Annotated in this window: 189 protein-coding genes, 2 tRNA genes, 3 pseudogenes and 1 riboswitch (2 of these 195 cut by a window edge); of the genes and pseudogenes, 83 read left to right on the plus strand and 111 right to left on the minus strand. The window is 60.7% G+C overall.

The features are described from left to right. The 4 genes from ACVWXD_RS21375 to ACVWXD_RS21390 form a co-directional block, all read left to right on the plus strand. Nucleotides 1–24: the end of a 3-oxoacyl-ACP reductase gene (locus ACVWXD_RS21375; RefSeq protein WP_179179566.1), read on the plus strand. The gene continues 1,320 nt to the left of window position 1, outside the view; the window shows 24 of its 1,344 coding nt (coding positions 1,321–1,344); the start codon falls outside the window, past its left edge; its stop codon occupies nt 22–24. Nucleotides 25–26: 2 nt separating this feature from the next. Beyond that, complete coding sequence (locus tag ACVWXD_RS21380; protein ID WP_260367343.1) at nt 27–875, plus strand: MaoC family dehydratase; 849 nt, start codon at nt 27–29, stop codon at nt 873–875. 303 nt (nt 876–1,178) lie between these two features. Further along, nucleotides 1,179–2,741 (plus strand): collagen-like triple helix repeat-containing protein, encoded by a 1,563-nt coding sequence (locus ACVWXD_RS21385; RefSeq protein ID WP_286838962.1) that lies wholly within the window; start codon nt 1,179–1,181, stop codon nt 2,739–2,741. Between the two features lie 183 nt (nt 2,742–2,924). Continuing rightward, a complete protein-coding gene (locus ACVWXD_RS21390; RefSeq protein ID WP_457371304.1) occupies nt 2,925–4,607 on the plus strand; it encodes a ShlB/FhaC/HecB family hemolysin secretion/activation protein in 1,683 nt (560 codons plus the stop codon). A 125-nt stretch (nt 4,608–4,732) separates the two neighbouring features. On the opposite strand, the gene ACVWXD_RS21395 is transcribed toward ACVWXD_RS21390, so the two are convergent. From ACVWXD_RS21395 to ACVWXD_RS21405, 3 genes are read right to left on the minus strand one after another with little or no spacing between them, the layout of a single operon-like run. Next, nucleotides 4,733–5,131: a response regulator gene (locus ACVWXD_RS21395; protein WP_032887125.1), complete on the minus strand. Its 399-nt coding sequence runs from the start codon at nt 5,129–5,131 to the stop codon at nt 4,733–4,735. Nucleotides 5,132–5,184: 53 nt separating this feature from the next. Then, nucleotides 5,185–5,373, minus strand: coding sequence for a hypothetical protein (locus ACVWXD_RS21400; protein ID WP_032887127.1), 189 nt, complete (start codon nt 5,371–5,373; stop codon nt 5,185–5,187). 26 nt (nt 5,374–5,399) lie between these two features. Further along, entirely contained in the window at nt 5,400–5,591 is a 192-nt protein-coding gene (locus ACVWXD_RS21405) for a Flp family type IVb pilin (protein WP_032887128.1), read from the minus strand. Nucleotides 5,592–5,906: 315 nt separating this feature from the next. On the opposite strand from ACVWXD_RS21405, the gene cpaB reads away from it, so the two are divergent. The 8 genes from cpaB to ACVWXD_RS21445 are packed head-to-tail and all read left to right on the plus strand — an operon-like array spanning nt 5,907 to nt 13,346. Further along, entirely contained in the window at nt 5,907–6,854 is a 948-nt protein-coding gene (cpaB, locus tag ACVWXD_RS21410; RefSeq protein ID WP_122756797.1) for a Flp pilus assembly protein CpaB, read from the plus strand. A 17-nt stretch (nt 6,855–6,871) separates the two neighbouring features. Next, a complete protein-coding gene (locus ACVWXD_RS21415; RefSeq protein WP_122682049.1) occupies nt 6,872–8,089 on the plus strand; it encodes a type II and III secretion system protein family protein in 1,218 nt (405 codons plus the stop codon). Further along, nucleotides 8,086–9,276: a pilus assembly protein gene (locus ACVWXD_RS21420; RefSeq protein WP_032887131.1), complete on the plus strand. Its 1,191-nt coding sequence runs from the start codon at nt 8,086–8,088 to the stop codon at nt 9,274–9,276. Before ACVWXD_RS21415 ends, ACVWXD_RS21420 begins: the two co-directional genes overlap by 4 nt. Continuing rightward, a complete protein-coding gene (locus ACVWXD_RS21425) occupies nt 9,273–10,544 on the plus strand; it encodes a CpaF family protein (RefSeq protein WP_032887132.1) in 1,272 nt (423 codons plus the stop codon). The genes ACVWXD_RS21420 and ACVWXD_RS21425 overlap by 4 nt, the downstream gene beginning before the upstream one ends. A 10-nt stretch (nt 10,545–10,554) precedes the next feature. After that, nucleotides 10,555–11,439, plus strand: coding sequence for a type II secretion system F family protein (locus tag ACVWXD_RS21430; RefSeq protein WP_032887133.1), 885 nt, complete (start codon nt 10,555–10,557; stop codon nt 11,437–11,439). Nucleotide 11,440: 1 nt separating this feature from the next. Further along, nucleotides 11,441–12,325, plus strand: coding sequence for a type II secretion system F family protein (locus tag ACVWXD_RS21435; RefSeq protein WP_032887134.1), 885 nt, complete (start codon nt 11,441–11,443; stop codon nt 12,323–12,325). Between the two features lie 11 nt (nt 12,326–12,336). Continuing rightward, entirely contained in the window at nt 12,337–13,077 is a 741-nt protein-coding gene (locus ACVWXD_RS21440) for a tetratricopeptide repeat protein (RefSeq protein ID WP_032887135.1), read from the plus strand. Continuing rightward, complete coding sequence (locus ACVWXD_RS21445; protein ID WP_032887136.1) at nt 13,074–13,346, plus strand: DUF3613 domain-containing protein; 273 nt, start codon at nt 13,074–13,076, stop codon at nt 13,344–13,346. The genes ACVWXD_RS21440 and ACVWXD_RS21445 overlap by 4 nt, the downstream gene beginning before the upstream one ends. Here the strand turns inward: ACVWXD_RS21445 and ACVWXD_RS21450 are convergent. Then, nucleotides 13,343–14,131: a response regulator gene (locus ACVWXD_RS21450; protein ID WP_457371305.1), complete on the minus strand. Its 789-nt coding sequence runs from the start codon at nt 14,129–14,131 to the stop codon at nt 13,343–13,345. The genes ACVWXD_RS21445 and ACVWXD_RS21450 overlap by 4 nt on opposite strands. A gap of 116 nt (nt 14,132–14,247) precedes the next feature. Further along, complete coding sequence (locus ACVWXD_RS21455) at nt 14,248–14,733, minus strand: prepilin peptidase (protein WP_260367348.1); 486 nt, start codon at nt 14,731–14,733, stop codon at nt 14,248–14,250. Nucleotides 14,734–14,805: 72 nt separating this feature from the next. Between ACVWXD_RS21455 and ACVWXD_RS21460 the strand changes: the two genes are divergently transcribed. Then, complete coding sequence (locus tag ACVWXD_RS21460; RefSeq protein ID WP_032887137.1) at nt 14,806–15,246, plus strand: TadE/TadG family type IV pilus assembly protein; 441 nt, start codon at nt 14,806–14,808, stop codon at nt 15,244–15,246. Next, complete coding sequence (locus ACVWXD_RS21465; RefSeq protein WP_457371306.1) at nt 15,243–17,984, plus strand: ATP-binding protein; 2,742 nt, start codon at nt 15,243–15,245, stop codon at nt 17,982–17,984. Before ACVWXD_RS21460 ends, ACVWXD_RS21465 begins: the two co-directional genes overlap by 4 nt. On the opposite strand, the gene ACVWXD_RS21470 is transcribed toward ACVWXD_RS21465, so the two are convergent. The 6 genes and pseudogenes from ACVWXD_RS21470 to pbpC all read right to left on the minus strand — a co-directional run bounded on the left by ACVWXD_RS21470 (nt 17,981) and on the right by pbpC (nt 24,753). Beyond that, on the minus strand, nt 17,981–19,990 hold the full coding sequence (locus ACVWXD_RS21470) for a pilus assembly protein TadG-related protein (protein ID WP_457371307.1): 2,010 nt from the start codon (nt 19,988–19,990) through the stop codon (nt 17,981–17,983). The genes ACVWXD_RS21465 and ACVWXD_RS21470 overlap by 4 nt on opposite strands. A gap of 98 nt (nt 19,991–20,088) precedes the next feature. Next, a complete protein-coding gene (locus ACVWXD_RS21475) occupies nt 20,089–20,646 on the minus strand; it encodes a DUF4136 domain-containing protein (RefSeq protein ID WP_181644404.1) in 558 nt (185 codons plus the stop codon). A 44-nt stretch (nt 20,647–20,690) separates the two neighbouring features. After that, nucleotides 20,691–21,294: pseudogene (locus ACVWXD_RS21480) on the minus strand (DUF4136 domain-containing protein). A gap of 24 nt (nt 21,295–21,318) precedes the next feature. Then, on the minus strand, nt 21,319–22,068 hold the full coding sequence (locus ACVWXD_RS21485) for a methyltransferase domain-containing protein (protein WP_181644405.1): 750 nt from the start codon (nt 22,066–22,068) through the stop codon (nt 21,319–21,321). After that, nucleotides 22,061–22,369: a MazG-like family protein gene (locus ACVWXD_RS21490; protein ID WP_003188211.1), complete on the minus strand. Its 309-nt coding sequence runs from the start codon at nt 22,367–22,369 to the stop codon at nt 22,061–22,063. The genes ACVWXD_RS21485 and ACVWXD_RS21490 overlap by 8 nt, the downstream gene beginning before the upstream one ends. 53 nt (nt 22,370–22,422) lie before the next feature. Further along, a complete protein-coding gene (gene pbpC, locus ACVWXD_RS21495; RefSeq protein ID WP_401382892.1) occupies nt 22,423–24,753 on the minus strand; it encodes a peptidoglycan glycosyltransferase PbpC in 2,331 nt (776 codons plus the stop codon). 89 nt (nt 24,754–24,842) lie between these two features. Here pbpC and ACVWXD_RS21500 point away from each other — a divergent pair, with 89 nt between their 5' ends. Further along, the gene (locus tag ACVWXD_RS21500) at nt 24,843–25,136 is read left to right on the plus strand and encodes a hypothetical protein (RefSeq protein WP_032887145.1); all 294 of its coding nucleotides are present in this window, start codon (nt 24,843–24,845) and stop codon (nt 25,134–25,136) included. Between the two features lie 120 nt (nt 25,137–25,256). Here ACVWXD_RS21500 and ACVWXD_RS21505 read toward each other — a convergent pair whose 3' ends face one another. Next, a complete protein-coding gene (locus ACVWXD_RS21505) occupies nt 25,257–30,152 on the minus strand; it encodes an alpha-2-macroglobulin family protein (protein WP_457371308.1) in 4,896 nt (1,631 codons plus the stop codon). Between the two features lie 297 nt (nt 30,153–30,449). Between ACVWXD_RS21505 and ACVWXD_RS21510 the strand changes: the two genes are divergently transcribed. Together ACVWXD_RS21510 and ACVWXD_RS21515 are read left to right on the plus strand one after the other, a co-directional pair. Continuing rightward, nucleotides 30,450–31,787: an MATE family efflux transporter gene (locus ACVWXD_RS21510; protein ID WP_260367356.1), complete on the plus strand. Its 1,338-nt coding sequence runs from the start codon at nt 30,450–30,452 to the stop codon at nt 31,785–31,787. A 95-nt stretch (nt 31,788–31,882) separates the two neighbouring features. Then, nucleotides 31,883–32,191, plus strand: a complete 309-nt coding sequence (locus tag ACVWXD_RS21515; RefSeq protein WP_260367358.1) for a hypothetical protein — start codon at nt 31,883–31,885, stop codon at nt 32,189–32,191. A gap of 21 nt (nt 32,192–32,212) precedes the next feature. Here ACVWXD_RS21515 and ACVWXD_RS21520 read toward each other — a convergent pair whose 3' ends face one another. The 5 genes from ACVWXD_RS21520 to ACVWXD_RS21540 form a co-directional block, all read right to left on the minus strand. Beyond that, a complete protein-coding gene (locus tag ACVWXD_RS21520) occupies nt 32,213–33,076 on the minus strand; it encodes an alpha/beta hydrolase (protein ID WP_260367359.1) in 864 nt (287 codons plus the stop codon). 121 nt (nt 33,077–33,197) lie between these two features. Next, entirely contained in the window at nt 33,198–35,111 is a 1,914-nt protein-coding gene (gene speA / locus ACVWXD_RS21525; RefSeq protein ID WP_032887150.1) for an arginine decarboxylase, read from the minus strand. Nucleotides 35,112–35,253: 142 nt separating this feature from the next. After that, nucleotides 35,254–35,625: a translation initiation factor Sui1 gene (locus ACVWXD_RS21530; RefSeq protein WP_005784408.1), complete on the minus strand. Its 372-nt coding sequence runs from the start codon at nt 35,623–35,625 to the stop codon at nt 35,254–35,256. A gap of 179 nt (nt 35,626–35,804) precedes the next feature. Continuing rightward, on the minus strand, nt 35,805–36,341 hold the full coding sequence (locus tag ACVWXD_RS21535) for an NUDIX hydrolase (protein ID WP_032887152.1): 537 nt from the start codon (nt 36,339–36,341) through the stop codon (nt 35,805–35,807). 2 nt (nt 36,342–36,343) lie between these two features. Beyond that, nucleotides 36,344–37,411, minus strand: coding sequence for a DUF2333 family protein (locus ACVWXD_RS21540; RefSeq protein ID WP_032887153.1), 1,068 nt, complete (start codon nt 37,409–37,411; stop codon nt 36,344–36,346). Nucleotides 37,412–37,710: 299 nt separating this feature from the next. Between ACVWXD_RS21540 and ACVWXD_RS21545 the strand changes: the two genes are divergently transcribed. From ACVWXD_RS21545 to ACVWXD_RS21605, 13 genes are all read left to right on the plus strand, one after another. Then, nucleotides 37,711–39,381, plus strand: coding sequence for a response regulator (locus ACVWXD_RS21545; protein WP_032887154.1), 1,671 nt, complete (start codon nt 37,711–37,713; stop codon nt 39,379–39,381). Between the two features lie 53 nt (nt 39,382–39,434). Further along, nucleotides 39,435–41,396 carry a methyl-accepting chemotaxis protein gene (locus ACVWXD_RS21550; RefSeq protein WP_032887155.1) on the plus strand — a complete coding sequence of 654 codons (1,962 nt, stop codon included), beginning with the start codon at nt 39,435–39,437 and terminating at the stop codon, nt 41,394–41,396. 307 nt (nt 41,397–41,703) lie between these two features. Next, nucleotides 41,704–42,159 (plus strand): type II 3-dehydroquinate dehydratase, encoded by a 456-nt coding sequence (aroQ, locus tag ACVWXD_RS21555; protein WP_010213488.1) that lies wholly within the window; start codon nt 41,704–41,706, stop codon nt 42,157–42,159. Between the two features lie 24 nt (nt 42,160–42,183). Further along, complete coding sequence (gene accB / locus ACVWXD_RS21560) at nt 42,184–42,645, plus strand: acetyl-CoA carboxylase biotin carboxyl carrier protein (protein ID WP_027607997.1); 462 nt, start codon at nt 42,184–42,186, stop codon at nt 42,643–42,645. Nucleotides 42,646–42,662: 17 nt separating this feature from the next. After that, the gene (gene accC, locus ACVWXD_RS21565; RefSeq protein WP_003188188.1) at nt 42,663–44,024 is read left to right on the plus strand and encodes an acetyl-CoA carboxylase biotin carboxylase subunit; all 1,362 of its coding nucleotides are present in this window, start codon (nt 42,663–42,665) and stop codon (nt 44,022–44,024) included. A gap of 277 nt (nt 44,025–44,301) precedes the next feature. Beyond that, nucleotides 44,302–45,180, plus strand: coding sequence for a 50S ribosomal protein L11 methyltransferase (gene prmA / locus ACVWXD_RS21570; RefSeq protein WP_032890627.1), 879 nt, complete (start codon nt 44,302–44,304; stop codon nt 45,178–45,180). A 30-nt stretch (nt 45,181–45,210) separates the two neighbouring features. Beyond that, on the plus strand, nt 45,211–46,443 hold the full coding sequence (locus tag ACVWXD_RS21575) for a DUF3426 domain-containing protein (protein WP_032890625.1): 1,233 nt from the start codon (nt 45,211–45,213) through the stop codon (nt 46,441–46,443). 185 nt (nt 46,444–46,628) lie between these two features. Next, a complete protein-coding gene (gene dusB, locus ACVWXD_RS21580) occupies nt 46,629–47,642 on the plus strand; it encodes a tRNA dihydrouridine synthase DusB (RefSeq protein WP_017527884.1) in 1,014 nt (337 codons plus the stop codon). After that, the gene (fis, locus tag ACVWXD_RS21585) at nt 47,639–47,959 is read left to right on the plus strand and encodes a DNA-binding transcriptional regulator Fis (RefSeq protein ID WP_032890623.1); all 321 of its coding nucleotides are present in this window, start codon (nt 47,639–47,641) and stop codon (nt 47,957–47,959) included. Before dusB ends, fis begins: the two co-directional genes overlap by 4 nt. Nucleotides 47,960–48,040: 81 nt before the next feature. After that, nucleotides 48,041–49,648 carry a bifunctional phosphoribosylaminoimidazolecarboxamide formyltransferase/IMP cyclohydrolase gene (purH, locus tag ACVWXD_RS21590; protein WP_032890621.1) on the plus strand — a complete coding sequence of 536 codons (1,608 nt, stop codon included), beginning with the start codon at nt 48,041–48,043 and terminating at the stop codon, nt 49,646–49,648. A 177-nt stretch (nt 49,649–49,825) separates the two neighbouring features. Beyond that, the gene (gene purD / locus ACVWXD_RS21595) at nt 49,826–51,118 is read left to right on the plus strand and encodes a phosphoribosylamine--glycine ligase (protein ID WP_032890619.1); all 1,293 of its coding nucleotides are present in this window, start codon (nt 49,826–49,828) and stop codon (nt 51,116–51,118) included. A 101-nt stretch (nt 51,119–51,219) separates the two neighbouring features. After that, on the plus strand, nt 51,220–53,994 hold the full coding sequence (locus ACVWXD_RS21600; protein ID WP_032890617.1) for a hybrid sensor histidine kinase/response regulator: 2,775 nt from the start codon (nt 51,220–51,222) through the stop codon (nt 53,992–53,994). 165 nt (nt 53,995–54,159) lie between these two features. Then, nucleotides 54,160–54,756, plus strand: a complete 597-nt coding sequence (locus tag ACVWXD_RS21605; RefSeq protein ID WP_032890615.1) for a MarC family protein — start codon at nt 54,160–54,162, stop codon at nt 54,754–54,756. Here ACVWXD_RS21605 and ACVWXD_RS21610 read toward each other — a convergent pair. From ACVWXD_RS21610 to cobG, 5 genes are all read right to left on the minus strand, one after another. Beyond that, a complete protein-coding gene (locus ACVWXD_RS21610; RefSeq protein ID WP_122764172.1) occupies nt 54,753–55,532 on the minus strand; it encodes a hypothetical protein in 780 nt (259 codons plus the stop codon). The two genes, ACVWXD_RS21605 and ACVWXD_RS21610, sit on opposite strands and share 4 nt — an antisense overlap. 234 nt (nt 55,533–55,766) lie before the next feature. Next, complete coding sequence (gene cobJ, locus ACVWXD_RS21615) at nt 55,767–57,404, minus strand: precorrin-3B C(17)-methyltransferase (protein ID WP_181644109.1); 1,638 nt, start codon at nt 57,402–57,404, stop codon at nt 55,767–55,769. Further along, nucleotides 57,404–58,135, minus strand: coding sequence for a precorrin-2 C(20)-methyltransferase (locus ACVWXD_RS21620; protein WP_032890609.1), 732 nt, complete (start codon nt 58,133–58,135; stop codon nt 57,404–57,406). The genes cobJ and ACVWXD_RS21620 overlap by 1 nt, the downstream gene beginning before the upstream one ends. Further along, nucleotides 58,135–58,761, minus strand: coding sequence for a precorrin-8X methylmutase (locus ACVWXD_RS21625; RefSeq protein WP_032890608.1), 627 nt, complete (start codon nt 58,759–58,761; stop codon nt 58,135–58,137). Before ACVWXD_RS21625 ends, ACVWXD_RS21620 begins: the two co-directional genes overlap by 1 nt. After that, nucleotides 58,754–60,043 (minus strand): precorrin-3B synthase, encoded by a 1,290-nt coding sequence (cobG, locus tag ACVWXD_RS21630; protein ID WP_286819368.1) that lies wholly within the window; start codon nt 60,041–60,043, stop codon nt 58,754–58,756. Before cobG ends, ACVWXD_RS21625 begins: the two co-directional genes overlap by 8 nt. A gap of 95 nt (nt 60,044–60,138) precedes the next feature. Between cobG and cbiE the strand changes: the two genes are divergently transcribed. Next, entirely contained in the window at nt 60,139–61,344 is a 1,206-nt protein-coding gene (gene cbiE / locus ACVWXD_RS21635) for a precorrin-6y C5,15-methyltransferase (decarboxylating) subunit CbiE (protein WP_181644077.1), read from the plus strand. After that, the gene (locus ACVWXD_RS21640) at nt 61,341–62,060 is read left to right on the plus strand and encodes a cobalt-precorrin-6A reductase (RefSeq protein ID WP_122764176.1); all 720 of its coding nucleotides are present in this window, start codon (nt 61,341–61,343) and stop codon (nt 62,058–62,060) included. The genes cbiE and ACVWXD_RS21640 overlap by 4 nt, the downstream gene beginning before the upstream one ends. Nucleotides 62,061–62,179: 119 nt before the next feature. Here ACVWXD_RS21640 and ACVWXD_RS21645 read toward each other — a convergent pair whose 3' ends face one another. Then, the gene (locus ACVWXD_RS21645) at nt 62,180–62,431 is read right to left on the minus strand and encodes a DUF6124 family protein (RefSeq protein ID WP_032890602.1); all 252 of its coding nucleotides are present in this window, start codon (nt 62,429–62,431) and stop codon (nt 62,180–62,182) included. A 521-nt stretch (nt 62,432–62,952) separates the two neighbouring features. Between ACVWXD_RS21645 and ACVWXD_RS21650 the strand changes: the two genes are divergently transcribed. The 7 genes from ACVWXD_RS21650 to ACVWXD_RS21680 all read left to right on the plus strand — a co-directional run bounded on the left by ACVWXD_RS21650 (nt 62,953) and on the right by ACVWXD_RS21680 (nt 68,643). Next, nucleotides 62,953–63,252, plus strand: a complete 300-nt coding sequence (locus ACVWXD_RS21650) for a type II toxin-antitoxin system RelE/ParE family toxin (RefSeq protein WP_032890654.1) — start codon at nt 62,953–62,955, stop codon at nt 63,250–63,252. A gap of 3 nt (nt 63,253–63,255) precedes the next feature. Continuing rightward, entirely contained in the window at nt 63,256–63,546 is a 291-nt protein-coding gene (locus ACVWXD_RS21655; RefSeq protein ID WP_032890601.1) for an addiction module antidote protein, read from the plus strand. A gap of 97 nt (nt 63,547–63,643) precedes the next feature. Next, a complete protein-coding gene (locus ACVWXD_RS21660) occupies nt 63,644–64,039 on the plus strand; it encodes a DUF2946 domain-containing protein (RefSeq protein WP_095186039.1) in 396 nt (131 codons plus the stop codon). Nucleotides 64,040–64,086: 47 nt separating this feature from the next. After that, nucleotides 64,087–64,569: a copper chaperone PCu(A)C gene (locus tag ACVWXD_RS21665; RefSeq protein WP_260367372.1), complete on the plus strand. Its 483-nt coding sequence runs from the start codon at nt 64,087–64,089 to the stop codon at nt 64,567–64,569. A gap of 11 nt (nt 64,570–64,580) precedes the next feature. Then, nucleotides 64,581–65,012, plus strand: a complete 432-nt coding sequence (locus ACVWXD_RS21670) for a DUF2946 domain-containing protein (RefSeq protein ID WP_457371309.1) — start codon at nt 64,581–64,583, stop codon at nt 65,010–65,012. A 93-nt stretch (nt 65,013–65,105) separates the two neighbouring features. After that, nucleotides 65,106–67,172, plus strand: coding sequence for a TonB-dependent copper receptor (locus ACVWXD_RS21675; RefSeq protein WP_457371310.1), 2,067 nt, complete (start codon nt 65,106–65,108; stop codon nt 67,170–67,172). 88 nt (nt 67,173–67,260) lie between these two features. Next, nucleotides 67,261–68,643, plus strand: a complete 1,383-nt coding sequence (locus tag ACVWXD_RS21680) for a PepSY-associated TM helix domain-containing protein (protein ID WP_457371311.1) — start codon at nt 67,261–67,263, stop codon at nt 68,641–68,643. 198 nt (nt 68,644–68,841) lie between these two features. Here the strand turns inward: ACVWXD_RS21680 and ACVWXD_RS21685 are convergent, their stop codons facing one another. Beyond that, nucleotides 68,842–76,089 carry a DUF4329 domain-containing protein gene (locus ACVWXD_RS21685; protein WP_457371312.1) on the minus strand — a complete coding sequence of 2,416 codons (7,248 nt, stop codon included), beginning with the start codon at nt 76,087–76,089 and terminating at the stop codon, nt 68,842–68,844. A 245-nt stretch (nt 76,090–76,334) separates the two neighbouring features. On the opposite strand from ACVWXD_RS21685, the gene urtA reads away from it, so the two are divergent. The 11 genes from urtA to ureC all read left to right on the plus strand — a co-directional run bounded on the left by urtA (nt 76,335) and on the right by ureC (nt 86,706). Further along, nucleotides 76,335–77,600, plus strand: a complete 1,266-nt coding sequence (urtA, locus tag ACVWXD_RS21690; protein ID WP_032890589.1) for an urea ABC transporter substrate-binding protein — start codon at nt 76,335–76,337, stop codon at nt 77,598–77,600. Nucleotides 77,601–77,737: 137 nt separating this feature from the next. After that, nucleotides 77,738–79,240, plus strand: coding sequence for an urea ABC transporter permease subunit UrtB (urtB, locus tag ACVWXD_RS21695; protein ID WP_122753884.1), 1,503 nt, complete (start codon nt 77,738–77,740; stop codon nt 79,238–79,240). After that, entirely contained in the window at nt 79,240–80,307 is a 1,068-nt protein-coding gene (urtC, locus tag ACVWXD_RS21700; RefSeq protein ID WP_095186044.1) for an urea ABC transporter permease subunit UrtC, read from the plus strand. Before urtB ends, urtC begins: the two co-directional genes overlap by 1 nt. After that, nucleotides 80,304–81,137 carry an urea ABC transporter ATP-binding protein UrtD gene (urtD, locus tag ACVWXD_RS21705; protein WP_095186045.1) on the plus strand — a complete coding sequence of 278 codons (834 nt, stop codon included), beginning with the start codon at nt 80,304–80,306 and terminating at the stop codon, nt 81,135–81,137. Before urtC ends, urtD begins: the two co-directional genes overlap by 4 nt. Nucleotides 81,138–81,510: 373 nt before the next feature. After that, complete coding sequence (gene urtE / locus ACVWXD_RS21710) at nt 81,511–82,209, plus strand: urea ABC transporter ATP-binding subunit UrtE (protein WP_032890580.1); 699 nt, start codon at nt 81,511–81,513, stop codon at nt 82,207–82,209. Between the two features lie 31 nt (nt 82,210–82,240). Beyond that, nucleotides 82,241–83,080 (plus strand): urease accessory protein UreD, encoded by an 840-nt coding sequence (locus tag ACVWXD_RS21715; protein ID WP_032890578.1) that lies wholly within the window; start codon nt 82,241–82,243, stop codon nt 83,078–83,080. A gap of 144 nt (nt 83,081–83,224) precedes the next feature. Continuing rightward, nucleotides 83,225–83,527 carry an urease subunit gamma gene (ureA, locus tag ACVWXD_RS21720; protein WP_003171437.1) on the plus strand — a complete coding sequence of 101 codons (303 nt, stop codon included), beginning with the start codon at nt 83,225–83,227 and terminating at the stop codon, nt 83,525–83,527. A 9-nt stretch (nt 83,528–83,536) separates the two neighbouring features. After that, nucleotides 83,537–84,049 (plus strand): GNAT family N-acetyltransferase, encoded by a 513-nt coding sequence (locus tag ACVWXD_RS21725; RefSeq protein ID WP_032890576.1) that lies wholly within the window; start codon nt 83,537–83,539, stop codon nt 84,047–84,049. A 3-nt stretch (nt 84,050–84,052) separates the two neighbouring features. Then, nucleotides 84,053–84,586 (plus strand): GNAT family N-acetyltransferase, encoded by a 534-nt coding sequence (locus ACVWXD_RS21730; protein ID WP_032890574.1) that lies wholly within the window; start codon nt 84,053–84,055, stop codon nt 84,584–84,586. Continuing rightward, on the plus strand, nt 84,583–84,888 hold the full coding sequence (locus ACVWXD_RS21735; RefSeq protein WP_457371313.1) for an urease subunit beta: 306 nt from the start codon (nt 84,583–84,585) through the stop codon (nt 84,886–84,888). Before ACVWXD_RS21730 ends, ACVWXD_RS21735 begins: the two co-directional genes overlap by 4 nt. 117 nt (nt 84,889–85,005) lie before the next feature. Beyond that, nucleotides 85,006–86,706, plus strand: a complete 1,701-nt coding sequence (ureC, locus tag ACVWXD_RS21740; RefSeq protein ID WP_401382082.1) for an urease subunit alpha — start codon at nt 85,006–85,008, stop codon at nt 86,704–86,706. Nucleotides 86,707–86,726: 20 nt separating this feature from the next. Here ureC and ACVWXD_RS21745 read toward each other — a convergent pair whose 3' ends face one another. Both ACVWXD_RS21745 and ACVWXD_RS21750 read right to left on the minus strand, forming a co-directional pair. Then, nucleotides 86,727–91,844, minus strand: coding sequence for a dermonecrotic toxin domain-containing protein (locus ACVWXD_RS21745; protein ID WP_457371314.1), 5,118 nt, complete (start codon nt 91,842–91,844; stop codon nt 86,727–86,729). A gap of 99 nt (nt 91,845–91,943) precedes the next feature. Further along, a complete protein-coding gene (locus tag ACVWXD_RS21750) occupies nt 91,944–92,882 on the minus strand; it encodes a DnaJ C-terminal domain-containing protein (protein WP_032890568.1) in 939 nt (312 codons plus the stop codon). Nucleotides 92,883–93,120: 238 nt separating this feature from the next. Between ACVWXD_RS21750 and ACVWXD_RS21755 the strand changes: the two genes are divergently transcribed. Continuing rightward, nucleotides 93,121–94,389: an Hsp70 family protein gene (locus tag ACVWXD_RS21755; protein ID WP_181644084.1), complete on the plus strand. Its 1,269-nt coding sequence runs from the start codon at nt 93,121–93,123 to the stop codon at nt 94,387–94,389. Between the two features lie 101 nt (nt 94,390–94,490). Here ACVWXD_RS21755 and ACVWXD_RS21760 read toward each other — a convergent pair whose 3' ends face one another. From ACVWXD_RS21760 to ACVWXD_RS21775, 4 genes are all read right to left on the minus strand, one after another. Further along, the gene (locus ACVWXD_RS21760; protein WP_181644085.1) at nt 94,491–98,129 is read right to left on the minus strand and encodes a dermonecrotic toxin domain-containing protein; all 3,639 of its coding nucleotides are present in this window, start codon (nt 98,127–98,129) and stop codon (nt 94,491–94,493) included. Nucleotides 98,130–98,311: 182 nt separating this feature from the next. Then, a complete protein-coding gene (locus tag ACVWXD_RS21765) occupies nt 98,312–99,325 on the minus strand; it encodes an AI-2E family transporter (protein ID WP_032890564.1) in 1,014 nt (337 codons plus the stop codon). Nucleotides 99,326–99,470: 145 nt separating this feature from the next. Beyond that, nucleotides 99,471–99,770, minus strand: coding sequence for a PsiF family protein (locus ACVWXD_RS21770; protein WP_017849707.1), 300 nt, complete (start codon nt 99,768–99,770; stop codon nt 99,471–99,473). Between the two features lie 70 nt (nt 99,771–99,840). Further along, nucleotides 99,841–100,629 (minus strand): AraC family transcriptional regulator, encoded by a 789-nt coding sequence (locus ACVWXD_RS21775; RefSeq protein ID WP_032890562.1) that lies wholly within the window; start codon nt 100,627–100,629, stop codon nt 99,841–99,843. Between the two features lie 97 nt (nt 100,630–100,726). Here ACVWXD_RS21775 and ACVWXD_RS21780 point away from each other — a divergent pair, with 97 nt between their 5' ends. Continuing rightward, complete coding sequence (locus ACVWXD_RS21780) at nt 100,727–101,605, plus strand: DMT family transporter (protein ID WP_260367381.1); 879 nt, start codon at nt 100,727–100,729, stop codon at nt 101,603–101,605. On the opposite strand, the gene ACVWXD_RS21785 is transcribed toward ACVWXD_RS21780, so the two are convergent. After that, entirely contained in the window at nt 101,602–102,492 is an 891-nt protein-coding gene (locus tag ACVWXD_RS21785; RefSeq protein ID WP_447096015.1) for an esterase/lipase family protein, read from the minus strand. The genes ACVWXD_RS21780 and ACVWXD_RS21785 overlap by 4 nt on opposite strands. A 175-nt stretch (nt 102,493–102,667) precedes the next feature. On the opposite strand from ACVWXD_RS21785, the gene ACVWXD_RS21790 reads away from it, so the two are divergent. Continuing rightward, nucleotides 102,668–103,198, plus strand: coding sequence for a ferritin-like domain-containing protein (locus ACVWXD_RS21790; protein ID WP_032890557.1), 531 nt, complete (start codon nt 102,668–102,670; stop codon nt 103,196–103,198). A 109-nt stretch (nt 103,199–103,307) separates the two neighbouring features. Here ACVWXD_RS21790 and ACVWXD_RS21795 read toward each other — a convergent pair whose 3' ends face one another. Then, nucleotides 103,308–105,377 (minus strand): AsmA family protein, encoded by a 2,070-nt coding sequence (locus ACVWXD_RS21795; protein ID WP_442116461.1) that lies wholly within the window; start codon nt 105,375–105,377, stop codon nt 103,308–103,310. Between the two features lie 345 nt (nt 105,378–105,722). Here ACVWXD_RS21795 and ACVWXD_RS21800 point away from each other — a divergent pair, with 345 nt between their 5' ends. After that, nucleotides 105,723–106,094, plus strand: a complete 372-nt coding sequence (locus ACVWXD_RS21800) for a hypothetical protein (RefSeq protein ID WP_032890553.1) — start codon at nt 105,723–105,725, stop codon at nt 106,092–106,094. 153 nt (nt 106,095–106,247) lie between these two features. Further along, entirely contained in the window at nt 106,248–106,880 is a 633-nt protein-coding gene (locus ACVWXD_RS21805) for a TetR family transcriptional regulator (RefSeq protein WP_032890551.1), read from the plus strand. A 5-nt stretch (nt 106,881–106,885) separates the two neighbouring features. Here ACVWXD_RS21805 and ACVWXD_RS21810 read toward each other — a convergent pair whose 3' ends face one another. Continuing rightward, nucleotides 106,886–107,416 (minus strand): C40 family peptidase, encoded by a 531-nt coding sequence (locus ACVWXD_RS21810; protein WP_032890549.1) that lies wholly within the window; start codon nt 107,414–107,416, stop codon nt 106,886–106,888. Nucleotides 107,417–107,757: 341 nt separating this feature from the next. Between ACVWXD_RS21810 and ureE the strand changes: the two genes are divergently transcribed. The 5 genes from ureE to ACVWXD_RS21835 all read left to right on the plus strand — a co-directional run bounded on the left by ureE (nt 107,758) and on the right by ACVWXD_RS21835 (nt 111,448). Beyond that, nucleotides 107,758–108,258: an urease accessory protein UreE gene (gene ureE, locus ACVWXD_RS21815; protein ID WP_032890547.1), complete on the plus strand. Its 501-nt coding sequence runs from the start codon at nt 107,758–107,760 to the stop codon at nt 108,256–108,258. Then, nucleotides 108,255–108,929 (plus strand): urease accessory protein UreF, encoded by a 675-nt coding sequence (locus ACVWXD_RS21820; RefSeq protein ID WP_099602069.1) that lies wholly within the window; start codon nt 108,255–108,257, stop codon nt 108,927–108,929. The genes ureE and ACVWXD_RS21820 overlap by 4 nt, the downstream gene beginning before the upstream one ends. Nucleotides 108,930–108,953: 24 nt before the next feature. Further along, on the plus strand, nt 108,954–109,571 hold the full coding sequence (gene ureG, locus ACVWXD_RS21825) for an urease accessory protein UreG (RefSeq protein ID WP_032890544.1): 618 nt from the start codon (nt 108,954–108,956) through the stop codon (nt 109,569–109,571). Between the two features lie 22 nt (nt 109,572–109,593). Continuing rightward, nucleotides 109,594–110,166: a HupE/UreJ family protein gene (locus ACVWXD_RS21830; protein ID WP_095186053.1), complete on the plus strand. Its 573-nt coding sequence runs from the start codon at nt 109,594–109,596 to the stop codon at nt 110,164–110,166. A 163-nt stretch (nt 110,167–110,329) separates the two neighbouring features. Next, on the plus strand, nt 110,330–111,448 hold the full coding sequence (locus tag ACVWXD_RS21835; protein WP_095186054.1) for an AGE family epimerase/isomerase: 1,119 nt from the start codon (nt 110,330–110,332) through the stop codon (nt 111,446–111,448). On the opposite strand, the gene ACVWXD_RS21840 is transcribed toward ACVWXD_RS21835, so the two are convergent. The 9 genes from ACVWXD_RS21840 to amaB all read right to left on the minus strand — a co-directional run bounded on the left by ACVWXD_RS21840 (nt 111,420) and on the right by amaB (nt 122,499). Continuing rightward, entirely contained in the window at nt 111,420–112,325 is a 906-nt protein-coding gene (locus tag ACVWXD_RS21840; protein WP_032890538.1) for a cation diffusion facilitator family transporter, read from the minus strand. The genes ACVWXD_RS21835 and ACVWXD_RS21840 overlap by 29 nt on opposite strands. Nucleotides 112,326–112,529: 204 nt before the next feature. After that, on the minus strand, nt 112,530–113,294 hold the full coding sequence (locus tag ACVWXD_RS21845; protein ID WP_032890536.1) for an SDR family oxidoreductase: 765 nt from the start codon (nt 113,292–113,294) through the stop codon (nt 112,530–112,532). A 785-nt stretch (nt 113,295–114,079) separates the two neighbouring features. Then, nucleotides 114,080–114,796, minus strand: coding sequence for an ABC transporter ATP-binding protein (locus ACVWXD_RS21850; protein WP_032890534.1), 717 nt, complete (start codon nt 114,794–114,796; stop codon nt 114,080–114,082). Then, nucleotides 114,793–115,668, minus strand: coding sequence for an ABC transporter ATP-binding protein (locus tag ACVWXD_RS21855; RefSeq protein ID WP_027607703.1), 876 nt, complete (start codon nt 115,666–115,668; stop codon nt 114,793–114,795). The genes ACVWXD_RS21850 and ACVWXD_RS21855 overlap by 4 nt, the downstream gene beginning before the upstream one ends. Then, entirely contained in the window at nt 115,665–116,942 is a 1,278-nt protein-coding gene (livM, locus tag ACVWXD_RS21860) for a high-affinity branched-chain amino acid ABC transporter permease LivM (RefSeq protein ID WP_032890532.1), read from the minus strand. The genes ACVWXD_RS21855 and livM overlap by 4 nt, the downstream gene beginning before the upstream one ends. Nucleotides 116,943–116,944: 2 nt before the next feature. Then, entirely contained in the window at nt 116,945–117,859 is a 915-nt protein-coding gene (locus tag ACVWXD_RS21865) for an ABC transporter permease subunit (protein WP_003188099.1), read from the minus strand. Between the two features lie 184 nt (nt 117,860–118,043). Continuing rightward, complete coding sequence (locus ACVWXD_RS21870) at nt 118,044–119,180, minus strand: branched-chain amino acid ABC transporter substrate-binding protein (protein WP_099602068.1); 1,137 nt, start codon at nt 119,178–119,180, stop codon at nt 118,044–118,046. 374 nt (nt 119,181–119,554) lie between these two features. Next, nucleotides 119,555–120,838, minus strand: a complete 1,284-nt coding sequence (gene amaA / locus ACVWXD_RS21875) for an L-pipecolate oxidase (protein WP_457371315.1) — start codon at nt 120,836–120,838, stop codon at nt 119,555–119,557. Nucleotides 120,839–121,008: 170 nt separating this feature from the next. After that, the gene (amaB, locus tag ACVWXD_RS21880) at nt 121,009–122,499 is read right to left on the minus strand and encodes an L-piperidine-6-carboxylate dehydrogenase (protein WP_032890526.1); all 1,491 of its coding nucleotides are present in this window, start codon (nt 122,497–122,499) and stop codon (nt 121,009–121,011) included. Nucleotides 122,500–122,653: 154 nt separating this feature from the next. Here amaB and ACVWXD_RS21885 point away from each other — a divergent pair, with 154 nt between their 5' ends. From ACVWXD_RS21885 to nadE, 3 genes are all read left to right on the plus strand, one after another. Then, the gene (locus ACVWXD_RS21885; protein WP_457371316.1) at nt 122,654–123,544 is read left to right on the plus strand and encodes a LysR family transcriptional regulator; all 891 of its coding nucleotides are present in this window, start codon (nt 122,654–122,656) and stop codon (nt 123,542–123,544) included. Between the two features lie 205 nt (nt 123,545–123,749). Continuing rightward, nucleotides 123,750–124,964: a nicotinate phosphoribosyltransferase gene (gene pncB / locus ACVWXD_RS21890; RefSeq protein ID WP_032890522.1), complete on the plus strand. Its 1,215-nt coding sequence runs from the start codon at nt 123,750–123,752 to the stop codon at nt 124,962–124,964. Nucleotides 124,965–124,967: 3 nt separating this feature from the next. Next, nucleotides 124,968–125,795, plus strand: coding sequence for an ammonia-dependent NAD(+) synthetase (nadE, locus tag ACVWXD_RS21895; protein ID WP_260367387.1), 828 nt, complete (start codon nt 124,968–124,970; stop codon nt 125,793–125,795). A gap of 136 nt (nt 125,796–125,931) precedes the next feature. Here nadE and azu read toward each other — a convergent pair whose 3' ends face one another. Next, nucleotides 125,932–126,378 carry an azurin gene (azu, locus tag ACVWXD_RS21900; RefSeq protein WP_032890518.1) on the minus strand — a complete coding sequence of 149 codons (447 nt, stop codon included), beginning with the start codon at nt 126,376–126,378 and terminating at the stop codon, nt 125,932–125,934. A 332-nt stretch (nt 126,379–126,710) separates the two neighbouring features. Between azu and ACVWXD_RS21905 the strand changes: the two genes are divergently transcribed. Continuing rightward, nucleotides 126,711–126,893 (plus strand): hypothetical protein, encoded by a 183-nt coding sequence (locus ACVWXD_RS21905; protein WP_032890516.1) that lies wholly within the window; start codon nt 126,711–126,713, stop codon nt 126,891–126,893. Between the two features lie 47 nt (nt 126,894–126,940). Here ACVWXD_RS21905 and ACVWXD_RS21910 read toward each other — a convergent pair whose 3' ends face one another. The 6 genes and pseudogenes from ACVWXD_RS21910 to ACVWXD_RS21935 all read right to left on the minus strand — a co-directional run bounded on the left by ACVWXD_RS21910 (nt 126,941) and on the right by ACVWXD_RS21935 (nt 137,836). Continuing rightward, nucleotides 126,941–127,831: a transglutaminase family protein gene (locus ACVWXD_RS21910; RefSeq protein WP_032890514.1), complete on the minus strand. Its 891-nt coding sequence runs from the start codon at nt 127,829–127,831 to the stop codon at nt 126,941–126,943. Further along, a pseudogene (locus tag ACVWXD_RS21915) lies at nt 127,831–130,318 on the minus strand (circularly permuted type 2 ATP-grasp protein). The gene ACVWXD_RS21910 and the pseudogene ACVWXD_RS21915 overlap by 1 nt, the downstream one beginning before the upstream one ends. Nucleotides 130,319–130,466: 148 nt before the next feature. After that, nucleotides 130,467–133,757, minus strand: coding sequence for a transglutaminase family protein (locus ACVWXD_RS21920; RefSeq protein ID WP_457371317.1), 3,291 nt, complete (start codon nt 133,755–133,757; stop codon nt 130,467–130,469). Between the two features lie 187 nt (nt 133,758–133,944). Then, nucleotides 133,945–134,394: a hypothetical protein gene (locus ACVWXD_RS21925; RefSeq protein ID WP_095186062.1), complete on the minus strand. Its 450-nt coding sequence runs from the start codon at nt 134,392–134,394 to the stop codon at nt 133,945–133,947. Continuing rightward, entirely contained in the window at nt 134,391–135,323 is a 933-nt protein-coding gene (locus tag ACVWXD_RS21930; RefSeq protein WP_032890506.1) for an NAD synthetase, read from the minus strand. Before ACVWXD_RS21930 ends, ACVWXD_RS21925 begins: the two co-directional genes overlap by 4 nt. 209 nt (nt 135,324–135,532) lie before the next feature. Beyond that, nucleotides 135,533–137,836, minus strand: a complete 2,304-nt coding sequence (locus tag ACVWXD_RS21935) for a YgiQ family radical SAM protein (protein WP_032890504.1) — start codon at nt 137,834–137,836, stop codon at nt 135,533–135,535. Between the two features lie 218 nt (nt 137,837–138,054). Here ACVWXD_RS21935 and ACVWXD_RS21940 point away from each other — a divergent pair, with 218 nt between their 5' ends. Next, the gene (locus ACVWXD_RS21940; protein WP_457371318.1) at nt 138,055–142,050 is read left to right on the plus strand and encodes a dermonecrotic toxin domain-containing protein; all 3,996 of its coding nucleotides are present in this window, start codon (nt 138,055–138,057) and stop codon (nt 142,048–142,050) included. Between the two features lie 5 nt (nt 142,051–142,055). On the opposite strand, the gene dnaB is transcribed toward ACVWXD_RS21940, so the two are convergent. From dnaB to rnr, 7 genes are all read right to left on the minus strand, one after another. Then, complete coding sequence (gene dnaB, locus ACVWXD_RS21945) at nt 142,056–143,450, minus strand: replicative DNA helicase (protein WP_003217484.1); 1,395 nt, start codon at nt 143,448–143,450, stop codon at nt 142,056–142,058. 110 nt (nt 143,451–143,560) lie between these two features. Beyond that, nucleotides 143,561–144,007, minus strand: coding sequence for a 50S ribosomal protein L9 (rplI, locus tag ACVWXD_RS21950; RefSeq protein WP_003171376.1), 447 nt, complete (start codon nt 144,005–144,007; stop codon nt 143,561–143,563). Between the two features lie 18 nt (nt 144,008–144,025). Further along, the gene (locus tag ACVWXD_RS21955) at nt 144,026–144,916 is read right to left on the minus strand and encodes a YybS family protein (RefSeq protein ID WP_032890500.1); all 891 of its coding nucleotides are present in this window, start codon (nt 144,914–144,916) and stop codon (nt 144,026–144,028) included. A 36-nt stretch (nt 144,917–144,952) separates the two neighbouring features. Continuing rightward, nucleotides 144,953–145,183, minus strand: coding sequence for a 30S ribosomal protein S18 (gene rpsR / locus ACVWXD_RS21960; protein WP_003171373.1), 231 nt, complete (start codon nt 145,181–145,183; stop codon nt 144,953–144,955). A gap of 29 nt (nt 145,184–145,212) precedes the next feature. Next, nucleotides 145,213–145,635, minus strand: coding sequence for a 30S ribosomal protein S6 (gene rpsF / locus ACVWXD_RS21965; protein ID WP_003171371.1), 423 nt, complete (start codon nt 145,633–145,635; stop codon nt 145,213–145,215). A 311-nt stretch (nt 145,636–145,946) separates the two neighbouring features. Then, entirely contained in the window at nt 145,947–146,708 is a 762-nt protein-coding gene (gene rlmB, locus ACVWXD_RS21970; RefSeq protein ID WP_095186064.1) for a 23S rRNA (guanosine(2251)-2'-O)-methyltransferase RlmB, read from the minus strand. Continuing rightward, nucleotides 146,705–149,338, minus strand: a complete 2,634-nt coding sequence (gene rnr / locus ACVWXD_RS21975; RefSeq protein WP_122682076.1) for a ribonuclease R — start codon at nt 149,336–149,338, stop codon at nt 146,705–146,707. The genes rlmB and rnr overlap by 4 nt, the downstream gene beginning before the upstream one ends. Before the next feature lie 224 nt (nt 149,339–149,562). Between rnr and ACVWXD_RS21980 the strand changes: the two genes are divergently transcribed. The 4 genes from ACVWXD_RS21980 to ACVWXD_RS21995 all read left to right on the plus strand — a co-directional run bounded on the left by ACVWXD_RS21980 (nt 149,563) and on the right by ACVWXD_RS21995 (nt 152,622). Then, a tRNA-Leu gene (locus ACVWXD_RS21980) sits at nt 149,563–149,649 on the plus strand. Nucleotides 149,650–149,802: 153 nt separating this feature from the next. Next, nucleotides 149,803–149,889, plus strand: a tRNA-Leu gene (locus ACVWXD_RS21985). Nucleotides 149,890–150,031: 142 nt separating this feature from the next. Continuing rightward, nucleotides 150,032–151,057 (plus strand): iron ABC transporter substrate-binding protein, encoded by a 1,026-nt coding sequence (locus ACVWXD_RS21990; RefSeq protein WP_181644093.1) that lies wholly within the window; start codon nt 150,032–150,034, stop codon nt 151,055–151,057. Beyond that, nucleotides 151,057–152,622 (plus strand): ABC transporter permease, encoded by a 1,566-nt coding sequence (locus ACVWXD_RS21995; RefSeq protein ID WP_181644094.1) that lies wholly within the window; start codon nt 151,057–151,059, stop codon nt 152,620–152,622. The genes ACVWXD_RS21990 and ACVWXD_RS21995 overlap by 1 nt, the downstream gene beginning before the upstream one ends. Before the next feature lie 19 nt (nt 152,623–152,641). Here ACVWXD_RS21995 and ACVWXD_RS22000 read toward each other — a convergent pair whose 3' ends face one another. From ACVWXD_RS22000 to ACVWXD_RS22055, 12 genes are all read right to left on the minus strand, one after another. Then, the gene (locus ACVWXD_RS22000) at nt 152,642–154,576 is read right to left on the minus strand and encodes a methyl-accepting chemotaxis protein (protein WP_260367395.1); all 1,935 of its coding nucleotides are present in this window, start codon (nt 154,574–154,576) and stop codon (nt 152,642–152,644) included. Nucleotides 154,577–154,715: 139 nt separating this feature from the next. Further along, a complete protein-coding gene (locus tag ACVWXD_RS22005; protein ID WP_032890489.1) occupies nt 154,716–156,005 on the minus strand; it encodes an adenylosuccinate synthase in 1,290 nt (429 codons plus the stop codon). A gap of 54 nt (nt 156,006–156,059) precedes the next feature. Further along, entirely contained in the window at nt 156,060–157,247 is a 1,188-nt protein-coding gene (locus tag ACVWXD_RS22010; protein WP_032890487.1) for an ATP phosphoribosyltransferase regulatory subunit, read from the minus strand. A 293-nt stretch (nt 157,248–157,540) separates the two neighbouring features. Further along, nucleotides 157,541–158,407 (minus strand): protease modulator HflC, encoded by an 867-nt coding sequence (hflC, locus tag ACVWXD_RS22015; RefSeq protein WP_010213607.1) that lies wholly within the window; start codon nt 158,405–158,407, stop codon nt 157,541–157,543. After that, nucleotides 158,407–159,582, minus strand: coding sequence for an FtsH protease activity modulator HflK (hflK, locus tag ACVWXD_RS22020; RefSeq protein ID WP_032890485.1), 1,176 nt, complete (start codon nt 159,580–159,582; stop codon nt 158,407–158,409). The genes hflC and hflK overlap by 1 nt, the downstream gene beginning before the upstream one ends. A gap of 96 nt (nt 159,583–159,678) precedes the next feature. Then, nucleotides 159,679–160,980: a ribosome rescue GTPase HflX gene (gene hflX, locus ACVWXD_RS22025; RefSeq protein ID WP_032890483.1), complete on the minus strand. Its 1,302-nt coding sequence runs from the start codon at nt 160,978–160,980 to the stop codon at nt 159,679–159,681. 12 nt (nt 160,981–160,992) lie between these two features. Continuing rightward, nucleotides 160,993–161,253 (minus strand): RNA chaperone Hfq, encoded by a 261-nt coding sequence (hfq, locus tag ACVWXD_RS22030; protein WP_003188059.1) that lies wholly within the window; start codon nt 161,251–161,253, stop codon nt 160,993–160,995. A 94-nt stretch (nt 161,254–161,347) separates the two neighbouring features. Further along, a complete protein-coding gene (miaA, locus tag ACVWXD_RS22035; protein ID WP_122756659.1) occupies nt 161,348–162,319 on the minus strand; it encodes a tRNA (adenosine(37)-N6)-dimethylallyltransferase MiaA in 972 nt (323 codons plus the stop codon). After that, on the minus strand, nt 162,319–164,232 hold the full coding sequence (gene mutL, locus ACVWXD_RS22040) for a DNA mismatch repair endonuclease MutL (protein WP_032890480.1): 1,914 nt from the start codon (nt 164,230–164,232) through the stop codon (nt 162,319–162,321). The genes miaA and mutL overlap by 1 nt, the downstream gene beginning before the upstream one ends. Beyond that, the gene (locus ACVWXD_RS22045) at nt 164,232–165,653 is read right to left on the minus strand and encodes an N-acetylmuramoyl-L-alanine amidase (protein WP_032890478.1); all 1,422 of its coding nucleotides are present in this window, start codon (nt 165,651–165,653) and stop codon (nt 164,232–164,234) included. The genes mutL and ACVWXD_RS22045 overlap by 1 nt, the downstream gene beginning before the upstream one ends. Before the next feature lie 15 nt (nt 165,654–165,668). Then, nucleotides 165,669–166,139, minus strand: a complete 471-nt coding sequence (gene tsaE / locus ACVWXD_RS22050; protein ID WP_032890476.1) for a tRNA (adenosine(37)-N6)-threonylcarbamoyltransferase complex ATPase subunit type 1 TsaE — start codon at nt 166,137–166,139, stop codon at nt 165,669–165,671. Next, entirely contained in the window at nt 166,127–166,987 is an 861-nt protein-coding gene (locus tag ACVWXD_RS22055; protein ID WP_179179595.1) for an NAD(P)H-hydrate dehydratase, read from the minus strand. The genes tsaE and ACVWXD_RS22055 overlap by 13 nt, the downstream gene beginning before the upstream one ends. Nucleotides 166,988–167,050: 63 nt before the next feature. On the opposite strand from ACVWXD_RS22055, the gene queG reads away from it, so the two are divergent. Further along, complete coding sequence (queG, locus tag ACVWXD_RS22060; RefSeq protein ID WP_457371319.1) at nt 167,051–168,115, plus strand: tRNA epoxyqueuosine(34) reductase QueG; 1,065 nt, start codon at nt 167,051–167,053, stop codon at nt 168,113–168,115. Here the strand turns inward: queG and ACVWXD_RS22065 are convergent. After that, nucleotides 168,112–168,729: a trimeric intracellular cation channel family protein gene (locus ACVWXD_RS22065; RefSeq protein ID WP_172681530.1), complete on the minus strand. Its 618-nt coding sequence runs from the start codon at nt 168,727–168,729 to the stop codon at nt 168,112–168,114. The two genes, queG and ACVWXD_RS22065, sit on opposite strands and share 4 nt — an antisense overlap. Before the next feature lie 181 nt (nt 168,730–168,910). Continuing rightward, nucleotides 168,911–169,453 (minus strand): oligoribonuclease, encoded by a 543-nt coding sequence (orn, locus tag ACVWXD_RS22070; RefSeq protein WP_024073074.1) that lies wholly within the window; start codon nt 169,451–169,453, stop codon nt 168,911–168,913. 108 nt (nt 169,454–169,561) lie between these two features. On the opposite strand from orn, the gene rsgA reads away from it, so the two are divergent. Continuing rightward, nucleotides 169,562–170,593, plus strand: coding sequence for a small ribosomal subunit biogenesis GTPase RsgA (gene rsgA / locus ACVWXD_RS22075; RefSeq protein WP_095186071.1), 1,032 nt, complete (start codon nt 169,562–169,564; stop codon nt 170,591–170,593). Nucleotides 170,594–170,670: 77 nt separating this feature from the next. Here rsgA and motB read toward each other — a convergent pair whose 3' ends face one another. Next, the gene (gene motB, locus ACVWXD_RS22080; RefSeq protein ID WP_181644096.1) at nt 170,671–171,687 is read right to left on the minus strand and encodes a flagellar motor protein MotB; all 1,017 of its coding nucleotides are present in this window, start codon (nt 171,685–171,687) and stop codon (nt 170,671–170,673) included. Between the two features lie 3 nt (nt 171,688–171,690). Then, entirely contained in the window at nt 171,691–172,542 is an 852-nt protein-coding gene (gene motA / locus ACVWXD_RS22085; RefSeq protein ID WP_032890464.1) for a flagellar motor stator protein MotA, read from the minus strand. 167 nt (nt 172,543–172,709) lie between these two features. Between motA and ACVWXD_RS22090 the strand changes: the two genes are divergently transcribed. The 3 genes from ACVWXD_RS22090 to asd are packed head-to-tail and all read left to right on the plus strand — an operon-like array spanning nt 172,710 to nt 175,994. Continuing rightward, the gene (locus ACVWXD_RS22090; protein ID WP_032890462.1) at nt 172,710–174,245 is read left to right on the plus strand and encodes an HDOD domain-containing protein; all 1,536 of its coding nucleotides are present in this window, start codon (nt 172,710–172,712) and stop codon (nt 174,243–174,245) included. A gap of 57 nt (nt 174,246–174,302) precedes the next feature. Continuing rightward, the gene (locus tag ACVWXD_RS22095) at nt 174,303–175,118 is read left to right on the plus strand and encodes a rhodanese-like domain-containing protein (protein WP_401384462.1); all 816 of its coding nucleotides are present in this window, start codon (nt 174,303–174,305) and stop codon (nt 175,116–175,118) included. A 15-nt stretch (nt 175,119–175,133) separates the two neighbouring features. Next, nucleotides 175,134–175,994 (plus strand): archaetidylserine decarboxylase, encoded by an 861-nt coding sequence (asd, locus tag ACVWXD_RS22100; RefSeq protein ID WP_095186073.1) that lies wholly within the window; start codon nt 175,134–175,136, stop codon nt 175,992–175,994. A gap of 110 nt (nt 175,995–176,104) precedes the next feature. Here asd and serB read toward each other — a convergent pair whose 3' ends face one another. Then, the gene (gene serB / locus ACVWXD_RS22105; RefSeq protein WP_032890457.1) at nt 176,105–177,319 is read right to left on the minus strand and encodes a phosphoserine phosphatase SerB; all 1,215 of its coding nucleotides are present in this window, start codon (nt 177,317–177,319) and stop codon (nt 176,105–176,107) included. A gap of 133 nt (nt 177,320–177,452) precedes the next feature. Here serB and ACVWXD_RS22110 point away from each other — a divergent pair, with 133 nt between their 5' ends. After that, nucleotides 177,453–178,985, plus strand: a complete 1,533-nt coding sequence (locus ACVWXD_RS22110; RefSeq protein ID WP_032890455.1) for an AhpA/YtjB family protein — start codon at nt 177,453–177,455, stop codon at nt 178,983–178,985. Nucleotides 178,986–179,175: 190 nt separating this feature from the next. Here the strand turns inward: ACVWXD_RS22110 and ACVWXD_RS22115 are convergent, their stop codons facing one another. The 8 genes from ACVWXD_RS22115 to ACVWXD_RS22150 all read right to left on the minus strand — a co-directional run bounded on the left by ACVWXD_RS22115 (nt 179,176) and on the right by ACVWXD_RS22150 (nt 187,984). Then, on the minus strand, nt 179,176–179,886 hold the full coding sequence (locus ACVWXD_RS22115; RefSeq protein ID WP_032890454.1) for a PqiC family protein: 711 nt from the start codon (nt 179,884–179,886) through the stop codon (nt 179,176–179,178). 176 nt (nt 179,887–180,062) lie between these two features. Continuing rightward, nucleotides 180,063–182,327, minus strand: a complete 2,265-nt coding sequence (gene parC, locus ACVWXD_RS22120; protein ID WP_032890452.1) for a DNA topoisomerase IV subunit A — start codon at nt 182,325–182,327, stop codon at nt 180,063–180,065. Between the two features lie 73 nt (nt 182,328–182,400). Further along, a complete protein-coding gene (locus ACVWXD_RS22125; protein WP_457371320.1) occupies nt 182,401–183,396 on the minus strand; it encodes an esterase-like activity of phytase family protein in 996 nt (331 codons plus the stop codon). Next, nucleotides 183,396–185,300 carry a DNA topoisomerase IV subunit B gene (parE, locus tag ACVWXD_RS22130; RefSeq protein WP_032890449.1) on the minus strand — a complete coding sequence of 635 codons (1,905 nt, stop codon included), beginning with the start codon at nt 185,298–185,300 and terminating at the stop codon, nt 183,396–183,398. The genes ACVWXD_RS22125 and parE overlap by 1 nt, the downstream gene beginning before the upstream one ends. A 54-nt stretch (nt 185,301–185,354) precedes the next feature. After that, nucleotides 185,355–185,963, minus strand: coding sequence for a YqiA/YcfP family alpha/beta fold hydrolase (locus ACVWXD_RS22135; protein ID WP_032890447.1), 609 nt, complete (start codon nt 185,961–185,963; stop codon nt 185,355–185,357). Between the two features lie 49 nt (nt 185,964–186,012). Further along, entirely contained in the window at nt 186,013–186,828 is an 816-nt protein-coding gene (gene cpdA / locus ACVWXD_RS22140; protein WP_181644098.1) for a 3',5'-cyclic-AMP phosphodiesterase, read from the minus strand. Between the two features lie 98 nt (nt 186,829–186,926). Further along, nucleotides 186,927–187,376, minus strand: coding sequence for a DUF1249 domain-containing protein (locus ACVWXD_RS22145; protein ID WP_003171323.1), 450 nt, complete (start codon nt 187,374–187,376; stop codon nt 186,927–186,929). After that, nucleotides 187,367–187,984, minus strand: coding sequence for an NUDIX domain-containing protein (locus tag ACVWXD_RS22150; RefSeq protein ID WP_457371321.1), 618 nt, complete (start codon nt 187,982–187,984; stop codon nt 187,367–187,369). Before ACVWXD_RS22150 ends, ACVWXD_RS22145 begins: the two co-directional genes overlap by 10 nt. A 192-nt stretch (nt 187,985–188,176) precedes the next feature. Here ACVWXD_RS22150 and ACVWXD_RS22155 point away from each other — a divergent pair, with 192 nt between their 5' ends. After that, on the plus strand, nt 188,177–188,914 hold the full coding sequence (locus ACVWXD_RS22155; protein ID WP_032890438.1) for an RsiV family protein: 738 nt from the start codon (nt 188,177–188,179) through the stop codon (nt 188,912–188,914). Here the strand turns inward: ACVWXD_RS22155 and cytX are convergent. Together cytX and thiC are read right to left on the minus strand one after the other, a co-directional pair. Continuing rightward, on the minus strand, nt 188,883–190,172 hold the full coding sequence (gene cytX / locus ACVWXD_RS22160) for a putative hydroxymethylpyrimidine transporter CytX (RefSeq protein ID WP_179179597.1): 1,290 nt from the start codon (nt 190,170–190,172) through the stop codon (nt 188,883–188,885). The two genes, ACVWXD_RS22155 and cytX, sit on opposite strands and share 32 nt — an antisense overlap. A gap of 144 nt (nt 190,173–190,316) precedes the next feature. Then, entirely contained in the window at nt 190,317–192,206 is a 1,890-nt protein-coding gene (thiC, locus tag ACVWXD_RS22165; RefSeq protein WP_095186077.1) for a phosphomethylpyrimidine synthase ThiC, read from the minus strand. Nucleotides 192,207–192,353: 147 nt separating this feature from the next. After that, nucleotides 192,354–192,459, minus strand: a riboswitch (TPP riboswitch). 196 nt (nt 192,460–192,655) lie between these two features. Between thiC and ACVWXD_RS22170 the strand changes: the two genes are divergently transcribed. After that, entirely contained in the window at nt 192,656–194,095 is a 1,440-nt protein-coding gene (locus tag ACVWXD_RS22170; protein ID WP_095186078.1) for a TolC family outer membrane protein, read from the plus strand. Between the two features lie 122 nt (nt 194,096–194,217). Here the strand turns inward: ACVWXD_RS22170 and waaA are convergent, their stop codons facing one another. Both waaA and ACVWXD_RS22180 read right to left on the minus strand, forming a co-directional pair. Beyond that, the gene (gene waaA, locus ACVWXD_RS22175; RefSeq protein ID WP_122753866.1) at nt 194,218–195,495 is read right to left on the minus strand and encodes a lipid IV(A) 3-deoxy-D-manno-octulosonic acid transferase; all 1,278 of its coding nucleotides are present in this window, start codon (nt 195,493–195,495) and stop codon (nt 194,218–194,220) included. A 23-nt stretch (nt 195,496–195,518) separates the two neighbouring features. After that, complete coding sequence (locus ACVWXD_RS22180) at nt 195,519–196,403, minus strand: LysR family transcriptional regulator (protein ID WP_457371322.1); 885 nt, start codon at nt 196,401–196,403, stop codon at nt 195,519–195,521. Between the two features lie 103 nt (nt 196,404–196,506). Here ACVWXD_RS22180 and ACVWXD_RS22185 point away from each other — a divergent pair, with 103 nt between their 5' ends. Genes ACVWXD_RS22185 through ACVWXD_RS22200 form a run of 4 tightly spaced genes read left to right on the plus strand, consistent with a single transcriptional unit; the run spans nt 196,507 to nt 199,883 of the window. Next, nucleotides 196,507–196,842: a DMT family transporter gene (locus ACVWXD_RS22185; RefSeq protein ID WP_032890426.1), complete on the plus strand. Its 336-nt coding sequence runs from the start codon at nt 196,507–196,509 to the stop codon at nt 196,840–196,842. A gap of 55 nt (nt 196,843–196,897) precedes the next feature. Continuing rightward, nucleotides 196,898–198,073 (plus strand): NAD(P)/FAD-dependent oxidoreductase, encoded by a 1,176-nt coding sequence (locus ACVWXD_RS22190; RefSeq protein WP_457371323.1) that lies wholly within the window; start codon nt 196,898–196,900, stop codon nt 198,071–198,073. After that, nucleotides 198,070–198,882, plus strand: a complete 813-nt coding sequence (locus ACVWXD_RS22195; protein WP_457371324.1) for an aldo/keto reductase — start codon at nt 198,070–198,072, stop codon at nt 198,880–198,882. The genes ACVWXD_RS22190 and ACVWXD_RS22195 overlap by 4 nt, the downstream gene beginning before the upstream one ends. Before the next feature lie 41 nt (nt 198,883–198,923). Beyond that, a complete protein-coding gene (locus ACVWXD_RS22200) occupies nt 198,924–199,883 on the plus strand; it encodes a hypothetical protein (protein WP_032890421.1) in 960 nt (319 codons plus the stop codon). Between the two features lie 50 nt (nt 199,884–199,933). Here ACVWXD_RS22200 and ACVWXD_RS22205 read toward each other — a convergent pair whose 3' ends face one another. The 6 genes from ACVWXD_RS22205 to ACVWXD_RS22230 form a co-directional block, all read right to left on the minus strand. After that, nucleotides 199,934–200,869 (minus strand): NAD-dependent epimerase/dehydratase family protein, encoded by a 936-nt coding sequence (locus ACVWXD_RS22205; protein WP_457371325.1) that lies wholly within the window; start codon nt 200,867–200,869, stop codon nt 199,934–199,936. Then, a complete protein-coding gene (gene hldE, locus ACVWXD_RS22210; protein ID WP_032890418.1) occupies nt 200,862–202,286 on the minus strand; it encodes a bifunctional D-glycero-beta-D-manno-heptose-7-phosphate kinase/D-glycero-beta-D-manno-heptose 1-phosphate adenylyltransferase HldE in 1,425 nt (474 codons plus the stop codon). Before hldE ends, ACVWXD_RS22205 begins: the two co-directional genes overlap by 8 nt. A 103-nt stretch (nt 202,287–202,389) precedes the next feature. Continuing rightward, the gene (cysC, locus tag ACVWXD_RS22215; protein WP_401383229.1) at nt 202,390–202,998 is read right to left on the minus strand and encodes an adenylyl-sulfate kinase; all 609 of its coding nucleotides are present in this window, start codon (nt 202,996–202,998) and stop codon (nt 202,390–202,392) included. Next, nucleotides 202,991–203,695 (minus strand): sulfotransferase family 2 domain-containing protein, encoded by a 705-nt coding sequence (locus ACVWXD_RS22220; protein WP_457371326.1) that lies wholly within the window; start codon nt 203,693–203,695, stop codon nt 202,991–202,993. The genes cysC and ACVWXD_RS22220 overlap by 8 nt, the downstream gene beginning before the upstream one ends. Before the next feature lie 153 nt (nt 203,696–203,848). After that, nucleotides 203,849–205,657, minus strand: coding sequence for a lipid A export permease/ATP-binding protein MsbA (gene msbA / locus ACVWXD_RS22225; protein ID WP_032890412.1), 1,809 nt, complete (start codon nt 205,655–205,657; stop codon nt 203,849–203,851). A gap of 9 nt (nt 205,658–205,666) precedes the next feature. Next, entirely contained in the window at nt 205,667–206,845 is a 1,179-nt protein-coding gene (locus ACVWXD_RS22230) for an O-antigen ligase family protein (RefSeq protein ID WP_122682092.1), read from the minus strand. A gap of 147 nt (nt 206,846–206,992) precedes the next feature. Between ACVWXD_RS22230 and ACVWXD_RS22235 the strand changes: the two genes are divergently transcribed. Further along, the gene (locus tag ACVWXD_RS22235) at nt 206,993–207,559 is read left to right on the plus strand and encodes a toluene tolerance protein (RefSeq protein ID WP_457371327.1); all 567 of its coding nucleotides are present in this window, start codon (nt 206,993–206,995) and stop codon (nt 207,557–207,559) included. On the opposite strand, the gene ACVWXD_RS22240 is transcribed toward ACVWXD_RS22235, so the two are convergent. From ACVWXD_RS22240 to ACVWXD_RS22275, 8 genes are all read right to left on the minus strand, one after another. After that, nucleotides 207,548–208,645 carry a glycosyltransferase gene (locus ACVWXD_RS22240; RefSeq protein ID WP_032890406.1) on the minus strand — a complete coding sequence of 366 codons (1,098 nt, stop codon included), beginning with the start codon at nt 208,643–208,645 and terminating at the stop codon, nt 207,548–207,550. The genes ACVWXD_RS22235 and ACVWXD_RS22240 overlap by 12 nt on opposite strands. 38 nt (nt 208,646–208,683) lie before the next feature. Continuing rightward, nucleotides 208,684–209,448: a glycosyltransferase family 2 protein gene (locus ACVWXD_RS22245; protein WP_099602047.1), complete on the minus strand. Its 765-nt coding sequence runs from the start codon at nt 209,446–209,448 to the stop codon at nt 208,684–208,686. Nucleotides 209,449–209,498: 50 nt separating this feature from the next. Next, a complete protein-coding gene (locus tag ACVWXD_RS22250; protein ID WP_095186086.1) occupies nt 209,499–210,455 on the minus strand; it encodes a glycosyltransferase family protein in 957 nt (318 codons plus the stop codon). Between the two features lie 23 nt (nt 210,456–210,478). Then, entirely contained in the window at nt 210,479–211,876 is a 1,398-nt protein-coding gene (locus ACVWXD_RS22255; RefSeq protein WP_122764213.1) for a PIG-L family deacetylase, read from the minus strand. Then, nucleotides 211,873–212,769 (minus strand): antimicrobial resistance protein Mig-14, encoded by an 897-nt coding sequence (locus ACVWXD_RS22260; protein ID WP_032890397.1) that lies wholly within the window; start codon nt 212,767–212,769, stop codon nt 211,873–211,875. Before ACVWXD_RS22260 ends, ACVWXD_RS22255 begins: the two co-directional genes overlap by 4 nt. Further along, complete coding sequence (locus ACVWXD_RS22265) at nt 212,769–213,899, minus strand: glycosyltransferase (protein ID WP_339483401.1); 1,131 nt, start codon at nt 213,897–213,899, stop codon at nt 212,769–212,771. The genes ACVWXD_RS22260 and ACVWXD_RS22265 overlap by 1 nt, the downstream gene beginning before the upstream one ends. Next, entirely contained in the window at nt 213,883–215,640 is a 1,758-nt protein-coding gene (locus ACVWXD_RS22270) for a carbamoyltransferase family protein (protein ID WP_095186089.1), read from the minus strand. The genes ACVWXD_RS22265 and ACVWXD_RS22270 overlap by 17 nt, the downstream gene beginning before the upstream one ends. A 133-nt stretch (nt 215,641–215,773) precedes the next feature. Then, nucleotides 215,774–216,109, minus strand: coding sequence for a YceK/YidQ family lipoprotein (locus tag ACVWXD_RS22275; RefSeq protein ID WP_099602043.1), 336 nt, complete (start codon nt 216,107–216,109; stop codon nt 215,774–215,776). 205 nt (nt 216,110–216,314) lie between these two features. On the opposite strand from ACVWXD_RS22275, the gene ACVWXD_RS22280 reads away from it, so the two are divergent. Beyond that, nucleotides 216,315–218,414, plus strand: a complete 2,100-nt coding sequence (locus ACVWXD_RS22280; protein ID WP_457371328.1) for a TonB-dependent receptor family protein — start codon at nt 216,315–216,317, stop codon at nt 218,412–218,414. On the opposite strand, the gene ACVWXD_RS22285 is transcribed toward ACVWXD_RS22280, so the two are convergent. The 12 genes and pseudogenes from ACVWXD_RS22285 to glnE form a co-directional block, all read right to left on the minus strand. After that, entirely contained in the window at nt 218,415–219,341 is a 927-nt protein-coding gene (locus ACVWXD_RS22285) for an ABC transporter permease (RefSeq protein WP_457371329.1), read from the minus strand. Continuing rightward, nucleotides 219,338–220,288, minus strand: a complete 951-nt coding sequence (locus tag ACVWXD_RS22290) for an ABC transporter permease (protein WP_457371330.1) — start codon at nt 220,286–220,288, stop codon at nt 219,338–219,340. Before ACVWXD_RS22290 ends, ACVWXD_RS22285 begins: the two co-directional genes overlap by 4 nt. Continuing rightward, a complete protein-coding gene (locus ACVWXD_RS22295; protein ID WP_457371331.1) occupies nt 220,281–221,804 on the minus strand; it encodes a sugar ABC transporter ATP-binding protein in 1,524 nt (507 codons plus the stop codon). The genes ACVWXD_RS22290 and ACVWXD_RS22295 overlap by 8 nt, the downstream gene beginning before the upstream one ends. After that, nucleotides 221,804–222,790 carry a sugar ABC transporter substrate-binding protein gene (locus tag ACVWXD_RS22300; protein ID WP_032890384.1) on the minus strand — a complete coding sequence of 329 codons (987 nt, stop codon included), beginning with the start codon at nt 222,788–222,790 and terminating at the stop codon, nt 221,804–221,806. Before ACVWXD_RS22300 ends, ACVWXD_RS22295 begins: the two co-directional genes overlap by 1 nt. Before the next feature lie 694 nt (nt 222,791–223,484). Further along, on the minus strand, nt 223,485–224,927 hold the full coding sequence (locus ACVWXD_RS22305) for a lipopolysaccharide kinase InaA family protein (RefSeq protein ID WP_339483409.1): 1,443 nt from the start codon (nt 224,925–224,927) through the stop codon (nt 223,485–223,487). Next, on the minus strand, nt 224,927–225,679 hold the full coding sequence (locus ACVWXD_RS22310) for a lipopolysaccharide kinase InaA family protein (RefSeq protein ID WP_122764219.1): 753 nt from the start codon (nt 225,677–225,679) through the stop codon (nt 224,927–224,929). Before ACVWXD_RS22310 ends, ACVWXD_RS22305 begins: the two co-directional genes overlap by 1 nt. Beyond that, nucleotides 225,676–226,410, minus strand: a complete 735-nt coding sequence (locus tag ACVWXD_RS22315; RefSeq protein ID WP_095186097.1) for a lipopolysaccharide kinase InaA family protein — start codon at nt 226,408–226,410, stop codon at nt 225,676–225,678. Before ACVWXD_RS22315 ends, ACVWXD_RS22310 begins: the two co-directional genes overlap by 4 nt. Further along, complete coding sequence (rfaP, locus tag ACVWXD_RS22320; RefSeq protein ID WP_032890375.1) at nt 226,410–227,216, minus strand: lipopolysaccharide core heptose(I) kinase RfaP; 807 nt, start codon at nt 227,214–227,216, stop codon at nt 226,410–226,412. Before rfaP ends, ACVWXD_RS22315 begins: the two co-directional genes overlap by 1 nt. Next, nucleotides 227,213–228,338 (minus strand): annotated as a pseudogene (locus ACVWXD_RS22325) (glycosyltransferase family 4 protein). Before ACVWXD_RS22325 ends, rfaP begins: the two are co-directional and overlap by 4 nt. Further along, nucleotides 228,338–229,399 carry a lipopolysaccharide heptosyltransferase I gene (gene waaC / locus ACVWXD_RS22330; protein ID WP_032890371.1) on the minus strand — a complete coding sequence of 354 codons (1,062 nt, stop codon included), beginning with the start codon at nt 229,397–229,399 and terminating at the stop codon, nt 228,338–228,340. The pseudogene ACVWXD_RS22325 and the gene waaC overlap by 1 nt, the downstream one beginning before the upstream one ends. A gap of 1 nt (nt 229,400) precedes the next feature. Beyond that, the gene (gene waaF / locus ACVWXD_RS22335; protein ID WP_179179609.1) at nt 229,401–230,435 is read right to left on the minus strand and encodes a lipopolysaccharide heptosyltransferase II; all 1,035 of its coding nucleotides are present in this window, start codon (nt 230,433–230,435) and stop codon (nt 229,401–229,403) included. A 54-nt stretch (nt 230,436–230,489) separates the two neighbouring features. Beyond that, a protein-coding gene (gene glnE, locus ACVWXD_RS22340) for a bifunctional [glutamate--ammonia ligase]-adenylyl-L-tyrosine phosphorylase/[glutamate--ammonia-ligase] adenylyltransferase (protein ID WP_181640236.1) crosses the window boundary here: on the minus strand, nt 230,490–230,686 show its 3' end. 2,743 nt of this gene lie beyond the right edge of the window; the window shows 197 of its 2,940 coding nt (coding positions 2,744–2,940); its start codon lies beyond the right edge, outside the window; the stop codon is at nt 230,490–230,492.

Raw genomic sequence — 230,686 nt, forward strand, 5'->3', positions numbered from 1 at the left:
GGGCAAAGTCTATTGGGAGCGTGAGCATGGAATGGCAGACCTTAGGCAATACCCCGTTTCTGCCGCCGTTGTATTGGCGAGCGGCGCTCAAGCGCAAGATTACCGGCAGCACACTGCCTGAACAGGGGCTGCGCTGCCGGGTCAGCGTCAACCCCAAGGACGTCGCGGCGTATCGCAAGGTCTGCGGTTTTGCCGACAGCCCGATCCTACCGGCGACCTACCCACACATCCTGGCGTTTGGATTGCAAATGCAGTTGCTCACGGCCAAGGCATTTCCCTTCCCGTTGCTGGGGTTGATCCACCTGAGCAATTGCATTCGAATCCATCGCCCATTGGGCGGGGTAAACGAACTCTTCATAAGCGTGCACGCGCAAAACCTCCAACCTCACGCCAAGGGCGCAACCTTTGAAGTGGTAACCAGCGTTGAAGATTCTCTCGGAGTGCTGTGGGAAGCCGAGAGCCGAATGCTCTGCCGAGGCGTAAAACTCGAAGGCGAAGCTGCCGATGACACCCAGCCCACACCTGTACACATCAGCGAACTGACCCGCTGGAAGGCCCCTTCGGATATCGGCCGTCGCTATGCGAGGGTCTCCGGCGACTACAACCCGATTCACCTGAGTGCCCCGACTGCCAAGTTGTTTGGCTTCCCCCAGGCCATCGCCCACGGACTGTGGAACAAGGCCCGCACACTGGCCGCACTCGGTGAGCACCTGCCCGCTGCCAATATAGAAATCGAAGTGGTATTCAAAAAACCGGTGCGCCTGCCCAGCGAAGTGACTTTGCACAGCAGCACCGCCGGTTCCAGTGGCGAATTACTGTTGAAGGGCGCGGGAGATATTGAACATATGGTGGGAAAGTGGCGGCCAATCGCATAACAACACCTGCTTAATTGTATATATATACCCTAAGTAATAGCGGACTTAAAAAAGTCCGCTATTTTTATTTAAGCCACTGATCCAAAAGACATATACATCTTGATACGCCCTCCCCTTATACCCTTACGACTAGTCATTAAGCACACACTTCACGCCCTCTATATAAATCGTTAATACCAAGTTGAGCCTTGAGGGAACACGCACCCGGGTCTGTTATAGACCTACGGACAAACGCATCGCTATCCCAAGAAATAACGAGCGTTTGAAGACAACTAAGGTTGTACGGGTGCAAGGAATTCAATCATGAAAACTCAAGTAGTGTTTTGGAAAGCAAGTACCGCGTTGGCCCTGGCAATAGCAATGACACTCGGTGGCTGCAGCAGCGGTGGTGGCGGGCATCACAGTAGCGGCTCCTCCTCTTCGGATACTGCCGGAACCGGTGGAGGTACTGGCGGAGGTACCGGTGGCGGTACCGGTGGCGGTACTGGTGGCGGCACTGGTGGCGGCACTGGTGGAGGTACCGGTGGAGGCACTGGTGGAGGCACCGGTGGAGGCACCACCACGCCACTGGTCACCGCGACCGTCGTCGACACGCTGGGCAACACCGTGACCGGCGTGGGCGGCACCGTCAGCAGTCTCGGCACCACCCTCGGCAGCTTGCCGATTGTTGGCGCGACCACCCAAGGTCTGGTGGTGGCCACCGGCACTGCGGTCGGCAGCATCGGCAACGGCCTGTCGGATGGGCTCGGCTCGTTGGGCACTGACAGCAATGCACTGGGCAACACTCTCGACGGCGTAGGCCAAGGTGTTTCCGATCTGGGCGATGGCGTCAGCACCACCGGCGCTAACGTGCGCACGCTGCTGGGTAAAGTACCCGTGGTCAGCGCAACTGCGCCAGTGGTGGGCGGCGCGGTCGACAAAGTCGGCAACGTGGTGACCATGCTCGGCGATACCCTGAGCACCGCCAGCACCACCGGCCCGCTGGGCAATGTGACAAATGCCGTGGGCGCCCGAGTGCTGGTGCCGGTCGTCTCGCTGGTGGAAAAAACCACCGGCAAAGTTGGCAACGCAACGGGCCTGGACAGCCCGGTCGGCGGCCTGCTGGATAAAGTCGGCAGCACCGTCGATGGCCTCGGCGATAAAGTCGCCGGCGCTGGCGGCACCGGTAACCCTGTGACCGGCGCCGTGGGTAACCTGCTCAATGGCGTCGGCACCGTGGTCGGCACCGCAAGCGGCTATGTCGACCCAGCCACCGGCAACGGCGGCGGTAGCGGCAGTGGCGTCAAACTCGGTCTGCCGGAACTGATCGGTGGTGTCATCGCCGGCGCCGGCAACGGCCTCAACGCCGGCAATACCAATGGCGTGGTGAGCGCTGCTGGCGTCACCGGCGCCAGCGCCGGCGGCACGGTAGCATCTCTGGGCACCTTGCTGGGCGGCAGCGGCACTCCAAACACCGCCGCGGGCGCTCCGATCATGGCGGTGACCACCAACCTCGGCAGCGCACTTAACCCTGCCACCAGTGGCATCGCCAGCCTGACCCAAAACGTCGGCAACGCCACCGGCCTGGGCGCGCCAGTCAATGGCCTGGTGACTAACGTCGGCGGCGCCGTCAACAGCCTGGGCGGCAAAATCAGCGGCGCCAATGCCAACCCGGTCACCAACGCCCTGGGCGGCACCGTGAGCGCTGTCGGCGGCACCGTGGCGTCGGTGGGTGGCCTGGTCACCGGCGGTACCAGCGGCGGCGGGTTGCTCGGCGGCGGCTTGAACCTGGGCGGCAGCGCATCTGCCGGCGCCAGTGCCAGTGCCGGGGCCAGCACCAGCGGTGGCCTGGGGGGGTTGCTCGGTGGGCTCACCGGCAAAAAATAGAATTGCACCTGGCCGATTAGACGGCCTCACCTACAGCGCCTACGCTTGGTTGAGACGAGAGATCTAATAAATCTCTCGTCTTTTTTTAGGGCCACTGAACGGCCCCTGAAAAACACCCGAACCGCGCCTCCAGAGCCCGGCGGGCACCTGCAAAACGCTGCTGCTTTGACCATGGAGTGTCCTATGCGCGCTTTGACACCGTTGTTATTGCTCACCCTCAGTGCTTACGCCCACGCCGATACCCTGCCCAGCTTCCTCAATAGCAACGACACCATCCGCAACCTGCCGGTGCCCAATCTGCCCGCCGATGCCTACCGCCCGAACACCCCGCAAACGCAGCTGCCCACCCCTGCGGCGAGTGAGGCGCAACCGTTACTGATGGACACCAAGGTGACCATTCGCAAACTGCAGATCGACGGCGGCACGGTCTACCCGCTCAACGACGTTGCCCTGGCGTTCGAGCCCTTGATCGGCCACGAAACCAACCTGGCCCAATTGATCGAGGCGACACGCAGCATCACCCGGCGCTACCAGGCAGACGGCTACCTACTGTCCTATGCGTTCCTGCCGGAGCAACGCTTCGATGACGGCCTGGTGCACGTCATTCTGGTGGAGGGTTATATCCGCGATTACCAAGTACAAGGCGATATTGGCTCAGTGTCGTCCTACGTCGAAAAGCTCGCCGACAAACTCAAGGCCGAGCGCCCACTGACCCGTAAAACCTTCGAGCGCTACACCACACTCATGGGCGCGATCCCCGGCGTCACCTTGCAAGCGCAAGTGCCGCCACCTGGCACCACCGACGGCGGCACCCACATGCAGATCACTGCCAGCCGCAAGCCTTTCACCACCAGCATGAGCCTCAACCAAGCCAGTCGTGGCGGCACGCAAGCGTTGTTAACCGCCACCAGCAATTCCCAGACCGCCATGGGTGAACAACTGAGCGTGAGCGGCCTGTTCCCACCGGGCGACGACAAAGAACACTACTACCGCGCCGCCTACAGCCAATTCGTCAATGCCGAGGGCACCCAACTGGTGCTATCCGGTGAACGCTATCGCGCCGACCCCGGCACCAACCTGCAACTGGGCGGCGGCTTCGAACTCAAGCCCCATCAGGCAATCGACCGATTCTCCATTGGCCTGAGCCACCCGCTGATCGCCTCGCCCACCGAGTCGTTGACCCTGGGCACGCGGTTCTATGGGGTCGACCAGAAAACCCGCTATCAACTGGTGGGATTCCCCCAGCGCTTTGACATCGAAACCAACCTGCGCGCCGTGGCGTTCGAAGGCGACTGGCGCAAGGCCGACGCCGACCAACTGCGCATCCTCAGCGCGGGGCTGTACCAAGGCATCGACGGCATGGGCGCCAAGACACGCAGCGACCTCGAAGGCCTAAAACCTGACTTGGACTTCTTCCGCCTGCGCCTATCGGGCGTGCAAAGCAACAAGCTGTTCGGCAACGTTCAGGGCGTGCTGTCAGGAGCGCTCTATTGGAGTGACGACACCTTGCCCGACAGCGAGCGCGCCACCTTCGGCGGGCAGAACTTCGGTCGTGGCTACCCCGATGATCAAGGCTCGGGCGACAAGGGCTGGGGCATGGCCTATGAGGTCAACTACAGCTACAACCGTGCCGGCGAGTGGGTGAGAATCCTGCAACCCTACATCGTGTTCGACCGTGCCAAGACCTGGTTCAACGACCAGACCATCAAAGGCAACAACCTGTCTTCAGCCGCCGTGGGCCTGCGCTTTGGCGACGCGAAGTATTACAACATCGCGCTCGAAGCGGCCAAGCCGATGTCGGACGAGGCCCTCGACAGCCTCAACCGCCAGCCGCGGTATACCTTGAGTTTCAGCTATCAACTCTGACACGGCCCACAGCGCTCAGTTTAGGCTGAGCGGGGTTCTGCGGCAGACACGCTTGCTGTGGTAAGAGGGCTTGTTGTGGCGAGCGGGCTTGCTCGTGTTCGACTGCGCAGCAGTCCCCAAAAGCCCTACCGTTTGCTGAGAGGAAACAAGCTGTCCAACGTATCAATCAACCGCACCAGGTAAATCGGCTTGCGAAACAGATCCAGGACCTGCAGGCGCAGCATGTCGCTGACGTCATCCATTTCGGCATGACCGGACATCACAATCACCGGCAGGTGCGAGCGTGAGGTGTGTTCGCGCAGGCGCTTGATCAAGGAGATACCGCTTTCCTCGGGCATGCGCAGGTCGGTGATGACCAAGGCGATATCGGGGTGAAGTGTCAACTCTTGCAGGGCGAAGGTGACGGATGTTGCCGTAAAGCACACAAACCCCTCGTTTCCGAGGGATTCGGCGAGCTCGATCAGCGCGTCCTCTTCGTCGTCCACTAACAGGATTTGTTGCCGGGGGGACGACATGGGGCTCATGTAAGGATCCTGATACTAAACGTGCACTCAGGGTAGTCGTATCGCGCCATTGATCAAGTGGACAAGATACTGGCTTCGACCAACTTGAACAGCGCAGTGACTCTGTCGCTGATGGGCGTCATGAAGATACCGATCACAGCTGCACACATGGCAGCCACAATGGCGTACTCAATACCGGAAGCGCCATCCCTGGCGCAGACCATCAGTTGAAGCTTTAAGAACACCTTGCCAATTGCTGACATGCGACTCTCCAACAAGGGTTAAAAGCTCAAGTGCCGATACCGGTCTGAATCGATGTAAAAATGGCTTTCACTTTAGTGCTGATGGGCGTCATGAACAGCCCGATCACCGCTGCACACATCGCCGCGACAATTGCATATTCGATACCGGAGGCCCCCTCTCTTCCGTAAGACAAAATCTGGATTTTGATAAACACCTTGCGAATGACGTCAAGGAACATTTGACTTCTCCTTTGCGCTCCGGGCGCTGATGTAGCTGGGCTACAGCATGATCTCGCTGTGCCATTAGAGCATTGTCGGCAAATCCACTCCCAACAACTGTAATAAGCGACTAATCACAAAGTAGTAGCCAAATCGATGACGCCTGAAGAACCTTATTTCCCACTAATGAAGAGAAATTTTCCAAGGAGTAATGGCATTTCGTCCTAGCTGAACTACCTTCAAATAGCGAAATAGTTAGACCTTGATAGTGAACTGATTGCGCAGTGCTGGATGGACCAGACAGCAGGTTCTGCAGTGGGAAAGGGAGAGCCTTTATGAGCAGTCGCATCAGTATGATTCTGGCCGGGTTGCTCTTGTTGGGAGCGCTGATTGCCGGTTATTGGGGCCTCGTGTTGAGCCGTCCGGAACCGGCGGCCGCCGTGGTTGCTCAGCCCGTTGCCAACCCCTCTTCAGTGGCCCCCGTCGAAGACCCGACACGTCAACCCGTGGTGGTACTGGCCCACGACGTGCCGCCCTTCGTCGCCCTCACCGCCGCCGACCTGACCCTGGAAAAACTGCGCACTGCACCGGCTGGCAGCCTCACCACGCTGGAGCAAGCCATCGGACGCACGCCTTGGCGCAGCCTGGAAGCCGGAACCTGGCTGACCGAACAAAGCTTCGAGGCTGGCGGAAGCCTCGCCCGGATGATCCGCTCTGACGAACGCGCGCTGGCCGTTGCCGTGGATGAAGTAACCGGCGCCGCTGGGCAATTGAACCCGGGTGATTATGTTGACGTGATGCTGTACCTGCGCCAGGAAAACGGTAACCCGCAACCCTCGGCGCAAACCGTAGTCCCCGCACTTCGCCTGCTTGGAGTGGGTGACCAACTCGGGCTGACCAATGACGGTAAACCCGGCTCCCCTGTAGCAACAACGGCCGAAGACAAAGCCAAGCAACAACAGAGCCGTGCCAGTGCGCGCACCGTGTTGCTGGCCGTTCCAGAACAACTGATGAGTCGGTTGGTGCTTGCCACGCAAGCCGGTGCAATGCGCCTGGCCCTGCGCAGCGCTGACGAACAACGCTTGAGCCAATACTGGTCGGGCACCAATGAATCAGCGGCAAACCTCGACAACGCCAAGCGCGACCTCTACCAGTTCAATCAGTTGGCCTTTACTGCACCACCCACCAGCAACTTCAGCCCATCGGCCACCACCAGCGCTCCACGTCGCTCGGGTGTCGAGGTGATACGCGGCAACCAGGTTACTCAACAAACGCCCAGATAGCGCTAAGGATGCCTTGAATGAGCAGTCGTTCCCTGAGGTTTTTTTCACGAGCGTTCTGGGCCCTCGTCACCCTGACGCTGCCCATCGCGCTCGCACAGGCAGCACCGGGCAACTGCGCCAGCCTGGGCAAGCTTCCTGCGACGCTCGAAGTCGGTGAAGGCATGCAACAAGCCATGCAATCCCCGGTTGCCATTACCCGCCTGGCGGTCGGCGACCCCAAAATCGCCGACGTTCAAGTCAACGGCAACCAGGCGTTCCTGCTGACTGGCATCTCCCAAGGTGCCACCAGCCTCATGATCTGGACCGCGTGCTCTAACACCCCACGCCAGAGCATGGTGTTCGTCAAAGGCAAAGCCACTTCAGCGTTAACCAGCTTGTCGCTGTCCCCCTCGGACGACCCCTTGCTGCCGAGCCAGGTACAGACCGATATCCGCTTCGTCGAAGTCAGTCGCACCAAGCTCAAGGAGGCAAGCACCTCGATCCTGGGGATTGGCAAAAACTTCCTGATCGGCAGCCCCAACCTCGCGGTGCCCAGCGCTAACACCTTGGCTCTGCCGGTGAGCGCCTCCAACTTCAATATCGGCTTCGGCGGCGGGCGCGTGTCGGCGATGATCAATGCCTTGGAAAGCAGCGGTTTTGCCTACACCCTGGCGCGGCCCAGCCTGGTCGCCCTGAGCGGACAAAGCGCAACGTTCCTGGCCGGGGGCGAAGTGCCCATTCCGGTGCCCAGCGCCGGCAGCGACACCATCTCCATCGAGTACAAGGAGTTTGGTATTCGGTTGACCCTGACCCCCACCGTGGTCGATCGAAACCGCATCACCCTCAAGGTCGCACCGGAGGTCAGCGAACTGGACTACAGCAACGCCGTGCAGATCCAGGGCATTCAGGTACCCGCACTCACTGTGCGTCGCACCGACACCAGCGTGTCCCTGGCCGATGGCGAAAGCTTCGTCATCAGTGGCCTGATCAGCACCAACAACCGTTCCACCATCAACAAATTTCCCGGCCTGGGCGACATCCCGATCCTGGGTGCGTTCTTCCGCGATTCCAACATCAGCCGCGAGGAAAAAGAGTTGCTGATGATCGTCACCCCCCACCTCGTACAACCCCTGGCGGCCGATGCGCAGTTGCCGTCCCTGCCCGGCGAAAAGCTGCGCAGCTACGACCCTAATTGGTACCGCCTGTTTTTCCTTGAAAATGGCAACTTCGACCGTCGCACGGGGCTGTCCCAATGAGCGAAAGCCTGAGCCAAACGTTTCTGGCAATAACGCGTAACAGCACCGATCTGGAGTGGCTTCAGGGCGCGCTTGCACCGTTGGGCCAAGTGGTCAGTGCCGGCGGCGGCAGTCTGGACGAACTGCTGGCACTGGTCGACGTGACCTTCGCCAACCTGGTCTTCATCGGCCTGGACCGTGAAAACGTCACCACGCAATGTGCGCTGATTGAAGGGGCACTGGAGGCCAAACCCATGTTGGCCATCGTCGCGCTGGGCGACGGCATGGACAATCAACTCGTACTCAATGCCATGCGGGCCGGCGCCCGCGACTTTGTCGCCTATGGCTCGCGTTCCAGTGAAGTGGCCGGCCTGGTTCGACGCCTGAGCAAGCGCCTGCCGACGGTCAGCCACACCACTCACCTGGGTGGCCTGACGGTGCTCTATGGCACCCAATGCGGTACCGACGGCGCATTACTGGCCACCCACCTGGCGCAAGTGGTGCAAAAAAGCGGGCAGCAAACCCTGGTACTGGATTTGGGACTGCCTCGGGGCGACAGCCTGGCGCTGTTGGGCCTGGAAAGCTCGTTTCACTTCGGTGATGCCCTGCGCCACTTACGACGCCTGGATGCCACCTTGATCAACAGCGCCTTTACCTCGGCCGAGGCTGGTCTGCGCATTCTGGCCTACACCGACGGCGACGAATCGCTGGAGCAAACCAGCGCTGCCGAGCTGTACATGCTGCTCAGCGCCCTGCGCCAACACTTCCAGCACATTGTCGTAAACCTTACCGGCCAGCCGGACAGCGAAGCGCTGCGCACCTTCGTCAGCCATTGCGACAAGTTGCTGTGGTGCACCGATCAAAGCGTGCTCGACTGCCGACGCAACCTGGCGGTGCTCAATCGATGGCGTGAAAAAGGCATGAAACTGGAGCACGGCCGTCTGCTGGTCGACCGCTATATCAAAGGCGCCGCACCGGAGGCCGAAGCGCTGGGCAAGACCTTCGGCCTGGAAGTGATTGCCGTGCTGCCCCTGAGCGCGGAAATCCGCCTGAATGCCAAAAATCAGGGCCAGACCTTATTTGCGTTATCGCCCCGCGAGCCGCTCACCCAAGGCCTGCGCACCCTTGGCGAGCGCCTGGCCAAACGCTCCGAAGGCCTTGAGAAACCACCGGCCAACTGGCTTACCCGTCTCTGGAGTACGAAATGAGCAGCGATAAACTGTTCGGTTCGCCCTTACGCGGCACCGTCGACAACACCGATCACGACGGCCTCAAACTGGTCCTGCACCGCTACATCATTGATGCCATAGAGGAGTCGGGGAAAAACCTGTTGGAAGGCACGCGCCAATCTTTGGCGCAATTTGTGATGGATAAAGTCGCCGAGTACATCACCCGCATGCACCTGGCGATCTCCCGCTATGAAATGGAGCGCCTGGCAGAAGAAATCGTCGACGAACTCACCGGTTTCGGGCCGCTTGAGGTGCTGCTGCGCGATACATCCGTCACTGAAATCCTGGTCAACGGCCCCCACCGAGTGTTCGTCGAACGCGATGGCCTGCTGCACCAAAGCGACCTGCGTTTTATCGACGACCACCATGTGGAGCGGGTCATGCAACGCATCCTCGCACCCTTGGGGCGACGACTGGATGAGTCGTCACCCATGGTCGATGCGCGGTTGCCGGACGGGAGTCGGGTCAATGCGATCATTCCTCCGATTGCCCTGGACGGCCCCTGCCTGTCGATCCGAAAGTTTCGCAAGGACATGCTCAAAAGCAGCGACCTGATGGCCATGCAGACCATCGATCAACTGATTTTCGAGTTCTTCCAAGAGGCCGTGGGCAAGCGCTGCAACATCTTGATCAGCGGCGGTACCGGCACCGGTAAAACCACGCTGCTGAACATTCTGAGCCAACTGATCAACCCCCATGAGCGGCTCGTCACCATCGAAGATGTGGCCGAACTGCAACTGGGCCACCCCCACGTAGTACGCCTGGAAACCCGCCCGCCGAATGCCGAAGGGCACGGCGAAGTGAAGGCCAGCGACCTGATTCGCAACGCCCTGCGGATGCGCCCGGACCGCATCATTCTGGGGGAGATTCGTGGCGTGGAAGTGCTCGATGTACTCACGGCGATGAACACCGGCCATGACGGGTCGATGAGCACCGTGCACGCCAACAACGCACAGGATGCGCTGCTGCGCCTGGAGACGCTGGTGGGACTCACCGGCCGCGTGGTCGCGGAGAAAACCCTGCGCCAGATGATCTGCGCGGCACTGGATGTGGTGATCCAACTGACGCGTTTGCCCGACGGTCGCCGTTGCGTCAGTGAAGTGGTGGAAGTCGTGGGCGTGCGTGATGACGTGTACGTCACCAACACGCTGTTCCGGCATGACAAGCGCACCGGCTTCGGTTTCCTGCGCGAAGCCATCAACCCCGCCGGCGACAAACTGCGCCGCGAAATCCCGCTGCCGTTGTAGGAGCCGCCTGATGATCGGTCCGATCCTGCTCGCATTGATCTCTCTGGGCATGCTGTTGCTGGCGACGCACATGATGCGCAGTGGCTTGCGCCAGGCACAGGCCGAGCGTGTGATGGAGCGACTGGGCCAGGGCCAACCTAAGGCAGTGAATGACAAGGCCGTCGTGACCAGCCTTGAACGTATGTTCATCCGTGCCGGCCTGGGCAAGCCCACCGAACGCCTGGGGCTATGGCTCATGCTTTGGGGCTTTGGCGTGGCGCTCGGTTTCCTGGCTGCCGAATGGCTGGGCTTGCTGACGATGGTCGTACTGCCGCCCCTGATCCTGCGGTTCTACCTGGCCCTGCGCTATCAACGCCGTTTGCGCCGGATGATTGAGCAGTTGCCTCAGTTGCTCGATCACGCCGTACGCAGCCTCAAATCCGGCCGCACGCTGGCGGACGCCGTGCTGGGTGGCATTGAAGCCAGTGATGACCCGCTGAAGAAGTCCATGGGACGCATCAAGCGCAATGTCATCCTCGGGGTCAGCCTGCCGGATGCGGTGCACGACTTTGCCGAGTTTTACGAACAGGATGAGCTGCGCCTCTTTGCGCTGGGGTTGAAGGTCAATCATCGCTATGGCGGCAACGCCAGCGAGTTGCTGGAAAACCTGATCAAAATGATCCGCGAACGGGACCAGGGCGCTCGCCAACTCAGGGCGATGACGGGGGAGACTCGCGTGACCGCCGTGGTGCTGGCGTTGCTGCCGATCAGCGTGGCCGGTTACTTCCTGGTGACCAACCCAACGTATCTGGTGGGTATGTGGGCCGATGACAGCGGCAGGTGGATGTTAATTGGTGCCTTCGCCATGCAGGTGTTCGGTTGCATCGCCCTGTGGCGCATGCTGAGGAGCGTCTGACATGGCCATGTTGATCAGCGCAGTATTGTTTTTCGCGGCGACGTTACTGCTGGTCGGTAACGTCCTGGCTCACCGTCGTCAACAGCGCGTGGTCACCTCGCGGCTGCAGGGCGAGACCGAGCGTGAAGACAAGATAGGCCGATGGTTGCGCACGCTGGGCAACACCCGGATTGGCCAACGCACCATCAGCCTCGACAACGAAACCCAAACCCTGCTCAACCGTATTGGATGGCGCAAGGCCGGGCAGCGCTCGATGTTCGCCGCCTGCCAAGTGGGCGCGCCACTGGTACTGCTGGGCCTGACGCTGCTGATACAAAGCGTGTTTTTCCCTGATGCGGACCCCGTTTGGCTAGCGCCCTTCCTCGGGCTGGCCACCGGTTACCTGCTGCCCAAGCGCGTGCTCGCGTCACTGGCCAAACGGCGCCAAGAGCAGATCACCCAGGAAATCTCGACCTTCATTCCGCTGCTGCGCATCCTGTTTGAATCCGGCATGGCCGTTGAGCAAACCTTGCGCGTGATGTCCCAAGAAGCGCAAAAGCTGCTGCCGGTACTCACTTCGGAATTGCGCATTGTGCTGGCCAGGGTGGACTCGGGCCTGGAGCTTGGCGAAGAGTTGAACAAAACCAGCCTGATGCTGAGCGTCGATGAGTTCAGCGACACCTGCACGATTCTGCAACAGCTGCTGCATCAGGGCGGCGGCGCCATGAAGTCGCTGCAGGCACTCAAGCAACTGCTGGACGACCGGCGCCTGACGCGCATGCAGGAATACATTTCCAAGATGTCGGCCAAGATGTCCGTGGTCATGATGGTCTTTCTGTTTCCGGCGTTACTGATCGTACTGGCCGGTCCCGGCTTTATCGCCATCTCGAAGGCCATGGGGCCTTGAAAGGACAACCGATGAAAACACTGATTGCCGCGTGCAGTTTGTTGCTCATGAGCGGCTGCGCGAACCTGGGCCAGACGCCTTGGTCCGGGTTCGCCGCTAACGGCAGTTGCTCCAAGCCCAGCGCCGACCAGGAGCTTTCGCTGAACCTCGCCGACGACATGGCCAACGACGGCAAGCTGCACGCCAGCCTGGCCAATCTGCAAAATCTGCCGGACTCCTTGCCTCAAGTACGCCTGCGCAAAGCAAAGGTCTACCGGCTGTTAGGGCGCAACGACGCAGAGCCGTTGTACAAAACCCTGCTGGGTACATGCTTGTCGGCTGAAGGCGAACATGGACTCGGGCAACTCGCCGTCGCCAAGGGCGACAACGGTAAAGCCCTGGCCCATTTGCAACGGGCCGCCCAGCTCTCGCCTACCGATGAAAAAATCCGCAATGACTTAGGGGTGGTCTACCTCAACCAACTGCGTATGGACGATGCACGTTTCGAGTTCCTCACTGCCATGGAGCTCAACCAGAGCAATCAGTTGGCCGCCATTAACCTGGTGACCCTGCTGATCTACCAGGACAACTGGGGGCAGGCCGCGCAAGTGGTCAGTCGCATGGGGTTGAGCCCCGTTCAAGTCAGCCAGGCCCAGGCCCGGGCGCAGCAACTCAAGCGTTCGCCTGCGTCGCCCGCCAAGGATCAAATAGCGGCTGTCAGAGATGCCTTGCAGGCGCCTATCAAGTCAGTCAATCAGGGAGAATCCAGATGAAACTCGCATTGCTCGCCAACCTGCTGCTGGCAACGCTGCCCCTGACCGCCATGGCCATTGAGCCCGGCCCGTCTTCGCCTCAACAGAAACAGACTGAAGGCTGGCTACAGCTGCAGGTCAGCGGCCAACTGGCGTCGTCCAAGCCGCAGAAGGCGACCCCCGCTGAACGCGAGGGCGCCATGCTGCGCCTGATAGAGAGCTACAAGCACCCTATTCCTGAGTACTACGATCAGAAACAAGGCGGTACCTCGCCGAGCGGTAGCAACTAGTGGGCGGTCACCCGCTGGCGTATCGCCGAATTGCTCGGTGACAGCGCCAGCGCCAACTGCGTGCGGTTATGCATATGGGTGAGGCGCAACACCTGGGAAACGTAGAGCTTCACCGTGTTTTCAGTGATGCCCAGCTCACAGGCAATCTGGTAGTTGGTCTGCCCCTTGCCCACCAGCCGTGCAACGTCCAATTGACGTGGTGACAACTGTTTGAAAATAACCGGCATCTCCACATCAAGTGCTTCACCCTCCCCCTGCGCCTCGGTGGCGCTGATGGAGGATTGAGGGTTGTTACGCACCTTGTCGAGATCGTGATAAAGGTCATCGATGGACGCCGACAGGTATTGCAGCTTCTGGTTCAGGTGCCCCAGCTCAAGGCTTTTATGCCGTTCCTGCAGCACCGCCTCCTGACGTTGCAACCCTTCCAGCAACTCGGGGAGATTGATCGGTTTTTGATAATAGTCCGCGATTCCTGCGCGCAGGGCCTTGATGACATCTTGTTTGTCGGCGCGCCCCGTCAGCATGATGGATTCAAAGGCACGCTGTTTACCGGCCAAACGCTGCAACGCTTGCACCAACTCGATACCGTCCATTTCCGGCATATGCAGGTCGCACAGCACCAGGCCGATGTCAGCGTCTTCGCTGAAACGTTTTACAGCCTGGAGGCTGGAATGGCATGGGATGCAGCGATAGCCGCTGCTTTCGAGGTATTCGCACAGCTCTTCCACGATCAAAGGTTGATCATCGACAACGAGCACTTTCACTAGAGAGGTAAGCTTGTTCACGCGCGACTCCATGCCTGGGCAAGCCAAAGACCAACCGTTCCATTCCAACCGCTTATTTTCCGTACAACTCACCCTTAAACGTAGACGTACTTTCTTACTATGTACATAGCACTAGGCTACGTCACGACTAATGGGATCCAAGCCCAAGCGAGTACAAATCCGACGAACAAAAAGGGCGCAAATGGCTGTTTGTTTGACGCCTGCGGCTCAAGGTGACAGAGAGCGTTTCTAACTCCTTGATTCATCAGCGGCCACATTCTGGGCGCCACCAACAACCATGCAACGCTCGCCAGCCCTGCGCCGACAAACGTGCCGAGCAAGTACTGGCTGTTGGTTGCCAACGCCAACGCCGCCAATAACTTCACATCCGCCGCGCCCAGCCGACCTAAGGCATAACCGGGCAAGGTAAACAGCAGCGCCAGGGTAAACGCCCACCCGCCCTCGGCAGCGGATGCCCCTAGCCAGGTGGACCCGCTCAAGAGCAAATAAACCAATGCCAGCAGCAACCCACCCCACGTCAGGCGGTTGGCGATCTGGCGTTGACGGATATCTTGCACGGCGCATAACGCCAGCCAAACAAACAGCAACAGGCTATGAATCACGTAAAAAAAATCCCTTTTCGCTGAATGATTCTATGCTGATATCAGGTAGTGGTTGTCAGGGTAGACGCAGTCATGAAAAAGGGCCTCCCTAGAAAACAGAAAGGTGCCGCCGCGCTTGAGTTCGCGATGGTATTCATGATTTTTTTTGCCGTGTTTTATGGTTTGGTCAGTTACAGCCTGCCGTTACTGCTGCTGCAATCGTTCAACCAGGCAACGGCAGAAGGTGTAAGACGCGGCGTGGCGCTTGACCCTACGACGCCTGGCTACACCGATGCGCTGAAAACCCGCGCGATCAGTGCCGCCCAGGCGCAATTGCAGTGGCTGCCGCCGGCCTTCAAATTCGTACCGGCCTATGTCACAGCAGACTATTCGGGCACCGGGATGCTGACCGTACGAATCAATTACCCCTCCGACAACCTTAAGAGCGTTCTGCCCTTCCTGGTCCTGCCGGGCTTCGGCACTGTGCCCAACTTGCCTACGACGCTCTCGGCCCAAGCGAGCCTGCAGTTTTGAACTCGGGGGAAAGGTTTTTCGATCGACTCCTGGGCCGCCCTCCGGGTATCTCTGCTTCGCCAGCACACGCCCCCGCGAACGCCGGCCTGCACATTTATCTGGATAATCAGGGTCGCGTGCTGCAAACCGACGGCGCGCTGCGCCATCGCTTGGCGAAAACAACCGACCCGCAACAACCGATGCCACTGCTGGACTATGTAGATGCCCACAGCGCCGTGGTGATCGAGGGCTGCCCCGGCGACTGGCAAGGACAAACCCTGGACCTGGATTTCAAGGCGCATGCGGGGCGCGTCCTGCAAACCCGAGGCTGGATTCAACCTCAAGGTGATGGCTGGGTATTACAACTGCTCGACATCGGCGACTTGATTGCCCACCGCAATCAAGCTGAAACCCGCGAACAGAATCAGTACCTGAGTGCCCAGATCAGTGAGCGACTGTGGGTTTGCAGCCTGGCGCGCCTGCCCGAGGAACTCCAAGACAACCTGCAAAGCATTGCGCAATGCTTGCAGATTCCCTGTGTCGCCATTGCCCTGCTCGATAGCCAGGAGCAGGGTTGGTTGATCCACAGCCACTATCGCGCACACGATGCACCGGCCCTGTGGCACGACGGACAGCCCCTGGGAACCGCGCTGGACAGCCTCGACGGCAAGACCCCCTTGAACCTGACCCTGAACCATGGCCACAGCGAGCACCCGCGTTTGCAGGGCATTTTCAACAATGCCGCAGGCTTCCTGGTGCCCTACCGTGACGACCATGGCGTTGCCGCCTGGCTGCTTTGCGGGTTTTATCGCGGCGAAGAAAAGGCCAGTGACCGTGACTGGCTACAACTGACCGCCGCCATCGCCGCCCCATTACTCAGCCGCCTTCGCGAGCAGCGTCATCAGCAGCAACTTGACCGGCTGGAAGCGTTGCAGGGGTTACTGGGCACCGGTTGGTGGGAACTCCAACCAGACACTGAAGAGATCCAGCTGGCACCCCAGTTGTTACAGCACCTGAGCCCCAACCACAGCACCCCGCGCATGGCCCTGACAGAGTGGCTGATGCTGATCCACCCCGCTGACCGCCAGGAGCTCGCCAGTCGCCTGCAAGACTTGCAGACAGCGAGCAAACCGGTGTCCACCAGCGTACGTCTGCATCGTATGGACGCCGCACAAACCCCCCTTTGGTACCGCGTTCAAGGCCAAGCTTTAGGGGTGGGAAGCACACGGCGGCTGATCGGCTTCATGCTGGATATCAGCGATATAAAAAACCAGCAGCATCAGGCCGCCGCCGCTCACGCAAGGCTGGACAACCTGATCGCCAGCTCACCGGCAATCATCTACGTACAACGGTATGTCGAAGGCACCCTGCAGCCGCTGTTTTTCAGCGACAGCCTGCTGCCTCTACTCGGCCGCACCCTCGAAGAATGCACGCCGGCCAGTCTTATCGAATGGATTCATCCCGATGACCGTGACCTCTACTTCGAGCGAACTCGCCAACTGCTTCGCGAAGGCAACGTGCGCAGCCGCTACCGCGTTCGCGATAAACACGGCGTAGACCATTGGTTGCTCGACGAAGCCAAGCTGCTGCGCGATGAACTGGGTCTACCGGTAGAGGCCGTCGGGCTATGGCTGGACGTCACCGAAGCGACCCTGGCCGCCGAACAGATCAAAAAGAGCGAAGAGCGCTATCGCATCCTGGTGGAAGACTCCCCGGCCATGATCTGCCGCTACCGACCAGACCTGACGCTGACCTTCGGCAACACCCCCCTGGCCAACTATCTGGAATGTTTGCCCACGCAGCTGCCGGGGATGAACCTGGGGCATTGGTTGTCGGTAGAGCAGCGCCAAGCCTTTGAGCAGCGCATCAACCAACTGACTCCGGAGTTCCCGGTCAGCACCGCCGAAATCAGCCTGGAACTGCCTGGCCGCGAGCATGCCTGGTGGGTCTGGTCGGACCGCGGGGTGTTTGATGAGCGCGGCGCGCTGGTGGAAGTGCAAGCCGTAGGCCGGGATAACACGGAAGTGCGCCGCTCCCAGCAACAGCTGACCCAAAGCGCCAAGATGGCCACCCTCGGCGAAATGGCCACGGGCCTGGCGCATGAAATCAACCAACCGCTGAACGTGATGCGCATGGCCATCGTCAACGTGCTCAAGCGCCTGAGTAGCGGCAACGCAGACGTCGATTACCTCACCGAAAAACTTCAGCGCATCGACGCCCAAGTGCTGCGCGCGGCGCGGGTGGTGGACCATATGCGGGTGTTTGGGCGCCGCTCGGAAATCGAGCAGCAGCCCTTCGACCCGGCACAGGCGGTGGAGGGCACGCTGTCGATGCTCAGCGAAGGCTTGAAGGGCAAAGGCATGGACCTGCGCGTCACCCCGGTGGACTTCACCGTGCAGGTCAAAGGCTACGTCGATCAGTTGGAACAAGTACTGATCAACCTGATGGTCAACGCCCGTGATGCACTGCTGAGCAATCGCGAACAGAACCCGGCCCTGCGTCCATGGATCGCACTGCATTGCGAGCACGACAGCCGCCACGTGCGGATCTGGGTCGAGGACAACGGCGGCGGTATTGACCCTCGCCTGCTGGAACGGATTTTCGAGCCGTTCTTCACCACCAAGCCGATTGGCGTGGGCACGGGGCTGGGGTTGTCGGTGAGCTACGGAATTGTGGAAAACATGGGCGGCCGGCTGAGCGTCGTCAACGGCGCAGAAGGCGCCAGGTTTTGTGTGGAGTTACCGATCGTGGAGGCTTAAAGCACCAATGCCGCTTGCCCGTGGGGTCTGCAACTGAGGTTGGCGCCGACTTCAACTTTGTTGAGGTTGATGCCCAAGGTGGACAGCAAGCCGTTTACCAGCGGGTCGACAATTGGGCTAAGGACAGCGCCGATGACGTTGCCCAGCGTGCTATTCAAATCGTTAAGCAGCGTTGCACTGGTTGCCAATAACCCGCCCAGCAGATTGAACCCCGTGGGCTTGTAAACCTGGAATTTCAGCCCTGTTTGCAAAGCCTGTCCGAGGGACGTCACCAGGCTAGCAGTCGATAGCGAATGATAGAGCGGTGGCTGCTTGATCTCCGGTGGCTGGTTGTAGGTGTAAGCGCCACCCGCCGAAGTCACTGAGCCCACGCTGGGGTCGATAAGCATCCCAATCCCCCCGCCATAAAACGCTTTGCGATTAGGGTAATCGCAGACGGTGGGCCCGAGCCCGAGCAGCGGCTTGAGGCACGTCACCGCGCCGATATCGATCACCGGCAGCGGTGGCACGGCCGCCAGCGGCGGGCTGGCTCCCAGTGAATCGATCAGGGTAGGGCTCTGGCCGACTTTGATGCTCACCACCGACGCATTGGTTTGGGTGGTCAGCGTTTTGGTCGCGTCACTCGCGCAGGTAAACCCTGTGACATAGCTTTCAGCAATGCCCAGCTCAAGAATCACATCCACACTGGGAACCGGCGGGTTAGTGGCGGAAGACAGCAGCCTCAAGTCTGTGGTCTGACAAGGAACGCCTCCCACGGCACACAGCAGCGAACTGACAGTCCCGGCCAGGTTCAGGCTGAGCAAATTGTTCAGCACGTCCGTAAGCGGAGCGACCAAGCCGTTCACAACCAGATTCACCGCAGGGATGTTGAGTACCGGCAGCGTCACTGTCAGCCCCAGGCTTACCTGCGCCGTGCGCACATAAATCCGCGTACTCGCATCGGTTTTATTCTTGGCATAGGTGGGGTCACCGATCGCGGACAGTATGGGCGGCTCAATGACCTTGAGCTTGAGATTCGCCGTCACACCGGGAATGGTCACAGGCACCGCAGCCACCACCCCGTTCTTCTTGTTGGCCAATTGCACAAAAGCCTCAGCCAGCTGGAACGCGTTCAACGTGGTGTTAAGCCCGGCGGACACAGCCCCTGTCTGCAATTGCAACAGGCTGCCCAGCGTCACGTCGAGATTGCCCACCAATGCATTGATCTTCGTAAGCCCTGAGGCGGCCACCGTCGCGGTATCCGACCCGGTTTGAAGCACGGTTACCGCCGCATCGATCAGTTGACCGAGCTTGAGGTTCTTGGCCAGCAACTCGTCGTAATTGCCCGCCTGGACACCCACGTTCAGTGCCAACTGGTTCAGGTAACTCAACAGGTTGAGATTGGTGTCCACCAACCCCTGCCAACCGGCCACATCGAGCGACAGGTTACCGCCCAACAACTTGCCGAACAGCAGGTTCAGCGCGGCGGAATCGGTAGAGTTGACCGTCACCAACGTGGACTTGATCGTCAATTGTGCCTGGGGCGGCAAAATCTTCGGCGCGGCCACGGCCTTGGCCGTCAACAGGGTGGTCAGGCTGTAGGCGCCGCCATTGAACATCGACCAGATACCACCGGCGACACTGGTCAACACCGGGCGCGAGGCGATCACTTGAATCGCATCGCGCTTGGTGGCATCTGCGGAAAACACCCTTAGATTCGAAGCCGCCGTGGTCAACGAACCACAGCGCACGTCCAGTGCATTGGCGGGGGGAATGATGTAGCCGTTGCGCACCGCACTGGCGCCGGCATAGGTGGTGGCGGTGTTGTTGTTCGCGGCCAGGCAATCGCCATTGCGCTGGACAGCTTCCAGCGCGGCCATGTCGGCAATGCCTTGCAACTTGCGCTTTTCGAGATAGAGCCGCCCGCTGTCGACCACCAGCAGTAAGAAGACCAACGCCAAACCGAGCGTCAAGGCCGCCATCAAGCCGATCGCACCACGCTGCCTGCAACGAAGTCCGGGAGACATCGAGCACTCCTTAGCGCTTACTCTCCGTAGGTGCTGTGGAGTGTAGACAAGGCTTGGAATGTGCGCTGGCCAAGCGCCACAAATCGCGGCGGCTGAAGTCAGTGCGGCGGATAGCTGGAGAGGATGTGCGTCACCGTCGTGCGGATCGCGTTGTTGCGGTCCTGTGGGTTGGGCGTGCTGCCCATCATATGTTCATCACTGCCGCGCCATACCAGTTTGCCGTCCTTGCCATCGAGCAGGTCGATCTGGATGGTCGCCACTTTGTAGGTGATGTTGCGCGTTTCGTTGTACATCGGCCCACCCCAGTAGCCGTTCCACGGGCCACCCCAGCCGCCGCCGTAATTGGTGGTGACTTGTTGCTGGCGGTCTTCGACGATCAGGTAGGCCTGAACGATCAGGTCAGCCTTGGTGCCCGCTGCGGCTGGGCGCAGGCCCCGTTGGTCGAGTTGCTCGCCTACCGCCTGGCGGATGCGTTGTTCGGTGAGGTCACTCTTGATCCGTGGATCATCTGGGCGGTATTGCAGGGCCGGATCTTTCCAGGCCCAGTTGCGGTAGGCGCCGAAGTCTCGGCTGGCGTCAAAATCGTGGTTGACCTGGTTGGTCTGGCAACCGCCCAGCAGCACGACAAAAGCGAGCATAGCGATGCGACGAAACATGGTTTTCTCCAAAGAGCGAACTGCGCTTGAAATGAGAATAGCGGTTAACTGGGCGGGTAAGCGGTCATGGCCTTTTGCACGGCCTGGCGCAAAGCGTCAGCACGTTCGCTCAGGCTGCCCTGGCTGGCAGTTTCGGCACTGGTGCTCCACACGGGCTGACCGCTGCGGGCATCAAACAGGTTGACCCGCACCACCGCAACCGTCACCTCGTAGGTGCGCACGATCGGCGCCGAGTTGTACATGCCATAGCCATTGCCGTAGCGGTTATAGCCGCCGTAACCGTAGCCATAATCGTCCTGGACTTGCTTGAGACGCTTCTCAAGGCGCACATCCGCGCTGACCAGCAGGTCGGGCGCCCGGTTGTCGTGCAAAGGGCGCAGGCCACGCTGGTCGAGGGCGCCGCTGACGGCTTCGGCAATCTGCGCCGAATCAGCCCATGCCGAGCCCGCCCGGCAGTTGGCCGTTGCGCCAGGCCCAATTACGGTAGGCCCCGTAGTCGCGTACCGGCGCAGGGTACGCACTGGCATCGAACGTAGTGGCTGCCTGGGCCGGCGCCGGTGGCATGGGCGCAGAAGCCGCCACATAAGGGTTAGGGCTGGAGCACGCGCCCAGCCCAAGGGATAACAAAATCAAACAGAGACGACGCATTTCGACCTCCGCAGGCTGGGCCGCTTAAACCGGACGGCAGATCCAGTGCAAATAACGCCCAAGTCCGGCAAAGCTTGGGTGACGACGGTGAGCGAGTTCCATCTCTACAAGGTCCTGTAAATCCGCGCGGGCCTGGAATTCCACCGGCATATAGTCGTGAAAAACCCGCACACCACTTTGGCTTTCGACCTGCCAAAGCCCGTCGAGTTGCGCCGCTAATTCGCGGGGGTCGAGGGGCTGTTGCGGGGTCAGGCTCTGCTTTTCGCCGGCCATGTCGTTCTTGCGCATTTTGCGGAAGTGGCCTTTGAGCAGGTTGCGATAAATCAGCGCATCACGGTTGTAAAACGCCAGGGACAGCCAGCCACCGGGCACGGTCAGCTGGTGCAGCACCGGCAGGATCGCATGGGGTTCGGCCAGCCATTCCAGCACCGCGTGACACAGCACCAGATCGTAAGGTTCGGTGAGCTGGCCAAGCAGGTCTTGCCAGGGCGCCTGGATAAAGGTCGCCGTTTGCCCGGCCTCGGCGAAGCGTTGGCGCGCACCCTCAAGCATCGGCTCGGCGGGTTCGGCCAGGGTCACCAGGTGGCCGCGCTCGGCCAACCACAGCGACATATGCCCCAGGCCTGCGCCGATATCCAGCACGCGCAACGGGCGTTCCGGCAGGGCTTCGGCCATGTCGGCCTGAAGCACCGCAAGGCGGATTGCGCCTTTGGCACCGCCGTAGATTTTCTCTGCAAAGCGTGTAGCCAACTGGTCGAAATGACGATCACTCATGGGCAAACCGCCGTTCGCTGTCAGCCAGTTTGGCGCGCACCACCTCATTCATGTCCAGGCCCAGCTCACTGCACAACAGCAGCAGGTACAGCACGATATCGCCGACTTCCTGGCCGGCGTGGGCGAGTTTGTCAGCGGGTAACTGGCGAGATTGGTCTTCGGTCAGCCATTGGAAGATTTCCACCAGCTCGGCCATTTCCACGCTGGCAGCCATGGCCAGGTTTTTGGGGCTGTGGAACTGCTTCCAGTCGTTGGTATCGCGGATGCGGTGCAGACGTTCGGTGAGGTGTTCGAGGTTCATGGGAGGGGCTCCTGAAGGTGTGTAGCTTCCGGCGGAAATTCAGAGAAGGCAAGTTAATCCACCACGCTGAACTCAATCCTGGCCGTCTGCCCCGCCTCATCGAGCACGCTTAATTGATAGCGGCCCAGTCGCTCGAAACTGGCATTGATAAAGTCCTGATTGGCGCTGTCGCCCAACGGCGCGCCATTAAGGAACCACCACCGTCGACCACTGCCGCCCAAGGCGGAGATTTTAAGACGCAGGGCTTGTTGGCTGGCGGCGGGCAGGCGCAATTGGTCGCCTTCACGCACGCCGACGATGGACAACGGTGAAGACGCGGCCAGCGCCGGCGGCGAGCAATCCGCGTCGGCGGCTGGGATGCGTGCTTCACGGCGTTCGGCCCTTGGCAGCCAAGGTTCCAGCGGTGCTGGCCACAGGGCGATAGGCTTGGCGACTGCGCCGGGGCAATGAGCATCGACCCGCAAGCCCTTGGCATTGACCCAGACGCTTTCCATCAACCCCACACTCAGCGGTTGATCCAACGCCTGCAAGGTCGGCGGCGTGGTGTTGTCCAGGGTCCAGGCGAAGCGTTGGCGGCGGCAATTGGGATCGCTGCGACTCATGGGCTGGCCCAGCGGCCAACAGATCGCCGCCACGCCGACGTTGGCCGGCACCGGTTTGACTGGCGCGCTGATGCCGCGCTGGCTGTCGCGGTTGGTCAACACGTCGTGCACCTGCAACATCAGTGGCGCCGCTGACGCCAAGCCGAACTGGCCCGGCACGGGCGTGCCGTCCGGTCGGCCGATCCACACGCCAATCAGGTAACGCGGCCCCACGCCAATCGCCCAGGCATCGCGAAAGCCATAGCTGGTGCCGGTTTTCCAGGCGAGCACCGGGCGCTGCACCAACTCGGCACGCGGGTCGCGATCCGGCCGCGCTTGCCCACTGAGGATGCGCCGCACAATCCAGGCAGAGCCCGGCGACAGCATTGGCCGCTCTCTCAGCGCGTCGTCCGGCTGTAGTCGGATAGAGGCGCTCTTGCCGTCCCGGGCGAAGGCGCTGTAACCGCCCACCAGATCTTCCAGACGGCTGCCCGCGCCGCCCAGGATCAGCGCCAGGTTCGGCTCGGCCAGCGCGGGCAATGCCAAGGGCACACCGCCGATGCGCATCTCGGCGGCAAACCGCTTGGGCCCGTAGGCTTCCAGCAACTGCACCGCCGGCAGGTTAAGGGAGCTGGACAACGCAGTGCTCGCCGGCACCGCGCCGGTAAACCCCATGGAGAAGTTGCCCGGTCGATAATCGCCATACCGCCGGGGCACGTCCTGCAACAGCGATTCGGAGTGAATCAACCCATCATCCAGGGCCATGCCATACAGAAAGGGTTTCAAGGTCGAGCCCGGCGAGCGCAGCGCGCTGATCATGTCCACATGGCCAAAGCGCCTGGCGTCGTTGATATCCACCGAACCCAGGTAAGCCCGCACCGCCATGGTTTCCTCTTCCACCACCAGGATCGCCGCCGAAGTGTGCTCCGGCAGCCGCGCGCGCCAGCCCAGCAACAGATCTTCGAGGCGGCGTTGCAGGGTGGCGTCAACGGTCGTGCGGATCAGCGGCGGGCTGTCGGGGCGGTTCAGGCGGCGAGCGAGCAAGGGCGCCAGGCTCGGTTCCAGACGCGGGGCAAGTAGCAGCGGTTCTTCAAGGGCTTCGTCGACCGCCGATTGCGGCCATACCTGGAACTCGGCGAGGCGGCGCAAGACCTTGTCCCGAGCCTCTTGGGCGCGCTGCGGATGCCGATCTGGACGCAGGCGGCTCGGCGCCTGTGGCAGTACCGCGAGCAAGGCCGCTTCGGCATGGGTCAATTGCGCAGGGGATTTGCCCAGGTACGCCCAACTGGCCGCCGCCACGCCCTGCAACGTGCCGCCAAACGGCGCGCGGTTCAGGTAGAGGTTGAGGATCTCTTCCTTGGACAGGTGCCACTCCAACTGCGCCGTGCGCCACAGCTGACGCAACTTGCCATGGAAGGTGCGCGAATGCGGGTCGAGCAAACGGGCGACCTGCATCGACAAGGTGCTGCCGCCCGACACTACCCGCGCGCCGGTCAGGTTCTGCCACGTCGCGCGCACCAACGCCAACGGGTTTACGCCAGGGTGTTGGTAGAACCAGCGGTCTTCGTAGGTGAGCAAGGCATCCAGGTAATACGGCGAGACTTCACCGGTTTGCACGGGGTAGCGCCACACCCCATTGGCATCGGCAAACCGCCACAAGGGTGTGCCATCCTCGGCCAGCACCACCCGCGCCAAGTCGTCCTTGGGCAGGGGCAGCGGCCAGATGCGGTCGGCCAGCCACAGCAGGGCAATCACCAACAGAAGGGTCGCCAGGGTCCAGCGGGCAACTAAACGCAAATTCAAACGGGCAAACCTCTATGCTGGTAGGGAACTAGCCTGTTGCATTAACAACCAAAGGCACAGACACGCCCACCTCTTATCAGGACATGCACATGCAGGTAGAAAGCTTTTTCGAATGGTTGGGCCAGGCGCTCGGTTCCATCATCCGTTTTATCGTCGACGGCCTCAGCGGATTATTCGGGGCCCTGACTCATGCCGGGGGCAACTTTGTCGAAGGCCTGTCCCGAACCTTGGGCATGGATACGTCGATTATCAGCATCATCACGCTGATCGTCGGCCTGATGCTGCTGTACTCGGCAGTACGCGCGTTTATGCGGGCGTCGATCATCATGGGGATTATCTGGCTGCTGCTGGGCCTTTGGCTGCTTAGTTGGGTCGTGCACTAAGCCAGGACGGTCAGCAATCGCCTGTGGGAGGGGGCTTGCTCCCGATAGCAGTGTTTCAGTCAATGCATCTGGCAACTGACCCACCGCTCTCGGGAGCAAGCCCCCTCCCACATTGCTTCTTCAACGACCCTTAATGACCAAGTCCACCGGGGTCTCTCCCACCGCCTGCCAGTTCGGTCGATACATGGACTCCACTTGCGGAGGCGGCACGCGATAGGTGCCCGGAGTCACCGCACGCGCCAGGTACAGCAGGTGCGTGGTGCCATCGCCGTCCAGGTTGATCGCCGCCACGTAGCGATCATCGCGGAACTCCTGATGCTTAAGCGCCGCATTCTGCATCGACTCGCGCCATTCCTTCACTTGGCTGCTGGCGTTTTCCAAGCTGGCGGCACTCTGGGCCAGGTTCTGGTTTTCCAGCTCCAGGCCCGCGGGCAGCAGGTCGACCACCAAGGCATCCGGTACACGCTGCTTGGCGCTGACCGCCAAGTGCACCAGCACCAGGTCGCCGCTATTGAGGTTGCGCAGGTTCAGCGGCTGGCCGTTCATGCCCAGGTATTCGCGGCGGATGCTCAGGTTGTCGCCACCCGGTGCCGGGGGCACTTGCGGGTAACCCGAGATCGTCAGTTGCTGGTACACCGGAGTTTCGCCCTGATTGCTCAGGCTCAGGTCGCTGGACAGCAGGTTGCCTTCCAGCGCCAACGTCGACTGCTGGTTGTTCAACTCGTGCACACCGCCGCTGCCGGTGAGGGACACTTGCCAGTTCGCCTCAGGCTTGGCAAACCCAAGCCGCCCCGCCAGAAACAGTGAATTGCGCTCCTGGGTCGACAGGTACGGGCTGGCAGCCAGTTGATCCGACAACGTGAACAGACGCTCCTCACGCTTGCCCTTGGCCAAGTCATTTTCTTCCAGCAACGCCAGGATCATCGCTTGGTCCCGCAGCGGGCTGCCGTAGTCGGCCAGCCATTCCTTGGCGCTACGTTGGGCTGCCAAGCCAGCCTGCAAGGCCTGGTCCGCGCGTGGCTGGTCGCCCATCTTCTGCAAGGCAATGGCCAACTGCACCAGCGGCAACCCGGAACGCGCATCGCTGCGCCGTTCGAAAATGCTGCGCAGCGCCCCCAGTGGCGCCTGCTGACTGCGCGCCAGCACCATGCCGGCGTAGGCCTGCACGGCGAAGCGTGTGTGTTCGGCGTTGTCGCTGTAGTCGACTTCGATCAGGTTGCGCTCCTGCACATACCGCAGCAGGCGCTCGCTGGCCTTTTTCAAGGCTTCAGGCGGCACGGCAAAACCCTGGTCGCGGGCGCGCAGCAGGAAGTCGGTGACGTAGGCCGTCAGCCAATATTCCTCTTCACCGTCAGCGCCCCACAAACCAAAACTGCCGTTGTAGCGCTGCATGCCCAGCAGGCGTTCAATGCCCAGCTCGATCTTGCGCTTGCGCTCGGCATCCGGCTCGCCCTTGATGCTCAGACGCTTGAGCAAGGCATCGTCAGCGTACAGCGACGGGTACAGGCCGCTGGCGGTTTGCTCCAGGCAACCATACGGGTAAGCCTTGAGCGCCGAGATCTGTGCGCCGAGGTTCAGCGGCGGCCGGCTCGACAGGCTCAAGAGCGCCTCGCGCCCGGAGGTGTCGAACTGATCCAGGGTGCCGGCTGGCAAACTCCAGGGTTCGCTTTTAAGCACTGCGCGGTAATGCTTGAGCAACGCGGGATAGGCCGGGCGCACGCCCAAGGTCCACTCACGGCTGAACGGCGGCAGGTTTTCACCCGGCAGATCCAGTCCGTTGACTGTCACTTTCACCTTGCCTTTGCCCAACCCGCCCCAGGCTTTCACCGGGATGCGCAGGGTGGTGCGCTGGCCTTGCTTGAGCTCAACGGTCTGCGCGGCAGTGTTGACCAATTCCAACTGCCCCTCGGCGCTCAATTGCACATCGAGTTTCTGCGCCTTGCCCGACAGGTTCGACAGGTCCAGGGCCAAGGTGGTCTGGTCACCGCCGGCGAGGAAGCGCGGCGCTGAAAGTTCAGCAATCAGCGGCGCAGCAATCACGGTCTTGGCTTCGGCCATGCCGTAACGGTCATCGCTCCAGGCTTGGGCCATCAGGCGCAACTCGCCGTTGAAGTCAGGGATATTGACGCTGACTTCACCCTCGCCTTTGTCGTTCAACGTCACCGGCGCGCTTTGCAGGGCGACGATGGTCACGCTGGTGTCCGGGCGCTTGCCGCCCTTGGCCAGCGCGGCGTCGCCACCGAACGCCAGGCTGGCCAAACGGCCCTGCCCGGCTTCGATCAACTGGCCGTAGATGTCGAATTGGTCCACGCCATAGGCCTTGCGGCCGAAGAGGCTGGAGTACGGATCGGGCGTCGGATACTCGGTGATATTGAGGATGCCCACGTCCACGGCGGCCACCAGCACATGCACCTGTTTCGGCACGCTGCCGTCGGCGTTTTTGGCGGCGATCTTCACCGTCAGCGGTTGTTTGGGGCGCATTTTTTCCGGCGCGCTGAGGGTCACGCCAAGCTTGCGCTGGGTGCGATCGAGCGGCAGATGCAGCAGGCCCACTGCGCGTTTGGGGGTGATGTTGGCTTTGCGCTCGCCGGGGCGAATCACCAGGGCGCTCACGTACAGGTCGTGGCGCGACCATTTCGGGTCGAGCTTCACGGCGAAGCTTTTGCCCTCGGCCGGTACGTCGATTTCCTGCCACCACAGCGGTCCTTCGGCGGACTCCACCAGCAAGTAGCCTTTACCGGCAGCGGGCGGCGTCACGGTGACGTTGGCGGTGTCGCCGTCGCCATAGGCCGGTTTATCCAGCGCCAGCTTGACCTGATCGGGCCGAACGGCGCCGCCTTCGGTGTTGTCCTGGGCCTGATAACCGGCCCAGAAACGCAGGCTGCTGATCAGCCCGGTCTGCGGGTCTTCGACTTCGACGCGGTACGGCCCCCACTCCACTTGGAAGCTGACCTTGGCGGCGTCGCCAGCTTTGATATTCAGGGTCTGTTCGTCGAGGTTGAGGAATTTCTCGTTGTAGTGGTAACTCCAGCCGTCATTGTCGGAGTAGTTCCAGTAATAGTCGCGGCGCTCGCGCACCAGGCGCACCTTAAGGTTTTGCGCGGCGAGTTTCTGCCCGTCCTGATTGGCCAGCAGCACTTCGAATTCCGCCGGGCCATCACCATTGGTTTCGGTGCCGTCAAACAGCCCGCGCAGGCCCGGCAGTTGCTCGGCCGGCCAAATCGGTTGCACCAGGCGACGGGTGATCGGCCGACCGCCCGACTCTTGCAGGCTGGCCTGCACGATCAGTTGCAAGGGGGATTTAGCTTCGGCCCATTTGCTTTCGAGGGTCAGTTTTTCCTGGCCCTTGGCGTCGAGGACGCTTTCGTCCAGTTCGAAATCCTGGCTCAGTTCTTCTTCGGTGACCGAGCCGAACTGATAACCAGGGAGCGACTTGACCGCTTCGCGCAGCGGCCGCACATACACTTGCCCGCTGACCCGATTACCCGACGCAGGCGCGCCGTACAGGTAACGACCGTTAATCTGGATGACCGGGTTATCCGCCGGGCTCAGCGCCGTGTCGCTGCCCTTGAGTTCCAACGCCAGGCGCTCGGGCAGGAAGTCTTCGACGAGGAATTCATACAGCTGCGGTTTACCGTCACCCAGGTCGAACACCAACTGCCAGCGCCCGGTCGGTGCTTCGCCGGCCAGTTGCAGTTGATATTGATACAGGCCGGATGCGTCAGCATCCCACACGAATTTGCGGCTGACCTGTTCATCCGGGCGACGTACCTCGACGCTCACCGGTTGCGGCTTGACGGCGTTGCCGTCCTTGTCGCGCAGCAGGGCGTTGAGCAGCACGGTTTCGCCGGGGCGATACAGGTCGCGTGGGCCGAACACAAAAAACTGCAACGGGTGCGAGGGTTGGCCGCCGATGTCGAACTCGGCAAGGTCCATCGCGGCGCTGTCGAGGCGCAACAGGCTGGTCTGTTCGCCCTGCTTGGCGAGCAAGACCTGGGCCTTTTTCGGCAACGGCAACTCAGCGTGGCCGCCCTTCTCGGTCTTACCCTGGCCCAACACGCGGCCATCGGCATCGAGCACTTCCAGGTCCACGCCATCGAGCGCCTTGCCGCCTTCCAGCGCCTGGGTAAACACATCCAGGCGATTGGCATAGCGGTGCACCGACAGCCCGATATCACTCAGGGTAAACAGCGTCGCCGGTTGCGAATAGTTGTAGGTGCCCGACGCGCGCATCACCGCCAGGTACACGCCCGGTTGTTGCAATTGCTTGAGGCCGGCGATCGGCAGCAACAGGGTTTCGCGGGTGTTGCGCGCCGGATTGAGGTCGAAACGGCCGCCGTAGACCAGATCCGCCAGCGGCAGCAGTTCGCGGGATTCATAACTTTGCAGGCTGGTGTTGCGCCCCCACTGCGCCAGGAATGACGGTAGGGATTCAGGCTTGATGCGGAAGAATTCAACGTCGATTTTGTCGACGTTCAGCGCGATCACCGGCAGGCCCTCAGCGAGGCGCGTCGGCAGCAAGGTGCCACGGCTGGCAAAGCCGACAGTGGCTTGCAGGTCACGGGTTTCCAGGCGGGCGATGTACTCGGCGGCGAGCGTATTGTCGTTGACCGCCTTTACACCGGCGTCGACCGTCAGCACCAGTTTGCGTTGCGGCTCAAGGTGGCGCAGGCGCAGCTCCATCAGGTTATCCGAGAGCTCCCAGGCGCCATCGACCTTGCCCGACTTGCTGTCCACCAGATGGAGCTTGTCGGCGAATGTCTGATCGGGGTCCAAGGGAATGGAAAAACTCACCGACAAGGTGCTGGCCCCGTCCAACTGAACCTCGGACACGTCCACCACGCTCAACTCACGCCCGGCGTAGCGCTGCTTGAGCGCTGGTACATCCACCGCCGCCTTGGCCGGTTTCGGCGCTGCCGCCACTGTAGGCGCGGGCGGCGTAGCCGGTTTATCGGAGGAATCGCAGGCGCTCAGCAGGGCCAGCGCGCAGGCCAGGAACAATCCTTTGTTAAGCATGGGGCACTCGTAGTCAGAGGGAACCGAGGGGTGAACTATATATCAGTGCCGGCGAAGCCGATGTGGCGCTGGTCACATTGACCGACGGAGGGTGGTTTGGTTCTCGATCGGCTCAAGCCAAGCCAGTTCCCACACCCACTGGAGATCAAACTGTGGGAGGGGGCTTGCTCCCGACAGCAGTGGGTCAGCTACAGATAGGCTGGCTGATCTATTGCTATCGGAGGCAAGCCCCCTCCCACATTGGTTCTGCTGCGTAGCTACTGGACGGTTACAATGCCGCTCCCCCAAGGAGCCTGCATGCCCACCTTACTCACCGACTGGCGCCACCGCCCTACCCATCGACGCGTCTGGGCCCTTGCCGCGCCAATGATTCTGTCGAACATCTCGGTGCCGCTGGTAGCCCTGGTCGACAGCATGGTCATCGGCCACCTGCCCCATGCCCATCAACTGGGCGCCGTGGCCGTCGGGGCCAGCCTGTATACCTTTCTCGCGTGGGCCATGGGTTTTCTGCGCATGGGCTCTACCGGTTTTGCCGCGCAGGCTGCAGGGCGTAATGACGGGGCGGCACTGCGGCAAATCCTGCTGCAAGGTCTGTTGCTGGCACTGGGGCTGGCGATGCTGCTGGGCACCGTGGGCATCCCCCTGAGCCACCTCGCCCTGGAATGGATGCAGCCCTCCCCCGAGCTGAATCAGCTCACACGCGACTTCTTCCACACGCGCCTGTTCGGCCTGCCCGCAGCCCTGGCCACTTATGCGCTGGTCGGCTGGTTCCTCGGCACACAGAACGCCCGTGCGCCGCTGGCAATTCTGCTGACCACTAACCTGGTGAATATCGCTCTCAACCTGTGGTTCGTACTCGGTTTGGATTGGGGGGTCGTCGGGTCAGCGAGAGCGTCTGTCATCGCCGAATGGACCGGCGCCCTGCTCGGCCTGGCGCTCACACAAAAGGCCATGCGCGCCTATCCAGGCCATATCGCTTGGGCCGCGTTGAAAGTGTGGCAAAGCTGGCGCCCATTGCTGGCCGTCAACCGCGACATCTTTATCCGCAGCCTGGCGCTGCAATCGGTGTTTTTCATGATCACGGTGCAAGGCGCGCGGCTGGGGGATGCCACCGTTGCTGCCAATGCCTTGCTGCTTAACGGCCTGCTGCTGACGGCGCATGCGCTGGACGGTCTGGCCCACGCGGTCGAAGCCCTCTGCGGCCACGCCATCGGCGCCCGCGACCGCCAGTCGCTGCACCGCTCATTGGTGGTCGCCGGTGGCTGGTCGCTGATCGCCAGCGTCGGGTTTGCGCTGCTGTTCAGCTTTGCCGGGCACCTGTTTATCGCCATGCAGACCGATATCCCCAGCGTGCGCGACACCGCTGACACCTACCTGCCTTACCTGGCGCTGCTGCCACTGATTGCGGTGTGGAGTTACCTGCTGGACGGTCTGTTTATCGGCGCCACCCGCGCGCGAGAAATGCGCAATGGGATGCTACTGACGGTGCTGCTCAGCTTGCCGTTCGCCTGGGCGCTGCAAGGTTTGGGCAATCACGGACTGTGGATCACTTTTCTACTGTTCATGGCCCTGCGCAGCCTGACACTGGGGGTCATCACCTGGCAGCTCAAACGCCAGGGGCAATGGTTAAGCTGACCCCACCTGTGAGTTCTGACAGGTTACAAACCGACATTGCAGGGGTTGAATGGCCAGGGGCGTTCCCCCTTTCATACATGCATGGAGAGTCGGATATGAACATCAGAAACCCCCTGTGGATTGCTGCGGCCTGCACGCTGGCCACACTCGCTGGATGCACCAATGGGCAAGGCCCTAGCAACATCAACGGCGTACAACGATTCGAAAACAAGACGGCGGTCGAGATGGTGGTTACCCAAGCCACGGATATACACGCACTCGCGCCGGGGCAGTCGCTTGACCTGCCAATCAACAGCAGAGATGTCACCGTAGCGCGACGCAACAGCGTAGGAGAAATGCAGCGAGTGACTCTGCGTTACAATCCGGGCACGTGTTCGGTCGCGCTCTGCATTGACATCCGCTGACCGCTCCCAGTCCTGATTAGCCTACTGGCCGGGGGTAGACTCAATAAACCCCGTCACCCGCTCCAGCACCGGCGCCAGCCAGCGCAGTGGCTTGGCGAACGACGCCACCAATGTCGCGTGGCTGGTGCGGGTGAAAGAGTCCACCTCGACCGGCACCCCAACTTCACGCAGCTTTTTCGCCAGGCCACCGGTATTGCGCGTGGGGTTGACCAGGTCGTCGTCGATCGAAGCGATCAACAGGCTCGGCGGCGCCGCGGCACTTACATGATTGATCGGCTGGGAATCGGGCGGCGAATCTGGGAAGAAGAACACCGGTTTGACTTCAGGGTTTTCAATCGGCAGAAAGTCATAAGGCCCGGCCAGGCCGATCCAGCCTTTGAAGATAGCCGGGGTCAGACCCACGCCTTGCAGCCAGCGTGCGTCCAGCGCCAGCATCGCGGCGTTATAGGCGCCGGAGCTATGGCCCATCACATAGAGCTGCCTGGGGTCTGCGCCATATTCGGCGATGTGCTCAACGGTCCAGGCCACCGCTTTGGCGCCATCCTGGAGGAATGCGGGGTAACGCACTTGCGGGTACAGCCGGTAATCGGCGATCACCGCCACAATGCCGCGCGAGGCCAGGGCTTCGCCGACAAACGCGTAGTCGGCCTTGGCGCCGCTGTTCCAGCTGCCGCCGTAGAAAAACACCACCACAGGCGCTTTCGGCGCAGCATTGGCCGGGCGGTAGATATCGAGTTTCTGGCGGGGATCATCGCCGTAGGCGATGGAGGATGTCTTAGTGAAGGTACTGGAGGGCGTGAGTGCGTTGAGCACCTTGATGGGCGAGCAGGCCGACAGGAATGCCGCGACGGCCAGGGTAAATGCTTGCAGAAATTTGCTCGACATTGCTTACCTCTACATCGCACCGCATCCACTGTAGGAGCCGGCTTGCCGGCGATGAGGCCCTTGAGACTTGCATGGGTTTCAAGGACGCCATCGCCGGCAAACAGGCTCCTACGGGGTGTTGTCAGGAGGAAAGGTACGAAGAACGCGTCAGGCCCAAACGCAACGCGTCCAGGAACTGAGTACGCTCCGACGCGCTGATCTTCGCGCTCGCACACTTGTCACGGTAGTGAGTCATCAACTCCTCCGGCGACAAGTGCACGTAGCGCAGCATGTCTTCGATAGTGTCGTGTGTCTCGATCCCGGCGCTGTACACCGAACCGTCTTCACGCTGGTAGATGTTCACCGAATCGGTGTCACCGAACAGGTTGTGCATGTCGCCCAGGATTTCCTGATAGGCGCCGACCAGGAAGATACCCAACAGGTAGTCTTCACCTTCGTTCAGGGCGTGTACCGGCAGGCTGGTCTCGATGCTCTGCTCGTCGACGTACTGCTTGATCTTGCCGTCGGAGTCGCAGGTCAGGTCTTGCAGCACGGCGCGGCGCAGCGGCTCTTCGTCGAGACGGTGCAGCGGCAGGATCGGCAGTACCTGGCCGATGGCCCAGGTGTCCGGCAGGCTCTGGAATACCGAGAAGTTGCAGATGTACTTGTCGGCCAGCTTGTCGTTGAGTTCGTCCAGCACTTGGCGGTGCGAGCGCTGGCGGGCTTTGAGCGAGTTGTGCAGACGGCGGCACACCGCGAAGTAGCACTGTTCGGCCAGGGCTTTTTCGGCCAGGGTCAGTTTGCCGTCGGCGTACTGGGTGGCCACGTCGCTCATGTAGTGAGTGGCGCGCCAGTAGGTTTCGGTGACCATCTCGATATCGGTCGGACCCAGCAGGTCCACCAGCCATTGCACGGTTTCCGGCAGGCTTTCCTTGTTTTCGATGACCGGGATTTCGTCGTTGTGTTTCTCGACGTCGGTCACCTGCACCACCAGCATGGCGTGGTGAGCAGTCAGGGAACGACCGCTTTCGGAGAAGATATTCGGGTGCGGCAGGCTCTGCGCGTCGCAGAACTCCTTGAGCATGCCCACGACCACGCCGGCGTAGTCGTCCATGTCGTAGTTGATCGAGCTAGCGTTACGCGAGTGGGTACCGTCGTAGTCGACGCCCAGGCCGCCGCCCACGTCGATGTGGTCCACCGGCAGGCCGAGGTTGCGCAGTTCGCCGTAGTAACGAATGGCTTCCTTGAACCCGTGCTGGTAATCGGCCAGGTTGGCGATCTGCGAGCCCATGTGGAAGTGCAGCAAGCGAATGCCCTGGTCCAGCCCGGCCGCGCGGAAGCGCTCAACCACGGACAACAGCTGCGCCGCCGACAAACCGAACTTGGACTTCTCGCCACCGGTGTCTGCCCATTTGCTCGACGCCAGGGACGACAACCGCACACGCAGGCCAACCTGTGGCTTGACCTTGAGGTTGGCAGCCTCTTCGATCACCAGGCCGACTTCGGATTCTTTCTCGATCACGATAAACACGTTGTGACCGAGCTTCTGGCCCATCAGCGCAAGGCGGATGAACTCACGGTCTTTGTAACCGTTGCAGACGATGGTGCCGCCCTTCGGCGCCAGGGCCAGTACGGCCAGCAGCTCAGGCTTGGAGCCGGCTTCAAGGCCGATAGACACGTCCTGAGTGGCGATGATGTTCTCGATCACCGCTTCCTGCTGGTTCACTTTGATGGGGTACAGCGCGGTGTACTTGCTCTGGTATTCCAGGCGCTCGATGTTGGCGTCGAAGGCGCCGGTCAACTGGCGTACACGGTCTTGCAGGATGTCAGGGAAGCGCACCAGCAACGGTAACGACAGGCCGCTTTTGCGCAACTGGTCGACTTGCTCGAAGAGATCGACAGGCGTGCTGTTCGGGCCGTTCGGACGGACTTCAACGCGACCGGCGTCATTGATCGCGAAATACCCGGCCCCCCAATGGCGGATCCCGTAAACACTGCGGCTGTCCGCAACTGTCCATTGGCTGCCATCGTCTTTGCGTGTGCGTCGTACGGACATCGAAGTCCCCTATAAATGAAGGCGAAGGCGCCACCTCTCAGGGAGGCTGGCGCAGTCTAAAGAATGAAAATGACGATTTGCCTGTAAGGAAGGTAGACCCCACTCGCAGGACAGAGTTTAGACACAGGTTGGGAAGAGGCTGTCAGCCGCCGGACTTCTTGGCCTTGTAACCGAGCTTGATCAGCTCGGCCAACAGCAGTTCGACGTGATCGCCCTGGATCTCGATGACGCCGTCTTTCAACGCGCCACCGGTGCCACAACGCTTTTTCAGCGTGGTAGCCAGTTCCTTGAGCGCATCTTCAGCCAGGGGCACGCCGGTGATAGTCGTCACCGTCTTGCCGCCACGGCCCTTGCTCTCGCGTCTCACGCGGGCAATACCGTCGCCTTCAGGGATCAGGGTCTGTTTGCAGGTACACGAATCCACGGGCTGACGACAGTCCGGGCAGTGTCGACCTGCATCGGTGGAAAATACCAGGCCACCAAGGGCGGCGAAGGATGCGGCTTTTTTGGCCACCGGCAATCCTCTTGGGAGGATGAAGACTGATCGGCGCGCTCAAGCACGACCGACCGCGAAGCCCCACTCAGGCAGGGGCAGCGCTACCGAACCGCCAAGGTGGCTCGGGTGAAAAGTCGCGCAGTGTAACGGCAAAAGGCCGACTTGCTAAGGGCCAAATGGCGCCAATTTATGCAACTTTAGCGACGCGAGGCCAGATAGCGGCGCAAGCCCTCTTGTGCGTCCGGGCAGTAGGGCTTTTGTTCGGCCTCCTGCAGGACAATTTCGATGGGCAAAAAGCGCGCTTCCATGACTTCTTCGGGCTGCAACCGCAGGGGGCCATCCCACACGGCGGAATAGGATCTGCACCAGAGCCGGTTGTTACCGTCCTCGAAGTAGAAATGATCATGCTCGACCAATTCCACCCCGCCCACACCCAGTTCTTCCTCCAGCTCACGCGCTGCAGAGTCGGCGTACTCTTCCCCGGCCGCCACCATGCCGCCGGCCGCCGTATCCCAAAATCCTGGGTACATGGCTTTGCTCAGGGTACGCCGGTGCACACACAGCTCGCCGGCAGAGTTGAACAGGAAGATAAACGTGCAGCGGCCAATCAGGCCGCGCTGGCGAAGGTCGGACCTGACGAGGGTGCCGAGCAGGTTGTCCTGCTCGTCGACCCAGCAAATCAGTTCAGCATCGGAAGCCGCACGGTGCGCGGCCTCCTGTTGAGAAGCGTCCATCATCAACCCTGGTTAAGCAACTGACGCAGATCAATCACCGCAGCGTTGGCCCGCGAGATGTAGTTGGCCATCACCAGCGAGTGGTTCGCCAGTACGCCGAAGCCGCTGCCGTTGAGGATCATCGGGCTCCAGACAGGTTCTTGGGAGGCTTCCAGCTCACGGATGATCTGGCGCACGCTGACCGTGGCGTTTTTCTTGGCCAGTACGTCGGCGAAGTCAACTTCGATAGCGCGCAGCAGATGGGACAGTGCCCATGCCTGGCCACGGGCTTCGTAGAACACGTTGTCGATCTGCATCCATGGGGTTTCCACCACTTCTTCGTCGACCTGCGGCACTTCACCCGGTGCCAGGGCTTCGGTTTTCAGTGCGGTGTTCAATTTGACCCGGCCCACGCTGGCCGACAGGCGTTGGGACAACGAACCCAGACGGGTAGCAACATCACCCAGCCAGTTGTTCAGGTTGTCGGCACGCGAATAGAACAGTGCGCCGCGTTGGTTGGGGTCGGACAGGCGCGCTTCATAGCGGTTCAGGGAGTTGATGCCTTCCTGATACTCCGACTCGCTCGATGGCAGCACCCAGCTCTTGTTGTCGAAGTTGAAGCGCGGCTCGGCCTTCGCCAAGTCGGCGTCTTCAGCCGACTGCGACTGGGAACGGGCGAAATCTTTACGCAAGGCACGGGTCAGGTCGCGCACTTGCACCAGCACGCCGTATTCCCAGCTCGGCATGTTGTCCATCCACAGGCCCGGCGGGAAACGGTCGTTGGAAATATAGCCACCTGGCTTGTTCAGCAAGGTGCCGACCACGGTCTTGAGGGTTTCGACGGTGGTATAGCCCACCACCATCTGCTTGCCTTCTTTCTCGGCAGCAATTTGCGCGTTCTGCTGGACCGGGAACAGCGCCGGCTCTTCGCTCCAGTACCAACCAAGGGCACCTGTGACCAACAGGTACAAGCCAAGCACGCTAAGCAGCGCCCGACTCATCAGCAGGGTACGAAAATAGCTGCGGTTGGCCGACTTTGGCTCAGGGGCGGGGCCTTTGGCACTGCCTGCGCGGTTTTTCCAGTCCAGCATGGCGATATCCTTTCAATCACTTGAGTTCATGCACTTGAATTGACGGCGTGCGTTCAAACACTCCGACCACAACCCTACCCCATCGTGCCCGCCCATGCGGGGCTTTTCACCAAACTGGCGCGCGGGAAGCATTCGACTATAAAGGATGCACGCGTTTTACGCTGTGCGACTGTTAGGTCATTAACTGAATATCGCCGACATGCAGTTAATTGACATATGACACTCATCCCGCTGACAAGAGGTGCTAGCATAGAGCCATCAGTTCGACCTCAGCATGCACCCTTACTAGTAGTCAGGATATGACCGAGCCAGAAGACCCCAGCCGTGAGCGTCTCAAGCAGCATTTTGCCCAGCGGGTAATTCATCAGGCACGTCAAATTCTTGAGATCTGGCAGCGCCTGCAACGCAGCGAATGGTCAGGCGCCGACCTCTCAGAACTCAGTGAGGCCAACCTGCGCCTGCTGCGCTTCGCTGAGCGTTTTGAGCAACCCGAACACGGCCAGTTGGCACGCAACATCGGTGAATCACTCAAAGCTGTTGATGAAAATCGTGGCCGCCTGAGCAGCCAACTGATCACCGAACTCAATCGCTTGATGCAGCGCCTGTCCCGCACCGGCCTGCGCCAGGGCGACCAGCTGGAACAAACCTTCCTGCCGCCGATGCGCAAGCCGATCTACGTGATGCTGGCCGATCACGACCGCGCTGAGCGCCTGGCCAAGCAGCTGGAATTTTTTGGCATGAGCGCCCAATCCCTGGACAGCGTGGCAGCGTTTCGCGCGTCCATGGCCGAGCGCCTGCCGTCGGCAATCGTGATGGACGTGGATTTCTGCGGCCCAGGCCTGGGCCTCAAGCTCGCTGCCGAAGCCCAGGAAGGCCTGGAGCAAAAGCTGCCGCTGTTATTTTTCAGCCTGCACGAAACCGATACCCCGACCCGCCTGGCAGCCGTGCGCGCCGGTGGCCAGGAGTTTTTGACCGGCACACTGGAAGCCTCCAGCCTGCTGGAAAAAATCGAAGTGCTGACCTGCGTCGCCCAGTACGAGCCCTATAAAGTGCTGATCATCGACGACTCGCGCGCCCAGGCGCTGCACACCGAGCGCTTACTCAACAGCGCCGGGATCGTCACCCGCACCTTGATTGAGCCGATCCAGGCCATGGCGGAACTGGCGGACTTCCAGCCCGACCTGATCATCCTCGACATGTACATGCCCGCCTGCACCGGCACCGAACTGGCCAAGGTGATCCGCCATAACGACCGCTATGTGAGCGTGCCGATCATTTACTTGTCGGCCGAAGACGACCTCGACAAGCAATTGGATGCGATGAGCGAAGGCGGTGACGACTTCCTCACCAAGCCGATCAAACCGCGCCACCTGATCACCACCGTGCGCAACCGCGCCGCCCGCGCCCGCCACCTCAAGGCGCGAATGGTGCGCGACAGCCTGACCGGGCTGTACAACCACACCCATATCCTGCAATTGCTCGAAGACTGCAGCTTCCGCGCGCGCCGCGAGAACAAGCCGCTGAGCTTTGCCATGCTCGACATCGACCACTTCAAGCGCGTGAATGACAGTCACGGCCACCCGATGGGCGACCGCGTGATCAAGAGCCTGGCGCTGTTTCTCAAGCAGCGTTTGCGCAAGACCGACTACATCGGGCGCTACGGCGGTGAAGAATTCGCCATCGTGATGCCCGACACCGACCTGGAGTCGGCCTGCAAGGTGCTGGATGAAATCCGCGGGCGCTTTGCCGAAATCCACTATCCGGCACAACCCCAGGACTTGTGGTGCACTTTCAGCGCCGGGCTGGTTGAGTTGTGCGACGGCTCCGACAGCCTGATGATGGCCGCCCAGGCCGACGAGGCGCTGTATCGCGCCAAGCATGCCGGACGCAACCGTGTGCAAGCCGCGCGCGCATCAAAGCAAAGTGCCACCTTTTCACCGGAATCCACTGATTCCGTCATAACGCTGTAATGAAAACGCAATAACTTCAGGCACTTACCTTTTGCTGTCGGTTGAAACCACGCATGCGCCTGAAGCTGCTGACCAATCTCAATACCCTTCTTCTGGTGGCCGTGTGCCTGGCACTTGGGGCGACGCTGTGGTGGTCGCAGCGGGCGCTTGAACGGCCGTATTTGCTGATGGAGCGCTACCTGGGGTTGTCCCAGACGTTCCAAAACCAAGCTGCGCGCAATATCGACGAGTACCTGGCGAGCGGCGACGCCCTGCGCCTGAGCAGCGCCAGCCAAAGCCTGGAAAACCTGCTGCAACATCTGGATGAATTGCCCGCTGATCTGGCGCAGAACCTGCGCCCCAGCCTGGTGGCCCTGGATGCATTCAGCAAGACCGACTTGCTGGCCGCCGGCAAGCTGGCCGGCGACCCACAAGCGTTGCTGCTGCAAGCAGAGCGCGAATTGGGCGCCAATCTGGACCAGTTGAGCCAGTACGCCATCAGCGTCAATTCCCCTGAAGCCGCACGCTACTTGCCGCCACTGCTGACCGCGTCCCAGCACCTGGGCAGGTTGTCCCTGGCCCGCGACAAGCTGGTGAGCAGCGGGCGCGCGGAGTTGGCCGATGATGTTGAGCGCGAAGTCGCCAATATTCGCGCCCAAGCCGACGTACTGGGGCAACTGCCATTGCTTGGCGTCAAAGCCAGCAGCGAGTCCAACACCGATGATTTTTCCGCCTTGATGGGCCTGGAAAACACTGAAAAAACCGAAGCCCAGGACACCGGCGTCGACCTCAAGCGCGAGCTCAACAGCCTGCTGACCCGCTACCCCGCCGAACTCAAGCGCACCCGCGAACAGATCCAGCAACGCGCCGACCTGGCCGCCAGCACCCACCAGAAGATCAACGCCGTGCAACAGGCCATCGCTGGGCTTGAACCTGTCGTACGCGCACAACATGGGCTCATCCAAGGCGAAGTACGCCTGATGCAAGGGGTGATGATCGGCCTGATCCTGCTGATCGCGCTGTTGATCGACACCCTGCAACGCCGCTTGGCACGGGTGCTGACCAATCTGGCACCCGCCCTATCCACCTGGGCCGAAGGCAACTTCAGCCAGCCGATCGCACTGGGCAAGACCAACCGCGAACTGCGCGACATTGAAGCCTCTCTGAACCGTTTGCGCGCTTACTTGGTGGACTTGGTGGGCACCATTCGCGGCAATGCCGAAGAAGTGGCCGGCAGCAGCCGCGCCCTCGCCGAACTGAGCAGCGGCCTGCATGACGGCGCTGAACGCCAGGCGGGCGACACGGCGCAAATCCGCGACTCCCTGGGCGAACTCGAAGCGACCATCCAACAGGTCGCCGGCGATGCGAGCCAAGCCGCCAGCGCCAGCCGCAGCGCGGGCCAGGCGGTGGAACAAGGCCAGCGGGTGATCGGCCTGAGCCTGACCGGTTTGCATGCGTTGGTCGGCGAAGTGCAGCAAAACGCGCAGATGATCGAGAAACTTGCTGAAGAGTCCGCCACCATCGGCGGCGTGCTCACCGTTATTCGCTCGATTGCCGACCAGACCAACTTGCTGGCACTCAACGCCGCCATCGAAGCCGCCCGCGCCGGGGAGGCCGGACGTGGATTTGCTGTGGTCGCGGACGAAGTACGTACCCTCGCCCAGCGCACCGCCGGCGCCACCGCCGAAATCCAGGGTTTGATCACCGGCCTGCAAAACGCCGCCCACCAGTCAGTGGAGGGCATGCGCGCCCAGGTCGAACACGCCGAATCCACCGCCCAGCAAGCTCAAGCGGCTGACGGCGCGCTGGATGAAATCGTCGGGGCAATCCAGACCATTTCCGACACTGCTGTGCGGATTGCCGATGTGACGGCGCAGCAGAGTGGTGCGGTGAGCGAGATTCGCGATAACAGTGAGCGAATTCATCAGTTGGGTGAGGATAATTTGCTGCGCATCGGCCAAGGCCGAAGCCAGGGCGAGCACCTGTTGGTGCTGGGTGGGCAGCTCAATACCGCTGTGCAGGCGTTCCGCGTCTGACCTGCCCCATGCAGATCCAAAATCAAATGAAGATCAACATGTGGGAGGGGGCTTGCTCCCGATTGCGGTGTGTCAGTCTCAGCACCTGTAACTGATCCACCGCTATCGGGAGCAAGCCCCCTCCCACATTTGATCTCCACGGGATTCAAGGGCGTATTACCAATGACCAGATCTCGACCACCAGTCACAAATTTTGCGCAATCCTCGCTAATCGTGCTGCCTACTGCATAGAACTGGACAGTCACAAAGGCTTTGCGGCATAGTCGCCGGGTTCTGCCGTACTCCCATCAATAACAAGGAACAGCCGATGGCGACCCTACTGGTTCTTCACGGACCCAACCTGAACCTGCTCGGCACCCGCGAACCGGGCGTCTACGGGGCTGTGACCCTGGATCAGATCAACCTTGATCTGGAGCGACGGGCTCGTGAAGCTGGCCACCATCTGCTCTACCTGCAAAGCAATGCCGAGTACGAATTGATTGATCGCATCCACGCCGCGCGCGGCGAAGGTGTGGACTTCATCCTGATCAATCCCGCCGCTTTTACGCACACAAGTGTTGCATTACGTGACGCGCTGCTGGCGGTGAGCATCCCATTCATCGAAGTGCATTTATCGAACGTGCATAAACGCGAAGCTTTCCGCCATCACTCGTACTTCTCCGACGTAGCGGTAGGAGTGATCTGCGGCCTTGGCGCCAGCGGTTACCGACTGGCCCTGGAGGCCGCCCTGGAACAACTTGAACAACCGGCCAAGCGCCCCTGACCGACCCTTGGGAGTTGATGATTCATGGATATCCGTAAAGTTAAGAAACTGATCGAACTGCTGGAAGAATCCGGTATCGACGAGCTGGAAATCAAGGAAGGCGAAGAGTCCGTCCGGATCAGCCGCCACAGCAAGACCCCGGCCCAACAGTTCTACGCGCCACAGATGCAAGCACCGGCTCCGGCCGCTGCACCTGCTGCCGCGCCAGCCGCTGCCGCCGCACCTGCTGCCCCGGCCGCTCCTGCACTGAACGGCTTCGTGGTCAAATCGCCAATGGTCGGTACGTTCTACCGTACCCCGGCACCGACCTCGCCAGCCTTCGTTGAAGTCGGCAAGACTGTGAAAGTGGGCGACACCATCTGCATCGTTGAAGCGATGAAAATGATGAACCACATCACCGCTGAAAAAGCCGGCGTCATCGAATCCATCCTGGTAGAAAACGGTCAGCCGGTTGAGTACGACCAGCCGCTGTTCACCATCGTTTGAACCGCGGAGCGCCTTCGATGTTGAAACCTGCGAAGAAACTGCAAAAAGTCCTGATCGCCAACCGCGGCGAGATCGCGCTGCGGATCCTGCGCGCCTGTAAGGAAGAGGGCATCAAGACCGTCGCTGTTTACTCGACGGCCGATACCGAATTGATGCACGTGAAACTGGCGGACGAAAGCATCTGCATCGGCCCGCCACTGGCCACGAACTCGTACCTGAAAGTCTCGAACATCATCGCCGCGGCTGAAGTGACCGGCGCTGATGGTATCCACCCGGGCTACGGCTTCCTCGCGGAAAACGCCGATTTCGCCGAACAGGTGGAGAAATCCGGGTTTGCCTTCATCGGCCCTAAAGCCGAAACCATTCGCCTGATGGGCGACAAGGTATCGGCCAAGGACGCCATGATCGCAGCCGGCGTGCCAACCGTTCCTGGTTCCGACGGCCCACTGCCTGAAGACGAGGAAACCGCTCTGCGCATTGGTCGCGAAGTCGGTTACCCAGTGATCATCAAGGCCGCCGGTGGCGGTGGTGGTCGCGGCATGCGCGTGGTGCACAAGGAAGAAGACCTGATCGAAGCGGCCAAGCAGACCCGTTCCGAAGCGGGTGCCTGGTTCGGCAACCCGATGGTCTACCTGGAAAAGTACCTGACCAACCCACGTCACGTGGAAGTGCAGGTTCTGTCCGACGGCCAAGGCCACGCCATCCACCTGGGCGACCGCGATTGCTCGCTGCAACGTCGTCACCAGAAGGTGTTGGAAGAAGCGCCGGCACCAGGCCTGGATGAAAAGGCTCGCCAGGAAGTTCTGGCTCGCTGCGTCAAGGCGTGCATCGACATCAACTACCGTGGCGCCGGTACCTTCGAGTTCCTCTACGAAAACGGCCGCTTCTACTTCATCGAGATGAACACTCGTGTGCAGGTAGAGCACCCGGTTTCGGAGATGGTCACCGGTATCGACATCGTCAAGGAGATGCTGAGCATCGCCGCTGGTAACGTGCTGTCCTTCACCCAGGACGACGTGAAGATGCATGGCCACTCCCTGGAGTGCCGCATCAACGCCGAAGACCCGAAAACCTTTATCCCAAGCCCTGGTCTGGTCAAGCATTTCCACGCGCCCGGCGGCAACGGCGTACGTGTGGATTCGCACCTGTACAGCGGCTACAAGGTTCCGTCCAACTACGACTCGCTGATCGGCAAGCTGATCACCTGGGGCGCCACCCGCGACGAGGCCATGGCCCGTATGCGTAACGCCCTGGACGAAATCGTGGTTGACGGCATCAAGACCAACATCCCGCTGCATCGGGACCTGGTTCGTGATGAAGGCTTCTGCGAAGGTGGTGTGAACATTCACTACCTGGAACACAAACTGGCCAACCAGTAAGTGCTCCACCCAACAAAACCGCCTTCGGGCGGTTTTGTTGTTTCTGCACACCTGTTTTCCAGGATGCACACAGTCCAAATGTGTGAGGGGGCTTGCTCCCGATAGCGGTGGATCAGTTACAGATACTGAGGCTGGCACACTGCAATCGGGAGCAAGCCCCCTCCCACATTTGGTCCGCATTCACTCAGTAATGTCGTCTTATGCTGTTCGCTCGCGTAAACTTGCGCGCTTTCGCGACCTCGCTCGTCGCACACTCATTTTTTCAAAGGTGCCCGCCATGCCTTGGCTGCAAGTCCGTCTCGCCATCAGCCCAGAACAAGCCGAAACCTACGAAGACGCTTTCCTCGAAGTGGGCGCCGTCTCGGTGACCTTCATGGACGCCGAAGACCAACCGATCTTCGAACCGGAACTCAACACCACCCCGCTGTGGTCCCACACTCACCTGCTGGCCCTGTTCGAAGACGGCACCGATGCCGCCGCCGTGCTGGCCCATATGGAACTGCTCACCGGCGGCCCGCTGCCTGAGCATCACAGCGAAGTGATCGAAGACCAAGACTGGGAGCGCAGCTGGATGGATAACTTCCAGCCGATGCGTTTCGGTCAGCGTCTGTGGATCGTGCCGAGCTGGCATGCCGCCCCAGAGCCTGACGCGGTCAACCTGCTGCTCGACCCCGGCCTAGCGTTCGGCACCGGCACCCACCCCACCACCGCACTGTGCCTGGAATGGCTCGACGGCCAGGACTTGACGGACAGCAACGTGCTGGACTTCGGCTGCGGCTCGGGGATCCTGGCGATTGCCGCCCTGCTGCTGGGCGCCAAGGAAGCCGTGGGCACCGATATCGACGTGCAGGCCCTGGAAGCCTCCCGCGATAACGCCGGGCGCAACAACATTCCTGAAGGCAAATTCCCGCTCTACCTGCCTGAAGACCTGCCGCAGGTACAGGCCGATGTGCTGGTGGCGAATATCCTCGCCGGGCCGCTGGTTTCCCTGGCACCGCAACTGTCGAGCCTGGTTAAGCCGGGTGGGCGTCTGGCGCTGTCGGGCATCCTTGCCGAGCAAGGCGAAGATGTCGCTGCCGCCTATGCCCAGGATTTCGAGCTGGATCCGATCGCTAACCGCGATGGCTGGGTACGCATCAGCGGGCGTCGGCGCTAGAATGAGCGCTTGCCTGAATCGGATGGCCGCATGACCGACAGTTTCGTCACCCAGTGCCCGCATTGCCAAACACGCTTTCGCGTCAACCACGCTCAATTGAGCGTGGCCCGTGGCGTGGTGCGCTGCGGCTCGTGCCTGCAAGTGTTCAACGCGGCTCGCCAGTTGCTGGAGCAGCGCGCCCATGCGCCGGAGCCTGAACAACCGGTGATCGCGCTGCCCCCTGAGGCACCGCGCGCCATCAGCCAAAAGCAATGGACCGCCGAAGAGCTGGACCTCGACAACCTGGACCTGGACGAAGAACTGGCCAAGCTGGAGCGCCGCGAGATTCAGCACACGCTGCCCGTGGGCGCGGAGCGTCGCCAACCGGGTGCCGAGCGCAGGCAGAAAGAAGACGCCCTTAGCGCCAGCCGCGAGACCGTCAAGGCCGAAGAAGAAAAATGGGCCGCCAGCCTGTTCAGCGAGCCGCCTGAAGAGCGCACCAACGTCTCGGAAGACGAGCCGGAATCGACCAAAGTCCCAGCAACCAAGCAGCGCACCGAACCGTCCATGTCGCATCACATCGACACTATCGACGACGAAACGCCGTTGCGCGCTTCGCCCGATGATGACGACATCGACCCACCGTTCACCCCGCTCACCCAGTCAGCGGACGAACCGGAACCCGAAGAGCGCCCCCAGTTTCGCCGCAAACGCCCACGCCCCGAGGCCGGCGTTCACGACGACCTGCTTCAGGACCTCGAAGACGATCCGCTGCACCTGTACGCACAAAAACGCCCGCAGGGCTTGGGCCGCCGCCTGATCTGGATGCTGCTGGTGCTGATCGCCGCGGCCGGTCTGGCAGGCCAGTACATTGCCTACCAATTCGACGACCTGGCCCGCCAGGACGCTTACCGCCCATGGTTCCAGCAACTGTGCCCCACACTGGGCTGCACTGTGCCGTCACGGGTCGATATCGCCCATATTAAGAGCAGCAACCTGGTGGTGCGCAGCCACCCGGAATTCGCGGGAGCGCTGGTGGTGGATGCGATCATCTATAACCGCGCGACGTTCTCCCAGCCCTTTCCGCTGCTGGAGCTGCGTTTTGCCGACCTCAATGGCAGCCTGATTGCCAGTCGTCGCTTCAAACCCGCCGAATACCTCAGCGGCGAGTTGGCCGGTGTTAGCGAAATGCCATCTCAGACCCCGATCCATATCTCCCTGGACATCCTTGATCCGGGCAACAAAGCCGTGAATTACAGCCTGAGCTTCCACTCGCCCGAGTGAGGCGACCCATGCGCCGAAGCTTGACGGTGGATTATTGACTCGGCGCCGCGCATCCAAACCGGTGGCGATAAAGAAATAACTGTTCAGATTTTATCCAATCCAGCCTTTATCCAGTCATCGAGAGCGGGTATCATGCCAACCCTTTTTCGAACTCTAATGATCCGGCCCCACAACAGGGAAGTCCTATGTCGGCGGTACGCATCGGCCCATATACATTGCAGAACGGCTTGATCCTCGCCCCAATGGCGGGCGTCACCGACCAGCCCTTTCGTCAGCTGTGCAAGCGTTTGGGCGCGGGTCTTGTAGTCTCGGAAATGGTCACCAGCGACATGAGCTTGTGGAACACCCGCAAATCGCGGATGCGCATGATCCACGAAGGTGATCCCGAGCCCCGCTCGGTACAGATCGCCGGCGGTGATGCGCAGATGCTGGCGGATGCGGCCCGAGCCAATGTGGAGTTGGGCGCACAGATTATCGACATCAACATGGGCTGCCCGGCCAAGAAGGTCTGCAACAAGGCCGCCGGTTCCGCACTATTGAAAGATGAGCAGTTGGTTGCCGAGATCCTGCAGGCCGTTGTCGCCGCAGTGGATGTGCCGGTAACCCTGAAGATTCGTACCGGCTGGGACCGGGACAACAAAAACGGCCTGACGGTGGCGAAGATCGCCGAACAGGCAGGCATTACAGCGCTGGCAGTGCATGGCCGCACACGCGCCGATCTATACACCGGTGAAGCCGAGTACGACACCATCGCCGCAATCAAGCAGGCAGTGTCGATGCCCGTGTTTGCCAATGGCGACATCGACTCAGCCGAAAAAGCCCGGCGCGTGCTGCACGCCACCGGTGCCGATGGTTTGTTGATTGGCCGGGCCGCCCAGGGGCGTCCATGGATTTTTCGTGAGATCGAACATTTTCTGCGTACCGGTGAAGTCTTGCCTGCGCCGGAGTTGGTCGAGGTGGAACGTATTCTGCTTGAGCATCTGGCTGCACTTCACACCTTCTATGGAGACGTGATGGGCGTGCGCATTGCTCGCAAGCATGTGGGTTGGTATCTCGCAACCCTGCCGGGCGCCAGGGAGTTTCGCGCCGGGTTCAATCGTTTGGATGAAACGCAAGCACAGGTCACCGCCGTTCGTGAGTTTTTTGCCGAGCGAGACAAGAGCCTGAGAGCAGGGGACGGAGAAGGGGTGGCCGCATGACGATGATGACCGAGACTTTAGTGAGTGGAACAACACCCGTGAGCGACAACGTCAATTTGAAACAGCACCTCAACACGCCGAGCGAAGAAGGCCAGACCCTTCGCGGGAGTGTCGAGAAGGCGCTGCATAATTATTTCGCCCACCTTGAGGGCGCTTCCGTCACGGACGTGTACAACCTGGTGCTCTCCGAAGTCGAGGCGCCCTTGCTCGAATGCGTGATGAACTACGTCAAGGGCAACCAGACCAAAGCCAGTGAGCTGCTGGGCCTCAACCGTGGCACCCTGCGTAAAAAGCTCAAACAATACGATTTGCTGTAAGCATTCAATCCAACCAGAAAGGCGCCCGCGTAAAACCGGTCGCCTTTTTTGCTGACTCCTTTGCTTTTGATGGAAATTGAAATGACCGACCAGACTACCCGCCTGCCGATCCGCCGCGCCTTGATCAGTGTCTCCGACAAGACCGGGATCCTCGAATTTGCCCGGGAGCTGGAAGCCCTGGGCGTGGAAATCCTCTCCACAGGCGGGACCTTCAAACTGCTGCAGGACAACGGCGTGGCCGCAGTAGAAGTCGCGGACTACACCGGTTTCGCAGAAATGATGGACGGTCGGGTCAAGACCCTGCATCCGAAAATCCACGGCGGCATCCTCGGCCGTCGCGGCATCGACGACGCCATCATGACCGAGCACGGCATCAAGCCGATTGACCTGGTAGCGGTTAACCTCTACCCGTTCGAAGCCACCATCAACAAGCCAGGCTGCGATCTGCCGACCGCCATCGAGAACATCGATATCGGCGGCCCGACCATGGTTCGTTCGGCAGCCAAGAACCACAAAGACGTGGCCATCGTGGTGAACGCCGGTGACTACGCCCAAGTACTGGAAAGCCTGAAAGCCGGCGGCCTGACCTACGCCCAGCGCTTCGACCTGATGCTCAAGGCGTTCGAACACACCGCCGCCTACGACGGCATGATCGCCAACTACATGGGCACCGTGAACCAGGCCGCCGAGACCTTGAGCACAGAAGGCCGCAGCCAGTTCCCGCGCACCTTCAACAGCCAGTTCATCAAGGCCCAGGAAATGCGCTACGGCGAGAACCCGCACCAGAGCGCGGCGTTCTACGTGGAAGCCAAACCTGCCGAAGTGGGTATCGCCACTGCGACCCAACTGCAAGGCAAAGAACTGTCCTACAACAACGTGGCCGACACCGACGCCGCGCTGGAATGCGTGAAGAGCTTCGTCAAGCCGGCCTGCGTGATCGTCAAGCACGCCAACCCATGTGGCGTGGCCGTGAGCCCGGACGCGGAAGGCGGCATCCGCCAGGCGTACGAACTGGCCTACGCCACCGACACCGAGTCGGCGTTCGGCGGCATCATTGCCTTCAACCGTGAGCTGGACGCCGAGACCGCCAAGGCCATCGTCGAGCGTCAGTTCGTTGAAGTCATCATCGCCCCTTCCGTCAGCGAAGAAGCCCGCGCCATTGTGGCTGCCAAAGCTAACGTGCGTCTGTTGGCCTGCGGTGAGTGGTCGGCTGACCGCGCCGCAGCCTGGGACTACAAGCGCGTCAATGGCGGCTTGCTGGTACAGAGCCGCGACATCGGCATGATCGGCAGCGAAGACCTGAAAGTGGTGACCAAGCGCGCCCCTACCGAGCAAGAGATCAACGACCTGATCTTCGCCTGGAAAGTCGCCAAATACGTTAAATCCAACGCCATCGTCTACGCCAAGAACCGTCAGACCATCGGTGTCGGCGCTGGCCAGATGAGCCGCGTGAACTCGGCGCGTATCGCCGCGATCAAGGCTGAGCACGCTGGTTTGCAGGTTGTAGGTTCGGTGATGGCATCCGATGCGTTCTTCCCGTTCCGTGACGGCTTGGACAATGCAGCCAAGGCCGGCGTAACCGCCGTTATCCAACCGGGCGGCTCGATGCGCGACGCAGAGGTTATCGCCGCTGCTGATGAAGCTGGCATCGCCATGGTCTTCACCGGCATGCGCCACTTCCGTCACTAAACACCACTGCTTTCCTACTGTAGGAGCGAGCGGGACGCCTAGTTCTTGCTCGCGAAAAGCCCGAGAACGCCACGGGGAGTCAGATGCCCCCCGTTATCGTTGACGATCTTCGCGAGCAAGAACTAAGCGTCACCCTCGCTCCTACAGAAAGCACAGCGTTTCACAGAGGTTTTTGAAATGAATGTTTTGATCATTGGCAGCGGTGGCCGTGAACACGCCCTGGCCTGGAAAGTTGCCCAGGACCCACGTGTCCAGAAAGTTTTCGTAGCACCCGGCAACGCCGGTACGGCCATTGAAGCCAAGTGCGAAAACGTCGCCATCGACGTGCTGGCCCTTGAGCAACTGGCCGACTTCGCCGAGAAAAACGTCTCCCTGACCATCGTCGGTCCGGAAGTGCCATTGGTGGCGGGTGTTGTGGACCTGTTCCGCAGCCGTGGCCTGGACTGCTTCGGCCCTACCGCTGGCGCTGCCCAGTTGGAAGGTTCCAAGGCTTTCACCAAGGATTTCCTGGCACGCCACAAAATCCCGACCGCCGACTACCAGAACTTCACCGAGATCGAGCCGGCCCTGGCTTACCTGCGTGAAAAAGGTGCGCCAATCGTGATCAAGGCCGATGGCCTGGCCGCCGGTAAAGGCGTGATTGTCGCCATGACCCTGCAGGAAGCCGAAGACGCCGTGCGCGACATGCTCGCCGGTAATGCCTTTGGTGACGCCGGTTCGCGCGTGGTCATCGAGGAATTCCTCGACGGCGAAGAAGCCAGCTTTATCGTGATGGTCGATGGCAAGAACGTACTGCCGATGGCCACCAGCCAGGATCACAAGCGCGTCGGCGACGGCGACAGCGGTCCGAACACCGGCGGCATGGGCGCCTACTCCCCTGCCCCGGTGGTCACCAGCGAAGTGCATCAACGCGTGATGGACCTGGTGATCTGGCCGACCGTGCGTGGCATGGCCGATGAAGGCAATGTCTACACCGGTTTCCTCTACGCCGGTCTGATGATCGACAAGGCCGGTAACCCGAAAGTCATCGAGTTCAACTGCCGCTTCGGCGATCCGGAAACCCAACCGGTGATGCTGCGCCTGCAATCGAGCCTGGTGCTGCTGGTGGAAGCCGCCCTGGCTCAAGCCCTGGACAAGGTTGAAGCACAATGGGATCCACGCCCGAGCGTTGGCATTGTGCTGGCGGCCGGCGGTTACCCTGCCGACTACGCCAAGGGCGATGTGATTGAAGGCCTCGACGCTGCCGCTGTGCTGGAAGGCAAGGTGTTCCATGCGGGCACCGCGCTCAAGGATGGCAAGGTAGTGACCGCCGGTGGCCGTGTACTGTGCGCCACGGCAATGGGTGCCAGTGTCGACGCTGCGCAGCAACAGGCTTATGCACTGGCCAAGAAGATCGACTGGAAAGGTTGCTTCTATCGCACGGACATCGGCTACCGCGCCATTGCCCGCGAGCGTGGCGAAACCCAGTAACACTAGCTATCCGTTCGGTTAGGCAAGGGCCCAAGGCCCTTGCCGTATAAGGCTGCCCCGCGCATAGTTAACCGTGCATCAACCTACGAAGGGATTTCGCCGTGCGCTGGCTCAGGATCGCCATAGGTTTCACTGTCAGTCTGCTGACGCTGCTCTGCTTGCTCCCGGCCCAGGCCGCCGCGCAAGGCAGTGGCTGGGCAGTATTGCTTGATGAACAGGCCGACCTGCAACTGAGCGACATCCGTTCGCCCCGCTACACCAATCAATTCAGCCCCATCGAACTGGACCGCGTTACTGCTGCGCAGCCGGACGGTGCGTTGTGGGTGCGGTTCAAGCTGCAACCCGGCAAGCACGAACAAGTGCTGCGGATATTCGCTCCGGACCTGTCGCACCTGAGCCTCTACGTGCTGGACGGCGACACACTGGTCGAGCAACAGAGCACCGGCACCCGCCAGCCCCAGTCGGAACGCCCGTTACCCAGCAGCGACTTCATGCTACCGATGCCCCAGAGCCAGAAACCTCTTGAGGTCTACCTGCGTCTGGTGTCGGAACACGAACTTCGCCCCTATATCACCCTGGAACCGGCCGTGCTGGTCGCCGCCGACCAGACCCAGACGCTGATCTACGGCCTGCTGTTCGGCTGTCTGTTGATGCTGATCCTGCACAACCTCACACGCTTCGCTTACCACCGCTCGCGCAGCAGTCTATGGCTGGCAGCATCCGAACTGTTGTTGATGCTCAGCCTGGCGCTGCTGCTCAACTTGGTGGGCCCATGGCTACCGAATTGGCACGGGATTCAGACCCCTGGCGCCTACCTGGCCCTGCTGCTGACCGCACCGTGCGGGCTGATGTTCGCCTATCGTTTCTTCATGCCCCTGGGTCCACACCCGCTGAACAAATTGTTGATGGCCGATATCCTGTTTATCGTGCTGTGTGGCCTGCTGCTGTTGTTCGTCAACACCCTGCCGCTGAACATCATGACCTACGCGCTGGTGGCGCTGGCGGGCCTGAGCATGCTGTTTGTCTCGTCATATCACTGGCAGAAAGGCTACCGCCCGGCACGCTTGTTCGTAGCCGGCATGGTGGTGTTCAACATTGGCACGCTGATTATCCTCCCCGCGTTGCTGGGTCTGACGATGGTGTCGCCCCAGGGGTTGATCATCACGCTGCTGGCGTTCATCTGCCTCAGCGGTCTGTTGATGAGCCTGGCCATGGGCGAGCGCCAGCGCGCGATTGTTGAGGCTCGCTTCAGCCTCAGTCGCGACCTGGCCGCCAGCAACGCCGAGATTGCCGCCAAGGCCGAGTTCCTGGCCAAGATCAGCCACGAAATCCGTACCCCCATGAACGGCGTGCTGGGCATGACCGAGTTGCTGCTGGGCACGCCGTTGTCGGTGAAGCAGCGCGACTACGTGCAGACCATCCACAGCGCCGGCAACGAGTTGCTCACACTGATCAACGAAATCCTCGATATCTCCAAGCTCGAATCCGGCCAGATCGAGTTGGATGACGTGCAGTTCGATCTCAATGCCCTGATTGATGACTGCCTGAGCATCTTCCGCGCCAAGGCCGAGCAGCAGAATGTCGAGTTGATCAGCTTTATCCAGCCCCAAGTGCCGCGAGTCATCAGCGGTGACCCCACACGCCTGCGCCAGGCGCTGCTGAGCCTGCTGGAAAACGCCCTGCACAAGACCGATGAAGGCGAAGTGCTGATCGTCGTTGCCCTGGACGACCGCAGCACCAAGCCACGCCTGCGCATTGCCGTGCAGGACAGCGGCCTGCCGATGGAGGCCGCCGAGCGCGACGCGCTGCTGCACAGCGAACTGCACAGCAAGAACTTCCTCTCGGCCACTCGCCTGAGCGGCCACTTGGGCCTGGTGATCGCACGCCAACTGATCATGCTGATGAACGGCGAGTTCGGCATCAAGAGTGGCAGCCATCAAGGCAGCACGTTGTGGCTGACCCTGCCGCTGGACCCGGAACGCCTGGAACACCCTACCTCCGACCTCGATGGCCCGCTCAAGGGCGCGCGCGTGTTGGTGGTGGACGACAACGACACCTGCCGCAAAGTGCTGGTGCAGCAGTGCACGGCCTGGGGCCTGAACGTCAGCGCGGTGCCATCGGGCAAGGAAGCCCTGGCATTGCTGCGCACCAAGGCGCACCTGCGTGATTACTTCGACGTGGTGCTGCTGGACCAGAACATGCCCGGCATGACCGGCATGCAACTGGCGGCGAAGATCAAGGAAGACCCGAGCCTGAATCACGACATTCTGCTGATTATGCTCACCGGCATCAGCAACGCGCCAAGCAAGGTCATCGCGCGCAACTGTGGGATCAAACGCATCCTCGCCAAGCCGGTCGCCGGTTACACGCTCAAGACCACCCTGGCCGATGAACTGACTCAACGCAGCAAAGGCGGTGTGCAGCCTCGCCCAGTGTTGAACGCCCCGGCTGCGGTGATCGTACCGAGCGATTTCAAAATCCTGGTGGCCGAAGACAACAGCATCTCAACCAAAGTGATTCGCGGCATGCTCGGCAAACTCAACCTCAACCCGGACACCGCCAGCAACGGCGAAGAAGCGCTGGAAGCGATGAAGGCCCAGCGCTACGACCTGGTGTTGATGGATTGTGAAATGCCGGTCCTCGATGGCTTCTCGGCCACCCAGCAGCTGCGTGCGTGGGAAGTCAGCCACCAGCGCATTCGCACACCGGTAGTGGCGCTCACGGCGCATATCCTCTCGGAACACAAAGAACGCGCACGCCAGGCAGGGATGGATGGGCATATGGCCAAGCCGGTGGAATTGTCGCAGCTGCGTGAGCTGGTGGAGTTTTGGGTGGCACAGCGTCAGCAGCGGGCGGAACACAGCACGGTTTCATGATCTGGAATGCAATGCCAATGTAGGTGGGGGCTTGCCCCCGATGGCGGTGGTTCAGTGACAGGTAATCTGACTGTTACACCGCCATCGGGAGCAAGCCCCCTCCCACATTTGAAGCCTATCGCCTGATAGACTCTCCCCCACTTTTCCTGCCGCGAGCCACTCCCCATGCTCCACGTGTTATTCAGCGTCTACCTGAAAATGCTGGTGCTCTACAGCCCGTTCTTCGTGCTGTCCTGCTTTATCAGCCTGACCCGTGGCTACTCCAGCAAAGAGCGCCGACGCCTGGCCTGGAAAGTGGCGCTGGCGACCCTGGTGTCGAGCGTATTGCTCTATCTGTTCGGCCGGGTGATTTTCAGTGTGTTCGGCATCACCGTGGATGCGTTTCGCATCGGTGCCGGCAGTGTGTTGTTTATTTCGGCCCTGGGCATGGCCCAAGGCAAGTCAGCGGTGCAGACCGACAACGTGCAGCAGGACGTGACCATCGTGCCGCTGACCATTCCCCTCACCGTCGGCCCCGGCACTATCGGTGCGTTGCTGGTGATGGGCGTCAGCCAGCCCCATTGGGATGACAAGATCACTGCCATCCTCAGCATCGCCCTGGCCAGCTTCACCGTTGGCGTGGTGCTGTACCTGTCCAACCGTATTGAACGCATTCTCGGTGACCAGGGCTTGCAGATTGTCAGCCGGTTGATGGGGTTGTTCGTGTGCGCCCTCGCCGCGCAAATTATCTTTACCGGCGTGCGTGGTTATCTGGTGCCCTAAATCCGGTACTTGGCAATTGCCAACTGCACTTTGTCGCCCGCACTCTCACGCATCAATTGGATGGTTTTTTCGTTGACCACCGAGGTATTCAGCACCAAGCAGGTTTGCCCGCTGAAGGCCTCGACCGAGGAGCTGTCCCATTCAAGGAACGGCAACCCCACCTGCTTACTCACGCTCTGAGTGCTGTAAGTCACCAGCACCATTGTCAATTCGCCGTCCGCTTCTACGCAGGACGCCAGGCCGAAATCACCGCCCTGGTGCATCGTACTGTTGCGTTTGAACAGCTCAAAGGACGCCGGTTGTTGCTTCATGGCCTCCAACGCATCGGCCGCCAGTTTAGGCAGCGCCGTGATCAATGGTCCCGAAACCGACATCGATGCCAGCATCGTGGCGATGATATTCAGGGCCGCCAACTGCACCGACAAACCCTTGCCCGAATGTGAGACCCGCTCGAAACGGCTGCGCACCGGCAGCCAACCCAGGCTGATCATCACCTTGATAAATTCGTCGTACCAGGCCTCGGTACCTCGGTGAATCTTCAATACATCGCTGACGTAGCTGCTGGCCAACAAATAGCTTTTGCGGATGTATTCCCGGCTCAGGCCGGACAGCCCCTCGGCAAACGACATGACGCTGTTGTTCACCACGGCAGCGTTGCAATCATCCTCGGCATTGATCGCCAGGGACGGCTGCTTGCCCGGCGCACCCGGCAGTTTGTAGGCGGCGATCAACTTGCGCCTTTTCGTACTGTTGATCCTTTTGTGTTGTCGCTCCATTTCAGTTCTCCACAAGCACCCCACATGGGGCTTGCTTGAACACTAGTCCAGGGGGCGATGGGCTTTCCAGACGACAAACATCCCTTGGCCAGACACGCCAACCAACCCACCCCAGCAATCACGCGGTGGCCCCGTGAGCGCTCGGTTTTTCCTCGTGTAAAAAAGAAAAAGCCCCGAACAACAGCAGAACAATCACTGCGTCATTCGGAGCTTTCCAGCAGCCAAAAGGCCGTTTCAGGAGACGGGTTTTTCGCCGTACCAGCGAGGCGTATATACCCACTCACCACCACTGGCACGGGGGAATGTGCAGGTGGTGGACGAGCCGATCAGCACCATGGTGCGCATGTCCACTTGGTCAGGCGTGAGTTGCCCAAGGGTGGTGACACGCAATGTCTGGCCCGGCCGGCCGATATCGCGGCCCAGCACCACCGGTGTTTGCGGCGTACGGTGCAGCGCGACGATTTCCAGGGCGCGGCCCAACTGCCACGGGCGTGACCGCGAGATCGGGTTATAGAACGCCAGGGCCAGGTCAGCCTGGGAAGCCAGATCCAGGCGTTTCTCGATGATCGACCACGGCTTGAGGTTGTCCGACAGCGACATGACGCAGAAATCATGGCCCAACGGCGCACCCGCCTGAGCTGCGGTGGCCAGAGAGGCCGAGACACCGGGCAGGATTTCCAGGTCGACCTGATGCCAGGCAGGATCGCTGGACTCGTGCAACGCCTCGATCACCGCCGCCGCCATGGCGAACACGCCAGGGTCACCGGACGACACCACCACCACCGAACGCCCTTGGGCGGCCAGCTCGAAGGCATGGCGCGCGCGCTGCATTTCTTCGCGATTGTCGGTGCAGTGCTGAACCTGATCGGCGCGAAATGGCCCGGCCATGCGCACGTAGGTTTCATAGCCCAGCACATCGGTGCAACGTGCCAGTTCGGCTTTCACCGCCGGCACCATCAATTCGGCGGCGCCGGGGCCCAGGCCGATCACGGCAAGGCGGCCACGCGGGCGGCCAACGCGCGGCAGGTCTAACGGCTGCTCGGCAACGTCAATCACGATGTCGGCATCCTGGATAACCCTGGTGAAACGCAACGGCACTCCCAATGCCGATGCGGCTTCATGCAGCGACGCCTCGGCCATCTGCGTGTCGCTGGCCAGCAGGCACGCCAGGGATTGCACGGCGATGCCGGCATCATGCAAAGCCCCTCGCACTCGCGCAGCCAAATCCGCACCCGGCTTGCAGGTGACAGATACCGTCTTCGGATAGATCAGCAATTCATTGGCCGCCGGCACGCGCTCGGCAGTGCCCACGTGAATCGCCAAACGGGCTTGCTGGTCTTGCGGCAAATTCGCTTGATCCAGCCACGGCGCCGCGCCTTCGATACGCACGCGTTCGCCGGCCAGCAGGTCGGACACGAAGCGCTTGCCCAGCTCCAGATCCGCCAGTTCATAACCCGCAGGCGGGTTGAGCAAACAAGTGCCGAAACGCAGCTCGCCACTGGTGGTGATCGCAGCCGCCACGTTGAGTGCGGCCGCGATGTCCCGCGCCATCACGTTCACACCGCCCAGGCCACCGAGCAACGGCACCACGGCGCTGCCATCTTCCGCCACGGCCAGCACGGCAGGTTCTTCGCCTTTTTCCAGCAGCAGCGGCGCCAGGGTGCGGATCACGATACCGGCGGCGCACAGGGCAATCAGCGGCGTGCCTTGCTGATACAACTGACGCAAGGTGGCGCCGAATTCGCTATAAGCCTGGTCCGCACCTTCAACCCGTCCGGCCAAGCCGTGGATCACTGCGCCGGGGTACACCTGCTGGATCTTGCGCGCGGTCGCCAGGCTGCCCTGGCCGAGGATGACAATTGCCGGATTTATCACCCTTGCCACCGTTCACCGGGCACGATGATCAGCGAGAAGTACGGTGAGGACGACGGGTCAACCTGATCCAGTGGCACGATCTTCTGGTTGGCCATGGTGGCGCGCTCCACATACAACGCGCGCTCGGCCAGGCCGAGTTCTTCCAACACTTGGCGCACCTTGGGGAAGTTGCGGCCCAGTTTCATGATCACCGCCGCGTCGGCATCCGCCAGGCGGCGCTTGAGGTCTTCATGGGGCAGCACACCCGAGAGCACCGACAGGCTCTGGTTGCGGTACACCAACGGCGCGCCCAGCACGGACGCGCCACCGAGCATCGAGCACACCCCCGGAATGACCTGCGCTTCGTAGCGCTCGGCCAAACGGTCGTGCAGGTACATGTAGGAGCCGTAGAAGAACGGATCGCCTTCGCAGATCACCGCCACATCGCGGCCGGCGTCCAGGTGCGCGGCCACGTCGATGCTGGCGGTGTCGTAGAAATCGCTGATCACTTGCTCGTAGGACAGCGGCGCCGGCAGTGCCTCGGTGGTCACCGGGTACACCAGCGGCATCAGGGTCTGTTGCGGCACCAAGTGGTCCTCGATGATGCCGAACGCGTTGCCCTTCTTGCCCTTGGCGACGAAGTACGCCACCACTGGCGATTCACGCAGCAGGCGCAGGGCCTTGAGGGTGATCAGCTCCGGGTCGCCGGGGCCGACGCCCAGACCGATCAAACGTCCGCGTGCCTGCATTATTCGACCTCCGTGGCGAGTGCATTGACCGCCGCAGCGGCCATGGCGCTGCCGCCCAGGCGGCCTTGCATGATCACGAACGGCACACCACGGCTGTCAGCGGCCAGCATCGCCTTGGATTCGGCAGCACCGACAAAACCCACGGGGAAACCGAGGATCAACGCCGGTTTCGGTGCGCCGGCGTCGAGCATTTCCAGCAGGTAGAACAACGCGGTCGGCGCGTTGCCGATCACCACCACGCTGCCTTCCAGGTGCGGGCGCCACAGCTCCAGGGCAGCGGCGGAACGGGTGTTGCCCAGCTCGCGCGCCAGTTGCGGCACGCTGTCATCGCGTAGGGTGCAGATCACCTCGTTGTTGGCCGGCAGGCGCGCGCGGGTCACGCCTTCGGAGACCATCCGCGCATCACACAGAATCGGCGCGCCAGCGGCCAGCGCATCGCGCCCGGCCTTGCCGGCGCCTTCGGAGAATTGCAGGCCGTCGATGGCGTCGACCATGCCGCAGGCATGAATCACCCGCACCGCGAGTTTTTCCAAATCAGCCGGGATACGGTCCAACTTGGCTTCCGCGCGAATAATGGCGAAGGAGTTGCGATAGATCTCCTGACCGTCGCGGATGTAATCAATCATCGGTGTTGCTCCGTGGACGAGCGCGCAACAGGGCGCTCGCCGCTTCAATGGAAAGAGTGCGCGCGTGCAGCCGGCCGAAACCTGGGTGGGCTGCATCGCGAAAATAGAGGTCGTAGTGGCCGGGGCTCACCGCCAGCAAGGTGACCGGCGCAGTGTGCGCGGCGGCGCAGGAGCGCGGGCAGCCGGTCAGGTGCACGTCATGGTCGAGTTGCTGCGCAGCCAGTTGCAGGGCATCGGCCTTGGTATCGGCCAGGGCCTTGGCGCAGCCGCTGGAACCGGTGCAGGCGGTCAGGCGCGCCAGCGGTTGGTCGATGGTGCAAAGAAAGCCCAACTGCGCCAAGCGCTCGGTCACGGCGTGAGGTTTTTCGACGTTGGGCAACAGCACGCCTTGCCAGGGGGTGAAGCGCAAGGTGCCGTCGCCATAGTCGCGGGCGAGTTGTGCGGCGCCCTTGAGCATCGTCGAATCCAGGCGACCCAAGGGCGCGATAGCAGCGACATAGAACTGATTTTTTTGAGGCTGTGGATAAGTGCCAAGGTGCAGTAAAGCGCCACTGGGCGGGCGTTTGAAGCCATCGATCGGCAGCAGCGGCAGGCGCAGATGGCTCAGTAAGTTATCCACAGGCAAATGGCGCATGCGTGTTTGTTCTGGGGTGGCCAGGTCGAGAAAGGCTTCCAGCACGGCCACCACCAGCGCGTGGCCCTGATCCAATGGCACAGCTGCCAATGGCGCATCCAGGCCCGGACAGCCGGCCAGACCGAACGCGAGCAGCGTCTCGCCATCGCGCAGGAACGCCGACAGCCACAGATCGTGATGATGTTCGAGCATCGCCAGATCCTCACCGCCATCCAACTGCACGGCGAACTTCGCCGACAACTCATGGAAACGCGGGTGGTTTTGCAGGGTGGCGAGGATCTGCTCGGCCAGCGGGCGGGTGTCGAACAGCATCTGCGGGTCGATGCCGGCGCTGGGGCTGAGCATCAGATTGCGCACATCGTCACCGGCGGCGTTGCTCGGGCCGAGGCCTGCGGCCAGCAGCATGGCAATCAGCGCATCCTGCTCGGCGCCGATCCCGCGTATTTGCAGATTGGCGCGGTTAGTCGCCTCGATCACCCCGCCGGCATAGGCCTGGGCGGCATCGGCCACAGCGTCGGCTTGGGCTGAGGTGATCGAACCACCGGCCAATTTGATTCGGCAGATACCGCCATCCAAGGCCTGGACGATACGCAGCAACCCCGGACAAGCCGAGGGGCGCAAGGTATTCAGAGCGGGCGTTGGGTTCACGGGGCTACCGGTTCACAGGTAAAGGCGCGGTATTATGCCTGCTTTGTCCGGCGGCATGAAAAGCCTGCCCGTCGGATGTCGCTCAAGGAATGGATATGTCGCCCTGGCTGACGGTTGTAGGCATCGGTGAAGACGGCTTCAAGGGCCTGGGCAGAAATGCCCGGCATGCCCTGCTGCGCGCCACGCGGATTATAGGTGCTCAGCGCCAGTTGGACCTGTTGCCGGTGTGTATTCGCGGCGAGCGCCAAGTGTGGCCGAGCCCGTTTTCCCTTGAGCCGGTGCTGACGCAGCGCGGTACGCCTGTGTGTGTGCTGGCCAGCGGCGATCCGATGTTCTATGGCGTGGGGGCCAGTCTGGCGCGGCAGGTCGCGGCTGAAGAACTGCTGATTTTACCGGCGCCGTCGTCGGTGTCGTTGGCGGCAGCGCGGCTGGGCTGGCCGTTGCAGGAAGTGGTGACGTTATCCGTGGTGGCCCGACCGTTGGCGGCGATCAATGCGCATCTGGCCACGGGGGTGCGGTTGCTGGTGTTGAGCAATGACGGCAGCAGTCCTGCGTTGATTGCTTCGTTGCTGGCTGAGTCCGGGTTTGGGCCCAGCCGGTTGAGCGTGTTTGAACACCTGGGCGGTGTCGACGAGCGGCGCATCGATGGCTTGGCTGATGATTGGCAACACGCGCGCGTCGCTGATTTGAACCTGATCGCCATCGACTGCCTGGCCTGCAGCGACACACCGCGTCTGTCGCGCCTCGCTGGCCTGCCCGATTCCGCCTTCCACCACGACGGCCAACTGACCAAACGCGATGTGCGCGCCATGACCCTCGCCCGCCTCGCCCCGATGCCCGGCGAACTGCTGTGGGACGTGGGCGCGGGCAGCGGCTCCATCGGTATCGAATGGATGCGCGCTCACCCGAGCTGCCGCGCATTGGCGATTGAAGCCGACGCAGGCCGCCAGGGCCTGATAGAACACAACCGCGACGCCCTCGGCGTGCCCGGTCTGCAACTGATTTGCGGCAAAGCGCCGGACGCCTTGCATGGTCTGGAGGCACCGGACGCCATCTTCATCGGCGGCGGCGTCACCCGCGACGGCGTGCTCGACACCTGCTGGCAACACCTGCGCCCCGGCGGTCGGCTCGTCGCCAACGCCGTGACCCTGCAAAGTGAAATGACCCTGATGAACTGGCGCGCTCAACATGGCGGCGAACTGACGCGCATCCACGTCGCTCAGGCCCAGCCGCTGGGTGAATTCGATACGTGGCGGCAGGCGCTTCCGATCACCTTGCTGGAAGTGGTCAAGCCGCGATGAAACGGATTCTGCTGTTGGGTGGCGTGACCGAAGCGCTCGCCATCGCTCGCACGTTGGGCCCGGAGCATATCTACAGCCTGGCGGGCGTGGGCCGTGTGCCAACGGATCTCACCTGCCAAGTGCGTGTCGGCGGTTATGGCGGCGCCGAAGGATTGGCGCAATTTGTTCGCGACGAACAGATCAGCCTGATCCTCGACGCGACCCATCCGTATGCGGCGCAGATCAGCCGCAATGCCGCCGAGGCGGCAAAGGTGTGCGGTGTGCCGTGCTGGGCATTACGTCGCCCGGCGTGGCAACCGCAGGCCGGTGACGATTGGCGTGAGGTCAGTGACTGGGCCGAGTTGATTACGGCGTTGAAACCCTTCAAGCGCCCGCTGTTCACCTTAGGCCGCGAGCCATTGCAGCATCTTGATGAAATCCCCGCCGACCAGTTCTGGACGCTGCGCGCGCTGGATGTGTATCCGGGCAATGAGCGGTGTGAAGTGATCGGCGCCCGTGGACCGTTTTTGATTGAAGACGAGCGGGTGTTGTTTGAACGGCGTGGGATTGATGTGCTGATCAGCAAGAACAGTGGCAGCACAGCCACCGAGCCCAAGCTGGAAGTGGCGCGCGAGCGTGGAGTGCCGGTGTTGGTGTTGAAGCGGCCGGTGTTGGCGGCGGTGGACCGGGAGTTCCCAACGGTGGCGGCGGCACTGCAGGCAATCCACTCGCCTTGAACACCGAAGTTCAAATGTGGGAGGGGGCTTGCTCCCGATTGCAGTAGATCAGCCAATAAATCAGTGACTGACACACCGCAATCGGGAGCAAGCCCCCTCCCACATTTTGAACTGCATTGTTAGCTGCTTGCGGCGGACACCTGCCCAACGCCGCTGTGTACACGATCAGCCAACAACTGCGCCAGCTCAATCAACTGCGCAACGCCCAGCAACTCCTCTCGTTTTCGACCTTCCAGATCAAACGCCAAGTCACAACTCAGCGCGTTAGCCGAGGCGAGTGTTTCGCTGAGGTTGACCAACAGGTCTTCGGTGCTGATGCCATCGGCCACGGTGAAGAGCCGGACGGGGGGATTTGGGGTGGGCTTAATCATTGTGAAGCTCCTTAGGAAAGTGGAGCTGCCACTGATTCGCCGCGACGCGATAGGGTGGCAGCTGTACGCAGGTTCGCGGACCGGTCCTAAGGCAACCCGGCATACCCGAAGGTATCCCGCGCACAGCCACCATTGCGCCGCACAGTAGACGATAAAAAAGCGCCAACTGAAAGCAGACGATGACGCTCAGCGTCCATAGGAACCCGGGCCGCGACGCCCGTCCGCTGCGTTTGCAGCGGTGCGCGGAGACTAGAGACCGAGTGTCCTAGGGACAACCTCAAATCCCTGTCGGAAATTTCTGCTTGTACGAATAACTAGCCAAACGACTAGCTATTTGGCCTCCCTCCAAAAAGTCGATTCCCCCTACAAACACTTCCGAACCAGCTGGCTGGCTCAGCCAAAAGCCCCCGCCCTAACCTCCACCCTCGCGGTTTTGGGTTAACTCCCCGCGAGGGGGCACGCCGTTTCGACAACGTGTCACAGCTTGCCATTTTGTATCCTGAGGAATACGATCCGTGACAATTGAGTTCAATGAAACCACTGAGTTTGTCAAATGGTTGGAAGCAGTTCGGGACCCGTTCGTAAAAGTTCGCGTAATCAAGAGAGTGCGAATGGCTGAAGCCGGAAATTTTGGTGACTGCGAGTCAGTGGGGGATAGCGTGTTTGAAATGCGGATCCATTACGGCCCAGGATATCGCGTTTACTTCACCCGCCGAGACGAGGTGGTTTATCTGTTGCTAATCGGCGGTGACAAATCAACACAGAGCAGAGACATCAAACGTGCAAAGCAAATCGCAATAAATTTTGGTAGCGAGGAATAAATTATGAGCGAGTCCTTTACCCGCTTCGATGCGGCAAAATATCTGAAAACCCCTCTGGAGATGGCTGCATATTTAGAGACCTGCTTTGAGGATGATGCTGGTGATGGTCTATTGATTCGTACCGCTCTCAACGATATCGCCCGCGCCCAAGGCATGACCCAGGTAGCCCGCGACGCCGGCCTCGGAAGAGAAAGTCTATACAAAGCCCTCTCCAGCAATGGCAATCCCGAGTTCGCGACTATCATGAAAGTCATGAAGGCTTTGGGCCTCAAGCTTCACGCCACAGCGATCTGATAGCACTGCGACACCAAACCACACCACCGCTTTTTACTTATCCCCCCCGATCAGGCTAAATACCCGCCTGATCGTTTAACCCTACGGATTGTCCGCCATGGCCCGTCAACGCTTTGCAATTGCCTGGATCGCCTGCCTTGCAGTGCTGTTCAATGCGTTTGCCATGCCGATGGCCAGTGCGATGCAGCAGGCGGATGACCCGGTCAAGCAATTGCTCTGGGGCAGTTTCTGTTCTTCCAATGGTGCGAGTCTCAAGACCATCGCCCTGGGCAAACTGGAGATTCCGGCGCCGCAGCAGGATGATCACTCCACCATGCAGCATTGCTGGTGTTGCTCAGGTTCGGCGCCGTTGGTGGCCTTGCCAGGGCATGTGCCCCAGTTGTATGTCACGCGGTTCGATGCGTTCCAGAATCTGCCGTCGTCTTCGCCCCAGCAACCCACCCCGCGCCAGCAATGGCCGAGCCTCAACCCCCGCGCGTCTCCAACGGTCTGATTGTCTTCGCAAGTGAACTGCGTTTAGAACCGTTCTGGAGAACTGCCATGCTCAAATCTTCCCTGCTTCTGGCCGCGTTGTTGCTGCCGGTGTTCAGTGCCGCCAATGCCGAGGACTACAAAGCCGGCGACTTGCTGGTCAGCGATCCCTGGTCCCAGGAATTGCCACCCAATGCACCCACCGTCGCTGCGTATTTCGTGATTCACAACACCGGTGCTGAGCCGGATCGCCTGGTCGGCGTCGCCACGCCGGTGGCCGAGAAGGCCGAGTTGCATGAGCATGTGATGCAGGGTGACTTGATGAAGATGCAACAAGTACCGAGCGTCACCGTGCCAGCCAAAGGTGACCTGACCTTCGCGCCCATGGCCTATCACGTGATGCTGCTGGGTCTCAAAGACCGCAGACTGTTGGCCGATGGCAAGCAATTCCCCCTGATCCTGACCTTTGAAAAAGCTGGCAAGGTCGAGGTGGAAGTGTCCGTACAGAAAGTACCGCCGATGGCCGGCCACGAGCATAAGCACGCTCAATAGGCCAACACTCGATGGGCGCCCCTCGCGCCAGGCTCTCTCCACACCACCGCGTGAAGCGCGGCAGTTGGATCAGCCTGTTTGCCATGCTGATGATCTTTATCGGTCCGCTGATTTCCCAAGCGATGCCGATGGATCATCACGCCGGTGTGTCGATGTCGATGTCGATGTCGATGTCGATGCCAATGAGCATGTCCATGGACATGCCGGGCGAGCATGGCGAATCCCATCACCCTAAAGCCCCCGACGAACATCACGCGCTCTGGGCCAAGTGCGGTTACTGCGACCTGCTGTTCAGTTGCCCCGCCCTGCCCGGCAGCGTCTCCTACGTCACCCTCAACACCCCGCCGCCGGCCAATGCGCTCACCCCCGCTACGCGCCTGGGTCATGCCCGGCAGAGCATCTTCCCCGGCGCCCGCAGCCGTGCGCCGCCCATCGCCTCGTAAACCCTAAGCACCGTTACTTCACCCCGGCCGACTTTAGACAGACAGCCGCAGGCTGCTGGCCGTGTTGTTTACGATTGATTGATGGAATTTGTCATGTCCAGGTTTTCTGCTGACACCCGTTTGGGATGTACCCCTGTGCTCGCCGTTTTATGCGGCGCCCTGCTGACGCCTCAGGCCCATGCCGAAGAGCATGAACATGAACTGAGCCCCACTGTGATCACCGCGATTGCGCCCAGCTCCCCCCTGACCGTGGTCACGAACCCGAAAGACCCGCGCCAACCGGTGCCCGCCAGCGATGGTGGCGACTACCTCAAGACCATCCCCGGCTTCGCCCTGGTGCGCAATGGCGGCACCAATGGCGACCCGGTGCTGCGTGGCATGTTCGGCTCGCGCCTGAATATCCTCACCAACGGCAGCATGATGCTCGGCGCCTGCCCAGGACGCATGGACGCACCCACTTCGTATATTTCCCCGGAAACCTACGACACCCTCACGGTGATCAAAGGCCCGCAAACCGTACTCTGGGGGCCAGGCGCCTCGGCCGGTACCATCTTGTTCGACCGCGAGCCCGAGCACTTCGGCGAATTGGGCACACGGTTCAACGCGAGTGTGCTGGCAGGCTCCAATGGGCGTTTCGACAAGGTCATCGATGCCGCTGCCGGTGGGCCTCTGGGCTATGTGCGGGTGATCGGCAACCAGGCCCATGCCGACGATTACAAAGACGGCAACCACGACACCGTTGCTTCGCGCTACGACAAGTGGAACGGCGACGTGGCCGTGGGTTTCACCCCCGACGCCGACACCCTGCTAGAACTCACCGCCGGCCGTGGCGACGGCGAGGCGCGCTACGCCGGACGCGGCATGGACGGTTCACAGTTCCTGCGCGAAAGCCTCGGGCTGCGTTTCGAGAAGTCCAATATCGGTGAGGTGCTGGATAAGGTCGAGGCGCAGGTCTACTACAACTACGCCGACCATGTGATGGACAACTACAGCCTGCGCACGCCGTCGGGCACCGGGATGATGGCCGGGCCGATGGCCTCCAACGTTGACCGTCGAACCCTCGGTGCGCGGATCAAGGCCACTTGGCGCTGGGCCGATCTGCAGTTGATCGGCGGCCTGGATGCGCAGACCAATGAACACCGCCAACGCAGCAGCATGGGCATCGACACCTACAAAGAGTTGCCCAAGGTCAAGGACGCCAACTTCCACAACTACGGCGTGTTCGGCGAACTGACCTGGTACGCCGCCGACCGCGATCGACTGATCACCGGCGCACGTCTGGACCGCGCCTCGGCCAAGGACTTCCGGCAAACCACCGGCTCCGGGATGAATGCACGCGCCAACCCGACCGCCGACGACACCCGCGCCGATACCCTGCCCTCGGGCTTTATGCGCTACGAGCACGACCTGGCCGACAGCCCCACCACCCTCTACGCCGGTCTGGGCCACTCGCAACGCTTCCCGGATTACTGGGAGTTGTTCTCTCCCTACACCGGCGCGGTCGGTTCGGCGAATGCCTTCGACGGCGTGAAACCGGAGAAGACCACCCAACTCGACTTCGGCGCGCAATACAAAGCAGACGACCTTGAGGCCTGGGCTTCTGGCTACATCGGGCAAGTGCGTGACTTCATCCTGTTCGACTACCGGCCGGGCATGATGGGCACCACCTCCCAGGCCCGCAACGTCGATGCTCGCATCATGGGCGGTGAAGTGGGCGCGGCGTACAAGCTGACCCGTCATTGGAAAGCCGACGCGACCCTCGCCTACGCCTGGGGCAAGAACAGCAGCGACGGCAAGGCCCTGCCACAAATGCCGCCCCTGGATGCACGCGTGGGCCTGACCTACAGCGAAGACGACTGGAGTGCGGGCGCGCTGTGGCGAGTGGTCGCCGCGCAGAACCGTATCGATCAGAACAAGGGCAACGTGGTCGGCAAGGACTACGACAAGAGCAGCGGCTTTGGCGTGTTCTCGCTGAACGGCGCCTATCGCATCACAAAAAACGTCAAGGTCAGCACCGGCGTCGACAACCTGTTCGGCAAGGCCTACGCCGAGCATTTGAACCTCGCGGGCAATGCCGGCTTCGGCTACCCGGCCAACGACCCGCAAGCCATCAAGGAGCCGGGGCGAACCCTCTGGACTAAAGTCGACATGAGTTTCTAAAGCACCGCAGTAGGAGTCGGCCTTACCGACAGCGGGGTTGCCTGGCAGCCCCACACCTAAGATCTATAGCCTTGCGGAGCACTACCTGATGAAGACTCAAAAAATCTCTTTCTACAACCTGGCCTGGCGCTGGCATTTCTACGCTGGCCTCTTTGTCGCGCCCTTCATGGTGCTGCTGGCCGTGACCGGCATCATCTACCTGTTCAAACCCCAACTCGACCCGCTGATGTACGGCAACCTGCTGACCGTACCCGCAGCCGAACACGCCTTGAGCGCCGACGAACAATTGATGCGCGCCCAACGCGCTTACCCCGAAGGCGCGATCAGCAAATACCTGCCGCCGGCCGACGCCACCAGCAGCGCGCAGTTTGTGATGCACAACGAGGGTCGCGAAGTGACGGTGTTCGTCGACCCTTATCGCGGCACCGTACTCGGTGAGCAGGACGCAACCTACAACCTGCAAGCCATCGCTCGTGCACTGCACGGTGAACTGATGATCGGCACCACCGGCGACCGCCTCATAGAACTCGCCGCCGGGTGGGGCGCGATGTTGGTCGTGTCCGGTGTGTATCTGTGGTGGCCGCGTGGCAAGTCTTCAGCGGGGGTGCTGTGGCCACGCCTGGGCAGTCGCGGCCGGGTGTTCTGGCGCGACCTGCACGCGGTCGCCGGGTTCTGGGGCGCGGCATTTTTGCTGGTGATGCTCCTCAGCGGCATGACGTGGACAGGCTTCTGGGGCAAGCAGTACGCGGGGCTGTGGAATACCTTCCCAGCGGCGATGTGGAACAACGTGCCGCAGTCCGACCAGCAGGCGCGAGTGCTCAACACTGCGACCCAACAGACCGTGCCCTGGGCCATGGAAAATACGCCGATGCCCATGTCCGGCGACCACGCCGAACACATGAACCACGGCGCCATGCACGCAGGCCCGGCCGCGCCGACCATCCGCCTGCAACAGGTGGTGGATTTGGCCTCCGCACGCAAGGTCGAGCCAGGCTACAGCATCACCTTCCCCACCACCGCCACCGGCGTGTTCACCGTCGCGGTGTTCGCCAACGACCCGCGCAACGACGCCACTCTGCATGTGGACCAATACACCGGCAAAGTCCTCGCCGATGTGCGCTGGGAGCACTACAACTGGGTAGCGCGGACCACCGAGACCGGCGTGATGCTGCACGAAGGCAAGATGTTCGGCTGGGTCAACCAACTGATCGTGCTGGTGATCTGCCTGATGATTTTGCTGAGCGCCGTCAGTGGCGTGGTGATCTGGTGGAAGCGCAGGCCCCAGGGCGGCCTGGGGGTGCCGCCGTTGCGCCACGACCTGCCGAAGTGGAAAACCGCGATGGTGATCATGCTGGGCCTGGCGATCATTTTCCCGCTGGTGGGCGCTTCGCTGATCGCCGTATGGGCCTTGGATCGTCTGGTGCTGTCGCGTTTTTTTGGCCCGCGTGAGTCCGCCCCAGGTTCTGCATGAACCCGGCGAGGACCCAAGGCAGAGGCCTTCTTTAGCCTTGCGCGACTCTCGTCCCGCAGCGGATAAGCGCTAGCTCATCACACGTTCTGCGTCATCGTTGCTCGCCGCTCATCGCGGCGAGCAACCCTCCAAGCAAAACAAACGACCGATCACCCAGTACCTTGCCAGCGGCCTGATGCACACGCGCTGAGCACGGGATTACAGCTCATCACGGTCACGCAGTTGAAGCGGTTCGTCGACCAAGGGTTCGTCGGTTCCCACCTCTTTGCGACGGTCCTTTAGCACCTCGGAAATCAGCCCCTCGTTATGCCAGTAGCCATCCCGATCGAGTACCGACAGTTGACCGACTCCAGCCAATCGCCTGAAAAACTCAACAGGCGTGAGACTGGCCGCAGACGTCATCAGCTCATTTTCCGGGGATGAAAGCCCCAACACGTATTTCAACAGCGCGCCCCCCCGAGTCATCAGGTAAAAATTCGTCGTAGAGCGTGACTGAGCCTTGAGAATGCGGATGCAATAAGCCAGGAATGTCGGTTCGATAAAGTTGCTGTTCAGCGAATCATCCTCGGACGCCGCACTCTCGACGGGCGCCGTGTCCCGGTAGGCCAACTGCGCACCCACCACCCGGTAAAGGTCCGGAAAGTCCGGGTAAGGTACCGGCCCGCTCGCTGGCGGCGACATCGGCTGCACAGGCCCCGAAGGCCCGGTGTAAAACAGGCGGAACAGGCGCGTCGCATCCAGCCCCGGCCACAGCGGCAAGGTGGTGATGAACGATGAGTCGTTCGGGTTGGCCAGGACCGCGGCGACATAGTTATGGCCCTGGATTGCCGACAGCCGACGTTGAACGTAGCGGGCGGCATCGTCTGGGTGGGAAAACAACGGACCGCAACCCATCGGGTAATCGAAGAATCCTTCTCCCGTTCCCGGCTGCCAGCCGGGCGTGATTCGTCGCGTACCCGCCCAGACCGATCCCTCGACCAGGACATCAAGGTTGCCGAGTCCAGCCAGCTCATGCACATAGTCAAGCAGCGTGATCTTGCCCTCGTGCAGTTGCTGGCGAAGCGTCGGGAAATGGCTGCGATCGTCCAGCGCCTCGTCCGTTTGCAGGTATTGATACCTGAGCAACGCCCCCTCCGGGCAGGACAGGTACAGCGATAGCTGCTTGCCCTTCACACCATGGCGGGCGAAGCGAATGCCATTGTCGATGACCATGGGCGAATGAATCATTTGCCCATGGGGGTCGTGCCCCGGTGTCAGTGTTTCAAGGGCCGCACATAGATAGATACCTTCCAGGACATAACCCTGGGGCAGCAGGCCGCTTGGAAACACCTGCTCGAACTTCCAATAACTGCTACGCACCAGCGGCATCGTCACCATGTACTGCTCTTTGCGCGCGTCCTTGAACACGTAGCCGAACTGCAACGCCGACCCGTACTGACAGCGTTCATGGGCATAACGCACAGCCGCCCGCTCCTGGGCAAATACCGGACTGAAGGCAGGATCCGCCAGGGCGTTTTCGATCTGAGCCCCAGGCAAGCGAAACGCTTTGGGAACAAACCCCTGAAGTAAACGCGGCGGCCCCCAGACCTCGCTGCCTTCCACAACGCGCAAGCGCCCCGCCTTGCTCAAGCGCTGGACAAACGCTTCTGGCGTGACCTCTCCTGCGCGGATCTGTTGCTCAAGCGTGTTCTCCAGGCGGTCCTCCCGCACCAGATTCAGGGGCGCCAAATCGTCTTTCAACGTCGCTTCCAGCAACGAGTTGCTGCGGCTGTAACTGATGATGCTGCCGTCGGCGCCGAACAGGTACTCACGGCTCAAGCTGGCATGGGCAGTGGTCAGCACAGCACTGATCACCCGGGTCGAGAGCATAGTGCGGTAGATGTCGCGTTGCGTGGCATCCAGGGTAAACGGCAGTTCGCGCCCAGGGCTTGAGCGGTAGCGCGCCACCAGGGTATGGGCCGCGGGAAAGCCGCCAACCGCTACCATCTCATCAGGAAAAATCCAGGTGTGCTCGAAGTCTTCGCGCGGCACGCTGACCGGTTCAGTGGCAACGAACAGGCCGTCAGGACGCTGGAGAATCAGGCCGCCGAACAGCCGCCGTCCATTGACAGCCTGAAGGCGAGAATGGGCATACCGCGCCGCGTCATCCTGCTCGTTGAACACTGGCCCCAGACGGCGGCGAATAAAGTGGGCGTAGGGTCGCCAGCGCGAAGATTCCTTGCTCACCGCGCCCCGGCGGTCCCAGCATTGACTGGAGTACAGCACCGTCAAATCACCGGTTTGCGCCATCAACGTCACATAGCGGCGAATATCCAGAGTGCCGCTGCGCAGGCTCATCCCCTGCACGCTGACTTCGCCGCCATTCTCGCCGCCACTGAACAGCGAGGTCTTGGCCGGCTGATAGCGCAATAGCGCGCCTTCAAGCGTCGACAGATAAACCGGTAACACGTCGCCGGTATCCGCGCCCGGCAAATGACGGGCATCTTTCTCGGCCCGTTGCAGCAATTGCGGAGTCGCGAAAAAGCGGGTCAGCCAGGCTTCAGAAGAACTCACGCCGCTGGGCAACCATTGCTGGGAATAGAGCATCCCGGCCACCACGAAACCATGAGCGAAATCCCCTCCTTCAAGATAAGGCGCGCCAAGCGATGCGTTACTTAACCGCCCCTCAGACGCCTGCGGCGCCAGCTCGCTGACCACGTATTCATTTTTTTGCGGGTGCTTGAGCAAGTAAGCCGTATACCCCTGAGCCTCCAGGCTGCGCCCATGGCCACGCTTATGGGCATTGATCGCCGCAGCGTCCAGGGTGGTGAAAATGGCGCTCAACGACGGCGTTTGCGGGGCTACCTGGGCGTATTCGAAATTTGGCGTCCAGTCGTCATAGACTCGCAGGCGCGGCCCCCACAACCGTGTATGGCTGAGCACCCGCAGTTCGCCTGCGTCCGCCAGGCGGATCACGATATCTTGCGGCTTGAGCGCACCTCGCTCCAGGCGAAGACGGTAGCTATCAACCCCCGGCGTTTGACGGGTATTGGCCAGTACCAACGCTTCCTTTTGTGAGCCGCTGGGGATGTAACAGATCAGGTTGTTGGGCGTTCCGCTCAAGTACGCCGGAAGCCCGGACTGGATCACCGAACGGATTTCCTGATCGGCGAACATCGTGACGGTGATCTCAAGATCGGTCAGTGTCCAACCCAGACGGCGCCAACGTTCCAGGTCAGCTTGGGACAGCGGTGGATGGGAACTGTAGCGCCCACAAATGACATGCTCGGCGGGCGGTACGACTAACCCATTGTCGGACGATGACAGCAGCAAGTCTGCGGCAAAGCCATTGCCCTGGAAACGTACCGGTTCGGTGAACGTGAAGCGCTGGTCGGGACGCCGCAGGATGTAGCCGCCATACCCCGCATCACGCCGTATGCCGATGCGCTCGTGGGCGTGCCGCGCGGCATCGTCGGCACTCAGGAAGGTTGCATCGACGCTATCACGCTTGGCCGTACCCAATGGCAGGACTTCACTGTCATACACCACCCCTCGCTCGGTCCAAAGCTGGCCTGTCTGGCGTACCGTCAGCTCGCCCGCACGAATAACACGACGCACAAACGCCCGGGGAGACAACGAACCGTCCATCAACGCTGCCTGATTGCCGTTATCCGTCACCGTGCCGTCAATGGCCACATTGAACAGTTCAGTGGCCGCCTTGGCTTCGGGCGCTTGCCATTGCAAAAGCGCCCCGTCGTCAGTGTGCAAAAACAGCTTCAAGCCCATCTCGGCAATCTGCAGGCTCTTCGTGGCGGCCGCCTGATTCATCGCCGTGACCAGCAGTTGAGGGCTGACGAAACGCTTGTACAGCCAGGGTTCCGTGGCGGGTAACGGCGTGTCGGCCAAAGGCGCCTGGGAATAATAGAAGCCCACCACGCGATGATTGGAGGGCAGCCGGGGCTGGCCGTTGTTGCGTACCGGGAACAGCCCGGTCAACGCAGCGCCCAGGGCCGTGGGTTCGGTGGCGACATAGGTCGAAGCCGTCAGGTGCTTGAGGACAACCCCCTGATAGCCGGTCCGGGGCAAACCCGCCGAAAAGCTCAAGGCCACCAACACCGCCGCTTGCGCGGTACTGACGATCGGGGTGAAGAACGGTTGTGCCTGCGCAACCCCGTCGCTGCTCACTGGACTGCGCAAGGTCCAGTCCTGAGGCACCTTGCCGCGTACACCGCCCCACACGGGCGAGGGTACCAGTACGTGTAACTCACCGGCTTTCGCCAACCGCCAGACAGCGCCTTCGAACGCGGAGAATGGCACGACCGGCTCGGTGCCTGTCAGTTGAGCCTTGAGGCTTGTCTCCTCGGCCGAGCCGCTGCTCACATATTTGAGCAGCGAGTTGACCGTCCCAGACAGGTAATGCACGCGCGCAAAGTTACGATGGGTGATGACAAACACCTGGTCGGCGTTGGAATAAAAACTGTTGAACAGCTCAACCTGATCCGCGGTGAAACCGGGGTTGAATTGTCTTATCGAGCCTTCGTCGGCGGGGTGGGAATGGTAGAGCGCATGGCACTCGTAAGGATGGGGCGCGATAAAGTTGCCCTCATCGTCCACTGCCAGGATCGTGCTGAAATCGAACAGCACCTGCTCACCGCTGGCCGGATGCGTGGCGAAGTAGCGGTTGCCGCGTTTGAGAATGAGCCCGCCATACTCTTTGTCACGCCGTGTGCCGATCTGGTTGTGTGCCCAGCGCGCAGCGTCATCGGGCTGAATGAAGGCCGGCCCCACTGTTACCTCCGGGACATCGGTAAACGGTCGCCACGCTGCGGTAACCACACCCGCGCGGTCCCACATGCGGTTGGTGGCGAGCACGGTCAGCTCACCGACAGCCGCGACCTGCCGAACATAGTCCTGGGGTGTGAGGCTGCCTGTGAGCAGCGCGTTATCGGCCTCAGGGCTGCTGCCGAAGCGTTCGACTTCTGCAGGCGAGAAGTTAAATCGGTAGCGCAACAGCGCACCATCTGCGGTTTGCTGATAGAGCCCAAGCGGCTGATCCGGCACCTGCAGGTTAGCGATAAGACCAGCCTGCTGAGCCGCGCTCCCCAAACCCAACGGCGGAAAAAAGCTGCGGTACAACCAGGGTTGGTTCACCGCCACGCGGCCGTGTTCGGCAGGAGGGTCGCAGTAAAAACCAACAATGTGATGCTCGTCCGGCAACAGGTAATTGCCGTCCGCATCCGTCGATAACAGGTGGCTCACATAAAAGCGTGGCTCGTCGAGGAGGTGGGCCTGGGTCGCGACGAATTCATCCTTGCCATCGCGCTTGAGGACCAGCCCAAGGCGCCAGGACGTCCTGGAGCCGGTGCCGAGCGCCACGCCCGCTTGAATGGCATCGCTGACCGTGGCGCAGACGTGGGACAACAGCGGCAACAACCCCGGCGCTGGCGCAGCGAACGCCTGATAGGGCTGCCAGCTCTGCGGAACCACCCCCCGAGAGCCGCCCCACAACGGGTTGCTGGTGACAAAGCTCAACTCACCCACCGCGAGCATTTTTTTAAAGTGACCTTCTATCGAGCCATCCGTGCCCCACGCTGCCTCACTGACCTTGCCCAAAATCCACTTGGCGTATTGCGCCTCGGCGAACGACCCACTGGGGCGATAGCGCACCAGGGAATCATCGGGACCCGACAAGTAAGACAATGCAAAGTTGTGCTGATAGGTGATATCCCCAGCGGCATCCCATGGAGAAAAGAAATTCAGATAGGCCTTCACCTGATGCTCGGACATCTTCGGGTTGGCACTGGCAACCTGTTCGTAATCCGCCGGATGGGAATGATAAAGCCCGGCGCGGCGGTAACCGGCAATCGGCAAGAAACTGCCATCCTCGCGGGTGCCGAGGACGTCGCGGATGTCAAACTCAAGCCCCTGACCACTGACCGGCTCTGTGGCAAAAAAATACCCTTGCAGGTTGCGCAGAATCACACCGCCGTACTCACGATCACGCCGTGCACCAATACGCCGGTGCGCCCACAACGCTGCGTCATCGGCATGAATAAAGGCCGGGCTCAACGCGGGCAGCGTCACCGATGTGCCGCCGGAGCCCGGCGTGGTGGTAGATGTGGGCTGTGTAACGGTCTTGTCCGGCACCCAGTTCTCATCGACGACACCGGCCACACTCCACAATGCGCTGGTCTGCTCCACGCTCAGTTGCCCGGTGCTCGCCACCCGCCGTACAAAGTCGCGCGGGCTCATCTGGCCGCTCAACAGCGCGGCGTCCAAACCGTCATCCACGACAGAGCCATCCGCCTCAACCTTGAACAGTGCCGCTTCGGCACTGGTCAGGGAGCAGCGGTATTTGAGCAACGCTCGCCCCTGGGTACGGTAATAAATCGACACGCCCAAGGCCTGATCCACCGTCTCCAGCGTGTGCGCCTGGTAGATGCCGAGCGCCAGCGCCCGTGGCGCGAAGAATGCCTGGTAGAGCTCTGGCTCCTGGACGGGGAGCACGGTCGCCGGTGGCGTTGGCCCCAGGTAGAAACCCGCTACCCCATAATCTGCGGGCAATGCGAACTTGCCCTCGCGACTGGGGAACAGTTGCCGCAAGAAAGGCTGGTGAGGGTCGAGGGTCCTACCGACAGTGGCGATATAGGCCTCCTTGTCGCGAGCCTTGAGCAACACGCCGCCAGCACCACCGCCGGCCAGGGCCGAGCGAATGGCCTTGGTAGCTTGATCGAAGACGGCGGTAAACAAGGGCAACTCGGTCAACGTGGAGGAACTGAAGGGTTCGAACACCACCCAGTTCGCCGGCACCTTACCGAAAGAACCGCCCCACAGTGCAGTAGGCACAATCAGGCTCAGCTCGCCCAGCGTGGAGACCTTTTTCACAAACTCATTGAAGGGCCCATACACCCCCACCCGACTGCCGGCCGGTTTTCCCGCCCGCAGCCACAGTGCGAAGCTGCGCTCCGGGGACGAACCGCTGGGCGCGTAGCGAATCAGTGAGCCGTCCGGCCCCGATAGATACGCCGCCGGAAAGAATTCGCGATCATCCACATCGTGGCTGAAGTCCGAACCTGAAAAAAAACCGAGAAACGCCTTGGCCATTCGCTCGTCGAACGACGGATTGCGCTCGCGGATCAACGCGTGCTGGGCCGGGTGCGAATGGTAACTGGCGACGCAGGTGTAGCCCCTGGGTTGCTGGTAATAACCTTCGGCGCTGATGCCCAGAACGTTGAGCAGATCGAACTGCATGCCATCCCCTGGCACCGGATCGGTGGCGAAGTATTTACCGGCGGGGTTTTTCAGGATGACGCCGCCGTACTCGCGATCACGGCGGTCGCCGATTTTCCGATGGGCCCAGTAGGCGGCGTCGGCCTCATGCACAAACGCCGGGCTTAACGGCGGCAAGCGCGACGCTCCCCTCCCGGCACCGGCAGCGCGTTCCTGGCGTGATAATCGAATAGCCATACACATTCCTTTTGACTGAGTGTTGGCGGCCATTCTTGTACCTCTGGGAAGGCGTCGAGCGGTAAGTAGTTAGCCCGCACCGTTAGCGTGCGCCAGCGCGCACATCATCCGGTTCAAAGCCCCGATCTGGTGCGCGAAATCCTGGGCAAAACGTCAAGCACGCGTGAATGCATCGCGACGGCACTGATAGGCACAGCCCTTGCAATTGCTCCCACATAACAACATTGACCTATGGAGACCGCACCATGAAGCGTCGCAGCTTGATCAAGGCTTTCACCCTGTCGGCATCCATTGCCGCCATGGGCATGACCTGGACTATCCAGGCCGCCGAGACCATTAAGGTCGGCATCCTGCATTCGCTGTCCGGGACCATGGCCATCTCGGAAACGTCCCTCAAGGACATGGCGCTGATGACCATCGACGAGATCAACGCAAAGGGTGGGGTGAACGGCAAGATGCTTGAACCGGTGGTCGTGGACCCAGCCTCGAACTGGCCGCTGTTCGCCGAAAAAGGCCGCCAGTTGCTGACCCAGGACAAGGTCGCGGTGGTGTTCGGTTGCTGGACGTCGGTGTCGCGTAAATCGGTGTTGCCAGTGTTCGAAGAACTCAATGGCCTGCTGTTCTACCCGGTGCAATACGAAGGTGAAGAGATGTCGCCCAACGTGTTCTACACCGGTGCGGCGCCGAACCAGCAAGCGATCCCGGCGGTGGAATACCTGATGAGCGAAGAAGGCGGCAGCGCCAAGCGCTTCTTCCTGCTGGGCACCGACTACGTGTACCCGCGCACCACCAACAAGATCCTGCGCTCGTTCCTGCATTCCAAAGGCGTAGCGGATAAAGACATCGAAGAGGTCTACACCCCGTTCGGCCACGCCGACTACCAGACCATCGTTGCCAACATCAAAAAATTCTCCGCCGGCGGCAAGACCGCTGTGATCTCCACCGTGAATGGCGACTCCAACGTGCCGTTCTACAAGGAGCTGGCCAACCAGGGCCTGAAAGCCACCGACGTACCGGTCGTGGCGTTCTCCGTGGGCGAAGAAGAACTGCGCGGCATCGACACCAAGCCGTTGGTGGGCAACCTCGCCGCGTGGAACTACTTCCAGTCGGTGGAGAACCCGGTCAACCAGAAATTCGTCGCAGACTGGAAAGCCTACGCCAAGAAACACAACCTGCCGGGCGCGGACAAAGCCGTGACCAACGACCCGATGGAAGCCACTTATGTGGGCATCCACATGTGGGCCCAGGCAGCAGAGAAAGCCAAGTCCACCGACGTCGACAAAGTACGTGAAGCCCTGGCCGGCCAGACCTTCGCCGCGCCGTCCGGCTTCACCCTGACCATGGACAAGACCAACCACCACCTGCACAAGCCGGTGATGATCGGTGAGATCCAGGCGGACGGGCAGTTCTCGGTGGTGTGGCAGACCCAGGAGCCGATCCGCGCCCAGCCGTGGAGCCCGTACATTCCTGGCAATGACAAAAAACCGGATCACGCTGTGAAGAGCAACTAAAGCCCCACCACAAGTCAAATGTGGGAGGGGGCTTGCCCCCGACGGCGGTGAGTCAGTGACAGAAGTATCACCTGACACTCTGCTATCGGGGGCAAGCCCCCTCCCACACTGTCCACGCATGATCAGGACATTTGTTTATGCCCACTGCCCTCACACGCTACTTCCTGATGCTGCTGCTGTTGCTGCCCCTGGCCGCACACGCCAGCGACGCCGAAGACTTCCAGGCCGCCAACCCGACGCAACAAGCCAAGCTCCTCCAGGACTGGGCTGCAAAGCCTGACCCGGCGCGCATCGAGTTGGTGGACGCCCTGCAACAAGGTCAGATTACGGTCAATGGCGAAACCAAAACCGTGCGCCTGAACAACCGCCTGCGCGGCTTGATCGATAACGTGCAAGCCAGCCAGCAACTGCTCGCCGCCGACCCCAAGGTGCGCTTGGCGGCTGCGCAAACGCTGCAAAAAACCGCGCAACCTGCGCAGCTCAAATTCCTCGACCAGCAAGTTGCCGCCGAAACCGACGAAGGCGTGCACACCGCCCTGAGCCTGGCCCTGGCCAACCTGCAACTGGTCGACACCGACCCGGCCGTGCGCCTGGCTGCCGTGCGCTTGCTCGGCAGCACCGGCGACCCGCTGGCCCGCACGCGCCTTGAAGCCTTGCTCGCACCTGGCGTCGAAACCGATGCCGCCGTGCACACCGCCGCCGAAACCAGCCTGGCCCAGGTCAAACGCAAATTGATGTTTGGCGAAATCCTCGGCCAGGCCTTCAGCGGCATGTCCCTGGGCTCGATCCTGCTGCTCGCGGCCCTGGGGCTGGCGATCACCTTCGGCCTGCTCGGCGTGATCAACATGGCCCACGGCGAGATGCTGATGCTCGGCGCCTATTCCACCTACGTGGTGCAACTGCTGATGCAGCGCTACGTGCCTGCGGCCATCGAGTTCTACCCGCTGATCGCGCTGCCGGTGGCGTTTTTCGTCACCGCCGCGATCGGCATGGCCCTCGAGCGCACGGTGATTCGTCACCTGTACGGCCGGCCATTGGAAACCCTGCTCGCCACCTGGGGCATCAGCCTGATGCTGATCCAGGCCGTGCGCCTGGTGTTCGGCGCGCAGAACGTCGAAGTGGCCAACCCTGAATGGTTGTCCGGCGGTATCCAAGTGCTGCCCAACCTGGTGCTGCCTTACAACCGCATCGTGATCATCGCCTTCGCACTGTTTGTCGTTGTGCTCACTTGGCTGCTGCTGAACAAGACGCGCCTAGGCCTCAACGTGCGCGCCGTCACCCAGAACCGCAACATGGCCGCCTGCTGCGGCGTGCCCACCGGGCGCGTGGACATGCTCGCCTTTGGCCTGGGCTCGGGCATCGCCGGGTTAGGCGGCGTCGCGCTGAGCCAGATCGGCAACGTTGGCCCGGACTTGGGCCAGAGCTACATCATCGACTCGTTCCTGGTGGTGGTATTGGGCGGTGTCGGCCAGTTGGCCGGTAGCGTCACGGCGGCCTTCGGCCTGGGTATCGCCAACAAGATTCTGGAACCGCAGATCGGCGCCGTGCTCGGCAAGATCCTGATCCTCGCGCTGATCATTCTGTTTATCCAGAAACGCCCGCAAGGACTCTTCGCACTGAAAGGACGGGTGATCGACTGATGAACCAGCCATTGATGCTTACGGCCGCGCAAAAGGCCGGCCCCAAGGCGACGATTGCCACCGGTGTGATCATCCTGATCCTGCTGCTGGCCTTGCCGCTGTGCTCGCTGCTCTCGCCGGAAAACCCGCTGCATGTCTCGGCCTACACCCTGACGCTGGTGGGCAAGATCCTCTGCTACGCCATCGTCGCCCTGGCCCTGGATCTGGTGTGGGGTTACGCCGGGATGCTGTCCCTCGGTCACGGTTTGTTCTTCGCCCTCGGCGGTTATGCAATGGGCATGTACCTGATGCGCCAGGCGTCCGGCGATGAGCTGCCGGCGTTCATGACCTTCCTGTCGTGGACCGAATTGCCCTGGTATTGGGCCGGCACCGATCACTTCCTCTGGGCGCTGTGCCTGGTGGTATTGGCCCCGGGTTTGCTCGCTTTGGTGTTCGGTTTCTTCGCCTTCCGTTCGCGGATCAAGGGCGTGTATTTCTCGATCATGACCCAGGCCCTGACCTTCGCCGGGATGCTGTTGTTCTTTCGCAACGAAACCGGGTTCGGCGGCAATAACGGCTTTACCAACTTTCGCAGCATCTTGGGTTTTGGCATTACCGAGCCTGGCACACGGGCAGCGTTGTTCCTGGCCACGGTGCTGCTGTTGGTCGCCAGCCTGTACATCGGCTGGCGCCTGGCCCAGAGCAAGTTCGGCCGGGTGCTGACCGCCCTGCGCGACGCGGAGAACCGCCTGATGTTCTGTGGCTACGACCCGCGTGGTTTCAAGCTGTTTGTGTGGGTGTTGAGTGCGGTGCTGTGCGGTTTGGCCGGCGCCTTGTACGTGCCACAAGTGGGCATCATCAACCCGAGTGAAATGTCGCCGACCAACTCCATCGAAGCCGCCGTGTGGGTGGCCTTGGGCGGGCGCGGCACCTTGATCGGCCCGCTGCTCGGCGCCGGTGTGGTCAATGGCATGAAGAGCTGGTTCACCGTGGCCTTTCCGGAATACTGGCTGTTCTTCCTCGGGGCGCTGTTCATCATCGTCACCCTGTACCTGCCCAAGGGCGTTATCGGCTTGCTGAAGAAATGAGGAACGTCATGCTCGAACCTATTTTTGACGCGGGCAGCGGCCGCGATGCCATCGGCATCGGCCAGGCCGCGGGCAAGGGCCTCAACACCCGCCATGGCACCATCCTGACCCTGGAAGACATCAGCGTCAGCTTCGACGGTTTCAAGGCACTCAACGACTTGAATCTCTACATCGGCGTCGGTGAACTGCGCTGCATCATCGGCCCCAACGGCGCGGGCAAGACCACGATGATGGACGTGATCACCGGCAAGACCCGGCCCAGCCACGGCAATGCCTGGTTCGGCGAAACCCTGGACCTGACCAGCATGAGCGAAGTGCAAATCGCCCAGGCTGGTATCGGCCGCAAGTTCCAGAAGCCAACGGTGTTCGAAGCCTTGAGCGTGTTCGAAAACCTGGAGCTGGCGCAGAAGACCGACAAGTCGGTGTGGGCCAGCTTGCGTGCACGTTTGAGTGGCGAGCAGAAAGACCGGATTGATGAAGTGCTCGATACCATCCGCCTCACTGCCTCGGTGCATCGCCCCGCCGGGTTGCTGTCCCACGGCCAGAAGCAGTTCCTGGAAATCGGCATGCTGCTGATGCAAGACCCGCAACTGTTGCTGCTGGACGAACCGGTGGCGGGCATGACCGACGCCGAAACCGAATTTACTGCCGAACTGTTCAAGCGCCTGGCGGGCAAGCATTCGTTGATGGTGGTGGAGCACGACATGGGCTTTGTCGGTTCGATTGCCGACCATGTGACGGTGTTGCACCAAGGCAGCGTGCTGGCCGAAGGGTCGCTGGAACAGGTGCAGGAAAATGAGCGGGTGATCGAGGTTTATCTCGGTCGCTGAACAGCTTCAGGCGGATGCGAAAATGTGTGTTGCGCAGGACTTTGTGGTGAGCAGGACTGACTATGTGCTGAGTAGGACTTTGTGGTGAGCAGGACTATTTGCTGAGCAGGACTATGTGGTGAGCGGGCTTGCCCCGCGCTGGGTCGCGAAGCGGCCCCAAAACCAGGCAATGAGTTTTACCTGATAGAACGCGGTGAATGGGAAAGGGGCCGCTTCGCGGCCCAGCGCGGGGCAAGCCCGCTCACCACAAAAAGCCCGCTCACCACAAAAGTCGGTTCACCATAAAAGCCAGCTCACCATAAAAGTCGGCTCACCACAAAAGTCGATTCACCATAAAAGCCAGCCACCGGCACGATTTGAGGAGGGGTTGAACATGCTGCAAGTCGACAAGCTGCACCAGTATTACGGCGGTAGCCACATCCTGCGCGGGCTCTCGTTTGACGTGAAGATCGGCGAAGTCACCTGCCTGCTCGGCCGTAATGGCGTGGGCAAGACCACCCTGCTCAAGTGTTTGATGGGACTGCTGCCCGCCAAAGAGGGTGCGGTGAACTGGGAAGGCAAGGCCATCACCGGTTTCAAACCGCACCAGCGCGTGCACGCCGGTATCGCCTACGTGCCTCAAGGCCGGGAGATTTTCGGGCGGCTGACAGTGGAAGAAAACTTGTTGATGGGCCTGTCGCGCTTCCCGGGTTCCGAGGCCAAGGAAGTGCCGGCGTTTATCTACGAACTGTTCCCGGTATTGCTGCAAATGAAGCATCGGCGCGGCGGTGACTTATCTGGCGGCCAGCAGCAACAGCTTGCTATCGGGAGAGCCCTCGCCAGCCGCCCGCGCCTGTTGATTCTCGATGAGCCCACCGAAGGCATCCAACCGTCGGTGATCAAGGAGATCGGCGCCGTGATCAAAAAGCTCGCAGCGCAGGGCGATATGGCGATTCTGTTGGTGGAACAGTTCTACGACTTCGCCGCTGAACTGGCCGACCAGTACCTGGTGATGTCACGGGGCGAAATCGTGCAGCAGGGCCGTGGAGAAAATATGGAAAGCGAGGGTGTACGCGGTCTCGTAACCATCTAATCTGTAGCGTCCTAACGATAAGCATAAAGACATGAACCTGCCCGTTACCCCTGCCCTGTTCACCCCCAGCTGGCACGCCGAGCTGGAACTCGGCTATGCGCGTTTCGGCGACACCACGCGCCCGGTGATGCGCCGCCACCTCGGCCCGCTGCGGGTGCAAAAGCACCTGTATGCCGAAGGCCCCGAGGTGTGCCAGCACATCATCGTGCACCCGCCCGGCGGGATTGCCGGTGGGGATCGCCTGGACATCAGCGCCCACGTCGCCGAGGGCGCCTGGGCCCAATTGACCAGCCCCGGCGCGGCCAAGTGGTACCGCGCCAGCGGCCCGGCCTTCCAGCAACTCGAACTGACTGTCGAAGCCGGCGCCACCCTGGAATGGCTGCCCCAGGAAACCATCGTATTCAGCGCCGCCCAGGCCGAACTCACCACGCGCATCGACCTACAAGGCGATGCCCGATTGTTCTACTGGGACGTGATCGCCCTGGGCCGTCCGGCCAGTGGCGAGCGCTTCGACTTGGGGCACTTTCAATCGCACCTGGATATCCGCCGCGACGGCCAGTTGCTCTGGCATGAACGCCAGCGCATTGTCGGCGCCGATGGGTTGCTCGACTCGCCCATCGGCCTGGACGGGCAGCCGGTATTTGCCACCCTGTTGGTGACTGGCGAAATCACCCCTGAATTGCTTGAGCAATGTCGCGCTCTGCCGAATGCAGTACGCGGCGACCTGACCCAATTACCCGGCTTGCTGGTCGCCCGCTGCCTGGCCAGTGAAGCGCTGCTGGCGCGGGGATGGTTGATTGATTTATGGAAACTGTTACGTCCCGCTCTGTTTGGGCGAGAGGCGGTCGCACCACGAATCTGGAGCACATGAAGATCAGCATGTGGGAGGGGGCTTGCTCCCGATAGCGGTGGGTCAGTGACAGATGTATTGCCTGACATTCCCCATCGGGGGCAAGCCCCCTCCCACAGGGGATCTACGGTGTTTTTATGAATGATGTTTGAAGGACCTTGAACCATGGACCTGACCCCACGGGAAAAAGACAAACTGCTGATCTTCACCGCAGGCTTAGTGGCCGAGCGCCGCCTGGCGCGCGGGGTGAAGCTCAACTACCCGGAAACCATCGCCTATATCTCCGCCGCCTTGATGGAAGGCGCCCGCGATGGCCGCACCGTTGCCGACTTGATGCACTACGGCACCACCCTGCTCAGCCGTGAACAGGTGATGGAAGGCATCCCGGAAATGATCCCGGATATCCAGGTGGAAGCGACCTTCCCGGACGGCACCAAACTGGTCACCGTCCACCAACCCATCGCCTGAGGCCCGGTCATGATTCGTGATGCAAGTGAAAGCGACCTGCCAGCCATCCGCGACATCTACAACGATGCGGTACGCAACACCACGGCGATCTGGAACGAACAACCGGTAGACCTGGCCAACCGCTTGGCATGGTTTAACGCGCGTCAGGCCCAGGCGTATCCGATCCTGGTATCGGTCGAGCACGATGAAGTCACCGGCTACGCCTCGTTTGGCGACTGGCGCCCTTTCGAAGGCTTTCGCTACAGCGTCGAGCACTCGGTGTATGTGCGTAACGACCAGCGTGGCAAAGGCCTTGGCCCGCAGTTGATGGCGGCCTTGATCGAACGCGCGCGCATAGGCGGCAAGTACGTGATGGTCGCCGCCATCGAAAGCGGCAACCAGGCTTCGATCCGCCTGCATGAGCGCCTGGGGTTTATCACCACCGGGCAAATGCCGCAGGTGGGTATCAAATTTGGTCGCTGGCTCGACCTGACCTTTATGCAACTGGCCTTGAACCCGGGCGCCGAACCGCCCAAGGAGTGATCGATGAGCGCTGCGCAACTGCGTCGAGTCAATGCAGAGAGTTTTGCCCATTACCGCGAGGGCCTGATTGAGCTGTTGCTGGACGCGGTCAAGCACGGCGCATCGGTGGGTTTTATGGCCGACTTCGATGAAGCCCAGGCCCGCGAGTATCTGCGCGGCGTTCAGTCGAGCATCGAAGACGCCAGCCTGTTGCTGTGGGTGGTGGTGCGCGACGAACAGGTGCAGGCCAGCGTGCAATTGGCGCTGTGCCAGAAAGCCAATGGCCTGAACCGCGCCGAGGTGCAAAAGCTGCTGGTGCACAGCAGTGCGCGCCGCCACGGCCTCGGCCAACAACTGATGCACACCCTGGAACTTGCCGCGCGCCAGCACAAGCGCGGCCTGCTGTACCTGGACACCGAAGCCGGCTCCGGGGCCGAAGCGTTCTACCAGGCGCTGCGCTACACCAAGATCGGCGAACTGCCCGATTACTGCCAAAGCCCGGACGGGCGCTACAGTCCGACCGCCATCTACTTCAAGACCCTGGGGCAACCTGCATGATTCCTGGCGAATATCAGATCCAGCCCGGCGAGATCGAACTCAACGTCGGCCGTCGTACCATCACGCTCAGCGTGGCCAACAGCGGCGACCGGCCGATCCAGGTGGGCTCGCACTATCACTTTTTCGAAACCAATGACGCGCTGACGTTTGACCGTGCGGCAAGCCGCGGCATGCGCCTGAATATTCCGGCGGGCACGGCGGTACGGTTTGAGCCGGGGCAGAGCCGTGAGGTCGAGTTGGTCGATTTGAGCGGCGGACGGCGGGTATTCGGGTTTGCCGGGCGGATCATGGGCGATCTTTAGGGCCTCATCGGGGGCAAGCCCCCTCCCACATTTGAATGTGTTCACACATCAAAGGTGGGAGGGGGCTTGCCCCCGATAGCGATTTCACATTCAACACAAATATTTCAGGGCACACACATGAAAATCAGCCGCCAAGCCTACGCCGACATGTACGGCCCCACCGTCGGTGACAAGGTCCGCCTGGCCGACACCGAGCTGTTCGTCGAAGTCGAACAGGACTTCACCGTCTACGGCGAAGAAGTCAAATTCGGCGGCGGCAAAGTGATCCGCGACGGCCAGGGCCAGAGTCAGTTGCTCGCCCATGAAGTGGTGGACACCCTGATCACCAACGCGCTGATCATCGATCACTGGGGCATCGTCAAAGCCGATGTCGGCCTGAAGAACGGTCGTATCCACGCCATCGGCAAGGCCGGCAACCCGGACATCCAGCCCGGCGTGACCATGGCCATCGGCGCCAGCACCGAAGTGATCGCCGGTGAAGGCATGATCCTCACCGCCGGCGGCATCGATTCCCATGTGCACTTCATCTGCCCGCAGCAGATCGAGGAAGCACTGACCAGCGGCGTCACCACCATGATCGGCGGCGGTACCGGCCCGGCCACCGGCACCAACGCCACCACCTGCACGTCGGGCCCGTGGCACCTGGCACGCATGCTTCAGGCCAGTGATTCATTCCCGATGAACATCGGTTTTACCGGCAAGGGCAACGCCAGCCTGCCGGAGCCGTTGATCGAACAGGTCAAGGCCGGCGCCATCGGTTTGAAGCTGCACGAAGACTGGGGCACCACGCCCGCCAGCATCGACAACTGCCTGAGCGTCGCCGACCAGTACGACGTGCAGGTGGCGATCCACAGCGACACCCTCAACGAGTCCGGCTTCGTCGAAACCACCCTCGCCGCGCTCAAGGGCCGCACCATCCACACCTACCACACCGAAGGTGCCGGTGGCGGCCATGCGCCGGACATCATCAAGGCCTGCGGCTTCCCCAACGTACTGCCAAGTTCGACCAACCCGACGCGGCCGTTCACGCGCAATACCATCGATGAGCACTTGGACATGTTGATGGTCTGCCATCACCTGGACCCGAGCATTGCCGAAGACGTGGCCTTCGCTGAAAGCCGCATCCGCCGCGAGACCATCGCCGCCGAAGACATCCTGCACGACCTCGGCGCGTTCTCGATGATCAGCTCCGACAGCCAGGCCATGGGCCGCGTGGGCGAAGTGATCACGCGCACCTGGCAAACCGCCGACAAGATGAAAAAACAGCGCGGCCCGCTGTCGGGCGATGGCGCCGGCAACGACAATTTCCGCGCCAAACGGTACATCGCCAAGTACACCATCAACCCGGCGATCACCCATGGCATCAGCCATATCGTCGGTTCCATCGAGGTGGGGAAATGGGCTGACCTGGTGCTGTGGCGGCCGGCGTTCTTTGGCATCAAGCCGACCCTGATTCTCAAGGGCGGCGCAATTGCCTCCAGCCTGATGGGCGACGCCAACGCGTCAATCCCCACCCCGCAACCCGTGCACTACCGCCCGATGTTCGCCAGCTTTGGCAGCTCGTTGCACGCCACCAGCCTGACCTTTATCAGCCAGGCCGCGCTGGACGCCGGATTGCCCGACGCCCTGGGGTTGAAGAAGCAGATCGCGGTGGTTAAGGGCTGTCGCGACGTGCAAAAAACCGACCTGATCCACAACGATTACCTACCGGAAATCGAAGTGGATCCGCAGACCTATCAGGTCAAGGCCGATGGTGTGCTGCTGTGGTGCGAACCGGCGGACGTGCTGCCGATGGCACAGCGTTACTTCCTGTTCTGAATCGTCACCCGCTCATGGGCTCAAGCTTCGCTGCCCTGAGCGGGTTGCGGGCTGCGGCCCATGATTTGATCGGTCATGGTGTAGAGCAGTTGCAAGCGCTCCTTTTGCAAGGCGCTGATGTCGGAGAAATACTCCTCGTCACTCATCACGTGCCCCGGCACGGAGTTCACCGACGATTTGCCCAGCGCCAGCACCGTGGTATCGATCGTCTCGCGCAGCGCTTGCTTTTGCTGCGGCGAAAGATCGCCGTCATTCGCCCATTCCTGTTGGGCGACCTGCAAACTGATCAAGTCATCGCCCCTGACCTGCAGCACCTTGAAGGGTTCGGGGTTCAACGACTCGACGAAGTTGGCCCAAAAGGATTCCTCCACGATCTGGTTGCGTAGCTGGTCGCCTTCCTCCAACGCCCGCACACGCAGGTAAGCCTCGTCCACCATCGCGCTTGTGACATCCGGCTCGTTGAACATCATGCTCTTGGACTGCCAGGGTAAATCCAGACGCCCGGCCAGCCGTGTGGCATAGGCCAGGTATATCTCGACTTCGTCGATGCTGCGCAGCGCATTTCCCTGGGCGTCGTACTGCCGCACCAACTCACCCTGCGCGTCGTATTGAGGAAAATTGCGACCCTGCGCGAGCAGTTCGTTGACTCTCGCTTGAGCGATCCGGCCCAACTCATGGAGCCTTGCGCGCCCCCTGGCCAGGTCCAGCAGTTCGATCTTTTTCAGCTCGACATTGGGAATTGCGTTGGCTTGGGACACCAGCACCTCCCCGCCCATAGCATTGAACAACTGGGCCCCGGCGTCGACACACGTGGTGGGTGCAGCGGCCATTTTGAACAAGGTGTCACACAGCACACTGTCTTCATGCATGGCCTCGATCATGCGCCACACCTTGGCTGTCAAATCGTTCCTGTATTCAGGCGTTCCCGCATCGGAAGATTCGTTCAGTTTGCGCAGTTCATTGAAAAACGGCTCGCTGCCTTCGAGCTCCTCGACCGCGTCCCAGTAGCGGGCTTTCACCACCCACTCCTCTTGCGTCAGGCCAGCCATCCAATGGGCGCTGTCCTGCACGCCCCTGGGGGGAAAACGTCGCCCGGCATCCATCCCGATGGACTCTATATAGAGCTTGAGCCGATCGAGTGCCTCAGGCGCCAACAACTCACGGGTCACCACGATTCTGGCGATGGTCTCTGCCCTGTCCGAGCCCGGCGCCACATCAGGCATTTCAGTGATCGGATTACCCGTCAGGTCCAGAACAAAACCTCGCGGCCTGGGGTGGGCGAAAAGGCCTGCGGGCAGTGCCTTCAAACCGCAACCCGCCAGTTCCAGCCATTGCAGAAAACGCAGACGCTTGAGGTTCAACCATTCACCGATGGGGTTACCGGCCAGTGTCAGCGAAATCAGTCGGGTCATATTGTTGATATGCTGCGCGGTCTCTGCCGTCAGAACCAAGGCGTTATCGGCCAGGTCCAGCCCTTCCATGAACGGCATGTTCGCAAGGGCGGGCGGCAGGACAGTCAAACGATTTTCGCTCAGGTCCAACAGCCGCACTCTGCGGAACGCCGACAGAAAACGCGCGCCCTGGTCGGTCAGGTCGCACCGGGTCACCTGCAGGTTGGTGACATGATCGAAGTTGCCTGGCAGCTCTGGCAGGGTTGCCAACTGCGCCCCGAGCATCCGCTGCTGGTCGCGAGCGCCGCCTCGCAGTTTGATCCGCTGCCCTAGCACGTTACCGAGGGGATCGATGTCCAGCTCGCCGGTCATTCTCCAGGCGTTCATGATGGCATCCACAATCCGATACCGTGCGCGCAAAATCGACGGCGTTTTCGGCCCCTCCAAAAGCCAGTTGTAAAACGTCGCTTCAAGGTGTGCGAAATCACGCTCCAACGCACGCAGCCAGGCGTCGTCGGTGAGGCTGCGGTCCTGCAGAAAGGCCTCAACCTGCTCCTCCGTCAAACTGGGGTAAAGCGTTCGCAGCCGACGACGGAAAGTGCCCTCAACTCCGCCCACCCCGCGTCCGCTCAACGGATAGCCCGGCTGGCCGCTCGGTGCGCGCTGCGGGAACCTGAAGAACGGCTTGTTCCGCGGCGCAATGCGCAAGGCGTTGCTTAAGGCATCCCGTGGCAGCGCCCGCTGAATGACCAACGCATGCAACTGATCACCTTGGCCGACATGGGGCAGGCTAATCGCATTGCGATGGGCATCGGGCAAGGCGTGCTGCAACGCTCTATACAAGCTGTCGGTACCGTGTAGTTCATTGCCCTCTTCATCGAAGGGTTGATAAAGCCCATCAGCCACACGCGCCAGCACTTTGCGCTGGCCTGCATCCTCGGCGCCAAACACCGCGCGCAAGCTGCCATCGAACGAACCCTCGCGCACTTCAAGCCGGATGTTGTCATGCCAGCCGGGCAGGTTTTCCAGGGAGTGCAGCACCAGGGTTTCGGTATCCGGGTTGTCCAACCGCTCCAGATACAACCCTTCATAAGCGTGCAACAGACGCATCTGCGCCTGCAGCTTGCGCGCCTCTTCGGCCAGCCGTAAGGGGAGTCGCCCCTTGGCAGTGATGAATTCCAGCTCTTTGGGGGAAGCCGAGTCCAGCAGTTCCTGGGCGATCAGGCTCGGCAAGCGCTTGAAGTCGCGCTGCAAAACCTGCACGGCGGGGCTTTTAGGCGCAAGGCGCTCGCTGTACAGGCTTTTGAACAGCCGGGTGTGCTGGGTGGCCGCATACTCCGCCAGTCGGCGAGTCAATTCCGCCGCACGCGACGGGGTGTCGAGCCCTATACGCTCACCCAACAGTGGCGTTAACTGTTCGTGGCTGAGGTGCTCGACAATGCGCCTGGACAGCTGGCCCTGCATCAGCTCGGCACGGCTGATCCGGATCAGGTCCCGCCCCGTCGCCAGCCGGTTGCCGTAGCGCACCGCCGAAGTGTCGAGCCCGTCCTCTCCCAACACTTCAATACCCGTGCTGGCCGGCCAATGGGCAAGCTCTGTGACCAGGCTGGCGGCATAACCGGTCAACTCGGCAGACAGACGTCCAGCCGTGATCTGCCGGTTGAGTTCCTTCGCCTGCCCGTAGGCGCGAAATTGCTGCGCGGTGTCCAGCAACACCGCCGGCACCGGCTCACTCTGCGCGTGGATTCGGCGCAACTGATCCTCATGGACATCGCTGACCTGACGGATCTGCTCAAGCTCCTCGTCGCTGAAGCCCTCCATCGCAGGGCCGATACGCCGCATCAGCGTCGCCCCTGTCCACTCCTGGGGCCGGTCGGCCTCATGCAGCCACCCGCCCTGGTTGTTGTGGCGCAGCAACGGCTGGTAGGCCTCTGCTCGCGTCGGGTGCTGGATACGGTAATGCCCGGTGGTGGCGTCCTCGACAATACGGTAATGCTTGCCCTCAATAGCGAGCACCGGTTGTCCATTCTGGCGATACACGCCGTGCTCGTCTGCTTGCCCCTGCGGCTCGTAATCCGGTAGTTCATAACCGTCGAGTCGTGGACGCCAAAGGGTCTTCCCGCCTGTGGGCAGGCGTACGTTTCTCAGGCTTTCGACCTGGCCCGACCATTGAACATGCGGCAATACCGCAGCGCCCGCGGCAAAAAATGCGGCATTGAGCGCTACCGAGGAAAAGCAGCGCCACATCTCTTTGATTTCACCCTGTTCATACGCCTCGATGCCATGGAACACGTCAGTCATCATCTGCCCAGCGCCCACCGCCAGCATGATCGGTCCAAGCCCCGGCACCACAAACGCCGCCAGGTTGAATACATTGAGCACCGCGTCCAGGAAACCTGCCATGCGCCTGGCCCGCGCCTGCGCGTCCTCGTCGCCGGTGGGCACGGCCACCGCCCTGGCATCGCTGAGCAGCTTGCGCATATGGGCCTGACGCTGTTCGATCCACACGTCACCGGTGATCTCGAACGCTTCGATCGGCAATCTGGCGGGCTCGGCTTGCAGTACGAAATCCGTCTGCGTGTCGTCGCTTTCCTTTGGTTGATAGAGCTTGTTGAGTTGCTGAAAGAACTCACCTTGATGCTGCACGGGGATGAACTGGCTGAAGAAACGGCGGTAGGCGATGCTGTGCAGGCGCGCTCTCAAATCGGCCATGAACGCGTCGCCGGAGGCATATTCGCGCATCGGCTGCTGCGGATCGTTGGGGATATACACCACCACCCGCTCGGCATCGACACTGCTCAGGCGCTCTGGCCCGATCAGCAATGGCCCGACGAGCACAATGCCGAAGATTTTCAACGCCGCAAACGTGACCGGGCTGCCATCGAGGTAAGCGTTGCGCGAGCCGCTGAGCACCTGATCGAGCATCCGCCGTGCGCTGGCACTCACACCCGCTCTCCCGTTGGCGTCAGCCAACCGTTGCCGGCTGGCAATATCGAGACTCAGGGTAAATTGCTGGCGTTGGTGCGCATGCAATTGGTTCTCCAATGCGGTGCGCTGGGTTTGATCCTGCGGCTCAAGCACCGCCTTGAGATGCTCCTGATACAACTTACCCACGTTCAACGAGCGACACAGCTGGGCAAACTCGTGGGGCAGGATGGCCACGGCCTGATCCTGCAGAACGTCGAACCCCGGGATCACCTCCCCTTCGAACGCGCTGAATCGAGTGATGATCGAGCAATCGCGGCAACTCAAGGGTTGTTCTTCAGAAGGCTCGAAGTTGGCCAGGGCGGCTTCAAGCAGTGTTACGCCGCGATAACGGTAATTGGCATCCGGACTGCTGGTTTGATCGACGGTAAAAAATCCACCAAAGGCAGCTTGCTCTTTTCCGGGGGTGTACTTGCGGGCGAAGTACACCTGCCTGACATCCAGGTCCATGTTGAAACGTTGCTGAATCTGCGCTTTAAGCAGCGGCTCGGCGAAATCGAGCACGTCGTCAATGCGGGCAAGGTTGTCTTCGAGGTCGCGCTGAGCGTCGCGAAAGCGGGTGTGAGCGACCGCGAGGCTGGCTCGACCTGCCGAGTCGGCTTTCAGGTACCAATCCGGCAGTTGCAGCGAGTGGTCGGCCAACTCTTGCTGGCGCTGCTTGGGCGCCTGCAGAAACCAGGAAGGGACGCGGCTTTTCAGGAAGTCGTAATGCACTCCGCTATAGCCGGGCGAGGAAAAAGCGGGCGAAGGTATGTTTGGCATTTGGGCTCATCCGTGGCCAGGAATTAAGCCCTCAGCCTATCGAACGCCCTTGCGCCAAAAGGCACATATAGTTGTGCCGTTTGGCGCTTTTGCGTCAGTTCAGAACTGTTCGCGCGGGTTGAACGCGGCTTTCTCCGCCAGCGCCTGCCACAAGGCCTTGACCTCGTCGTCGGCAGCTTTGGGCATCACAGCCTTGAGCTGCACGAACAGGTAACCGCGCTGGCCCGCCTTGTTCAGCAAACCGTGGCCCTTGGCGCGCATGCGCTGGCCGTTCTGGCTGCCCGCCGGCACCTTGAGGTTGATTTTGCCGGTCAGCGTCGGTACGGCCACTTCAGTGCCCAGCGCCAGTTCCCACGGCGCCAGCGGCAGGTTGATGATCAGGTTTTCGCCATCCACTTCAAACTTGCTATGGGGCGCAAACTTGATGATCAGGTACAGATCGCCGTTGGCCCCACCGCCGATGCCCGGCGCGCCCTGCGCCTTGAGGCGGATGCGCTCGCCGTCGGTCACACCGGCGGGGATCTTCACGTTCAGGCTCTTGGTGGTATTGCTCACATGCCGGCCCGAGGCGTCGTATTGCGGCACCTGGAAGCTGATCTGCTTGGACTCGGTGGACAGCGTTTCTTCAAGCGACACCGTCAGTTGCATCTCGACATCCTGGCCTTTGCGCCCGGCCGGACGGCGCTGGCCGCCGCCGAAAGCATCGCCACGGTTACCGAAGATCGAACTGAAGAAGTCCGAAAAGTCCTCGCCCTGCCCGCCGCCGCCAAAGCCGCCACGGCTCTGCCAGCCCGGTGGCCCCTGGAACGGCTGGCCGTGCTGGCCGTATTTGCGCAGTTCATCGTATTCGGCGCGCTTATCGGCGCTCTTGAGCGCTTCATAGGCTTCGGACGCGTCCTTGAACTTGGCTTCGGCGTCTTTTTCCTTGCTCACATCGGGGTGATATTTACGCGCGAGTTTGCGATAGGCGGCCTTGATTTCCTTGTCATCGGCGCTCGGCTCGACACCCAATATCTTGTAGTAGTCTTTGAAATCCATCGGCGGTTCACCATCCTTCATCGAGATCGCACAGCCCTGGGCACAACGTGCGCTGCTTTGCACCTGTTGAGTCTTGTGGCCTGGGGGTACGTCAGAGTTTTATCGGCACTTGCCGTATGCACCAGATGTGGGGGCAAATCCCACACTTTCAAGCACGATTTAACGGATGGTCGGCCTACGCATCCGCCTTCGACTGGCATACACTGCGCGGCCGTTTTTCGACCGGAACCCGATAGACATGAAAAACCCATCCCCAGCCCGTGCTTGTGGTATCGACTTTGGCACGTCCAACTCCACCGTCGGCTGGATCCGCCCCGGCGAGGAGACGCTTATCGCGCTGGAGGACGACAAGATCACCCTGCCGTCGGTGGTGTTCTTCAACTTCGAGGAGCGCCGTCCGGTATACGGTCGCCTGGCGCTGCACGAGTACCTGGAAAACTACGAAGGCCGCCTGATGCGCTCGCTCAAGAGCCTGCTGGGTTCCAAGCTGATCAAGCACGACACCAGCGTGCTGGGCACGGCAATGCCGTTCACCGACCTGCTGGCACTGTTTATCGGCCAGCTCAAGAGCCGCGCCGAAGCCAACGCCGGCCGCGAGTTCGAAGAAGTGGTGCTGGGCCGCCCGGTGTTCTTTGTCGATGACGATCCGATGGCCGACCAGGAAGCGGAAAACACTCTGGTGGATGTGGCGCGCAAGATCGGCTTCAAGGACATCTCGTTCCAGTACGAACCAATTGCGGCCGCGTTCGACTACGAGTCCACCATCGAGAAAGAAGAGTTGGTACTGATCGTCGACATCGGCGGGGGTACGTCCGACTTCTCCCTGGTGCGCCTGTCGCCCGACCGCCGTCACAACGACAACCGCCACGACGACATCCTCGCCACCGGCGGCGTGCATATCGGCGGTACCGACTTCGATAAGCAACTGAGCCTGCAAGGCATGATGCCGCTGTTCGGCTACGGCAGCCGTATGAAAAGTGGCGCCTACATGCCCACCAGTCACCACATGAACCTGGCGACCTGGCACACCATCAACTCGGTGTACTCGCAAAAATCCCAGCTGGCCCTGGGCAGCATGCGCTATGACATCGAAGACACCGGCGGCATCGACCGCCTGTTCAAGTTGATCGAACAGCGCGCCGGGCACTGGCTGGCGATGGAAGTGGAAGAAACCAAGATCCAGCTGACCCACGCAGACAGCCGCCATGTGGCGCTGGACCGTATCGAAGCGGGCCTGAGCGTCGACTTGAGCCGGGCGCTGTTCGAATCGTCCATCGACGCCCTGCTGGAGCGTGTGCGCGGCAGCGTGACGCAACTGCTCAACGACGCTTCCGTGACCGTGGCGCAAGTGGACACGGTGTTCTTTACCGGTGGTTCCAGCGGCATTCCGGCGCTGCGCCACCGCATCTCGGCGATGCTGCCGAATGCGCAGCATGTGGAAGGCAATATCTTTGGCAGCATCGGCAGCGGTCTGGCGATTGAGGCGAGCAAGCGGTACGGGAACTGATCAACACCCGCGCCCTGCGTGCTTGCTCGCAACAGCGATCGGCCAGTCGACGGCCTCTCGTCATCGTGAGCAAGCACGCATCCCTGACCGCTTATCCCGGGTCAGTCCCACTTATAGAAAGGTCCATAGTCCAGCAGCAACTCCTCGCCCTCCTCAATATCCCGCCAGGCCACAAAAAACGTCATGTAACGACCGACGTAGATACTCCCCACATTTTGCTCGCCTACTGGTACTTGCCCTGGGGCAGCCGGGCTGTTGATCAGGCTAAGGATATTGCCACTGCCATGAGCGCTTAGTGTTCCGTCATTGGAAAAGCTCTGAAACGAGTAAGTCTCCACCGGCCGGCGCCCCTTGGCTGCAATCTCCTTCATCAGCGTCGGATCGCCTTGATGCAACTTTCCTGAATAAGGCCCCAGCACCTCAAACCTGCGAATCCTGCGTAGCGCAACGACCGACAGCCCTCGATCAGGGCCATCCGTCATCTTCCTGGCCAGTAGCTTGCCTAAGAAACGCGCGGCGTGACGCCCCTCATCTCGAATCCAATTTCGAACATCCTGGGTTATTTTTTCAGACCATCTCAGGCGTTCCTGCGTCCCGAACTCGTCGAGCAAACTGTTCCAGTAAGTCACTTCAATCTGGTCAACCTCACCCTCCAGTTCTGCGGTCAAACTGCGCGTGACATCGCTCGGATCTTGCAGGATGGGCAGGTCGTTATTGATTTCATGCTCAAGGAGAAGCGTTGCATCTTTGCTCTCATTAGCCACCGTCGGCTCGCGCCTGGGCACCTTGATCTGCGGTGAGAGCGGGCCCTGCGCAGGACGTTTGACGGGGACTCTGGAGCTTTTGCGTGCCGTGAATATCCGCGTCTCAAGGCTTTCGGGATTGAGGGGATTGGCGGGCAACTGCCCCGGTTCACCAAAGATCAGGCGGTTTTTTCCGATCAACGTGAACTTACCGTTTGCCCTCACGTGGCGCGCCCACTCCAATGGGTCGATATTGTTGCGTTGAACAAACTCACTGGACGATACCGTTTGACCCTCCTTGCTTTGCAAACGGTACCACTTGTCCAGATGAGCCTCGGTCAGCGGATCATAGTTAGCCCGTTCGAAAATAAGCTCGGTCATACCTTGCTTGGTAAAACTGCCATCTTGCTTTACGTAATCGCCCCACATGATCGGGTTGAGGTTATGCCGCGTGGCAAAATCACGGGCCATCAATTGGCTGCCGGGGGTTTCATACAGCGTTTTCCATTCACTGAGATGCTCACGAGTAATGCTTGTATAGGCACCACCGCCGGCATGTTTGAGCAGTACTCTCCCTATGTCGTTGATCGAGCCATCCTGAGCGATATGCAGCATGAGAGCATCTGGCTCAATCAAGTACTGATTCGCAAAACCCTCACGAGTCAACTCATGCCGCTCCCTGGGTGACAGTCGCTCCCATGCAGACAAATGCTCGGCGGTAACACTGGTACGCACTGCGTGCTCATTGTCGAGAAATGCCACCCCCTCAGGCGTGGTAGATCCGTCCGCTAATACGTAACGTCTCAAGGTGGGATAGAACAGTCCGCGCTGCCTGGCAAACTTGCGCATTAAGTTGGCAGAACGGTCGACTTCAGATAACTCGCTCCAATCACGGACGTCATCCCCCGTTATCAAACGGTGAGGCTCGACGCCGCCCTTCAACCCGATGGACTCCCATTGGTCGGGACCTACTCGCCGCAACCAGTAACCTGTCTGCCGGTTGGTTTGAGCATCGACGACGTTCACATCAAAAATGTCGGCCTCTATCCTGAAGTTATCGCGGATCTGGTACACCTGCTCTCGACCATCACCTCTTACGTCCCGGATATAAAACTGTTGGCCATCAGCCGTCCGATAGATGCCCTGGGCGCTGGGTGTAAGCGTCGAGATCGTGGACTGATCTACTGCGTACTCCCGGTACCCAAGAGGGGTGACCTCGGCAGGCTCGTCTACTGGGATGGGCGCTTCAAGCGCAGGCTCAACCTGCGCAGGCAGGTCAGGGGTCGGCTCAGACGACGTATACGTGATATGCCCCTCCTCGCTGGAGGCGGGGATAGCGACCTTCTGTAAACGAATGCGCCCATCTGGAGACGTGACACGGCGGAACATATTCATTTCTTCGGGCACGACGTAACTGAGCGCCAGACCGGTGACAGTAACCTCGACCAGGGCGTTAACCACACCGACAATGTGTGCCCAGCCCATCACCTTGTCCCCCACGGACAAGTCCTCGATACCTTCCAGCACCTCATTCATCAGCTTGACCGCCGTCGCCCCCAGCAGTACTACGCCAAGCGCAGGCACAGCAAAGGCAGCAACGCCGATCACGGCCATGAGGTCTTCCAGCAACTGGGCAATCCACTCCCTGCGACTCTTCGCATCCGCATCTTCAGTGGGGACTGCCTGACGTCTCGCATCGGCCAGCCCCCTTTGTCGCCACTGCCGGTAGAGGCAAGCCCACAGGTCCAGGCCTTCTTCCCAGATATCCAGAGATGTCCCCATGGGCCGGAACTGCAAGAGAAAGTCCAACTGCTCTTTTTGCCGCAGCACCGGCGCGTGACGTGGGGATTGCCCAGGTACTCGTTCGGTGAAGTAATTGAAAAAGGCTGGGCGATCTTCAAAGGCGACAAACCGACTGAAAAACAGCTGATAGTCAGAGGGCGCTGCAGTGGAAGGCTTTGCTGCTGGGGCTTTTCGCAGAAATTGCGTCTTCATCTGCGCCTTGAGCTGCGCCAGGGAAGAGTAATGCTTTACGGGATGATCAGGATCATCAGGGATGTAAACAATGAAGCCGGACTCTGACTCGCTGTCCAAGAATGGCCAGATCACCTTCACTGGCAAACTCTGGCTTTTCTCAACGATCTCAAACACCACACAACCGTTCAGGTTCATTCCCATGAAGTTCAAACCGCGCAACCACAGCGGGTGGCCGTCTACTGCAACCTCTTGCTGTTGGTCGATAAGGGCAAGCAGAGCTTGATAGTGTTTCGCCTGAATATCTGTTTTTAACAGCGCGATGTAACTCGCGGTTTTAAGCGATGCTTTCTGATAGCGGATAAAGGCATCTTTTTCGGCCTCCAGCTTCTCAGGATCGCTCCAGCCTAGTGCGTCCTTTATGTGCTGTTGGTACTTTGCACCCAGATCCAGATCCCGACATAAGGCTACAAATTTCTCGATCGTCAGCCCCTGGATTTTTTGGCGAATACCTACTTTCTTCCCGTAGTTAAAAAACTCGCTGATATAGAAAGCCCCCGCTCTTCCTTCAGAGGCCTCAAAATTATGCAGCGCAGCTTGCAACAGGGTAAAACACTCGATTTTTGGGTTACTGAAAAAACTGGCATGGGTATAAAGCTCCAACCAGACCTGATTGACATCCAGATCCAGGCCAAAGATTTTTTTGATTTCCTGCGTTAACAGTGGTGCAGCGAAATCATTAATCGCCTGCACATCAGCCATGATGCGAACGTAAGCGCTGTGCGCCTCGATGCTCAGCGCGGCATAGCTCGCAGCCGTCGCACGCTCAGCGGGCGAGGAAGACGTCCACCACTCGGGCAGCTGAGGAGTCATCCCCCCGAATGTTTTTAAAGTCTGCGCGGGCGCGTTTAACAAAAATGAAGGAACAGCAGACGCCACGATATTTATGTAGTCGTTGCTAACACCGGAGCCATCACTGGCAGTCGTTCCGCTACCATCGTTATCAGTACTGGAATCACCCATCAAATGCAGTCCTTCTGTTCGCGTTAGTTAAATCAAACGCTATCAGCGGGTCCTGCCTATTGAGGGTTAGATAATTACAGCGTGCCGCATCATTGATCAGGCCTTGGCAGTGGTGACGACTGCACTACCGTGCTCAACTCTGCCGTTCGCGCAGCGTAGGTAGGGTCGTTCACCTTAGTAAATCAAACCATCCCACCGAGTTTCAGCTCACTCTTCAGATACGCATAGTAGATCGGCCCTGCCACCACGCCCGGCAGACCGAATGCGGCTTCAAACACCAACATCGCGAGCAGCAATTCCCACGACTTGGCACTGATCTGCCCGCCAACAATGCGCGCATTGAGGAAGTACTCGACCTTGTGGATCACGATTAAATAGCCCAACGCCGCCACTGCCACCCAGATCGACAGCGACAGCGCGACGATGGTGATCAGGGTGTTGGACATCAGGTTGCCGATCACCGGCAGCAGGCCGAGCAGGAAGGTCAGCACGATCAGGGTTTTGGTCAGCGGCAGGTGAATGCCACACAGCGGCAGCACCACGGCGAGGAATATGGCGGTGAAGGCGGTGTTGAGCGCGGCGATCTTGATCTGAGCGAAGACGATGTTGCGAAAGGCCTGGACCAGCAGGTGCAGGCGGTCGAACAGCGCCGCCGCCAGGGGCTTGCGCTTGGTCAGGTCAGGCACGCGCTGCAGGGCGATGATCGCGCCGAGCACCATGCCGATCAGCAGGGTGACGAACATGTGCGCGGCGTCTTTGCCCACCAGTTGCAGCTCGCTCAGGTGTTTGCTCAGCCACTCACCGATGGCCACACGGAATTCGGCGGCGCTGGCCGGCAGGTAGGCGTCGAGGAATGGCGGAAGTTGGCCCCGCGCGCGGTCGACCACGCCCATGAATTTGTCGAGGGAAGCCCCGGGATTTTCCGCTTCGTGGAGCAGGAAGCTAATGGCGCCGGCGAAGATCAGCGCAAGCACGCTGACAATCAGGGTCCCGAGCAACGCCACTGCCAGCCAGCGCGCGCGGCGGCCTTCGATCAGCCGTTGCAGTTGGGGGGTGAGCATGTTGACCAGTTCATAGACCAACAAACCGGCCAGCAGGCTGGGCAGCAATTTCAGCGGCAGCACCAGCAGCAGTCCGCCGAAAATGATGATGTAGCTGGCCAGCAACAACACATGACGCTGAGAAAACGTTGGCATACAGCCTCAAAACGAACGGCGTTAAAGGATGGGCAGTCTGCCAGCCTTCAGAGAATCAAGCGAGTGGATAGGTTGTGAATGCGATCAAGTGTGAGAGGGGCACCTCCCCTCCCACATTTAATCTTCAGCACCGACGAAATCGTGATCAACCTTTGAGGCAGGTGCTCATGAACGTCTTGCGCGCATCGCCGGTCAGCGCTTTGGTTTTCGCCGACGCATTGCAATCCTTCATCTTCTGCTGCTGCGGCGTCAGGGTCTTGGCGTCATTGGCAGCCGGGGCCGACAGGCAGGTTTTCATGAACGCCTTGCGCTCGTCGCCCTTGAGCGTCTTGGTGGTGGCCTCAGCATTGCAGGTGGTCATTTTGTTTTGCTGGGCAGTGGCGGCAAAGCCTTGGGAACACAGCAGCAAGCCCATCATCAATAACGGAATACGCAGCATCTTCATGGAGTTTTCTCCCTGTTACCACGCCGATGGGCATGGCCTATCCGCAGTGTAGTCAAAGCCTGTTACATCTTCATCCACAGCGAATATTCGTCCGGCGGTACTGCTCCGGCGTGCAGCCAGCATGGCGCTGAAACATCGCGATAAACGCCGAGGCGGTGCTGTAGCCGAGGTCGAACGCCACCTGCTGCACGCTGCGTTCGCTGTCGAGGGCTTCGATGGCCGCCAAGTAGCGCAGACGCTGGCGCCATTCACCGAAGCTCATGCCCAACTCGCGCACAAACTGGCGCGCCAGGGTGCGCTCGCTCACATGCACCTGTTCAGCCCATTGCGCCAGCGGGCGGTTATCGCCGGGGTCGGCCTGCATGCCTTCCAGGACGCCAAGCAGCCCTGGGCGGCGGGCGTAGGGCAGGAAACCGTCGTGGATCGGTGCCTGCCGCAGTTGATCCACCAATACTTGGGCCAGGCGGATATCGGCTTCGGAATGCGGAATATTCACGTCACGCCGGGCGAAGTCGCGCAGGATCGCCTTGAGAATGTCGCTGATCGCCAGTGTGCATGGCTGTTGTGGCAGTTGCTCGCAGAGCTCGGGGGCCAGGCCGACCGAGTGATAGACAATCGCCTGGGCGTTGTAGGAGCTGTGCTCAGTATTGGGCGGGATCCAGACCGCGTACTGCGGCGGCGACATAAAGCGGTTACCGGCCACTTCCATGCGCATCACACCGCTGGCGGAGTAATCCAGCGAGCCCCAGAAGTGCTGGTGCGGCGTGCACTCGGTGTCAGGGGCAAAGTCGGAATAACGGAAGTAGACCGGGCTGGGCAAGCTACGGAAATCGGCGAGGCGTACGGTGTGTCGGGCCATATTGTCTGGATGCAAAGGTGAGTTGTCTGGATCGCAGTATAGGCTTCGATCCAGACAGGGGATAATCCCGCTTCATCAACACACTTGGTTTCTTTCGATGCAGTACGCGTATCCCCTGCTGGCCATTTTTATCTGGGCCGGCAACACCGTGGTCAACAAACTGGCCGTGGGCTCGATTTTCCCGTCGGAGATCGGTTTTTACCGCTGGCTGCTGGCGGCGCTACTGTTCACGCCGTTCATGCTCAAGCCGGTGATCGCTCACTGGGCGCAGATCCGCCCGAATCTGGGCAAGATCGTCATCCTCGGCGTGCTGGGCATGGCCGTGTACCAAAGCCTGGCGTATTACGCCGCCTCCCTGACCACCGCCACCAACATGGGCATCATCCTGTCGCTGATGCCGTTGATGGCCCTGACGGCAGCCATCATCAGCCTCGGCCAACGCCTGACCTTCGGCGCACTCACCGGGGCTGTGCTGTCGTTTGCCGGTGTGGTCGTGGTGGTGTCGTCCGGCAGCCTGGGCGCGCTGTTGCAACACGGGGTCAACCTGGGCGACGCCATGATGCTGGTCGCCACCCTGGCCTACGCGGTCTACAGCACCTTGCTGAAAAAATGGCAGCTGCGCCTGCCGCCGTTGGTGTTGCTGTATTTGCAGATACTGGTGGCGGTGGTGGTGTTGTTTCCGCTGTTCCTGTTCTCGGCCAAAACCGGCCTGGGCTGGGCAAATATCCCACTGGTGCTGTACGCGTGTTTACTGGCGTCGATGCTCGCGCCGTTGGCGTGGATGCACTCGGTGAAGACCTTGGGACCAAGCCGTACCACGCTGTTTTTCAACCTGCTGCCGTTGATTACCGCGTTGATTGCGGCGGTGGTATTGAAGGAGGAGCTGGCGTGGTATCACCTGGTGGGCGGTTTGCTGACCTTGGGCGGGGTAGTCTTGTCGGAGCGCTGGACCACGCCGCTGCGCCGACGGGCTTAAACACCCGCCGCTTTCAAGCGCCGGGCATGCTCCACAAACAATCGGATCGGCTCGGCGCCCTTGCCCACCAGCCCCATGGACTGATTGACGATATCAAAATGGTCCAGGGCAAAATCATCACCAATCACCGTGCCCAGGTGTGAGCTGTAGCGCCCGACCATGCCATCACACTGGCCCTTTTCCCGCACAAAGCTGCGGGCGAACAAGCGGCAACTGCGGTGGGTACCATCAAACAAATTACGGCCCCGATCCGTGATGCCCGGCTGCAACGTGCCGGACCACGAGTAATAGCGCACGCCGTTGACCACCTCCGCACCCTGCCCGCCCCATGTCTCGGGTAAGCCTTGGGGATAACGGCGATTGAACAAAGCCACACCTTCACTGGTGAGGGAATGGTGAGACGCCTGCAGATCCGCTTTAAAGCGCGGCCCGCGATAACCGGTTTCCAGCACACCCATCACCCAGGCGACCAGGTGAAACAGCGCGCTCATGATCCGGCCCTTGGCGCCGTCGATGGGGTAATGGAGGTGGATATGGTCCGCCAGCTCAGAACCGTGGTTCGGCCCGGCCACCGAAGTCACCGACGCCACCCAATCCGGGCGCAGGGCTGCTGCATAGCGCGCAGTCAGTGAGCCTTGGCTATGGCCGATCAAGTTGACCTTTTTGGCCCCAGTCTCGCGGCGTATGCGCTCGATCTGCACCAGCAGTTGCTCGCCACGCACCTCGCTGGAGTCCAGCGGTGCCACCTGTATCGGGAATACCTGAGCCCCACCAGCCCGCAAAGCCGGGACGATGCCATACCAGTAGGGGAAAAACCCGATGCGCACAAATCCGAGCATGCCGGGCACCAATACCAGGGGATAGCGTGTGGCCAACGACTGTGACATGAAGCGAATATCCTCGCAGCGCGTTTGATGCAATGCAGCCTAGCCCAGTTGCAAGTCGGGCTCGTGACGCGCGAGGTAAATCCGATAAAACTTTTTGCGCTGCCCGGCACTCACAACTTGGAGCGATCACGCCGACAGAGCGTGGCGTAACCCGGATTAGCCCCAGGAGATTGAGATGACTGAAGCAAACTTGACCGACGTTGCGACCCTGCGCAGCCGCGCCCGCCAGAACGTCGAAAACGGTGCCGTGACCGAAGGCTACGACGCCGACCGCGAAGAAATTATCCGCCTGCTCAACGCGTCGCTGGCTACCGAGCTGGTGTGCGTGCTGCGCTACAAGCGCCACTACTTCATGGCCAGCGGCGTTAAAGCAGCCGTCGCTGCAGAGGAATTTCTGGAGCACGCCACCCAGGAAGCCGAACATGCCGACAAACTGGCCGAGCGCATCGTGCAGCTGGGCGGCGAGCCGGAGTTCAACCCCGATCTGTTGTCGAAGAACTCCCACGCGCAGTACGTGGCCGGTAACAGCTTGAAGGAAATGGTCTACGAAGACCTGGTCGCCGAGCGCATCGCGGTGGACAGCTACCGCGAGATCATCCAGTACATCGGCGACAAAGACCCGACCACTCGCCGCCTGTTTGAGGAGATCCTCGCTCAGGAAGAAGAGCATGCGGACGATATGGCCGACATCCTCGAAAGTCTTTAAATAGCGTAAATCCCATGTGGGAGGGGGCTTGCGCCCGATAGCGGTGATTCAGTCTCAGAGGTACTGACTGACATACCGTTATCGGGGGCAAGCCCCCTCCCACATTTGGTTAGCCTTTAACGGTCTTCGGCGCCTTGCCTTCTTTCATCTGCTGCAGCAGCGGCGCGCACTCATTGGGCTCGCCACCACTTGGGGCGACCAACGCAAGCAAGCCGGCAGCAGGACCCGCGATCACGCCCAGCGCCACCATGCCCGCGCCGCGCAGGGCTAATGGAATGGCCTTGACCCCGGCATTCGGCTTGATAAACGGCCCGTTCACATACAGCGGCGAGCGCAGGGAGAAGAGACGGAAGCCTTTGGATTCCGGGGTGACCGTCAGGTCCAACTGCTCAGTCGCCATGTTCGCGGTGCCATCGATGTAGATGATGGCGTTCTCGGTATCGAACACAAACAGCCGCGTAGTCGCCAAGCCGGTCTTGATGCCGAAGTCCGCGGCGGCACAGTTGATCTTCACTTCCTTATCGCCGAACAAGCGGCCCACTACGTAGTTGCCCACGTTGAGCCCGGCGATTTCCATCAGGCCACGGCTGATGGCGCCGTCGTTGATCAGCATCTTCAGGTCACCATTGGAACTGCCCAGCAGCGCCGCGACGGAGTTACCTCGCCCGGCAATATCGGCGTCACCGTTGAGTTCACCGAAGCTGGTTTTCATCGGCTCGAAGCTCGGGAACAGTTGCTTGAGCTTGAAATTGCGCGCGGTCAATTTGGCGCGACCTTCCATCGGTGTGATGCGGCCATTCAGGCGAATCTGCGCATCGAGCTTGCCACCAGCGACGCCGAAACGCAGTGGTTCCAGGCTCAGCTCGCCGTCGTTGAGCACCAGATGGGTATAAAGATCGGTAAAGGGTAATTCGGCACTGTGCACGATACGTTTACCGGTGAATTCCACATCGGCATCCATGTCGCGCCAGCGTTCGGTGCGGAACTCTTCCACCGGCAGCACTTTGGTCGCCGGCTGTTTGCTTTCGCCGCCACGGGCCTTTTGCTTGGCGTTGGAGTCGGCGCCGATCAAGGGTGCGAGGTCAGTCATCAGCAACTGGTTGGACACCAGCGCGCCGCTGAGCTTGGGCCGTGGCTGGCTGGCGACGTAGGCGAGGTTGCCGTGAATGTCGCTGTTGCCGATCTTGCCGTTGAAGTTGTCGTAGCGGAAAGATGCGCCGCTGGAATCGTGCAGCTTGGCGATCAAGTGGCCGTCGGTGGCGTAGGCCGGCGAGTCCGGCAGCGTGACGCCGGTCAGTGGATACAGGTTGCCCAGGCTGCTGCCGGACAGCTTAAGGCGCAGGTCAAGAGCGCCGAGGTTGAGCGGGTCGGTCAGGGTGCCAGCCAGGGCGATGTTGGTGTCAGCGATCTTGACTTGGGCCTGTAGCGGGAACGGCTTGGCCGCATCCTGCAGGGCCAGCAGGCCGCCGATCTTGCCGGTGCCGTCGAGCTTCTGGCCGTGGTACTGGCCTTTGACCTTGAGGGCGAACGCATAGTCCTGGGGCGCCGAGCCTTTCTCCAGAGCCTTCTTGGCATCGGCATCGCCGACGATTTCACCGAAGGGAATCGGTTTGCCCAAGGGGTCAATGATCACGTCGAGCTGGGTCTTGAGGGTCTGGTCATCCAGCGTCACGTGGCCTTTGTCAAAGCCGATGGCACCGATGTCCACCACCCAGTTGGAGGGTTCGGCATTGGGGTCTTTAGGGTCGAACGTGAAGGTCCAGTTGGCGCGACCATCAGCCAGGCGCTGTAACTCTGCACTCGGTTCGGTGAGATCGATACGCGGGATAACCACACGCTGTGCCAGCAGAGCCAGGGGCGAAATACGCAGCTCGACTTTCTTCAACGAAACCATCTGCGGTTTTTTCGACCAGTCCGGGTTACCTAGGGTCAAGTCTTCGGCAATCACATGAGGCCACGGTACCCAGGCACGCCAGCCGCCTTCATCGGGCTCTCGCTGCCACACCACGGCGAGGTTGCCGTTGATGGCAAACGGGCGATGCAGTTCTTCGGAGACTTTGGCATTGAGGGGCGGTTTGATGCGATTCCAGTCAAAAAACACCAGGACCAGGACTGCAACGGCGATTAACAGAACGAAGCTGGCGCAGCTCCAAGCGACGATTTTACGAGTGCGCGTCATTGCACAGGACTCCTCAACACGAATAGCTGAAATACAGCTCATAAGAGTACGACTGGCAAACCGTCCGGGGGTTTAACCCAGTGGTCAATTTAGTCGCAAAAAGCCATTTTCCTGATCGATCAGACAAATCCAATCATCAACGGCGCACCATTGTTACCCAGGTTCGTGTCGAAAATACCCACCACGGTGCAAAACCGCGTGCTTGAGAGGTCCGGTCTAGAGCCTCTGCGAGGAACAATCAATTCTGTTGATTATTACCATTGTGTTTATGAACTTTTATATCGACATATCGAGAGTAGCATTAGCCCTGTACCCACTTTATCGCCCTCCCAAGGAGCAACCATCATGAAACGCCAAGTACTCGCTACCGTCCTGTTGTCCATCATGGCTTCCAGCGCCTTTGCCCTGCCAGCCGCCGAACAAGTGACCCCACAAGTCAAAGCCGACGCCGTGCACGCCAGCCAAACCCTGGCCCGCAGCGGTTCGCAAGAAGAAGATAGCCGTGACTACGCCAAAGGCGCTGTTGCAGAAAACGGTTCGGATCAGATCAGCAAACGCGCTCACGCCGAAGGCCTGACCGAAAACGGTCGCGATCGCCTGCAAGAGAAAGGTCTGGTTGAAGACGGTGCCGATCAAATCAGCAAGCGCGCTTACACTGAAGGTGTTGCCGAAGACGGTTCTGATCGCCTGAAAGAACAAAACCAAGCACAGAGCTAACCCTGTGGTAGCCCAGAAAAAAGCCCGATCACCCGACCGGGCTTTTTGACTTTTTGTAGAACCTGTCACGCAACGCGCCCCCGCCAAGTTCGACGCCAACAGAGCTGTTTTGCTAGAGTGCGTCGCTGTACTTGCCGACAAAGCCCCCCGCCCATGCTGCCCCGCGCCGAACAGAAGCAACAGACCCGCCTTGCCTTGATGGACGCTGCCCGCCATCTGATGGAGTGTGGCCGTGGGTTTGGCAGCCTGAGCCTGCGTGAAGTAGCCAAGACGGCCGGCATCGTTCCCACTGGTTTCTATCGCCATTTTGCCGATATGGACCAGCTTGGACTTGTCTTGGTGAGTGAGGTCGGACAGACCTTTCGCGCTACCATCCGCCTGGTGCGCCACAACGAATTCGTGATGGGCGGCATTATCGACGCCTCGGTGCGGATCTTTCTCGATGTGGTCTCAGCCAACCGTTCGCAATTCTTGTTCCTGGCCCGCGAGCAATACGGTGGCTGCCTGGCCGTGCGCCAAGCCATCAGCGCCCTGCGCGAAGACATCACCCGCGACCTTGCGGCCGACCTGACGCAGATGCCCAAGTTGCAGCACCTGGACCCCGATGGCCTGCACGTGATGGCGGACCTTATCGTCAAAAGCGTGTTTGCCACCCTGCCCGATATCATCGACCCGCCGGCTCATGCGTTGCCGGCTCACCTCACGCCCCAGGCGAAAATCACCCAGCAACTGCGCTTTATCTTCATCGGCCTCAAGCATTGGCAGGGCTTGGGCAGTACCGAGTAAACCGGTCACCCGGCCGAATGGAAACGCTTGGCGGTGGTGTAGTTTTTGCTCCAATAGCGATTGCTCAGTGAATCGATACGCACCGTCTTACCGGTTCGGGGTGAGTGAATGAATTTGCCCTCGCCTATATAGAGGCCGACATGGCTGACCTGACCGCGCCCATTACCTTTGAAAAACACGGCATCCCCAGGTTTCAGCGCATGACGCTTGATCGTCATCGCATCTGAACGGTGCATTGCCGCCGTGGTGCGGGGTATACGGATATTGGCCTGGGTCTTGAACAGATAAACCAGAAAGCTACTGCAGTCGAACCCCTGCTCTACCGTGCTCCCTCCCCACTTATAGGGTGTGCCCAGCAACTCATGGGCGCGGTCGATCACATCGTTGATGGACGGTTTGGACGGCAAGGCCTGTAGGGCTTGCAGGGGAGTGCTGGCCGCGATCGGAGCCACCGCACGCTTCTGGACATTGGCCGAAGATGAGGGCGTAACCAGATAAAGACTGAACACGAATAAACACAAAATTGATCGAAACATGATGGAACCCGTCGTGAATGTTTAGCACGCGGCGAATCCTAAAGATCCTGCGCGTAAGCCGACGAACTCCAAATCCTCAATTCCCGTAGGACTAATCCGAAAACACCCAGAAACGAAAAGGATGAAAGGAACTTCATACACTCTGCATCGCCCTCGACGCCAAAACGCCCCTATTTGGCGCTATAAACGCGGCAACGCACCAATTTGAAACACTCCCACCAAGCACTAACGCCCTATTCGGTAGCACTCCCCCGCGTACCGACAGAGATTTCCTACATCAACCCGTGATTGGCAAGCCACTTGCTCTAGCTGTTTCATCGCTCATAGCTGGAAGCTTCCTGATGCTGGTGATCCACCGCCGAATCGCCCCCCAAGCCCTCTGGGCCGCTGAGTTGCTGCTGACTTTCGAAGCGCGCAGCAAGAGTCGCCTGCGCTGTTTCAGTACTGACGGCGAAGACGTTGGCCTGTTCCTGGAGCGCGGCCAGCCGCCGTTGCACGATGGCGAATGCCTACAGGCTGAAGACGGACGTGTCGTACGTGTATGCGCACGGCCTGAACAACTGCTGCACGTCACGTGCGCCAATGCCTTTGAACTGACACGTGCTGCCTATCACCTCGGCAACCGCCATGTGGCGTTGCAGGTTGGGGATGGCTGGCTACGCCTGCTCGACGACTACGTGCTCAAGGCCATGCTTGAACAGCTGGGCGCCACCACGCAGACCCTCGAAGCGCCATTCCAGCCGGAGCACGGCGCCTATGGCGGCGGCCATCATCATTCGCGCCATGGCGATGAAGACTTCAACTATCCGCCCAAGCTGCACCAGTTCGGCGTGCGTTTATGAACCCAGCCTGGGCGTTGCTGCGTCTGGCCAGTCCGCAATTGCCGATTGGCGGCTACAGCTATTCCCAAGGGCTGGAAATGGCCGTGGAGAACGGCCGCGTGAAGGATGCGGCCAGCGCCCGCCGTTGGATCAGCGACCAGTTGCTGCTGAACCTGGCACGTTTCGAAGCACCGTTGCTGCTCGCCCATTGCCGCGCCGCTGCCGCAGAGGATTGGCCGACACTCTCGCAACTGTGCGAAGAGCACCAAGCCAGCCGCGAGACACGCGAGCTGTATCAAGAGAGCCGCCAGATGGGCTACTCCCTGCAACAACTGCTCAACGGTTTGCCGGAACTGGACAGCCAGGCCCGCACCTTTCTTGAGCAACGCAGCGAACCTCATCTGGCTCTGGGCTGGGCCCTGGCCGCACGCGCCTGGACCATCAACCCCGACGACGCACTCGCCGCCTGGCTGTGGAGCTGGTTGGAAAACCAATTGGCGGTGCTGATGAAAACCCTGCCCTTGGGCCAACAAGCCGCCCAGCGCCTGACCAGTGAACTGCTGCCGCTGCTGCAACAAGCCCAGCAGGACGCGGGCCGCGTCGACCCCCACCATTTCGGCAGCGCAGCGTTCGGCCTGTCACTGGCGTGCATGGCCCACGAGCGCCAGTACAGCCGCCTGTTCCGTTCCTAGGAGCTCTTTATTTTGGAGAAGCAAATGAACACACAACCCCTGCGCGTCGGCATCGGCGGCCCGGTCGGCTCCGGCAAAACCGCCCTGACCCTTGCCCTGTGCCTCGCGCTGCGCGACCGCTACAACCTGGCAGTGGTCACCAACGACATCTACACCCGCGAAGACGCCGACTTCTTGGTACGTAACGAGGCCTTGGCGCCCGAACGCATCATCGGCGTGGAAACCGGCGGCTGCCCGCACACGGCCATCCGAGAAGACGCCTCGATCAACCTGGAAGCGGTGGACCAACTCAACCGTCGCTTCCCCGGCCTGGACCTGATCCTGGTGGAGTCCGGCGGCGATAACCTGTCGGCCACGTTCAGCCCGGAGTTGTCAGACCTGACCATCTACGTGATCGATGTCTCCGCTGGCGACAAACTGCCGCGCAAAGGCGGCCCAGGTATCTGCAAGTCAGACCTGCTGGTGATCAACAAGATCGACCTGGCGCCCTTGGTCGGCGCCTCGCTGGAGCTGATGAACAGCGACACCCAGCGCATGCGCAACGGCAAACCCTTTGTGTTCAGTAACCAGAAAACCGGCGTCGGCCTGGACGAGATCGTCGCTTTTATCGAGCGCCAGGGCCTGCTGACCACTGCCGCCTGATCAACCCATAAGGAACCTGTTTATGAGCCTCAACAAACTCTTCGCCGCCGCCGCTCTGCTGCTCGCTCCGGCCCTGGCTTTCGCTCACCCCGGCCACGGCGACAATGGCCTGATGGCCGGTATCAGCCACCCACTGGGCGGCCTTGATCACCTGCTGGCCATGGTTGCAGTCGGCCTGTGGGCAGCCCAGCAAAAAGGCGCCGCCCGTTGGGCCCTGCCGTGCACCTTCGTCGGCACCATGTTGATCGGCGGCGTGCTGGGTTTTGAAGGGCTGGCATTACCCGCGCTGGAAAGCGGGATTGCCGCGTCGGTGCTGGCGCTGGGCCTGGCAGTGGCGCTGGCGGTGCGTCCACCACTGTTCATGGCTGTGGGCGCTACGGCGTTGTTTGCGCTGTTCCACGGGGTGGCGCATGGCCTGGAGCTGCCGGACATGTCCAGCCCTTGGACGTATGCGGCCGGTTTTGTCGGGGCAACTGCTGCGTTGCACGCTGCCGGCTATGCCGTGGTGCGGTTTCTGCCTGCGGCGGCGGCCCCGTTGGTGCGGGTTGCCGGTGCTGCTTCAGCGGCGACCGGGGTTTGGCTGCTCGCGGGCTGAGTTGCGGGGCTATTGAGGGCCTCATCGGCCCCCTCCACATTTTGATGCGTGAACACCTTCAAAGGTGGGTGGGGGCTTGCCCCCGATAGCGCTGGCACAGACACCACAGAACGCAAGCCTGCTACCATGCGCGCCTACACCCCTGCCGTGACGACGCCAGCCAATGCCCATCGCTTCCCAGCCCACGTTGAATTCTGTGCTCACCCACTTCCATACCTTGATCGTGCCGCTCTGGCAGGGCCCGGGCTGGAATGCCGAGTTGGCGTTGCCCTATGAGGCGCTGGATGCCGATCATCGGCCTTTGCCGCCGCAACGCTACCGCGCCATGGCCTGTGCTCGACAGCTGTACCTGTTCGCCAGTCTGATCGGCGAGCCCGGTGCTGCCTTTGCCGAAGAACGTGCCGCCGCGTTGTTCCGTTCCCTGCAACGGCACTTCCACGACGCCGAATACGGCGGCTGGTTCTACAGCGTCGACCCCGCCGGGCAGCCGCTGGACAAGCGCAAAGACCTCTACACCCACGCCTTCATCATCTTCGCCTGCGCCCATTACTGGGCCAAAGTGCGCGAGCCGCTGGTGGAATCGGTGCTCAATGCCGCCCTTGAAGTGGTCGCCGAGCGTTTCGCCACGGGCGATGGCCTGTATGAAGCGGTACTTGAGCGTAACTGGTCTTCCCTCAAGTCCGGCCCCCTGCAAAATCCCTTGATGCACCTGGCCGAGGGCTTCCTCGCCACCCTCGCCGTGCGTGAAGACGCCGACGTACAAGCGGCCCTGCTGGGCTTGGCGACGGCCATGCAGCAGCGCTTCATCGACCGCCAGCATGGCGTGATGATGGAAAAACCGCTGGGTGCTGTGGATAACTGGTTTGAGCCAGGGCATCAATTCGAGTGGTTCTTTTTGCTGGAGTCGTCGCCCGCCTTACGCGGCACGCCGTTGCATGCCTCACTGACCCGGGCGTTTACCTACGCCGAGCAAAAGGGTGTGGATCCGTTAAGCGGCGCGGTCAGCGGCATGCTTGCCCTCGATGGCAGCGTGCGTGACGCTACCCAGCGTATCTGGGCCCAGGCCGAATACCTGCGGGCACTGACCTTGCGGCCCGACAGCGAAGCGGTGCTGCAACGCCAATTGCTGGCGCTGCAACAGCATTTCCTGCATGAGAAAGGCTGGCATGAATGCCTGGATGCCAACGGCGCGGTGAGCCGACGGGATATGCCGTCGACCACGCCTTATCATCTGGCGACCTGCTATCAGGGCCTCACGCAATCCATTTACGGTCGCCCGTAAAACTGATCGTTAACCAGCGCGCCGCATCCGGCGTGCCGAGCCCTGTGGATATCTCTTCGCGCAACCCATCCAGGGTGGCGACGTTATCCACCGGGTAATCCGCCGGCAGCACCACGTGAATCTCGATAAACCGCGCCCGCCCGTGCTTTTGCACGTAGGACACGTAGTCGTCGAAACCATGCCTGGCGCGGACCGCATCCATGACTTCGCGAACCTTGTCGTCCAAATGGTCGGGGGCAATCCCCAGCACCTCGCGTAACGCTGGGCGCAGGATCTTGAAGGCCGGCGCCAGCATGCTCAGGGCCAGCAGGATCAGGATCAAGGGGTCGACATACACCGCCCACTCGCCATAGCCCTGGGACTTGAGCAACAGCGCGGCCAGAAAGCTGATCAGCAAGCCCACCGACAGCATCGCGTCCACCAGCCAACTGATGTTATCGAACTGGATCAACGACGATTTGAGCGCGCGGTTGCGGTAGCGCACATAGAAGAAGTAGGCGAACTCAACGACGGTGAACACCGCCGCGTAGATGATCACCAGGCCCAACTCGATCTCGCGCCCGCCATTGATCATGCCGAACACACCGTTGAGGAATGCATAGATGGCGATCAACAGCAGAAAGCTGCCTTCGATCAGCAGCACCAACGGCTCCAGGTGCCAGTAGCCGAACTGGAAGCGCGCGTTGCTTTTCTTGGCGATCAACTTGGCCGTGATCAGCATCAACACCTTGATGGCGGTGGCGATCAGCGAGAAAAAGCCGTCGAACAGAATAGATTGGGCGCCGGATATCACACCCGTGACAATGCCGGCGATCGCTACCGCGAACATCAGAATCGTCGATTGTTTGAGCAGTGCCTGCTCACCTCGGTTACTCACATTTCCTCCCGTCAAAACCTTTGAACCGCACGATGCGGTGGGGTTTTCAGGAGTGGAGTGTACCTTATGGCCTGTTTTGGCCGATTTGACGCCATCGGGAGCGAACCCACTCCCACATGGGATTGGGTTCCCACGTTCCGACTTGTGAACACAGTCAAGTGTGAGAGGGGCTTGCTCCCGATGGCAGCGACGCGGTTTAAAGCCTTACTTACCGCCCCGCTCAATCGCAAACCCGGCCCAGGTCTGGCTCACCGGCATCAGCTCCAGGCGGTTGATGTTGACGTGCGCCGGCGTGTTCATCACCCAGAAGATGGTGTCGGCAATGTCCTGCGGCTGGATCGGCTCAGCGCCGGCATAGGTCGCGTCATAACGCGCCTGATCACCGCCGAAGCGCACCAGCGAGAATTCACTCTCACACAGGCCTGGCTCGATGTTCGTCACGCGCACGCCGGTGCCTTGCAGATCGCAACGCAAGTTCAGGGAGAACTGCTTCACAAACGCCTTAGAGCCGCCGTACACGTGGCTGCCAGGGTACGGGTAGTTACCGGCGATGGAGCCGAGGTTGATGATGCCGGCGCCACGGCCGTGGGCGATCAAGCGCGGCAGCAGCAGGTTGGTGGTGGTCAGCAGGCCCTTGATGTTGGTATCGACCATGGTCTCCCAATCGTCGAGGCTGCACTTGGGCGCAGGATCAGTGCCCACGGCCAGGCCCGCGTTGTTGATCAGGCCACGCAGTTTGGCGAACGACGGCGGCAGACTGGCGATGGCGTCTTCCATGCCCTTGCGGTCACGCACGTCCACGACCAGGCCGTGCACTTCGGTCTGCTTGGAAAGCTCTTCAACCAAGGCATTCAAACGCTCGGCGCGGCGGCCAGTGAGCACCAGTTTCCAACCGGCTTCAGCAAAACGACGGGCGCAGGCTTCGCCAAAACCTGAAGTTGCGCCAGTAATAAACAGCGTGTCGGACATGGTGTTCTCCTTGCGGGCATCGGGAAAAAAACAGCCAGCAGAATGCCCTTACACCGCCGTCGCGGCAACCGCTAAGCACACCCTTTCATGTAAAGCTGATCACTTTTTGATCATATCAAGCAAAGCCTTATGAACCGTGGCCTGCAGCCATATGCGCGCAGGTTATCCACAGCTGCGCCCACAGTCTTTGGGGGCAAGTACAAAATACCGAAAGCCTCTGTGTACAAGGCCTGCAGCCGATTTTAGAAAGTTTTTTGCTTGACCTTGGCGAGGTCGTATGTAGGCCCATCGACAGAGTGGAAATCCGGACGATGGCTCCAGGCCAGTCATTCCGGCCTCTGCGGAGGTCTTTCCAGAGTTTAATCACAGACTTATCCACAGGCTGAAGAGTCATATTTCGGTCATATACCTGTGTCTTTAAACAGGTTGACAAACCCCTTGGCCGGTCGCCAAAAAGCCGCTGATCAAAAAACAACCACCACGCTGTAAGCCACGGTTTTAAAGGCGTTCAGGCAGGTACTCCCACGTTACCCACAGCCGGTTCCACAGTGGATGGGGACAAGTCAAAAGCGTGACAAAACAGGTATTTGCGGCGGCTATATGTCGCGCTTTGGAGGGGGGCTGGATTTGTTTTCCACAATTTGGGATCGGCCTTATGAACACCGTAAAACAAATGTGGGAGCGGGCTTGCTCGCGAAAGCGGTGGGTCAGTTCCAGTCTACTGACTGATACACCGCATTCGCGAGCAAGCCCGCTCCCACAGGGGGTTTGCGTCAAGCTTTAGATCAGTGGCCGCCGAGGTAGGCGTTGCGCACTTCCTCGTTCACCAGCAGCTCCTTGCCGGTGCCTGTGAGGCGAATCTCACCGTTGACCATCACATACGCCCGGTCCGACAAGCGCAGTGCGTGGTTAGCGTTCTGCTCCACCAGGAAGATGGTCATCCCGGTGGCTGCCAGCTCGCGCAGGGTGGAAAAGATCTGCTTCACCACAATCGGCGCCAACCCGAGGCTCGGCTCATCCAACAGCAACAACTTGGGCCGGCTCATCAGCGCGCGTGCGATGGCAAGCATTTGCTGCTCACCACCGGACATGGTCATGGCGCGCTGGTTGCGCCGTTCCTTGAGGCGGGGGAACAGCTCGAACATGCGCTGCATGTCTTCCTGAGCGTATTTGTCACCAATGGGGATAGTGCCCATCAGCAGGTTTTCCTCGACGGTCATGTCGGGGAACACCCGCCGCCCTTCCGGCGACTGCGCGATGCCGTTGGAGGCGATGTAGTGGGATGACTTGTGGGTAATGTCGACACCGTTGTAGATGATCTGCCCCGACTCAGCCCGTGGCTGGCCAAAGATCGACATCAGCAGCGTGGACTTACCCGCGCCGTTGGAGCCGATCAGGCTGACGGTTTCGCCTTCGTTGATGTGCAGCGAGACTTTCTTCAGGGCCTGGATCGGACCGTAGAACACGTCCAGGTCCTTCATTTCGAGGATAGGTGCACTCATACCAGCTCCTCTTCGTCTGCGCCCAGGTAGGCGGCAATCACTTTAGGGTCGTTGCGGATCGCTTCCGGCCCGCCCTCGGCGATCACGTTGCCGTGGTCCAGCACCACGATGTGGTCGGAAATACTCATCACCATGCCCATGTCGTGTTCGATCAGCACCACCGTAAGGTCGTGTTCGTCGCGCAGCAGGCGAATCATCGCGCTGAGGGCTTCGGTTTCCTGGGGGTTCAGGCCCGCTGCCGGTTCGTCCAGGCAGATGATCTGCGGCCGGGTGCACATGGCGCGGGCGATTTCCAGGCGGCGCTGTTGGCCGTAGGAAAGCTCACCGGCCAGGCGGTTGGCGCAGTCCACCAGGTCCACCACTTCGAGCCAGTAGAACGCGTGGTCGAGCGCATCGCTTTCGGCCTTGCGGTAGCCCTTGGTGTTGAGGATGCCCGCCAGCATGTTGCGGTTGACCCACATGTGCTGGGCCACCAGCAGGTTTTCCAGCACCGACATTTCCTTGAACAGGCGAATGTTCTGGAAGGTCCGCGCCAGGCCGGCGCGGTTAACCAGGTGGGTGCCGCCGAACATTTTGTAGTACACGCGGCTGAGGAAGCTTTTCGGCGACACAAAGTCGACGGCCTTGAAGCGCTCGCCCAGCAGTTGGATCACGTTGGTCTGTTTGCCACGAATGTTCAGTTCGATCTTGCCGCCGCTGGCTTTGTAAAAACCGGTGAGGCAGTTGAATACCGTGGTTTTGCCGGCGCCGTTAGGGCCGATCAGGGCAAAGATCGAGTTGCGTTCGACCTTGAGGCTCACATCGCTCAAGGCCTTGATGCCACCGAAGTGCATCATCAGGTGTTCCACGGAGAGGACGACTTCCTTGCTCATGGCGCCACTCCTTTACGTGGGGTCACACCGGTACGGCTGATGCGGATCAAACCGCGCGGTCGCCAGATCATCATCACCACCATCAACACACCAAACAGCAGCACGCGATATTCGCTGAAGCTGCGTAGCAATTCAGGCGCCACGGTCAACACGAAGGCCGCGATGACCACCCCGACCGTCGAGCCCATGCCGCCCAAGACCACGATGGCCAGGATCAGCGCCGACTCGAAGAAGGTGAACGACGACGGGTTGACGAAGCCCTGGTAGCTGGCAAAGAACACCCCGGCCAAACCCGCAGTAGATGCGCCGATGGTGAATGCCGAAAGCTTGACCAGCACGTGGTTCAGGCCCATGGAACGGCAAGCGATCTCATCTTCACGCAAGGCTTCCCAGGCGCGGCCAACCGGCATGCGGGTCAGGCGGTGCTTGATGTACAGCACGGCCAGCACCACCAGGAACAGCACGATGTAGATGAACATGAACTTGATGTTGGGGTTGTAATCGAGGCCGAAGAATTCGTGGAACGGAATCCCACCCTCCTTCGCCTTGCGCCCGAACTCCAGGCCGAGGAAGGTCGGTGAAGGCACCGGCATACCGTTCGGGCCACCGGTGAACGACAGCCAGTTATTGAGCACCAGACGGATGATTTCACCGAAGCCCAGAGTCACGATGGCCAGGTAGTCCCCGTGCATTCGCAATACCGGAAACCCGAGTATGCACCCCGCCAGTGCCGCCGCGATGGCGGCCAGGGGCAGCACGCTCCAGAAGCCCAGGCCGAGGTACTGATAACCCAATGCCAGACCGTAGGCACCGATGGCGTAGAACGCCACGTAACCCAGGTCGAGCAAGCCGGCCAGGCCAACCACGATGTTCAGGCCGAGGCCGAGCAACACGTAGATCAGCCCGAGGATCACCACGGTCAGCAGGTACTTGTTGGCGAAGATCGGGAACACGATGGCGATCACGATCAGTGCCGGAATGATCCAGCGCAGCCGCGACTTGTAGTCCGGTGGCAGTACATGCACGCCGGAGCCACTGCTCTCGAAGCCCTGCAGAATCTTCACGCCCTTGGGGGTTTGCAGGAACAGGCTGAGGGCAAAGCGCCCGGCCATCACGATGGCGACCAGGATGGCCACGCGCGCAGGTTCCAGGTTGAAGCTGTAGCCGTCGAGGACCACGCCGACGATCGGACCGAACACGATCAGCGAAATCAGCCCGGCAAGGATCGTATCGACGACACTTTTCTTGATATCGATAGGTTTGGCAGCAGACATGTTTACACCTTCGCCACGAGTGGGCGACCAAGCAGGCCCTGAGGACGGAAAATCAGAATCACCACCAGCAGGGAGAAACTGAACACGTCTTTGTAGTCAGAGTTGATCAACCCTGAGAACAACGACTCGGAGATACCGAGGATGATCCCGCCCAACATCGCCCCAGGCAGGGAGCCGATGCCGCCGAGTACCGCTGCGGTAAATGCCTTGATGCCGATGATGAAGCCGGCATAGAAGTCGAAGGTGCCGTAATTGAGGGTGATGAGCACACCGGCCAGTGCGGCCATGGCAGCACCGATGACAAACACGTAGGAGATCACGCGGTCGGTGTTGATGCCCAGGATCGAGGCCATCTTGCGGTCTTGCTGGGTCGCGCGGCACATGCGGCCGAGCTTGGTGTACTTGATGATGTAGGTCAGCAATGCCATGCCGGCGAATGCCGCGACCAGGATGAACACTTTGGTGTACGTAAGCTGCACGAAGCCTGTGCCGATATCGACACGCCAGGCCCCGGCCAGCAGGGTTGGGATACCTTGTTGCTTGGCGCCCTGGGCGATCTGCGCGTAGTTCTGCAGGATCAGGGAGATACCGATGGCGCTGATCAGCGGAGCCAGTCGGGTGGAGTTGCGCAGCGGTTTGTAAGCGACACGCTCAATGACCCAGCCGTAAACGCCGGTGACGACCACGGTGAAGATCAGAGTGCCGAGAATGAGCAGCGGGAAGGATTCGATGCCGAAGTAAGCCAGCAGTGCCAGACTGATCGCCGCGAGGTAAGCGGAAATCATATAAACCTCGCCGTGGGCGAAGTTGATCATGCCAATGATGCCATAGACCATTGTGTAGCCGATGGCGATCAGGCCATAGACCGACCCGAGGGTCAGGCCGTTGACCAGTTGCTGCAGGAAAATACCATCCATAACGCAATCTCACGCGGTGAGCACCTGCACACCGGCGGGTGTGCGGCGCTTCTGGAGGAAAAAACAGATCTCGATAACAACACGGGTCCCAATGTGGGAGGGGGCTTGCCCCCGATGCGGTGGGTCAGCTGAACACCTGTTGACTGACACTCCGCGATCGGGAGCAAGCCCCCTCCCACATGGATTACTTCTGCTTTTCCAACTGATGGTATTTGCCGTCTTTATCCCACTGGTAAACCACGTAGTCGGAGATTTTCAGGTCGCCCTTCGCGTCCCAGGTCTTCTCGCCCATCACGGTTTTGACCGGGTGCGCTTTCAGCCATTTGGCCGCGTCTTCGCCCTTGTTGGACTTGGCGCCGTTGAAGCCGGCGGCCAGGGCCTGCAGCGAGGCGTAGGCGTACAGGGTGTAGCCTTCTGGCTCGTAGCCGGCCTTGCGGAACTCTTCCACGACAGCCTTGCTGTCAGGCAGCAGGCGCGGGTCGGCACCAAAGGTCATGTAGACGCCATCGACGTATTGCGCGCCGCCAGCGGTGGCCACCAGTTCATCAGTCACCACGCCGTCATCGGACATGAACTTGACGTCTTTCAGGCCAGCTTCACGAATCTGGCGAACCAATGGACCGGCTTCCGGGTGCAGGCCACCGAAGTACACGACGTCGGCGCCCAGGGAGCGGATCTTGGTGACAAGCGCACTGAAGTCCTTCTCGCCACGGGTCAGGCCTTCTTCCAGCACCGGCTTGACGCCGCGCTTGGTCAACTGGGCAGCGGTGGCGTCGGCCAGGCCTTTGCCGTAAGTGTCCTTGTCGTTGATGACCGCGACTTTCTTGCCCTTGAGCACATCGACGATGTAGTCGCCGGCGACGATGCCTTGCTGGTCGTCACGGCCGCACATACGGAACATGGCGCCAAGGCCACGTTCGGTCACTTGTGGGTTGGTAGAGCCTGGGGTGATCGCGATGATGCCCGCTTCGTCGTAAACCTCGGAGGCCGGGATAGTGTTCGACGAGCAGAAGTGCCCGACTACACCAATCACTTTGTCCTGGTCAGCCAGGCGGTTGGCCACGGCAACGGCCTGTTTCGGCTCACAGGCATCGTCGCCTGCCACCAGCACAACTTTCTCGCCGTTGATGCCACCGGCCTTGTTGATCACCTCGGCTGCCGCCTGGGCACCCTTCATGTACTGCTCACCGAACGAGGCGTTGGCGCCGGTCATCGGCCCCGCTACACCAATCTTCACATCAGCTTGAACAAACGTAGAAACACCCAGCGCCGCTGCAACGGCGAGGGCCAGAAAACCTTTCTTGTAAAACGTCTGGGACATGAGTGGTGCTCCGATATTTTTGATTTTTGGCACTACAACTTGCGTTCAAACTTTTCACTGAAAGCTCAGAGCAAGCCCCGTGCCATTACGTTTTTATTCTTCAAAAAGACACGGTGTCATTGTTATTACAGGCGTTTCGACGCCGCTTGCCAGGACGTGCAACCCTCTAGCCTCGACAGGTGCAACCAGCCAGTTAAAAAAGTACAACCGTGACGGGTCGCACCTGCAACCGAATGGATAAACACCCCGCTCCACACCTGTAACAGCGTGCGTAACGGAACTGCACATTTACAGTGCGTGATTGCTACGACCTGCACCAATACAGATTAGTAGCCTGCTAAGAAAATGCAGGCTTCTGAGCGGTATTTCGCTGATCAGATCACGATCCTCAAGCATTGCCCGGCGTGATACAGCGAGAATCCCGCCTCGTACAGGCAACTGCGCAGACCCACTCCGGCCAACGGTTGCATGGGCGCGAAGGGAATCGGCAGTGCTTGGGGATCCTGGTGACACAAGTAGTCGGCGAACGCCTTGCCGACCACACTGCCGGTGGTCACGCCGCGTCCGTTATAGCCCGTGACAGCGACCAGTCCAGGGGCCGGTTCGAACAGGCGCATCAAGTGATCGGGGGTGAACGCGATGCAGCCGGTCCAGGTGAATTCCCACTGCACCGATTTGAGGTACGGGAAGTAGTGTTGCTGCACCCGATCGGCCCACGCCTTGAGGAACCACGCCGGTTTCTGGTTGCCATTGCCCAGACTTCCGAGCAATAAACGACCATCGGCATCGCGGCGGATACTGCTCAATACCTGACGCGTGTCCCACGATCCCTGGCCGCCAGGGAGAATCTGCTGGGCGGCTTCGTCGGCGAGCGGGGCCGACGCGACCTGGTAGTAATAACCGGGGAAAAAGTTACGCCGCAGCTCGGTCCATTCGCCTTCGGTGTAGGCATTGGAGGCAACGACCACTTGTGCAGCCTGCACTGCCCCGTGCTGGGTCTGAACCGACCAAAGTGCACCTTGGCGCTCCAATTGGGTGACCGGTGAATGGTCAAACAACTGCCCGCCGAGCCCGACCGCAGCATTGGCCAGCCCAGAGGTGTAGGCCATGGGATTCAAGGTGCCCGCACGCCGATCCAGCAAGGCGGCGGCAATTTTTTTAGTGCCGGTGGCTTGCTCGCAGGCCTGACCGGTGAGCAACTCCACTGGCGCGCCACGGCGCTTCCATTGTTCTTCACGACTGCGCAAATCCGCCTCGCCACGGGCGTTGTGCGCCATGTGCAAGGTGCCCTCGCGGCGCAGTTGGCAATCGATGTTGTATTTGTCGATGAGGCTGAACACCAGAGACGGTGCCGCGCCCAACATGCGGTTGAGCTGGCTGCCCACCGCTTCGCCGAAACCGGCTTCGATGTCGTCCGGGGGGATCCATAAACCGGCGTTCACCAGCCCGACATTGCGCCCCGAACCGCCGTGGCCAGTGCGATGAGCCTCCAGCACGGCGACGCTTTTACCCTGTTCCAGCAAGTGAATGGCGGCCGACAATCCGGTGATGCCGGCGCCGATCACGCACACATCCACCTTGACCTCGCCCTTGAGCGCGGCACGATCCGGCCGGCCAGGGGTGAGGTGTTCCCACAAACACGTTTCGCGTAATGCCATTGCCAGACTCCGGTGAGACCCAACAAACATCTATTCCGAACTGCAAATGAGGTCACATGTGGGAGGGGGCTTGCTCCCGATGGCGGTGTATCAGACAACACTTCAAACCTGATTCACCGCCATCGGGAGCAAGCCCCCTCCCACGCTGACCTCACTCCGACTTGAGGAAATCAGTCGAAGGTGATGCCTTGGGCCAGCGGCAGTTCCAGCGAGTAGTTCACGGTATTGGTCTGGCGGCGCATATACCCGCGCCACGCATCCGAACCCGACTCACGACCGCCGCCGGTCTCTTTTTCACCGCCAAACGCGCCGCCAATTTCTGCGCCGCTTGGGCCGATATTGACGTTGGCAATGCCGCAGTCACTGCCGACTGCCGACATGAACTGCTCGGCTTCACGCACGTCAGTGGTGAAGATGCACGAGGACAGGCCTTGGGGCACCGCGTTGTTCAGGCGCAGGGCTTCGGCGAAGTCGGTGTAGCCGACGACATACAGAATCGGCGCGAAGGTTTCGGTGCACACCACGTCGCTTTGCTCGGGCATCTCCACAATGGCCGGCGACACGTAGTAGGCGTTGGGGAATGTGTCTTCCAACTGGCGCTTGCCGCCGAACACTTTGCCGCCTTCGCTCAGCGCTTGCTCCAGCGCGTCCTGCATATTGTCGAAACCGTGCTTGTCGATCAGCGGGCCGATCAGGTTGCCTTCCAGCGGGTGGCCGATGCGCACTTTGGAATAGGCGGCCTTGAGGCGGGTGACGATTTCTTCCTTGACCGATTCATGGGCAATCAGGCGGCGCAGGGTGGTGCAGCGCTGGCCGGCGGTGCCGACGGCGCTGAACAGAATGGCGCGCACGGCCATGTCCAGGTCGGCGCTTGGGCCGAGGATCATCGCGTTGTTGCCGCCCAGTTCCAGGATGCTGCGGGCGAAACGTGCGGCGACTTTCGGCGCCACTTCGCGGCCCATGCGCGTACTGCCGGTGGCGCTGATCAACGCCACACGCGGGTCATCCACCAGCGCGGCGCCTGCATCGCGACCACCGATGATCACTTGGCTCAGATACTCAGGGGCGCCGTCGAATTTCTTCAGCACGCGCTCGAACAGCGCCTGGCAAGCCAGGGCCGTGAGCGGGGTCTTTTCCGAGGGTTTCCAGATCACGGCGTTGCCGCACACCAGGGCCAGGGCGGTGTTCCATGCCCACACGGCGACCGGGAAGTTGAAGGCGCTGATGACGCCGACCACGCCCAGCGGGTGCCAGGTTTCACGCATGTGGTGGCCTGGGCGCTCGGAAGCGATGGTCAAGCCGTACAACTGACGCGACAGACCGACCGCGAAATCGCAGATGTCGATCATTTCCTGCACTTCACCCAGGCCTTCCTGGGTGATCTTGCCCGCTTCCCAGGACACCAGCTCGCCCAGGTCGGCCTTGTATTCGCGCAGCACGTCGCCGAATTGGCGCACCAGCTCACCGCGACGCGGCGCCGGTACTTTGCGCCAGGCGTCGAATGCATGCTCGGCGCGACTGACCTGTTGCTCCACCTCGGCGGCACCTTCCCAATGCACACTGCCGATTTGGCTGCCATCAATCGGCGAATGCACGGGCTGTTTGCCCGTCTGGTACAGCGACGGGTTCACCCCGAGACGATCAAGCAATGCGGCAACCATGGGTCACTCCTTCAAACTGCAAACAGAAAATTCGCGCCGCGGCGCGCACGGCGATCCAGACCTTATTTGTAGCTGGCTCAAGACTTGCCAACAAACGACGATTAGGCGAGATATCATTCCGTTTATTCATGCAAAGCATAAAAAGAGGCACGCCGTGCTGAACAAAAGACATTTGCCCTCGATCACCGCCCTGCAGTGTTTCGAAGCAGCCACCCGCCACCTGAGCTTCACCCGCGCCGCCGAGGAGTTGAACCTCACGCAAAGCGCGGTCAGCAAACAGGTGGCGCAGTTGGAAGAGCTGCTGCAACACCTGCTGTTTCGCCGCGTGCGTCGCCGCTTGCAGATGACCCCGGCGGGCGACCTGTACCTGGTGGAAGTGCGCAAGATCCTCACGCAAGTGGAGATGTCCACCCACTACCTGCGCTCCTACGGCGGCGAGACCGAAGTGCTGCGCGTGTCCACGCCTTACACCTTCGGCGCGCGCTGGCTGGTGCCGCGCCTCAAGGGTTGGCGGTTGCGCCATCCGCAGATCCACCTGGACCTGTGCAACGAGCAGGAGCCGGACGAACTGCTGCAAGGCAAGGCCGACATGGCCTTCTACTTCGGCCAGGGCTCGCGCCCCGGCACCGAGAGCCTGAAGCTGTTCAGCGAAGAACTGGTGCCGGTGTGTGCACCGGAAAGTCTGCCCGCGAAGCCCTTCAATGACCCCACGCAACTGAGCGAACTGGTGCTGCTGCAAAACGCCTCACGCCCCCAGGGCTGGCATGACTGGTTTGCCGATCAGGGGTATCACACCGAGCACAGCTACCACGGGCCGCGTTTCGACACCTTTTATATGTGCATTCGAGCGGCGCAGGTAGGCTGCGGTGTAGCGCTGCTGCCGCGGTTTCTGGTGGAAGAAGAACTGGCCGACGGCAAGTTGGTGAACCCATGGCAGCACGCGATGCCGAGCCAGGATGCGTATTACCTGGCCTATCCCGAGCATTCGGCGGAAGTGCCCAAGGTGCGCGAGTTTGTGAAGTGGATGATGGAGCAGGTTCTTTAGTGCCTGGAATACCGCCATCGGGGCAAGCCCCCTCCCACATTTGAAACGCATTCCAAGTGCGGGAGGGGGCTTGCCCCCGATCACGCCAGTGGCCTCACTGAAAAAATCACTGGCAAAACCCCACAGGTCTATGCGCCACTAGCCCCCTTCCTTAATTGTGCGTAAAGGCCGGCGCCCATCGCCGACCCGTCTGGAGATTCCCGTTATGAGCGAGAGTGTGTTTGCCGATCGCATCGTGCAGAACCTGCTCGACACCGACTTCTACAAGCTGACCATGATGCAGGCGGTGCTGCACAACTACCCCAACGTGGAAGTTGAATGGGAATTCCGTTGCCGTAACAGCGAGGACCTGCGCCCGTACCTGGCGGAGATTCGCTACCAGATCGAACGCCTCGCCGAGCTGAGCCTGAGCCCGGACCAACTGGGCTTCCTGGAACGCATCAGCTTTATGAAGCCGGACTTCCTGCGCTTCCTCGGGCTATTCCGCTTCAACCTGCGTTATGTGCAGACCGGCATCGAGAACGGCGAGTTGTTTATCCGCCTGCGCGGGCCGTGGCTGCATGTGATCCTGTTTGAAGTGCCGATGCTGGCCATCGTCAGCGAAGTGCGTAACCGCTACCGCTACCAGACCGTGATCCTCGAACAGGCCCGCGAGCAGTTGTACCGCAAGTTCGATTGGCTGACGGCGAATGCCAGCAGCGAGGAACTGTCGGAGCTGCAAGTGGCCGACTTCGGCACGCGCCGACGCTTTTCGTACCGGGTGCAGGAAGAAGTGGTCAATGTGCTCAAGCATGACTTCCCCGGGCGCTTTGTCGGCACCAGCAACGTGCACCTGGCCCGCGAGCTGGACATGAAGCCCCTGGGTACCATGGCCCACGAATGGATCATGGCCCACCAGCAACTCGGCCCACGCCTGATCGACAGCCAGATCGCCGCCCTCGATTGCTGGGTCCGCGAATACCGTGGCCTGCTGGGCATCGCCCTGACCGATTGCATCACCACCGACGCGTTCCTCGGCGACTTCGACTTGTACTTCGCCAAGCTGTTCGACGGCCTGCGCCACGATTCTGGGGACCCGGTGCAGTGGGCGGAAAAAGCCATCGCTCACTACCACAAGCTGGGTATCGAGCCGATGAGCAAAACCCTGGTGTTCTCCGACAGCCTGTCGCTGCCCAAGGCCTTGGAGATTTTCCGTGCGCTGCGCGGTCGCATTAATGTGAGCTTCGGCATCGGCACCAACCTGACCTGCGATATTCCAGGAGTGGAACCGATGAGCATCGTGCTTAAAATGACCGCCTGCAACGGCCAGCCCGTCGCCAAAATCTCCGATGAAGCGGGCAAGACCCACTGCACCGACCCGAATTTTGTCGCCTATTTGCGTCACGTTTTCAAAGTACCTGCCATTTCCAGCAAGGAGTGAATCATGCAAGCCGTACAGCGCGAGATTGCTGAACAGCTCAAGGTGCAAGCGCCGTTCAACGACCAAGCCGCCCTTGAGGCCGAGGTTGCCCGACGCGTGACCTTTATCCAGGACTGCCTGCGCAATTCCGGACTCAAAACGTTGGTGCTGGGCATCAGTGGTGGCGTCGATTCCCTGACCGCCGGCCTGTTGGCCCAGCGCGCGATGCAAGAACTGCGCGCCAGCACCGGTGACGAGGCCTACCGCTTTATTGCCGTGCGCCTGCCCTACGAAACCCAGTTCGACGAAATCGACGCCCAGGCATCGGTGGACTTTATCGAGCCCGACGAGCGCCACACCGTGAACATCGGCCCGGCGGTGAAAGCCCTGGCCAGTGAAGTGGCGGCGTTTGAAGGCAAGGCGGCGGTGTCCCGTGACTTCGTGCTTGGCAACACCAAGGCGCGCATGCGAATGGTGGCCCAATACACCATCGCCGGCGCGTCCGGTGGTTTGGTGATCGGCACCGACCATGCGGCGGAAGCGGTGATGGGTTTTTTCACCAAGTTCGGTGACGGTGCATGCGATCTGGCGCCGTTGAGCGGGCTGGTAAAAAACCAGGTACGCGCGATTGCACGGCACTTTGGCGCGCCGGAGTCGTTGGTGGAGAAGGTGCCGACGGCCGACCTTGAAGACCTGTCGCCAGGTAAGCCGGATGAAGCGTCACATGGCGTGACGTATGCCGAGATCGATGCGTTCCTGCACGGTGAACCGGTGCGCGAAGAGGCGTTCAGGATTATCTGCGAGACCTATCGCAAGACTGAGCACAAGCGGGTGATGCCGTTTGCGCCGTGAGGTGAGCCAGATATTTTTGTGTTGATTGGCAGGCCGCTATCGGGAGCAAGCCCCCTCCCACATTTGATCGCATTCTCATGTTGGAACTCGGTCAAGTGTGGGAGGGGGCTTGCTCCCGATAAACGATAACGCGGTCTTATTTGACGACCACAGTGCCTTTCATCATCGAGATGTGGCCTGGGAACGAGCAGAAGAACGCGTAGTCCGTACCAGCAGCCAGCTTGGAAACATCGAAAGTCACCGAATCTTTCTCGCCGGCACCGATCAGCTTGGTGTGGGCGATGATGCGGTCGTCACCCTCTTTCAGGTAGTTCTTGTCGATGCCAGCGGCCATGCCGTCAGTGGCAACCGGTTGCATGTTGGCGGCAGTGGTCAGCACCCAGTTATGGCCCATGACGTTTTTCGGCAAGCTGCCCGAGTGTTCCAGGTTCACGGTGAACGTCTTGCAGCTCTTGTCGATCACGATTTCCTTGGTGTTGAAGGACATCTGATCGGTGGAGTCGACGGTGACATTGCACTCTGCGGCAAACAACTGGCCACTGGCCAAAGTCAGCAGGGAAACAGCAACGAGTTTGGCAAACATGTGAATCTCCAAGGCAGGGTTTATAAAACGCGGATTGCGGTAAGGGTGCCTCAAGCAGGCTTGAATTCTTATGATCTGAATCAACAGATTGTATACAACTTTAGGCTATCAGACTTATCAACACAATCTACCAGCCAAAGTAGCAGTACCTGCCTATGATCGGCCCATCACCCACTGGAGTCCGAACCATGCGCCTCAATCACCTGTTCAATGGCCTGCTGGCCGCGTACGCCTGCGGTAAGTGAAGGCAAAGCGCCCCTTGAAGCTGCTACCATGTCGTCACAAGGCAGCTGCGCGCCGCCACCCTCACCTTCGACCCTAGAGGATCGCCCATGGCCAAACCTAATTACTCCTTCGCCAAACGTCAGAGAGACTTGGCCAAGGAACAGAAGAAAGAGGAAAAACTGCAACGCAAGAAAGCCGCTGTCGATGAAGAAGCGGGCGCACTGAACCCGGACGCGGAAGGTGAAGTGGCAGCAGACGAGACCGAAACCCCGAAAGACCCGGCTGAATAAATTCTGTTGTGGTGAGCAGGCCCCCCCTGTCTCACCACACTCCACCATTATTCCAGCGGCATCACCGTCACCCGCACCTCCGGGTCATGGTTCCCTCCCCCCAGAATTACCCCACGCAACGGCGACACATCGGAAAAGTCCCTGCCCCAGGCCAAGGTGATGTGCTCCAGTGCCGGCTGCACATTGTTCGTCGGATCAAAATCCACCCAGCCTGACACCGGGCAAAACACTGATACCCACGCGTGGGACGCATCAGCACCGATCAGCCGTGGCTGGCCGGGCGGTGGCTGGGTGAGCAGGTAGCCGCTGATATACCGCGCAGCCAAGCCCCGCGAGCGCAGGCAGGCGAGCATCAGGTGGGCGAAGTCCTGACACACGCCACGGCGGCGTTCCAGCACTTCCACCAGCGGTGTGGCGACTTGGGTCGCTTCGGCATCGAAGGTGAATTCACTGAAGATCTTTTCCATCAGCGCCTGCACGCCCAACAACAAGGGTTCGCCAGGGGGAAAACAACTTTCGGAGAACTCGACGAAGGTTTTTTTCAGGTGTACGTAGGGTGATTCAAAGCGATACCGACAGGCTTCGATTCGCTCAGGGGTCATCGGCTGGCTGCTGTAGGTCAGGCTGTCACGGGTCTGATCCCAGGCCGGCGACTGCCGAAAATCCAGTACAGGCCGCGCCAGCACCTCCACGGTCAGCCCAGCGTTGACCAGCAATTCATCGTGAGGCCGTTCGAACGCCAGGCGGGTGATCGGGTTGCCGTATACATCCAGCTCATCGCGGCGCGAGGTCGGCTCCGGGCTGATATCCAGTTGTTGCGATGTGCAGCGCTGCCAGGCACAGGGTCGTGGCCATAAGTGCGCCAACTGCTGGGCCAGGGACACCGGGCTGTCGTAGTGGTAGTGGGTATCGTGGAAAATCTGATAGCGCGCGCTCATTACACCGACACCGTTTGCTGGCTGACATCATCCACATGGGCAAAATGGCGCAACGCGAGGCGATCCGACACTTGCCCGCTTTCATCGGCCACCGCTTGCAGCAGGTCGGCCAGGCCGTCCAACGCAGCACGTACGCTGGACTCGCCAAACAACGGGTTCTCCAGGCAACTCAAGTCGAAACGCGCCAGGCGCTCCACCAAGGGCGCCAAGCCTGTTTCCCGTGGCACACCAAAATCATCATTAAGGCGACGCAAAGTGCGACTGGACCAATTTGAGCTGGAACAGCACGGCATGGGGGTTCTGCTCGTCGAGCAGCAACAGGTCGAGCACCGGAATCAACTGCGGCACCGCCAAGTAGCGCGAGCGGTATGTGATGCTGCTGTTGCCCAACTCCAGCAACCACTCCAGCCCCGCCTGATCGAACACCGCGACGCCACGCAGGAACGCCGCCAGGCTGCTGCTTAAGAATTGCAGGCGTTCTATGCGCCGCCCCATCATCAGGAAACGCCAGCCTTCGTCGCGGGTCATGTCGTCCAGGGCAAACCCGGACAGCGCCGCCAAGGACATCACCAGGCGGTTGAGAAAATCCAGCAACTCGCCAAAGTCCGGCGCTTCACTTTCCAGCTCCATGGCTTCGCGTTGCAGCTCCACCAAGGCCTGCCAGTTCTCGCGGGACAACTTGCCACGCACCTGGGACGCCGCCCACTGCAAGCGTTGCAGGTTGGCGCGCAGGCTCGATGGCCAGTCATCGCCGAGCAACGCTGCGAGCAGACGCTCCGGCAGTTCGCCCTCTTCCGGCAGCAGGCGCAGGTTTTCGCCCAGCTCCACCGCCGCCAGCAACGCCAAGGGATCGTCGCCGTCGACATAACGCGCCAGCACAATTCGCAACCAGCGCGCGCTGTCATCGCAGCGCTCGCAGTAACGGCCAAACCAGAACAGGTTTTCCACCACCCGCGACGGCAGATAAGGATCGCGGCGCACCAGGTCATGGGCACCAATCGTGCGCTGGGCACGCCACTGCTCACCACCGGGGGCGCGTTCGCCGAGCACCCAGGTGTCTTTGCTCGCACCGCCGCGTTGCATCGACACCACTTCGGCATCGGCTTCAGCAGCCACACGGGTCAGGCCCCCGGGTAATACGCGATAGCCCTCGTCACTGGCCACGGCGTACACACGCATACCAATGGCACGGTGCTGCAGGTGGTCATCCACGGTGTGCCACACCGGTGCCTGGGACAGTTGCGCCAGCTCCTGGGCGACGTAAGCGTACGGCCGCGCACGCATGCGTTCGGCCAGGGCCTCGCGCTGCTCATCGTTCAGATCGCGGCCAAACACCGGGGCGAAACTCTGCGAGGGGAACGCGGGTTTGATCAGCAGCTCCGGCAGTTTTTCCAAGGCTTCGGCGAGCACCGGTGCTTCACCGCACCACCAGGTGGCGATGGACGGCAGGATCAGTTCTTCGCCGAACAAAAACTCGTTGATTTTCGGCAGGAACCCCAGCAACCCGGGCGACTCCAGCACGCCGCTGCCCAAGGCATTGGCCACCAGCACATTGCCCTGGCGCACCGCATCCAACAGGCCCGGCACGCCGAGGGCCGAGTCGGTGCGCAGTTCAAGCGGGTCGCAGAAGTCGTCGTCCAGGCGCCGCATGATCGCGTGCACCCGGCGCAGACCGCTGAGGGTTTTGAGGAACACGGTGCTGTCGCGCACGGTGAGGTCGCCACCTTCCACCAGCGGATAGCCGAGCTGGCGCGCCAGGTAGAGATGTTCGAAGTAGCTTTCGTTGAAGCGGCCTGGGGTGAGCAGCACGATCAGCGGTGTCTGGTCATCGCCGGGCGCCTGGCGGACCAGGGTTTCCTGGAGCGTGCGGAAGAAACCGGTGAGGTGCTGCACCTGCAAGTCACGGTACAAGTCCGGGAAGGCGCGAGACACGATGGTGCGATTTTCCAACGCATAACCGGCGCCCGATGGGGCCTGGGTGCGGTCGGCCGTTACCCACCAACGACCATCCGGAGTGCGCGCCAGGTCCACCGCGTACAGATGCAGGAAAGCACCGTCGGGGGGCTGGATACCCTGGCACGGCCACAGGAAATTGTTATGCCCGAACACCAGCTCCGCCGGCAGCAAGCCTTCTTTGATCAAGCGTTGCGGGCCATACAGATCAGCGAGCACGGCATTGAGCAGGCGCGCCCGCTGGGCGATACCGGCCGACAGGTGCTGCCATTCATCCGCCGCCAACACATGGGGCAGCAGGTCCAGCTCCCACGGCCGATCGGCGCCCTTGGGGTCGGCATAGACGTTGTAGGTCACGCCGTTTTCCTGGATCTGCCGCGTCAGCAGCGCCTGGCGCTGGGCCAACTGCGCGGGGGTGCTGCGTTGCAGGTGATCAAGCAAGCGCCGCCAATGGGCACGCACCGCGCCGCTGTCATCCAGCAGTTCGTGATAAGTGCCCGCAGTCAGCGGGTAACGGTCGAGCAAGTCGGACATGGAACGCTCGGCAGAGGCAAAGGGGCTCAGATTACCCTAACAAACACTGCAAATCCCTCTGTGGTTTCCAGGCTTTGTGGTGAGCGGGCTTGCCCCGCGCGAGGCATGCTCGCTCACTACATTATTTGGAGTCACAGTTGGATAGGGCTCAGTCATTTTTATTGGGGAAACGCCGCAGATCCAGGGTCATAGGGAATTCGTCATTGATCACAACACTCGGTACGGTGAGCTTCCCAGGTGTGTGGCCGAGACGGAAAAACCGCGCCATGCGCCGGCTCTCGGCCTCATTGGCGTTCACCGGTAAGCTGTCGTAATTGCGTCCACCCGGATGCGCGACGTGGTACTGGCAACCGCCCAACGAGCGTTGCATCCAAGTATCCAGTAGGTCGAACACCAGCGGCGCATGGACCGGGATGGTCGGTTGCAAACAGTTGGCCGGTTGCCAGGCGCGGTAACGCACGCCAGCGACAAACTCGCCGACTCGCCCGGTCGGTTGCAGCGGCACTGGGATGCCATTGCAGGTCAACAGGTAGCGTTGCGGTGGCAACCCGCTCAACTTCACTTGCAGACGCTCCAGGGACGAATCCACATAGCGTACCGTGCCGCCCGCTGCGCCCTCTTCGCCCAGTACATGCCAAGGTTCCAGGGCCTGGCGCAGTTCCAGTTCGATACCGCTGACGGCATAGTCGCCGACCTTGGGGAAACGGAACCCCAAATGCGCGGCGAACCATTCGGCACGCAGTGGGTAGCCGGCGGCGTTGAGTTCGACGATCACGTCGGCAAAGTCCTGCTCGATAAAGTGCGGCAGCAAAAAGCGGTCATGCAACTCGGTGCCCCAGCGCGCCAGTTTCGGCGGTGCGTAAGGCTCACGCCAGAACCGCGCCACCAGCGCCCGCAGCAGCAGTTGCTGAGTCAAACTCATGCGCGCGTGGGGCGGCATTTCAAAGGCGCGCAGCTCCAACAGGCCCAGTCGGCCGGTGGCGCCGTCGGGCGAGTAAAGCTTGTCGACGCAGAATTCGGCGCGGTGAGTGTTGCCCGTCACGTCGATCAGCAGGTTGCGCAGCAGGCGGTCCACCAGCCAGGGCGGGCAGTCCTCGCCGGGCTCGGGCATTTGCGCGAAAGCGATTTCCAGCTCATACAGCGCGTCGTTACGCGCCTCATCCACTCGCGGCGCCTGGGACGTCGGGCCGATAAACAAGCCAGAAAACAGGTAGGACAGTGACGGGTGGTTATGCCAGTAGCTGATCAGGCTGCGCAGCAAATCGGGACGACGCAGAAACGGTGAATCCTTGGGCGTCGCGCCCCCGAGCACAAAGTGGTTACCACCACCGGTGCCAGTGTGGCGCCCGTCGATCATGAATTTTTCGGTGGTCAGGCGGGTCTGTCGCGCCTCTTCATAGAGAAACTCGGTGCGCTCGACCAACTCATCCCACGTGGCGGACGGCTGCACGTTTACCTCAATCACACCCGGATCCGGCGTCACCCGGAAGTTGCTCAGGCGCATATCGAATGGCGGTTCGTAGCCTTCCAACAGCACCGGGCAGTGCAGCTCTTCGGCAGTGGCTTCGATGGCGGCAACCAGTTCCAGGTAATCCTCGACGCGCTCCAGCGGCGGCATGAACAGGTACAGGCGCCCTTCCCGTGCTTCGGCGCACAGTGCGGTGCGGGTCAGCCAGTCAGCGGACTCGTCGACCTCGGGCACTCGCTCATTGCTTGGCGCTGCTTCGCCGTGGCTTTGCAGTTGGGCACTGGTTGGCAGTTCCGGCTGATCCTGATTAGGGTCGGTGGGGTGCACGAACGGATACTCCGCCGCCGTCACCCACGGCTGCGAGGCCAACGGCAGGCGATAGCCAAGCGGTGAATCCCCCGGTACCAGGCGGCAGTGGTTATCGCGCAGGTACCAACGCCCACTTTGCCAGCGGTCATTCGCGGCCGTACGTGCCAGCGGCAGCACCTGGCCGATGACTTTATCCAGGCCCTGGCTGAACACTTTGCGCAGGCGTTCGCGCTCTAGGTCGTCGCTCAAGCGCGGGTCCTGGGCGGTGACGTTCTGAGGCAACGCACCTTCGCGCCACAGGTAGTAAAAATTGTCTTCGAAGGCCGGGAATACAAAACGCGCCGGCAACTTGAGGCGTTCGGCAACACTGGCCAGGAAGCGCCCGGCCAGCACGCCATCGGCACCGTAGTCCTCTTGCTCATCGGCAATCAGCGCGCTGTTGTGCCAGATCGGTACGCCGTCGCGGCGCCAGTAACAGTTGAGCGACCAGCGCGGCAGTTGCTCGCCGGGGTACCACTTGCCCTGGCCAAAATGCACCAGGCCCTTGGGCGCGTAGTGCTTGCGCATGCGCTGGAACAGTTCGGCGGACAGGCGGCGTTTGTCGGGGCCAAGGGCCGCGGTGTTCCACTCGGCGCCGTCGGGGTCGTCGATGGACACAAAGGTCGGCTCGCCGCCCATGGTCAGGCGCACGTCGTCCTTGAGCAGGTCGCCGTCGATCTGCCGGCCCAGGGCCTGGATCGCCAGCCACTGCTCTTCCGTGTACGGCTTGGTCACCCGGGGGGCTTCCCAAATGCGCTCTACCGACATCTCGTGGGTGAATTCACACTCGCACGGTTCCACCAGCCCGCTGATCGGCGCGGCAGACGATGGATCGGGACTGCAGGCCAACGGGATATGCCCTTCACCGGCAAACAATCCGGAGGTTGCATCCAGCCCGATCCAGCCGGCGCCGGGCAAATACACCTCGCACCAGGCATGCAGGTCGGTGAAGTCCACCTCAGTGCCGGACGGGCCATCCAGGGCTTTGACGTCGGCGGTCAGCTGGATCAGATAGCCGGACACAAACCGCGCCGCCAGCCCCAGATTGCGCAGCAATTGCACCAACAACCACGCCGAGTCGCGGCAGGAGCCGGAGGCGTTTTCCAGGGTGAACTCCGGGGTTTGCACGCCAGGTTCCATGCGGATCAGGTAACCGATATCGGTGGCCAAACGCTGATTGAGCCCCACCAGGAAGTCCACGGCGGGCAGTGGCGTGCGGTCGATGCCGGCCAGGTAGGCGGCAAACCTCGGCGTCAGCGGCAGGGTTTCCAGGTACGGCGCCAGCTCGCGCTGCTCATCGGCGGCGTAGCTGAAGGGGATTTTTTCGGCATAAGGTTCGAGAAAGAAGTCGAACGGATTAAAGACTGCCATCTCAGCGACCAGGTCAACTTCGATCCGCAGCTCATCGGTCTTTTCCGGGAATACCAGGCGCGCCAGGTAGTTGCCCTGGGGGTCTTGCTGCCAATTGATGAAGTGCTGCTCGGGCAGCACTTTGAGTGCGTAGGACAAAATCCGCGTGCGGCTATGGGCCGCCGGACGTAAGCGCACGATCTGTGGCCCGAGTTCGACGGCACGGTCGTAGCGGTAATGCGTAACGTGGTGCAACGCGACATGAATCGACACGGCGGCCTCCTGCGAGCCAGGGCATGAACACAACGCGCGCAAGACTTATGCCAGAGCGGCAGCCATTGCGCTTTATCGTAAGACCCGGTGCAGTACAGCACCAAAACGGCGCCATCGTAGGTGCCGTGGTGCGAGGGTTGCACATATTTGTGGCGAGCGTGTGCAAACAGGTGGCGAATCTACCCAGTCAGCCGCGCTTACCCTTCGCGATCACCGCCTGGCGCAGGTGGCGTATTTCGAAGAGCTTTTGGCGCATTTCACGATGGCGCTTGCTGTTAAGCAGCAATAACCCCAGCAACGGAAACAGCACGGCCGAGCCATAGACCCAGCCATTGAGGCCGTATTGAATCATCGGCAGTACGAACAATAGGCAGGCGCCCAAATACCCCGCGACGAGCCGCGTCGCCCAGGGATACCCGCGCGCAATCATGACATTGCCAAAAACCAGCACCGCCACCAGCACCAGGATGGCGCCTCCCGAATAGCTGGACTTGAGGGCAGGATCGACACCGCGCAGATACGTCACGCCGGCCATGGACACCGCAGCCGAACCGGAGAAGATCGCCATGAAAATAGTGCCCATGAACACCGGGAAATATCGGGCCAGGAATCCGCCCATATCGGGAAAGCCGTTCATTCCGTCAGATCCTCGTACAGGCCGATAGCAATAGTTTCGGCCGTGCCCACGTGGCCGGTTCGATGGCTGCCCCAGATCCCCAACAGCCCCCCGATGGCATCCTTGAGCTGAGTCAGTGTGGCATGCCGGATTTCGGTGGAGCTGTAGCTCTTGGTCAACGTGCCGGCGCGCTGCTGCAATTTAAGCAACTTGGGGGTCAGGCTGGGGTCTTTCAGGCTCAGCAGTTCTTTGGTCAGCTTCTTGCGTTCCTGGCGGCTCAGGCCCTTGAGCAACTCGTACCAACTTTTGCCCAACGCAGCTGCTTTGTTGGCCTTGAGCAACCGAATCGTGGTCAAGGCACCTGTTCCGATACCCACCAACGAAGCCGCATCGAGAAGGGGGGAAACGGCGCCGTACCATGCGGCGTCATCCATGCGGTCGTTGGCATCCGGATCAAGCACTTCGTTATAAGTGCGCGCCACACCAAACCCGCATTGAGCGCTGCTGGCCAATGCCGCCGTGATGCCAATGCCGACCACAAACGCGCTGGCACCTGCGGTGAACGGCACCGCGACGCTGCCGCTGAATACCACGATCCAACCGATCACCGCGGCGCTACAGGACAGGCCCATGTCAAACGCTTCCTTCTGGAGGCGCCCTTCCCGGGGATCGGTCTTCACCTGCTCCACAAACTGTGCGGGCGAGATGTACTTCTGCGCCTCGCGCAAGATGATGCGCTTGGGTTTGATGCTGCAGATCGGCTTGAATTCGCGCAGGGTGATGACGTTGAAGTCGGCGTCGATGTACACAACGCCCGCGCCGACGATGCCGGGGTCGGCGTCGATGGCAGCGAACAGGCGCGGTAGGTTGATCTGGCTTTCGATGCGCTGGCGCGCCATGAACTGCGAACGGTTGAAGTCCATGCCGATGCCGGCCAGGGGGTTGCCCATGGGGTGTTCTTCCTTGAAGGGGTGGAGACCGAACTGACGCTATCGGGGGCAAGCCCCTCCCACATGTGATGTGTGAATACATTCAAAAAGTGGGAGGGGGCTTGCCCCCGATAGCGATTTAATGGGCGCCACCTTAACAAACAGACTCCCCACCGCCTAGAAAGCAAAACGCCAGCACGAGGCTGGCGTTTTACATAGTCAAGCGGCGATCAACGCGGCACAACCGGCTTACGCGCGGGCTTGCCGCCCTTGCCCTTGGCCGCATCGCTGCGCTCTTTGGCCGCCTGTTTGTTACGTGCCTGGGCCGCGGCCTTGGCTTGCTCACGCTTGTCCCACGGGTTGCTGCCATCGCTGCCACGAGGCGGCAGGCCAGTATGCTGGGTGAGGATCTTGGTGGTGGTTTCCTTGGCGACCTTATGGCTGCCGACCGGCGTCGAATTCTTGCGACGGGCGCTCTGGTAGCTGTCGGTGCTCGGCTGGTGCAGCGGGATCAGTTGGTCCTTGCCCGGCCCGATCAGGTCGGCACGGCCCATGCGGGTCAACGCTTCACGCAGCATCGGCCAGCCTTTCGGGTCGTGATAGCGAAGGAATGCCTTGTGCAGACGGCGCTGCTCCTCGCTCTTGACGATGGTCACCGCGTCGCTCTTGTAGGTGACCTTGCGCAGCGGGTTTTTGCCCGAATGGTACATCGCGGTGGCAGTGGCCATCGGCGACGGGTAGAACGCCTGCACCTGGTCGGCGCGGAAGCCGTTCCCCTTGAGCCACAGGGCCAGGTTCATCATGTCTTCATCGGTGGTGCCTGGGTGGGCGGCGATGAAGTACGGGATCAGGTACTGCTCCTTGCCCGCTTCCTTGGTGTACTTCTCGAACATGCGCTTGAACTTGTCATAGCTGCCGATGCCCGGTTTCATCATCTGGTTGAGCGGACCTTCCTCGGTGTGTTCCGGGGCGATCTTGAGGTAGCCACCGACGTGGTGCGTTACCAACTCTTTCACATATTCCGGCGACTCGACCGCGAGGTCGTAGCGCAGGCCGGAAGCGATCAAAATCTTCTTCACACCCGGCAAGGCTCGGGCGCTGCGATACAGCTGGATCAACGACGAATGGTCGGTGTTCAGGTTCGGGCAGATACCAGGGAACACGCACGACGGCTTGCGGCACGCGGATTCGATTTCCGGGCTCTTGCAGGCGATGCGGTACATGTTCGCGGTCGGGCCGCCGAGGTCGGAGATCACGCCGGTAAAACCAGGCACCTTGTCGCGGATCTCTTCGATCTCGCGGATGATCGACTCTTCGGAACGGTTCTGGATGATGCGGCCTTCGTGCTCGGTGATTGAGCAGAAGGTGCAGCCGCCGAAGCAGCCACGCATGATGTTCACCGAGAAGCGGATCATGTCGTAGGCCGGGATTTTTTCCTTGCCATACGCCGGGTGCGGAACGCGTGCGTACGGCATGCCGAACACGTAGTCCATTTCTTCGGTGGTCATCGGGATGGGAGGCGGATTGAACCATACGTCCACTTCACCGTGCTTCTGCACCAGGGCGCGGGCGTTGCCTGGGTTGGTTTCCAGGTGCAACACGCGGTTAGCGTGGGCATAGAGCACCGCGTCACCACGGACTTTTTCCACCGATGGCAGGCGGATCACGGTCTTGTCGCGGGTCATGCGCGGGCTGGCCAGGATCTGCACGACCTTGGCTTCTTCCGGGTCATCAACCGGACCCTTTTCCTGCTCGATGGCGCAGGCCTGGGTGTCCTGGGTGTTGACGTACGGGTTGATGATCTTGTCGACCTTGCCCGGACGGTCGATGCGGGTGGAGTCCACCTCGTACCAGCCTTCGGGCGTGTCACGGCGAATGAACGCGGTGCCGCGGACATCGGTGATGTCTTCGATCTTGTGACCCCACGACAGGCGCTGGGCGACTTCGACGATGGCCCGCTCGGCGTTGCCGTACAGCAGGATATCGGCGGTGGCGTCGATCAGGATCGAGTTGCGCACACGGTCCTGCCAGTAGTCGTAGTGGGCGATGCGGCGCAGGGAGGCTTCGATGCCGCCGAGTACGATCGGCACGTTCTTGTACGCTTCCTTGCAACGCTGGCTGTACACCAGGCTCGCACGGTCCGGGCGCTTGCCGGCCATGCCGCCTGGAGTGTAGGCGTCGTCGGAACGGATTTTCTTGTCGGCGGTGTAGCGGTTGATCATCGAGTCCATGTTGCCGGCCGCGACGCCGAAGAACAGGTTCGGCTCGCCGAGCTTCATGAAGTCGTCTTTGGACTGCCAGTTCGGCTGGGCAATGATCCCGACGCGGAAGCCTTGGGACTCCAGCAGCCGGCCGATGATGGCCATGCCGAACGACGGGTGATCCACGTAGGCATCACCAGTGACGATGATGATGTCGCAGGAATCCCAGCCAAGCTGATCCATCTCCTCCCTGCTCATGGGCAGGAATGGCGCAGGACCGAAACATTCGGCCCAGTACTTGGGATAGTCAAATAACGGCTTGGCTGTTTGCATGACGGTGACCGGTGTTGAGATGAAAAATCGCGGGCGCGGAATATAGCACAAATTTTGACCAATTCCGACGGTAATGGTCGGCTTTTAAACCGGCGATCTGCCGCTTCCGTATTCACCCCAGTTAATCAAGCACATACGGGGCTATTCCACTAACTCGTCGGCAAAAACATCCTCGATAGGCTGGTTTCAATCAACCACAGCCCCTGGTGGCCCAGCCCATGAATACACGCCCCACCCCACCACCACGCCGCCCTCTCCTGACGGCACATCACGCGATGATAGGGCCTCAGTTGCCGTCCTGGCTGCGTCAGGCACCCGCCTCGCAGCTCAAGGATTTTCGCGACTGCCTGATCAACAGCAACCTGGCCCGGCACGACCTCAAAGCGCTGCTGGGCGAGATCCAAAGCCCTGAAGACTTTGCCCGCCCCCGCTTGCGCGCGGCACTGACTGCGCAGTTTTTCACGCTGATTGCCGACGAAAACGCGATCCTAGTGCGCGAATGGAAAAACCATCACCTGCTCGGGCTGATAAAAACCCATGCCAGAACCACCCGGCAAACGCTGCTAGAGGCGGCCCTGCAGAACTTCGAAGCCTCTGAAGCGCAAGAAGGCGGCATGGAAACCGGCACGGCAATTTATAACGTCACGGCAACCGGCGAGGTATCCAGTTCGATCACTGGCCCGGCATTCGCCAAGTTCTGCCGCAATCTGGACCTGGGCGGCCAATACCTTGCGCATATCTTCAGCGCGCTTGAGCCGTCGTCGAGCTCCGCCTCGGGGCGCACGCCGCAAGAGGTGCGAAGGGTGTTTCGCGCTCAGGTGCAGCATGCCTTTGGGGTCGCGATACATATCGCTTATATGAACCGCCGCCTCACCGCCAAGCAGCATCTGCAACTGAACAGTCTGTACCGGTCGGGGTCACCCCCGGATATGCAGTGCCATCACCTGACGATCAACGAGGTGGTATTGCCGGGCGTGCTGGTGATTGAGGCGCCAAAGATCGGCCTCCCGTTCATCCTCTACACGCCCGACGATCCAAGCGCTGCGCTACGTCCGCACGCGAGCCTAGCCGAACTCAAGCGCAAGCTGGCCGAACGGCTGCTGGATGAAAACTACCGCGCCGTCTTCGAGCGGCTGGTGCCCTTGCAGCACCAAGGCAGCCTGCTGGACGCAACGCCGGAGCATTCCGGCTCAGACAATATCGAAATGGGAGGACGGATCTACACCGAGCCGGCCCATCTGAACCTTCCTGTGGACCTCACCGCATGCAGCGCAGATGTGTTCCTGTCCATCGCCGAGCACACCATCGCGCAGATCAAGAGTGATGCCCAAACCCTCGCGGCACTCACCGCAAACGTCGACGTGCTGAGCCGGCAAAAGCGTCTGCAGGGCTATATCGATGCGGGCAAATCCCTGCTGTTCTTTGCAGCGTCGTTCATTCCGATTGTGGGCGAAGTGCTGCTGGTGGTCAGCGCCGCCCAGTTGATCGACACGATTTACGAGGGTTTCTCCGCCTGGAGCCGCGGCGACAGTGACGAGGCGCTCAACGATCTGCTGGATGTGGCGGACAATCTCGCCCTTGCCGCTGCAACCGCCGGCGCGATCAAGACCGCAGGTTTCACCGCCGGCTTGATAAAAGTCCGAGTGCGCAACAAAGGCTGGCGCCTGTGGCACTCGGACCTCACGCCGTACCGTCATCCCGACGGGCTGCCGGAACATCTGGTTGCCGACAGCCAAGGCTTGTATCAGCACGGACAACAGCAGTTCCTGAAGCTGGATGATCACGCCCACGCCGTACGCCGTACCGCTGAGAGCAAGCAATGGGAACTGGCGCACCCGACTGACCCACACGCCTATTCACCACCGCTGCTTAGCAACCAAGTGGGCGGCTGGCGCCATCTGCACGAAACGCCCGGCGAGTGGGAGGACATTCAGCTCATTAAGCGTCTGGGCCCGGATGCGACGCAGATCAAGCAAGCGGCGGTGGAGCCGATCCTGTTGCTCTGCGGCGTGGATAAGGCGGCGCTGCGTCAGATCCATCAAGAGATGGTGCGCCCACCGCCATTGCTGCTAGATACCCTCAACCACTTCAATCTGGAACAAGAAATCAATGACTTCGACCTGAGTCGCGCCGAGGGCACGACGCTCAGCCCGCATTCGCCGCAGATTCAATTCCACCTCCTCACGTCACTGGCGCAATGGCCCGCCAACCGCGTGCTGAAAATTGTCGATGAACAACAGCAGGAGGTGCTGAGCCATGGCACCGGTACAGCCGAAACCCGGATAGACGCGGCGCGTTTCCGGCGTGGCGAGTTGCTGCACGCACTGCAAGAGCAACTGCCCCAAGACGAATTCAACGCGCTGCTGCCACCGGTGTATATCGACTACTTCACCAAAGTCGAAAACCTGGCGCGGACCTTGGAAGAACAAGCCGTAGGGCAAAAGCAGCGGCTGTTTACCTTACTCACCGCGCCGAATGAAAAACTGATGTCTCCGACCGAAAAGAGCCTTCACACCGCCGCGCCGACACTCTCCAAACGCCACCTTGAAGACATGCAAGGCACACTCTCGCAATCCGAGCGCCAGCAGCTGGAGGGGCTAACAACCTTACCGAACGCACAGCGCTGGGAAGCCGAGCAATACGCCCAGACCCAACAGGCAACGCGTTTGGGTGAAAGTATTTTTCTTGAATGCCTACGCAGCCGTGAGAGCGTGCCACTCGTTCTGCACACCCTGGAGCGCATCCCTGGCTGGCCGAAGACGCGCCTGATCGAAGTACATGACGTAAGCCACGGCGGCCCGTTGCTGGGTCGGATCGGCACCGCAGAGGTCACAGCCCGCGATGTGTTGATTCGCCAAGGCGAGCTTTACGCCCTCCACAATGACAAAAGTGCGCCCATGCCTTTGCTCGGGGCTATCGAGCGCATGCTGCCGGAGTCAGAGCGCAGCGTAATCCTGCAACACTCAGGAGCCGATTCGCTCGAGCAGGCGCTTTATAAAACCGGCTTGTCGGTGATGAACGAAGGCCCGCCACCCATTCGCACCCGAGTCGCCTCCGCACAGACATCAAGCGCAGTCGGCTTGCCCCTAGACCCCTTATTCAGCGACCCCTCGCCGCCGTTGGGCCTGACACTACGCGCAGACGGCATTCATCAAGCTCCCCCGCTGGCCAACGGCAACTATCGCTATTACATCCAGGACAACCAGAAATATTACCAAGTCAAATACGACACCATGGGATGGCACCTGCTCGATGCCCGCAGCCGCTTTCGTGCCTATCAGCCCTACCTGCGCCAGAAAACCGAGGGCGGCTGGGAAATTGATCAGGCCAAAGGCGCATTGCTCGGCGGCAAGGACTCACCTGTACGGCTGGAGGAAGGCATGGAATCCGGTGAGGAGTTTGAGTCGGCCGAATCGGTTAGTTTGAGCAGCGACTACGAGTCAGCCGAAGAGGGCGTGGTGAGGGCGCACTATTCTGCAACCGAGCTTAGCCAAATGCGCACCCACCGCGGCTACCAGTACAGCCAGAACTACCGGCGCATCTACGACCGCGCCAACAACGGCCGATACCCGTTGCGCGACACACTGGGCCGGCCTATGCGAATCCGGCAGATACAGAGCCACGGCAAATCGTTGACCACAGAAGCCGTCTTCGCCGCCAGCGAATTGCACCCCTACATTCGGTGGCAAGGTTACGAAAATGTGGCCCGCCTGTATGAAGACAAGCTTGAGGTCACCTCCTTCACCGCAGCTCATCAGAAGTGTGCACAGGAAGCGTCGCTGATTGGCGAGGCCACAGTCGTCACCCGCCGCGCTCTGAAAAAAGGTCAAGCATTGGGCGTCTACGGTGGAGAACTCTTGCCGCTATACGTCGCCAGGGCAAGGCAGGATCCTTACCTGATGCCGATCAAAAACCTCAGGCCTACTACCCCGCACGCCGTGAATATGCAATTGGTGCTCTCGGGAGACAACGCGCTCTCAAGGATAAACACGATTTTCGAGTACGAAGGCGAATTGCCGATCCGGCAGGCGAACGTCGGCTATAACGTTGAGGCCGCGCAATTTCGTATCCAGGCGCAAGTGGACGACAACACACACGAACAACTGATACTCACGGGGCTGTTCGCCAGCGAGGACATAGCCTCCGGCGCCGAATTACGCTGGAACTACCAGTACGACGAATCTACCATCCGGGAGCTGTTTCCTCGCCCTTAGTACGGTTACTCGTCTTCGAAGTTGTAACTGCCCGGCGCCAGGTTTTCGAAGCGGGTGTATTTGCCGATAAAGGCCAGACGCGTGGTCCCGATCGGGCCGTTACGCTGCTTACCGATGATGATTTCAGCGATGCCTTTATGCTCGGTTTCCGGGTGATACACCTCGTCCCGGTAAACGAACATGATCACGTCAGCATCCTGCTCGATCGCTCCAGACTCCCGCAAGTCGGAGTTGATCGGGCGCTTGTTCGGGCGTTGCTCCAGGGAGCGGTTGAGCTGCGACAGGGCAACCACCGGGCAGTTGAATTCTTTGGCCAGGGCTTTCAACGAGCGAGAAATCTCGGAAATTTCGTTGGTACGGCTGTCGCCGCTGGAGCCTGGGATCTGCATCAATTGCAGGTAGTCGATCATGATCAGGGCGATATCGCCGTGCTCGCGCACGAGACGTCGAGTACGCGCGCGCATTTCCGACGGACTGATGCCCGCTGTGTCATCAATAAACAGCTTGCGGTCGTTGAGCAGGTTGACCGCCGAGGTCAGGCGCGGCCAATCATCATCTTCCAGGCGACCGGCACGCACTTTGGTCTGATCAATGCGGCCCAGGGACGACAACATACGCATGATCAGCGATTCACCTGGCATCTCCAGGGAGTAGACCAGTACCGCCTTGTCGCTGCGCAACACAGCGTTTTCCACCAGGTTCATGGCGAAAGTAGTTTTACCCATGGACGGACGGCCGGCGACGATGATCAAGTCAGCTGGCTGCAGGCCGCTGGTCATACCATCCAGATCGGTATAGCCGGTGGACAGGCCGGTGATGGCGTTGTCTGTGTTGAACAGGGTATCGATGCGGTCGATGGCTTTGGTCAGCAGGTCGTTGACGCTGACCGGGCCGCCGGTTTTCGGCCGGGCCTCGGCGATCTGAAAGATCTGCCGTTCGGCCTCGTCAAGAATCTCTTCAGCGGTACGGCCTTCCGGGTTGAAGGCACTGTCGGCGATCTCGGTGGCGATACCGATCAACTGGCGCAACGTGGCCCGCGCACGAACGATCTGCGCATAGGCCTTGATGTTGGCGACCGATGGCGTGTTCTTCGCCAGCTCACCCAAGTAACCCAGGCCGCCCACTTGGGAGGTCTGGCCCTCCTTGTCCAATTGCTCGGCCAGGGTCACTACGTCGATCGGCGAGTTCTGGTCGGCCAGCTTGGCGATGGCACGGAAGATCAGGCGGTGGTCATGACGGTAGAAATCGCCATCCGAGACTTGATCCAGCACGCGTTCCCAGGCGTTGTTGTCCAGCATCAAACCACCGAGCACGGCCTGTTCGGCCTCGATGGAATGCGGCGGCACCTTCAGGGCAGCGGTTTGCAGATCGTATTGCTCAGGAGCTGAAATATCGTTCATGGCCACTTGGAATTTGGGGTTTGTAGAAAAACAAAAGGCACGACCTGTAAACAGGATCGTGCCCGATGTTAACCGTCCGGCACACGAGGTGCCAGCCAGTTAGGTGTTGCTTAAGCTGCTACCACGACAACGCGTACGGTGGCTTCAACTTCAGCGTGCAGGTGCACGGCTACGTCGAATTCGCCTACGTTGCGGATGGTGCCGTTCGGCAGACGAACTTCGCTCTTCTGCACTTCAACGCCGGAGGCGGTCAGTGCATCAGCGATGTCGTGGGTGCCGATCGAACCGAACAGCTTGCCTTCGTCACCGGCGGTGGCAGTGATAGTCACTTCCAGCTCAGCCAGTTGGGCAGCGCGAGTTTCGGCCGAAGCTTTTTTGTCTGCTGCTGCTTTTTCCAGCTCAGCACGACGCTCTTCAAACGCAGCCAGGTTGGCAGCGGTTGCAGCGGTGGCTTTGCCATATGGCAGCAGGTAGTTACGACCGTAACCGGCCTTAACGTTCACTTTGTCGCCCAGGTTGCCCAGGTTGGCGACTTTTTCCAGAAGGATCAGTTGCATGTGAAAATCCTCTAACTTTTAACCTTCACCGTTCGCGTTATCGGCGTCTTTCGGCGCAGAACGTCCGCGAAAATCAATCAGGCTGTCGACAATGGCCAAGACCACGAGTAACGGACCAATCAAGTGCATAAGCGGCAAGACAGTGACGTAAAACCCCACCAGCCAAAAACTGGCCAATTTTTTCTGCGCAACCAACCCATGAATCAAGGACAGGCCAGCGAAGAACAGCGGTACACCGCACAACGGCAACAAGATCAAGGTGTGCCAACCGATAAACGGAGCGACACACATGACGGCCAGCAGTGACAGCGCAACGCGCTTGGGGATTCGGATTGCGCGAAACTCGCTTCCGAAACCTCCGGGGTTATACAACAACGCTTGCCAGTAGCGCCCAAGAATCAGGCACAACACACTAAAGATCTGCACCGAAACCGACGTTGAAATGATCAACAGCGGGACTGTCAACGAAGCGAGAACTGCTTTCTGGTCCGCCGAGAACTTCTCGTAAGACTCACCCATCACCAGCGGCAAAACGTGTTGAAACGTCTGCGCCAATGACTCGATGAAAGAACCGAATACGGTCCCCAGGCTCACTGCACACAACAACCCCACGGCCGTGCTGACCAGCAGCACACGATTCCAGGAATGACCAGCGCGCAAAACCAACGCCAGACTACAACTCCCAAACAGCACAAGAAGCGCTGTCGGGTCTTGCAGGAAATGCCAGCTCACCAACACTGACAACAACCCTAGACCCAGGACGCTCAAAGCGTCCGAACCGCGCCGCAGAAGCACAAGGCAACCTGCAGCAGCACTCAACCAAAACAACATCGGCAACACTGCACATCCAGCCACTACCAGAGTGGCCTGCACACGACCGCGCATGATGAACTCAGCTAAGGCGCGCATGCATTCAATCCCTTACTACTTGTCGACTGCCCGGTCTCAGCGGCCGTGGCTGTCGGTGTAGGCCAGCAGGGCCAGGAAGCGGGCGCGCTTGATAGCGGTGGCCAGCTGACGCTGATAACGTGCTTTGGTACCGGTGATACGGCTTGGAACGATTTTGCCGGTCTCGGATACGTAGGCTTTCAGAGTGTTGAGATCTTTGTAATCGATCTCCTTCACTTCTTCAGCGGTGAAGCGGCAAAACTTACGACGACGGAAGAAACGTGCCATTTGATAGGCTCCTTAATAAGGTCCGTGGATTACTCGTCAGCGTTATCGCTGCTGTCGCTGTCATCACTATCAGCGCTATCAGCGCCTTCGTGCTCAGGACGGTCGCGACGCTCACGGCGCTCACTGCGGTTTTCTTCAGCCTTGAGCATCTCGGATTGGCCGGTAACGGCTTCTTCGCGACGGATGACCAGGTTACGGATCACTGCATCGTTGTAGCGGAAGTTGTCTTCCAGCTCGGCCAGGGCCTTGCCAGTGCACTCAACGTTCAGCATCACGTAGTGAGCCTTGTGAACATTGTTGATTGCGTAGGCCAGTTGACGACGACCCCAATCTTCCAGACGGTGGATTTTGCCGCCGTCTTCTTCGATCAGCTTGGTGTAACGCTCAACCATGCCGCCGACTTGCTCGCTTTGATCCGGGTGGACCAAAAAGATGATTTCGTAATGACGCATGAATGCTCCTTACGGGTTGTAGCCTGCCGCTCAAAAACGGTCAGACAAGGAGTGAATGACACTTATGGATCTTGCCGCAGGGAGGCACATGCGTGCCTGCCGAGTGGGCAAGGGGCGCAATTGTAGAGAAGGGGAAGAACGGGCGCAAGGTGATTGGTGATTATTTGAACAATCTCCCACACCTCACAAAAACAAATGTGGGAGGGCGCTTGCTCCCGATTGCAGCGGGCCAGTCACAACAGCTGTAACTGAACCACTGCTATCGAGGGACAAGCCCCCTCCCACATTTTGACGCTATATCAGGATCAGAATTACTTCTTCACCTTGGCCTTGATCTGGGCACCACGCTGACGCTGAGCTTCAAACAGGCACACGCCGGTCGCAACCGACACGTTGAGACTGCTGACGCTGCCTGCCATCGGCAAATGCACCAGATAATCACAATGCTCACGGGTCAAACGACGCATACCCTTACCTTCAGCCCCCATGATCAGAATGGTCGGTCCAGTGAGGTCCTGGTCATAAATACTGACCTCGGCCTCCCCCGCCGTACCCACGACCCACAGGCCTCGCTGCTGGAGTTTCTCCAGAGTGCGCGCCAGGTTGGTCACGGCCACCAACGGAATCACTTCCGCCGCGCCGCAGGCGACCTTGCGCACAACCGGCGTCAGGGTAGCCGACTTGTCTTTAGGCACAATTACTGCCAACGCGCCGGCAGCATCCGCCGAACGCAGGCAGGCGCCAAGGTTGTGCGGGTCGGTCACGCCGTCCAGCACCAGCAACAGCGGCGCGCCTTCGGTGCGGTCGAGCAGTTCGTCGAGCATGGCTTCGCCCCAGACCTGGCTAGGACTCACGTCCGCGACCACACCCTGGTGAACGCCTTCGACCCACACGTCCATTTCACGACGCTCGGCCTGGCCGATGGCAACCTTGTTTTGGGTGGCCAACTCAACCAGCGCCTGCACGCGAGGCTCGCTGCGACCTTCCGCCAACCACACTTGTTTGACGCGTTTAGGGTGATGACGCAGCAGTGCTTCTACGGCGTGGACGCCGTAGATTTTTTCCAGACTCATGACTTGGCCTTAGGTTTGCGCGACCCGCCGCTTTTCGCGGGGGCCGAACCCGCTTTTGGCGGGCCTTTACGATGTTTACTGGGTTTGCTCGACGGCTTTTCCGCCCCTTGGGACTTTCCCCCAGACGCCGCTTTACCACCGCTTTTGGCTTCGTTGAGCAACTGCTGCTTCAACTCGCGACTCTTGCGCAGCTCGGCGTTTTTCGCCGCTGCGTCACTTGGACGGTAGGCTTCGGGGGCCTTGTCCTTGACGGAGGACCGGCGACCAGCCTTGGCTGGCGCAGGCTCGGCGGCCGCTGCTTTCGCAGGAGTTCCTTTGCCTTTGGCGGTCGGCGCTGCGGTTTCGACGCCGCGCTTTTTACGACCCGCCGGTTCGGCTGGCTTGTCTGGCATACCGAAGTCGATCTTGCGCTCGTCAAGGTCGACGCGCATGACCTGCACTTCCACCGTGTCACCCAGACGGAAGCTGCGACCGGTGCGCTCGCCCGCCAGGCGGTGATGCACGGGATCGAAGTGGTAGTAATCACCCGGCAAGGCCGTAACGTGCACCAGGCCTTCGACGTAGATGTCGGTCAGCTCGACGAACAGGCCAAAGCCTGTCACGGCGGTGATTACACCCGGGAAGGTTTCGCCCACGCGGTCTTTCATGAACTCGCACTTGAGCCAGTTCACTACGTCGCGCGTGGCTTCGTCGGCGCGGCGTTCGCTCATGGAGCACTGCTCGCCCAGCTGTTCCAGGGCCGCCTCGTCGTACGGATAGATCCGTGCTTTCGGTATGGTCATGGCGCCAGCGCGCTTAACGTGCGGGGTGTTCTGCTTGGAATGGATCACGCTGCGGATCGCGCGGTGCGTGAGCAGGTCAGGGTAACGGCGAATTGGCGAGGTGAAGTGGGTGTACGCCTCGTAGTTCAAGCCGAAGTGGCCCTGATTGTCGGCGCTGTACACCGCCTGACTCAACGAGCGCAGCATCACGGTCTGAATCACATGGTAATCCGGACGGTCCTTGATGCTGGCCAGCAATGCCTGGTAGTCCTTCGGCGTCGGACCGTCCTTGCCTTTGTGCAGGGACAGGCCGAGCTCTCCGAGGAACGCGCGCAGTTTTTCCAGACGCTCCGGCGGAGGACCATCGTGCACGCGGTACAACGCAGGAATCTCATGCTTCTTCAGGAATTCAGCGGTGGCCACGTTGGCCGCCAGCATGCACTCCTCGATCAGCTTGTGCGCATCGTTACGGGTCGTCGGGGTGATTGCGGCGATCTTGCGCTCGGAACCGAAGACAATACGGGTTTCCTGGGTTTCAAAATCGATCGCGCCACGCACATGACGAGCACCCAACAGCACCTTGTACAGCGAGTAAAGCTGCTTGAGGTGCGGCACGACATGCCCGTACTCACCACGCAAAGCCTTGGCTTCGCTTGTTTTCGGCTGTTCCAGAATGGTACTGACCTTGTTGTAGGTCAGGCGCGCCTGGGAGTGGATCACCGCTTCGTAGAACTGGTAGTCGGTCATTTCGCCGGTTTTCGAGATAGTCATCTCGCACACCATGGCCAAACGGTCGACTTTCGGGTTCAGGGAGCACAGCCCGTTGGACAATTGCTCAGGCAGCATCGGGATCACGCGCTCCGGGAAGTACACGGAGTTGCCGCGCACCTGGGCTTCGTTATCCAGTGCAGAACCGATCTTCACATAGCTGGACACGTCGGCAATCGCGACAAACAACTTCCAGCCGCCAGAGAACAGACGCAACTTGCCGGGCTTGGCTTCGCAGTAGACCGCGTCGTCGAAGTCGCGAGCATCTTCGCCGTCGATGGTGACAAACGGCAGATGGCGCAGGTCGATGCGTTTTTCTTTGTCTTTTTCTTCAACTTCAGGCTTGAGCTTGGCGGCTTCTTTCAGCACAGCTTCAGGCCAGACGTGAGGAATATCGTAGGTGCGCAGCGCGACGTCGATTTCCATCCCCGGCGCCATGTAGTTGCCGACAACTTCAACGATGTCGCCCTGAGGCTGAAAGCGCGCAGTAGGCCAGTGGGTGATTTTCACCTCAACGAACTGACCGACCTTCGCAGCGCCATTGCGGCCCGGGGTAATCAGCACTTCCTGCTGGACCTTTGGGTTATCCGGCACAACAAAGCCAATACCGCCTTCTTCGAAGTAACGACCAACGATGGACTCGTGGGCACGGGACACCACTTCGACGATCACGCCTTCACGGCGACCGCGACGGTCCAGGCCGGAAACGCGCGCCAAGGCACGGTCACCATCGAACACCAAGCGCATTTGCGCCGGGCTCATGAACAGGTCGTCACTACCGTCATCCGGGATCAAGAAGCCGAAGCCATCACGGTGACCGGCAATGCGGCCAAGGATCAAGTCGAGCTTATCCACAGGTGCGTAAGTGCCACGGCGGGTGTAGATCAGTTGAGCGTCGCGCTCCATGGCACGCAATCGGCGGCGCAGGGCTTCAAGCTGGTCTTCGGTGGTCAGACCGAATTCTTCAACCAACTGCTCGCGGCTAGCAGGCGAACCCCGATCGGCGAGATGCGCCAGGATCAGTTCGCGGCTAGGAATAGGGTTTTCATATTTTTCCGCTTCACGAGCGGCCTCGGGATCGAGGGACTGCCAATCGGCCATTAGAGAGTTTTCACCTTGTCTATATGTGGGTTAGTTTGGCATACGCGTATTGAAACGGGAAATTTCAGGCATCAACAAGCGTTTTAAAGCCCTTAATGGCCCTCGCTGCGCACCTTGCACGACCATTGGCGAAATATTCCAGGCTTTTTTCATAGCAGGGGTTTACAGCTTATAAGCCTCTCCGTATAGTGCGCGCCATCGACGACGGCAACGTTGTTGATGATGCCCAGGTGGTGAAATTGGTAGACACGCCAGCTTCAGGTGCTGGTGATCGCAAGGTCGTGGAAGTTCGAGTCTTCTCCTGGGCACCAAATTCAGATCAAACCCGCGAAAGCGGGTTTTTTCGTTTCAGGCTTCTGATTTTTAACGTAAATCCCGATTTATTTTATTGAATCAGGGGTTTACAGATCAAAAAGCCCGCCGTATAGTTCGCCCCATCAACAGCGGTAACGTTGCTTGATAAAGCCCAGGTGGTGAAATTGGTAGACACGCCAGCTTCAGGTGCTGGTGATCGCAAGGTCGTGGAAGTTCGAGTCTTCTCCTGGGCACCAAATTCAGATCAAACCCGCGAAAGCGGGTTTTTTCGTTTCTGGGGCTGAAACTTTGCAGGTGATTCCCTCCTGGGTCGCACTTGAGAAGTTTTATCGTTTATCCTTGTAAGAATTTGTTGCTTACAAGTGAGGAACACCCCGGATGATGATCCGCGATACCCGCCCCAAGACATCCCTTCTGCGTGGCCTTACCATCACTCTGCTCGGCCTGGCCCTGCTCTCGCCCGCGGCCTACTCTGCCGACAAAGTTTCCCTGACCCTATACAACGGCCAGCACAAAGAAGTCGGCGACGAACTCGCCAAGGCTTTCGAAGCCAAGACCGGCATTCACGTCAACGTACGCAAAGGCAGTAGCAACCAACTGGCCAGCCAGGTGGTGGAAGAAGGCGACCGCTCTCCCGCCGACGTCATCTACACCGAAGAATCCCCTCCCCTGAACAAACTCGGCGAGCAAGGCCTGCTGGCCAAGATCGACGGGAGCACCCTCGACGCGCTGCCCAAAGATTACGTCGGCAGCAACGGCGACTGGATGGGCGTGACTGCGCGCACCCGCGTCGTGGCCTTCAACCCGAAACTGATTGCCGAAAAAGACCTGCCCAAATCCGTGCTGGATTTCGCCGGCCCCGAATGGCAGGGCAAGGTCGGTTTCGTGCCCACCAGCGGCGCGTTCCAAGAACAGGCCGTGGCGATCATCAAATTGCACGGTCGAGAGGCAGCTGAAGAATGGCTGACCGGCCTGCGCGCCTTTGGCAAGGTTTACAGCAACAACATGGTCGCCCTTAAAGCCGTGGAGAACGGCGAAGTGGCCACCGTACTGGTGAACAACTATTACTGGTTTGCCCTTAAGAAAGAAAAAACCAACCTGGACTCCAAGCTGCATTACTTCACCGACGGCGATGCCGGCGGCCTGATTACCGTGTCGTCCGCTGCCGCATTGAAATCCAGCAAGCACCCCAAGGAAGCCCAACAACTGCTGGCGTTCATGGCCAGTGAAGAAGGCCAGCGGGTCATCACCAACACCTCCGCGGAATACCCGCTGCGTAAAGGCATGGAATCCAACCGAGGCCTTAAGCCTTTCAGCGAGCTGCAACCGCCAAAAGTCACGCCTGCGGACCTTGGCAACGCCGAAGAAGCGCTGGAGCTGGAACGTGATGTTGGCTTGAACTGATGAACCCATCGCTACCCGCCACCGCCCTGCGCAGGGGATTGAGCCCTCGACGCAAACGCCCGTCAATCTGGCTGCTGCTTCCAGTGCTGTTTCTGGTTGGCCTGAGCCTGCTTCCATTGGCCTATGTCGGCCTTAAAGCCTGGCAAGCTGGATGGGCGGAGGCGGTGCATCTGCTGTGGCGGCCTTATGTGTTCGGGCTGCTGCGCAACACCTTGGCGTTGATGGTTGGGGTAACGGTAACCTGCGGCGTGATCGGCCTGTCCCTGGCTTGGCTGCTGGAGCGCAGCAACCTGCCAGGGCGACGTATATGGGGCGTGATCCTGTGCCTGCCGTTTGCGGTCCCAGCGTTTGTCAGCAGCTTTACCTGGGTGTCCCTGAGCGCCAACTTTGAAGGGCTGGGCGGGGCGATCCTGGTGATGAGCCTGTCCAAATACCCGCTAGTGTTTCTGCCAGTGGCAGCAACATTGCGTAACCTTGACCCCTCCCTTGAAGAATCTGCTCGCACGCTGGGCCTCAATCGCCGGGCAGTTTTTCTGCGCATTACGTTGCCGCTGCTGTGGCCATCGCTGCTGGCCGGGGCACTGCTGATCGCGCTGCATATGCTGGTGGAATTCGGTGCGCTTTCGATCATCGGCTTGCAAACCTTCACCACCGCGATCTACCAGCAGTTCGAGCTGGAATTCAGCAACGCCAACGCTGCGATGCTTTCAGCGGTACTGCTGGTGATGTGCCTTACCCTGCTGTGGCTGGAACTGCGCGTGCGCGGCAAGGGCCGACATGTACGTATCGGCCAAGGCGCGGCGCGGCATGCCGAGCAGGTTCGATTGGGCAAGTGGGCGCCACTCGGCCAGGTGTACTGCCTGGCATTGGCGGTCATCGGTAGTGGGATTCCGCTGGGCATGCTCGGCTACTGGCTGGCCGTGGGTTCGTCGGCGGCTTTTCCAGTGGCAGAAATTGGCGAAGCGCTTCTGTCCTCGCTGGCGCTGTCCCTGGGCGGTGCAGCGTTGTGCCTGGTACTGGCCGTGCCGGTCGGCCTGCTGGTGGTGCGCTATAAAGGCAAACTGGCGATCTGGGCTGAGCGTCTGCCGTACCTGCTGCACGCGCTGCCCGGCCTGGTAATTGCGCTTACGCTGGTGTATTTCGCCTTGCATTACGTGCCTGCGCTGTACCAGACGTCCGCGTTGTTGCTGATCGCCTATGCGCTGTTGTTCTTGCCACTGGCTCAGGCGCCGATTCGCACCGCCTTGAATAAGGCCGCGCCGCAGCTGGAGGAGGCAGCGCGCACACTGGGTGCTTCGTCGTTCAGTGCGTTTTGCCGAGTGACTTTGCCGATTATCTTCCCGGCGCTGGGGGCAGCGTTTGCGCTGGTATTCCTGGATGCGATGAAGGAATTGACGGCGACGCTGCTGCTCAGCCCGACTGGGCTGAACACACTGGCCACGGCAGTGTGGTCGCATACGTCCAATGTGGAATTCGCGGCGGCAGCCCCTTATGCGGCGCTGTTGATACTGGTGTCGGGGCTGCCGGTGTATCTGCTCACAACGCGGATGTATCTGAGTCGCTGAAACCGCTATTGAGGCAATGCTAAGCGCGAAACTGCCCCAAGCTCGCCTTCAACTGCGCCGCCAACCCATCCAGGACTTTGCCACTGGCGGTCGTTTCCACCACAGCCTGCGCGGCACGCTCAGCCTGGGCATGGATCACCTCCACCCGACCACGCACTGCATGGGCGCCCTGGGCCTGATGCTCAGCCGCACGGGTAGCCAAGCCGATCGCGGCATGCACCTGCTCTACCGAAGCCTGCACCGTCTGCTGCAAGCGCTCGCTCTCACGCAGCACCAGTAAACCTTCGCTGGCCTGGCGCCCGGCCTTGCCAATGGTTTCCACAGCCTCACGCGCGCCCTGTTGCAACGCCACGATATGCGCCTGGATATCACCGGTGGAGCTCTGGGTTTTACTGGCCAGCGCACGCACTTCGTCCGCCACCACCGCAAAACCGCGCCCGGTCTCTCCAGCGCGTGCCGCCTCAATGGCCGCGTTGAGCGCCAGCAAGTTGGTTTGCTCGGCGATACCATGGATTACCGTCAACACCACTTCGATCTGCTCACTTTGCTGAGCCAGCCGTTCGATCACCTGTGAGCCAGCCTGGACCTGCCCCGCCAACGCTTCGATCAAGCTGCCGACTTCAGCCGAAGTGCGTGAGTTTTCATCCGTGGCCTGGCGAATATCGACGACCTGTTGCAATGCGGCCTGCATGGCGTGGCTTTCGGCCTGGGCTTCGTCGGCCATCTGCGACAACGCGCGCAAGCTCTCGGCCACTTCGTCGCGCTGCAAGCCAGCCGCCGCATCAGCACCGGCATTACGCAAGGTCATGGCACCAATCTCCACACCGGTACGCTGGGCCACATCGCCCGCCTCGCGCACGATGGGCTGCAACTTATCCACAAAGCGATTGACCGCTGAGGCCATGTCGCCGATTTCGTCCTTGCTGCTGATCTGCACGCGCTTGGTGAGATCCCCCTCGCCCGCCGCCAGATCATCCATAGCGGCAATCAACAACTTCAGGCGATTGACCACGCGGCGACCGAGCACGACAGCGATCAACACCAATACGCCGAAACCCACTACGGCCAACCCCATGCCGATACGCCAGCGCAGCGTGCCCGCGGCCTCCTGCACGGCCTCGGTGGTGTTGGCAGTCATCTGGGTCGCAGTGGCCTGTGCCGACTGCAGGCGAGCACCCATGGCCGCCGCACTGTCGGCTGCGGCGCCTTTGAGACTATCGCCGACCAACTGATCACCGCTGGCAATCAGGGCGGCAAAGCGCTTGTCCAGTGCTTGCAGGTCGGCCTCTACCGAAGCAGTCGATACGCCCATGAGCACTTTGCCGATTTCTACGCCATTGGGGCTGATGGAGGCCTCAACGTAGAACACCGAAGGGTCGTTTTTCGCGGCATTCAGCACTTTGTCCAAGGCGCGGTCGCCTTGGCCTTTTTCCAGCAGCGCCTTGTTGATCGGATTTTCGCGATTAAGGTAACGGGTTAGATGCTCACCCGCTGCGTCGTCGTAGACCACAAACAGCACGTTGGGATTGCGCTGGGCGCGTCGGGCAAACTCGGACAATGTAGGTACGTCGCTGTCCCACATGGCGCGGGGCGCCACCGAAGCCAGCAGCTGCGCCATGTCGTTGGCGGAATCCTTCAAGTCTTTTTCCAGGGTCGCACGCAGCTGCTTCTGCTCTTCCTGCAGGCGTGTGGAAAGCCCTGCCGTCAGACGTTGCCGAGTGCTGGCAGACAAGCTATCGAGGCTTGACGTGACCTCCTTAGCGGCTTGGGCCAACTCACCAGACAGCTTCTGGCTATCGATACCCAGACGATTACCCAAATCAGCTTCCAGTGCAGTGACGGTGCTCCGGGTTAGAGCGACCGCCACCAGCACTTGCACCAAAAGGGCGATACCCAAGGTAACGAAGACCGGTCGCAACAGACGACTTTGTAACAACGACAGAACGGCAGACATCAAGAATCCCTCCACCACGGGTGCCATTAATTTGATAGCACCGCGAAAAAGAGAAACACAGCAAGGGTCGTGCCGCTTGGCAAACAGAAACGACAAAGGGCTCCCGAAGGAGCCCTTTGCTTTTTACATCAACAGCTTATTAAGCGAACGGATGACGCAGAACGATAGTTTCGTTGCGGTCCGGGCCCGTCGAAATAATGTCAATCGGCGCACCGATCAGCGCTTCGACACGCTTGATGTAAGCGCGGGCGTTGGCCGGCAGCTCTTCCAGGGTCTTAGCACCCACGGTCGATTCGGTCCAGCCCGGCACTTCTTCGTACACAGGCTGCAAGCCTACGTAGCTGTCAGCATCAGTCGGAGCAACATCATTGCCTTCCGCATCTTTGTAGCCGACGCAGATGTTGATGGTTTCCAGACCGTCGAGTACATCCAGCTTGGTAAAGCAGATGCCCGAGATGCTGTTCACATCGATAGCGCGACGCAGGATAACGGCGTCGAACCAGCCGCAACGACGGGCACGACCGGTGGTAGCACCGAACTCGTGACCTTGTTTGGCCAGGTGCGCACCGACTTCGTCAAACAGCTCAGTCGGGAATGGGCCCGAACCTACGCGCGTGGTGTAAGCCTTGGTGATGCCCAGGATGTAGTCCAGGAACATCGGGCCAACGCCCGACCCGGTCGCAACGCCGCCAGCGGTGGTGTTGGAGCTGGTCACGTACGGGTAGGTGCCGTGGTCGATGTCCAGCAACGAACCTTGGGCGCCTTCGAACATGATGTCTTTGCCAGCACGACGCAGGTCGTGCAGCTCGGCCGTCACGTCCAGCATCAGCGGCTTGAGCAGCTCAGCGTATTCCTTGCACTCGGCCAGGGTCTTGTCGAACTCAATGGCTGGCTCTTTGTAGTAACCGACCAGCATGAAGTTGTGGTAGTCCACCAGCTCACGCAGCTTGTCTTCAAAACGCGGCATGTTGAGCAGATCGCCCACACGCAGGCCACGACGTGCAACTTTGTCTTCGTAGGCTGGGCCGATGCCGCGACCGGTCGTACCGATCTTCAGCTCGCCACGGGCCTTTTCACGGGCCTGGTCCAGCGCAACGTGGAAGGACAGGATCAGCGGGCAGGATGGGCTGATACGCAGGCGCTCGCGCACCGGTACGCCCTTCTCTTCCAGCTTGATGATCTCGCGCAGCAGGGCGTCAGGTGCAACCACCACGCCGTTGCCGATCAGGCACTGCACACCTTCGCGCAAGACGCCCGACGGGATCAGGTGCAAGACGGTTTTTTCGCCATCGATGACCAGGGTATGGCCAGCGTTGTGGCCACCTTGGTAGCGCACTACGGCGGCAGCATGTTCGGTCAGCAGATCAACGATCTTGCCTTTGCCCTCATCACCCCATTGGGTGCCCAGGACTACGACATTCTTACCCATAACACTTGTCCTCATTCGCGCAAACTTGGTGCCGGCGATGGCCGGCAGGAAAACTCAAGAAGCCAGTGGCGATACTTGCCAAAGCCCGTTCTGCAGAATCAATTGCCGGTCGCAGTCCGCTTCACGGGCGGCGGCCAATGGCTGGCCAGGCAAGGCCTGGACAACACGCTGACCCTCACTGCGCAACTGGCAAACCTGCTGCCAGAGTGCTGCGTCCGTACTGTCGGGCATCCAAATGCCACCAGACGGCAGCTCGACCTCAGCACGCCCCAGGGTCACCAGGGTTTTCAAATCGGTGGAGAAGCCAGTCGCCGGACGCGCACGACCGAAGTCGGCGCCGATATCGTCGTAACGACCGCCTTGGGCGATGGCCTGGCCAACGCCCGGAACAAACACCGCAAACACCACACCGGTGTGGTAGTGGTAACCGCGCAGCTCGCCCAAATCAAAGTACAGCGGCAAATCAGGGAAACGTGCCGACAGCTGCTCGGCAATCGCCAGCACATCATCCAGCGCCGCCAGTACCGGCGCAGGCGCATTGGCCAGGCGTTCACGCGCAGCTGCCAGCACTTCACGGCCGCCGCACAGATTCACCAGCGCGCGCAGCATGCCAGCCAGGTCGGCAGGCACACCTTCGGTCAGTGCGATTACTTCATCGATAGCCTTACGCTGCAGGGCATCGAACAGCTGTTGCTCTACCTCACCGGACAAACCTGCCGCACGGGCCAGGCCACGGTAGATACCGACGTGACCCAGGTCCATGTGGACATCAGGCACGTCAGCCAGTTGCAGCATGGCCAGCATCAAGCTGATCACTTCAACGTCGCTGCTCGGGCTGGCATCACCGTACAACTCGGCGCCCAGCTGGATGGGGCTACGGGAAGACGACAAGGCACGCGGCTGAGCATGCAGCACGCTACCGGCGTAGCAAAGACGGCTAGGGCCTTCGCGGCGCAGGGTGTGCGCATCGATGCGCGCCACCTGCGGCGTGATGTCTGCCCGAAAGCCCATTTGCCGGCCCGATTGCGGATCAATGACCTTGAAGGTGCGCAGATCCAGGTCCTGGCCCGCGCCGGTCAGCAGGGATTCCAGGTACTCGATATGAGGAGTTACGACAAACTCGTAACCCCAGCTCTGGAACAGATCCAACACCTGGCGACGCGCTACTTCAATGCGCGCAGCTTCTGGTGGCAGTACTTCTTCGATGCCATCTGGCAGCAGCCAGCGGTCTACCGTTGCCATTACGCCATTCCCCTTTGATCCGGGCGGCCAGCCCTCGGCCGAGCCTTGAGTGAAGCAGAAAATACCCGCCCCCTGCATAAACCACGCGCAAGAGCGACGTGACGAACGGCCTGTAAACGGCCTCGTCGGGCACTTTCCTCGAAAAACCTGTCACGCCTGCCGAATCAAACATGCAGACGCAAAAAAGCCGGGAATTTCCCGGCTGCCGCATCATACACCCGTTTTCTGAAAGGATCACCCCGCCAGGCATTTTAGCCGCCCGACGGAGTGCGCCCTACAAAATCACAGGCTGATTACTTGGACTTTTCCAGGTAGCGGAAAAAGTCGCTGCTTGGGTCCAGCACCATGACGTCGGTTTTGTTTGCGAAGCTTTCACGATAGGCGCGCAGGCTACGGTAGAACGCGTAGAACTCCTGGTCCTGGCCGTACGCCTTGGCGTAGATCGCCGCAGCTTGAGCATCACCATCACCACGGGCCTCTTCAGACTCGCGATAGGCTTCTGCCAGCAGTACGCGACGCTGACGGTCGGCATCCGCGCGGATACCTTCAGCCAGCTCGTTACCCTTGGCGCGGTGCTCACGAGCCTCTCGCTCACGCTCGGTGCTCATTCGCTCGAACACGCTGCGATTCACTTCTTTAGGCAGGTCGATAGCCTTGACCCGAACATCGACCACTTCGATACCCAGCTCTTTTTCCGCCATCGTGTTGAGCGAACGCGTGATGTCAGCCATCAGTGCGTCACGCTCACCGGATACCACCTCGTGCAGGGTGCGCTTACCAAACTGGTCACGCAGGCCCGATTCCAGACGGCGCGACAAACGCTCGTCGGCAATCTGCTTGAGGCCGGAGGTCGCAGTGTAGAAGCGCTCGGCATCCTTGACGCGCCACTTGGCGTAGGCATCAACCATCACGGCTTTCTTTTCCAGGGTCAGGAAGCGTTGTGTTGGTGCATCCAGGGTCATCAGGCGGGCGTCGAACTTGCGCACTTGGTTGACGTAGGGCACTTTCACATGCAAGCCCGGCTGGACATCCGCCTGAACCACGCGACCGAATTGCAGCAGCACCGCACGCTCGGTCTGAGCCACGATGTAGAAGCAGTTCCAGGCAGCGATGACCACCACGACGCCCACAATCAGGGCTGTCAGCGATTTATTGCTCATCAACGACTCTCCCTGGTACGTGATTGCTGTTGCAGCAAGTCAGCGGCGGCACGGGCGCTCGCTTCGTTGGCAGCGGCATTGGAGCCGGAGGCCGGTGCGCTGGTGCTGCTACGACCACCTTCGATCATCTTGTCCAACGGCAGGTACAGCAGGTTGTTCTGCCCACCCTTGCTGCCGGTCACGAGGACCTTGCTGGTGTTGCTGAAGACTTCCTGCATGGTGTCCAGGTACAGACGCTCACGGGTGACTTCAGGAGCTTTGCGATATTCGGCGACCAGTTTGGTAAAGCGATCCGCCTCACCCTTGGCGCGGGAAACCACTTCGTCACGGTAACCGTTGGCATCCTCAAGGATACGCTGGGCCTGACCACGAGCTTCCGGCACAACGCCGTTGGCATAGGTTTCAGCCTGGTTGCGCGAACGCTGCTCGTCTTCACGGGCGCGGATCACGTCATCGAAGGCTTCCTGCACTTCGCGCGGTGCAGCTGCGCTCTGTACGTTTACCTGAGTGACAGTGATGCCGGTGCGATAGGTATCGAGGAACCGTTGCAGGCGCTCCTTGATCTCGCTGGCCATCAATTCACGACCTTCGGTCAGCACCTGGTCCATCGCAGTGGAACCCACCACGTGGCGCAGGGCGCTTTCGGTTGCGTGCTGCAGGCTGATTTCCGGCTGATCAACGTTCAGCACGAAGTCCTGCAGGTTGCTGATCTTGTACTGCACAGTCAGCGGCACTTCGACGATGTTCTCGTCTTCGGTCAGCATCTGGCCCTGCTTGGTGTAGGCACGCTCACGCGTGACATTCTCCATGTACTTCTTGTCGATCGGCGGGAAGTAGATATTCAGACCCGGCCCGACCGTTTCGTAGTACTTGCCGAAGCGCAGCACCACGGCCTGCTCCTGCTCGTCCACGACGTAGACTGCGCTGTACAGCCATACGGACGCCAGCACGACAAGACCGAGGCCCAGCAGGCCATAGCCGCCGCCCTTGCTTGTGCGACCACCGTCGTCACCACCACGTTTTTTTCCACCACCGAACAACCCATTCAGGCTTTCCTGCAGCTTTCGGAAGGCCTCGTCGAGATCTGGTGGCCCCTTGCGGTCGCCATTATTGCGGCGCTTACCACCCCAAGGATCCTGATTATTCGAGTTGCCACCCGGCTCATTCCAAGCCATAGCGCTCTCCATCTGATAAAGCAAAGACGCGCCCACGGCGCGCCGACCAATGCTACAGAATGCCTGCTACTGCGGCACAACCGCTTTCGGAGGCTTTTATTGCAAAGTGTGTTGTTCGATGAACTCTGTCGGGACTACACCTTCACGGCTGACCAGCCGATTGAGCTCCGAGCGCGGCAACCGAACGGCCAGCAAGCTGACACCTTCTTCGTCGTGTTCTTCTTTCTGTACCGCGCCCAGCTCGAAAAACTGTGCACGCAGTCGAGCAAAACGCTGAGGCAAGCGCAAGGTGCCGACAAACAAATCGCTGCCGAGCAATTCGGCAATGGCCTGTTCAAGCAGCTCCAAACCACTGCCATCACGCGCCGACAGCCATACCCGTTGGGGCCTGCCGTTCTCGTCGCGCTGGATTTGTGGCTCAACGCCTTCAAGCAAATCGAGTTTGTTATACACCTCAAGGATCGGCAAGTCCTGGGCACCAATCTCGCCCAGCACCACCATCACCTGCTCAATCTGCAACATGCGATCCGGTTCGGCCGCATCGATCACGTGCAACAGTAGGTCGGAATTGCTCGACTCTTCGAGCGTAGACCGAAATGCCTCGACCAGCTTGTGGGGCAAGTGACGAATGAAACCCACCGTGTCAGCCAGGACGATCGGGCCGAGGTCGTCAATGTCCAAACGGCGCAAGGTCGGATCGAGGGTGGCGAAGAGTTGGTCGGCTGCGTAAACGTCGGATTTGGTCACGTTGTTGAACAACGTGGACTTGCCTGCGTTGGTATAGCCCACCAGGGACACAGTAGGGATATCCGCTCGGGAACGCCCGCGTCGCGATTGCTCGCGCTGGCTGCGCACTTTTTCCAGGCGCCCCTTGATCTGACGCAGGCGAACCCGTAACAGGCGTCGGTCGGTTTCGAGCTGGGTTTCACCCGGGCCGCGCATGCCTATACCACCACCTTGACGCTCAAGGTGAGTCCAGCCGCGAACCAGCCGGGTGCTCATGTGGTCAAGCTGGGCCAGTTCTACCTGGAGCTTGCCCTCATGGGTACGGGCGCGCTGGGCGAAAATATCGAGGATAAGGCCGGTACGGTCGATCACGCGACACTCGAAAACACGTTCGAGGTTACGTTCCTGACTGGGCGTGAGGGTGTGATTGAAGATCACCAGATCGGCTTCTTCGGCGTGGACCAGGTCGCGCAATTCCTCGACCTTGCCGCTGCCAATCAGAAATTTGGCGGTTGGCCGATGACGCGGCACGTTAAAAAACGCAACGGTCTCGGCGCCGGCCGAATTTGCCAACTCCTGAAACTCCTGCGGATCTTCGCGCGCCTCAGGGTCCTGTCCATCCAAGTGAACGAGGATTACTCGCTCACCACCACCGTGGCGCTCAAAGAACAAAGGAGACTCCTATCAGGCGTTACCTGGCTCAGCGTCACCTTGTTCGTCACCAGCTGCGCTAGGCAGACGGATTGGACGAACTGGAACGACTGTCGAGATAGCGTGCTTGTAAACCATCTGGCTGACGGTGTTTTTCAGCAGGATCACGAACTGGTCGAACGACTCGATCGTGCCTTGAAGCTTGATACCGTTGACCAGATAGATGGAAACCCCAACTTTCTCTTTACGTAAAGTATTCAAGTAAGGGTCTTGTAGCGAATGCCCTTTTGACATGTGCCGCACTCCTTTAAGGATCAATAATAAAAAATCGGAAAATAGATAGCTCAAGGCCGTCACACCCCCAAGGATAGACGGCAATTGCAAGGACTCAGCTCAATATGGAGACCGTTCCCAAGTATTTCAAGGCGCGTGACAGATTGTCGCTGTCCAGGCTGTCCAACCAGTGCAAATCGCTCCAGCTGCGCAGCCAGGTGAACTGGCGTTTCGCCAATTGGCGCGTGGCAATGATTCCGCGCTCCTGCATTTCGGCTGACGTCAGCTTGCCATCCAGATGATCCCAGACTTGGCGATAGCCTACAGCACGTATCGAAGGCAACCCTGGATGCAGGTCACCTCTGGAACGCAGTGCTACGACCTCGTCGATAAACCCCTGTTCCAACATAATTGTGAATCTTTGTGCAATTCGTTCATGCAGCACCTGGCGATTTGCCGGAGCGATGGCCAGATTCGCCACAGTATAGGGCAATTGTGACTGTCCAGATGCGCCTGCGTCAGCACTTTGCGCACTTTGTTTAAGCCGCAGTTCAGTCATGGTCTGGCCGCTGACACGCCAGACTTCCAGGGCGCGACTGAGACGCTGGGGATCGTTAGGGTGAATGCGCGCGGCCGAGACTGGATCAACCGCAGCCAACTGATCGTGCAGGGCCTGCCAACCGAAGCGTGCAGCTTCTTCTTCGAGCTCCGCACGCACTTGAGCGTCGGCCGGCGGCATATCCGCCAGACCTTCCTGCAAGGCTTTGTAATAGAGCATCGTGCCGCCCACCAGCAGCGGAATATTGCCCCGCGCGGTGATCTCGGCCATGGCGACCAAGGCGTCGGTACGAAAGTCAGCGGCCGAATAGCTCTCGGCCGGGTCAATGATGTCGATCAGGCGGTGCGGATGCTGAGCCAATTGGGCTTTAGACGGCTTGGCCGTGCCGATGTCCATGTCCCGGTAAACCAGGGCAGAGTCGACACTAATAAGCTCGCAAGGCAACACCTTGGTCAGCTCAATGGCCAGGTCGGTCTTACCGGCGGCCGTAGGGCCCATCAGGAAGATCGCGGGGGGCAGGGCACTCATCAACGGCCGCGCAAGAACAGTTTGTCCAGATCGTCCAGGCCCATCTGGGTCCAGGTCGGCCGGCCATGGTTGCATTGTCCGCTGCGCTCGGTGTTTTCCATGTCGCGCAACAGGCCGTTCATTTCCGGCAAGGCCAGGCGTCGGTTAGCGCGGATGGCGCCGTGGCACGCCATGGTGCCGAGCAATTCGTTGATGTGTGCCTGGATACGGTCACTGGTGCCGTACTCCATCAGGTCCGCCAGCACGTCGGCCACCAGCCGGTTGGCTTCGGCCTGCTTGAGCAGCGCGGGAATCTGGCGGATCGCCAGGGTTTCCGGGCCCAGGCGTTGCAGTTCAAAGCCCAGTTTCTGGAACACGCTGTGGTGCTCTTCGGCGCAATCGGCTTCACGCTGACTGACGGAAAGAGACTCCGGCACCAGCAGCGGCTGACCGCTGAGGCCTTCGCTGGCCATGGCGATTTTCAGTCGTTCGTACATGATCCGCTCGTGGGCGGCGTGCATGTCCACCAGCACCAGGCCATGAGCGTTTTCCGCGAGGATATAGATGCCTTTGAGCTGCGCCAGCGCATACCCCAGCGGAGGAATATCACCGCCACCCTCCGGCAAGGCAACTGCGCCCGGCTCGGCGCCTGGCAGAGGCGCGAAGAATTCGCGGTAGGCCGCCTGGGCCTCGGCCACTGGCACGGTCGATTGCGGGCGCGGGGTGTATTGGTATTGATAGCCCGCGCCAGCCCCAGAGCCCGGTGCGGTGTAAGCAGGCTGCGACTGCGGCGATTGCAGCAGGTTGGCCGCCAGGCTCATTTCGCCCTGGGGGCCGAACTCACCCGCTTCGGGACCGCTCGGACGCACCACAGCGGTCACTATCGGAGCCGACAGTTGATCGTCCGGGCGCACATCGCCCAGCGCGCGGTGCAAGGTGCCATAGAGGAAGTCATGCACCATGCGCCCATCACGGAAACGTACTTCGTGCTTGGTCGGGTGCACGTTGACGTCGACTACCGAGGGATCGACCTCAAAAAACAGCACAAATGTCGGATGACGCCCGTTGAACAGCACGTCGCGATACGCCTGACGCACCGCGTGGGCCACCAGTTTGTCGCGCACCGCACGGCCATTCACGAAAAAATACTGCAAGTCAGCCTGGCTGCGGGAGAAGGTCGGCAAGCCAACCCAGCCCCACAGACGCAGGCCATTGCGCTCGATCTCGATCGGCAGCGCCTGCTCCAGGAACCCGCCGCCGCAAATCGCAGACACTCGCCGAGCGCGCGCGGCGTCGTCATGAGCCTCGTGCAGGCTGAGGATGGTCTTGCCGTTGTGCCGCAGATGGAAGGCCACGTCGAAGCGGGCCAGGGCCAGGCGCTTGATGACTTCTTGCAGGTGATCGAATTCGGTTTTCTCGGCCTTGAGGAATTTGCGCCGTGCCGGGGTGTTGAAGAACAGGTCGCGCACTTCCACCGAGGTGCCCACCGGGTGTGCGGCCGGCTGGACCCGAGGCGCCATGTCGCGGCCTTCGGTTTCCACTTGCCAGGCCTGCTCGGCATCGCGGGTGCGCGATGTCAGGGTCAGACGCGCCACGGAGCTGATCGAAGCCAAAGCCTCACCGCGAAAGCCCAGGCTCATGACCCGCTCAAGGTCTTCCAGATCGCGGATTTTGCTGGTGGCGTGACGGGCCAGGGCCAGGGGCAGGTCATCGGAAGAGATGCCGCTGCCATCGTCACGTACCCGCAACAACTTGACACCGCCCTGCTCCACATCGACATCGATGCGCTTTGCACCAGAGTCGATGCTGTTTTCCAGCAGCTCCTTGATCACCGATGCAGGGCGCTCAACAACCTCACCCGCTGCAATCTGGTTAGCCAGGCGCGGGCTGAGCAACTCAATGCGCGACCCGCTGTTCAAGGTAGATTCGCTCATTACTGCGCCGCCAATTCTGTGCCTGGGATGGTCAACACCTGACCGACTTTCAACTCATCGGTTTTCAGGTTGTTGGCACTGCGCAATGTCGCGGCCGAGACTTGGAAACGCACCGCAAGCATCGCCAAGGTATCGCCGGGCTGCACGCGATGGTCACGCGGGCCTTGGGCGATCTTGCCGGAGTCACGCAGCCAAGCAACGTAAGTGCCCGGCGGCGGGTTCTGCTGGAAGAACTGGCGCACGCCGGCACTGATGGAACGCGCCAACGCCTGCTGATGGCTGGCGCTGGCCAGCTTGGAGGCTTCGTTGGCGTTGGAGATGAACCCGGTTTCCACCAGAATCGATGGGATGTCCGGAGACTTCAACACCATAAAGCCGGCCTGCTCCACACGCTGCTTGTGCAGCGAAGTCACGCGACCGATGTTGCTCAAGACCTTCTGGCCGACATTCAAGCTGGAAGTCAGCGAAGCGGTCATCGACAGGTCGAGCAGAACGCCAGCGAGCATCTTGTCCTTGTCATCGAGGGACACGTTGCCGGCACCGCCGATCAAGTCGGAACGGTTTTCGCTGTCCGCCAGCCAACGAGCAGTCTCGGACGTGGCCCCGCGATCAGACAACGCAAACACCGAGGCACCGAACGCAGCGGACGACGGCGCAGCATCGGCGTGAATTGACACAAACAGGTCGGCACCTTTCTTACGGGCGATTTCGGTACGGCCGCGCAGCGGAATGAAGTAGTCGCCGGTACGGGTAAGTTCGGCGCGATAGCCTTTCATACCGTTGATCTGACGCTGCAACTCACGGGCGATAGCCAGTACCACGTCTTTTTCATGCTGGCCGCGTGAGCCGGAAGCACCCGGGTCTTCACCACCATGGCCGGCATCGATCACTACGATAATGTCGCGTTTGCCAGCCGGGGCCGGTGGCGGCGGTGGCAACTTGACCTGAGGTTGCGACGGGCTGACAGGCACGGCAGGCACCGTTGCCACGCTCGGGGTCGGCGCAGGCGGCGGTGCGGCATCGGCAGCGTTGTCGAACAAGTCGACCACCAGTCGGTTGCCATATTGGGCATTCGGCGCCAGGGAGAAGCTTTTCGGCGTCACGACTTTTTTCAGATCGATGACAACGCGCAAATCGGTGGGCGTGCGCTGGGCCGAGCGCATGGCGGTGATCGGGGTGTTGGCAGTAGACACTTTGAGCGGCGCGGCCAGGGTCGCACCGTTGATGTCGATCACCAGGCGATCAGGCGCCGTGAGAGTAAAGACGCTGTGCTGGACCGGGCCAGACAGGTCGAACACCAGTCGCGTGTTATCCGGTGCTCGCCACAGGCGAACACTTTTCACCTGTGAAGCAGCCAGAGCATTGACAGTCATTGCCGCAAGCAACACCCCTACGACAGCAACCAACGCGCGAAAGCGCATACCTAACCCCACCAATTATTTGAATTCCAATGCCAAAGCGGCGCACCACGACTCTGCGCGCGCACTCTGGGGCAACAACTTCAGCTGACGTCCTGATTCACGCGGCGTAATGGTAATGGTCAGGTCCGGCTTTGGCAAAAAGCCTGTGCCTTTATCTGGCCACTCGATTAGGCACAGTGCGTCTTCGTCAAAGTAATCACGGATGCCCATGTACTCCAGCTCTTCGGGATCGACCAAACGATAGAGGTCGAAGTGGAAAGCACGCAACGCACCGATCTCATAGGGCTCGACCAAAGTGAACGTTGGGCTTTTCACCGCCCCTGCGTGCCCCAAACCGCGAATGATGCCTCGGGACAACGTCGTCTTGCCCGCCCCCAGGTCACCTTCGAGAAAGATGAGCCCCGCTGCGCCCGTGACCTGTGCAATACGATGACCGAGCGCGACCATGGCGTCTTCATTGGCCAGGAAAAGGATTACTTCAGGCACGGCGATTGCTCCTCCAACAATTGACGAATGGCCGGTATCAGGTCGCTGGCCGCCAAGCCGCGACCCAGGCTGCCCTGGCGGTCCCCCGCCGTAGCGTGCAACCACACAGCCAGGCAGCTCGCTTCATAAGCAGGCATGCCTTGGGCCATTAACGCGCCCACCAGCCCGGCCAGTACATCGCCAAGGCCCGCTGTGGCCATCGCTGGATGCCCCTGATCACAACGGGAAACACGTCCATCGGGGCAGGCAATCAAACTGCCAGCACCCTTGAGGATAGCCACTGCACTGAATTTCTGGCTCAACGCGCGCGCCACCTTAAGGCGATCGGCCTGAACCTCGGCTGTAGAAATGCCCAATAAGCGCGCAGCCTCGCCCGGATGCGGCGTAATCACGCTACCGCTCGGAAGACTCACATTGCCGGTAGCCAGCTGATTCAGCGCGTCTGCGTCCCACACCTGCGGCAGCAGCGCGTTGGCGGCAACCGATAGCAGGCTTTTACCCCAGGACGCCTCACCCAACCCCGGACCAATAACGATTACCGAGATTTTTTCCAGCAAGCCCATAAGCTGGTTCGCCGAACTCACGCCCACGGTCATGACCTCAGGCACGCGGGCCAACGCGGCAGGCACGTGTTCAAGGCGAGTGGCCAGGGACACCATGCCGGCGCCGCTGCGCAAGGCACTTTCCGCGCTCAACAGCGCAGCGCCGCCAAAGCCGCGGTCGCCACCAATGACCAACAAATGGCCGAACTGGCCTTTATGGGCGTCCGGGGAACGCGCAGCCAGTTGCGGCAAATGGCCGGGCAACAAGGACTGAACGTCGGTTATTTCGTGTTTTGTCTGCGGCATGCGTCTTCAAGCTCCGATGTCTGGCAGAATTATACGCATCTAACCTGTGGTTTCCCGTGTCTCATGCCCGCTATTACCTCTGATCTGCCCGCCCTCGCCCAATCGATCAAAGACTGGGGCCGCGAACTGGGCTTTCAACAAGTCGGCATCAGCGGCCTGGACCTGGCCGAGCATGAACAGCACCTGCAACGTTGGCTAGACGCGGGTTACCACGGCGAGATGGACTACATGGGCGCCCATGGCAGCAAGCGCTCCCATCCCGACGAGCTCGTGCCCGGCACGTTGCGCGTGGTGTCGCTGCGCATGGACTACCTGCCTGGCGACACACAAATGGCGCAACTGCTGGCCCAGCCGGAAAAAGCCTACATCTCGCGCTACGCCCTGGGCCGCGACTACCACAAACTGATCCGTAAGCGCGTACAGCAACTGGCCGACCGCATTCAGGCACAGATCGGCCCATTTGGCTTTCGTGCATTCGTCGACAGCGCCCCCGTACTGGAAAAAGCCATCGCCGAAAAAGCCGGCCTGGGCTGGATCGGTAAAAACACCCTGGTACTCAACCGCAAGGCCGGCAGTTATTTCTTCCTCAGCGAACTGTTCGTCGATTTGCCACTGCCGGTGGATGAGCCCCACAACACCGAACACTGCGGCCGCTGCACCGCCTGCCTGGATATCTGCCCAACCAATGCCTTCGTCGGTCCCTATGTGCTGGACGCCCGGCGCTGCATTTCCTACCTGACCATTGAACTGAAGAACGCGATCCCTGAAGACCTGCGCCCATTGATCGGCAATCGGGTGTTCGGTTGTGATGACTGTCAGATCGTTTGTCCGTGGAATCGTTTCGCTCGATCCACCGCGGAGGGCGATTTCAAGCCACGGCATAACCTGGATAACGCAGAACTGGCCGAACTGTTTATGTGGGATGAGGATAAATTCCTCAGCAGCACCGAAGGTTCACCCCTGCGCCGCGCGGGCTACGAGCGCTGGCTGCGCAACCTCGCGGTGGGCCTGGGCAATGCGCCGTCAAGCATTCCGGTGCTGGAAGCCTTGAAGGCACGCAGGGATTACCCGTCGGAGTTGGTGCGCGAACATGTGGAATGGGCGCTGAACCAACACGCTACGCGCTAGTGCACGTCGTCGTTGTAGACGAACTTGGGCATTTCCCAGTGAAAACGGATCGCCAGCAGGCGCAATAGAAAGCCGCTGAACAGGGTCAGCAGAATTGCTTGCTCGCTGGGCAATTCCAGATACAGACAGAGCAAGTAGAACCAGGCGGCCAGAAATGACACGCTGGCGTACAGCTCACGGCGGAAGATCAGCGGAATGTCGTTGCAGAAGATATCCCGGAGAATGCCGCCGAAGACGCCGGTGATCACCCCGCTGACCGAGGCCACCAGCATGCCGTGGCCCATTTCCAGTGCAGTCATGCAGCCGATCAGCGTGAAGGCCACCAGGCCTACGGCGTCCAGCGCTAGAAACAGCGAGCGCAGGTGACGCATCAGCGGCGCGATAAAGATCGTCACCAGCGCCGCCACCGAGGTCAGCACCAGGTATTCCGGATGCTTGACCCACGTCAGCGGGTAATGCCCCAACAGCACATCGCGCACCGAGCCGCCGCCCAGCGCCGTTACGCAAGCGATCAGCACCACACCAAACCAGTCCATGCCGCGCCGACCAGCCGACAAGGCACCGGTCATGGCTTCGGCGGTGATGGCGATGAGGTAGAGCATCAGCAGCATGATGGCGATCCTTGCAAAGAGGCCGGCAGTCTAATCATTTGCTGATGGCACCAAAAGGGGGCGCTTGGCGATAAAACGAGTTGCCTGCATCGGGGGCAAGCCCCCTCCCACATTTGGACCTGGGAATACATTCAACTGTGGGAGCTGGCTTGTCTGAGATGGCGCCCGGTCAGCCGCCCCCATTTCAAGCTTTGATGAAATGCTTGCGGTAATGCTGCAGCTCGGCGATCGACTCGCGAATATCATCCAGCGCCAGATGGGTGCTGCCTTTATGGAAGCTGTCTTTGACTTCCGGCGCCCAGCGCGCGGCCAGTTCCTTGAGCGTGGACACATCCAGGTTGCGGTAGTGGAAGTAGCTTTCCAGCGCCTTCATGTGGGTATAAAGGAAGCGGCGGTCCTGGCAGATGCTGTTGCCGCAGATCGGCGATTTGCCCTTGGGCACCCACTGTTCCAGAAAGGCAATGGTTTCGGCTTCGGCTTCGGCCATGCTGATTCGGCTGTCGCGTACACGCTGAGTCAGACCGGAGTTGCCATGGGTACGGGTGTTCCACTCGTCCATGGTGGCGAGCACGGCGTCGCTGTGGTGGATGGCGATCACCGGACCTTCGGCCAAGGTGTTGAGGTTGCTGTCGGTGACAATGGTCGCCATCTCGATGATGACGTCGGTGTCAGGGTTCAGACCGGTCATTTCCAGATCGATCCAAATCAGGTTCTGTGGGTTTTGCATGGCTTGATTCTCTTGGCACCTTGGCGTAGCTGCGCAGTTTAGCAGGCGGGGCCGTGCTAGACTCGCGACCGTTTCACCCAACCTTTGCATTATCGACACGGAACACCAATGGCCAAACGCCAGCTCAACCGTCGCCAAAACTGGCGCATCGAAAAGATTCAAGGTGAGCGCGCCGCACGCGCCGCCAAACGTGAATCCTCCGCCGTGGAAGCGCTCGAGGGCGGCGACCTGGGCCCCGAGCAAACGGGCCTGGTGATCGCGCACTTTGGTGTGCAGGTCGAAGTCGAGGCGCTGGAAGGCGAACTCGCAGGCCAAGTATCCCGCTGCCACTTGCGCGCCAACCTGCCTGCACTGGTCACCGGCGACAAGGTGGTGTGGCGCGCCGGCAACCAAGGCATCGGCGTGATCGTCGCCCAACTGCCGCGCACCACCGAACTGCGTCGTCCTGACAGCCGCGGCCAACTCAAGCCGGTAGCGGCCAACGTCGACATGATCGTGATCGTGTTCGCACCGTTGCCCGAGCCCCATGCCAACCTGATCGACCGCTATTTGGTGGCGGCTGAGCATGCTGGTATTCGCCCGCTGTTGCTGCTGAACAAATTCGACCTGATCGACGAGCAGAACGCCCCAGCGCTCAATGCGTTGCTGGCGGTCTACCGCACCTTGGGTTACCCAGTGCTGGAAGTCTCGGCTCACCACGGCAACGGCATGGAACAGCTGCAACAGCAGTTGGACGGACGCATCAGTGTGTTTGTCGGCCAGTCGGGCGTTGGCAAGTCATCGCTGGTCAACAGCCTGCTGCCGGAAGTAGACACCCGTGTAGGCCCGCTGTCGGAACTGTCCGGCCAGGGCACTCATACGACCACCACCGCGCGATTGTTCCACTTCCCCGGCGGCGGTGAACTGATCGACTCCCCGGGCATTCGAGAGTTCGGCCTCGGCCACGTCAGCCGCAGCGATGTGGAAGCCGGCTTTATCGAGTTCAACGACCTGATCGGTACGTGCCGCTTCCGCGACTGCAAACACGACCGCGAGCCGGGCTGTGCGTTGCTCAAGGCCCTGGACGATGGCCGTGTGCAGCAGCAGCGGATGAACAGCTATCGGTCGATTATTGCGAGCTTGCCCGAGAGCAGTTACTAAACCGCCCGCCGCGTTGCGGGTGAGCGGGCTTTTGGTGATGAGCGGGCTTGCCCCGCTCATCACAACCGCAAAAGAACTTACGAGCCCGTCTTAGGCGCCGTAGGATCCTTCATCCCACCATCGTCAAACAGGTTCAGCTTCTGCCGCAGTTCATGGGCCGGCAACGGCTCCTGCCCTGACGGAATGGCATTCGGGTCAACCGGCACTTCGCCCGGCGCGCCCGCACCTGGGGTTGGCACGACAGGTGGCTGATCACCTTCAATCGCACGCTGAGCCTTCTTGGTCAGCACGACGATATCAATGCGCCGGTTAATCGGATTGAACGGATCCTTGGGTTCAAATAGCTGCGAGGAGGCAAAACCCACCACGCGCGCCACTTGCGGGTCGGGGTAGCTGCCTGCCACCAACGCACGACGGGCAGCGTTGGCGCGGTTGGCCGAGAGTTCCCAGTTGCCGAAGTCACCCTGGCCGGCATACGGCTTGGCGTCCGTGTGGCCGCTGATGCTTATCTTGTTCGGCACTGCCTTGATGGTGTCAGCCATGGCCAGCAGGATGTCTTCGAAGTACGGCTTCAGCCGCGCACTGCCGGAATCGAACATCGGCCGGTTGGCGGCATCAGTGATCTGGATGCGCAAGCCTTCCGGAGTGATCTCGAACGAGATCTGATCCTTGAATTTCAGCAACTGCGGATTTTCATCCACCTTGGTCTGCAACTCTTGCAGCAACAGCTCCAGGCGTTCCTGCTCAACCTGTTCAGCCATGCTCTCGACGGTGTCGCGCTCGATCGGGATGTTCTCCTGAGGCGATTCGGTCTTGACCTCTGGATTGATGGTGCGCTCAGGGGCCAACTGCGGCGAGCCGCCCAGGTCGATCACAAAGGGCGTGCCGCTCTCCGAGAAGCCAATCGGGTCTTTGAAGTAACCGGCGATGGCGATCTTCTGTTCGGGAGTGGCGGTCGACATCAGCCACAGCACCAGGAAGAACGCCATCATCGCCGTCGCAAAGTCGGCGAAGGCGATTTTCCAGGCGCCGCCATGGTGCCCCGCAGCGAAGCGCTTGACGCGCTTGATGATTATCGGCTGGTTGTTTTCCATGGCTTAGCGACCGCGAACCGCTTGTTCCAGCTCGGCGAAACTTGGGCGATGCTTCGGGTACAAGACCTTGCGACCGAACTCCACTGCCAACGATGGCGGCATGCCGGACGCGGACGCTACCAGACTGGCCTTGATCGATTCGTACAGGTTGATTTCTTCCTTGGCATCATGAGCCAGGGAGGTGGCCAGCGGGCCGAAGAAACCGTAAGCGGCGAGAATACCGAAGAAGGTACCCACCAGCGCCGCACCTACGTGCATACCGATGGCCGCCTGATCGCCCTCGCCCAGGGAGGCCATGGTCACCACGATACCGAGTACCGCCGCGACGATACCAAAGCCGGGCATGCCGTCGGCCACACCGGTCACGGCATGGGAAGGATGCTCCAACTCTTCTTTAAGGCTGAACAATTCCATGTCGAACAGGCCTTCCAGCTCATGGGGAGCCATGTTGCCGGAGGACATGATGCGCAGGTAATCGCAGATATAGGCGGTCATGCGCTCGTCTTTGAGCACGGCCGGGTACTTGGCAAAAATCGGGCTGGCGGAGGCGTCCTCGATGTCGGCCTCAATGGCCATCATGCCTTCGCGGCGGCTCTTGTTGAGGATCTCGTACACCAGGCCCAGCACTTCCAGGTAGAAGGTATGAGTGAAGCGCGAACCGAACATGGCCAGCGATTTCTTGACCACGTGCATAGTCATGTAACCGGGGTTGGCCTGAAGGAAAGCGCCCAGTGCAGCACCGCCAATGATCATCACCTCGAAAGGCTGGATCAGTGCCGCAATTTTACCGTGGGACAGGACGTACCCGCCGAGCACGCTCGCGAAGACGACGATGATGCCGATAATTTTAGCCATAGGAGATGAGTACTTGCGCCGTCGGGTTCATGGACATATTTGGGGGAACTGGAAAACTCTTGTTCCTCTTATCGGCAAAACTGCGCCAGACTATAGCCCGTTAAGGCGAAAAGCCAGTTCGGCCCGCTCCGGGCGTGTTGACCGCAAGTGATGATCGCGCCCCAATCATGGCTAATGAAACGACAGTCCCATCTGTAAGACCTATCTCTCTCGCCGCTTGGATCAAGCGCCTGGACGACGTGCTGCTGCCAGTTCCCCAGGCCAGCCACGACCGTGTGTGCAAAGCCATCCGCGACAGCCGCAGTTCGTTGCGAGATATTGCCGAACTGATGCAAAACAGCCCGGCTTTGGTACTCAGCGTCATGCGCGAGGCCAACAGCCATAACCATGGCAGCCTGGCGGAGCCGGCGGAAAACCTCGAAGTAGCGCTCAATCGCCTGGGCCTCAAGCGCGCCGAGGAACTGCTGGCGCGCCTGCCCTCGGTGCCCGCCCAAGAGATTCCCGTAGCATTGCGTCAACTGTTGCTGGTGAGCCAGCACGCGTCGCAGCAAGCCAACGGTCTGTTCGGCAGTCGTCTGGCGCGGCTTTGGCAAGACATCCACTGGGGTAGCCTGCTGTTTCTGTCGCCGCTGTGGCCGATGGCCGTTGCCTACCCCAAGCTCCTTGAAGAGTGGGAACTGCGTGTCATCCATAAGGGCGAGCCTGCACGCAAAGTCGAGCAGGAGCTGTTCGGCGTGCGCCTGCTGGACCTGTGCCTCGGCCTGACCGAAGCCTGGCACCTACCGATCTGGGTATCCCAGGGCTATAACCTGCTGTTGAACGAGCAACGCTTGCTGGTCAAGGCACTTCATATCGCCCGTGAAGACGACTCGTTGCGCCATCAGCAATTGCTAGACGCCGAACCCAACCTGCGCCGTTGGCTGAACCAGCCGGCCAATACCGTGCTGCTAGCCAACGGCCTGGCGATGTCAGCCCAAGAGTCTTGGACCTGCCCGCACACTCAACGCTGGCAATACCTTACCGCGCTGTATTTGCAGCAACCGCTGGCTGAAGTGCAGCAACAATCTCACCAACAAGCCGTCACCAGCGCCCGCAGCACTCTAATGCCCGACCTCTGGCACCCGGCGCTGTCGCTGATCTGGCCGTGGAATGTGCAGAAGATTCATCGCGGCCTGCTGCCGGCGCCGCCACCGACTGCCGAGGCCCTGGCCGTGTGGCGTAACCGCTGCACCGAACTGCTGTTGGAACCAAGCCGCTTTGCCAACGCCATGCATTTGACCACCTGCGCCAAGGAAGCTCTGGTGGCCAGCGGCATGCAGCGAGTCTTGTTGTTCATGGCCGATCGCGCCCTGAGCACCTTGCGCGTGCACCAGGCCGACGGTCTGCCCAAAGACGCCGCCAACCTGAGCCTGGACGTGGTCAACAGCACGCTGCTACAGCGCCTGCTGGAGAAATCCGCCCAAGTACGCCTCACGCCGGATAACCACGCGCAGTTCTCGGCCTTGCTGCCGCCGATCCTGCGCCGTCTGTTCACAGGCGAACACCTGCTGTTGCGTTCGATGAGCTGCAACGGCCGCGTGGTAATGCTGATGGTCGCCGACCAGGGCGGCGGACCGTTTTCGGAAACCACCGTGCAGGCTTTCGGCAAAACCGCCCAGTGCATAGAGAAAGCCCTGCACAGCTTTACCAACCGCAGCGCCTAATGCTTGCGCTACAATCGCCGTCCTTTATCGCCAACATTTGTGCCCAGGAGACCTCACATGCCTGACTTCTCTGGCTTGCCGCTGGTGATCGAATCCAGCGACCTGCTCGGTCAACTGGATGCCGAACACCTGATTCTGGTGGACCTCACCAGTGCCGTCTGCTACGCCGAAGGGCATATCCCCGGCGCGCATTTCGTTGACCCTAAGCGCACCCAACTGGGCCAGCCGCCGGCTCCCGGCCTGCTGCCCAATAAAGCCGACCTGGAAAAACTCTTCGGCGAATTGGGCCATACGCCCGACGCCACCTACGTGGTGTACGACGACGAAGGCGGCGGCTGGGCCGGGCGCTTTATCTGGCTGCTCGACGTAATCGGCCACCAGAAATACCACTACCTCGACGGCGGCCTGCTGGCCTGGCTGGAGGAGAAATACCCCGTTTCCACCGAAGTGCCCGGCCCCGTCGGCGGCCCCGTCAGGCTCACGCTGCATGACGGCCCCACGGCCACCCGCGAATACCTGCAAAGCCGTCTCGGCGCGGCCGACCTGGGTATCTGGGACGCACGCGGCCCGCTGGAATATTCCGGCGAGAAGGTACTCGCCGCCAAAGGCGGGCACATCCCCGGCGCGGTAAATTTCGAATGGACTGCCGGCATGGACAAGGCACGCAACCTGCGTATCCGCCGCGACATGCCGCAGATCCTCGAAGACCTCGGGCTGACGAAAGATAAAGAAATCATCACCCACTGCCAGACTCACCACCGCTCTGGCTTCACCTACCTGGTGGCCAAGGCGCTCGGTTATCCCCGAGTCAAAGGTTATGCCGGTTCCTGGGGCGAATGGGGCAACCACCCCGACACCCCCGTTGAGATTTAAAGTTTAAGGACAGTTATGAAAAAGCAGTTGTTTATCCTCAGCCAGTACTTGCTGCCGCACCATTTGCTGTCGCGCCTCGCGGGCTGCATTGCCGAGTGCCGCGTGCGTTGGTTCAAGAACGCTTTCACCACCTGGTTCGCTAAACGCTACCAAGTAGACATGTCCCAGGCGTTGGTTGAAGACGTGACCGCCTACGAGCACTTCAACGCCTTCTTCACACGCGCCCTCAAAGATGGCGCGCGCCCGCTGGATCAAACCCCAGGCGCGGTGCTCAGCCCCGCCGATGGCGCGGTCAGCCAGCTTGGTCCGATTGAGCATGGGCGTGTGTTCCAGGCTAAAGGCCACAGCTTTAGCGTGCTGGAGTTGCTGGGTGGCGATGCAGCCTTGTCGGCACCGTTCATGGGCGGGGACTTCGCAACGGTTTATCTGTCGCCGAAGGACTACCACCGTGTGCACATGCCATTGGCTGGCACCCTGCGGGAAATGGTCTATATCCCAGGCCGTATCTTCTCGGTGAACCAGACCACCGCCGAAAATGTGCCGGAGCTGTTTGCGCGTAACGAGCGTGTCGCCTGCATCTTCGACACCGAACGCGGTCCGATGGCCGTCGTGTTGGTGGGTGCGATGATCGTCGCGTCGATTGAAACCGTATGGGCTGGCCTGGTGACCCCACCGAAGCGCGAACTGAAAACCTTCCGCTACGACGAAGCGGCGCGTGCGCCTATTCATCTGGAAAAAGGTGCGGAGCTGGGTCGCTTCAAGTTGGGTTCGACCGCGATTGTGCTGTTTGGGCCGGATCAGGTGAAGTGGGCTGAAGAACTGGTGGCGGGCTCGCCAGTGCAGATGGGCCAAGGTATCGCTTTACCTAAAGCCTGACACCGAACCCAATGTGGGAGGGGGCTTGCTTCCGATAGCGGGGTATCAGTCAACACATCAGTGACTGAACCACTGCCATCGGGGGCAAGCCCCCTCCCACATTTAGTCAGTTACAGCTGACCGTCGCGGTCGCGAAAGCCCAGCAGATACAGCACGCCATCCAACCCCAAGGTCGAAATCGCCTGCTTGGCCGATTGCTTGACCAATGGCTTGGCGCGGAACGCCACACCCAAACCGGCGATCGCCAGCATCGGCAAGTCATTCGCCCCGTCGCCGACCGCAATGGTCTGCTCCAGACGCAAACCTTCCTTGTGTGCCAATTCCTTCAGCAGATCCGCCTTGCGCTGCGCGTCGACAATCGGCTCGACCGCGACGCCGGTCACCTTGCCATCGACCACTTCCAGCTCGTTGGCGAACACATAGTCGATGCCCAGCTTTGCCTGCAATTGCTTGGCAAAGTAGGTGAAGCCGCCGGACAGGATCGCAGTCTTGTAACCCAGACGCTTGAGTTCGGCGAACAGGGTTTCGGCACCTTCCGTCAGGCGTAGCGAGGCGCCGATGGAGTCCAGCACGCTGACATCCAGGCCTTTGAGCAGCGCCAGGCGCTCCTTGAAGCTGGCGCGGAAGTCCAGCTCGCCGGCCATGGCGCGCTCGGTGATCGCGGAAACCTGCTCGCCCACGCCAGCGGCCTTGGCCAGTTCGTCGATGACTTCGGCTTCGATCAGCGTGGAGTCCATGTCGAATACCGCCAGGCGACGATTACGACGGAACAGCGAATCTTCCTGGAACGCGATGTCGACATTCAGCTCCTGGGCCACGCTAAGGAATTCGGCGCGCAGGGCCTGCGGATCGGCCGGCTCGCCGCGAACGGAGAACTCGATGCAGCCCTTGCCCTGATCTGCCGGCGTGTCCAGCGGCATGCGCCCCGACAGACGGTCGATATGGTCGATATTCAAACCATACTGCGCGGTAATGGAGCTGACGCGCTGCAGTTGTTCGGCGGTGACCTTGCGGGTCAGTAACGTGACGATATGGCGTTTCTTCCCTTGGCCAGCCACCCAATGCTGGTAGTCGTCTTCGGAAACAGGGGTGAAACGCACCTGTTGATCCAGCTTATACGCCGTAAACAGGATGTCCTTGAGTACGGACGAGGCCTGTTCGGTGCTGGGGATTTCCACCAGGATGCCGAACGACAGGGTGTCGTGGATCACTGCCTGGCCAATGTCGAGAATGTTCACACCACCCTGGGCCAGAACACCGGTAATGGCGGCGGTAAGACCCGGGCGGTCTTCACCGGTGATGTTAATCAGGACAATTTCGCGCAAGGCGCACCCCCAGGCTGGAAAAAAACCGCATTCTACCCACTTTCAGTGACCATCGGGCACAGCCAGCGCTTTGCCGGTCCTAGGCCTGTCGCTATACTGCGCGTCAACTTCACGGACCGAGAGCCGAGCGCAAGTGAACCGGCCCACGCCAGTAAAAACCGATAACTTCTTCCTGCTGATCTTCCGGGCACTGCGCCACCGCCGTGTACCGATCGCATTACGCATCGCCAGCCATAACGTGATCCTGGTGGCCTTGGCCCTGGTGATCTATGCCTGCGTGATGGGTTTGCAGTTCAAACAGGCCATGCACGAGCAAGCCGACGCCCTGGGCGAGAGCTTGACGACCCAGACCGCCACCTCGGCGACTGAGCTGTTGGTGTCCAACGACATCCTCAGCCTCAACGTGCTGCTCAACAACCTGACCAAAAACCCGCTGGTGGCCCACGCCGCCATCTACAGCGTGGACAACCGGATCATGGCCGAAGCCGGGCAACGCCCGAAAAACGGCCTGCTGGGTGAAGCCGAAGGCCTGTACCAGAGCAACATCACGTTCCAGGATGTGAAGGCCGGCCAACTGCGCATCAGCCTGGACATGCAGCAATTCCAGCAGCCGATGACCATCAGCCTGCAAAGCATGGGCATCCTCAGCGCAATCCTGCTGGCACTGGCCTTGGCCTTAAGCCTGCGGCTGGGTCGGCACATTTCTACGCCATTGATGCAACTGCGCATCTGGTTACGGGATATCGACGAACACACGCCAGCCACCGACCGCCAGGACGAAATCGGCGACCTCGCCCGCCAACTCCACGCCAGCTTCGCCCCGGAGCCAGTGGTTCGTGAAGTGGAGCCGGAACCTGAGTTCGACGACACCGATTACGACGACGAGCCCGAGTTTGAAGTGCGCGACCTGCGTGATCCTGGCTTCGACGAAAGCACCCCGGTGGCAGGCCTCAAGCCTGCAACACGCAAGGTCATCCAGGCTGAAGAAGACGAGCTGGACGATGAAGACCCGTTCGCCGACCTGCGCGACACCTCGGCCAACAGCCCGGCCGTCGCGCCGAAACCGGTACCTGCGAGGAACACCGAGCCCCAGCACAGCGCCGTATTGGCCGTGCAACTGGGTGCCCAGGACCAACTGCGCCGCCTGCCCCGCGCACGCCTGACGGAACTGCTGGAACGCTATCGCGACTGCCTCGACCAAGCGGCCTCGCTGTACCAGAGCGAACTGCACACCCTGAACGATGGCAGCACGCTGATGCTGTTCCACAGCGAAGACAGCGGCGAAGACTACCTGACCAACGCCATCTGCTGCGGCGAACTGCTGCGCGCCCTGGGCCATGCCCTGCAGATCGAAGTGGCGGACAGCGGCATCACCCTGCAACTGCAACTTGGCTTGACGGTAGGTGACGACCTGTTCGGCATGAGCCAGATCGATCTGCTGCTGACCGAAATCGCCCAAGACGCCCTGGCCCTGTCGCAACACAGCCGCAACCTGCTGCTGGTGGAGCGCAAGATCAGTGAAGACACGCTGATCCGCCAACGCGCTCGCATCCGACCGATTGCCAGCCCTGAAGGCGCAAGCTGTGTGGAGCGGTTGATGGAGCCGTATCCCTCGATGCTTGAACGCCAGTTGGCGCGGATGCATGAGACTCGCTCCAAGCCCTGAAGAACACCGCCAAACCAATTGGGAGGGGGCTTACCCCCGACTGCGGAGCATCAGTTAGCACATCATTAACTGAACCAACGCTACCAGGGACAAGCCCCCCTTCCACACTTGATCTGCGCCGTGACTTATATCTCCACAAACAAAAAGGCCCGCTAAGTCAGCGGGCCTTTTTTGTTGAAGCTGTTTCAGATCAGAACCTGAACACTTCCATATCCGTACGAATGGGCGTAGCCATCGGCATCTTCGGCTTCTGCGGCTCTGCTGGCTTGGCCTGTACCGCCGGAGCTTGCTTGCGCGGCGCCTCGGCAATCGGCGGCTGGTTAGCCAGTGGTTTGAGGGCCACCGACAACTGCTGTGCCAAGTGCTGCAACAGCACGCCCTGGGCCTGGACCTGGGATGCCGTGGAACCGGTGTGTTCTTCCTGCAGGTGCACGATACGGTTATCGCGCACCTGGCCACGACGGTCGATCAAGCGCCACTGTGCATCCAGGATTGCCGGTTGCGACACACCCGAGTCGAGGCGCGTAATGGTCAGTAGCACCTGCACATCCGGGCTGAAACCCGTCGGTGCGGGTGCCAGTACCACGCGCTGGCTATCGAGATGGCCCGCGACTTGGCGCAATACCAACTGGTTGATATCCGAAGACAGGCTACCCGCCCAACGACCATCGGTGGAACCTTGCAGGCTACCGTCATTCTGACGCTGCAGCAGGGTTTCGCGTTGCAGGTAGTCGGCAACGACCACCGGGCCCAGCAGAACTGCCATACCGGCACTTTGTGCAGGTTGCGCCGGACTTCCGCTGTCCAGCTGGTACAGCGACACCGGTTGGTGTGTGCTGCAACCCGCCAACCCCAAAAGGCCAGCGAGCATCAAAAATAAAGGAAGGCGTGGAGCAGTCATCATCCCATCCAGGTGGCTGCCACAAGGCGAACCACAATGTAATACTAAAAATAACCTAAACACGCTCGGCCACGCCGGCGCTGGAAAGGCCATATCATCCGTGAATATGCGCCATGACTCCAGCGCCAAAGAGTCGATCTACGCTTTAAATCGTAGATCGAGGGCTCTAATACGCCTTAAACCGGCGTTTCCACCAGCAAAGCATCCACACGCTGGAAGCCGCGAGGCAGTTTATTACCGCGACGACCACGCTCGCCCTTGTAGTGTTCAAGGTCGTCAGGGCGCAATGACAACGTGCGCTTGCCGGCCTGGAGCACCAGGGTGGAACCTTCCGGGATCACCGCGATGTCGGTCACGTACTCTTCGCGACTGGCCACCCGCTCCCCTGGAATACCAATAATCTTGTTGCCCTTGCCTTTGCCCAGCTGGGGTAGATCGCTGATCTTGAACACCAGCAGACGCCCTTCGGTGGTCACCGACGCCAGCCAATTGCTCTCACGGTCATCTACCGGTCGCGGCAGGATCACCTTGGCGTTATTCGGCAGGCTCAACAACGCCTTGCCCGCCTTGTTCTTGGCCTGCAGGTCTTCACCCTTGACCACAAACCCGTAACCGGCGTCGGAGGCGATGACGTACAGCGAGTCATCGTCCGGCAGCAGCACGCATTCAAAATTCGCCCCTGGTGGCGGCGTTAGACGCCCGGTCAACGGTTCGCCCTGCCCCCGTGCTGACGGCAAGGTGTGCGCCGGCACTGAATAGCTGCGTCCCGTGGAGTCGATAAACACCGCAAACTGGTTAGAACGCCCGGCCGCGGCGGTTTTAAACCCATCACCCGCTTTGTACGACAAGCCAGTGGCGTCAATATCATGCCCCTTGGCAGAACGAACCCAACCCTTTTCCGACAGAACGACGGTAATTTTCTCGTTTGGCAGCAGTTCGGTTTCTGTCAGCGCCTTCGCTTCAGCACGCTGCACGATTGGCGAACGACGGTCATCGCCGTAGGTTTCGGCGTCTTTGATCAGCTCGGTACGCACCAGCTTTTTCAGCTTGGCTTCGCTGCCCAATAGGGCTTGCAGCTTGGCTTGCTCCTTAAGCAACGCGTCTTGCTCGTCGCGCAGTTTCATTTCTTCCAGTCGCGCCAATTGACGCAAGCGGGTGTCGAGGATGTAGTCAGCCTGGATCTCGCTCAGCTCGAAGCGCGCGATCAATTCGGCTTTCGGGTGCTCGGCGGTACGGATGATGTGAATCACTTCATCCAGGTTGAGATAGGCAATCAGCAAGCCGTCCAACAGGTGCAGGCGGCGCTCGACCTTGTCCAAGCGGAATTGCAGGCGGCGACGAACGGTTTGTACGCGGAACTCCAACCACTCCACCAGCAGGTTGCGCAGGTTTTTCAGCTGCGGCTTACCGTCCAGACCGATGATGTTGATGTTGACCCGGTAGCTGGACTCAAGATCGGTACTGGCGAACAGGTGCTGCATCAGCACTTCGTGATCGACCCGGCTGTTGGTCGGGATGATCACGATACGGCATGGGTTTTCGTGGTCGGACTCGTCACGCAGGTCGGCGACCTGGGGCAGTTTCGACGGTTTGGCCTGCATCAGCGCAGCAATCTGCTCCAACACTTTGGCGCCCGACACCTGATGCGGCAGAGCGGTGACGATAATGTCGCCGTCCTCAATGTGGTACACAGCGCGCATGCGCACCGAGCCCTTGCCGGTTTCGTACATCTTCAGCAGATCAGCGCGCGGCGTGATGATTTCCGCTTCGGTCGGGTAGTCCGGGCCCTGGATATGCTCACAGAGCTGCTCGACGGTCGCCTTTGGCTCATCCAGCAAGCGTACGCAGGCGGTGGCGACTTCCCGCAGGTTGTGCGGCGGTACGTCGGTGGCCATGCCGACCGCGATACCGGTGGTGCCATTGAGCAGGATGTTCGGCAAACGTGCCGGCAACACCAGAGGCTCGTCCAGTGTGCCGTCGAAGTTCGGGCCCCAATCCGCAGTACCCTGGCCCAGTTCGCTGAGCAGCACTTCCGAGTAACGCGACAACCGCGCCTCGGTGTAACGCATCGCGGCGAAGGACTTGGGATCATCCGGCGCACCCCAGTTACCCTGGCCGTCCACCAGCGTGTAGCGGTAGCTGAACGGTTGGGCCATCAGCACCATGGCTTCGTAGCACGCCGAGTCGCCATGGGGGTGGAACTTACCCAGCACGTCACCGACGGTACGCGCCGATTTCTTGTGCTTGGAATCGGCATCCAGGCCCAACTCACTCATGGCGTAGATAATGCGCCGCTGTACGGGCTTGAGGCCGTCGCCGATATGCGGCAACGCGCGGTCCATGATCACGTACATGGAGTAGTTGAGGTAGGCATTTTCGGTGAAGTCAGCCAGCGACCGGCGTTCTACGCCGTCTAAGCTGTCTGCGAGGATGTCACTCATGCGGGCCTCATCATTGTTTGGTAAGGCGCAGCGGAAATGCCGCTGCGCTGAGTCAATTCAAGTGTTTGATCATTCACGGCTGGGCACTCCAGCCGCCGACCGGGGCGGCAAAACGATAGACCACCGGGCGTTTTTCACCATCGGCGCGAGGGCCGAAGTTGTTGTCGATACCCAGCCACGCGCCTTCAGCATCAACCACAAGGGCTTCGGCAAGACCATAGGGCTGGGCATAACGCCGCTCGGGCACCAGGGTTTCGTCGGCAAACGACCAGCACAGCTCGACCTTGGCGGTGACCGCATCGCGCCGGCAAATCTGGAACGCGTTGCGCTCCAGCGTAAACAGCTTGCCGTTGAACAGGGAGAGATCAGCGAAATCCTTGGACACGGGCTTGGCGTCGGTGAATTTAGCCGGTTGTACCTCCTGGCCGGCCTCACTTAACAACACGCAAGGGCCCTCACAACTCCACAGGCTTTGCCCACGCTTGATGGAAATTAAGCCACGCCGCTCACGCTCGGCCGCCAGCCAGATTTGATTGCCTTCAGGGTTCACCGCCAAGCCTTCAAACAGCGCATTGAAGTGCAGCAACATGCCACTGGCCCGGGCCTCACGCACCATGCTTGGGGCAATCTTCAGCCATTCAGGTGCGCCGGTGGCCGGCACTTGCAGCACTGCCGCATGGGCTTCACTGACGACGTAGCGATTACCGGCAACATCGCAGCTGATGCCTTCAAAGTCCAGGTCGCCACCGCGAATAAACGAAGCAGCCGTGGTGCGCGAACGCAGCCCCCAAGGCAGACCGGACTCTGGCACGGGCGGCACTTCGATTTTCACCGTTTCGGCCTGCCAGGTCGGCGCGCTGATATCCAGACGGTAGATCTGATCGTCGTCACGGTCGGAAACCGTCCACAGGTCCTTGCCGCACACAGCCAGACCCGACAAGTTGCCGCCGCGCATGCCATCCACCGGGTGCTCGGACACGAGTTTGAGCTCTGCTACGGGCGCAGCAACCACCGGGGTGGCCGCCAGCCCGCTCATCATCAGGATCGCCAGGACGACGCCTGTGCGCATCAGCCCACCACCTCGGCCAGGTTGCCTTTGGATTCCAGCCAGGACTTGCGGTCCGGCGCGCGTTTCTTCGCCAGCAGCATGTCCATCATTTCCGAGGTGGCGGCGTAGTCTTCCAGGGTCAACTGCACGAGGCGCCGGGTGTTGGGGTCCATGGTGGTTTCACGCAATTGTGGCGGGTTCATTTCACCCAGACCTTTGAATCGCGTGACCTGCGGCTTGCCACGTTTCTTCTCGGCCACCAGGCGGTCGAGGATGCCATCGCGCTCCGCTTCGTCCAGGGCATAGAAAATCTCCTTGCCCAGGTCGATGCGATACAGCGGCGGCATGGCGACGTAGACGTGACCGGCATCCACCAACGGGCGGAAGTGCTGCACGAACAGGGCACAGAGCAACGTGGCGATGTGCAGCCCGTCGGAGTCGGCGTCGGCGAGGATGCAGATCTTGCCGTAACGCAGTTGGGCGATATCCGCAGAACCTGGGTCGACACCAATGGCCACGGCGATGTTGTGCACTTCCTGGCTGGCCAGGACTTCGCTGCCGTCGACTTCCCAAGTGTTAAGAATCTTGCCGCGCAACGGCAGGATCGCCTGGAATTCCTTATCCCGCGCTTGTTTGGCGGAACCGCCGGCGGAGTCACCCTCCACCAGGAACAGTTCGGAGCGCATCGGGTCCTGCCCCGCGCAATCGGCCAGTTTGCCTGGCAGTGCCGGGCCTTGGGTGATGCGCTTGCGTTCAACCTTCTTACTGGCTTTGAGGCGACGGCCGGCGTTATTGATCGCCAGTTCAGCCAAGGCCAAGCCAAGCTCAGGATGCTCGTTGAGCCACAGGCTGAAGGCGTCCTTAACCACACCAGAGACAAACGCCGCCGCCTCGCGGGACGACAGACGCTCTTTGGTCTGGCCGGAGAACTGCGGTTCCTGCATTTTCATCGACAGCACGAACGCGATGCGCTCCCACACGTCTTCCGGCGCCAGCTTCACGCCGCGCGGCAGCAGGCTGCGGTATTCGCAGAATTCGCGCATGGCATCGAGCAGGCCCTGGCGCAAACCATTGACGTGGGTGCCGCCCTGAGCCGTGGGAATCAGGTTGACGTAGCTTTCCTGCACGCTGTCGCCGCCCTCGGGCAACCACAGCAGCGCCCAGTCGACGGCTTCTTTATTGCCGGCCAGACTGCCGCAAAACGGCTCGTTGGGCAGGCGCTCGAAGTCGCTGACGGAATCTTCCAGATAAGAGCGCAGGCCGTCTTCGTAATGCCACTCGACCTTCTCACCGGTGCCTTTGTCTTCAAAGGTCACCAGCAGGCCCGGGCACAACACGGCCTTGGCCTTGAGTACGTGTTTGAGGCGGCTGATGGAGAATTTCGGCGAATCGAAGTATTTCGGGTCCGGCGCGAAGTACACGCTGGTACCGGTATTGCGCTTGCCCACAGTGCCGATCACTTCGAGGTCGGTGGCTTTGTAGCCATCGGCGAAGGTCATCTGGTACTCGTTGCCGTCGCGCTTGACCTTGACCCGCACCAGCGTCGACAGGGCGTTGACCACGGAAATACCCACACCGTGCAAGCCACCGGAAAACTGGTAGTTCTTGTTGGAGAACTTACCGCCGGCGTGCAGCTTGGTGAGGATCAGCTCGACGCCTGACACGCCCTCTTCCGGGTGAATGTCCACGGGCATGCCGCGACCATCGTCGGACACTTCGAGGGAGTGGTCAGCGTGGAGAATGACGTGCACCGACTTCGCGTGCCCGGCCAAGGCTTCGTCAACGCTGTTGTCGATGACTTCCTGGGCGAGGTGATTCGGCCGGCTGGTGTCGGTGTACATGCCGGGGCGTTTGCGCACCGGGTCGAGGCCCGAGAGGACTTCGATGGCGTCGGCGTTATAAGAGCTAGCGCTGGGAGTGGCCATGGGGTCTCGTCGTGAGTCGTTCGATTAAAAAGTAACCTGCGGTTTTCAAGGCAATTACAGTGCCGAAAAATCGAAGGATTGATACTGATCTGCGCCAATGCCGGCAAAGCTCAACAGCGCCGGCAATTGCTGGGCGAACCCTTGGTAACCATGGTCGCCACCGGCCTGGATGCGCAAGGCGCAGGCCCGGTAATACTGTTGGGCGAGGCGATAATCCAGGGTTTCATCCCCGGTCTGCAACCACACCTGATAACGCGCAGCATCCTGGGGTGCCGGCACTTCCAACTCGGCGAGTGCCGTGACGTGGTCGTGGGTCAGTTCCCAGGTTTCATCGGTGTAGAGGTTCTTCTGGGTGCCCAGGTAGCCGTCGAACATCCGATGGGGGCTCACCGCCGGGTTGACCAGCAGCGCCTTGAGGCCATGGCGCTCGGCAAGATGGGTTGCATAGTAGCCGCCGAGTGAGCTGCCGACCAGCAGTGGCCGCCCCAGTTGGGCAATGGCTTGCTCCAACTGAGGAATTGCCTGACGGGGGTGGTGATGCAGCGCCGGCACGCGCAGTTGGTCGGCCAGGCCGAGGCTGTTCATCACGGTGATGAGCTGGCTGGCCTTGTTGGACGCCGGCGCACTGTTGAAACCGTGGATATACAGGATCGAAGCAGACATACCGGGCTCTCCGTGCTTGCGCCAAAAGCGCGCAGTTTACAGGTAAATCTCAGTAGCCGTTGCTACCGTAATCCACCGTAAACGCGAACCCGACCAAGCGCTCTACCCCGGTCTCCAGCCGCCCGTCGGCATGCAAACGCAACCAACGATACCCCGGCGCCTGCTCACTGACCTTGAAGTCCTCGCTGCCCGGCGCGAACTGGATGCAAGTAGACGGCGACGCTAGCAAGCGCACGCCATTACGTTCGCGGTCGATTTCCTGGTGCACATGCCCCCAGAGCACTGCCCTGACTTGGGGAAAGCGGTCCAGCACGGCAAACAACGCTTCGGGATTGCGCAGGCCGATGGGGTCCATCCACGCACAACCGAAAGACACTGGGTGATGGTGAAAGCACACCAGATGATGACGGCCGGGGGCTTCACTCAGGGCTTGGGCCAGCAATTGCAGTTGCGAGTCCTGAAGGTAGCCTGGCACCGAGCCCGGTACGGCGGAGTCCAGCAGTGTGATGCGCCAGTTGCCCACATCCACCACCGGTTCAAGCAGGTCGCTGTGCGCAGCGGCGTGCGCCATGATTTGCGGCTCGTCGTGGTTACCGGGAATCCAGCGGGCAGGGGCGCCGATGGATGCGGTCATGTCGCGAAATTGCTGGTACGACTCCAGCGTGCCGTCCTGGGACAAGTCCCCGGTAGCCACTATCAGGTCGATTTGCGGCTGTTGCTGGCACACCAACTCAATTACACGCCGCAGGCTCTCACAGGTATTCATACCCAGCAGCGTGCCGTCGGCCTCGGCAAACAGGTGGCTGTCGGACAGTTGCACCAGCAACGCCGGCGCATCGGGGTTCACGGTGGATACGCTCGGCAAGGCGCTCTCCCAAGGCAATCACAGGAATAGACAATTGGGGCGATTATGCTGGGGCAGAACGCAAAGAGGAAACCCAAGGAAGCAGACGCAGTTCACATCTACCGCACGACCTCAAACTCATGACCCAGAGCCAGGCAATGGCTCAACCACTCGCCGAGGAACACATTGAGCTGTGCTTTCTCATCGGGCTGGTGCATGAACACATTTGGATAAGGATAGATGCTGCGGAAGCGTCGTGCATGTTCGGCGCTGATCACTTCGGCCATGCGGGCGTCGTGGTAGACCTGCACTTCCAGTTGCGGCACCGGCAGCCAAGGCAGGCTGTGTTCCTGACGCACGCGCAGGGTGGTGGTGTACGGACAGTTGACGATAACTTCCAGGGCCAGTACGCCGAGCATTTGGTCGCCATGGGTCACGCCGATGCGCCGTGCCTCGGGGGCGTGGCGCATGTCGGGCAACAGGCGCATCAGCCGCGCATAGTTGGCTTCGCAGGCGGCTTGCAGCCCGATCAGGTCGACTCGATAACGTTCCCGTGCCTTTACTGCCATAACCCCCTCACTTCCGCGCGATTAAGCGCAAGCCATTGCAGGGCGATAATGCTGGCTGCGTTGGAAATCTTGCCGTCGCGCACCGCTTGCAGGGCATCTTCGAAGGCCCAGACGGTGACGCGGATATCTTCTGCCTCTTCTTCCAATCCATGGACACCACCTGCACCGGCGCTCTCGCAACGGCCCAGGTACAAATGCACAAACTCGGTACTGCCACCGGGCGACGGGAAATACTTGGTAATCGGCCACAGCGCGGAGAACGTCAGCCCAGCTTCCTCCTCGGCTTCGCGGTGTGCAACCTCCTCCGGCTCTTCATCCTTGTCGATCAGGCCCGCGACCATTTCCACCAGCCAAGGGTTGTTGCTGCGGCCCATGGCGCCTACACGGAACTGCTCGATCAACACCACTTCATCGCGCTGCGGGTCGTACGGCAAGACACACACCGCGTCGTGACGGACGAAGACTTCGCGGTTGATCACCCGGCTCATGCCGCCATCGAATTTTTCGTGGAGCAGTTGCACGCGATCAAGCTGGTAGAAGCCCTTGTAGGCATTGTCGCGCTGAACAATTTCGATTGTGCTCGGCGTCGATTTTGCTGTGTCCGTCATATCCCTTCCTCGTTATGCCTGAGCAATTCGCGCCATCCTAACGCGCTCCCGCCCTCGGATGCAGCCCCTTTCCGGTTGCCGGGATAGACGGCGGGCGTCAAACTCACTCTAATCAGCTTAGTGGCGAACTGACTGCCTTGCTGGTAGTCGAAGCTGCACAATTTCGCTCTTATCGATAGACGAAGGACACCCATGTCGCTTTTAAAAATCGCCTCCGTGGCCTGCATCGCCTTGACCCTCGGCGCCTGCCAAAGCTTGTTCCAACCCAACTGGCGTACCCCGCTGGAAGCCACCCGCGACACCACTGAACAAACCCGGCCGGGCTGCGCCAGCGCCGATTGCGCACTGGTGAATATCGACACCGTGCACTTCGCCAAGGAACCCAAGCTGGACGCGCTGATCGAACAGCGCCTACTGGAAATGACCGGCGCCAACCCGCTGCCGACCAGCCTTGAGACCTATCGCGAGCAATTCCTGAAAACCGCGGCCCCAAGCAACAGCATGTATTTGCAGGCCAAGGTACGGGAGCAGCATGACGGCTTGGTGATCATCGAACTGTCCAGCTATCTGGACCAGGGTGCCACCCATGGCGAGCCGGGCCGCGCATTCATCAACTATTCGCGCCAGCAGCAAAAGGCCCTATCGCTCACCGACATGCTACTGCCGGGTAAAGAGGACGCCTTCTGGAAAGCCGCCCAAGTGGCACACAACAGTTGGTTGATCAGCACCCGCCTGAGCCTGGAGCCGGAGTTTGTGAAAACCTACCCCTTCCAGAAAACCCCGAACGTTGCGCTGACCTATGGTGGCGTGGTCCTCAAGTACCCCACCACCACCATCGCGCCGTATGCCTTGGGCCATGTCGAGTTGCAGATTCCCTACTCGCGCCTGGACGGCATTCTCAAGCCTGAGCTGGTACCCGCACGCCGCTGAAGGCCCGACCCAGGATGAACTGCAGCAGCCCTGCCAGCACCAGCGCCGGCAGGGTTGCGCCGACATCCGGGTACAGATTGGCCAACAGATGGTAAGTGGCAATGCCACCTAACCAGGCCAACAGCGCCGGCCAACGCAGGCCGGCAACCACACCCTGACCACGACGGCGCAGGATGAAATGATCCACCAGCACCACACCGAACAACGGCGCAAACACTGAGCCGATCAATAGCAGGAAGTTCTGGTACTGGGCCAACGGCGCGAAACAGGCGATCAAGGTGCAGATGACACCGATGGCCAACGCCAGATGCTCGACTTTCAAGCGCAACAGAACCCCGCTGGACACCGCCGCCGAGTGAATATCGGCAAAAGCATTTTCCGACTCGTCCAACAGGATCAGCAGCAGCGGAATCCCCAGGCCGGCGCCAGCCAAAGCCAGGAGCAGCGCGTTCACTTCACCGCTCGGCGCAAATGCCAGGGTGTAGGCCACGCCCAGGCTCATCAGCCAGAAATTGCCGATAAAGAAGCCCACCGCGGTGCCGCCGAACACGCTTTTAGCGCGCTTACCGAAACGGGAGTAATCGGCAATCAGCGGTAACCAGGACAGCGGCATGGCGATGGCAATATCGAAGCCCACGGCGAACGGCATCGAACCATCACCGGCCTGAGCCCATAGCGCGGCCAAATCAGCCTTGGCGAACAAGTTCCAGGTGAGCCACAGACAGGCGGCGAGCAGCAGCCAGATGCCCCATTTGCGCAGGATCTGACGCACAAAGGTCAATGGACCGCTGACTGCCAGCAGCGTCGCCAAGCCGCCGAAAAACAGCGTCCACAGCAACGGGCTGGCCAGCAGGCTGCCCTCGCTGAATGCTCGCGTACCCAACAGGCTGGCCGCATCGCGCATCACAATGATTTCGAATGAACCCCAGCCGATCAACTGCAGCAAGTTGAGCAACGCGGGCAGGCTCGCGCCTTTGGCACCGAGGCTGAGCTTGAGCGCGGCCATGGCGGACAGGCCGGTGTCGCTGCCGATCACGCCGACGGCGGCCAGCAACAACACGCCGACCAGAGTGCCGAGGAAGATTGCCAGCAATGAACCCGACAGGCCCAGCCCCGGCGCAAGCAAAGCGCCGGTTTGCAGGACCATCAGGCCAATGCCGAGGGAGAACCATAGGGAGAACAGGTCGCGGGCGCCGAAGACACGTTTGTCTTGGGGGACTGCGATGTCCGGTGAGTAGGTGCTCGGTTGAATGTTCAAGGGTGTTATCTCTGAGGGGCATGTGTTGTTTGAAAGATTGCTATCGGGGGCAAGCCCCCTCCCACATTTTGAATGGCGAACACGTTCAAGTGTGGGAGGAGGCCTGCCCCCGATGAGGCCCTTAAAAGCACCTGCAACCTCGGATCAGACCTTCTTATAAAGCTGACTACCTTCCTGCTTGAACCGCTCTGCCTGCTCCGCCAAGCCCTTGGCCACGTCCACATCCACCGCTTCAATGCGCTGGTTGGCCGCGTATTCACGCACTTCCTGGGTGATTTTCATCGAGCAGAATTTCGGCCCGCACATCGAGCAGAAATGCGCGACCTTGGCCGAGTCCTTCGGCAGGGTTTCATCGTGATAGGAGCGCGCGGTATCAGGGTCAAGGCCGAGGTTGAACTGGTCTTCCCAGCGGAACTCGAAGCGCGCCTTGCTCAAGGCGTTATCGCGGATCTGCGCGCCCGGGTGGCCTTTGGCAAGGTCGGCGGCATGGGCGGCGATCTTGTAGGTGATGATCCCCGTCTTCACGTCATCCTTGTTGGGCAGGCCCAGGTGCTCCTTGGGTGTGACGTAGCACAGCATCGCGCAACCGAACCAACCGATCATCGCCGCACCGATACCGGAGGTGATGTGGTCGTAACCCGGCGCGATGTCGGTGGTCAGTGGCCCGAGGGTGTAGAACGGCGCCTCGTCGCAGCACTCCAGCTGCTTGTCCATGTTCTCCTTGATCAACTGCATCGGTACGTGGCCGGGGCCTTCGATCATGGTTTGCACGTCGTGCTTCCAAGCGGTTTTGGTCAGTTCACCCAGGGTTTCCAGCTCGCCGAACTGCGCGGCGTCGTTGGCGTCGGCAATCGAGCCGGGGCGCAGGCCGTCGCCGAGGGAGAAGCTGACGTCATAGGCCTTCATGATTTCGCAGATTTCGTCGAAATGCGTATAGGTGAAGTTCTCTTTGTGGTGCGCCAGGCACCACTTGGCCATGATCGAACCGCCACGGGACACGATGCCGGTGACGCGCTTGGCAGTCAGCGGCACGTACCGCAGCAGCACGCCGGCGTGGATGGTGAAGTAGTCGACGCCCTGCTCGGCCTGTTCGATCAAGGTGTCGCGGAACAGCTCCCAAGTCAGGTCTTCGGCGGCGCCGCCGACTTTTTCCAGGGCCTGGTAGATCGGCACGGTACCGATTGGCACTGGCGAGTTACGGATGATCCACTCGCGGGTTTCGTGGATGTGCTTGCCGGTGGACAGGTCCATCACCGTGTCCGAGCCCCAGCGAATGCCCCAGGTGAGTTTCGCCACTTCTTCTTCGATGGACGAACCCAAGGCGCTGTTGCCGATGTTGCCGTTGATCTTCACCAGGAAGTTACGGCCGATGATCATCGGCTCCAGCTCGGTGTGGTTGATGTTCGCCGGGATAATTGCGCGGCCACGGGCGATTTCTTCGCGCACAAACTCGGGGGTGATGATTTTCGGCACGCTGGCACCGAAGCTGTGGCCGGCGTGTTGCTGGTCCAACAGACCGCTGGCGCGGGCTTCTTCGAGCTTCATGTTTTCGCGGATGGCGACGTATTCCATCTCGGCGGTGATGATGCCTTTGCGCGCGTAGTGCATCTGGGTGACGTTGGCGCCGGCCTTGGCGCGGCGCGGATTTTTCACATGGGCAAAGCGCAGTGCGGTCAGTTCGGCATCGCTCAGGCGCTGCTGACCGAAATGCGAGCTGAGGCCGGACAGGCGCTCGGTGTCGCCGCGTACTTCGATCCACGGCGAGCGCACATCGCCCAGGCCTTTACGCACGTCGATGATTACATTGGGGTCGGTGTACGGGCCGGAGGTGTCATAGACCACCACGGGTGCGTTGATTTCACCGCCAAAGTCGGTAGGGGTCACGTCCAGGCTGATCTCACGCATCGGCACACGAATGTCCGGGCGAGTGCCTTGTACGTAGATTTTTTGCGAGCGGGTAAACGGCTGCACAGAACCGGAGTCGACCTTGGCCGATTCACTTAAATGCACAGTGTTTTTTAGTTTTGTAGTCATCACGGGCTCCAACTTATCCAGGCGGTGGATTTTTGTCGGAGCGAACCTGTGACGGATGGACGCACTGAAACCAGTGCTGTGCTTGGCGCACGAGGACTGTTCGATTGTCGAACAGCATCCCGGACGAAGCACAAGAGGACTCGCCGGGTGACGAGAAATCTTGTTCCCTACGCAGGCGTTAACCTGATCAGGTTCAACGGGATCCGGTATTTACCGATCTCAGCCTTCCAACAAGGCACCCCGACAAGAACGCGGCCAGTCTAGACCATGGCGTGGGCAAATTGCCAACAGTGGAGCATTCAGCGTGATGAATGGCGCAATTACAGGATTGTTGTGCCGGGGTCGCGCCACTACACTCGGATGCCGCCTCAAGGCTTGACGCCAGAAATGACCAGCCGTAGCCTTGGGCGCTAAATTATCGCCGTAATATTCACACTAGGGATCGCCTCATGCTGCGCAAACTTTCACTGGCTGTTGCCGTGTCTTGTGCGACCAACGGAATGGTCTGGGCAGCTGAAGCGCCCTTGTCTGCCAGAACCGATCTGGTCAGCGTCTATCAGGAAGCGGTGGATAACAACGCCGACCTGGCCGCCGCCCGTGCCCAATACGGTGCGCAAAAAGAAGTGGTACCCCAGGCCCGCGCCGGGTTGCTGCCGAATCTGTCGGCTGGTGCCGATATCAACAATGTGCGCACCCAGATCGACACGCCCTCGGCCACCGCCAACCGTGACGCCCATTCCTGGCGCGCGACCTTGAGCCAGCCACTGTTCCGCGCCGACCGCTGGTTCCAGCTACAAGCCGCCGAAGCCGTCAACGAGCAGGCCGCATTGCAACTGTCGGCCACCGAACAGAACCTGATTCTGCAGAGCGCCGAAAGTTACTTCGCCGTGCTGCGCGCCCAGGACAACCTGGCCTCCACCAAGGCCGAAGAAAATGCATTCAAGCGCCAACTGGACCAGTCCAACGAGCGCTTCGATGTGGGCTTGTCGGACAAGACCGACGTGCTGCAATCCCAGGCCAGCTACGACACCGCTCGCGCCAACCGGATCCTGGCTCAGCGCCAGGTGGAAGACGCCTTTGAAGCGCTGATTACGCTGACCAACCGCCAATACAACTCGATCCAAGGCATCGTGCACACGTTGCCGGTGTTGCCGCCGCTGCCGAACGACGCCAAGGCGTGGGTCGAAACCGCTGGCCGCCAAAACCTGAATCTGTTGGCCAGCAACTACGCCGTCACCGCCGCTGAAGAAACCCTCAAACAGCGCAAGGCCGGTCATGCGCCGACTCTGGACGCAGTCGCGCAATACGAAAAAGGCGACAACGACGCGCTCGGTTTCAGCAACCCGAATGCTTTCGGCACGCCGTATCGCGGCGACGTCGAGCAGCGCACCATCGGCCTGCGCCTGAGTATCCCGCTGTACAGCGGCGGCCTGACCAGCTCGCAAGTGCGTGAGTCCTACTCACGCCTGGGCCAGACCGAGCAGCAGCGCGAGGGCCTGCGCCGCCAGGTGGTGGAAAATACGCGCAACCTGCACCGCGCGGTGAACACCGATGTGGAGCAGGTGCAAGCGCGCCGCCAGTCGATCATCTCTAACCAGAGCGCGGTGGAAGCCACGGAAATCGGTTACCAGGTGGGTACGCGCAATATCGTCGACGTGCTGGATTCACAGCGCCAGCTCTACTCGTCGGTGCGCAACTACAACAACAGCCGCTACGACTACATCCTCGACAACCTGCGTTTGAAGCAGGCTGCGGGCACCTTGAACCCTGGGGATTTGCAAGACCTGGCACGCTACCTCAAGGCGGACTACAACCCGGACAAGGACTTCCTGCCGCCGGACCTCGCCAAGGCCGCTGCCGAACAACTCAAGGCCCGCCCGGGATACTGAGCACACGACAAAACAACTGTGGGAGGGGGCTTGCTCCCGATAGCAATCTTTCAGGTCAGTCGTTTTGACTGACACTCTGCTATCAGAAGCAAGCGCCCTCGCACCTTTGGATCGGCGCTGGGTCAGCGAGCGATCAATCGGCCCAAACCATCCAGCAACCGCTTCAGCGCGCCCTGATTAGCCTGCATCACTTTGAGCCCCGCCTGCGCCATTTTGCGCGCATCCTGCGGCAGTTCGAACAGCTGTCGCACGGCTTCGGCCAACCCTTCAGCGTCATCCACCTCACGCAACGCACCCGCTTCGCGCATCATCGCGGTGATTTCGAGGAAGTTGAACACATGGGGCCCCATGATCACCGGCTTGGCCAGTGCCGCCGGCTCCAGAGGATTGTGCCCACCGGTCGCCACCAGGCTGCCGCCGACGAAGGCGCTGTCGGCGAGGGCGTAGAGAAACAGCAACTCGCCCATGGTATCGCCGAGCAGCACTGAAGTTTGTGCGCTTACGGGCTCGCCTGTAGAACGGCGCACCGTGGCAAATCCTTGCTGCTTGCACAGCTCGAACATCGGGCCGAAGCGTTCCTGATGACGCGGGACCAGAATCAGTAACGCGTTGGGATAGTGGCTGAGCAACTGACGATGAGCGGCCAACACCACTTCATCTTCACCTTCGTGAGTACTGGCGGCGATCCACACGGGACGCTCGCTGGCGCCCCATTGCTCGCGCAAGGCGGCGGCACGCTCAAGTAGCTGCGGGTCGATGGTCAGGTCGAACTTGATAGAGCCGGTCACTTCCACAGTCTCCGGCCGCGCGCCCAGGCTCAAGAAACGTTGGGCCTCGGTGTGCGTCTGCACAGCAAACAAGCTCATTTCAGCCAGCATCGGCGCCGTCAGCTTGGCGAAACGCCCATAGCCCTTGGCAGAGCGCGCCGACAGCCGCGCATTGGCCAGCGCCACCGGAATTCCGCGCTGGGCGCAGGCGTGGATATGGTTGGGCCACAGTTCGGTTTCCATGATCACCGCGAGCTTGGGCTGCACGCGATCGAGAAAACGCTTGGCGGCGCACGGCAAGTCATAGGGCAAATAGCAGTGCTGGATACGCGGCTCGTTGGCGAACAACGCCTGGATCCGCTCGGAACCGGTGGGCGTCATGCAAGTGACGGTGATCGGCAGCTGTGGATAACGCTCCAGCAGCCCACGGATCATCGGCGCAGCGGCAATGCTTTCGCCCACTGACACGGCATGCACCCAGATTCCGCCAGGCTGCATCACCGGCAAGCCATAGGAAAACCGCTCGCCCACGCGCCTGGCGTAGGCCGGTGCCTTGCGCGCGCGCAGCCACAGACGTAAAGCCACCAACGGCAGCGCCAGGTAAAACAGACAGCTGTAGAGAGTTCTATTCATGGCGGCGGAGTTTATCCACTTTTTCAATCAATCGCCCGCAGGCACTCGGCAAAACGTTCGGCAAGGAAACGCGCAGCAGGCCCAAGGTGCTCGTCGCGACGCCATACCAGCTCCACGACCAGGGCCGGCGGCGTCCATTCGCTGTCCAGCTCCACCATTTGTTGCTGATAGGTCGGGTATTGCACGATATGCCGCGGCAACCAGGCCCAGCCCAGCCCACTCATCAGCCATTCGGCCAATACGTAGAAACTGTCGGCGCGCCACACCAGCGGACTGGCTGCTTCGCTGCCGGGGTAGACACTGGTCTGAGTCGACATCAACAGCTGCCGGTACTGGGCCAAGCGCTGGCACGTCACGTACCCGTCCTTGGCCAGCGGATGGTTCACGCCGCAGACGGTGACCATTTCCACACTGCCCACCACGCGCCGCTCTAGGGCCTCGGGAATCTGGTCGTGATAGAACAACAGGCCCAGGTCTGCCTTGCGCTCCACCAATTTGCGCGCCACGTCGCCTTGGGCGGCACTGGACAGTTGCACTTCCAGCAACGGGTATTGCACCGCCAGCGCCTCAAGGCTATCGAGCACCGGCTGGAACAACATCGCCTCGTCCTGAGCCAATCGCAGACAGGCTTCTTCACCACGGGTCAATGACAGCGCGCGGCCATTGAGCCGCTCACATTGGCGCAACACTTCGCGCGCTTCCTCCAGCAACACGCTACCGGCTTCAGTCAGGCGCGGCTGGCGCCCGCTGCTACGCTCAAACAGGCTCACCCCCAAGTCCGCTTCCAGCAATGCAATCCCATTGCTTACCGCCGATTGCGCCTTGCGCTGCCCACGCGCCACCGCTGAAAACGAACGCTGCTCGGCGACGTCGACAAATAGACGCATCTGTTCAAGATTCCACTGCATGGCTAACCCATCTCCAAATCGGATAGGTAATGACTTTACCCCATCTGGTAAAGCCCTAAAATGCCGACCTTATCAAGTGCGCTGTACACCGAGGATTGACGCCATGAACCCTGCCTACTACTACCTGGCTATCGCCATTTGCTCGGAAGTGATCGCTACCGTCTCGATGAAAGCCATCAAGGGTTGGAGCACGCCGATCCCGTTGTTGCTGGTAGTCGTCGGCTACGGCGTGGCCTTCTGGATGCTGACGCTGGTGGTGCGCACGGTGCCGGTGGGTGTGGCCTACGCCGTGTGGGCCGGGATGGGTATCGTGATGGTCAGTATCGCGGCGCTGTTTATCTATGGGCAGAAGCTGGATGTCCCGGCGATGCTTGGGATGGGGCTGATTGTGTTGGGCGTGGTGGTCATCCAGTTGTTCTCGAAAACCGCCGGGCACTGACCGCTACTCAACAGCCTGTATACTGCGCCTCTTGTCTTGAACACTGAGGTCGCCCATGCCATCCGTTATTTCCACCGACGTTCTGATTGTCGGCGCCGGGGTTGCCGGCCTCTGGCTGAATGCGCGGCTGCGCCGCCAGGGGTTTTCCACGGTGGTGGTGGAGAGCGCCACCTTGGGTGGCGGGCAAAGCGTGAAGTCCCAGGGGATTATTCACGGCGGTGCGAAATATGCCCTTCATGGCGCCCTTACCGGCGCCTCCGAAGCGATTGCCGACATGCCGCGCCGCTGGCGTGAAGCCTTGGCGGGCAACGGCGAACTGGACCTGTCGGGCGTGCGTTTGCTGTCCGAAGCCCATTACCTGTGGTCCCCCGGCACCCTCGCCGGCAACCTCACCAGTTTTTTTGCCAGCAAGGCCGTGCGTGGCCGTGTCGATCAGGTCAAGGGCGACGACCTGCCACCGGCGCTGCAAGACCGCCGCTTCAAGGGCAAGGTGTATCGCCTGGCCGAGTTGGTGGTTGATGTACCAAGCCTGATCGAACGCCTCGCGCAGCTTGCCGGTGACGGCTTGCTTGCAGGTCAACATATCGAACCGTTGCTGGACGCCAACACGCTGGTGGGCTTGAAGGTGGATGGCCGTGAAATCCGCGCCCAGCGCATTGTCTTGAGCGCTGGCGGCGGCACCGCTGAACTGCTGAGCACCCTTGGTCTGAGCAATCCGGCCATGCAAAAACGTCCACTGCATATGATCATCGCCAAAGGCCCAGGCCTGAAGCCGCTGTACGCTCACTGTCTGGGCGGCGGCACCAAGCCACGTATCACCGTGACCACCCACCCGGCTGCCGATGGCAACTGGGTGTGGTACATGGGCGGTGATATTGCCGAGGCCGACGGCGTTGCACGTACGCCCGAGGAACAAATCGCCACCGCCCAGAAAGAACTCGCGCAATTGCTGCCCTGGATCGACATGAGCCAAACCCGCTGGGCCACTCTGCGCGTCGACCGCGCCGAACCGCTGCAATCAGGCCTCAGCCGTCCCGACAACGCCTTTGTCGCCGACGAAGGTCGCCTGCTGGTGGGCTGGCCGACCAAACTGGCCTTGGCGCCTGACTTCGCCGATCGGGTAATTAACAGCCTCGAACGTGACGGCATCCGTCCAAGCGCAGCTGAACCGCTGCCGGACCTGCCAAAACCCGCCCTCGGCGTTCCAGCTTGGGAGCAACTGTTGCCATGAGCTTGCCAACTTTGCACGACCTGCATCGCCCTTTGGGCAGCACCGGCATTCTGGTATCGCCGCTGGGCCTGGGCACCGTCAAGCTGGGCCGCGACCAGGGTGTTAAATACCCCAACGGTTTCCAGATTCCGGATGACGACGAAGCGCGAATGCTACTGCGCCAAGCTCGTCAGCTTGGCATCAACCTGATCGACACCGCGCCGGCTTATGGGCGCAGCGAAGACCGCCTGGGGCCGCTGTTACGCGACCAACGTAAGGATTGGGTGATCGTCAGCAAGGTAGGTGAAGAGTTCGAAAATGGTGTCTCCCAGCACGATTTCAGCGCCGCCCACACTCGGCTGTCCATTGAGCGCAGCTTGAAACGACTTGAAACGGATTTTATCGACCTGGTGCTGGTGCATTCCGATGGTAACGACCTGCACATCCTCAACGAGTGCGAGGTCTACCAGACCCTCGCAGAGCTGAAAAAAGAGGGCAAGATTCGCGGTTTCGGCTTCTCCGGCAAAACCGTCGAAGGCGGCGTGAAGGCTCTGGAACAAGGTGATTGCGCGATGGTCACCTACAATTTGAACGAACAGGCGGAGAAAGCCGTCATTGATTATGCAGCGGCCCATGGCAAGGGCATCCTGGTCAAAAAGGCGCTGGCCAGCGGCCACGTTTGCCTGGAGCCCGGAATGGATCCAATACATGCCAGTTTCATGCTGTTGTTTGCGCAAACCGGCGTCGCCAGTGCTATTGTCGGGACCATTAATCCGCTGCACCTGGCCCATAACGTGGCGACCGCTGCCAAGGTCATTCGTCAACTCTGATGCCGCCCACGCGGCCGACCCCGTCGCAAAAAGGAGCCGACATGCCGCGAACGCTCATAAGAAAAAACCCCAGCAACTTTAAAACACTGCCGCTGCACGTCGAAGCCACCCCTGAAGGCCTGAGCTATCAGAGCGTGGGCATGCCGCTCAACTTCGCCCAGACCCTGCAACGGCGCAAGCCGGTGGAGGTGGCAGACTCGGAACGTTTCGTGCTGGAACTGGCCAACCTCGGCGTGTCGGTACGCTTGACCCTGCACTGGCAAAACCGCGATTACTGGGTGCTGGTGCGCCAGCGTCGCCAGGACCGTGGGGATGTGGTGCTCAAGCTGATCTCCGGCTACGTCCCGGCCCACGAGCTGAACTTGCCACTGCACACCGCCATCCAAGAGATTGCTGAAGAGTGCCTGCTGGAAACACCCGAAGGCTGGCTCGGCGGGCGCTTCAATGACACCTGGCTGCCGGCGCCCTACTCCGCGGCGCTGCATTACCGCGAAGCGCTGCCGTTTCGCCTGAGCCCGCTATCCGGTGCGGCCCGCCCGGTGCGTTGCGCCACCACCCAGTTGATCGAACGACCACGGGCCTATGTGCATTTGCCCACGGCATCGCTGCAATTGATCTACGACCTTCGCCTGGAAGTGCCGAAGGAAGCCAAGTCGCTGAGCCTGTTCCATGTGGATGAGCGCCTGGAAGGCGACCAGTTGGTCGCGCGCCTGGACCGCAAGCGTCCGGACTTGTACCTGATGCCGCTAAAAGACGGCCAGCCCCTTCCCGAACTGTACACCGTGAAGAAAGACCAACTGTACCCGGCCAGTACGCGGGGTTTGTACCTGGCAGAAAGCTTCGCCCAGCAGGAAGGCTGGCTGGTGCGGGAAGAGCGCATTCGCTGGAAGGATTGGCTGAGACAGCAAGGCCTGGCGGAGCCGGAGAAGGAGTCGAAGTTGAAGGGATTGGCGCGGCGCGTGTTGCGCAAGATCGTGCCGAAGAAAAAGGCCAAGGGCTAAACTGCACTCCAATGTGGGAGAGGGATTGCCACTCCCACATTAGATTGGGGTTAGCCGTTAAGCAGTCGTTCCAGGCCGACTTTCAGCGGGGTAGGTTCCGGCAACGTGAAACTCGCCAACAACCGCTGGTTGTTCGCCCGTGAATGCCGAATATCCCCCGACCGCGCCGGCCCGTAAGTCACGGATGGCAAGGAGCCCACCGCTTCTTCCAGCGCCTGCAGCACTTGCTTGAGCGTAGTGGTACGGTTCCAGCCCACGTTGATCGCCCCCAAAGGAGCCTGCGGCGCTTCGATCGCCTGCACCAACACGTCAACCAGGTCTTCCACGTACATGAAGTCGCGGGTTTGCTCGCCATCGCCAAACACGGCAATCGGCAAACCCTGCTGTGCACGTTCGCTGAAGATACTGATCACGCCGGAGTATGGCGACGACGGGTCCTGGCGCGGCCCGAAGATATTGAAGAAGCGGAAAATCACCGGTTCCAGACCATGCTGGCGGCGATAGAAATCAAAGTAGTGCTCGCCGGCCAGCTTATCGGACGCATAGGGCGTCAACGGCGCCTTGGTAGTCTCTTCGTCAATCGAAGCACCTTCGCCGTTGTTGCCATACACCGCTGCGCTGGATGCAAAGACCACGCGCTTGACGCCTGCCTTGCGCATGGCTTCGCAGACATTCAGGGTACCGACGAAATTGCTCTGGTGCGTGCTGACTGGATCATCCACCGAGGCCTGCACGGACGCGACCGCCGCCAGGTGCACCACCGCCGTTGCGCCAACAGCGGCACGCGCCACCAGCTCGGCATCGGCGACATCACCTTCGAGCAGCTCGACAAGCGGGTTGTGCAACGGCAGGTTGCTGCGTTTGCCTGTGGACAAGTTGTCCAGCACACGCACCGCGTAGCCCTTAGCTAGCAAGGCATCCACGAGGTGCGAGCCAATAAAGCCCGCGCCACCGGTGATCAGAACCAACGGATCAGCCTTACTCATTATTGCGGATCTTCTCGACAATCGCCGTGGTCGAGCTGTTCTCAACCAGACCCAACACTTTGACCTTGCCGCCGTAGGCGCTGACGATATCTGCACCGACCACCTGGTCGACGGAATAGTCGCCGCCCTTGACCAGGACGTCCGGCTTGACCTGAGCCAGCAGATTTTCCGGGGTCGCTTCAGGGAAACTGATCACCCAGTCCACTGCACCCAACCCAGCCAGCACGGCCATGCGCCGGTCGACGCTGTTGATTGGACGGCCAGGGCCTTTCAGGCGGCTGACCGAAGCGTCGTCGTTGACCGCAACGATCAGGCGATCGCCTTGGGCGCGCGCCTGCTCCAAGTAAGTCACGTGGCCGGCGTGCAGGATGTCGAAGCAGCCGTTGGTGAACACAATGCTTTCGTTATGCGCGCGAGCGTCGTCTATCGCCAGCAGCAATTGCTCGATGGTCAGCACACCGCGCTCCGAGCCTTCGGAGCGTTGGATGGCGCGGCGCAGCTCAGGTGCGCTGATGGCAGCGGTACCCAGTTTGCCGACCACGATGCCCGCCGCCAGATTGGCCAGGGCCACGGCGTGAGGCAGCTCTTCGCCGGCCGCGATGGAAGCGGCCAGGGTAGAAATCACGGTGTCTCCGGCGCCAGTGACGTCGAACACTTCACGGGCCCGCGCCGGCAGGTGCATCGGCGGGTGGCCTGGACGCAGCAGGGTCATGCCGTGCTCGCCACGGGTCACCAGCAAGGCACCGAGGTCGAGATCGGCCATGAGTGCCGCGCCTTTGGTCACCAGTTCGTGCTCATCGGCACAACCGCCGACGATGGCTTCGAACTCGCTGAGGTTCGGCGTGATCAGGCTGGCGCCCCGATAAATCGAGAAGTCCTTGCCCTTAGGATCGGCCAACACCGGGATGCCCTTGGCCTTGGCGGCCTGGATCAGCACTTGGTGATTCTTCAATGCGCCTTTGCCGTAGTCGGACAGCACCAGCACCTTGATGCCTTCGAGCAACTCGTCGACCTGACCGCTGAGGGCCAAGGCGTCGGTGGCGAAGGGTTCTTCGAAATCGATACGCAGCAACTGCTGGTGCCGGCTCATGACCCGCAGCTTGACGATGGTCGGCTGGTGGGCAATGCGCTGGAACAGCGCACGCACACCAGCACCGCGCAGGCTGTTGGCCAGGCTGTCGGCGGCTTCGTCGTCGCCGGTCACACCCACCAGGGAGGCCGGGGCGCCGAGGGCGGCAATATTGAGGGCAACGTTGGCAGCGCCACCCGGACGGTCTTCGATTTGCTCGACCTTGACTACCGGTACCGGCGCCTCAGGGGAAATCCGTGAGGTACCGCCATGCCAGTAACGGTCGAGCATGACATCGCCGACCACCAAGACAGGGGCTTGATCGAATCGCGGCATGGACAACTTCATGGAGCAACCCACATACAAAATGAACAGGGGCGCGATATTAGCACAGGGTGAGCGCTGCCTAGTTCGAGAGCTTTATCCGCAATGCGCCATGCGCCAAAACTGGTTATTTTTTAAACAAAACCGCCAGGATCTGCTCAACGGCATCGGCCAGCTCGACCTCATCGGTATTGATCTCACAGTCAGCCGCGCTCGGCGCTTCATAGGGGCTGTCCAAACCGGTGAACGCTTTGATACGCCCATCCAACGCCGCTCGGTACAAGCCCTTGGGGTCACGCCGAGCACACACGTCGAACGGCGTGCTGACGTAAACCTCAAAGAATTGCCCCGGCCCGAACAGCGCCTTGGCGGTTGCTCGGTCGACGCTGAACGGCGAGATCGCTGACACAATCACAATCAATCCCGCATCGACCATCAACCGCGCTACTTCGCCAATGCGCCGGATATTTTCCTTGCGCGCCGCATCGCTCATGCCCAAGTCATTGCACAACCCCGTGCGCAAATTATCGCCATCGAGCACAAAGGTGTGCCGGCCCTGCTCGTTGAGTTGCACCTCAAGGGCATTAGCCAGGGTCGACTTGCCGGAACCGGACAACCCCGTCAACCACAGGCAGCACGGCTGTTGATGCTTGAGCTCGGCCCGTGCCGCCGCCGACAACGACAGGGCAAAGGGACGAATGGCAGCGGACCCACTGGCAAGCGACTGGTTATTCATAACCCAACACCTCGTAATCACGCTGATAGGCGCGCCTGACCAAACGGCGCGTACGCACCGAGCAGAACGCCCTGACCGGCTCGCTGCGCCGCCCCAGTGAAACATTCAGATGTGGCAGGGATGAGGTCACGCCGAGGCGCTCGCACAGGTGCTGGAAATCTTGTTCCAGCGATTCCTGACGGCCGAGAAAATCCATAGCCATCCCGCCCAGGTGATCAACCAGAAAGTCGGTCTGGGGCGCGAAATGCAGTTGGCGGCGCAGGTTGTCCGGGTGCAGCCAGCCGGCCACAAATTGGTCGAAGTCACGGTAGCTGCTGACCAGTGCCTGGGCTTGCACGTCGCGGGCACCCATGTGGTTGCCGCGCAAGTAGGTGTAGGCCGAGTAAGCCCGCTCCAGCGGGTCACGCACAAAGGCAAACTTGAAACTGCGCTGGCAGTGTTCGGGAAACTGCTGCTGATACCAGTAATACGGCAGATGCCCCGGCCAGCGGCCATCAAGAAGCGCCGAGCACACGCTGCTGCCGGCGCATTTTGGCACATGGATAAACACGCATTTGTGTCGCTCGAACGCGGGATTAAGGGTGATCACCCCAGACAGGGATTTGTTCACCGCCTGACGGTCAACCACCGACAAACGCCCCAGCAGAAACACCCTCTGGTGCTTGGGAAGCATTTTCCAGAACAGACGTTGCAACATTCCATTACCCACGCAAGAAGGTTAGCCCTCTCGTTCGTCATTCGAATCGAGAAGGCCAACATAACAAACGATAGGCAACGAATTATTTGGCTTTGGTCAAGCCCTGTAAGGAACTAGATACAAACAACGGGGCGCATTGCGCGCCCCGTCGGATCAGGTGATGTTGTTCGCGACCGGCTCGTCCAGCCCCATCGCATGCAACCGCGAGTAGTAGCCGCCTTTGGCGAGCAGTTCGACATGCGTACCACGCTCGACAATTTCACCGTGGTCCATCACCAGAATCAGGTCGGCTTTCTCGATAGTGGACAAACGGTGCGCGATCACCAGGGTGGTGCGACCTTTCATGACCTTATCCAACGCAGCTTGAATGTGCCGCTCGGACTCGGTATCCAACGCCGATGTCGCCTCATCCAGGATCAGCAGCGGGGCATTTTTCAGCAGGGCCCGGGCGATTGCCAGACGCTGGCGCTGACCACCGGAGAGCAGCACGCCGTTTTCACCGACCTCGGTGTCCAGGCCTTTTGGCAGCTCCGAGATGAAGTCCATGGCGTAGGCATCGGCCGCAGCTTTCTCGATGTCGGCACGCGGCGCGTCGGCCAGGTCGCCATAGGCGATGTTGTTGGCCACGGTGTCGTTGAACAGAGTCACGTGCTGGGTAACTTGGGCTACATGCCGGCGCAGGTTGCGCAGGCGGTAGTCTTCAATCTCGACCTCGTCCAGCAGGATTTCCCCGGTTTCATGATGGTAGAAACGCGGGATCAGGCTGGCCAGGGTCGACTTGCCGCTGCCTGAGCGGCCAACCAGAGCGATCATCTGCCCAGGGGCTGCGCTGAAGCTGATGTTCTTGAGCACCTCGCGTTCAGTACCTGGGTAAGTGAAGCTCAGGTTGCGCACGTCCAGGCGACCGCTGACGCGATCACGCTCCACGGTACCGCCGTCGACTTCAGGCACTTCATCCAGCTGTTCGAAGATGCTCTCGGCACCCGCCACGCCTTTCTGGATCGTCGAGCTGACTTCCGACAACTGGCGGATCGGCTTGGGCAGCAGGCCCGCCGCGGTGATGTAGGCAACCAGATCGCCTGCCGTGGCGTCACCGCGCAACAGCAGGACCAGGAACATCAACACGGCCATGGCTGTGTAGATCACCAGCTGCAGCATCGGCGTATAGACCGCACCGGTCTTGTTCATGCGCAATTGCTTGTCGGTGTTGCCCTGGCTAGCGGCGGCAAAGCGACGCTGCTCATAGTCTTCGCCACCGAAGCTGCGCACCACACGGTAGCCCTGGATGGTCTCGGAGGCGACGTGGGTCACGTCACCCATCGCCACCTGGATCTTCTTGCTCTGCTTGCGGAATTTCTTGCTGGTGCTGCCGACCATGATTGCGATCAGCGGCAGGATCGCCAGCATCACCAGGGTCAGTTTCCAGTTCATCCACAGTAGGTAACCGAACAGGAACACCACCGTCAGGCCTTCGCGGATCACGACCTTGATCGCATCCGTGGCAGCGCCGGTGACCATGGTCACGTTGAAGGTGATGCGTGAGATCAGGTGCCCCGAGTTATGGGTATCGAAGTAGCGGTTAGGCAGCACCAATAGCTTGTTGAACAGCTGGACCCGCAGGTCATGCACCAGCCCCAAGGAAACCTTGGCCAGGTAGTAGTTGCCCAGGAAAGACCCGAGGCCTTGCCACGCGGCGATCAGGATGATCAGCAGCGGCACGGCCATCAGCAACTTCAGGTCCTTGAAAAACGGAACCTTGGGCAGGAACACCACATCGGGATTGCTCAAGCCATCCACGAAGTACTTGAGAATCCCGGCGAGCATTGGCTGGGTCGAAGCAAAGATCACGAAGCCCACGATACTCAGCAGGAACATGCCGAGGTACGGTTTCACATAGCCCAGCAGCCGGAAATAAATTTTCAGGCTGGATTCCTGGTCCGCTTTGGGCGGTGCGTCACTCATGTGTCGAGCTCACTGATTGGGTAGGACGCGAACTTTATCACACACGTCGGGTTTGGCCCGCGCCCAGACCAAAACACTGGCCAGCGCAACCGGCAACCAGGTGATGAACCACTCGGCCCGAGGAGTGCCTGTGAGGCTTGCCGCATCGAATTGCATCGCCAGGGACGAGAACACCCACATGCCGATAATGCCCTTGCCGTAAGGGGTGTCGCGCATTTTCAAGGCTTGCCACAGCACGCCGAACCATACCGCCGACCACAGGATCAGGCCTGGCAGGCCCAACTCGATGGTCACATGGGTGAAGAGGTTGTGGGAGTGATCGAAACGGTAGTCCCCCCAGAACAGGTTGTAATCACCACCCAGGCCCAGGCCCGTCCAGGGACGCTCGCTAATCATCTGCATCGCTGCCATAAAAATCTGCGGCCGGAAGGACGCGCCACGGGATAGCATCAACGACTGCATCGACAGGAATACCAGCACTGCCGCCACCACTGACGCAATGGCAATCAGGGTGCTGCGCCGGTCTCGGCACCACAGCGGCATGGCCACCACACTCAAAAACAGGGCCAATGCGGCGCCGCGGCTTTGGCTGGCTACTACAAACAGGCCGAGCAAGCCGATCGCCGCCATGCAGGCCACTTGCATCCAGCGCTCACGCGGCATCCAGTGCAGCAACCACACGGCAGCCAGACCAATCACATACGCGCCCAGGATCGGGTGAGACAACTGACCCAGCCCTTCAAGACGCGCGTACCAAACGTTCCCTTCCATGCCATAGAACTTGATCATGGCCAGCAGCGACGACAAGGCAAGACCAAAGCCTCCCCACTGCATCAAACGAATCACGCGCTGGGGCTGAGCTTCAGCGAGTATCGGAAAGAACAACAGGAACACGCCGATATAGAGCAGGCGCTTGGCCTCGCGGGAGCCGTCTTCGGCATTGGTCCACCACAGGCTGATCAAGCCCCATGCCGCCAGCGCGGCGAGTGCCAGACAGATCCAGCGCTGAGCGCGCCAGACTTGTTTGAGTTGCTCACGGGCAGACCAGGCAAACACCAGCGCCGGCAGCCACAGAAAGAGCGCCAGCCCCTGTTGATAAACTTTGTTGGTCGGCGCGAACGCTATCGCCAGCAAAAACCACAACAACCCAAAACACATCCATCCGCGCGCCCAACGACCTGCTTGCATCACCCGCTCCTAATACGGCCAACCTGCCAACCTGGCATGGTTAAAACTAAAAACTTTCGGCATCATTGCCGACCACTGTGCCCGTGACTCCAACAAGGCTTTCCGACGATGCAATGTTCAAGGCTCCCCCAAACCACGCTAAACACGATGATTGAAGGCGCCAGAATCCTGGAAAAGGACAGCTACGGGCCCAAAGTCTACCTGCTGACGGACGGGAACATTCTTAAACTGTTTCGTCGTAAACGTTTTTTTTCGTCGGCACTGTTGCGCCCCTACTCCAAGCGCTTCATCGATAACACGGTCAAGCTGCAAGAACGCGGTATTCCAACCCTGACCGTCCTTGAGTACTTCCAACTGGACGCTGCAGGCATGACCGCTGTGCTGTATAGCCCGCTGCCGGGCGAGACACTGCGCCAGATTGCCAACAAAGAAGGCTTTGACTGGGAGCAGAACCTGGACCCGCTGGTGGCGCTGATTCGCCGCTTGCACACTGCCGGCATCTACTTTCGCTCCCTGCACCTGGGCAATATCGTCGTCACGCCGGACAACCAGATGGGCCTGATCGACGTAGCAGACATGCGCTTCCTGCGCGCGCCGTTGAGCCCGGCACTGGCGCGGCGCAACCTGCAGCATTTCGCCCGCTATATTGCGCGCGAGAAGCTGAACGAACGCTTTCCAATGCAGGCACTGGAGCAAGCGCTGCTAGGTGCATGAGAACAGACGCCGGGTGGTTTCACTGAATTCATTCCAGGCTTGCTCCGGCGCCAACGCCCGCGACTGAGCCTCGACAACCTCCTCACCCGAACTCGCGAACGCGCGGGTCAGGAGCTCGCCCCAAAACGCGGCATTGTCTGCCGGGGCGTACCAACCGGCATCCCCCAGTTGCTCGCGGAACACTGCCAGTTCACTGGTCAGTACGGGCACGCCGACCATCACCGCCTCTTGCAGAATCAACCCCAGGCCTTCTTCCGTCGAAGGGATGGCAACCCAGTCAAACGCCCGGTAAAGGCTGGCCGCATCAGGCAGATGCCCAGGCAGCGACACTTTGTCCTGCAAGCCAAGCGCTGCAATACGTGCCTCAAGCCCGGGCCTCGCTGGCCCTTCGCCGAGGATCACCAGGCGCGCATCGGGCTGATCAGCCGCCGCACGGGCAAAGGCCTCCAACAAACAGGCAAACCCCTTGCCGTCTACCAGTCGACCAACCGCACCCACTACGGGAGTGGCAGACAACGGCAAGCCCAGACGGGATCGCGCCTGCTCACGGGAAAGCGCCGCAGCGCGAAAAGCGGCCGGGTCAAAGGCGCTGCGCAGCACCGTCACTGGCCGTTGCAGAGAACGCTCCAGCGAGTGTGCAAGGGTTTTCGAGACGGCCGTCAGCGTCAGTTGGGACGCCGGGAATTGATCGAACAACTGTTGATCAGCACGCCGCAAGCGCGTGGCACCATGAAAAATCACCACCGCACGCACGTTTGGCAAACGCTTGAGCACGGGCAAAAGCACCCGCGCAACACCGACCCCATCAAGAAGCACAACCTGTACATCCTCAGGCAGGGCCTTCTGGAAGCGTGCACGCATCAAGGGCATCAACCATTTCCAGAGGTGCCGCCCCTTGAGCCTGGCGGAAGAGAGGTTCCACTCCACGGCCTGTTCAACCAGGCCGTCACTCGAATCAGCACTGCCTTGAAGCAACCAGGTGTGAATCGGTACGCCGCTGTCGGCGCGGGACAGTATCTGCCGATGAACCTTCTGCACCGAAGCAAATGCAGAACCACCGGCCCACATGATGTTGAGAATACTCATCGCAAAACCTTATGAGGCGTTGTTGTCGCGTGTTGGAATTACCAGGGAATCGCCCACCCGATAACCAGCCCCAGGCTCAGCATGACTGCCAGCTTCACCCGCTCTCTGCGCTTACGCCGTGCTTTGGTCGCGCGCTCTTCTGATGTCGACACATGCAAGCCAAAGCCAGTGTGCAACACCGCATCGCCTTCCAGGGTAACGGCAGGCAGATTCAACTGGGCGTACCGCTTGGAAAGCCCCTTCTCACCCTCGAACCCGGCGTAAGGTGCGCACAACCAGTATTCCTTGATACGCCGCAGGCCGGGGTTGAGAGAAAACCCCTGCCATTCAGGTTTCTCAGACAACAACGGATAACACGGTACGCCACCAATCACCTCGCGTGGCCCACGGTGGATATAGGGGCTGTGCACCTGCAAATCGTAGACAAAGTTACGCAACCAGACTTGCAGGATATCGGGACGCTGCTCCAGCACCACCTTGGAATCTTCGACAAACCCAGGCCGGTAAAACGCCCAGTCATCTTCGCAATGGAAGATGTAGGGGGTTTTGACCGATCCATAGGCCAGGTCGATGGAAGCCAGTTGCCCAAGCTTCGGACGGTTGATCAAAAAAGTGCAATGACTGTGCCAGTGCTCGGGAATCGCGAGACGTACCGCTTCATCGCCAGAGTCTTCAGTAATGAAGACTTCGCGTATGTCTGCGGTATTGAACAGGTCGAAGCTCTCAAGCGTACGCTTCAACAAATCGAAGCGGCCGCAACTGGTCACGACGAGGGTTATGTCGCTCTGATCGGAGAATTGCATTCAAGTCTCGATAGGTTGTTTAGCCATCATTGGCTGCCATGCGTCCGATGTCACACGCCCAGTTTCAGGCGCAGCGTTTCCAGCAAACTCAGTGGAGCACGCGGCCGCAACGGCGGCTTCAGGGCTTCGACAATACGCTGCCCGATGCGCGCAAAGCTGAACTGGCTGACGGCGAGGTCTTGCCCGTTGCGCGCAATCTCTGCAGCCAGTTGCGGGTTGGCGCGCAGTTGCGAGAGCTTTTGCTGCAACTGTGGAATGTCCTTGTAGAACACCACATTGACCATGTCCTTGAAGCCAAGGGCCTCGTTCTCCGCAGCCCCTTGGTCAAACGCCAGCAGCACACACCCGCAGGCCATGGCTTCGAAGTTCTTGATCATGTACTCGCCCATGCCCACGTCGGCGCTGACGAAAAAGCGAATCCGGTTGAGGGTCGCGCAGTACTCCTCACCCGACTTGGTGCGCGTGACCACCAAAGGCTCAACCCGTGCCAACTCATCGAGCAGTGCTTTGCGTCCGCTATAGGCCACGCTGTTGGTGCTGCCGACAAATGCCAGCTCGATGTCGCGCTCAAGTCCCTGGGGCTGCAACAACGCCTGGTCGTAACCCTTGGGCACAAACACCGCATCAAAGCCTTCGGCACGCAGGCGCTCGGTCACCATGTGGCCCGAGCTGATCACCCGTGCCCAGGGCAAACGTCGGTAGTGGGCACTGAATTTACCGGTGTACTTGCAGGGAATGTAGTTCTGGTAGGCATCGTGTTCGAGGATCACCAGATTCGGGATCGTACGGATGAACCCGGCCTGGCGGATTTCCTGCTTGAAGCGCAGGAAGAACACGATGCGGTCATAGCGCGTCACGTCGACTTCGCGTTTGAAGTACCCGCGCAGGTTGCGCTGCTCATCACTGCTCAGCCAGCGGGTATCACACTCGCAGTGCTCGGCAATGCCTTCGTACAAACGATCCAGAATCGCACGCTGCTCTTTCTGCACCAGAAATAAAACTTTCATGACTTTCCCTTTCACAAATGCCTTCACAAACGCCAGAACAACTCATGCCGTCGTACGGCTTTGCGGAAAAATTCGTTCTCACCATAAGGCGACCGCGCCCGGCCCGCCAGCAACCGCTGCAGCCAGCGGCGCACACGACGCTTGAACGGCGGAGCGGGCTGCAGGTCATGCATCATGCCCAGCGCCATGGCTTTGTCACGCTGCTGCGCCAACGACAGTGGCAGGCTGCACGGGCGTAGCTCAAGCGTATCGTCGAACAGCGGCGGCAAGGCAATACCGGCACCCGCGTCACCCATGGGCCAGCGGTCGTTGTCATGCAGATGGTTGGCGTAACCCAGTACGACGGTTGGCTGCCATTCCAACCCTTGCAACGCCTCGACCACCGCTTGCTGCGCGCAGATATGGTCTGGGTGAGGGTCGAGCACTGGATGCGGCAATACGATCACTTCGGGACGTGCCGTCAGCAGCAACTGGCGCAGATCGGCCAGCAGGTTGTTCCAGGTCGGCAGGCCGTCAACATCCGCCGGCAACGGGAACGGATTGAACTGGCGAAACAGGCGGATATCCGACAGCTCAGCTTCGCGCGAGGCCACTGGCTGATCAGGCGTTGCGCGCATCGCCGGCAGTTGCAGGCAGAAGTAGCCCAACTGCACGCAATGCGCCTGCGGCACACCGGCCCAAAGCGGCACGGCAATGCTGTCCCAGGCGCGCAGGCGGCCCTTGGTACGCGAGGCTTCGACCGGGTCCAGACCCATTTGCTGATAATGCTCGGCTTCGATTTCACCGGCGGTGAGGGTCACGATCCACGGTTTTTCAGCCTGGCTGTATAAGCCAAAAGCGGCCAGCTCGGCGTCGTCGGCATGGGGCGCGATGACCATCACCCGCTGTTTTGAATACTCCGGATTGCCCCAGGCCCACAACCGGGGCGCGCCGTGCAACGTGCAAAAGCGCCCGCGCAAACGCAGCTCGCCCGCCGCCAGGGCAGGCGCCAGACCACTGAGATTGAGATAACGAATGCCGTTCACACCGCGCTCGAAAGCCTGGCGATCAGTGCTGTCACCGCCTGTAATCTCAACGGCCGGATCCAGAAAGCGACCTAACCAACCGCTCTTGATCTTGATGGCCAATACCAAGGTCGCATCGGCTTGCAGGGGTGAATCAACCCGCAGCTGCCCGCCTTCGAAGCGAACCCCAGCCACTTCGGCTTCCGCCGAAAAACGGTATTGATAGTCTTCGCTGGGGGCATAAAACAGATGGTCGGCAAACCACGCCTCATGGGCGATCCAGGCCAGCACTCCGAGTACCAGCGGCAGCCACCAGGCAACCCAGACACCGATCACCACCAGCAGCAACAGGCCGATCAATACGGCGACACGTTTGTTGCGCCGATGGCGCTTGAGCAATTGTTGTTTGCGGCTCATACGGTCAGCACCGGCACGGGGTTGCACCAACGGTCCTTGTACTCACGGTCGGCACGCCCGAAGGAAAAGCGCAGCGGCTTGCCGACTTCACGCGCCTGTTCCCAAGCGCTTTGGGTGTTGAGGAAACTCAGGACGCTGCCCGGGCTGAACGCGCGGGTTTCAGGGTCGACACCGCCGTTGACGTACTCCACGCTGATCCACTCGGGCGATTCGACCCGGTACACCAACTGGACAGCGATGGGCGCATCGTTGAGAAAAATAACCGAGCCGATCAGCCACTCGCGCAACAGCTCGATCACTTCAGCCATACGCTCGGCGCCCGTGGCGACAAATCCCCAGCGGCGCAGGAACAGATCGCAGTAGATCGCGGCCAATTCCTGACTGGAAAACTCACTGACAGGGCGCACGACACCGCCTGCCTCTTCAAGCAAACGCAGTTCGCGGCGCTGGTTATAGCGGAATTTCTTCGACAGTTCTTCCGGGGTGCGGGCCATGGCCAGTTGCTCGGCCTGGGGCTTGAGGCCGCTGAAACGGCCTTCGTTCAGGACCGACAGGTAGCGTGCGCGGTGGCGCAACGGCGCCTGGGTGTTCGCGGCGGCCGGCAGGATCAACTCGGCGTTACCCAAGTCAAACAGGCCTTTCTTGCCCTTTTGTTTGAGTACGTCCTTGGACAACGCAAGGTCGCGGCCCCAGGTGGCGATGCACGCCTGCAGTTCACCGCCCTGCTCCCAGGCCAGGTAACGCACCGGGATATCGGCCAACCCGGCCAGACGTTCGATCACTTGAGGATGGGTCGCGACACTGCCGCCAAAACGTTGCCAGGCGTCGTTGTACGCACGCGCGTCGACGACGGACCAGCCGCGCTCGCGCCAGCCTTGAAATCGATTGAGCATCAAGCCCCCGCGGTCAGTTCAATAACGTGCGGCAGTTGCCAGAAGGTATCGCGTACCGCCTGATCCGAGAAACGCGTACGCAGGCGTTCCAGCATCATCTCGGCACACTGCCGTTGCTGGTGCTGATCCATCCCGGCCAGGTGCCGCAGCCCCTGCGCGAGATGTTCGGCGTCGCCGAAGGGAAACAGAATACCGACGCCTTCGACCACTTCCTTCGCGCCGCCACAGGCCGTGGCCAGCAACGGTACGCCGGCTGCCATGGCCTCCAGCAGCACCATGCCGAACGGTTCGTGATCGGAGCTCAGGGCAAACACATCGAACGCGCGGAAATACCGACGCGCATCCGGCACCTGGCCGAGGAACAGCACCTTGTCGGCAATCCCCAGCTCACGAGCCTGATCCTTGAGCGCTTGTTCAAGGCGCCCGGTGCCAAGGATCGCCAAGCGACTCTCGGCCGGTAAGTGCGGCAATGCCAGAGCAAAGCCCTTGAGCAGCGTGGCCTGGTCTTTATCCGGGTGCAGGCGGCCGACATTGCCGACCACCCACTCATCCGGCGACAGGCCCAAGGCATCGCGCGCCTCATCCACAGTCACCTGGATGGCCTGCAACGCGTCGACATCAATGCGGTTATACAACGTCTGGATGCGCGCAGCGGGCCAGGCCGGCAGGCAGCGGCGCATGTCATCACGCACAGCGTCGGAAACCCCCAGCAAGCTCAGGCGCTTGCGAAAGATCCCGGCAAACAGCTTACGGCTGCCGCGCAGGTAATCACCGAACGCGTGATGCACGCCGATGACCGGCAACCGCGTGCCAAGCAAGGCGATATAGATCGGCTTGAACCGGTGGGCGATACAAAAGCTGAAATTGCGCGACGCGGCGATCTTGCGCAGTTCACGGATGGCACCCAGCTTCAAGCCACGAATGGCTTTGGAGCTGAACTCCATGAACAACACTTCATCGGACGCACACCCGGCCGCTACAGCAGGGTCAGCGACGCCGGTGAGAAACACCGTGGTCACTTTGTAGCCAGAGCCTGCGAACAGACTCGCGTACTGCCGTGCGCAGTCCAGGAACGGCCCGTCATAGCCATGGCAGAACTGCAGGACGTGGCGGTCAGCCGAGCGCGTCATAAGGGTCCACGCCGTCTTTGACGACCAGGATGTCTTCCATGATCAGGTACTGCAGGTCGGAGCCGAAGAACATGTCCAGCGCGTCTTTCGGCGAGCAGATCATTGCTTCGCCACGACGGTTGAGCGAGGTGTTCAGGGACACGCCGTTGCCGGTCAGCACTTCGAGCTCTTTCATCATGTCGTAGTAGCGCGGGTTGTATTCGCGCTTGAGCACCTGGGCGCGGGAGGTGCCATCTTCATGGACCACTTCCGGTACGCGGGTCTTCCATTCTTCCGACACTTCAAAGGTGAAGGTCATGAACGGCGCCGGGTGATCGACCTTGATCATCTGTGGGGCCACGGTGTCGAGCATCGACGGGCAGAAAGGCCTCCAGCGCTCGCGGAACTTGATCTGGTGGTTGATGCGGTCAGCCACGCCGGTCGCGCTTGGGCAACCGATGATCGAACGACCACCCAACGCACGCGGGCCAAACTCCATGCGGCCCTGGAACCAGGCCACGGGGTTGCCATCGACCATGATCTTGGCAATGCGCTTGGGCATGTTTTCGATTTTGCGCCACACCGGTTTGCTCTCGTGCTTGGCGCACGCAGCAATCACCTCTTCGTTGCTGTAGGACGGGCCGAGGTAGACGTGCTCCATCTTCTCCACCGGCACACCACGGGCGTGGGACACATAGGCCGCCGCGCCAACCGCAGTGCCGGCATCGCCGGACGCAGGCTGCACGAACAGCTCTTTCACGTCGTCGCGGGCAATGATCTTCTGGTTCAGCTTGACGTTCAGTGCACAGCCGCCGGCGAAGGCCAGCTTGCCGGTGTCCTTGAGGATGTCGCCCAGATAGTGGTCGATCATCTGCAAGGCCAGTTTCTCGAACAGCGCTTGCATGCTCGCGGCGTAGTGGATGTAAGGCTCGTCGGCGATGTCGCCTTCGCGCTTCGGACCCAGCCACTCGATCAGTTTTGGCGAGAAGTAGAAGCCCTTGCCCTTCTCTTTATACCGGCGCAGGCCGATGACGTTGGCGTAGTCGGTGTTGATCACCAGCTCGCCGTTCTCAAAGGAGGCCAGGCGCGAGAAGTCGTACTTGCTGGCGTCGCCGTACGGCGCCATGCCCATGACCTTGAACTCGCCGTCGAGCATCTCGAAACCGAGAAACTCGGTGATCGCGCCGTACAGGCCGCCGAGGGAGTCCGGATCGTAGAACTCCTTGATCTTGTGGATCTTGCCGTTTTCGCCGTAGCCGAAGAACGTGGTGGCGTACTCACCCTTGCCGTCGATCCCGAGGATCGCGGTCTTCTCCTGGAAGCCGGAGCAGTGGTAGGCGCTGGAAGCGTGGGCCAGGTGGTGTTCAACCGGTTCGATCTTGATTTTCTTCGGATCGAAGCCCAGTTGCTCCAGGCACCAGACGATCTTGTTGCGATAGCGTTTGTAGCGACGGTTGCCCATCAGGATCGCGTCGAGGGCGCGGTCCGGGGCGTACCAGTAACGCTTGGCGTAGTGCCAACGTGCCTCGCCGAACAGGCTGATCGGGGCGAACGGGATCGCTACCACGTCAACGTCGGAAGGCTTGATACCGGCCTGTTCCAAGCAGAACTTCGCCGATTCGTAGGGCATGCGGTTCTTTGCATGTTTGTCGCGTACGAAGCGCTCTTCTTCGGCGGCCGCGATCAGCTTGCCGTCGATATACAAGGCTGCGGAAGGATCATGGCTAAGGGCGCCGGACAGGCCAAGAATCGTCAATGCCACTGGGGTCTAGCCTCTTTTAGTCTGCATGCAGGCGGGTTGCGCCTGAAAAAAGTGTGCTTCCCACCTGGGCAGGAAACAGCTAAAGGGCGGGATTATAGCTTAAAAATGATGGGAAACTGCTAGCCGCAAGGGGTTAGCGAAGCTCAACACTCCCGTCAGCACGTTGCCGGTAGATCGTGTAGGGCAGGATGAGCGTATCGAGAACACCGGATACCGGCACATCGAGAACAGCCCAGGGAATTCCGTTCAGCGAAAGCCCATCGGCAGAATTCGCCGGCCCATGCAGCACGCACAAGTCATACGCCACGCCGCTGTAGACACGCGGAACAGACTGACAATAGGTTTTTTTCCCCTTGAGTTCCCGCACGGTGACGTCATCACCACGAAACACCGTGGTGACCGTTCCGCAGCCGCCCATGATTAACGTCATGCCCACCAACACTAACAACCGCACGATAGGGGTCCGCATATCCAATTCTTCTTTTAAATTCAGGGAGCGAAAAGCTAGCACTGCGAAAACCGCGGCTCAGGCATCCGGAACCGACGCCTAGCGTAGGACGCTTCCGGTTCTGACCAGTTGCAACGAATTCGGCAAAACAAGGGTTGAATCGTTAAACTCGCACTTTTTACGCCTACGCCAATCACTCGCGTTGCGCCATAGACCCGGCCTCATCATGACCCCAATTATCCCCACTCGCCTTGCTGTTCTGCTGCTAGGCCTGTGCACCACCGCCCTGGCCGACGATGCGCCCCTGGTCCTCGATCCCAGCGTGGTCACCGGCTCGCGCAGCGCCAGCCCGACGTTCGACCTGCCGTATTCGGTGGACAGTGTCAGCCGCGAACAGATCAGCGACGGCCAATTGGGTATCAACGCCTCCGAAGCCCTGTCCCGCGTGCCCGGCCTGGTGGTGCAGAACCGCCAGAACTACGCCCAGGACCTGCAGATTTCCTCACGCGGCTTTGGCGCCCGGTCGGCCTTTGGCGTGCGCGGCATCAAGTTGATCGCCGACGGCATCCCCGCCAGCACCCCGGATGGCCAGGGCCAGGCGGCCACATTCAACCTCGACACCGCCGAACGCATCGAAGTGCTGCGCGGACCGGCCGCCACCTTGTACGGCAGCAACGCCGGCGGCGTGATCCAGATGTTCTCCCGCGACGGCGAAGGCCCGCCACGTATCGGCGCCGAAACCCTGATCGGCAGCGACGGCCTGAACAAAAACCACCTGAGCGCCGAAGGCGCGACCAACGGCGCAGGTTTTGTGCTCGACGCCTCGCGCATGGACACCAACGGCTACCGCGACCACAGCAGCGCACGCCGGGACCAGACCTTTGCCAAGCTCAATGTCCAGCCCGATGACGACAGCAAACTGGCGCTGATCTACAGCAGCCTGGAACAGAACGGCACTCAGGACCCGCTGGGGCAAACGTGGGAAGCGTACAAAGCGGACCCGCGCTCGGTGAGCATTAATGCGCTGACGTACAACACGCGCAAAAGCATCGATCACCAGCAATTGGGGATGAATTACGAGCGCTACATCGGCGATGCGACGTTGCAGGTAAATGCCTATACGGGGCGTAGGAGTGTGATTCAGTACTTGTCGATTCCGGACAGGTTCACCAGCGGCATTGCCAATCCCGCCAACGCTCGCGGCGGCGTGGTCGCCTTCGACCGAAAATTCTACGGTGGCTCCGTCCATTGGCTGCAACCCATTGCCAGCGCCCCTGGCGACCTGACCCTAATCACAGGTTTGGACTACGACCGCAGTGAGGATGATCGCCAGGGCTACTCCAACACCGTCAACGGCGTGCACGGCGTCAAAGGCGCCTTGGGCCGCGATGAAATCGACACCGCCACCAGCCTCGACCCGTTCGTGCAAGCCAACTGGTTGCTGGGCGACTGGACTCTGCAAGCCGGTTTGCGTCACAGCACCATGAAAATGGAGGTGGATGACCGCTTCCTCAGCGACGGAAACGACAGCGGCAGCAAGACTTACCAGAAGAACACGCCGTCAGTCAGTGTCATGTACGCCTTCACCCCCGACTTGCACGGCTATGTCAGCGCGGGCAAAGGCTTCGAAACCCCGACCCAGGCCGAATCGGCGTATTCCAGCACATCCAGAGGCTTCAACTTCGCGCTCAAGCCTTCAGTCAGCAAGCAATATGAAGTAGGCCTGAAGGCACGCATCGGCCAGGACACACGCCTCAACGCCGCCGTATTCCAGATCACCACCGAAGATGAATTGGTGGTGCAGCAATCCAGCGGCGGTCGCACCACCTATCAAAACGCCGGCCGCACCCTGCGCCGCGGCTTCGAACTGGGCCTCGAAAGCCAACTCGCCGAACACTGGACCACCAGCCTCGCCTATACCCGCCTGCAAGCCACCTACGACAGCGACTTCGTCAGCGGCACCAGTACCGCCGTCGATAAGGGCAACTACCTCCCTGGCGTCCCGCAAACCACGCTGTTCGCCGAACTCAACTGGAAACCCCGCGACTGGGTGAGCACCGCCATCGAGGGCATGTACCGCAGCAAGGTCTACGTCGAAGACACCAACAGCCAGCACGCCGCGCCGGGCTACAGCGTGTTCAACTGGCGCGCGCGCTTCGAACAGAAAGTCGAGCACTGGACCTTCCACCAGACCCTGCGCCTGGACAACCTGCTGGACCGCCAGTACGTCGGTTCAGTCATCGTCGGCGACAGCAACGGTCGCTACTACGAAGCGGCACCGGGCCGCTCGTGGTACGCCGGCGCAGGTGCCGAGTACCAGTTCTGATCAGCGGGATTCCAGCAACCGGCGACTGGCAAAGCTGAACGCCAGCACCACAAAAATCAGCACGCCGGTCGCCACTTGCTGCCAGTAGAAATTCCAGCCGATCAGCAGCAAGCCGTTGGCGATCACGTTGATAAACAACACCCCCAGCAGGGTTCCGGGAACATTCGCCCGCCCCTGCCGGCTCAAGGTGGTGCCGATAAAGACCGCGCCGATGGCATTGAGCAAAAACGCATTGCCCGACAGCGGCACATAGGCGCTGACCGTCGAACTGAGCAACACCCCCGCCACGCCACAGGCCAAGGCAGTCGCCAAGGCCACGACGGTGACGATTCGCTGCACCGATAAGCCTGAGTAATACGCCAGCAGCGGCTGGGTGCCCTGGGCCAGGAGCTCGCGGCCCAGGCGTCCGCGCGCCAATGCCAGGCCATAGAGCAATGCCAGTCCCAGCACGATCAGCAAAGGCGTAAGGCCGGTCAGTTCAGGCTTCACACCCTGGCTGATGTAGATAGGCTGGCCGCCGTCCGAGAGCAATTGCTGGGCACTGGTGCCGATAAACAGCGTGCCCAGGGTGGCAAGGAATGGACTGATCCGCAGGCCGGCGATCAACCCCGCATTCACCACACCGACCAACAGGGCCGCGACCAACGCCCCGGTCGCGGCAACTGCCCATCCATGCCCATCATTGAGCAACACCACAAAACTGAAACTGGCGAAATCCAGTGCCGTGCCCACTGACAGGTCGATGCCACCGGCCGCCACGGCGTATGTCATGCCGATGGCGACAATCGCCAGCAGCACGAAGTTATTCAGCACCAGGCTTTTGAGGTTGCCGCCGCTCAGGAAGCCCGGCGCCTGCAAGGCAAACACCAACACGATCACCGCGAATACCAGCGGCAACGTCAACGGCAGTAAAACGCGTGGGTTCATGAGCCGGCTCCCCGATTCAATGCGCTGGACGCGGCCACCACCAGCAGGATCAGCACGCCCTGCACACCGTTGACCCAGAAAATCGACAGGTTGAGCAGTTGAAATCCATTGATCAGAAAACCGATCAGCAACGCCGCCAACAACGTCCCAGGAATACTTGCCACCAGCCGCCGCGAAAACACCACGCCCAGAAAGGCAATCGCCACCACCGACAGCAACATGTCACCGGAGCCCGTGGTGCTGCCGCTGAAAAACGCTGCCGAACATAACGCCGCCACACCAGCGCACAGGCCAGACAGCGCGTAACTCGACACCCCATAAGCCCGTACGCGAATGCCCGCTGCTTGCGCCGCCTGGGGATATTCACCCACCGCATGCAGACGCAGGCCGTAGGCCGAATGCTGGACCAACAGGGTCAGCAACCCGGCCGTCAGCAGCAACACCCAGGCCAGTGCCGGCACCGCCAGCCAAGTGCCGCCGCTGAGCACGTCCAGCAACGGCGAGTCGGTGGAAACCACGGTATTTTCCGTCAGCACCAATTCCAGTCCCGCCAGCACATTCATGCTCGCCAGTGTGGCCAACAGGGGCGGCAAGCGCAGCAACACCACGGCCAAGCCGTTGACCAGACCGACTGCCAGGCCGCAGCCCAAGGTCAGCAGCAGGGTGAGCCAAAGCTCCAGCCCGGCATTGTTAAGGCGGCTGAACACGGCCGCGCACAACCCCAGATTGGCCGCCAGCGACAGGTCGAGCCCACCGGCCAGCACATTCGAGCCGCCGCCGATAATCACGCAGGTCAACCCGAAGGCCAGCACGCCGAGAATCGCTGATTGGCTGAACACATTGGCCAGGTTACCCAGCGACAGAAACCCCGGCGCCGCCAGGGCAAACCCCAGCAAAATTGCCAGGAATACGCCCACCGACCCCCGTCTCAGTAGTACCTCAAGCATGCTCGACCTCCCGCATCGGCACAGCAGCAGCGGGCACGGCGCCTGTAGCACAGGCGAGCAACTGATCGCTGTCAGCCTCCCCCGCACGAAATTCACCCGCAATCTCGCCGCGATGCAGCACCAGGATTCGATCACTGATCCCCAGCAATTCCTGCAAATCCGATGACAGCACCAACACCGCTGCGCCCTCTTCTACCAGGCGCCCAATCAGGCGATAGATTTCCACCTTGGCGCCCACGTCCACGCCCACACAGGGCTCATCCAGCAGGTACACCGCCGAGCGGCGGCTGAGCCATTTACCCAGGGCGACTTTCTGCTGATTACCCCCACTCAGTTGGCTAACGGCGGCGTGAGGCCCAGGCGTCTTGATCGCCAGCTCTTCAATCAACCGCGCGGTTTCCGTCTGCTCGCTGCGCCGGCTCAGCAAGCCCCAGCGGCTGAACCGCGAGAGCCCCGCCAGTGTCAGGTTTTCCAGCACCGACAACACCGGCGAGATGCCCTGACTACGCCGTTCCTCGGGCACCAGCGCGATGCCGTCGGCAATCGCCTGGCCCGGTGAACGCAGGCGCAGCAAGCGCCCGTCCAGATGCACACTGCCGCTGTCGGCCCGCTCGACACCAAACAGCGTCTTGAACAATTCCTTCGCGCCGGAACCGACCAACCCGGTGAGGCCGACGATTTCTCCGCGCCGCACCTCCAGGTCAATTTGCCGATAACGCCGTGCCAGACTCAGCCCGCGCACCTGCAACAGCGGCGCCCCCAACTCGACCTTGGCCTTGGGGTACATCTCCTGCACGTCGCGGTTGACCATCAGCCGTGCAATCTCTGCGCTCGACGTGTGCCGTGGCTGCACCACCGCCACATCCCGACCGTTGCGCAGCACCGTGACGTCATCGCACAGGCTGTCGATTTCCTGCAGGTAGTGGGAGATGTAGAGGATCGACAGCCCCTGGTCGCGCAGGCGCTTGACGATGCGCAGCAACTGGTCGACCTCGCGCTTGACCAGCGCCACGCTGGGCTCGTCGAACACCAGGATCTTCGGCTGGCGAATCAGCGCCCGGGTGATTTGCAGTACCTGGCGTTCGGCGCTGCTCAACTCGCCGACCAAGGCACCGGGCGGCAGTTGCAGGTCAAAGTATTCCGTCAGCAGGCGCTGCGCTTCACGCTGTTGCCGCCGCCGGTCCACAAACGGACCCCGGCGCAACTCATGCCCAAAAAACAGCGCTTCGCCCACGGTAAAACTGGCGGGCAGCAGGCGTTCCTGATGGATGAACTGCACGCCCAATGCGTCCACTTGACGCGGCGACAGCGCTGCATAGGCCTGGCCGTCGATACTCACCTGCCCGGCGTCGGCCGTGTGGATACCAGCGAGTATCTTGATCAACGTCGACTTGCCCGCGCCGTTCTCGCCCACCAGCCCATGGATGCTGCCGCGCTCGACCTTAAGGCTCGCATCATCCAGCGCCTGGGTGGCGCCAAAGCGCTTGCGCAGGTGTTGCAGGTGCAATGCCGCCATCAGTCACCCCGCAACTGTTGAACCTGTGCCAGGTTGCCGGCGGTGGTCAGCAAGGTGGCGACATGGGTTTCCTTAGGCAGGTCACGTTGCCCGGCCAGGTAGCGCGCCACGTTTTGCACCGCCGTCTTGCCGATCAGCGCCGGTTGCTGCGCGACCACCGCGCCCACCGGCGAGTTCGCCTGACCGAGCAGCGCCAGCACTTCGGGGGTGCCATCGACGCCGTAGGTCTTGATCTCGGTGCGCTTGGCATCGATCAACGCTTTGCTCGCGCCCAACTGCGGAATGTCCCAGGCCGACCAGATCGCCGACACGCTGCCCGCCGGGTACTTGTTGAGCAACGCCGACACTTGGGAGTAGGCGTCCTGCACGGTATTGGGGATCACATCGCGCAGCTCGGGCTGGATGATTTCCAGCTGCGGATAATCCTTGAGCGCCAGCTTCAACTGGTCATAACGAATCGCACACACCGGCACACCGTAGAAGCCGTTGAACACCAGAATCTTGCCCTTGCCGCCAGCGTCCTTGATCAGTTGATCGGCCAGGGCTTTGCCGGTGGCGACGTTGTCCGAAGTGGTGTTATTGAGGCTGTACTGCGACGGCGCATCGATGGTGAACAGCGGAATCCCGGCCTTGCTGATGCGCTTGAGCCACGGGTCGATCACGCTGAGGGTGCCGAGGGTCTGGATCACCGCGTCGGGCTTCTGGGTGACCACGGTTTGCAGTTGGGTCACCAGGTTCTTGTCATTGCGCCCGGCGTCGAGGGTGATCGGCGTACCTCCCAGGCGCTTGATCTCATCCACCTGGGCCTGGAACGCCTTGATATCGAAATAATGACTGGTGCCGGTCATGCTCACCGCAATGCGCTTGCCGGCCAGGGACGGCACGGCATCATCGCCTTCGGCAGCGTGGACGACGGCAGCGTGGCCCAGCAGCACAGCAACGCCGAGGCAAATCAAACGGGTAAGCGAGGAAAGGCTGGAAGGCATACAAGACTCCGCGGGCGGCTGGTGAAAGGGTTCACCAGGAGACTTTGCAGAGGCCATGCCAGGTTTTTTATCTATAAAAATCAGTCGGATAGAAAATACTGAGTGCGTAAGCGCTGTCGTTCTTCACTCACAAATGCCCAAGCACTGTTGCTGACACAACACTTAAGAAGAGCACCATAACTGTGGTGAGCGGGCTTGCCCCGCGCTGGGCTGCGCAGCGGCCCCAAAACCAGCCGCTGCGATTTACCTGAAGCATTGCGGTGCTTCTAGTGGGGCTGCTACGCAGCCCAGCGCGGGGCAAGCCCGCTCACCACAAGAAGACCGCTCACCACGTGTAAAGCGCTGTCGTTCTTCACTCACAAATGCCCAAGCACTTTTGCTGACACAACACTTAAGGAGAGCACCATAACTGTGGTGAGCGGGCTTGCCCCGCGCGTGTAAGCGCTGTAGTTCTTCACTCACAAATGCCCTAGCACTTTTGCTGACACAACACTTAAGGAGAACACCATAACTGTGGTGAGCGGGCTTGCCCCGCGCTGGGCTGCGCAGCGGCCCCAAAACCAGCCGCTGCGATTTACCTGAAGCATTGCGGTGCTTCTAGTGGGGCTGCTGCGCAGCCCAGCGCGGGGCAAGCCCGCTCACCACAAGAAGCACACTCACCACAGGAAGACAGCTCACCACGGGAAGCACGTGTTCAGTCGATGGTTTTGGGCAGTCGCTGATCAATCAGTTTGTACAACGCACTGTCCTGCGGCCAATTACGCATAAACCGCGCACGATCCTTCGCGTATGCCGTGGCGAAGCTGGCGGCGGAGGTGTGTTGGCACATTGCATCGAGGTCGATCAGCGACCAGCGGTCCTTGTCCCAGAACAGGTTATGGCCCTTGAAATCGCCATGGCTGATGCGTTCGCGGATCAGTTCGGCAAACAGCTTGTCGAGTGCCAGCAGCTCACCTTCCGGTGCATCACCGTGTTCAATATAGGGCGCGAAACGCTCGATGATGTCCGGGCCCGGCAGGTATTCGGTGATCAGATAAGCCCGACTGCGCAGCCACAAAAAGCGCTTTTCCAACACAGCCAAAGGCTTCGGCGTGGCGATACCAAGGAACGCCAGGCGATTGCCTTCGCGCCAGGAATGCCAGGCGCGACTTGGGCGCCAGAAGCGCTTGAGCCAGTGGGCAAAGCCCTTGATGTTGTAGCGCTTGATAACCAGCGGGCGACCGGCTACCTCGACCTTGGCCACGCTCGCGGCACCACCGGTCTTGTACAAGTGGCCCTGGTCGAGCAGCGCATCGGCCTGTTCCAGCACCGGCAGCATCGCGGCCTCTTCTTCGCGACGAATCGCGCGCAAGCCAAAGGCGCCGCGTACCACGCTGAACAACGTGCATTCGCGGCCGACCTTGTTCAAAAAGTCCTTCAAGCGCCAAGCGCTGACCTTGCGCACCTGCTTCTCCAGGGCTTCCAGCGGCAAGGCGTGTTCGCCGTTGCTCAGCAGGTAATACACCAGCAACTCTTCGGTAAACGGCTCAAGGTTTTTCGGCAACTGGGCGAAAAACACGCCGAGGTTTTCCAGCACGCGGTTACGCGACAGCGGCTTGCCGGCCTCTTCGACGCGGATACCGGCACCGTCGATCAGGTACAGCTTGCCGTCCTGGCGCAGCAGGTTGTCCAGGTGCAGGTCTTCCTGCCACAAGCCTTTGGTGTGCATCTGGGCAATCGCGCCCAGTGCTTCGGCGAGCACGGCGGTTTGCTCGTCAGCCAACGGTGGCAGGCCTTCGACGGCATGCCAGGCATCGGCCAGGCTTTCGGCGCCTTCGATAAATTCAAACAGCAGCCAGCCGCCTTCGCCTTCCTGCAGGCCATCGGCGAGCAACAGCGGCGTGGTCAGGCCTTGTTCTGCCAGTAGTCGTACGCCACTCAGTTCACGCTGAAAGTGCCGCGCGGCCTTGCTGCCCACCAGTAACTTGGCCAGCACCGGACGCCCGCGCCAGACTGCCGCGCCCACGTAACGCTCGCCCGGTAACACGCGCAAAAGGCTCAGCAGTTGCAGTTGGCCGGGGCCAGCGGCATCCGCCAGGTCAAGGGTCAGGGGCAGGCTCGGTGTGCGGCCGGCGCTTTTCAGCTCGGACAGGCGCATCAGCGGTTCTCCTTGTGGCTACGCCGAACCGTCAGGCGTTGCAGCCAGGTCGCGACCAGCGCGCTGTCTTCGGGCTGATCGAGGTAGGCCGCCAGCAGTTGACGCACCTGCACGTCCGACCACTGCCGTGCACGACGCAACAACGGTTCCAGGTCCTTGACCCGATCACGCCAGCCGAACAGCAGCGGGCGGGTTTTTTCCAGGTCGATCAACTGCGCGGCATAACCGTCGCCGGTCGCCTGCAGGAAAATATGCTTGGGGTAAAAGCAGCCATGCACCTGGCCGAGGCTGTGCAACCGGCGCGCCAATTGGCCGCACGCCAGCAGGATCGCGCGGTGCTGGGCGTCGCTCAGTTGCGGCCACTGTTCCAGCAATGAATCCAAGTCATTCCAGCCGTCGAGGGCGCGGGTCAGCAGCATTGCGCGGTGTTCACCGGCGACCTTGCGCTCCCCGTAAAACGCCGCCTGCAAGGCCGGTATACCCAGCGTGCGGTAACGACTGATATTGCGAAACTCACGGGAGAAACTCGGCTCGCCCAGCGGTCGGTGCAAGCTGCGCGTGAGGTAGTTGCTCTGGCGCTTTAGGTAATACCCGTGGCCATCGAGCTCCAGACGAAACACGCTACTCCAGCCGCCACGGCTGGTGTTGGGCTCGTCCACCGCGTCCAGTTGCTTGGCCCACAGCGCGTCGAATGTCGCGAGGCCGTGGCGCTCCAGCAAGGCACGGTCTTCAGCCGCCAGAAAATCACTCATTCGCGTCCCTCGAAAAACTTCACTACGTGGCGGATCCGCCGCTTGTCCGAATCGCTCAGGTGCCGACAACCACGGTACTGCATGTAGAAACGCAGACGCTGGGTAGCCGACAGGTGATACTTAGCCACCTTGTCGAGGCAGGCCAAGTCCTTGGTGATGCGGTACTTGAGCCAGAAACCGCGCCAGAAATCGCCGTTAGGGCAATCGATCAGGTACAGGGTCTGCTGGTCGTCGATCAGCAGGTTGCGCCACTTCAAATCGTTATGGGTAAAGCGCTGGTCGTGCATCGTGCGCGTGTACTCGGCGAGTTGGCGGCTGACGACATCGACCCACTTGGGGTCGCGCAGGCGCGCATCTTTACGCTCGGCCACCACCGAAAGATCTTCGGTATTGGGCAACTCACGAGTGATCATCGCACCACGGTCGTAGGCCAGGCCATTGCGCTCCAGGCCCCAAGCCACCACATCGGCGGTGGGAATGCCCCACTTGGCGAAGCGCTTGAGGTTCTGCCATTCGGACTTTACCCGCGGCTTGCCCAGATAACGCCGCAGGCCCTTGCCGGCGCCGGTGTAGCGCTTGACGTAGTAATTGACCCCGCCGCGCTGCACCCGGATCACTTCCGATAACGGATCGCGGGTCAGCCGCTCGCCTTGCAGGGCGAACACCGCGTCGAGGCTTCCAAAATCATCCGCCAGGGCGGCATAAGCAGGTTCCAGGTTCCAACCCGCCATCAGATCGCATCCCCGTAGCGTTGCTTGCGTGCGTACAGCTTGTCGGCCTTGCGCTGCATCAGGCTCAGGGACGCCGATTGCTCGGTCAGGATCTGGCGCAGCGGCTGGCGGAAATAGCCCTTGAGGAAGCGCAGTTTGTCGCGACGGGTCAGGCCGATGTCCAGCGCTGAGTAATACAGTGCCGACAGGTCCTTGTCGCGCCAGCGCAGCGGCAAATGGGCCCGCATTTGGGCGCGGTGCAGGTCGATCACCGAGAGTTTGATGTCACGCGCGTCGATCGGCTTGGACGTGTCCAGCAGGAAGTGGCACAGGTAGCAGTCGCGATGGTTCACGCCGCCCCGGTGCATGTCGCCGACCATGCGCGCCAGCTCTGCGGTGAGGGCGTGACGCAAGGCAGGTGCGGGCGGCTCGGCGGCCCAGTTGAGGGTCACGTCTTCAAGGCTGAGGGTCGGCGCCAGTTCTTCGGTGATGATGAACGAGTGTTGGTCCGCCGGGTTGCTGCCTTTTTCGCCGAAGGCCACGCCGGTCATGGTCGGTACGCCGATCTCCTGCAAGCGGTGAATGGCATCCCATTCCAGGCCGGCGCCCAGTACCGGCAACTTGGCGGTGATCAGGTTCTTGAAGATTTCTGCCCAGCCAATACCGCGATGAATCTTCACGAAATACGGGCGGCCATCCACCTCGGTGCGCAGCGTGCGACGCGCTGCCAGTTCACGGAATACCTGGCCTTGCAGTTTCTCGACTTCGGCGAAAGCATCACGCCCGGCCCATAACGTCTTGAACGGTTCGGCAAGAATCAACTTCATCGTTTTGGCTCCGCCAGAATCACATCCGCAGCGTGCTGCGGCATGCTGTAGAGGTCGGCCGTCTCGGCGAAGGCCAACCCATTGCGGCCCCAGGCCGCGCGCTGTGCAGAATCGGTCAACATTTGCGCGAGGTACTGGTTCAACTGAGCCTGTTCAAACGGCTCGTCCAGCACCAGCCCACTGTCGGCTTCGGCGATGTAGTGCGCATAGCCACACACGGCGGAAACCAACACCGGCAACCCAGCCACCAGGGCTTCGAGCAACACGGTGCCGGTGTTTTCGTTGTACGCCGGGTGGATCAGCAGGTCGGCGCCCAGCAGGAAACGCGGGATATCGCTGCGCCCCTTGAGGAACTGCACGTTGTCGCCCAGCCCAAGAGTGGGCGCTTTGCAGTTGGAATACTTTGGGGTCGTCCTGGCCGATTACAAACAGGCGCGTACGTTTCTTCAGTTCAGAGGGCAACGCGGCCAAGGCTTTCAGGCTGCGGTCGACGCCCTTGGTCTTGAATCCAGAGCCGATCTGCACCAGCAGCAGGTCGTCATCGCCGAGGTTGAATTCCTTGCGGAAACCTTCGCGGATTTCAGCCGCGTTCGGCGGCGCGCGACGGTCCTGGGCAATGCCCGGTGGCAGCAGATGGAAGCGTTCCAGCGGGGTGTCGTAATGCTTGATGAACAGCGGCTGCTGCACCTCGGAGATCATCAGGACTTCAGTCTTGGCGTCCTTGGCGAACACCGCACGCTCGTATTCGGCAAAGTGCTTATAGCGGCCAAAGCTGCGGTACAGCGAATGGCGCAGGTTTTGCGCTTTGTCTTCAAAGCAGCCATCGGCGGCGTAGTACACGTCCAGGCCTGGCATCTTGTTGAAGCCGATCAGGCGGTCCACCGGGCGCTTGGCGAGGTCGGCCTCCATCCACGCACTGAGCTTCTCGTTGCGCTTATGGTTGAAGAACGCCTTGACCGGCGCCACCAGCACTTCGAAGCCGGGCGGGATGTCGCCTTCCCAGATCAGCGTGTAGACACGAATCTGATGGCCGCGCTGCTGGCACTCCAGGGCGATGCGCATGAAGTCGCGCTGCAGGCCACCGAAGGGGAAGTATTTGTACAGAACAAAAGCCAGTTGCATCAGTGCAGCTCCTCAGCCAATAACAACGTGCTCAGCCGGCTTGCCACACGCTCAGGGTTCAGGCGCGTAAAGCACAGGGGCGACTCGCGCTTGATGTCGAACCGACGCAGGTCGTCGGCCGTGGGTTGATAGGTACATTGCTTTTGCAGACACGGTGCGCACGACCAGTCGCTGCCCAAGTGAATCTGGCCCTTGCCGTAAGCGCCGGTCAGGCCGGGGTTGGTGGGGCCGAACAGGGAAATGGTCGGCACGTCCAACGCGGCAGCCAAGTGGCCGAGACCGGTGTCCACCGCGACGCAGGCACGGGCGCCAGCCAATACCCGAGCGACGCCGGCCAGGTTGAGTTTGGGCAGCACTTCGGCGTTGCCCAGGCCTTGGGCCAGGCGTTCGGCGCGGGCTTTTTCGGCGGCATTGCCCCAAGGTAATTTCACGTCCACACCCAAGCGGCCCATGCGCTCAGCCAGCTCGCGCCAATAGGCTTCGGGCCAGTGTTTAGTGTCCCAGGTGGTGCCGTGCAACAGCAGCACAAACGGTTTTTTCGGCGGCAGGCCGAGCAGTTTTTCGGTGCTCAGGCCGTAGTCGCCCAAGCCTTTGGGCAAGTCATAACCCAGCGCCACGGCGAACAGCTGGCGCAGACGCTCCACCGCGTGTTGCCCACGGGCCACGGCCAGGCGTCGCGAGTAGAAGCGCGCCGCAATGGGTTCACGGGCGGAGTTCTTATCGAAGCCCGCTACCGGAGCACGCACATAGCGGGTCAGCCAAGCACTTTTGAGCAGGCCTTGGGCGTCGATCACCAGGTCGTATTTGGTCGACTGGATCTGCTGCTTGAAACGCCGCCACTCGCCGCTTTTGATGGTCTGCCAGAGGTTCTTGCGCCAGCGGCGGATCGCCACCGGGATCACTTTGTCTACGGCCGGGTGCCAGGTCGGGATCTCGGCGAAGCCTTCTTCCACCACCCAGTCGAATTGAATGCCGGGGATCGCCCGCGCCGCGTCGGTGAGTGCCGGCAACGCATGAATCACGTCGCCCAGGGATGAGGTCTTGATTACCAGTACCCGCAACTCAGTGAACCTCGACCGCAGTGCCCTGCAACCGCTGCAAAGCCTCGTTCACCGGCTGTGGCAGCAACTGGCGCATGCAGTTGTAGTGGCCGAAACGGCAAGTACGGTCAAAGCACGGGCTGCATTCAAGGCCCAGGCGCACCACTTCAACCTTGTCGGCCAGGGGCGGGGTAAACCCTGGAGACGTCGAACCGTACACGGCCACCAATGGGCGGTTCAGCGCTGCGGCCACGTGCATCAGGCCGGAGTCGTTGGACACCACCGAATCCGCACAGGACAGCAGGTCAATCGCCTCGGCCAGCGACGTGTCGCCACTCAGGTTCACCGACTCTTCGCGCAGGCCAGGAATCAGGCGCTGGCGAATCTCTTCACCCACCGGATGATCTTTTTTCGAGCCGAACAACCACACCTGCCAGCCTTCGCGAATCTTCATCTCGGCGACTTTGGCGTAGTGCTCCGCCGGCCAGCGCTTGGACTCGCCAAACTCGGCGCCAGGGCACAGGGCAAGCACCGGGCGATCCAGCGTCAGGCCGAACTTGGCCAGGGCCGCGTCGCGGGTTACTGGGTCGATCTGCAGGCTCGGGCGCGGGTACGGCTTGGGCAGCTCCGTGCCTGGCTCATATGCCAACGCCATGAAGCGTTCGATCATCAGCGGGTAGCGCGCCTTATCCAACGTGCGCACATCGTTAAGCAGTACGTAGCGAAACTCGCCTCGCCAGCCGGTGCGCTTGGGGATGCCAGCAAAAAACGGCACCAGCGCCGACTTCAGCGAGTTGGGCAACAGGATCGCCTGGTCATACTGGCCGGCCAGGGATTTGCCGATGCGACGGCGGGTTGCCAGCTCCAGAGCGCCGTGGCCGAGCGGGAAGCTCAAGGCGTTGCGCACTTCGGGCATGCGCTCAAGGATCGGCCGGCTCCACTCAGGAGCGAGCACGTCGATCTGGCAGTCTGGGTGGCGCTGGCGCAAGCACTGGAACAGTGTCTGTGCCATCACCATGTCACCGACCCAACTGGGCCCAACGATCAGAATATTCATGTAGTTTCCACAAACGATGCGGGGAGGCTTATGCCTCCCCGCCCTAATAGTGTTTCAGCTCAACCCCAGCTCCTGCCAGATGCGCATCACCTGTCGCCGTTCGTCGGCGAACTGATCCCCCGCCACCGTACCGGCCTCGTTTTGCAAGGCCTGGCGATGCGCAGCGGAACGGTAGGCCTTATACACCTCGCGCAGCAGGTGGGCATCGGCGGCGGGCATCAACCCCACCTGCTCCAGGCCTTCCAGAATGC

It is taken from the genome of Pseudomonas sp. TE3911 (genome assembly GCF_054062775.1).

Bases quoted from the DNA above. Each gene is read 5' to 3' on its own strand.
- ACVWXD_RS21380 (WP_260367343.1), top strand. From the start codon at position 27: ATGGAATGGCAGACCTTAGGCAATACCCCGTTTCTGCCGCCGTTGTAT.
- ACVWXD_RS21385 (WP_286838962.1), top strand. From the start codon at position 1,179: ATGAAAACTCAAGTAGTGTTTTGGAAAGCAAGTACCGCGTTGGCCCTG.
- ACVWXD_RS21390 (WP_457371304.1), top strand. From the start codon at position 2,925: ATGCGCGCTTTGACACCGTTGTTATTGCTCACCCTCAGTGCTTACGCC.
- ACVWXD_RS21395 (WP_032887125.1), bottom strand. From the start codon at position 5,131: ATGAGCCCCATGTCGTCCCCCCGGCAACAAATCCTGTTAGTGGACGAC.
- ACVWXD_RS21400 (WP_032887127.1), bottom strand. From the start codon at position 5,373: ATGTCAGCAATTGGCAAGGTGTTCTTAAAGCTTCAACTGATGGTCTGC.
- ACVWXD_RS21405 (WP_032887128.1), bottom strand. From the start codon at position 5,591: ATGTTCCTTGACGTCATTCGCAAGGTGTTTATCAAAATCCAGATTTTG.
- cpaB (WP_122756797.1), top strand. From the start codon at position 5,907: ATGAGCAGTCGCATCAGTATGATTCTGGCCGGGTTGCTCTTGTTGGGA.
- ACVWXD_RS21415 (WP_122682049.1), top strand. From the start codon at position 6,872: ATGAGCAGTCGTTCCCTGAGGTTTTTTTCACGAGCGTTCTGGGCCCTC.
- ACVWXD_RS21420 (WP_032887131.1), top strand. From the start codon at position 8,086: ATGAGCGAAAGCCTGAGCCAAACGTTTCTGGCAATAACGCGTAACAGC.
- ACVWXD_RS21425 (WP_032887132.1), top strand. From the start codon at position 9,273: ATGAGCAGCGATAAACTGTTCGGTTCGCCCTTACGCGGCACCGTCGAC.
- ACVWXD_RS21430 (WP_032887133.1), top strand. From the start codon at position 10,555: ATGATCGGTCCGATCCTGCTCGCATTGATCTCTCTGGGCATGCTGTTG.
- ACVWXD_RS21435 (WP_032887134.1), top strand. From the start codon at position 11,441: ATGGCCATGTTGATCAGCGCAGTATTGTTTTTCGCGGCGACGTTACTG.
- ACVWXD_RS21440 (WP_032887135.1), top strand. From the start codon at position 12,337: ATGAAAACACTGATTGCCGCGTGCAGTTTGTTGCTCATGAGCGGCTGC.
- ACVWXD_RS21445 (WP_032887136.1), top strand. From the start codon at position 13,074: ATGAAACTCGCATTGCTCGCCAACCTGCTGCTGGCAACGCTGCCCCTG.
- ACVWXD_RS21460 (WP_032887137.1), top strand. From the start codon at position 14,806: ATGAAAAAGGGCCTCCCTAGAAAACAGAAAGGTGCCGCCGCGCTTGAG.
- ACVWXD_RS21470 (WP_457371307.1), bottom strand. From the start codon at position 19,990: ATGTCTCCCGGACTTCGTTGCAGGCAGCGTGGTGCGATCGGCTTGATG.
- ACVWXD_RS21475 (WP_181644404.1), bottom strand. From the start codon at position 20,646: ATGTTTCGTCGCATCGCTATGCTCGCTTTTGTCGTGCTGCTGGGCGGT.
- ACVWXD_RS21485 (WP_181644405.1), bottom strand. From the start codon at position 22,068: ATGAGTGATCGTCATTTCGACCAGTTGGCTACACGCTTTGCAGAGAAA.
- ACVWXD_RS21490 (WP_003188211.1), bottom strand. From the start codon at position 22,369: ATGAACCTCGAACACCTCACCGAACGTCTGCACCGCATCCGCGATACC.
- ACVWXD_RS21500 (WP_032887145.1), top strand. From the start codon at position 24,843: ATGCAGGTAGAAAGCTTTTTCGAATGGTTGGGCCAGGCGCTCGGTTCC.
- ACVWXD_RS21505 (WP_457371308.1), bottom strand. From the start codon at position 30,152: ATGCTTAACAAAGGATTGTTCCTGGCCTGCGCGCTGGCCCTGCTGAGC.
- ACVWXD_RS21510 (WP_260367356.1), top strand. From the start codon at position 30,450: ATGCCCACCTTACTCACCGACTGGCGCCACCGCCCTACCCATCGACGC.
- ACVWXD_RS21515 (WP_260367358.1), top strand. From the start codon at position 31,883: ATGAACATCAGAAACCCCCTGTGGATTGCTGCGGCCTGCACGCTGGCC.
- ACVWXD_RS21520 (WP_260367359.1), bottom strand. From the start codon at position 33,076: ATGTCGAGCAAATTTCTGCAAGCATTTACCCTGGCCGTCGCGGCATTC.
- speA (WP_032887150.1), bottom strand. From the start codon at position 35,111: ATGTCCGTACGACGCACACGCAAAGACGATGGCAGCCAATGGACAGTT.
- ACVWXD_RS21535 (WP_032887152.1), bottom strand. From the start codon at position 36,341: ATGGACGCTTCTCAACAGGAGGCCGCGCACCGTGCGGCTTCCGATGCT.
- ACVWXD_RS21540 (WP_032887153.1), bottom strand. From the start codon at position 37,411: ATGCTGGACTGGAAAAACCGCGCAGGCAGTGCCAAAGGCCCCGCCCCT.
- ACVWXD_RS21545 (WP_032887154.1), top strand. From the start codon at position 37,711: ATGACCGAGCCAGAAGACCCCAGCCGTGAGCGTCTCAAGCAGCATTTT.
- ACVWXD_RS21550 (WP_032887155.1), top strand. From the start codon at position 39,435: ATGCGCCTGAAGCTGCTGACCAATCTCAATACCCTTCTTCTGGTGGCC.
- aroQ (WP_010213488.1), top strand. From the start codon at position 41,704: ATGGCGACCCTACTGGTTCTTCACGGACCCAACCTGAACCTGCTCGGC.
- accB (WP_027607997.1), top strand. From the start codon at position 42,184: ATGGATATCCGTAAAGTTAAGAAACTGATCGAACTGCTGGAAGAATCC.
- accC (WP_003188188.1), top strand. From the start codon at position 42,663: ATGTTGAAACCTGCGAAGAAACTGCAAAAAGTCCTGATCGCCAACCGC.
- prmA (WP_032890627.1), top strand. From the start codon at position 44,302: ATGCCTTGGCTGCAAGTCCGTCTCGCCATCAGCCCAGAACAAGCCGAA.
- ACVWXD_RS21575 (WP_032890625.1), top strand. From the start codon at position 45,211: ATGACCGACAGTTTCGTCACCCAGTGCCCGCATTGCCAAACACGCTTT.
- dusB (WP_017527884.1), top strand. From the start codon at position 46,629: ATGTCGGCGGTACGCATCGGCCCATATACATTGCAGAACGGCTTGATC.
- fis (WP_032890623.1), top strand. From the start codon at position 47,639: ATGACGATGATGACCGAGACTTTAGTGAGTGGAACAACACCCGTGAGC.
- purH (WP_032890621.1), top strand. From the start codon at position 48,041: ATGACCGACCAGACTACCCGCCTGCCGATCCGCCGCGCCTTGATCAGT.
- purD (WP_032890619.1), top strand. From the start codon at position 49,826: ATGAATGTTTTGATCATTGGCAGCGGTGGCCGTGAACACGCCCTGGCC.
- ACVWXD_RS21605 (WP_032890615.1), top strand. From the start codon at position 54,160: ATGCTCCACGTGTTATTCAGCGTCTACCTGAAAATGCTGGTGCTCTAC.
- ACVWXD_RS21610 (WP_122764172.1), bottom strand. From the start codon at position 55,532: ATGGAGCGACAACACAAAAGGATCAACAGTACGAAAAGGCGCAAGTTG.
- ACVWXD_RS21620 (WP_032890609.1), bottom strand. From the start codon at position 58,135: ATGCAGGCACGCGGACGTTTGATCGGTCTGGGCGTCGGCCCCGGCGAC.
- ACVWXD_RS21625 (WP_032890608.1), bottom strand. From the start codon at position 58,761: ATGATTGATTACATCCGCGACGGTCAGGAGATCTATCGCAACTCCTTC.
- cbiE (WP_181644077.1), top strand. From the start codon at position 60,139: ATGTCGCCCTGGCTGACGGTTGTAGGCATCGGTGAAGACGGCTTCAAG.
- ACVWXD_RS21640 (WP_122764176.1), top strand. From the start codon at position 61,341: ATGAAACGGATTCTGCTGTTGGGTGGCGTGACCGAAGCGCTCGCCATC.
- ACVWXD_RS21645 (WP_032890602.1), bottom strand. From the start codon at position 62,431: ATGATTAAGCCCACCCCAAATCCCCCCGTCCGGCTCTTCACCGTGGCC.
- ACVWXD_RS21655 (WP_032890601.1), top strand. From the start codon at position 63,256: ATGAGCGAGTCCTTTACCCGCTTCGATGCGGCAAAATATCTGAAAACC.
- ACVWXD_RS21660 (WP_095186039.1), top strand. From the start codon at position 63,644: ATGGCCCGTCAACGCTTTGCAATTGCCTGGATCGCCTGCCTTGCAGTG.
- ACVWXD_RS21665 (WP_260367372.1), top strand. From the start codon at position 64,087: ATGCTCAAATCTTCCCTGCTTCTGGCCGCGTTGTTGCTGCCGGTGTTC.
- ACVWXD_RS21670 (WP_457371309.1), top strand. From the start codon at position 64,581: ATGGGCGCCCCTCGCGCCAGGCTCTCTCCACACCACCGCGTGAAGCGC.
- ACVWXD_RS21675 (WP_457371310.1), top strand. From the start codon at position 65,106: ATGTCCAGGTTTTCTGCTGACACCCGTTTGGGATGTACCCCTGTGCTC.
- ACVWXD_RS21680 (WP_457371311.1), top strand. From the start codon at position 67,261: ATGAAGACTCAAAAAATCTCTTTCTACAACCTGGCCTGGCGCTGGCAT.
- ACVWXD_RS21685 (WP_457371312.1), bottom strand. From the start codon at position 76,089: ATGGCTATTCGATTATCACGCCAGGAACGCGCTGCCGGTGCCGGGAGG.
- urtA (WP_032890589.1), top strand. From the start codon at position 76,335: ATGAAGCGTCGCAGCTTGATCAAGGCTTTCACCCTGTCGGCATCCATT.
- urtB (WP_122753884.1), top strand. From the start codon at position 77,738: ATGCCCACTGCCCTCACACGCTACTTCCTGATGCTGCTGCTGTTGCTG.
- urtC (WP_095186044.1), top strand. From the start codon at position 79,240: ATGAACCAGCCATTGATGCTTACGGCCGCGCAAAAGGCCGGCCCCAAG.
- urtD (WP_095186045.1), top strand. From the start codon at position 80,304: ATGAGGAACGTCATGCTCGAACCTATTTTTGACGCGGGCAGCGGCCGC.
- urtE (WP_032890580.1), top strand. From the start codon at position 81,511: ATGCTGCAAGTCGACAAGCTGCACCAGTATTACGGCGGTAGCCACATC.
- ACVWXD_RS21715 (WP_032890578.1), top strand. From the start codon at position 82,241: ATGAACCTGCCCGTTACCCCTGCCCTGTTCACCCCCAGCTGGCACGCC.
- ureA (WP_003171437.1), top strand. From the start codon at position 83,225: ATGGACCTGACCCCACGGGAAAAAGACAAACTGCTGATCTTCACCGCA.
- ACVWXD_RS21725 (WP_032890576.1), top strand. From the start codon at position 83,537: ATGATTCGTGATGCAAGTGAAAGCGACCTGCCAGCCATCCGCGACATC.
- ACVWXD_RS21730 (WP_032890574.1), top strand. From the start codon at position 84,053: ATGAGCGCTGCGCAACTGCGTCGAGTCAATGCAGAGAGTTTTGCCCAT.
- ACVWXD_RS21735 (WP_457371313.1), top strand. From the start codon at position 84,583: ATGATTCCTGGCGAATATCAGATCCAGCCCGGCGAGATCGAACTCAAC.
- ureC (WP_401382082.1), top strand. From the start codon at position 85,006: ATGAAAATCAGCCGCCAAGCCTACGCCGACATGTACGGCCCCACCGTC.
- ACVWXD_RS21745 (WP_457371314.1), bottom strand. From the start codon at position 91,844: ATGCCAAACATACCTTCGCCCGCTTTTTCCTCGCCCGGCTATAGCGGA.
- ACVWXD_RS21750 (WP_032890568.1), bottom strand. From the start codon at position 92,882: ATGGATTTCAAAGACTACTACAAGATATTGGGTGTCGAGCCGAGCGCC.
- ACVWXD_RS21755 (WP_181644084.1), top strand. From the start codon at position 93,121: ATGAAAAACCCATCCCCAGCCCGTGCTTGTGGTATCGACTTTGGCACG.
- ACVWXD_RS21760 (WP_181644085.1), bottom strand. From the start codon at position 98,129: ATGGGTGATTCCAGTACTGATAACGATGGTAGCGGAACGACTGCCAGT.
- ACVWXD_RS21765 (WP_032890564.1), bottom strand. From the start codon at position 99,325: ATGCCAACGTTTTCTCAGCGTCATGTGTTGTTGCTGGCCAGCTACATC.
- ACVWXD_RS21770 (WP_017849707.1), bottom strand. From the start codon at position 99,770: ATGAAGATGCTGCGTATTCCGTTATTGATGATGGGCTTGCTGCTGTGT.
- ACVWXD_RS21775 (WP_032890562.1), bottom strand. From the start codon at position 100,629: ATGGCCCGACACACCGTACGCCTCGCCGATTTCCGTAGCTTGCCCAGC.
- ACVWXD_RS21780 (WP_260367381.1), top strand. From the start codon at position 100,727: ATGCAGTACGCGTATCCCCTGCTGGCCATTTTTATCTGGGCCGGCAAC.
- ACVWXD_RS21785 (WP_447096015.1), bottom strand. From the start codon at position 102,492: ATGTCACAGTCGTTGGCCACACGCTATCCCCTGGTATTGGTGCCCGGC.
- ACVWXD_RS21790 (WP_032890557.1), top strand. From the start codon at position 102,668: ATGACTGAAGCAAACTTGACCGACGTTGCGACCCTGCGCAGCCGCGCC.
- ACVWXD_RS21795 (WP_442116461.1), bottom strand. From the start codon at position 105,377: ATGACGCGCACTCGTAAAATCGTCGCTTGGAGCTGCGCCAGCTTCGTT.
- ACVWXD_RS21800 (WP_032890553.1), top strand. From the start codon at position 105,723: ATGAAACGCCAAGTACTCGCTACCGTCCTGTTGTCCATCATGGCTTCC.
- ACVWXD_RS21805 (WP_032890551.1), top strand. From the start codon at position 106,248: ATGCTGCCCCGCGCCGAACAGAAGCAACAGACCCGCCTTGCCTTGATG.
- ACVWXD_RS21810 (WP_032890549.1), bottom strand. From the start codon at position 107,416: ATGTTTCGATCAATTTTGTGTTTATTCGTGTTCAGTCTTTATCTGGTT.
- ureE (WP_032890547.1), top strand. From the start codon at position 107,758: ATGCTGGTGATCCACCGCCGAATCGCCCCCCAAGCCCTCTGGGCCGCT.
- ACVWXD_RS21820 (WP_099602069.1), top strand. From the start codon at position 108,255: ATGAACCCAGCCTGGGCGTTGCTGCGTCTGGCCAGTCCGCAATTGCCG.
- ureG (WP_032890544.1), top strand. From the start codon at position 108,954: ATGAACACACAACCCCTGCGCGTCGGCATCGGCGGCCCGGTCGGCTCC.
- ACVWXD_RS21830 (WP_095186053.1), top strand. From the start codon at position 109,594: ATGAGCCTCAACAAACTCTTCGCCGCCGCCGCTCTGCTGCTCGCTCCG.
- ACVWXD_RS21835 (WP_095186054.1), top strand. From the start codon at position 110,330: ATGCCCATCGCTTCCCAGCCCACGTTGAATTCTGTGCTCACCCACTTC.
- ACVWXD_RS21845 (WP_032890536.1), bottom strand. From the start codon at position 113,294: ATGTCCGACACGCTGTTTATTACTGGCGCAACTTCAGGTTTTGGCGAA.
- ACVWXD_RS21850 (WP_032890534.1), bottom strand. From the start codon at position 114,796: ATGAGTGCACCTATCCTCGAAATGAAGGACCTGGACGTGTTCTACGGT.
- ACVWXD_RS21855 (WP_027607703.1), bottom strand. From the start codon at position 115,668: ATGAGCAAGGAAGTCGTCCTCTCCGTGGAACACCTGATGATGCACTTC.
- livM (WP_032890532.1), bottom strand. From the start codon at position 116,942: ATGTCTGCTGCCAAACCTATCGATATCAAGAAAAGTGTCGTCGATACG.
- ACVWXD_RS21865 (WP_003188099.1), bottom strand. From the start codon at position 117,859: ATGGATGGTATTTTCCTGCAGCAACTGGTCAACGGCCTGACCCTCGGG.
- ACVWXD_RS21870 (WP_099602068.1), bottom strand. From the start codon at position 119,180: ATGTCCCAGACGTTTTACAAGAAAGGTTTTCTGGCCCTCGCCGTTGCA.
- amaA (WP_457371315.1), bottom strand. From the start codon at position 120,838: ATGGCATTACGCGAAACGTGTTTGTGGGAACACCTCACCCCTGGCCGG.
- amaB (WP_032890526.1), bottom strand. From the start codon at position 122,499: ATGGTTGCCGCATTGCTTGATCGTCTCGGGGTGAACCCGTCGCTGTAC.
- pncB (WP_032890522.1), top strand. From the start codon at position 123,750: ATGAGCGAGAGTGTGTTTGCCGATCGCATCGTGCAGAACCTGCTCGAC.
- nadE (WP_260367387.1), top strand. From the start codon at position 124,968: ATGCAAGCCGTACAGCGCGAGATTGCTGAACAGCTCAAGGTGCAAGCG.
- azu (WP_032890518.1), bottom strand. From the start codon at position 126,378: ATGTTTGCCAAACTCGTTGCTGTTTCCCTGCTGACTTTGGCCAGTGGC.
- ACVWXD_RS21905 (WP_032890516.1), top strand. From the start codon at position 126,711: ATGGCCAAACCTAATTACTCCTTCGCCAAACGTCAGAGAGACTTGGCC.
- ACVWXD_RS21910 (WP_032890514.1), bottom strand. From the start codon at position 127,831: ATGAGCGCGCGCTATCAGATTTTCCACGATACCCACTACCACTACGAC.
- ACVWXD_RS21925 (WP_095186062.1), bottom strand. From the start codon at position 134,394: ATGAACGGCTTTCCCGATATGGGCGGATTCCTGGCCCGATATTTCCCG.
- ACVWXD_RS21930 (WP_032890506.1), bottom strand. From the start codon at position 135,323: ATGGGCAACCCCCTGGCCGGCATCGGCATGGACTTCAACCGTTCGCAG.
- ACVWXD_RS21935 (WP_032890504.1), bottom strand. From the start codon at position 137,836: ATGCAAACAGCCAAGCCGTTATTTGACTATCCCAAGTACTGGGCCGAA.
- ACVWXD_RS21940 (WP_457371318.1), top strand. From the start codon at position 138,055: ATGAATACACGCCCCACCCCACCACCACGCCGCCCTCTCCTGACGGCA.
- dnaB (WP_003217484.1), bottom strand. From the start codon at position 143,450: ATGAACGATATTTCAGCTCCTGAGCAATACGATCTGCAAACCGCTGCC.
- rplI (WP_003171376.1), bottom strand. From the start codon at position 144,007: ATGCAACTGATCCTTCTGGAAAAAGTCGCCAACCTGGGCAACCTGGGC.
- ACVWXD_RS21955 (WP_032890500.1), bottom strand. From the start codon at position 144,916: ATGCGCGCCTTAGCTGAGTTCATCATGCGCGGTCGTGTGCAGGCCACT.
- rpsR (WP_003171373.1), bottom strand. From the start codon at position 145,183: ATGGCACGTTTCTTCCGTCGTCGTAAGTTTTGCCGCTTCACCGCTGAA.
- rpsF (WP_003171371.1), bottom strand. From the start codon at position 145,635: ATGCGTCATTACGAAATCATCTTTTTGGTCCACCCGGATCAAAGCGAG.
- rlmB (WP_095186064.1), bottom strand. From the start codon at position 146,708: ATGAGTCTGGAAAAAATCTACGGCGTCCACGCCGTAGAAGCACTGCTG.
- rnr (WP_122682076.1), bottom strand. From the start codon at position 149,338: ATGGCCGATTGGCAGTCCCTCGATCCCGAGGCCGCTCGTGAAGCGGAA.
- ACVWXD_RS21990 (WP_181644093.1), top strand. From the start codon at position 150,032: ATGATGATCCGCGATACCCGCCCCAAGACATCCCTTCTGCGTGGCCTT.
- ACVWXD_RS21995 (WP_181644094.1), top strand. From the start codon at position 151,057: ATGAACCCATCGCTACCCGCCACCGCCCTGCGCAGGGGATTGAGCCCT.
- ACVWXD_RS22000 (WP_260367395.1), bottom strand. From the start codon at position 154,576: ATGTCTGCCGTTCTGTCGTTGTTACAAAGTCGTCTGTTGCGACCGGTC.
- ACVWXD_RS22005 (WP_032890489.1), bottom strand. From the start codon at position 156,005: ATGGGTAAGAATGTCGTAGTCCTGGGCACCCAATGGGGTGATGAGGGC.
- ACVWXD_RS22010 (WP_032890487.1), bottom strand. From the start codon at position 157,247: ATGGCAACGGTAGACCGCTGGCTGCTGCCAGATGGCATCGAAGAAGTA.
- hflC (WP_010213607.1), bottom strand. From the start codon at position 158,407: ATGAGCAATAAATCGCTGACAGCCCTGATTGTGGGCGTCGTGGTGGTC.
- hflK (WP_032890485.1), bottom strand. From the start codon at position 159,582: ATGGCTTGGAATGAGCCGGGTGGCAACTCGAATAATCAGGATCCTTGG.
- hfq (WP_003188059.1), bottom strand. From the start codon at position 161,253: ATGTCAAAAGGGCATTCGCTACAAGACCCTTACTTGAATACTTTACGT.
- miaA (WP_122756659.1), bottom strand. From the start codon at position 162,319: ATGAGTGCCCTGCCCCCCGCGATCTTCCTGATGGGCCCTACGGCCGCC.
- mutL (WP_032890480.1), bottom strand. From the start codon at position 164,232: ATGAGCGAATCTACCTTGAACAGCGGGTCGCGCATTGAGTTGCTCAGC.
- ACVWXD_RS22045 (WP_032890478.1), bottom strand. From the start codon at position 165,653: ATGCGCTTTCGCGCGTTGGTTGCTGTCGTAGGGGTGTTGCTTGCGGCA.
- ACVWXD_RS22055 (WP_179179595.1), bottom strand. From the start codon at position 166,987: ATGCCGCAGACAAAACACGAAATAACCGACGTTCAGTCCTTGTTGCCC.
- queG (WP_457371319.1), top strand. From the start codon at position 167,051: ATGCCCGCTATTACCTCTGATCTGCCCGCCCTCGCCCAATCGATCAAA.
- orn (WP_024073074.1), bottom strand. From the start codon at position 169,453: ATGCAAAACCCACAGAACCTGATTTGGATCGATCTGGAAATGACCGGT.
- rsgA (WP_095186071.1), top strand. From the start codon at position 169,562: ATGGCCAAACGCCAGCTCAACCGTCGCCAAAACTGGCGCATCGAAAAG.
- motB (WP_181644096.1), bottom strand. From the start codon at position 171,687: ATGGAAAACAACCAGCCGATAATCATCAAGCGCGTCAAGCGCTTCGCT.
- motA (WP_032890464.1), bottom strand. From the start codon at position 172,542: ATGGCTAAAATTATCGGCATCATCGTCGTCTTCGCGAGCGTGCTCGGC.
- ACVWXD_RS22090 (WP_032890462.1), top strand. From the start codon at position 172,710: ATGGCTAATGAAACGACAGTCCCATCTGTAAGACCTATCTCTCTCGCC.
- ACVWXD_RS22095 (WP_401384462.1), top strand. From the start codon at position 174,303: ATGCCTGACTTCTCTGGCTTGCCGCTGGTGATCGAATCCAGCGACCTG.
- asd (WP_095186073.1), top strand. From the start codon at position 175,134: ATGAAAAAGCAGTTGTTTATCCTCAGCCAGTACTTGCTGCCGCACCAT.
- ACVWXD_RS22115 (WP_032890454.1), bottom strand. From the start codon at position 179,886: ATGACTGCTCCACGCCTTCCTTTATTTTTGATGCTCGCTGGCCTTTTG.
- parC (WP_032890452.1), bottom strand. From the start codon at position 182,327: ATGAGTGACATCCTCGCAGACAGCTTAGACGGCGTAGAACGCCGGTCG.
- ACVWXD_RS22125 (WP_457371320.1), bottom strand. From the start codon at position 183,396: ATGCGCACAGGCGTCGTCCTGGCGATCCTGATGATGAGCGGGCTGGCG.
- parE (WP_032890449.1), bottom strand. From the start codon at position 185,300: ATGGCCACTCCCAGCGCTAGCTCTTATAACGCCGACGCCATCGAAGTC.
- ACVWXD_RS22135 (WP_032890447.1), bottom strand. From the start codon at position 185,963: ATGTCTGCTTCGATCCTGTATATCCACGGTTTCAACAGTGCGCCGGCG.
- ACVWXD_RS22145 (WP_003171323.1), bottom strand. From the start codon at position 187,376: ATGGCAGTAAAGGCACGGGAACGTTATCGAGTCGACCTGATCGGGCTG.
- ACVWXD_RS22150 (WP_457371321.1), bottom strand. From the start codon at position 187,984: ATGACGGACACAGCAAAATCGACGCCGAGCACAATCGAAATTGTTCAG.
- ACVWXD_RS22155 (WP_032890438.1), top strand. From the start codon at position 188,177: ATGTCGCTTTTAAAAATCGCCTCCGTGGCCTGCATCGCCTTGACCCTC.
- thiC (WP_095186077.1), bottom strand. From the start codon at position 192,206: ATGACTACAAAACTAAAAAACACTGTGCATTTAAGTGAATCGGCCAAG.
- ACVWXD_RS22170 (WP_095186078.1), top strand. From the start codon at position 192,656: ATGCTGCGCAAACTTTCACTGGCTGTTGCCGTGTCTTGTGCGACCAAC.
- waaA (WP_122753866.1), bottom strand. From the start codon at position 195,495: ATGAATAGAACTCTCTACAGCTGTCTGTTTTACCTGGCGCTGCCGTTG.
- ACVWXD_RS22180 (WP_457371322.1), bottom strand. From the start codon at position 196,403: ATGCAGTGGAATCTTGAACAGATGCGTCTATTTGTCGACGTCGCCGAG.
- ACVWXD_RS22185 (WP_032890426.1), top strand. From the start codon at position 196,507: ATGAACCCTGCCTACTACTACCTGGCTATCGCCATTTGCTCGGAAGTG.
- ACVWXD_RS22190 (WP_457371323.1), top strand. From the start codon at position 196,898: ATGCCATCCGTTATTTCCACCGACGTTCTGATTGTCGGCGCCGGGGTT.
- ACVWXD_RS22195 (WP_457371324.1), top strand. From the start codon at position 198,070: ATGAGCTTGCCAACTTTGCACGACCTGCATCGCCCTTTGGGCAGCACC.
- ACVWXD_RS22200 (WP_032890421.1), top strand. From the start codon at position 198,924: ATGCCGCGAACGCTCATAAGAAAAAACCCCAGCAACTTTAAAACACTG.
- ACVWXD_RS22205 (WP_457371325.1), bottom strand. From the start codon at position 200,869: ATGAGTAAGGCTGATCCGTTGGTTCTGATCACCGGTGGCGCGGGCTTT.
- hldE (WP_032890418.1), bottom strand. From the start codon at position 202,286: ATGAAGTTGTCCATGCCGCGATTCGATCAAGCCCCTGTCTTGGTGGTC.
- cysC (WP_401383229.1), bottom strand. From the start codon at position 202,998: ATGAATAACCAGTCGCTTGCCAGTGGGTCCGCTGCCATTCGTCCCTTT.
- ACVWXD_RS22220 (WP_457371326.1), bottom strand. From the start codon at position 203,695: ATGTTGCAACGTCTGTTCTGGAAAATGCTTCCCAAGCACCAGAGGGTG.
- msbA (WP_032890412.1), bottom strand. From the start codon at position 205,657: ATGAGTGACGCACCGCCCAAAGCGGACCAGGAATCCAGCCTGAAAATT.
- ACVWXD_RS22230 (WP_122682092.1), bottom strand. From the start codon at position 206,845: ATGCAAGCAGGTCGTTGGGCGCGCGGATGGATGTGTTTTGGGTTGTTG.
- ACVWXD_RS22235 (WP_457371327.1), top strand. From the start codon at position 206,993: ATGATTGAAGGCGCCAGAATCCTGGAAAAGGACAGCTACGGGCCCAAA.
- ACVWXD_RS22240 (WP_032890406.1), bottom strand. From the start codon at position 208,645: ATGAGTATTCTCAACATCATGTGGGCCGGTGGTTCTGCATTTGCTTCG.
- ACVWXD_RS22245 (WP_099602047.1), bottom strand. From the start codon at position 209,448: ATGCAATTCTCCGATCAGAGCGACATAACCCTCGTCGTGACCAGTTGC.
- ACVWXD_RS22250 (WP_095186086.1), bottom strand. From the start codon at position 210,455: ATGAAAGTTTTATTTCTGGTGCAGAAAGAGCAGCGTGCGATTCTGGAT.
- ACVWXD_RS22255 (WP_122764213.1), bottom strand. From the start codon at position 211,876: ATGAGCCGCAAACAACAATTGCTCAAGCGCCATCGGCGCAACAAACGT.
- ACVWXD_RS22260 (WP_032890397.1), bottom strand. From the start codon at position 212,769: ATGCTCAATCGATTTCAAGGCTGGCGCGAGCGCGGCTGGTCCGTCGTC.
- ACVWXD_RS22265 (WP_339483401.1), bottom strand. From the start codon at position 213,899: ATGACGCGCTCGGCTGACCGCCACGTCCTGCAGTTCTGCCATGGCTAT.
- ACVWXD_RS22275 (WP_099602043.1), bottom strand. From the start codon at position 216,109: ATGCGGACCCCTATCGTGCGGTTGTTAGTGTTGGTGGGCATGACGTTA.
- ACVWXD_RS22280 (WP_457371328.1), top strand. From the start codon at position 216,315: ATGACCCCAATTATCCCCACTCGCCTTGCTGTTCTGCTGCTAGGCCTG.
- ACVWXD_RS22285 (WP_457371329.1), bottom strand. From the start codon at position 219,341: ATGAACCCACGCGTTTTACTGCCGTTGACGTTGCCGCTGGTATTCGCG.
- ACVWXD_RS22290 (WP_457371330.1), bottom strand. From the start codon at position 220,288: ATGCTTGAGGTACTACTGAGACGGGGGTCGGTGGGCGTATTCCTGGCA.
- ACVWXD_RS22295 (WP_457371331.1), bottom strand. From the start codon at position 221,804: ATGGCGGCATTGCACCTGCAACACCTGCGCAAGCGCTTTGGCGCCACC.
- ACVWXD_RS22300 (WP_032890384.1), bottom strand. From the start codon at position 222,790: ATGCCTTCCAGCCTTTCCTCGCTTACCCGTTTGATTTGCCTCGGCGTT.
- ACVWXD_RS22305 (WP_339483409.1), bottom strand. From the start codon at position 224,927: ATGCGCCTGTCCGAGCTGAAAAGCGCCGGCCGCACACCGAGCCTGCCC.
- ACVWXD_RS22310 (WP_122764219.1), bottom strand. From the start codon at position 225,679: ATGAGTGATTTTCTGGCGGCTGAAGACCGTGCCTTGCTGGAGCGCCAC.
- ACVWXD_RS22315 (WP_095186097.1), bottom strand. From the start codon at position 226,410: ATGGCGGGTTGGAACCTGGAACCTGCTTATGCCGCCCTGGCGGATGAT.
- rfaP (WP_032890375.1), bottom strand. From the start codon at position 227,216: ATGAAGTTGATTCTTGCCGAACCGTTCAAGACGTTATGGGCCGGGCGT.
- waaF (WP_179179609.1), bottom strand. From the start codon at position 230,435: ATGAATATTCTGATCGTTGGGCCCAGTTGGGTCGGTGACATGGTGATG.